This is a genomic window from Haloplanus sp. CK5-1, from assembly GCF_037201915.1.
Classification (GTDB): Archaea; Halobacteriota; Halobacteria; order Halobacteriales; family Haloferacaceae; genus Haloplanus; species Haloplanus salilacus.
Map to the genome: position 1 here is coordinate 2,131,337 of NZ_CP147505.1, position 221,872 is coordinate 2,353,208.

238 protein-coding genes, 1 tRNA gene and 2 pseudogenes (2 of these 241 cut by a window edge) are annotated in these 221,872 nt (G+C 66.0%); 107 read left to right on the forward strand and 134 right to left on the reverse strand.

The features are described from left to right. The 3 genes from NBT81_RS11295 to NBT81_RS11305 all read left to right on the forward strand — a co-directional run. A protein-coding gene (locus tag NBT81_RS11295) for an IS630 family transposase (RefSeq protein ID WP_338738573.1) crosses the window boundary here: on the forward strand, positions 1-123 show its 3' portion. Its footprint begins 387 nt before the window's first position; 123 of the gene's 510 nt are visible here — the last part of the coding sequence; its start codon lies off the left edge, out of view; its stop codon occupies positions 121-123. Then, a complete protein-coding gene (locus NBT81_RS11300; RefSeq protein WP_338742495.1) occupies positions 120-683 on the forward strand; it encodes a transposase in 564 nt (187 codons plus the stop codon). Before NBT81_RS11295 ends, NBT81_RS11300 begins: the two co-directional genes overlap by 4 nt. Before the next feature lie 159 nt (positions 684-842). Beyond that, positions 843-1,007 (forward strand): hypothetical protein, encoded by a 165-nt coding sequence (locus NBT81_RS11305; protein ID WP_338738575.1) that lies wholly within the window; start codon positions 843-845, stop codon positions 1,005-1,007. A gap of 12 nt (positions 1,008-1,019) precedes the next feature. Here NBT81_RS11305 and NBT81_RS11310 read toward each other — a convergent pair whose 3' ends face one another. Further along, positions 1,020-2,330, reverse strand: a complete 1,311-nt coding sequence (locus NBT81_RS11310; RefSeq protein WP_338738577.1) for an amidase — start codon at positions 2,328-2,330, stop codon at positions 1,020-1,022. Positions 2,331-2,524: 194 nt separating this feature from the next. Between NBT81_RS11310 and NBT81_RS11315 the strand changes: the two genes are divergently transcribed. After that, positions 2,525-3,184, forward strand: a complete 660-nt coding sequence (locus NBT81_RS11315; protein WP_338738579.1) for an AIM24 family protein — start codon at positions 2,525-2,527, stop codon at positions 3,182-3,184. Positions 3,185-3,454: 270 nt separating this feature from the next. Here the strand turns inward: NBT81_RS11315 and NBT81_RS11320 are convergent, their stop codons facing one another. The 4 genes from NBT81_RS11320 to folP form a co-directional block, all read right to left on the reverse strand. Then, positions 3,455-3,970 carry a DUF7122 family protein gene (locus NBT81_RS11320; RefSeq protein ID WP_338738580.1) on the reverse strand — a complete coding sequence of 172 codons (516 nt, stop codon included), beginning with the start codon at positions 3,968-3,970 and terminating at the stop codon, positions 3,455-3,457. Beyond that, positions 3,967-4,899, reverse strand: coding sequence for an RsmB/NOP family class I SAM-dependent RNA methyltransferase (locus NBT81_RS11325; RefSeq protein ID WP_338738582.1), 933 nt, complete (start codon positions 4,897-4,899; stop codon positions 3,967-3,969). The genes NBT81_RS11320 and NBT81_RS11325 overlap by 4 nt, the downstream gene beginning before the upstream one ends. A gap of 162 nt (positions 4,900-5,061) precedes the next feature. Beyond that, complete coding sequence (locus NBT81_RS11330; protein WP_338738584.1) at positions 5,062-5,733, reverse strand: 6-hydroxymethylpterin diphosphokinase MptE-like protein; 672 nt, start codon at positions 5,731-5,733, stop codon at positions 5,062-5,064. 114 nt (positions 5,734-5,847) lie between these two features. Next, the gene (gene folP / locus NBT81_RS11335; protein ID WP_338738586.1) at positions 5,848-6,993 is read right to left on the reverse strand and encodes a dihydropteroate synthase; all 1,146 of its coding nucleotides are present in this window, start codon (positions 6,991-6,993) and stop codon (positions 5,848-5,850) included. 91 nt (positions 6,994-7,084) lie between these two features. On the opposite strand from folP, the gene NBT81_RS11340 reads away from it, so the two are divergent. Next, the gene (locus tag NBT81_RS11340) at positions 7,085-7,651 is read left to right on the forward strand and encodes a hypothetical protein (protein WP_338738588.1); all 567 of its coding nucleotides are present in this window, start codon (positions 7,085-7,087) and stop codon (positions 7,649-7,651) included. Further along, positions 7,648-8,415, forward strand: coding sequence for an RNA methyltransferase (locus NBT81_RS11345; RefSeq protein WP_338738590.1), 768 nt, complete (start codon positions 7,648-7,650; stop codon positions 8,413-8,415). The genes NBT81_RS11340 and NBT81_RS11345 overlap by 4 nt, the downstream gene beginning before the upstream one ends. A 12-nt stretch (positions 8,416-8,427) precedes the next feature. Here the strand turns inward: NBT81_RS11345 and NBT81_RS11350 are convergent, their stop codons facing one another. The 3 genes from NBT81_RS11350 to gatE all read right to left on the reverse strand — a co-directional run bounded on the left by NBT81_RS11350 (position 8,428) and on the right by gatE (position 11,352). Next, entirely contained in the window at positions 8,428-8,865 is a 438-nt protein-coding gene (locus tag NBT81_RS11350) for a MaoC/PaaZ C-terminal domain-containing protein (RefSeq protein WP_338738592.1), read from the reverse strand. Positions 8,866-8,951: 86 nt separating this feature from the next. Beyond that, complete coding sequence (locus tag NBT81_RS11355) at positions 8,952-9,320, reverse strand: SHOCT domain-containing protein (RefSeq protein ID WP_338738594.1); 369 nt, start codon at positions 9,318-9,320, stop codon at positions 8,952-8,954. A gap of 163 nt (positions 9,321-9,483) precedes the next feature. Beyond that, entirely contained in the window at positions 9,484-11,352 is a 1,869-nt protein-coding gene (gene gatE / locus NBT81_RS11360; RefSeq protein ID WP_338738596.1) for a Glu-tRNA(Gln) amidotransferase subunit GatE, read from the reverse strand. 181 nt (positions 11,353-11,533) lie between these two features. On the opposite strand from gatE, the gene NBT81_RS11365 reads away from it, so the two are divergent. Then, positions 11,534-12,460: a CoA ester lyase gene (locus NBT81_RS11365; protein WP_338738599.1), complete on the forward strand. Its 927-nt coding sequence runs from the start codon at positions 11,534-11,536 to the stop codon at positions 12,458-12,460. Positions 12,461-12,517: 57 nt separating this feature from the next. On the opposite strand, the gene NBT81_RS11370 is transcribed toward NBT81_RS11365, so the two are convergent. Continuing rightward, positions 12,518-12,886: a VOC family protein gene (locus NBT81_RS11370; RefSeq protein WP_338738601.1), complete on the reverse strand. Its 369-nt coding sequence runs from the start codon at positions 12,884-12,886 to the stop codon at positions 12,518-12,520. Positions 12,887-13,090: 204 nt separating this feature from the next. On the opposite strand from NBT81_RS11370, the gene NBT81_RS11375 reads away from it, so the two are divergent. Both NBT81_RS11375 and NBT81_RS11380 read left to right on the forward strand, forming a co-directional pair. Beyond that, positions 13,091-16,102: an FAD-binding and (Fe-S)-binding domain-containing protein gene (locus NBT81_RS11375; RefSeq protein WP_338738603.1), complete on the forward strand. Its 3,012-nt coding sequence runs from the start codon at positions 13,091-13,093 to the stop codon at positions 16,100-16,102. Between the two features lie 77 nt (positions 16,103-16,179). Further along, entirely contained in the window at positions 16,180-16,560 is a 381-nt protein-coding gene (locus tag NBT81_RS11380; protein WP_338738605.1) for a cyclophilin-like fold protein, read from the forward strand. 1 nt (position 16,561) lies between these two features. Here NBT81_RS11380 and asd read toward each other — a convergent pair whose 3' ends face one another. Beyond that, a complete protein-coding gene (gene asd / locus NBT81_RS11385; protein WP_338738607.1) occupies positions 16,562-17,596 on the reverse strand; it encodes an aspartate-semialdehyde dehydrogenase in 1,035 nt (344 codons plus the stop codon). A 96-nt stretch (positions 17,597-17,692) separates the two neighbouring features. Between asd and NBT81_RS11390 the strand changes: the two genes are divergently transcribed. Together NBT81_RS11390 and NBT81_RS11395 are read left to right on the forward strand one after the other, a co-directional pair. Then, positions 17,693-19,501 (forward strand): acetyl-CoA carboxylase biotin carboxylase subunit, encoded by a 1,809-nt coding sequence (locus tag NBT81_RS11390; protein WP_338738609.1) that lies wholly within the window; start codon positions 17,693-17,695, stop codon positions 19,499-19,501. Continuing rightward, positions 19,498-20,436, forward strand: a complete 939-nt coding sequence (locus tag NBT81_RS11395; RefSeq protein ID WP_338738611.1) for a biotin--[acetyl-CoA-carboxylase] ligase — start codon at positions 19,498-19,500, stop codon at positions 20,434-20,436. Before NBT81_RS11390 ends, NBT81_RS11395 begins: the two co-directional genes overlap by 4 nt. On the opposite strand, the gene NBT81_RS11400 is transcribed toward NBT81_RS11395, so the two are convergent. Genes NBT81_RS11400 through NBT81_RS11410 form a run of 3 tightly spaced genes read right to left on the reverse strand, consistent with a single transcriptional unit; the run spans position 20,433 to position 23,181 of the window. Continuing rightward, entirely contained in the window at positions 20,433-20,879 is a 447-nt protein-coding gene (locus NBT81_RS11400; RefSeq protein ID WP_425498645.1) for a universal stress protein, read from the reverse strand. The two genes, NBT81_RS11395 and NBT81_RS11400, sit on opposite strands and share 4 nt — an antisense overlap. Positions 20,880-20,912: 33 nt before the next feature. Next, a complete protein-coding gene (locus NBT81_RS11405) occupies positions 20,913-21,926 on the reverse strand; it encodes an amidohydrolase family protein (protein WP_338738613.1) in 1,014 nt (337 codons plus the stop codon). Between the two features lie 31 nt (positions 21,927-21,957). Next, positions 21,958-23,181, reverse strand: coding sequence for an HD domain-containing protein (locus tag NBT81_RS11410; protein WP_338742550.1), 1,224 nt, complete (start codon positions 23,179-23,181; stop codon positions 21,958-21,960). An 81-nt stretch (positions 23,182-23,262) separates the two neighbouring features. On the opposite strand from NBT81_RS11410, the gene NBT81_RS11415 reads away from it, so the two are divergent. The 3 genes from NBT81_RS11415 to NBT81_RS11425 all read left to right on the forward strand — a co-directional run bounded on the left by NBT81_RS11415 (position 23,263) and on the right by NBT81_RS11425 (position 25,124). Continuing rightward, on the forward strand, positions 23,263-23,871 hold the full coding sequence (locus tag NBT81_RS11415; RefSeq protein WP_338738615.1) for a DJ-1/PfpI family protein: 609 nt from the start codon (positions 23,263-23,265) through the stop codon (positions 23,869-23,871). A gap of 280 nt (positions 23,872-24,151) precedes the next feature. Further along, a complete protein-coding gene (gene sod / locus NBT81_RS11420; RefSeq protein WP_338738617.1) occupies positions 24,152-24,751 on the forward strand; it encodes a superoxide dismutase in 600 nt (199 codons plus the stop codon). 103 nt (positions 24,752-24,854) lie between these two features. Continuing rightward, on the forward strand, positions 24,855-25,124 hold the full coding sequence (locus NBT81_RS11425) for a DUF5827 family protein (protein WP_338738619.1): 270 nt from the start codon (positions 24,855-24,857) through the stop codon (positions 25,122-25,124). On the opposite strand, the gene NBT81_RS11430 is transcribed toward NBT81_RS11425, so the two are convergent. From NBT81_RS11430 to NBT81_RS11445, 4 genes are all read right to left on the reverse strand, one after another. Next, entirely contained in the window at positions 25,125-25,703 is a 579-nt protein-coding gene (locus NBT81_RS11430; RefSeq protein ID WP_338738621.1) for an MBL fold metallo-hydrolase, read from the reverse strand. A 142-nt stretch (positions 25,704-25,845) separates the two neighbouring features. Beyond that, positions 25,846-26,322 carry a dihydrofolate reductase gene (locus NBT81_RS11435; RefSeq protein WP_338738623.1) on the reverse strand — a complete coding sequence of 159 codons (477 nt, stop codon included), beginning with the start codon at positions 26,320-26,322 and terminating at the stop codon, positions 25,846-25,848. After that, entirely contained in the window at positions 26,319-28,010 is a 1,692-nt protein-coding gene (locus tag NBT81_RS11440; protein WP_338738625.1) for a glutamate synthase-related protein, read from the reverse strand. The genes NBT81_RS11435 and NBT81_RS11440 overlap by 4 nt, the downstream gene beginning before the upstream one ends. Positions 28,011-28,077: 67 nt before the next feature. Continuing rightward, positions 28,078-28,290, reverse strand: a complete 213-nt coding sequence (locus NBT81_RS11445; protein ID WP_338738627.1) for a hypothetical protein — start codon at positions 28,288-28,290, stop codon at positions 28,078-28,080. Positions 28,291-28,461: 171 nt separating this feature from the next. Here NBT81_RS11445 and thyX point away from each other — a divergent pair, with 171 nt between their 5' ends. The 4 genes from thyX to NBT81_RS11465 all read left to right on the forward strand — a co-directional run bounded on the left by thyX (position 28,462) and on the right by NBT81_RS11465 (position 31,365). After that, complete coding sequence (gene thyX, locus NBT81_RS11450; protein WP_338738628.1) at positions 28,462-29,205, forward strand: FAD-dependent thymidylate synthase; 744 nt, start codon at positions 28,462-28,464, stop codon at positions 29,203-29,205. Between the two features lie 46 nt (positions 29,206-29,251). Further along, on the forward strand, positions 29,252-29,461 hold the full coding sequence (locus NBT81_RS11455; protein ID WP_338738630.1) for a TRAM domain-containing protein: 210 nt from the start codon (positions 29,252-29,254) through the stop codon (positions 29,459-29,461). A 40-nt stretch (positions 29,462-29,501) separates the two neighbouring features. Beyond that, entirely contained in the window at positions 29,502-30,527 is a 1,026-nt protein-coding gene (locus tag NBT81_RS11460; RefSeq protein ID WP_338738632.1) for a bifunctional oligoribonuclease/PAP phosphatase NrnA, read from the forward strand. A gap of 91 nt (positions 30,528-30,618) precedes the next feature. Next, the gene (locus tag NBT81_RS11465; RefSeq protein WP_338738634.1) at positions 30,619-31,365 is read left to right on the forward strand and encodes an MBL fold metallo-hydrolase; all 747 of its coding nucleotides are present in this window, start codon (positions 30,619-30,621) and stop codon (positions 31,363-31,365) included. Here the strand turns inward: NBT81_RS11465 and NBT81_RS11470 are convergent. The 6 genes from NBT81_RS11470 to NBT81_RS11495 all read right to left on the reverse strand — a co-directional run bounded on the left by NBT81_RS11470 (position 31,362) and on the right by NBT81_RS11495 (position 35,713). Further along, entirely contained in the window at positions 31,362-31,637 is a 276-nt protein-coding gene (locus NBT81_RS11470; protein ID WP_338738636.1) for a hypothetical protein, read from the reverse strand. The two genes, NBT81_RS11465 and NBT81_RS11470, sit on opposite strands and share 4 nt — an antisense overlap. Positions 31,638-31,689: 52 nt before the next feature. Then, positions 31,690-32,064, reverse strand: coding sequence for a hypothetical protein (locus tag NBT81_RS11475; RefSeq protein ID WP_338738638.1), 375 nt, complete (start codon positions 32,062-32,064; stop codon positions 31,690-31,692). Next, on the reverse strand, positions 32,052-32,798 hold the full coding sequence (locus tag NBT81_RS11480; protein WP_338738640.1) for an isopentenyl phosphate kinase: 747 nt from the start codon (positions 32,796-32,798) through the stop codon (positions 32,052-32,054). The genes NBT81_RS11475 and NBT81_RS11480 overlap by 13 nt, the downstream gene beginning before the upstream one ends. Further along, on the reverse strand, positions 32,795-33,799 hold the full coding sequence (gene mvk, locus NBT81_RS11485) for a mevalonate kinase (RefSeq protein WP_338738642.1): 1,005 nt from the start codon (positions 33,797-33,799) through the stop codon (positions 32,795-32,797). The genes NBT81_RS11480 and mvk overlap by 4 nt, the downstream gene beginning before the upstream one ends. A gap of 43 nt (positions 33,800-33,842) precedes the next feature. Further along, on the reverse strand, positions 33,843-34,148 hold the full coding sequence (locus NBT81_RS11490; RefSeq protein WP_338738644.1) for a hypothetical protein: 306 nt from the start codon (positions 34,146-34,148) through the stop codon (positions 33,843-33,845). Between the two features lie 65 nt (positions 34,149-34,213). Then, positions 34,214-35,713, reverse strand: a complete 1,500-nt coding sequence (locus tag NBT81_RS11495; protein WP_338738646.1) for an HNH endonuclease — start codon at positions 35,711-35,713, stop codon at positions 34,214-34,216. 104 nt (positions 35,714-35,817) lie between these two features. Here NBT81_RS11495 and NBT81_RS11500 point away from each other — a divergent pair, with 104 nt between their 5' ends. Beyond that, complete coding sequence (locus NBT81_RS11500) at positions 35,818-38,553, forward strand: ATP-dependent helicase (protein ID WP_338738648.1); 2,736 nt, start codon at positions 35,818-35,820, stop codon at positions 38,551-38,553. Here NBT81_RS11500 and NBT81_RS11505 read toward each other — a convergent pair. The 4 genes from NBT81_RS11505 to NBT81_RS11520 all read right to left on the reverse strand — a co-directional run bounded on the left by NBT81_RS11505 (position 38,536) and on the right by NBT81_RS11520 (position 43,594). After that, entirely contained in the window at positions 38,536-39,771 is a 1,236-nt protein-coding gene (locus NBT81_RS11505) for a lactate racemase domain-containing protein (protein ID WP_338738650.1), read from the reverse strand. The two genes, NBT81_RS11500 and NBT81_RS11505, sit on opposite strands and share 18 nt — an antisense overlap. 141 nt (positions 39,772-39,912) lie before the next feature. Further along, positions 39,913-42,570: an AAA domain-containing protein gene (locus NBT81_RS11510; RefSeq protein WP_338738652.1), complete on the reverse strand. Its 2,658-nt coding sequence runs from the start codon at positions 42,568-42,570 to the stop codon at positions 39,913-39,915. Positions 42,571-42,632: 62 nt separating this feature from the next. Then, on the reverse strand, positions 42,633-43,148 hold the full coding sequence (locus NBT81_RS11515; protein WP_338738654.1) for a hypothetical protein: 516 nt from the start codon (positions 43,146-43,148) through the stop codon (positions 42,633-42,635). Then, on the reverse strand, positions 43,145-43,594 hold the full coding sequence (locus NBT81_RS11520; protein ID WP_425498788.1) for a hypothetical protein: 450 nt from the start codon (positions 43,592-43,594) through the stop codon (positions 43,145-43,147). The genes NBT81_RS11515 and NBT81_RS11520 overlap by 4 nt, the downstream gene beginning before the upstream one ends. Before the next feature lie 239 nt (positions 43,595-43,833). Here NBT81_RS11520 and NBT81_RS11525 point away from each other — a divergent pair, with 239 nt between their 5' ends. Next, a complete protein-coding gene (locus NBT81_RS11525; protein WP_338742599.1) occupies positions 43,834-43,959 on the forward strand; it encodes a hypothetical protein in 126 nt (41 codons plus the stop codon). A gap of 4 nt (positions 43,960-43,963) precedes the next feature. Here the strand turns inward: NBT81_RS11525 and NBT81_RS11530 are convergent, their stop codons facing one another. The 3 genes from NBT81_RS11530 to NBT81_RS11540 form a co-directional block, all read right to left on the reverse strand. Then, positions 43,964-44,941: a transcription initiation factor IIB gene (locus NBT81_RS11530; RefSeq protein ID WP_338738658.1), complete on the reverse strand. Its 978-nt coding sequence runs from the start codon at positions 44,939-44,941 to the stop codon at positions 43,964-43,966. Positions 44,942-45,176: 235 nt separating this feature from the next. Beyond that, positions 45,177-47,336, reverse strand: a complete 2,160-nt coding sequence (katG, locus tag NBT81_RS11535; protein ID WP_338738660.1) for a catalase/peroxidase HPI — start codon at positions 47,334-47,336, stop codon at positions 45,177-45,179. Between the two features lie 259 nt (positions 47,337-47,595). After that, the gene (locus NBT81_RS11540; RefSeq protein ID WP_338738661.1) at positions 47,596-47,997 is read right to left on the reverse strand and encodes a hypothetical protein; all 402 of its coding nucleotides are present in this window, start codon (positions 47,995-47,997) and stop codon (positions 47,596-47,598) included. Positions 47,998-48,274: 277 nt separating this feature from the next. On the opposite strand from NBT81_RS11540, the gene NBT81_RS11545 reads away from it, so the two are divergent. Genes NBT81_RS11545 through NBT81_RS11560 form a run of 4 tightly spaced genes read left to right on the forward strand, consistent with a single transcriptional unit; the run spans position 48,275 to position 50,758 of the window. Then, a complete protein-coding gene (locus tag NBT81_RS11545; RefSeq protein WP_338738663.1) occupies positions 48,275-49,120 on the forward strand; it encodes an NOP5/NOP56 family protein in 846 nt (281 codons plus the stop codon). Further along, on the forward strand, positions 49,117-49,761 hold the full coding sequence (locus NBT81_RS11550; RefSeq protein WP_338738665.1) for a fibrillarin-like rRNA/tRNA 2'-O-methyltransferase: 645 nt from the start codon (positions 49,117-49,119) through the stop codon (positions 49,759-49,761). Before NBT81_RS11545 ends, NBT81_RS11550 begins: the two co-directional genes overlap by 4 nt. A gap of 47 nt (positions 49,762-49,808) precedes the next feature. Further along, positions 49,809-50,480 (forward strand): thiaminase II, encoded by a 672-nt coding sequence (tenA, locus tag NBT81_RS11555; RefSeq protein WP_338738667.1) that lies wholly within the window; start codon positions 49,809-49,811, stop codon positions 50,478-50,480. Continuing rightward, a complete protein-coding gene (locus tag NBT81_RS11560; RefSeq protein ID WP_338738669.1) occupies positions 50,477-50,758 on the forward strand; it encodes a hypothetical protein in 282 nt (93 codons plus the stop codon). Before tenA ends, NBT81_RS11560 begins: the two co-directional genes overlap by 4 nt. Before the next feature lie 56 nt (positions 50,759-50,814). Here NBT81_RS11560 and NBT81_RS11565 read toward each other — a convergent pair whose 3' ends face one another. Continuing rightward, positions 50,815-51,114 carry a PadR family transcriptional regulator gene (locus tag NBT81_RS11565; protein WP_338738671.1) on the reverse strand — a complete coding sequence of 100 codons (300 nt, stop codon included), beginning with the start codon at positions 51,112-51,114 and terminating at the stop codon, positions 50,815-50,817. Positions 51,115-51,451: 337 nt separating this feature from the next. Here NBT81_RS11565 and NBT81_RS11570 point away from each other — a divergent pair, with 337 nt between their 5' ends. Beyond that, positions 51,452-52,525 carry a glutamate--cysteine ligase gene (locus NBT81_RS11570; protein WP_338738673.1) on the forward strand — a complete coding sequence of 358 codons (1,074 nt, stop codon included), beginning with the start codon at positions 51,452-51,454 and terminating at the stop codon, positions 52,523-52,525. Between the two features lie 33 nt (positions 52,526-52,558). Here the strand turns inward: NBT81_RS11570 and NBT81_RS11575 are convergent, their stop codons facing one another. Continuing rightward, on the reverse strand, positions 52,559-55,183 hold the full coding sequence (locus NBT81_RS11575; protein ID WP_338738675.1) for a heavy metal translocating P-type ATPase: 2,625 nt from the start codon (positions 55,181-55,183) through the stop codon (positions 52,559-52,561). A gap of 269 nt (positions 55,184-55,452) precedes the next feature. Here NBT81_RS11575 and NBT81_RS11580 point away from each other — a divergent pair, with 269 nt between their 5' ends. Further along, entirely contained in the window at positions 55,453-59,943 is a 4,491-nt protein-coding gene (locus tag NBT81_RS11580; protein WP_338738677.1) for a PAS domain S-box protein, read from the forward strand. A gap of 120 nt (positions 59,944-60,063) precedes the next feature. Here NBT81_RS11580 and NBT81_RS11585 read toward each other — a convergent pair whose 3' ends face one another. Next, complete coding sequence (locus tag NBT81_RS11585) at positions 60,064-60,483, reverse strand: winged helix-turn-helix domain-containing protein (RefSeq protein WP_338738679.1); 420 nt, start codon at positions 60,481-60,483, stop codon at positions 60,064-60,066. A gap of 227 nt (positions 60,484-60,710) precedes the next feature. Here NBT81_RS11585 and NBT81_RS11590 point away from each other — a divergent pair, with 227 nt between their 5' ends. From NBT81_RS11590 to NBT81_RS11600, 3 genes are all read left to right on the forward strand, one after another. Then, on the forward strand, positions 60,711-61,871 hold the full coding sequence (locus tag NBT81_RS11590; RefSeq protein WP_338738681.1) for a hypothetical protein: 1,161 nt from the start codon (positions 60,711-60,713) through the stop codon (positions 61,869-61,871). A gap of 80 nt (positions 61,872-61,951) precedes the next feature. Beyond that, positions 61,952-62,443: a winged helix-turn-helix domain-containing protein gene (locus tag NBT81_RS11595; RefSeq protein WP_338738683.1), complete on the forward strand. Its 492-nt coding sequence runs from the start codon at positions 61,952-61,954 to the stop codon at positions 62,441-62,443. A gap of 60 nt (positions 62,444-62,503) precedes the next feature. Beyond that, positions 62,504-62,986, forward strand: a complete 483-nt coding sequence (locus NBT81_RS11600) for a phosphopantetheine adenylyltransferase (protein WP_338738685.1) — start codon at positions 62,504-62,506, stop codon at positions 62,984-62,986. Here NBT81_RS11600 and NBT81_RS11605 read toward each other — a convergent pair whose 3' ends face one another. After that, a complete protein-coding gene (locus NBT81_RS11605) occupies positions 62,987-63,295 on the reverse strand; it encodes a transcription initiation factor IIB family protein (protein WP_338738687.1) in 309 nt (102 codons plus the stop codon). It abuts the gene before it with no gap. 82 nt (positions 63,296-63,377) lie between these two features. Here NBT81_RS11605 and NBT81_RS11610 point away from each other — a divergent pair. Continuing rightward, positions 63,378-63,462 (forward strand) — tRNA-Leu (locus NBT81_RS11610). A 135-nt stretch (positions 63,463-63,597) separates the two neighbouring features. Here the strand turns inward: NBT81_RS11610 and NBT81_RS11615 are convergent. Next, positions 63,598-65,835: a PAS domain S-box protein gene (locus NBT81_RS11615; protein WP_338738689.1), complete on the reverse strand. Its 2,238-nt coding sequence runs from the start codon at positions 65,833-65,835 to the stop codon at positions 63,598-63,600. 128 nt (positions 65,836-65,963) lie between these two features. Here NBT81_RS11615 and NBT81_RS11620 point away from each other — a divergent pair, with 128 nt between their 5' ends. After that, positions 65,964-66,527 (forward strand): Mov34/MPN/PAD-1 family protein, encoded by a 564-nt coding sequence (locus NBT81_RS11620; protein WP_338738691.1) that lies wholly within the window; start codon positions 65,964-65,966, stop codon positions 66,525-66,527. Between the two features lie 3 nt (positions 66,528-66,530). Here NBT81_RS11620 and NBT81_RS11625 read toward each other — a convergent pair whose 3' ends face one another. Continuing rightward, a complete protein-coding gene (locus NBT81_RS11625) occupies positions 66,531-67,439 on the reverse strand; it encodes a DUF502 domain-containing protein (RefSeq protein WP_338738693.1) in 909 nt (302 codons plus the stop codon). Between the two features lie 95 nt (positions 67,440-67,534). Between NBT81_RS11625 and NBT81_RS11630 the strand changes: the two genes are divergently transcribed. Both NBT81_RS11630 and NBT81_RS11635 read left to right on the forward strand, forming a co-directional pair. Further along, positions 67,535-69,184, forward strand: coding sequence for a long-chain-fatty-acid--CoA ligase (locus NBT81_RS11630; RefSeq protein WP_338738695.1), 1,650 nt, complete (start codon positions 67,535-67,537; stop codon positions 69,182-69,184). Between the two features lie 49 nt (positions 69,185-69,233). Further along, positions 69,234-69,722: a hypothetical protein gene (locus NBT81_RS11635; protein WP_338738696.1), complete on the forward strand. Its 489-nt coding sequence runs from the start codon at positions 69,234-69,236 to the stop codon at positions 69,720-69,722. Here NBT81_RS11635 and NBT81_RS11640 read toward each other — a convergent pair. Beyond that, positions 69,719-70,951: an iron-containing alcohol dehydrogenase gene (locus tag NBT81_RS11640; RefSeq protein WP_338738698.1), complete on the reverse strand. Its 1,233-nt coding sequence runs from the start codon at positions 70,949-70,951 to the stop codon at positions 69,719-69,721. The two genes, NBT81_RS11635 and NBT81_RS11640, sit on opposite strands and share 4 nt — an antisense overlap. Before the next feature lie 92 nt (positions 70,952-71,043). On the opposite strand from NBT81_RS11640, the gene NBT81_RS11645 reads away from it, so the two are divergent. Beyond that, positions 71,044-71,670 (forward strand): FAD-dependent oxidoreductase, encoded by a 627-nt coding sequence (locus NBT81_RS11645; protein WP_338738700.1) that lies wholly within the window; start codon positions 71,044-71,046, stop codon positions 71,668-71,670. Here NBT81_RS11645 and NBT81_RS11650 read toward each other — a convergent pair whose 3' ends face one another. The 3 genes from NBT81_RS11650 to NBT81_RS11660 all read right to left on the reverse strand — a co-directional run bounded on the left by NBT81_RS11650 (position 71,671) and on the right by NBT81_RS11660 (position 75,779). Next, positions 71,671-72,882, reverse strand: a complete 1,212-nt coding sequence (locus NBT81_RS11650) for an iron-containing alcohol dehydrogenase family protein (RefSeq protein ID WP_338738702.1) — start codon at positions 72,880-72,882, stop codon at positions 71,671-71,673. A gap of 31 nt (positions 72,883-72,913) precedes the next feature. Continuing rightward, positions 72,914-74,920, reverse strand: coding sequence for an AMP-binding protein (locus NBT81_RS11655; RefSeq protein WP_338738704.1), 2,007 nt, complete (start codon positions 74,918-74,920; stop codon positions 72,914-72,916). 85 nt (positions 74,921-75,005) lie between these two features. Beyond that, complete coding sequence (locus NBT81_RS11660) at positions 75,006-75,779, reverse strand: SDR family oxidoreductase (RefSeq protein ID WP_338738706.1); 774 nt, start codon at positions 75,777-75,779, stop codon at positions 75,006-75,008. 86 nt (positions 75,780-75,865) lie between these two features. On the opposite strand from NBT81_RS11660, the gene argH reads away from it, so the two are divergent. Continuing rightward, on the forward strand, positions 75,866-77,119 hold the full coding sequence (argH, locus tag NBT81_RS11665) for an argininosuccinate lyase (RefSeq protein WP_338738708.1): 1,254 nt from the start codon (positions 75,866-75,868) through the stop codon (positions 77,117-77,119). Between the two features lie 3 nt (positions 77,120-77,122). On the opposite strand, the gene NBT81_RS11670 is transcribed toward argH, so the two are convergent. Then, positions 77,123-77,365, reverse strand: coding sequence for a DUF7120 family protein (locus NBT81_RS11670; RefSeq protein ID WP_338738709.1), 243 nt, complete (start codon positions 77,363-77,365; stop codon positions 77,123-77,125). Positions 77,366-77,474: 109 nt separating this feature from the next. Here NBT81_RS11670 and NBT81_RS11675 point away from each other — a divergent pair, with 109 nt between their 5' ends. Continuing rightward, positions 77,475-78,788 (forward strand): hypothetical protein, encoded by a 1,314-nt coding sequence (locus NBT81_RS11675; RefSeq protein ID WP_338738711.1) that lies wholly within the window; start codon positions 77,475-77,477, stop codon positions 78,786-78,788. Positions 78,789-78,796: 8 nt separating this feature from the next. Here NBT81_RS11675 and NBT81_RS11680 read toward each other — a convergent pair whose 3' ends face one another. From NBT81_RS11680 to NBT81_RS11700, 5 genes are all read right to left on the reverse strand, one after another. Then, a complete protein-coding gene (locus NBT81_RS11680; RefSeq protein WP_338738713.1) occupies positions 78,797-79,390 on the reverse strand; it encodes a hypothetical protein in 594 nt (197 codons plus the stop codon). A gap of 24 nt (positions 79,391-79,414) precedes the next feature. Then, a complete protein-coding gene (locus NBT81_RS11685) occupies positions 79,415-79,735 on the reverse strand; it encodes a hypothetical protein (protein ID WP_338738715.1) in 321 nt (106 codons plus the stop codon). A gap of 2 nt (positions 79,736-79,737) precedes the next feature. Further along, on the reverse strand, positions 79,738-80,847 hold the full coding sequence (locus NBT81_RS11690; protein WP_338738717.1) for a TIGR04053 family radical SAM/SPASM domain-containing protein: 1,110 nt from the start codon (positions 80,845-80,847) through the stop codon (positions 79,738-79,740). Further along, complete coding sequence (locus NBT81_RS11695; RefSeq protein ID WP_338738719.1) at positions 80,848-81,126, reverse strand: CGCGG family rSAM-modified RiPP protein; 279 nt, start codon at positions 81,124-81,126, stop codon at positions 80,848-80,850. It abuts the gene before it with no gap. Positions 81,127-81,219: 93 nt separating this feature from the next. Then, on the reverse strand, positions 81,220-81,660 hold the full coding sequence (locus tag NBT81_RS11700; protein WP_338738721.1) for an SRPBCC family protein: 441 nt from the start codon (positions 81,658-81,660) through the stop codon (positions 81,220-81,222). Between the two features lie 103 nt (positions 81,661-81,763). Here NBT81_RS11700 and NBT81_RS11705 point away from each other — a divergent pair, with 103 nt between their 5' ends. The 4 genes from NBT81_RS11705 (at position 81,764) to cysS (ending at position 84,577) form a co-directional block, all read left to right on the forward strand. Then, entirely contained in the window at positions 81,764-82,024 is a 261-nt protein-coding gene (locus NBT81_RS11705) for a DUF2249 domain-containing protein (protein ID WP_338738723.1), read from the forward strand. 57 nt (positions 82,025-82,081) lie between these two features. Then, positions 82,082-82,267 carry a methytransferase partner Trm112 gene (locus tag NBT81_RS11710; protein WP_338738725.1) on the forward strand — a complete coding sequence of 62 codons (186 nt, stop codon included), beginning with the start codon at positions 82,082-82,084 and terminating at the stop codon, positions 82,265-82,267. 180 nt (positions 82,268-82,447) lie between these two features. Then, positions 82,448-83,029, forward strand: a complete 582-nt coding sequence (locus NBT81_RS11715) for a DUF7524 family protein (RefSeq protein WP_338738727.1) — start codon at positions 82,448-82,450, stop codon at positions 83,027-83,029. Positions 83,030-83,098: 69 nt separating this feature from the next. Then, a complete protein-coding gene (cysS, locus tag NBT81_RS11720) occupies positions 83,099-84,577 on the forward strand; it encodes a cysteine--tRNA ligase (RefSeq protein WP_338738729.1) in 1,479 nt (492 codons plus the stop codon). 42 nt (positions 84,578-84,619) lie between these two features. On the opposite strand, the gene NBT81_RS11725 is transcribed toward cysS, so the two are convergent. Next, the gene (locus NBT81_RS11725) at positions 84,620-84,808 is read right to left on the reverse strand and encodes a hypothetical protein (RefSeq protein ID WP_338738731.1); all 189 of its coding nucleotides are present in this window, start codon (positions 84,806-84,808) and stop codon (positions 84,620-84,622) included. Positions 84,809-84,841: 33 nt separating this feature from the next. After that, positions 84,842-85,156 (reverse strand): DUF357 domain-containing protein, encoded by a 315-nt coding sequence (locus tag NBT81_RS11730; RefSeq protein ID WP_338738733.1) that lies wholly within the window; start codon positions 85,154-85,156, stop codon positions 84,842-84,844. Here NBT81_RS11730 and NBT81_RS11735 point away from each other — a divergent pair. Further along, positions 85,155-86,333, forward strand: a complete 1,179-nt coding sequence (locus tag NBT81_RS11735) for an NAD(P)/FAD-dependent oxidoreductase (protein WP_425498648.1) — start codon at positions 85,155-85,157, stop codon at positions 86,331-86,333. The genes NBT81_RS11730 and NBT81_RS11735 overlap by 2 nt on opposite strands. A 4-nt stretch (positions 86,334-86,337) precedes the next feature. Here the strand turns inward: NBT81_RS11735 and NBT81_RS11740 are convergent, their stop codons facing one another. After that, entirely contained in the window at positions 86,338-86,607 is a 270-nt protein-coding gene (locus NBT81_RS11740; RefSeq protein ID WP_338738737.1) for a hypothetical protein, read from the reverse strand. Between the two features lie 146 nt (positions 86,608-86,753). On the opposite strand from NBT81_RS11740, the gene NBT81_RS11745 reads away from it, so the two are divergent. After that, entirely contained in the window at positions 86,754-87,038 is a 285-nt protein-coding gene (locus tag NBT81_RS11745; RefSeq protein WP_338738739.1) for a DUF7545 family protein, read from the forward strand. On the opposite strand, the gene NBT81_RS11750 is transcribed toward NBT81_RS11745, so the two are convergent. After that, positions 87,035-87,844, reverse strand: coding sequence for a ZIP family metal transporter (locus tag NBT81_RS11750; protein WP_338738741.1), 810 nt, complete (start codon positions 87,842-87,844; stop codon positions 87,035-87,037). The genes NBT81_RS11745 and NBT81_RS11750 overlap by 4 nt on opposite strands. 123 nt (positions 87,845-87,967) lie before the next feature. Here NBT81_RS11750 and NBT81_RS11755 point away from each other — a divergent pair, with 123 nt between their 5' ends. Further along, positions 87,968-90,064: an acetate--CoA ligase family protein gene (locus tag NBT81_RS11755; protein ID WP_338738743.1), complete on the forward strand. Its 2,097-nt coding sequence runs from the start codon at positions 87,968-87,970 to the stop codon at positions 90,062-90,064. Further along, positions 90,061-91,131 (forward strand): phosphotransacetylase family protein, encoded by a 1,071-nt coding sequence (locus tag NBT81_RS11760; RefSeq protein ID WP_338738745.1) that lies wholly within the window; start codon positions 90,061-90,063, stop codon positions 91,129-91,131. Before NBT81_RS11755 ends, NBT81_RS11760 begins: the two co-directional genes overlap by 4 nt. Positions 91,132-91,134: 3 nt before the next feature. On the opposite strand, the gene NBT81_RS11765 is transcribed toward NBT81_RS11760, so the two are convergent. After that, positions 91,135-92,319: an aminopeptidase P family protein gene (locus NBT81_RS11765; RefSeq protein WP_338738747.1), complete on the reverse strand. Its 1,185-nt coding sequence runs from the start codon at positions 92,317-92,319 to the stop codon at positions 91,135-91,137. Between the two features lie 98 nt (positions 92,320-92,417). Here NBT81_RS11765 and NBT81_RS11770 point away from each other — a divergent pair, with 98 nt between their 5' ends. Further along, entirely contained in the window at positions 92,418-93,509 is a 1,092-nt protein-coding gene (locus NBT81_RS11770; RefSeq protein ID WP_338738748.1) for a DUF7544 domain-containing protein, read from the forward strand. 1 nt (position 93,510) lies between these two features. Here the strand turns inward: NBT81_RS11770 and NBT81_RS11775 are convergent, their stop codons facing one another. Beyond that, positions 93,511-94,299, reverse strand: coding sequence for a CBS pair associated ParBc domain-containing protein (locus NBT81_RS11775; RefSeq protein WP_338738749.1), 789 nt, complete (start codon positions 94,297-94,299; stop codon positions 93,511-93,513). Positions 94,300-94,346: 47 nt separating this feature from the next. Next, positions 94,347-95,804 carry a DHH family phosphoesterase gene (locus NBT81_RS11780; RefSeq protein ID WP_338738751.1) on the reverse strand — a complete coding sequence of 486 codons (1,458 nt, stop codon included), beginning with the start codon at positions 95,802-95,804 and terminating at the stop codon, positions 94,347-94,349. 87 nt (positions 95,805-95,891) lie between these two features. On the opposite strand from NBT81_RS11780, the gene NBT81_RS11785 reads away from it, so the two are divergent. After that, positions 95,892-96,275: a DUF7522 family protein gene (locus NBT81_RS11785; protein WP_338738753.1), complete on the forward strand. Its 384-nt coding sequence runs from the start codon at positions 95,892-95,894 to the stop codon at positions 96,273-96,275. A 16-nt stretch (positions 96,276-96,291) separates the two neighbouring features. Here the strand turns inward: NBT81_RS11785 and NBT81_RS11790 are convergent, their stop codons facing one another. The 13 genes from NBT81_RS11790 to NBT81_RS11850 all read right to left on the reverse strand — a co-directional run bounded on the left by NBT81_RS11790 (position 96,292) and on the right by NBT81_RS11850 (position 108,616). Then, positions 96,292-97,764 (reverse strand): NADH-quinone oxidoreductase subunit N, encoded by a 1,473-nt coding sequence (locus NBT81_RS11790; protein WP_425498789.1) that lies wholly within the window; start codon positions 97,762-97,764, stop codon positions 96,292-96,294. A 29-nt stretch (positions 97,765-97,793) separates the two neighbouring features. Further along, on the reverse strand, positions 97,794-99,326 hold the full coding sequence (locus NBT81_RS11795) for a NuoM family protein (protein ID WP_338738757.1): 1,533 nt from the start codon (positions 99,324-99,326) through the stop codon (positions 97,794-97,796). After that, positions 99,323-101,347: an NADH-quinone oxidoreductase subunit L gene (gene nuoL, locus NBT81_RS11800; RefSeq protein WP_338738759.1), complete on the reverse strand. Its 2,025-nt coding sequence runs from the start codon at positions 101,345-101,347 to the stop codon at positions 99,323-99,325. Before nuoL ends, NBT81_RS11795 begins: the two co-directional genes overlap by 4 nt. A gap of 1 nt (position 101,348) precedes the next feature. After that, on the reverse strand, positions 101,349-101,651 hold the full coding sequence (nuoK, locus tag NBT81_RS11805) for an NADH-quinone oxidoreductase subunit NuoK (protein WP_338738761.1): 303 nt from the start codon (positions 101,649-101,651) through the stop codon (positions 101,349-101,351). Next, on the reverse strand, positions 101,651-102,028 hold the full coding sequence (locus NBT81_RS11810; RefSeq protein WP_338738763.1) for a proton-conducting membrane transporter: 378 nt from the start codon (positions 102,026-102,028) through the stop codon (positions 101,651-101,653). The genes nuoK and NBT81_RS11810 overlap by 1 nt, the downstream gene beginning before the upstream one ends. Beyond that, the gene (locus tag NBT81_RS11815; RefSeq protein ID WP_338738765.1) at positions 102,025-102,291 is read right to left on the reverse strand and encodes an NADH-quinone oxidoreductase subunit J; all 267 of its coding nucleotides are present in this window, start codon (positions 102,289-102,291) and stop codon (positions 102,025-102,027) included. The genes NBT81_RS11810 and NBT81_RS11815 overlap by 4 nt, the downstream gene beginning before the upstream one ends. A gap of 76 nt (positions 102,292-102,367) precedes the next feature. After that, positions 102,368-102,829, reverse strand: a complete 462-nt coding sequence (locus NBT81_RS11820) for a NuoI/complex I 23 kDa subunit family protein (protein WP_114586170.1) — start codon at positions 102,827-102,829, stop codon at positions 102,368-102,370. Next, positions 102,829-103,941, reverse strand: a complete 1,113-nt coding sequence (locus tag NBT81_RS11825) for a complex I subunit 1/NuoH family protein (RefSeq protein ID WP_338738769.1) — start codon at positions 103,939-103,941, stop codon at positions 102,829-102,831. Before NBT81_RS11825 ends, NBT81_RS11820 begins: the two co-directional genes overlap by 1 nt. Further along, positions 103,941-105,602 (reverse strand): NADH-quinone oxidoreductase subunit D, encoded by a 1,662-nt coding sequence (locus NBT81_RS11830; protein WP_338738771.1) that lies wholly within the window; start codon positions 105,600-105,602, stop codon positions 103,941-103,943. Before NBT81_RS11830 ends, NBT81_RS11825 begins: the two co-directional genes overlap by 1 nt. Next, positions 105,599-106,306, reverse strand: a complete 708-nt coding sequence (locus tag NBT81_RS11835) for an NADH-quinone oxidoreductase subunit B (protein WP_338738773.1) — start codon at positions 106,304-106,306, stop codon at positions 105,599-105,601. Before NBT81_RS11835 ends, NBT81_RS11830 begins: the two co-directional genes overlap by 4 nt. After that, positions 106,303-106,716, reverse strand: coding sequence for an NADH-quinone oxidoreductase subunit A (locus NBT81_RS11840; protein ID WP_338738775.1), 414 nt, complete (start codon positions 106,714-106,716; stop codon positions 106,303-106,305). Before NBT81_RS11840 ends, NBT81_RS11835 begins: the two co-directional genes overlap by 4 nt. Before the next feature lie 131 nt (positions 106,717-106,847). Continuing rightward, positions 106,848-107,456: a 5-(carboxyamino)imidazole ribonucleotide mutase gene (gene purE, locus NBT81_RS11845; RefSeq protein ID WP_338738777.1), complete on the reverse strand. Its 609-nt coding sequence runs from the start codon at positions 107,454-107,456 to the stop codon at positions 106,848-106,850. Beyond that, the gene (locus NBT81_RS11850) at positions 107,453-108,616 is read right to left on the reverse strand and encodes a 5-(carboxyamino)imidazole ribonucleotide synthase (protein WP_338738779.1); all 1,164 of its coding nucleotides are present in this window, start codon (positions 108,614-108,616) and stop codon (positions 107,453-107,455) included. The genes purE and NBT81_RS11850 overlap by 4 nt, the downstream gene beginning before the upstream one ends. A 98-nt stretch (positions 108,617-108,714) precedes the next feature. Between NBT81_RS11850 and NBT81_RS11855 the strand changes: the two genes are divergently transcribed. After that, entirely contained in the window at positions 108,715-109,176 is a 462-nt protein-coding gene (locus NBT81_RS11855) for a DUF3592 domain-containing protein (RefSeq protein ID WP_338738781.1), read from the forward strand. A gap of 74 nt (positions 109,177-109,250) precedes the next feature. Here NBT81_RS11855 and purN read toward each other — a convergent pair whose 3' ends face one another. Next, positions 109,251-110,825 (reverse strand): phosphoribosylglycinamide formyltransferase, encoded by a 1,575-nt coding sequence (gene purN / locus NBT81_RS11860; RefSeq protein WP_338738783.1) that lies wholly within the window; start codon positions 110,823-110,825, stop codon positions 109,251-109,253. A 106-nt stretch (positions 110,826-110,931) separates the two neighbouring features. Here purN and purB point away from each other — a divergent pair, with 106 nt between their 5' ends. The 11 genes from purB to NBT81_RS11910 all read left to right on the forward strand — a co-directional run bounded on the left by purB (position 110,932) and on the right by NBT81_RS11910 (position 119,081). Then, positions 110,932-112,329 (forward strand): adenylosuccinate lyase, encoded by a 1,398-nt coding sequence (gene purB, locus NBT81_RS11865; RefSeq protein ID WP_338738785.1) that lies wholly within the window; start codon positions 110,932-110,934, stop codon positions 112,327-112,329. 57 nt (positions 112,330-112,386) lie between these two features. Then, entirely contained in the window at positions 112,387-113,373 is a 987-nt protein-coding gene (locus NBT81_RS11870; protein WP_338738787.1) for a bile acid:sodium symporter family protein, read from the forward strand. A gap of 130 nt (positions 113,374-113,503) precedes the next feature. Further along, positions 113,504-113,848 carry a glutaredoxin family protein gene (locus NBT81_RS11875; protein WP_338738789.1) on the forward strand — a complete coding sequence of 115 codons (345 nt, stop codon included), beginning with the start codon at positions 113,504-113,506 and terminating at the stop codon, positions 113,846-113,848. Positions 113,849-113,953: 105 nt separating this feature from the next. Beyond that, the gene (locus tag NBT81_RS11880) at positions 113,954-114,517 is read left to right on the forward strand and encodes a DUF7110 family protein (RefSeq protein ID WP_338738791.1); all 564 of its coding nucleotides are present in this window, start codon (positions 113,954-113,956) and stop codon (positions 114,515-114,517) included. Between the two features lie 62 nt (positions 114,518-114,579). Further along, positions 114,580-115,056, forward strand: a complete 477-nt coding sequence (locus NBT81_RS11885; RefSeq protein WP_338738793.1) for a hypothetical protein — start codon at positions 114,580-114,582, stop codon at positions 115,054-115,056. After that, complete coding sequence (locus NBT81_RS17355; protein ID WP_425498649.1) at positions 115,049-115,537, forward strand: metal-dependent hydrolase; 489 nt, start codon at positions 115,049-115,051, stop codon at positions 115,535-115,537. The genes NBT81_RS11885 and NBT81_RS17355 overlap by 8 nt, the downstream gene beginning before the upstream one ends. Before the next feature lie 126 nt (positions 115,538-115,663). Beyond that, positions 115,664-116,338 (forward strand): hypothetical protein, encoded by a 675-nt coding sequence (locus tag NBT81_RS11890; protein WP_338738795.1) that lies wholly within the window; start codon positions 115,664-115,666, stop codon positions 116,336-116,338. A gap of 25 nt (positions 116,339-116,363) precedes the next feature. Further along, the gene (locus NBT81_RS11895; RefSeq protein WP_338738797.1) at positions 116,364-116,546 is read left to right on the forward strand and encodes a DUF5786 family protein; all 183 of its coding nucleotides are present in this window, start codon (positions 116,364-116,366) and stop codon (positions 116,544-116,546) included. A 120-nt stretch (positions 116,547-116,666) separates the two neighbouring features. Beyond that, positions 116,667-117,635 (forward strand): phosphoadenosine phosphosulfate reductase family protein, encoded by a 969-nt coding sequence (locus NBT81_RS11900; protein ID WP_338738799.1) that lies wholly within the window; start codon positions 116,667-116,669, stop codon positions 117,633-117,635. A gap of 49 nt (positions 117,636-117,684) precedes the next feature. Next, on the forward strand, positions 117,685-118,404 hold the full coding sequence (locus NBT81_RS11905; protein WP_338738801.1) for a diphthine--ammonia ligase: 720 nt from the start codon (positions 117,685-117,687) through the stop codon (positions 118,402-118,404). Positions 118,405-118,664: 260 nt separating this feature from the next. Further along, positions 118,665-119,081, forward strand: a complete 417-nt coding sequence (locus NBT81_RS11910) for a hypothetical protein (protein WP_338738803.1) — start codon at positions 118,665-118,667, stop codon at positions 119,079-119,081. A gap of 196 nt (positions 119,082-119,277) precedes the next feature. Here the strand turns inward: NBT81_RS11910 and NBT81_RS11915 are convergent, their stop codons facing one another. Next, positions 119,278-120,246: an NDP-sugar synthase gene (locus tag NBT81_RS11915; RefSeq protein WP_338738805.1), complete on the reverse strand. Its 969-nt coding sequence runs from the start codon at positions 120,244-120,246 to the stop codon at positions 119,278-119,280. A 104-nt stretch (positions 120,247-120,350) separates the two neighbouring features. Here NBT81_RS11915 and NBT81_RS11920 point away from each other — a divergent pair, with 104 nt between their 5' ends. Beyond that, positions 120,351-120,632: a transcriptional regulator gene (locus tag NBT81_RS11920; protein WP_338738807.1), complete on the forward strand. Its 282-nt coding sequence runs from the start codon at positions 120,351-120,353 to the stop codon at positions 120,630-120,632. Positions 120,633-120,961: 329 nt separating this feature from the next. Here NBT81_RS11920 and NBT81_RS11925 read toward each other — a convergent pair. The 18 genes and pseudogenes from NBT81_RS11925 to coaBC all read right to left on the reverse strand — a co-directional run. Continuing rightward, positions 120,962-122,173: pseudogene (locus NBT81_RS11925) on the reverse strand (ABC transporter ATP-binding protein); the annotation flags it as partial. Next, complete coding sequence (locus tag NBT81_RS11930) at positions 122,170-123,249, reverse strand: ABC transporter ATP-binding protein (RefSeq protein WP_338738809.1); 1,080 nt, start codon at positions 123,247-123,249, stop codon at positions 122,170-122,172. The pseudogene NBT81_RS11925 and the gene NBT81_RS11930, both read right to left, overlap by 4 nt. Continuing rightward, entirely contained in the window at positions 123,249-124,415 is a 1,167-nt protein-coding gene (locus NBT81_RS11935) for an ABC transporter permease (protein WP_338738811.1), read from the reverse strand. Before NBT81_RS11935 ends, NBT81_RS11930 begins: the two co-directional genes overlap by 1 nt. Continuing rightward, positions 124,415-125,383 (reverse strand): ABC transporter permease, encoded by a 969-nt coding sequence (locus tag NBT81_RS11940; protein WP_338742551.1) that lies wholly within the window; start codon positions 125,381-125,383, stop codon positions 124,415-124,417. Before NBT81_RS11940 ends, NBT81_RS11935 begins: the two co-directional genes overlap by 1 nt. Before the next feature lie 31 nt (positions 125,384-125,414). Then, positions 125,415-127,235, reverse strand: a complete 1,821-nt coding sequence (locus tag NBT81_RS11945; RefSeq protein ID WP_338738813.1) for an ABC transporter substrate-binding protein — start codon at positions 127,233-127,235, stop codon at positions 125,415-125,417. 105 nt (positions 127,236-127,340) lie between these two features. Next, entirely contained in the window at positions 127,341-127,907 is a 567-nt protein-coding gene (gene hpt / locus NBT81_RS11950) for a hypoxanthine/guanine phosphoribosyltransferase (protein ID WP_338738814.1), read from the reverse strand. A 225-nt stretch (positions 127,908-128,132) separates the two neighbouring features. Further along, the gene (locus NBT81_RS17360; RefSeq protein ID WP_425498790.1) at positions 128,133-128,330 is read right to left on the reverse strand and encodes an archaellin/type IV pilin N-terminal domain-containing protein; all 198 of its coding nucleotides are present in this window, start codon (positions 128,328-128,330) and stop codon (positions 128,133-128,135) included. Then, a complete protein-coding gene (locus NBT81_RS11960; RefSeq protein ID WP_338738816.1) occupies positions 128,327-128,761 on the reverse strand; it encodes a universal stress protein in 435 nt (144 codons plus the stop codon). Before NBT81_RS11960 ends, NBT81_RS17360 begins: the two co-directional genes overlap by 4 nt. Before the next feature lie 49 nt (positions 128,762-128,810). After that, positions 128,811-130,559 (reverse strand): Na(+)/H(+) antiporter subunit D, encoded by a 1,749-nt coding sequence (locus NBT81_RS11965; protein ID WP_338738818.1) that lies wholly within the window; start codon positions 130,557-130,559, stop codon positions 128,811-128,813. Further along, positions 130,556-132,259 (reverse strand): proton-conducting transporter membrane subunit, encoded by a 1,704-nt coding sequence (locus tag NBT81_RS11970; RefSeq protein ID WP_338738820.1) that lies wholly within the window; start codon positions 132,257-132,259, stop codon positions 130,556-130,558. The genes NBT81_RS11965 and NBT81_RS11970 overlap by 4 nt, the downstream gene beginning before the upstream one ends. Next, positions 132,256-133,752: a proton-conducting transporter membrane subunit gene (locus tag NBT81_RS11975; protein WP_338738822.1), complete on the reverse strand. Its 1,497-nt coding sequence runs from the start codon at positions 133,750-133,752 to the stop codon at positions 132,256-132,258. Before NBT81_RS11975 ends, NBT81_RS11970 begins: the two co-directional genes overlap by 4 nt. Beyond that, positions 133,745-134,110 carry a cation:proton antiporter subunit C gene (locus tag NBT81_RS11980; RefSeq protein ID WP_338738824.1) on the reverse strand — a complete coding sequence of 122 codons (366 nt, stop codon included), beginning with the start codon at positions 134,108-134,110 and terminating at the stop codon, positions 133,745-133,747. The genes NBT81_RS11975 and NBT81_RS11980 overlap by 8 nt, the downstream gene beginning before the upstream one ends. Next, positions 134,107-134,676 (reverse strand): MnhB domain-containing protein, encoded by a 570-nt coding sequence (locus NBT81_RS11985; protein WP_338738826.1) that lies wholly within the window; start codon positions 134,674-134,676, stop codon positions 134,107-134,109. The genes NBT81_RS11980 and NBT81_RS11985 overlap by 4 nt, the downstream gene beginning before the upstream one ends. After that, a complete protein-coding gene (locus NBT81_RS11990; protein ID WP_338738828.1) occupies positions 134,673-135,209 on the reverse strand; it encodes a DUF4040 domain-containing protein in 537 nt (178 codons plus the stop codon). Before NBT81_RS11990 ends, NBT81_RS11985 begins: the two co-directional genes overlap by 4 nt. Continuing rightward, positions 135,206-135,544, reverse strand: a complete 339-nt coding sequence (mnhG, locus tag NBT81_RS11995; protein WP_338738830.1) for a monovalent cation/H(+) antiporter subunit G — start codon at positions 135,542-135,544, stop codon at positions 135,206-135,208. Before mnhG ends, NBT81_RS11990 begins: the two co-directional genes overlap by 4 nt. Further along, positions 135,541-135,825, reverse strand: coding sequence for a cation:proton antiporter (locus NBT81_RS12000; RefSeq protein WP_338738832.1), 285 nt, complete (start codon positions 135,823-135,825; stop codon positions 135,541-135,543). The genes mnhG and NBT81_RS12000 overlap by 4 nt, the downstream gene beginning before the upstream one ends. Before the next feature lies 1 nt (position 135,826). Then, the gene (locus NBT81_RS12005; RefSeq protein WP_338738834.1) at positions 135,827-136,897 is read right to left on the reverse strand and encodes a monovalent cation/H+ antiporter subunit E; all 1,071 of its coding nucleotides are present in this window, start codon (positions 136,895-136,897) and stop codon (positions 135,827-135,829) included. 123 nt (positions 136,898-137,020) lie between these two features. Then, entirely contained in the window at positions 137,021-138,190 is a 1,170-nt protein-coding gene (gene coaBC / locus NBT81_RS12010; protein WP_338738836.1) for a bifunctional phosphopantothenoylcysteine decarboxylase/phosphopantothenate--cysteine ligase CoaBC, read from the reverse strand. Positions 138,191-138,306: 116 nt separating this feature from the next. On the opposite strand from coaBC, the gene NBT81_RS12015 reads away from it, so the two are divergent. Continuing rightward, positions 138,307-138,843 (forward strand): SRPBCC family protein, encoded by a 537-nt coding sequence (locus tag NBT81_RS12015; RefSeq protein ID WP_338738838.1) that lies wholly within the window; start codon positions 138,307-138,309, stop codon positions 138,841-138,843. A 262-nt stretch (positions 138,844-139,105) separates the two neighbouring features. On the opposite strand, the gene gatA is transcribed toward NBT81_RS12015, so the two are convergent. Continuing rightward, entirely contained in the window at positions 139,106-140,383 is a 1,278-nt protein-coding gene (gene gatA, locus NBT81_RS12020; RefSeq protein WP_338738840.1) for an Asp-tRNA(Asn)/Glu-tRNA(Gln) amidotransferase subunit GatA, read from the reverse strand. Then, positions 140,380-140,658 (reverse strand): Asp-tRNA(Asn)/Glu-tRNA(Gln) amidotransferase subunit GatC, encoded by a 279-nt coding sequence (gatC, locus tag NBT81_RS12025; protein ID WP_338738842.1) that lies wholly within the window; start codon positions 140,656-140,658, stop codon positions 140,380-140,382. The genes gatA and gatC overlap by 4 nt, the downstream gene beginning before the upstream one ends. 109 nt (positions 140,659-140,767) lie before the next feature. Here gatC and trpB point away from each other — a divergent pair, with 109 nt between their 5' ends. The 4 genes from trpB (at position 140,768) to NBT81_RS12045 (ending at position 144,119) form a co-directional block, all read left to right on the forward strand. Further along, positions 140,768-141,919: a tryptophan synthase subunit beta gene (trpB, locus tag NBT81_RS12030; protein ID WP_338738844.1), complete on the forward strand. Its 1,152-nt coding sequence runs from the start codon at positions 140,768-140,770 to the stop codon at positions 141,917-141,919. Positions 141,920-142,305: 386 nt separating this feature from the next. Further along, complete coding sequence (locus NBT81_RS12035) at positions 142,306-142,755, forward strand: heme-binding protein (protein WP_338738846.1); 450 nt, start codon at positions 142,306-142,308, stop codon at positions 142,753-142,755. 5 nt (positions 142,756-142,760) lie between these two features. Further along, the gene (locus NBT81_RS12040; protein ID WP_338742555.1) at positions 142,761-143,918 is read left to right on the forward strand and encodes a glutathione-independent formaldehyde dehydrogenase; all 1,158 of its coding nucleotides are present in this window, start codon (positions 142,761-142,763) and stop codon (positions 143,916-143,918) included. 45 nt (positions 143,919-143,963) lie between these two features. Then, positions 143,964-144,119, forward strand: coding sequence for a hypothetical protein (locus NBT81_RS12045; protein WP_338738848.1), 156 nt, complete (start codon positions 143,964-143,966; stop codon positions 144,117-144,119). Here NBT81_RS12045 and NBT81_RS12050 read toward each other — a convergent pair. Then, positions 144,116-145,216, reverse strand: coding sequence for a CobW family GTP-binding protein (locus NBT81_RS12050; RefSeq protein ID WP_338738850.1), 1,101 nt, complete (start codon positions 145,214-145,216; stop codon positions 144,116-144,118). The two genes, NBT81_RS12045 and NBT81_RS12050, sit on opposite strands and share 4 nt — an antisense overlap. 119 nt (positions 145,217-145,335) lie before the next feature. Between NBT81_RS12050 and NBT81_RS12055 the strand changes: the two genes are divergently transcribed. Next, a complete protein-coding gene (locus NBT81_RS12055; protein WP_338738852.1) occupies positions 145,336-146,325 on the forward strand; it encodes a transcription initiation factor IIB in 990 nt (329 codons plus the stop codon). On the opposite strand, the gene NBT81_RS12060 is transcribed toward NBT81_RS12055, so the two are convergent. Next, a complete protein-coding gene (locus tag NBT81_RS12060; protein WP_338738854.1) occupies positions 146,322-146,468 on the reverse strand; it encodes a hypothetical protein in 147 nt (48 codons plus the stop codon). The genes NBT81_RS12055 and NBT81_RS12060 overlap by 4 nt on opposite strands. A gap of 88 nt (positions 146,469-146,556) precedes the next feature. On the opposite strand from NBT81_RS12060, the gene NBT81_RS12065 reads away from it, so the two are divergent. Further along, positions 146,557-147,033 carry an NUDIX hydrolase gene (locus tag NBT81_RS12065; RefSeq protein WP_338738856.1) on the forward strand — a complete coding sequence of 159 codons (477 nt, stop codon included), beginning with the start codon at positions 146,557-146,559 and terminating at the stop codon, positions 147,031-147,033. Between the two features lie 3 nt (positions 147,034-147,036). On the opposite strand, the gene NBT81_RS12070 is transcribed toward NBT81_RS12065, so the two are convergent. Both NBT81_RS12070 and NBT81_RS12075 read right to left on the reverse strand, forming a co-directional pair. Continuing rightward, positions 147,037-148,125 carry an asparagine synthase C-terminal domain-containing protein gene (locus NBT81_RS12070; RefSeq protein ID WP_338742556.1) on the reverse strand — a complete coding sequence of 363 codons (1,089 nt, stop codon included), beginning with the start codon at positions 148,123-148,125 and terminating at the stop codon, positions 147,037-147,039. Further along, positions 148,125-148,808, reverse strand: a complete 684-nt coding sequence (locus NBT81_RS12075) for a PHP domain-containing protein (RefSeq protein WP_338738857.1) — start codon at positions 148,806-148,808, stop codon at positions 148,125-148,127. Before NBT81_RS12075 ends, NBT81_RS12070 begins: the two co-directional genes overlap by 1 nt. 95 nt (positions 148,809-148,903) lie before the next feature. Between NBT81_RS12075 and purL the strand changes: the two genes are divergently transcribed. Continuing rightward, complete coding sequence (purL, locus tag NBT81_RS12080) at positions 148,904-151,024, forward strand: phosphoribosylformylglycinamidine synthase subunit PurL (RefSeq protein ID WP_338738859.1); 2,121 nt, start codon at positions 148,904-148,906, stop codon at positions 151,022-151,024. Here the strand turns inward: purL and NBT81_RS12085 are convergent, their stop codons facing one another. Beyond that, complete coding sequence (locus NBT81_RS12085; RefSeq protein ID WP_338738861.1) at positions 151,025-151,189, reverse strand: DUF7550 family protein; 165 nt, start codon at positions 151,187-151,189, stop codon at positions 151,025-151,027. Between the two features lie 124 nt (positions 151,190-151,313). Between NBT81_RS12085 and hisF the strand changes: the two genes are divergently transcribed. After that, entirely contained in the window at positions 151,314-152,129 is an 816-nt protein-coding gene (gene hisF, locus NBT81_RS12090; RefSeq protein WP_338738863.1) for an imidazole glycerol phosphate synthase subunit HisF, read from the forward strand. Here the strand turns inward: hisF and NBT81_RS12095 are convergent. The 3 genes from NBT81_RS12095 to NBT81_RS12105 all read right to left on the reverse strand — a co-directional run bounded on the left by NBT81_RS12095 (position 152,126) and on the right by NBT81_RS12105 (position 153,857). Continuing rightward, entirely contained in the window at positions 152,126-152,407 is a 282-nt protein-coding gene (locus tag NBT81_RS12095) for a DNA-directed RNA polymerase subunit L (protein ID WP_338738865.1), read from the reverse strand. The two genes, hisF and NBT81_RS12095, sit on opposite strands and share 4 nt — an antisense overlap. Positions 152,408-152,728: 321 nt before the next feature. Further along, positions 152,729-153,355, reverse strand: coding sequence for a uracil-DNA glycosylase family protein (locus NBT81_RS12100; RefSeq protein WP_338738867.1), 627 nt, complete (start codon positions 153,353-153,355; stop codon positions 152,729-152,731). A 31-nt stretch (positions 153,356-153,386) separates the two neighbouring features. Further along, complete coding sequence (locus NBT81_RS12105) at positions 153,387-153,857, reverse strand: DUF5793 family protein (RefSeq protein WP_338738869.1); 471 nt, start codon at positions 153,855-153,857, stop codon at positions 153,387-153,389. A 108-nt stretch (positions 153,858-153,965) separates the two neighbouring features. Between NBT81_RS12105 and NBT81_RS12110 the strand changes: the two genes are divergently transcribed. Beyond that, entirely contained in the window at positions 153,966-154,496 is a 531-nt protein-coding gene (locus NBT81_RS12110) for a DUF7549 family protein (RefSeq protein ID WP_338738871.1), read from the forward strand. Positions 154,497-154,758: 262 nt separating this feature from the next. Here NBT81_RS12110 and NBT81_RS12115 read toward each other — a convergent pair whose 3' ends face one another. Continuing rightward, positions 154,759-155,718: a pentapeptide repeat-containing protein gene (locus tag NBT81_RS12115; protein WP_338738873.1), complete on the reverse strand. Its 960-nt coding sequence runs from the start codon at positions 155,716-155,718 to the stop codon at positions 154,759-154,761. A 320-nt stretch (positions 155,719-156,038) separates the two neighbouring features. On the opposite strand from NBT81_RS12115, the gene NBT81_RS12120 reads away from it, so the two are divergent. Both NBT81_RS12120 and NBT81_RS12125 read left to right on the forward strand, forming a co-directional pair. Continuing rightward, positions 156,039-156,356, forward strand: coding sequence for a transcription factor S (locus NBT81_RS12120; protein ID WP_338738875.1), 318 nt, complete (start codon positions 156,039-156,041; stop codon positions 156,354-156,356). 44 nt (positions 156,357-156,400) lie between these two features. Then, complete coding sequence (locus NBT81_RS12125; RefSeq protein WP_338738877.1) at positions 156,401-156,982, forward strand: hypothetical protein; 582 nt, start codon at positions 156,401-156,403, stop codon at positions 156,980-156,982. A gap of 1 nt (position 156,983) precedes the next feature. On the opposite strand, the gene NBT81_RS12130 is transcribed toward NBT81_RS12125, so the two are convergent. From NBT81_RS12130 to NBT81_RS12145, 4 genes are read right to left on the reverse strand one after another with little or no spacing between them, the layout of a single operon-like run. Next, positions 156,984-157,313 (reverse strand): peptide ABC transporter ATP-binding protein, encoded by a 330-nt coding sequence (locus NBT81_RS12130; RefSeq protein ID WP_338738879.1) that lies wholly within the window; start codon positions 157,311-157,313, stop codon positions 156,984-156,986. Beyond that, on the reverse strand, positions 157,310-157,546 hold the full coding sequence (locus NBT81_RS12135; RefSeq protein ID WP_338738881.1) for a hypothetical protein: 237 nt from the start codon (positions 157,544-157,546) through the stop codon (positions 157,310-157,312). The genes NBT81_RS12130 and NBT81_RS12135 overlap by 4 nt, the downstream gene beginning before the upstream one ends. A gap of 37 nt (positions 157,547-157,583) precedes the next feature. Then, positions 157,584-158,312, reverse strand: a complete 729-nt coding sequence (locus NBT81_RS12140) for a methyltransferase (protein WP_338738883.1) — start codon at positions 158,310-158,312, stop codon at positions 157,584-157,586. Further along, complete coding sequence (locus NBT81_RS12145) at positions 158,309-158,698, reverse strand: nascent polypeptide-associated complex protein (protein WP_338738885.1); 390 nt, start codon at positions 158,696-158,698, stop codon at positions 158,309-158,311. Before NBT81_RS12145 ends, NBT81_RS12140 begins: the two co-directional genes overlap by 4 nt. Before the next feature lie 275 nt (positions 158,699-158,973). Here NBT81_RS12145 and NBT81_RS12150 point away from each other — a divergent pair, with 275 nt between their 5' ends. Continuing rightward, entirely contained in the window at positions 158,974-159,459 is a 486-nt protein-coding gene (locus NBT81_RS12150) for a hypothetical protein (RefSeq protein ID WP_338738887.1), read from the forward strand. A gap of 95 nt (positions 159,460-159,554) precedes the next feature. Here NBT81_RS12150 and NBT81_RS12155 read toward each other — a convergent pair whose 3' ends face one another. Together NBT81_RS12155 and NBT81_RS12160 are read right to left on the reverse strand one after the other, a co-directional pair. Beyond that, complete coding sequence (locus NBT81_RS12155) at positions 159,555-160,907, reverse strand: IS4 family transposase (RefSeq protein WP_338738141.1); 1,353 nt, start codon at positions 160,905-160,907, stop codon at positions 159,555-159,557. A gap of 73 nt (positions 160,908-160,980) precedes the next feature. Next, positions 160,981-161,190: pseudogene (locus NBT81_RS12160) on the reverse strand (MarR family transcriptional regulator); the annotation flags it as partial. A 230-nt stretch (positions 161,191-161,420) separates the two neighbouring features. On the opposite strand from NBT81_RS12160, the gene gcvT reads away from it, so the two are divergent. Both gcvT and gcvH read left to right on the forward strand, forming a co-directional pair. Next, positions 161,421-162,509: a glycine cleavage system aminomethyltransferase GcvT gene (gene gcvT / locus NBT81_RS12165; RefSeq protein ID WP_338738889.1), complete on the forward strand. Its 1,089-nt coding sequence runs from the start codon at positions 161,421-161,423 to the stop codon at positions 162,507-162,509. After that, complete coding sequence (gcvH, locus tag NBT81_RS12170; RefSeq protein ID WP_338738891.1) at positions 162,506-162,889, forward strand: glycine cleavage system protein GcvH; 384 nt, start codon at positions 162,506-162,508, stop codon at positions 162,887-162,889. Before gcvT ends, gcvH begins: the two co-directional genes overlap by 4 nt. On the opposite strand, the gene NBT81_RS12175 is transcribed toward gcvH, so the two are convergent. Together NBT81_RS12175 and glyA are read right to left on the reverse strand one after the other, a co-directional pair. Continuing rightward, the gene (locus NBT81_RS12175) at positions 162,890-163,063 is read right to left on the reverse strand and encodes a hypothetical protein (RefSeq protein ID WP_338738893.1); all 174 of its coding nucleotides are present in this window, start codon (positions 163,061-163,063) and stop codon (positions 162,890-162,892) included. Positions 163,064-163,258: 195 nt separating this feature from the next. Continuing rightward, positions 163,259-164,506, reverse strand: coding sequence for a serine hydroxymethyltransferase (gene glyA / locus NBT81_RS12180; protein ID WP_338738895.1), 1,248 nt, complete (start codon positions 164,504-164,506; stop codon positions 163,259-163,261). 152 nt (positions 164,507-164,658) lie between these two features. On the opposite strand from glyA, the gene tbsP reads away from it, so the two are divergent. Both tbsP and NBT81_RS12190 read left to right on the forward strand, forming a co-directional pair. After that, positions 164,659-165,477 (forward strand): transcriptional regulator TbsP, encoded by an 819-nt coding sequence (tbsP, locus tag NBT81_RS12185; RefSeq protein WP_338738897.1) that lies wholly within the window; start codon positions 164,659-164,661, stop codon positions 165,475-165,477. Between the two features lie 40 nt (positions 165,478-165,517). Then, on the forward strand, positions 165,518-167,212 hold the full coding sequence (locus NBT81_RS12190; RefSeq protein ID WP_338738899.1) for a YcaO-like family protein: 1,695 nt from the start codon (positions 165,518-165,520) through the stop codon (positions 167,210-167,212). Here NBT81_RS12190 and NBT81_RS12195 read toward each other — a convergent pair. The 3 genes from NBT81_RS12195 to NBT81_RS12205 all read right to left on the reverse strand — a co-directional run bounded on the left by NBT81_RS12195 (position 167,209) and on the right by NBT81_RS12205 (position 169,620). Continuing rightward, positions 167,209-168,345, reverse strand: a complete 1,137-nt coding sequence (locus tag NBT81_RS12195) for a DUF63 family protein (RefSeq protein WP_338738901.1) — start codon at positions 168,343-168,345, stop codon at positions 167,209-167,211. The genes NBT81_RS12190 and NBT81_RS12195 overlap by 4 nt on opposite strands. Positions 168,346-168,399: 54 nt before the next feature. Next, positions 168,400-169,137 (reverse strand): DUF4013 domain-containing protein, encoded by a 738-nt coding sequence (locus NBT81_RS12200; RefSeq protein ID WP_338738903.1) that lies wholly within the window; start codon positions 169,135-169,137, stop codon positions 168,400-168,402. 75 nt (positions 169,138-169,212) lie between these two features. Further along, positions 169,213-169,620: a CBS domain-containing protein gene (locus tag NBT81_RS12205; protein WP_338738904.1), complete on the reverse strand. Its 408-nt coding sequence runs from the start codon at positions 169,618-169,620 to the stop codon at positions 169,213-169,215. Positions 169,621-169,721: 101 nt separating this feature from the next. Here NBT81_RS12205 and NBT81_RS12210 point away from each other — a divergent pair, with 101 nt between their 5' ends. Together NBT81_RS12210 and NBT81_RS12215 are read left to right on the forward strand one after the other, a co-directional pair. After that, the gene (locus tag NBT81_RS12210; protein WP_338738906.1) at positions 169,722-170,969 is read left to right on the forward strand and encodes a PQQ-binding-like beta-propeller repeat protein; all 1,248 of its coding nucleotides are present in this window, start codon (positions 169,722-169,724) and stop codon (positions 170,967-170,969) included. Between the two features lie 2 nt (positions 170,970-170,971). Continuing rightward, a complete protein-coding gene (locus tag NBT81_RS12215; protein WP_338738908.1) occupies positions 170,972-171,601 on the forward strand; it encodes a hypothetical protein in 630 nt (209 codons plus the stop codon). An 8-nt stretch (positions 171,602-171,609) separates the two neighbouring features. On the opposite strand, the gene NBT81_RS12220 is transcribed toward NBT81_RS12215, so the two are convergent. After that, entirely contained in the window at positions 171,610-171,939 is a 330-nt protein-coding gene (locus NBT81_RS12220) for a hypothetical protein (protein WP_338738910.1), read from the reverse strand. A gap of 13 nt (positions 171,940-171,952) precedes the next feature. On the opposite strand from NBT81_RS12220, the gene NBT81_RS12225 reads away from it, so the two are divergent. The 4 genes from NBT81_RS12225 (at position 171,953) to NBT81_RS12240 (ending at position 175,081) form a co-directional block, all read left to right on the forward strand. After that, entirely contained in the window at positions 171,953-172,387 is a 435-nt protein-coding gene (locus NBT81_RS12225; protein ID WP_338738912.1) for a CBS domain-containing protein, read from the forward strand. Between the two features lie 115 nt (positions 172,388-172,502). Further along, positions 172,503-172,907 carry a pentapeptide repeat-containing protein gene (locus NBT81_RS12230; RefSeq protein WP_338738914.1) on the forward strand — a complete coding sequence of 135 codons (405 nt, stop codon included), beginning with the start codon at positions 172,503-172,505 and terminating at the stop codon, positions 172,905-172,907. A 292-nt stretch (positions 172,908-173,199) separates the two neighbouring features. After that, positions 173,200-173,835 carry a hypothetical protein gene (locus tag NBT81_RS12235; RefSeq protein WP_338738916.1) on the forward strand — a complete coding sequence of 212 codons (636 nt, stop codon included), beginning with the start codon at positions 173,200-173,202 and terminating at the stop codon, positions 173,833-173,835. A 136-nt stretch (positions 173,836-173,971) separates the two neighbouring features. After that, the gene (locus tag NBT81_RS12240) at positions 173,972-175,081 is read left to right on the forward strand and encodes an SPFH domain-containing protein (RefSeq protein ID WP_338738918.1); all 1,110 of its coding nucleotides are present in this window, start codon (positions 173,972-173,974) and stop codon (positions 175,079-175,081) included. 17 nt (positions 175,082-175,098) lie between these two features. Here NBT81_RS12240 and NBT81_RS12245 read toward each other — a convergent pair whose 3' ends face one another. Beyond that, positions 175,099-175,386, reverse strand: a complete 288-nt coding sequence (locus NBT81_RS12245) for a hypothetical protein (RefSeq protein ID WP_338738920.1) — start codon at positions 175,384-175,386, stop codon at positions 175,099-175,101. 6 nt (positions 175,387-175,392) lie between these two features. Continuing rightward, positions 175,393-175,926, reverse strand: a complete 534-nt coding sequence (locus NBT81_RS12250; RefSeq protein WP_338738922.1) for a DoxX family protein — start codon at positions 175,924-175,926, stop codon at positions 175,393-175,395. Between the two features lie 380 nt (positions 175,927-176,306). On the opposite strand from NBT81_RS12250, the gene NBT81_RS12255 reads away from it, so the two are divergent. The 5 genes from NBT81_RS12255 to NBT81_RS12275 all read left to right on the forward strand — a co-directional run bounded on the left by NBT81_RS12255 (position 176,307) and on the right by NBT81_RS12275 (position 184,199). Beyond that, positions 176,307-177,260, forward strand: a complete 954-nt coding sequence (locus tag NBT81_RS12255; RefSeq protein WP_338738924.1) for a site-specific integrase — start codon at positions 176,307-176,309, stop codon at positions 177,258-177,260. A 145-nt stretch (positions 177,261-177,405) separates the two neighbouring features. Beyond that, entirely contained in the window at positions 177,406-177,624 is a 219-nt protein-coding gene (locus NBT81_RS12260) for a hypothetical protein (protein WP_338738926.1), read from the forward strand. A 788-nt stretch (positions 177,625-178,412) separates the two neighbouring features. Beyond that, on the forward strand, positions 178,413-181,274 hold the full coding sequence (locus tag NBT81_RS12265) for a PAS domain S-box protein (RefSeq protein ID WP_338738929.1): 2,862 nt from the start codon (positions 178,413-178,415) through the stop codon (positions 181,272-181,274). Positions 181,275-181,380: 106 nt separating this feature from the next. After that, positions 181,381-183,606, forward strand: a complete 2,226-nt coding sequence (locus NBT81_RS12270; RefSeq protein ID WP_338738931.1) for a HAMP domain-containing methyl-accepting chemotaxis protein — start codon at positions 181,381-181,383, stop codon at positions 183,604-183,606. A 239-nt stretch (positions 183,607-183,845) separates the two neighbouring features. Then, complete coding sequence (locus NBT81_RS12275) at positions 183,846-184,199, forward strand: 4a-hydroxytetrahydrobiopterin dehydratase (RefSeq protein WP_338742557.1); 354 nt, start codon at positions 183,846-183,848, stop codon at positions 184,197-184,199. Between the two features lie 131 nt (positions 184,200-184,330). Here the strand turns inward: NBT81_RS12275 and NBT81_RS12280 are convergent, their stop codons facing one another. Together NBT81_RS12280 and NBT81_RS12285 are read right to left on the reverse strand one after the other, a co-directional pair. Continuing rightward, a complete protein-coding gene (locus NBT81_RS12280) occupies positions 184,331-184,720 on the reverse strand; it encodes a DUF2237 domain-containing protein (protein WP_338738933.1) in 390 nt (129 codons plus the stop codon). Between the two features lie 207 nt (positions 184,721-184,927). After that, positions 184,928-185,920 carry a transcription initiation factor IIB gene (locus tag NBT81_RS12285; RefSeq protein ID WP_338738935.1) on the reverse strand — a complete coding sequence of 331 codons (993 nt, stop codon included), beginning with the start codon at positions 185,918-185,920 and terminating at the stop codon, positions 184,928-184,930. 329 nt (positions 185,921-186,249) lie between these two features. On the opposite strand from NBT81_RS12285, the gene sufB reads away from it, so the two are divergent. The 3 genes from sufB (at position 186,250) to NBT81_RS12300 (ending at position 189,436) form a co-directional block, all read left to right on the forward strand. After that, entirely contained in the window at positions 186,250-187,680 is a 1,431-nt protein-coding gene (gene sufB, locus NBT81_RS12290; protein WP_338738936.1) for a Fe-S cluster assembly protein SufB, read from the forward strand. 46 nt (positions 187,681-187,726) lie between these two features. After that, a complete protein-coding gene (locus tag NBT81_RS12295; protein WP_338738938.1) occupies positions 187,727-188,065 on the forward strand; it encodes a ferredoxin family protein in 339 nt (112 codons plus the stop codon). Positions 188,066-188,572: 507 nt separating this feature from the next. Continuing rightward, positions 188,573-189,436 carry a 2-oxoacid:ferredoxin oxidoreductase subunit beta gene (locus tag NBT81_RS12300; protein WP_338738940.1) on the forward strand — a complete coding sequence of 288 codons (864 nt, stop codon included), beginning with the start codon at positions 188,573-188,575 and terminating at the stop codon, positions 189,434-189,436. Between the two features lie 261 nt (positions 189,437-189,697). Here the strand turns inward: NBT81_RS12300 and NBT81_RS12305 are convergent, their stop codons facing one another. Then, entirely contained in the window at positions 189,698-190,621 is a 924-nt protein-coding gene (locus NBT81_RS12305; protein ID WP_338738942.1) for a sulfite exporter TauE/SafE family protein, read from the reverse strand. 381 nt (positions 190,622-191,002) lie between these two features. Beyond that, the gene (locus tag NBT81_RS12310) at positions 191,003-191,323 is read right to left on the reverse strand and encodes a DUF5783 family protein (RefSeq protein ID WP_425498655.1); all 321 of its coding nucleotides are present in this window, start codon (positions 191,321-191,323) and stop codon (positions 191,003-191,005) included. A 182-nt stretch (positions 191,324-191,505) separates the two neighbouring features. Between NBT81_RS12310 and NBT81_RS12315 the strand changes: the two genes are divergently transcribed. The 3 genes from NBT81_RS12315 (at position 191,506) to NBT81_RS12325 (ending at position 194,932) form a co-directional block, all read left to right on the forward strand. Continuing rightward, complete coding sequence (locus NBT81_RS12315; RefSeq protein WP_338738946.1) at positions 191,506-191,871, forward strand: NifU family protein; 366 nt, start codon at positions 191,506-191,508, stop codon at positions 191,869-191,871. 312 nt (positions 191,872-192,183) lie between these two features. Continuing rightward, positions 192,184-192,516 (forward strand): cupin domain-containing protein, encoded by a 333-nt coding sequence (locus NBT81_RS12320; protein ID WP_338738948.1) that lies wholly within the window; start codon positions 192,184-192,186, stop codon positions 192,514-192,516. 1,021 nt (positions 192,517-193,537) lie between these two features. Then, positions 193,538-194,932: a permease gene (locus tag NBT81_RS12325; RefSeq protein WP_338738950.1), complete on the forward strand. Its 1,395-nt coding sequence runs from the start codon at positions 193,538-193,540 to the stop codon at positions 194,930-194,932. Positions 194,933-195,059: 127 nt separating this feature from the next. On the opposite strand, the gene NBT81_RS12330 is transcribed toward NBT81_RS12325, so the two are convergent. From NBT81_RS12330 to NBT81_RS12345, 4 genes are all read right to left on the reverse strand, one after another. After that, on the reverse strand, positions 195,060-196,052 hold the full coding sequence (locus NBT81_RS12330; RefSeq protein ID WP_338738951.1) for a transposase: 993 nt from the start codon (positions 196,050-196,052) through the stop codon (positions 195,060-195,062). A 118-nt stretch (positions 196,053-196,170) separates the two neighbouring features. After that, positions 196,171-196,992, reverse strand: a complete 822-nt coding sequence (locus NBT81_RS12335; protein ID WP_338738953.1) for an SWIM zinc finger family protein — start codon at positions 196,990-196,992, stop codon at positions 196,171-196,173. Positions 196,993-197,128: 136 nt separating this feature from the next. Beyond that, a complete protein-coding gene (locus NBT81_RS12340) occupies positions 197,129-197,266 on the reverse strand; it encodes a hypothetical protein (RefSeq protein ID WP_338738955.1) in 138 nt (45 codons plus the stop codon). A gap of 23 nt (positions 197,267-197,289) precedes the next feature. Further along, positions 197,290-197,715 (reverse strand): type II toxin-antitoxin system death-on-curing family toxin, encoded by a 426-nt coding sequence (locus NBT81_RS12345; protein ID WP_338738957.1) that lies wholly within the window; start codon positions 197,713-197,715, stop codon positions 197,290-197,292. 1,114 nt (positions 197,716-198,829) lie between these two features. Here NBT81_RS12345 and NBT81_RS12350 point away from each other — a divergent pair. Beyond that, positions 198,830-200,200, forward strand: a complete 1,371-nt coding sequence (locus tag NBT81_RS12350; RefSeq protein ID WP_338738959.1) for a hypothetical protein — start codon at positions 198,830-198,832, stop codon at positions 200,198-200,200. Positions 200,201-200,458: 258 nt separating this feature from the next. Continuing rightward, positions 200,459-200,644 (forward strand): hypothetical protein, encoded by a 186-nt coding sequence (locus NBT81_RS12355; protein ID WP_338738961.1) that lies wholly within the window; start codon positions 200,459-200,461, stop codon positions 200,642-200,644. Between the two features lie 7 nt (positions 200,645-200,651). Here NBT81_RS12355 and NBT81_RS12360 read toward each other — a convergent pair whose 3' ends face one another. The 5 genes from NBT81_RS12360 to NBT81_RS12375 all read right to left on the reverse strand — a co-directional run bounded on the left by NBT81_RS12360 (position 200,652) and on the right by NBT81_RS12375 (position 202,656). After that, complete coding sequence (locus NBT81_RS12360) at positions 200,652-200,897, reverse strand: type II toxin-antitoxin system HicA family toxin (RefSeq protein WP_338738963.1); 246 nt, start codon at positions 200,895-200,897, stop codon at positions 200,652-200,654. After that, positions 200,875-201,147 carry a type II toxin-antitoxin system HicB family antitoxin gene (locus tag NBT81_RS12365; RefSeq protein WP_338738965.1) on the reverse strand — a complete coding sequence of 91 codons (273 nt, stop codon included), beginning with the start codon at positions 201,145-201,147 and terminating at the stop codon, positions 200,875-200,877. Before NBT81_RS12365 ends, NBT81_RS12360 begins: the two co-directional genes overlap by 23 nt. Before the next feature lie 90 nt (positions 201,148-201,237). Next, the gene (locus NBT81_RS17365) at positions 201,238-201,384 is read right to left on the reverse strand and encodes a DUF7563 family protein (protein WP_420191951.1); all 147 of its coding nucleotides are present in this window, start codon (positions 201,382-201,384) and stop codon (positions 201,238-201,240) included. Positions 201,385-201,386: 2 nt separating this feature from the next. After that, a complete protein-coding gene (locus NBT81_RS12370) occupies positions 201,387-201,815 on the reverse strand; it encodes a hypothetical protein (RefSeq protein WP_338738967.1) in 429 nt (142 codons plus the stop codon). Beyond that, on the reverse strand, positions 201,808-202,656 hold the full coding sequence (locus NBT81_RS12375; RefSeq protein WP_338738969.1) for a ParA family protein: 849 nt from the start codon (positions 202,654-202,656) through the stop codon (positions 201,808-201,810). The genes NBT81_RS12370 and NBT81_RS12375 overlap by 8 nt, the downstream gene beginning before the upstream one ends. Positions 202,657-203,507: 851 nt before the next feature. On the opposite strand from NBT81_RS12375, the gene NBT81_RS12380 reads away from it, so the two are divergent. Continuing rightward, entirely contained in the window at positions 203,508-203,930 is a 423-nt protein-coding gene (locus NBT81_RS12380) for a type IV pilin N-terminal domain-containing protein (protein ID WP_338738971.1), read from the forward strand. On the opposite strand, the gene NBT81_RS12385 is transcribed toward NBT81_RS12380, so the two are convergent. Continuing rightward, a complete protein-coding gene (locus tag NBT81_RS12385; protein WP_338738973.1) occupies positions 203,927-204,565 on the reverse strand; it encodes an IS6 family transposase in 639 nt (212 codons plus the stop codon). The genes NBT81_RS12380 and NBT81_RS12385 overlap by 4 nt on opposite strands. A 307-nt stretch (positions 204,566-204,872) precedes the next feature. Here NBT81_RS12385 and NBT81_RS12390 point away from each other — a divergent pair, with 307 nt between their 5' ends. After that, the gene (locus NBT81_RS12390) at positions 204,873-205,460 is read left to right on the forward strand and encodes a hypothetical protein (protein WP_338738974.1); all 588 of its coding nucleotides are present in this window, start codon (positions 204,873-204,875) and stop codon (positions 205,458-205,460) included. A 12-nt stretch (positions 205,461-205,472) separates the two neighbouring features. Here the strand turns inward: NBT81_RS12390 and NBT81_RS12395 are convergent, their stop codons facing one another. After that, on the reverse strand, positions 205,473-206,057 hold the full coding sequence (locus NBT81_RS12395) for a hypothetical protein (protein WP_338738976.1): 585 nt from the start codon (positions 206,055-206,057) through the stop codon (positions 205,473-205,475). A 315-nt stretch (positions 206,058-206,372) separates the two neighbouring features. Further along, positions 206,373-206,753 (reverse strand): hypothetical protein, encoded by a 381-nt coding sequence (locus NBT81_RS12400; RefSeq protein ID WP_338738978.1) that lies wholly within the window; start codon positions 206,751-206,753, stop codon positions 206,373-206,375. Positions 206,754-206,882: 129 nt separating this feature from the next. On the opposite strand from NBT81_RS12400, the gene NBT81_RS12405 reads away from it, so the two are divergent. From NBT81_RS12405 to NBT81_RS12425, 5 genes are all read left to right on the forward strand, one after another. Then, positions 206,883-207,371, forward strand: a complete 489-nt coding sequence (locus NBT81_RS12405) for a hydrogenase maturation protease (protein ID WP_338738980.1) — start codon at positions 206,883-206,885, stop codon at positions 207,369-207,371. 61 nt (positions 207,372-207,432) lie between these two features. After that, on the forward strand, positions 207,433-208,560 hold the full coding sequence (locus tag NBT81_RS12410) for a hypothetical protein (RefSeq protein ID WP_338738982.1): 1,128 nt from the start codon (positions 207,433-207,435) through the stop codon (positions 208,558-208,560). Between the two features lie 89 nt (positions 208,561-208,649). Next, positions 208,650-208,796 carry a hypothetical protein gene (locus NBT81_RS12415; protein ID WP_338738984.1) on the forward strand — a complete coding sequence of 49 codons (147 nt, stop codon included), beginning with the start codon at positions 208,650-208,652 and terminating at the stop codon, positions 208,794-208,796. 4 nt (positions 208,797-208,800) lie between these two features. Continuing rightward, positions 208,801-210,780 (forward strand): nickel-dependent hydrogenase large subunit, encoded by a 1,980-nt coding sequence (locus NBT81_RS12420; RefSeq protein WP_338738986.1) that lies wholly within the window; start codon positions 208,801-208,803, stop codon positions 210,778-210,780. 187 nt (positions 210,781-210,967) lie between these two features. After that, on the forward strand, positions 210,968-211,468 hold the full coding sequence (locus tag NBT81_RS12425; protein ID WP_338738988.1) for a hypothetical protein: 501 nt from the start codon (positions 210,968-210,970) through the stop codon (positions 211,466-211,468). On the opposite strand, the gene NBT81_RS12430 is transcribed toward NBT81_RS12425, so the two are convergent. The 5 genes from NBT81_RS12430 to NBT81_RS12450 all read right to left on the reverse strand — a co-directional run bounded on the left by NBT81_RS12430 (position 211,453) and on the right by NBT81_RS12450 (position 215,385). After that, the gene (locus NBT81_RS12430; RefSeq protein WP_338738990.1) at positions 211,453-211,794 is read right to left on the reverse strand and encodes a DUF7124 domain-containing protein; all 342 of its coding nucleotides are present in this window, start codon (positions 211,792-211,794) and stop codon (positions 211,453-211,455) included. The two genes, NBT81_RS12425 and NBT81_RS12430, sit on opposite strands and share 16 nt — an antisense overlap. Positions 211,795-211,883: 89 nt before the next feature. Continuing rightward, entirely contained in the window at positions 211,884-212,654 is a 771-nt protein-coding gene (locus NBT81_RS12435; protein WP_338738992.1) for an AAA family ATPase, read from the reverse strand. Between the two features lie 163 nt (positions 212,655-212,817). Further along, positions 212,818-213,855, reverse strand: a complete 1,038-nt coding sequence (hypE, locus tag NBT81_RS12440; RefSeq protein ID WP_338738994.1) for a hydrogenase expression/formation protein HypE — start codon at positions 213,853-213,855, stop codon at positions 212,818-212,820. Beyond that, a complete protein-coding gene (gene hypD, locus NBT81_RS12445) occupies positions 213,852-215,018 on the reverse strand; it encodes a hydrogenase formation protein HypD (protein WP_338738996.1) in 1,167 nt (388 codons plus the stop codon). The genes hypE and hypD overlap by 4 nt, the downstream gene beginning before the upstream one ends. Next, the gene (locus NBT81_RS12450) at positions 215,011-215,385 is read right to left on the reverse strand and encodes a HypC/HybG/HupF family hydrogenase formation chaperone (protein WP_338738998.1); all 375 of its coding nucleotides are present in this window, start codon (positions 215,383-215,385) and stop codon (positions 215,011-215,013) included. Before NBT81_RS12450 ends, hypD begins: the two co-directional genes overlap by 8 nt. Positions 215,386-215,441: 56 nt before the next feature. Between NBT81_RS12450 and hypF the strand changes: the two genes are divergently transcribed. The 4 genes from hypF to NBT81_RS12470 all read left to right on the forward strand — a co-directional run bounded on the left by hypF (position 215,442) and on the right by NBT81_RS12470 (position 219,623). Then, positions 215,442-217,802: a carbamoyltransferase HypF gene (gene hypF / locus NBT81_RS12455; protein ID WP_338739000.1), complete on the forward strand. Its 2,361-nt coding sequence runs from the start codon at positions 215,442-215,444 to the stop codon at positions 217,800-217,802. A 225-nt stretch (positions 217,803-218,027) separates the two neighbouring features. After that, positions 218,028-218,417: a tRNA (N6-threonylcarbamoyladenosine(37)-N6)-methyltransferase TrmO gene (gene tsaA, locus NBT81_RS12460; protein ID WP_338739002.1), complete on the forward strand. Its 390-nt coding sequence runs from the start codon at positions 218,028-218,030 to the stop codon at positions 218,415-218,417. A 47-nt stretch (positions 218,418-218,464) separates the two neighbouring features. Beyond that, positions 218,465-218,821, forward strand: coding sequence for a helix-turn-helix domain-containing protein (locus NBT81_RS12465; RefSeq protein ID WP_338739004.1), 357 nt, complete (start codon positions 218,465-218,467; stop codon positions 218,819-218,821). Between the two features lie 49 nt (positions 218,822-218,870). Further along, a complete protein-coding gene (locus NBT81_RS12470) occupies positions 218,871-219,623 on the forward strand; it encodes an ABC transporter ATP-binding protein (protein ID WP_338739006.1) in 753 nt (250 codons plus the stop codon). Here NBT81_RS12470 and NBT81_RS12475 read toward each other — a convergent pair. Next, positions 219,620-220,432: an ABC transporter permease gene (locus NBT81_RS12475; protein ID WP_338739008.1), complete on the reverse strand. Its 813-nt coding sequence runs from the start codon at positions 220,430-220,432 to the stop codon at positions 219,620-219,622. The two genes, NBT81_RS12470 and NBT81_RS12475, sit on opposite strands and share 4 nt — an antisense overlap. A gap of 43 nt (positions 220,433-220,475) precedes the next feature. Then, a complete protein-coding gene (locus NBT81_RS12480; protein ID WP_338739010.1) occupies positions 220,476-221,291 on the reverse strand; it encodes an ABC transporter substrate-binding protein in 816 nt (271 codons plus the stop codon). A gap of 383 nt (positions 221,292-221,674) precedes the next feature. On the opposite strand from NBT81_RS12480, the gene NBT81_RS12485 reads away from it, so the two are divergent. Next, positions 221,675-221,872, forward strand: the 5' portion of a protein-coding gene (locus tag NBT81_RS12485) for a hypothetical protein (protein WP_338739012.1). The gene runs 18 nt beyond the window's last position; only the first 198 of its 216 coding nucleotides appear in the window; the start codon lies at positions 221,675-221,677; its stop codon lies beyond the right edge, outside the window.

A 221,872-nucleotide genomic window follows, 5' to 3' on the forward strand; every position in this document is an offset into this window, starting at 1 on the left:
GCCTACGAGTTATTGAGAGAGGCCGGGCTGTCCTTGCGGACAGCACGGCCTCAACACCACGAGGCCGACCCCGAGGAGAAGGCCGAGTTCCAAGACACAGTCGAAAAAAACGGCCCGAACTGAGCGAGAAAACCGTCGTTGTCGTCGATCAATTCACCAAGCACGTTGGAACCGTCCAGCGGCGTGGCTGGTACCCAATCGGTTCAAATCCGACGATAGAGACTGCAACGTCCTGGAAGTCGGTGACAGTGCTTGGCGCTGTCACCGATAACGGTGATAGCCTCTTCTGCTGGACGGAAGAGAACTTGACCAGGTTCCACGGAATTCGGTTGTTAGAAGCGTTGAAAGACGAGTTCGGTGAGGAATTAGTGGTGTTTCTGGACCGAGCGGGCTACTTCTATGCGAGGGATCTCTGGGAGCACGTCAGCGGTGAGCGCGAGACCGAAACTGTCGGAGACAGTTCGGTCTCGTGCGTGCGCGGGGACAATCTCGAAGTGTGGTATTTCCCGTCAAAGCTACCCGAATTGAACGCCGTCGAAGGGTGCTGGGATCAGCTCCAGGAGTGGTTCAAATACCGCCTTATCCCAGATCTCTCGACGCTGAAAGACTCCATTACACGAGGATTGAGCGCAATCACCGAACCAAATATCTGGCCGTATCTTACCGGTAAAGATCCGACTTAATCACTATCACAGGTCGAATCGGGCGAGATAAGCCGGCGGGAGGCACAGGCGGAGTACCGCGAGGGCCAGACGGAACTGACGGCCGACGCCGTCGATACGTTCCGCAACCGGACCGGAAACGTCTCCGTCTCGGTCGACGACACCGTCGACCAGTTCGGCGTGTTGCTCGTCTCCGGCGTGCCGTCGGACCTGATCGGGACCCTCTCGTTCGACGAGGTGAGCGGGCTGTTCCCCGCCTCCGTCTTCGAGGAGGCACGGACGCAGTCGGAGGGTGCGGGCACGGGCACGGGAACCGAACCCGGGACGGAGACGGAGACCGGCTGAGGTTCGGCCGGATCAGCTGTCGACCTCGCCCACGTCGGCGACGACGTCGGCTATCTCTTCTCCCCACGCGAGTAGCGACTCGTCGGTGCCGAACGGCGAGACACACTGGAGACCGAGTGGGAGGTCACCGACCCGGCCACAGGGAACGGTCAGTGCCGGAGTGCCGGCGTGGGTCCACGGCAGGTTCATGGTCGGGTCGCCGGTCGTGTCGATGCTGTCGGGTGCCGGGCCGGGTGCGGCCGGCGAGAGCAACACGTCGACGCCGGCCTCGCGACACCGCTCGCCCACTCGGTCGCGGAACGCGCGTGCGCCGACTCTGGCGTCGACGAGTTCGTCGGTCCCGACCTCGCGGCCCCGTTCGATGAGCTCACCCGTCTCCGGGGCGTAGTGGTCGCCGTGGTCGGCGAACCACTCCGCGTGCGTGAGCGCCAGTTCCGCCGAGATGAGTCGGTCGTGACGGTCGTTGATAGTCTCGATATCGTCGAGCATCGAGACGCGACGGACCTCGTAGCCGGCGGCGGCGAGCGCGTCGACCCCGGCCTCAACACCGGCGCGGCCGGCGGGCGTCGCCTGTTCGGTGTACGCCCCGTCGGCGACGCCGAGGATCGGTCGGCCGTCCGGATCGACCGGCTCCCAGCCGTCACAGAGCACGTCGGCTGCCCGGCGCGCACCGGCCACGTCGCCGGTGAACGTCCCCACGTGGTCGACGGACGGCGAGAAGGGAATCACGCCGTCCCGCGGGATGCGGTCGTAGCTCGGTTTGAAGCCTACGATGCCACAGAACGCCGCCGGGCGGACCACCGAACCGACGGTCTGTGAGCCGAGCGCGAGGGGGAACTCGCCGGCCGCGACGCCCGCGGCCGATCCGCTGGAGGACCCACCGGGCGTGTGCCCGAGGTCGTTCGGGTTTCGGGTCGGGGCCGGATCGAAGTAGGCGAACTCGGTCGTGTGAGTCTTGCCGAAGTGGAGGGCACCGGCGTCGAGCAACCGGTCGACCGCCGTCGACTGCTCGCCCGTGATCGCCGCCGGTGGGACGGACGACCCGGCTCGGGTGGCGTAGCCGTCGACGTGGAAGATGTCCTTGACTCCGACGGGGACCCCGAACAGCGGCGGGCGGGCCGACTGCTCGTCGTGTCGGGCCGAAAGCGCCGCCGCCTCCCGCGTCAGACGGTCGCGTCGTCCGGTCTCGGGGAGGACGGCGTCGACGTCGTCGTCGACCGCGTTGAGGCGATCACAGAGGTCGTCGGCCAGTGTCACGGGCTGTCGGTCGCCGGTCCGAAGCGATCGGACGAGTGGGTCGAGGTCGTCGGGATCGTACAGCATCGTCCACGTACTCGACGGCACGACGCATATTCTTTCCGGGGATTCGACCCCTCGAACCCCATCACGTCCCCGACCGACTACCCCATCGGTACACCCGCCCGAGACGCGATCGGACGGGTCCAGCCTCCGACGTTTCAGTCTCCGAAACACGGGGTGGGCGCGTTTATCCGTCGCGCTCGAACGAGGTGGTTGCCATGAAGTTATCCGAGTTCGCACGGTCGAACGCCCCCGCCGACGGGGGCGATGGCTTCCGGACGGAGAACAACCGACTGCTCGACATCCCCCTCGACGGAACGGTGACGGTGAAGGCCGGATCGATGATCGGCTACACCGGTGAGATGACCTTCACGGGGCGATCCTCCGCCGAAGGCGGGATCACCGGGTTCGTCAAGGAGGCGGTGAGCAACGAGGGGACGCCGGTCATGCAGGCGGAGGGGCGGGGCCACCTCTACGTCGCCGACCGGGGGAAGAAAGTACAGATCGTCGACCTCGACGCCGAAGAGTCGCTGTCGGTCAACGGCGACGACGTCCTCGCGTTCGAGTCCACGGTCGACTACGAAATCGGCACTGTCGGGGGACTCTCGGAGGCCGTCGCCGGCGGTCTGACGAACGTCTACCTCTCCGGTCCCGGCGCGGTCGCCATCTCCACGCACGGCGATCCGCTGGTGGTGACACCGCCGGTCGTCACCGATCCGGACGCGACCGTCGCGTGGAGCACCGACGTGTCGCCGTCGGTCACGACGAACAAAGCGATCGAGATCGGACAGACCTCCGGAGAGAGCATCCAGATGGAGTTCGACGGCTCGGAGGGGTTCGTGGTCATCCAGCCCTACGAGGAGGGAGCGGGGCCCTGACGGCGCTGTTTCGAGGCGAGAAACGCGGGGTTGGGGTTGATACGGTCCCGCCCCGTTACGATCGAACGGGGCCTGATGGTCCCCACACCCACGCTGCCCCCGCTCTCCCCACCCTTCCCCCCTTCCCTCCCCGTTTCCGGACGACGGCCGCCCTCCCCGTCGGCCGTCGCCCCCGCGAGTGGGGCGCGTGGTCACGTTCGGTCGTTCCACGGTGCCGAGCGTTCCCGCACTGCCGTCGGGCGCTCGGTACACCGCCGTCACCACGACCGATCACTCCCGCGCCGGGAGCGACGCCCGCCGCCCCTTCGGGACGACCGACCGGAGTTCGTCGTGGACGTAGAGACCGACGCCGATCGGCTCACGGTCGCCCGCTATCTCGTGTGCGACGATCAGGTATCCCCAGTCGCCGTCCCACTCGGGGTCGACGTCCTCGCCCGCGAGAAAGCGGGCCGCCTCGTCGGGTGCGAGGTCGACGACGTTCCGCGTCGCCAGCCCGCCGAACCGCTGGACCGCGTTCGTCGTCGGCTTCCAGTGCTCCTGGCGCGTCCGCAGGAACGTCATCCCGATCCCCTCGGCATCCGTCGGCGAGGGGAGGTCCGCCACGAAGAGCCAGATCTTTCCCGCACCCTTCTCCCAGAACGTGTAGTCCTCGAACGCCCCGGCGTCGACGCCGAAGCGGTCGACCCACCACTCGACCACCTCGGACCGGGTCGCTCGCCCCGCCACTTCGCGGTCGTCGGCCGTCGCCGGCAGACGGTCGAACACCTGCCCGTCGTTGTCGGTCACGCCGTCACCTCCAGTTTCGCACAGAAGAAGCCGCCCGTGTCGTTGTGGTGGGGGTAGATCCGGAGCGCCCTCTCGACGCTCGAGTCGTACTCTTCTCCCTCCCACTCGGTGACGCCGGGGACGCCGTCGAGGGGCGCGTCGACGTCGACGAGGCGGCAGTCCTCGGTGTCGAGGACGTGATCCAGGACCGCCTCGTTCTCCTCGGGGGCGAACGTACACGTGGAGTAGACGACGGTCCCGCCGGGACGGGTCGCCTGGACCGCCCGTCGGAGGATACCCTTCTGGACCCCGGCGACGCTGTGGACGTGATCCAGCGACCACGTGTCGAAGGCGTCGGGGTTCTTCCGGATCGTCCCCTCACAGGAGCAGGGGGCGTCCACGAGTGCGGCGTCGAAGGCGTCGACGGCTCTGTCGTCGTCGCCGTCGCTTCCGAGCGGCTTCAGCGAGAAGTTCCGGGCGTCACGGTTGGTGACGACGAGGTTCGTCACACCGAGGCGCTCGGCGTTGTGCCGGAGCGCGGAGAGTCGGCCAAGGTTGTTGTCGTTGCCGACCAGCAAGCCGCGGTCGTCCATCAGCGCCGCGAGTTGTGTTGTCTTGCTTCCGGGGGCGGCACAGGCGTCCCACACCCGGTCGCCGGGGTCGGGGTCGAGCACTAGTGCCGGCAGGTTCGACACCTCCTCCTGTCCGTGGATCCACCCGTGGGCGTGGGGCCAGTTCCGGCCCGGCGACGCCTCGGGGAGGCGGAGGATTCCGGGGTTCCAGTCGGTCGGAACGTGGTCGATCCCCCCGTCGTCGAACGCGTCGCGGACCCGATCGACCGTCGCCTTGATGGTGTTGACGCGGACGACCGACGGGAGCGGTCGGTCGCAGGCGTCCCGGAACGCCGCGGGGTCGTCGACGAGCGATTCGTACCGCTCCAGCGGAGTCATCGTTCGCCCTTCGCGGGGGGTCCGTTAGTGGGTTTCGACCGCGCGCCGACCGTCAGGTCGGCGCGTCCGCTGTGCGTCGATCGGTAGACCAGCGCGCCCGCTGTGCGTCGGCCGCGAGGCCGCTGCACCAGCGGTCCCCGGACGTCGGTAGCCCCGCACGCTTCAGAGCGGGTCGATCCCCTCGCGCCGCCCGTCGAGGACGGAAAACCGGTCGTCACGGCGACGTTCCAGCCAGTGAAGCAGTCGCTCGGCCCACGCGAGTTTCCGCCGCTTCGTCGGGGACACCGAGGGATCGTCGAAGTCCCAGCCCGGAAACCGGAGTCGGTCGGCCCCGAAGGCGTCGGCGAGGAAGGCCGCCCGGTCGCCGTCGGTGAACCCGCCGTAGTTGACGACCGGCCCGCGGGGTTCGGCCTGCGTCGTCGGCAGGACGTGGTCGCCGTCGAAGCGCGGGACCCACTCTTCGACCGCGTCGAGGTTGTCGCCGTGAGCGTGGACCGCGACGGGGACGCCCGCCCGCGTCAACGCGCGGGCGGTGTCGGGCGTCTTGTCCAGATCCGTCACCATCACGTCGACGCCCGATTCGCCGAGCGTCTCAGCCGCCGCGGAGGCGGCGATCACCACGTCCGCGGCCGCCGCGACGGCCGTCTCGTCGGCGAGCGACGGCCCGGCCCCGGCGACGGCAACGGTCGCGCCGTCGATCCGGTCGAGGCGGCGCTCGTCGAACGGGTCGACCTGGGTTGCCAGGCGGTCGCGCGCTCGTTCGTCGGCCTCGGCGTCGAAGCCGAAATCGCCGAGGATCCGTCGGTAGACGGGTCTCCACGTGGCGTAGTTCACCGGTCCACACCGCCAATAAGGTCACAGTAACCGGCACGACACGAAGTACCCCTACCCGCGTGCCGTCCCGGTTTCCACACCCGTGTTTTCTGAGCGTCCGGCATAAGCTTTCTCTTAGTCGACAACGCTCGCGACGGTCGTCAGCGCGGCGTCGAGCGACTCGGACCCGCCGAGTGCGGCGTCGGCGACGGCGGCGATGGCCGCCGACGTACCGACGAGGAGTCGCCGGTCGTCGGCCGCGTCGCCGGCGACGGTCGCCTCCGTTCCTCGGGCGGCGTCCGCGAGGCGGTCACGTTCGGCCGGCGAGAGACCGCCGAGTTCGAACACCCGTGTCGTCCCGTTTCCGACCGTGCCGCCCTCGCCCAGTCGGTCGAGGTGGCGCGCCAACTCCCGGTCGGTCGTCACGTCGAGTTCCTCGACCGTCACGTCGCCGTCGGCCGTCCGGAGGCGGTCCCGCGCGAGGGCGTCGCCGACGAGGGCGGCGTCCCGTGTCTCGGCAACGTCGTGGGTCCGGATCACGTGCGCCCCGCGCTCGACGGCCATGGCCGTGGCGGCCAGACTCGCCGGGAGCGCCGCCTCGGTCGATCTGTCGACGATGTCGCGCAGGAAGTTCTTGCGGTTGATCGAGACCAGGATCGGTCGGTCGAGCGCGCGGAACTCCCGGAGGCGGTCGAACGTCTCGCGGTCGTCGTCGAGGGTCTTCTCCTCGTTCCACCCGCCGAACGCGGGGTCGACGATGGTCTTGTCGGTCAGTCCCTCCCGCTCCAGAGCGGCGTAGATGTCGTCTACGTCCTCGACGGCGCCGGGGCGTTCGAGGTCGGGCGGACTCGCCATCTTCGCGACCGCCACGTCCCGTTCGGCACAGACCCGCGGCATCTCGGGGTCGGCGAACCCACAAATGTCGTTGACCATGTCGAACCCGGCGTCGAGCGCTGCCTCGGCCACCTCGTGGTAGCGCGTCTCGATGGAGAAGACGGCGTCGCCCGAGACGCTCTCCATGGCCGCCACCGCGGTGTCGAGGCGGTCGAGTTCCGCCTCGGCCGAGAGCACCTCGAAGCGCTTGTTCGCGGACTCCAATCCGACGTCGACGATGTCGGCTCCCTCGCCGATCAGTTCCTCGTCGACGTAGGCGGCCGCCTCGCCGGGGTCGTCGAAGACGCTCGGATCGTACGGCGACTCCTCGCTGACGTTCAACACGCCCATGAGTCGGGGCGGGTAGCCGTCGCCGATACCGAGGCCCGCGGCGTCCACGTTTCGCATGCCCCTCCTTCGGGACGCGACCACTATATGCGGACCGGTCGTCACGTCGAAGACGCGCTCCTTTTATTTTCGCGGGCGCTACCGCCGTCCGATGGCAAAGGTCAGCATCGGGCTCCGTGGCTGGCGCTTCGAGGAGAGCGAGGTGTTCACCGCGGACGGCGAGTTCAAACCCCTCGACGAGATTCCGGAGGGACCGCGAGAACGGCTCGTTCGCCTCACATATCTCGTCGAGAAGCCGTGCGACGCCTGTTACCTGGTCCACGGCGAGGAGGACGTCGAGCGGTGTGCGCCCGCGACCATCGTCTACGGCGAACCCAACGAGGAGGTCCTCCTGTGTACGGACCACGAGGCCGACTTCCTCTACTGGTACCGCGAGGCCGGCGGGACGGCCCACCGTGGCGAACCGACCTTCCGCGACGCGTTCCACGAGTGGTTCGCCGGCGGCGGCCGCGCGCCCGACGACTACGCCGGCCTCGACCACGTCGAGACCGACCCTGGGGGCCTCCCAGACCCGCCGGATCCCGAAGAGATACACAGCCGGCTGAACGAGGAGTTCGAGGGCCGGACGATCGACCTCCGGGACGGCGAGGGGACCGCCGAGGACGACGAAGACCTCGACCTCGACGACGTCGACCTCGGGACGGACTACCCGTCATGACGCGAACGCGCCCGGTCGTTGTCGTCGTCGACGCCGAGACACCGGGCAACGTCGGCACCATCGCCCGCGCGATGAAGAACTTCGGGTTGACCGACCTGAAACTGGTTAATCCGCCCGAACTCGACCCCGACGGCGAGGCGTACGGCTTCGCCGGCCACGCCCGGGAGGACGTCCTCCCGAACGCGGAGGAGGTGACCTTCGACGAGGTGGTCGAGCGGTACCACACCGTCGGCTGTACGGCGATCACGGGCGAGGACAGCCGCCGGCACGTCCGCTTCCCGTTCAAGACGCCCGCGAAACTCGCCGAAAGTCTCCAAGGGGTCGACGCGGAGACGGCGCTCGTCTTCGGCCGCGAGGGACGCGGCCTCGACAACGAGGAACTCGGTCGGCTGGACGAGGTGTGTTCGATCCCGGCGAGCGACGACTACCCCGTCCTCAACCTCGGACAGGCGGGGACGATCCTCATGTACGAACTCCGGGACTCGACCGTCGACGAGACCCAACTCCCCGACGTGGAGCGAGAGCGTGCCGACGAGGCGGACATCGAGCGGTTCCACGACTTCGTCGCCGACTTCCTCGACGCGAGCGGCTACAAGGACGTGAAACGCGAGAAGACGCTCCGACTCGTCCGGCGCCTCGTCGGGCGTGCCCACCCGACGGACCGGGAGATCCACACCCTGCTGGGGGTGTTCCGACGGGCGACCGGCCAACTCGAACACCGTCGGGCCCTCCTCGACGAGTACGACGAACCCGACCGCTGGTGAGCGGTCGTCGGCTCACTCCCGAGCAACCAGCACCAGCGCCTCGATCCCGAGGGTAGTCTTCTCGCCGTCGTTGGCGGTCGTCTCGATCCCCCAGCGGACGACACCGTACTCCTCGCGCTCCTCGTCGACGCCGTGGATCGTCGAGTGGACGGTGAGTTCGTCGCCGGGGACGACCGGTTCCGGCCAGCGGAGGCGGTCCAGTCCCTTCGCGCCGAGTGTCATCGTCTCCGAGAGGAAGCCATCGACGAACAGCCGCATCGACATCGACGCGGTGTGCCAGCCGCTGGCGATCAGGCTCCCGTAGATGGAGTCGGCTGCACGCTCGGGATCGGTGTGAAACCACTGCGGGTCGTAGCGCTCGGCGAACTCGAGGATCTCGGCCTCCGTCGCCTCGTACGTGCCGTACGACTCCCCGTCCCAGCGATCGATCTCGTCGAGGTAGACGGTCATCGGGTCGGTCCTCGGGGGCCGGGGTGAAGTGGGTTTCTGCTCGCCGTGGACGGTGGTGTCTCCGTCTGCTGGCGGCCCTCGGCCACTTACTCGTCCCGTTCCAGCGTCTCGCGTCGTTGCTCGAACTCGTCGTCGCTCAGGTCGCCGCGGGCGTACGCGAGACGGAGTTCTTCCATCGCGCCGTCGGTGGTGTCTCCCGACTGCGTGAGAGCGCGATAGAGGAAGTAACCCACGCCCACGAGGACGGCGAGAAAGAGCAGTTGCCCGAGGAGTCCGACGAGCACCATCCACCCCGGCGCAGTCGAGGAACTTCCCCACATACCGCCACCCATCCCGTACATCATCGGTCCACCCATCATCATGCCGCCGCCCGTACCCATCCCCAAGAGTGGGAAGAGGACCAGCACGGCGAGGACGACCAGAAGCAACGTCCGCGTGTCGACGTCCGACGCCATCGGCTCAGCCCTCCCCGGCGGGTCGGTCGACGTTTGCGATCCTGCGATCACGGCCGGCGCGGGATACCCTTGGGCGGTCGGTCGCGTAGTCCATAGGATGGGATACCACACAGGAGGAGTTAATACTCCCGGCGAAGATCGCGCCGAGGACACCTTCCCCGCCTCACGCCCGCTTGCCGATCTCCTCGCGGAGCACGTCGCTGACGATTTCACCGTCGGCCTTCCCGCGGAGAGCGCCCATGCACTCGCCCATGAGCGCGGAGAACGCGCCCATCCCCTCTCGCTCCACTTGGTCGGCGTTGCGCTCGATCACGTCGGTGACGGCGTCGCGCACCTCGCTCTCGGAGACCCCCGAGAGTCCGGCCGCCTCGATCGCCTCCTCGGCGGTGAGGGAGGGGTCGCCGGCAAGCGTCACCAACACCTCGTCGACGCCCTCCTTCGCGAGATCGCCCGCTTCGACGAGTTCGAGGACGGCCAGCAGGTGGTCGTCGGTGAGGCGGTCGACCGCCACGTCGTCGCGGCTGAGCTCGGTCAGCGTCCCCTCCAAGACGCCGGCGGCGAAGGTGGCGTCGACGCCCGCCTCGACGCTCTCTTCGAACAGGGGCATGTGGTGACCGTAGGCCACCTGCTCGGCGAGGCCGGCGTCGAGGCCGTAGTCGGATCGGTAGCGCTCGGCCTTCTCGGTGAGGAGTTCGGGCGTCTCCACGTCGACGACGTCGAGTTCGACGGGCGGTACGTCCGTCTCGGGGTACATTCGCGCCGCGCCGGGGAGTGGCCGCAGGTAGCGGGTCGTCGCCTCCGGGGTAGCGTCGCGGGTCTCCTCGGGGACGCCCTCGATGGCCGTCTCCGCGCGCTCGGCGGCGGCGTCGACGGCCAGATCGGCCGTCTCGGGGTCGTCGGCGACGATGGCGACGGCGTCGTCGGGACCGGCGTCGACCGCGTCGCACAGCGCCTCGACCTCCGCCCCGGTGACGCCGTAGGCGGGGAGTTCGTCGGTGTGGAAGATACCACCCGCGCCGTGGCGCTTGGCGTGATCGGAGAGTTCGGTCCCCAGACGGCGGTCGGGTTGGATCTCGTGGCCGACCAGTCCGTCGAAGCCGAACAGCGGGACGGCCTCGACGCGCCCACCGGAATCGAGTGCGCTCCGGATCACGCCGCTGTCGGTGTCCGCGAAGACGTCGGTCACGTCCCGTGGGTCGCCGACCGACGCGTCCCGGTCGTCGAGCGTCTCGGCGATGTCGAGGAGTTCGACCTGTCGCCCGACCTCGTTGCGGACGATCTCGTCGATCTGGTCGAGCGCCTGGACGCCCTTGATCTCGACGCGTGCGCCCTCGGCGATGGAGACGTTGACGTCCTGTCGGATGGTGCCGAGCCCGCGCTTCACCGCCCCCGTCGAGCGCAGCAACATCCCGATGCGTTCGGCGGCCTCGTGGGCCTGATCCGGCGAGTGGATGTCCGGTTTGGTCCCGATTTCGACCAGCGGGATGCCGAGGCGGTCGAGGCTGTACCGGACGCCGTCGTCGGTCTCCCCGACGCGACCGGCGCTCTCCTCCTCCAGGAGGAGGTCCTCGACGCCGACCGGCCCCTCGCTCGTCTCGATTTCGCCGTCCTGTCCGACCAGAGCCGTGCGCTGGAACCCGGAGGTGTTCGATCCGTCGACGACGATCTTTCGCATGACGTGGGCCTGATCCACGGCCGACATATCGAGGAGGGTGGCGATCTGGAGTGCCACGTCCAGCGCTTCGTCGTCGATCCGGTGAGGCGGTTCGTCGTCCTCCTCGACGAGACAGGTCGTGTCGAAGGCCAGATACTCGAACTCGCGGTCGACGCGGCTCTCCTCGACGGCGGCCTGGTCGAGTTCGCCGAGTTCGCTCTTCGTCGGGTGGAGATACCGGGAGAACGTCCGGACCGACTCCTCGGGTTCCCGACGCTCGGTCGGGCACGCACAGAACAGTTTGGTCGCGGTGTCGAGTTGCTGGTGTATCTCCAGCCCCGCGACGAGTCCGAGCGCCTCGTAGTCGTACTCGCTCATTGTCCCTACCTCTACCCGGCGAGCCTAAAAGCGTTCAGTCTGCGGGGCGACGCCGCCCTCGCCACCGGACGACGTCGCTTTCGCTTCGACCATTGTCGACAACGGACGAAAACGCGTACGTCAGCCCCCGAAAATACGGATACTGAGGAATCTTTATTTGGGAGCGAGCGGGTTTTATGTGATGGTAGAAGACATGTCTGACGACGTCGAACTCCGGCGGACGCAACTCGCGACCCCCGCCAGTGACCCTGAGTTCATGGAGAGCGCCTCGAACAGCGACGCCGACGAAGTCTTCCTCGACCTGGAGGACTCCGTCGCGCCGAACGCCAAGGTCGGGGCTCGAGAACCGCTGATCGAGGCGGCCCAGGACCACGACTGGTCCGACAAGATCCTGTCCTACCGGATCAACGGCATCGACACGCGATGGTGGTACGACGACATCATCGAGGTCATCGGCCAGGCCGGGGAGTACATCGACGACATCATCATCCCGAAGGTCGCCGGTCCGAGCGACATCCACACGGTCGAGAACCTCCTGACGCAGGTCGAGGAGAACAACGGACTAGAGGTCGGACGGATCGGTCTCGAACCCCAGATCGAGGACGGGGAGGGCATCCACAACGTCCACGACATCGCCCACGCCTCCGATCGACTCTCGTCGATCATCTTCGGCCCCGGCGACTACTCGGCGGCGATGGGGACGCCCGGACTGGACATCGGCCAGTTCCCCGAGTACCCCGGCCACTACTGGCACCACGCGCTCTCGGAGTGTAACTCCGCCGCGAAGAGCGCCGACCTGCCCTGCCTGGACGGCCCGTACGCCGACATCGACGACCCCGAGGGCTTCCGCACGTCCGCGGAGCGCGCGAACATGCTCGGCTGCGACGGCAAGTGGGCGATCCACCCGAGCCAGATCGAGATCGGTAACGAAGTGTTCGCACCCGACCCCGAAGTCGCAGAACGCGCCGAACGCATCGTCGACGCCTACGCCGAGGCGATGGAGGAAGGCAAGGGTGCCGTCTCCGTCGACGGACAGATGGTCGACGAGGCCACGAACAAGATGGCCCAGGATATCGTCGCCAAGGCCCGCGCCGCCGGCATCCTGTAGTTCGGTCCTCCCGATCCCGTCCTTTTTCGTCTCGGCAAACGACGAGCGGTCGCCCCGTCAGTCCAGCGGTTGGACGAGTTCGACGACGTGCCCGTCAGGGTCCTCGACGAAGGTGGTCCGCGCGCCGGCCGCGGGTTGGTCGCCGGGTTCCTCGACGACGCCGTAGTGGTCGATGTCGGCGAAGACGGCGTCCACGTCGTCAACGCCGATGGCGAGGTGGTCCCACGAGGTCCCCTCCTCAAACTCGGTTTCGCCGTCCGTCTCGGAGAGTTGGAGTTCGACGCCGTCCTCGTCGGCGACGTAGCGGTTCTCCGTCTCGCCGTCGGGCGTCTCGAACGACCACGACTCCTCGAAGCCGAACTGCTCGTAGAACTCGATCGACTCGTCCGCGTCCGCGACGTTCAGGCAGACGTGTATGAGATTCATTCCGTTCCGCTCTCGGCCGCGAACCGATAAAAAGATGACTGAATGGGGGTATCGGCGAGCGACGGCAACGCCCTCCGACTCCCGAGCGCCGCTATCGGTACCGGCAATTATTCTATACCCATCTTTCGTTACGAACACCCGTGAGCGTGACGTTCACGGGCCCCTAACGTAGGAGTTAAACCAGCCCAGTTCGGTGTGCTATTTATGGCCATTGATGAACGATCGACGGGATTAGAGACCTCCGCGGACTCGCTGGGCCACGAGCACCCGGACGCCGAGGAGTACCGGGATCTGGCCGAGGACCTCCGATCGGGCGTTCGGGGGGACGTCTCCTTCGACGAGTACGCGCAGGTGCTGTACGCCACCGACGGGAGCATCTATCAGGCCAAACCGGCCGGTGTGGTGTTACCGAAGACGGTGAGCGACGTCCAGCACACGGTCGAGACGGCGGCCGAACACGGCGTTCCCATCCTGCCCCGTGGAACCGGGTCGTCGCTCGGAGGCCAGACCGTCGGGCCGGGCTGTGTCGTCGTCGACTTCACCCGCTACATGGACGACATCGTCGACGTCGACCCAGACGACCAGCGGGCGGTCGTCCAACCCGGCGTCGTTCAGGACCACCTCGACAACCACCTCGAAGGGTACGGGCTGAAGTTCGCTCCCGACCCCGCGTCGTCGAACCGATCGACCGTCGTCGGCGGTATCGGCAACAACTCGACGGGTGCCCACTCGGTTCGCTACGGCATCACCGACGCCTACACCGAGGAACTCGACGTCGTCCTGGCGGACGGGTCGCTGATCCACACCGAACCCGTCGTCCTCGACAGCAGTCAGTGGGAGGAGAAAGTCGACAGCGACGGCCTCGAAGCACGGATCTACGAGACCGTCCGCCGACTGGTCGAGGAGCACGAGGACGAAATCGAGGAGAAGTACCCCGACCTCAAGCGGTCGGTTTCGGGGTACAACCTCCAGAAGGTCATCTACGAGAACGACGACGGCGAGGAGGTCATCAATCTCTCGAAACTGTTCGTCGGCGCGGAGGGGACCCTCGGCGTCATCGTCGAGGCCGAAGTCTCGCTGGTCACGCTGCCCGAGGAGACGGCGCTCGTCCTCTACTGTTTCGACGACCTCGTCGAGACAATGCAGGCGGTGCCAGAGGCACTCGAGTTCGACGTCAGCGCCGTGGAGTTGATGGACGACGAGGTGTTCGCGCTCGCGGCCGACTCGACGGAGTACGCCCAGTACGTCGAGATGATCCCCGAGGGGACGAAGGCCGCGCTCATGCTGGAGTACGACTCCGAACTCGTCGACGACTTCGAGGACGCCATCGCCGAGACGAACGACTACTTCGTCGACAACGGCGACGCCTTCCACGCCATCGAGGCCTACACCGAGGAGGACCAGGCAGACATCTGGAAGCTCCGGAAGGCGGCGATTCCCCTCCTGATGGGGATGCAAGGCGACCCGAAGCCCTACCCGTTCATCGAGGACGCGACGGTGCCCCCCGAGGAACTCTCGGAGTACGTCTTCGAGTTCGAGGAGGTTCTCGAGGACCACGGCACCTCCGCGGCCTACTTCGCCCACGCCGGAAGCGGGACGCTCCACATCCGCCCGATCCTCAACCTCAAGGACGGCGAGGGGATCGAGACGATGCACTCGATCACCGAAGACGTGACCGACCTCGTCCTCGACCACTACGGGGCGTTCTCGGGCGAGCACGGCGACGGGATGGCGCGCACGGAGTTCAACCCCAAGATGTACGGGGACGACCTCTGGAATGCGTTCAAAGAACTGAAGACGGCGTTCGACCCCGAGTGGCAGATGCACCCGGGCAACGTCGTCTACCGCGACGGGCCCGAGGACGTCGGCCCCGACTCGGAGCGAGGTGTCGGCGCGGACATGCGCGAGAACCTCCGCTACGGGGCGGACTACCAGTCGGTCGAACCCCAGACCGCACTCGACTTCGAGGACGAGGGGGGGTTCTCCCACCTCGTCGAACTGTGTAACGGCTGTGGCACCTGTCGCCAGACCGACTCCGAGGTGATGTGCCCGACCTACCGCGCGAGCGAGGAGGAGATCCAGACGACGCGCGGCCGGGCGAACATGCTCCGGGCGGCGATCAGCGGCGAACTCGACGAGGACGAGATCTACTCCGACCGCTTCCAGGAGGAGGTGATGGACCTCTGTGTCGGCTGTAAGGGCTGCAAGAGCGACTGCCCGACCGGCGTCGACATGGCGAAACTCAAGACGGAGGTCAAACACCAGTACCACCAGGAGGAGGGTGTCAGCCTCCGTGAACGCGTCTTCGCCAACATCGACACGCTGTCGAAACTCGGATCGATGTTCGCGCCCGTCTCGAATCTCGCGCCCAAGATACCCGGCGCCCGGACGGTGATGGAGGAGGCCATCGGCATCTCCAGCGAACGTGAACTGCCAACCTTCGCGAGCGAGAGTCTCGAGGACTGGTTCGAGGCCCGCGGCCGGTGTCAGGTGGCGCCGAGCGATGCGCGCGATCAGGTGTTGCTGTTCCCCGACACCTACACCAACTACATCTACCCCGACGCGGGGAAGGCGGCGATCGAGGTGCTCGAAGCCGCGAACGTGTTCGTCCGCATCCCGGACGACGTGGCTCCCTCGGGTCGTGCCGCGTTCTCGTCGGGCATGCTCGACCTCTGTCGGGACCGCGCCGAGACGAACGTCTCGGTCCTCCGCGACGCGGTCGACGACGGCTGGTCGGTCGTGTTCGTCGAACCGTCGGACGCCGTCATGTTCCAGGACGAGTACCGGGACCTGCTCTCGGGGCCGGCCGTCGAAACCGTTTCCGACGCCGCCTACGGCGTCATGGAGTACGCGGACGTGACCGGCATGACCGACACCATCGACTTCGGTCAGCCCAAACGGTCGCTCTCCTACCACGGCCACTGCAACCAGAAGGCGACGAACAAGGACCACCACGCCCTCGGCGTCCTGCAGCGTGCGGGTTACGACGTCGACCCCCTCGAGACGACCTGCTGTGGGATGGCCGGCTCCTTCGGCTACCACGAGGAGCACTACGACATCTCGCAGGCCATCGGCAGCCTCCTGTTCGAAGAGGTCGAGGAGAGCCCGGGCGACGAGGTGACCGCCCCCGGCGCGTCCTGCCGGTCGCAACTCGGCGACGAGTACGCCGACCATCCGCCCCACCCGGTCGAGAAACTCGCGGACGCGCTCGACTGATCGGGACGAGACGGAACGGTGGACGGACCGCCCCCGTCTTCACCAGTTATATTTTGGCCGCCGCCGACCTCCGCGTGATGTCAGATTCGGAGTTCACCGTCGCAGTCGACGGCACCGAGGTGACGGCAACGTGGCTCGAAGAGAGCCCGGAGACACGACGAGCGATCGCCGACGCCCTGCCGCTGTCGGGGGAGGCGACGCGCTGGGGTGACGAACTCTACTTCCGGATCCCCGTCGACGTGGACGCCGAGGAGCCACGGGCGACGGTCGAACCGGGGACGATCGCCTACTGGCCGCGGGGCTCGGCGCTGTGTCTGTTCTGGGGGCCGACGCCGGCGAGTACGGGGTCCGAGCTGACGGCGGCGTCGCCGGTGAACGTCGTGGCGCAGTTGGAGGACCTCTCGCCGCTGACGAGTCTCCCCGACGGGGCCGGCGCGACGGTGCGGCTCTCGGAGTGAGCTACAGGTAGCCGTTCTCGACGAGCAGTTCGCCGTTCAGCAGACTCGCGCCGGCCGCGCCGCGGATGGTGTTGTGTGCGAGGCAGTCGAACTTGACGCCGTGGGTGGTCGACTGGATCCCGCCGACGCAGATCTGCATCCCCTTCCCGCGCATCCGGTCCAGCCGAGGCTGGGGGCGTTCGGGGTCGTCGAAGACGTGGATGAGTTGGTTGGGGGCGCTGGGCAGGTCGACGCCGGGGAACTCCCGCATCGCGTCTGCCACCTCGCCGACGTCGGGGTCGTCGGCGAGGTCGACGAAGGCGTTCTCCAGGTGGCCGTCGAGTGTCGGGATGCGGTTGCACGAGGCGGCGACGTCGACGTCGTGCCACGTGAGTTCGGCGCCGTCGAAGTCACCCAGCAGTTTCCGGGACTCGGTCTCCATCTTGTCCTCCTCGCCGCCGATGTGCGGGAGGGCGTTGTCGATGATCTCCATGGAGGTAACCCCGGAGTAGCCGGCCCCGGAGACGGCCTGCAGGGTGGTGACGTCGACACGGTCGAGGCCGAACTCGTCGAGTGCCGCGAGCGGCGGGATCATGGTGATCGTCGAGCAGTTCGGGTTCTTCACCAGCGCGCCGTCCCAGCCGCGCTCGTCGCGCTGTACCTCGATCAGGTCGAGGTGACCGGGGTTGATCTCCGGGATGGTCAGGGGCACGTCCTCGGCGAGGCGGTCGTTCGAGGAGTTCGACGAGATGACATAGCCCTCGCGGGCGAAGTCCTCCTCGACGTCGACGGCGACGCTCGAGGGGAGCGACGAGAAGAGGAGGTCGACGTCGTCCGGAACCGCGTCCGGGTCGGTCGAACGGACGGTCATCTCCGCCACGTCGACGGGGATGGGCGAGTCGACCCGCCACTTCGCCGCCTTCCGGTATGGCTTGCCCGCGCTGTCCTCGCTCGCCGTGAGCGCCGCGAGTTCGAAGGTAGGGTGGCCGTCGAGGAGTTGGATGAATCGCTGTCCGACCGCACCGGTCGCACCGAGGATGCCGACTCGTACTGACATTACCTCTCCGTGTGGGTCACTGGCATAAGGCGGTTTGGATTCGCGTCGCTCGCGCCGACCGATACACTAACGGGGGATTTTCTCGTAGGGGCGGACATGTTCCACAAGGTCCTCGTCGCCAACCGGGGCGAGATCGCCGTTCGGGTCATGCGGGCCTGCGAGGAGTTGGGGGTCCGGACGGTCGCCGTCTACAGCGAGGCCGACAAACACGCCGGGCACGTCCGGTACGCGGACGAGGCGTACAACGTCGGCCCGGCGCGGGCGGCCGACTCCTATCTCGATCAGGACGCGATACTGGCGGCCGCGCGCAAGGCCGGTGCCGACGCCATCCACCCGGGTTACGGCTTCATGGCCGAGAACGCGGCCTTCGCCGAACGCGTGGAGGCGAGCGAACTCGTCTGGATCGGTCCGCCGGCCTCGGCGATGGAACGCCTCGGCGAGAAGACGAAGGCCCGCAGCGTGATGGCCGACGCCGGCGTTCCGGTGGTCCCCGGGACCGATCCCATCGACGATCCCGCGGACGTCGAGGCGTTCGCGGACGAACACGGCTACCCCGTCGCGATCAAGGCCGAGGGCGGCGGCGGCGGTCGGGGCATGAAGATCGTCGAAGGCCCCGACGAGATCGAAGACAGACTCGCGGCCGCCAAGCGGGAGGGCGAGGCCTACTTCGACAACGACTCCGTCTACCTCGAACGCTTCCTCGACGCCCCGCGGCACATCGAGGTGCAGATCGTCGCCGACCACCACGGCAACGTCCGACACCTCGGCGAACGGGACTGCTCGCTCCAGCGTCGTCACCAGAAGATCGTCGAGGAGGGACCGAGTCCGGCGCTCTCGGACGACCTCCGCGAGCGGATCGGGACGGCCGCCCGCGAAGGCATCGCCGACACCGACTACACCAACGCCGGCACCGTCGAGTTCCTCGTCCAGGACGACGAGTTCTACTTCCTCGAAGTCAACACCCGCATCCAGGTCGAACACCCCGTCACCGAGTGGATCACGGGCATCGACATCGTGAAAACCCAGTTGCGGGTCGCCGCGGGCGAGACGATCGGCTTCGAACAGGACGAGGTGGCTATCGACGGCCACGCCATGGAGTTCCGCATCAACGCCGAGAACGCCGCCGACGACTTCGCGCCCGCGACCGGGCGACTCGACACGTACGATCCGCCGGGCGGCATCGGCGTCCGCGTCGACGACGCGGTGCGACAGGGGGACGAGATCGGCGGCGACTACGACTCCATGATCGCGAAACTGATCGTCCACGCCGGCGACCGCGAGGAGTGTCTCGCCCGCGCCGAACGCGCGCTGCAGGAGTTCGAGGTCGAGGGCATCCACACGGTCGTCCCGTTCCACCGACTGATGCTCACCGACGAGCGCTTCACCGCAGGCACCCACACGACGAACTACCTCGATCGGGAACTCGATCCCGAGCGCATCGACCGCGCGGTCGAGCGCTGGGGACGGGACGAGGACGACACCGATGCCGATGCCGACGCCGACGCCGACACGGACGAGGAGGTGAGCGAACGCGAGTTCACAGTCGAGGTCAACGGCAAGCGGTTCGAGGTGAACCTGGAGGAACGCGGTGCTCCCGAGATTCCGACCGGTGGTGGCTCCGGCGGCGACCGGATGGAACGTCCCGACGCCGCCACCGACGACGACGCGGGCGGATCGGCCGCCGCCGCCGAGGGCGAACGGATCGAGGCCGAGATGCAGGGCACCATCCTCTCGGTGGAGGTAGCCGCGGGCGACGAGGTGGCCGCGGGCGACGTCGTCCTCGTGTTGGAGGCGATGAAGATGGAGAACGACGTGGTCGCCGAGAACGGCGGCACCGTCGCCGAGGTGCTCGTCGGGGAAGGCGAGAGCGTGGACATGGGCGATCCGTTGCTCGTTCTCGAATGACCGACACCCGCCGTCACCTGCTCGACGCGCTCTCGGCGGCCGACGCGCCGGTGTCCGGACCGGTCCTCGCCGACCGTCTCGGCGTCTCGCGGGCGGCCGTCTGGAAACACGTCGAGGCGCTGCGGGACGCGGGGTTCGACATCGAGAGCGGGGCGGCGGGGTACGCCGTCGCGTCGGCCCCCGACTACGGCGCGGCGGCCATCGAGTTCGGCCTCGACGCTCCCTACGCCGTCGAGTACCACGACCGCCTCCCCAGCACGAACGACCGGGCGCGGGACCTGGCGGCCGAGGGCGTGACCGACACCGTCGTCGTCGCCGGCGAGCAGACGGGTGGTCGGGGACGCCTCGACCGGGCGTGGCACTCCCCACCTGGCGGCGTCTACGCGAGCCTCCTCTGTCGCCCGGACCGACCGCCGGCCCACGTCCCCACGTTCACACTCGCCGCCGCGGTAGCCGTCACCCGCGCCTGTCGGGAAGCCGGCGTCGACGCGGTCATCAAGTGGCCCAACGACGTGTTGCTGGCGGGCGACGAGCGGAAACTGGCGGGTATCCTGACGGAGATGGAGGGGGAGGCCGACCGCGTCTCGTGGCTGGTCGTGGGTATCGGTACGAACGTCGACGTCGACGCCGCCGACCTGCCGGAGGATGCGACGAGCGTCCGCGCGGAAGGTGGAACCGCCGACCGCCGGCGCTTCTGTCGGCGGGTGATCGAGGCGTTCCACGCCCTCCGGGCCGACCCAGAGGCGGTCCTCCCCGCGTGGCGGGACCACGCCGTGACGCTCGGTCGGTCGGTCCGCGTCGAGACGCCCGCCGGCGACGTCACCGGCGAGGCCGTCGACGTCAGGTTTCCGGGGTCGCTCGTCGTCCGCACCGACGACGGGGAACGGGTCGTCCACGCGGGCGACTGTGAACATCTCCGGCCGGGGTCGGCCTAACCGTCCACGGGGACGGTCGTCACCGGCACCGACGACGCCCGGATGACGCTCTCGGCGACACTCCCCAGGAGGAGGCGGTCGATACCCCCGCGGCCGTGGGTTCCCATCACGATCAGATCACAGCCCTCGTCTTCGGCGTACCGGACGATCTCCCGACTCGGCTTTCCCTCCACGACCACCGTTTCGACGCCGACGCCCGCGTCCCCCTCGTCGGCGAGTTCGTGGACCCGAGCGACCGCCGCCTCCGCGTCCTCCCGGAGCAACTCGTCGACGCTCTCCCACGACGACTCCATCGCCAGTCCCGCGTAGGCGTCCGTGCTGAGGACGTACAACCCGTGGATCGTGGCGTCGTGGATCGCCGCCACCTCGACGGCGTGGTCGATGGCTCGCTCGACGCCGTCGGAGCCGTCGGTGGGGACGAGGATGCGATCGTACGGTTCCATGTGTGACGATAGCACACATCACCACATAACTCTTCACACCACGACCCGCGTCACGTCGTCGACGCCCGCCCGCCGGACCACCGCCCGGACCGGGTCGCGCGCCCCACAGAGGTTGTCCGAGTCTCCGTCGAGGACGAGCAGTTTCGCCGTACGCCCCGCTTCGATCAGACCGCAGTCGAGGCCGGCGAGGTCGGCCCCGTTGACCGTCGCCATCCGCAGGACGTCGTCTGCGTCGACGCCGCCGACCTTCGCCGCGAACTCCATCTCGCGGAACATCGACGGACTGTTGAGCATGACGTTGTCGGTGCCCAGTGCGACCGTCGTCCGATCGAGCAGCTCCCGGATCGGCGGCACGCCGACGCCGGTGACGAGGTTCGACCGCGGGCAGACGGTGACCGGCATCCCTTCGCGTTCGATCCGGTCGAGGTGGTGGGGGTCGGGGTGGACGACGTGGACGAGGAAGGTTGGATCGAGGTCCATCGCGGGATCGAGGTCGTCGGCGTCGCGTTCGCCGGCGTGGATGCCGAACGGTTTCCCCGCCTCGCGGGTGGCGGCCCGTTCGTCGGCGAAGTCGGCGTCGCGGGCACCGCTGGCACCGAAGCCGTCCCCCTCGTGCATCGCGTCGATCGACTCCCGTCCGAGGACGACCGCGCGGAGGTCGAGTCCGTCGAGGGCGCGCCGGATCGCCCGCACGCCGGCGACGCCGCCCTCGCGGAACTCGACGGTCGCGGCCGTCCCAGACCGTTCCATGAACCGGAGCGAGCGTCGCATGGCTGCGACCGTCTCGTCGGTCGAGGCCGCGCGGAGCAGGCGGTGTTTGAGGCCGTCCGGCGGCGCGACGAGTTCGTCGAGCGAGAGGCCGCCGCCCGCCTCCTTGGCGATGGAGTCGCCGACGTGCGTGTGGGCGTTGACGAAGGCGGGACAGACGATGGCGTCCGAGTCGGTCGCCGTCTCCTCGACGGCGACGATCCTTCCCTCCTCGATCACGACCCGTCCCTCGATCGGATCGAACTCCTGGCCGCGCAGGACGGTTCCCTCGACGTGCATGGCTCGTGTGGGGCGTTCGCGACCCTTGAACCTATCCGAACTCGTCGAGCGTGGCGTCGAGGCCGCGGCGAACGTCGGAGACGAGCGTCCCGTCGATGTCGAGGCCGAGCGTCCGGGCGGCGGTCCGCCCGACGCGGTCGACGGCGGTCGGAGGTGCGTAGACGCCCAGTCGCCACTGGTTGCGCCCGGCCACGCGGAGCGCGCTAACGAGCGGCGACTGACGGTCGAGCCGCCGGATCTCGCCGTTGACGACGACCCGCGACGACGACTCCCGTATCTCGGGGGGTGGTGGCACGTCGACGACGACCGACCCGGGGTCGAGGTCGGCCGCCACCGCTACCTCGTGTTCGAGGTCGCGAACGCGTTCCCGGTCCGCGGTCCGGAGCGACTCGGGTACGTCTGGGAGTTCCGCCCACACCGCCCGCTTGTATAGGTCCCGCGTCGAGAGGCGGTCGGCGAGCCCCGCGGTTGCGTCGGTGCGCCGGAGCGTCGCCAGGAGGTCGGCGTCGTCCCACCGCCGGACCGTCTCGGCGTCGTAGCCGCCCGCGTCGAGTAATCGTTCGGTCGCCCGGCGGAGCATTGCCTTGCCGATGCGGGCGACGTGGTGTTGGTACACCGTCGGGTTCATCAGCGCCCGAGCGAGCAGGAGGCTCTCGGCCGTCTGGACGTTCCCCTCCCTCAGGACGAGTTCGCCGTCGACGAAGGTGAGTTCCCGGACCAGCCGGCCGTGGTCGATGGTGCCGTACGGGACGCCGGTGTGGTGGGCGTCCCGAACCAGGTAGTCCATCCGGTCGACGTCGAGTTCGCCCGAGACGAGTTGGCCGTACCGCCCTCCACCGGCGACCAGTTCGGCGACTGCGGCGGGATCCAGGTCGTGGTCCCGGAGGACGGCTCCGACGCGCCCGCTCGCGAGGAGGTCGTCCACGTCGTCGTGGAGTTTCCCCGTGTGCCGGTAGAGGAGGCGTTCGACGTTGTGGCTGAAGGGCGGGTGACCGACGTCGTGCAACAGGGCGGCGGCGCGGACCCGTTCGGCCGTTCGACCGGCCACACCGAGGTGGTCGAGCGCCTCGTTCGCCAGGTGGTAGACGCCGAGGCTGTGCTCGAAGCGCGTGTGGTTGGCCGAGGGGTAGACTAACGAGACGGTGCCGAGTTGACGGACTCGACGGAGCCGCTGCACCGCGGGCGTGTCGAGCAGTGCCTCGGCGACCCCCGTCACCTCGATGTGGTCGTGGACGCTGTCCTTGATCGTCACCATGGCGACAGCTTGGCCGCCACCCATTATATACTCCCGCCCGGTGAGGCGTACAGCTTTGTCCCTCCGCCCCGACCGACACGCATGGCGTCGACCATCGCCGTCCTCGTCTACGACGGCTTCGACGAACTGGACGCGATCGGCCCGTTCGAGGCGTTCGAGATGGCCGCGGACGACGGCGCGCCCTTCGACGTGTCGCTGGTGACCGTCGAAGAGCGAGCGCGCGTCACTGCCGCCCACGGCCTTCGGATCGAACCCGACGGCGTCCTGTCGGCCGGCGACCCGCCGGACCTCCTCGTCGTCCCCGGCGGCGGGTGGAACGACCGCCGGGAGGCGGGTGCGTGGGCCGAGGCGGAGCGGGGGGTGATCCCCGACGCGGTCGCGAAGGCCCACGACGCCGGCGCGACCGTCGGATCGGTGTGTACCGGCGGCATGTTGTTGTCCCGAGCCGGCCTGCTATGTGGTCGCCCTGCAGTCACCCACGCGGGTGCGCTCGACGACCTGCGGGCGACGGACGCCGACGTGGTCGAGGCGCGGGTCGTCGACGACGGCGACGTGGTGACTGCCGGTGGGATCACATCGGGGTTGGATCTGGCGCTCCACCTGATCGAACGTCTCGCGGACCGGGAGACTGCGGAGGGTGTGGCGCGACGACTGGAGTACGACCGCCGGGACGAGGTGTGGGAATCGTGAGTGGTGGGTGGTGAGTGGTGTCGTCGCGGCGCGTCGGTGGACCGCCGGGACGAGGTGTGGGAATCGTGAGTGGTGGGTGGTGAGCGGCGTCGTCGCGGCGTGTCGGTGGACCGCCGGGACGAGGTGTGGGTGTCGTGAGTGGTGGGTGGTGAGCGGTGTCGTCGCGGCGCGTCGCCGTCGTGAACGCCGGCCGAGGATTCACGGCGCATGAGTCGTGTTAGCGTACGGTTCCTCAAAGTTTAACAGCGTGCCAACCGATCGTACGGTGGAGGCTATTCCAATGAGCTACGAACTCGACCCACTTCCGTACGATTACGACGCGCTGGAACCACACATCTCCGAGCAGGTGCTGACCTGGCATCACGACACCCACCATCAGGGCTACGTCAACGGCTGGAACAGCGCCGAGGAGACGCTCGAAGCGAACCGCGAGGACGGCGACTTCGGCTCCTCGCCGGGCGCGATCCGGAACGTAACTCACAACGGTAGCGGACACATCCTCCACGACCTGTTCTGGAACAGCATGTCGCCGGAGGGCGGCGACGAGCCGAGCGGTGCGCTCGCCGACCGGATCGAGGAGGACTTCGGCTCCTACGAGGCCTGGAAGGGCGAGTTCGAGGCCGCCGCGGGCAACGCCGGCGGCTGGGCGCTGCTGGTCTACGACTCGTTCTCGAACCAGCTTCGCAACGTCGTGGTCGACAAGCACGACCAGGGCGCGCTCTGGGGCTCCCACCCCATCCTCGCGCTCGACGTCTGGGAGCACTCCTACTACCACGACTACGGTCCGGCCCGCGGCGACTTCGTCGACAACTTCTTCGAGGTCGTCGACTGGGAGGAGCCGAGCGCCCGCTTCGAGCAGGCCGTCGAGCTGTTCGAGTAGTCGCGCGACGACTCGGCCGACACCCACGTTTTTTCGACGCCACACCGACGAGCGACGCGTCCCCGACGACAACGGTTTAGCGCCTGCGACCGCTCGCTTCCGTATGCCCAGACCCAAATCCGAGTTCGAGGGGATCTACCCCTGCGAGTTCTACGAGCCCGAGGAACTGCTCGACGCCGACGTGATGTACACGATCGGAGAGATCGCTCGCCTGCTGCAGGGACTCGACCCCGACGCCGACGTGGACGAGGGGACCGAGGCCGTCATCGTCGACTGGGCGGTGCCGTGGGTGATGGTCAACGCCGACGACTTGGTGGTCGGCGAGCCACCGACCGACGACGACCCCGGGTACTACGGACTGCGAACGGAGTGATCAGCGCCGCCGGGCGGCCTCCCCCGCCCGTTCGATCGTCGCGTAGGCGTCGGTCGTGGCGCTCGGCCCGTGGCCGGCGTGGAGGGCCGAGAGGTCCGGATCGACCGTCTCACGCAGGCGGTCGATGCTCCGGATCAGCGCCTCGCGGTCTCCCTCCTCCAGATCCGTCCGTCCGAACGCGCCGTCGGCGAACACCAGGTCGCCCGCGAAACAGACCTTCGGGGCCGGCGCGTACAGACAGATGTGGTCGTTTTTGTGGCCCGGCGTGTGGAGGATGTCGTAGTCGTGGTCGCCGATGTGGGCCGTCGCCCCGAGTTCGTGGTCGACCGCGGGCTGCTCGGGATCGTATCCCCACGTTTCGACGCCGAACGCCTCGCATACGGCGCCGACGTTGCCGACGTGGTCCCGGTGGGTGTGGGTCAGGACGACGGCGTCGAGGGCGTCGATCCGAGACTCGATCCGGGAGACGACGTCGAAGTTCGCCCCGGTATCGACCAGGACCGTCCGCTCGCCGGGCACGAGGAAGGCGTTGCTGGTGAACGCGCGCACGTCGGCCGCGAGGTTCGTGACGTCGGTCATGTGCCGGGCTCTACAACCCCTCGGGGCTTGAACGATTCGTCCCCACCTGCGTCGGTCCCCGAGGGACGGGAGTGGAGCCCTCCGAACCACCGTCGAATCGTCGGGAAGCTATCCCGTGTTTCGGGGACATCAACGGCTGTGACTAGTTCCGAACCCACTCTTCGAGCGTGAACGCCTCGTACTCGGTGCGGTCGAGGAGGGTCCACTCGTCGGGGTCCCAGTCGGGGAAGTACGTGTCGCCCTCGTACTCGCCGGGGATCCGACTGAGCACCATCCGGTCGACGACCGGCTGGAACAGATCGTAGATCGCCGCCCCGCCGATGACGTAGGCGTGGTCGCTCCCGAGCGATTCGACGGCCGCAACCGCGTCGTCGACGCCGGCGGCGTGGTGGGCCGACTCGACGTCGTACTCGGTCGTCGACCGGCTCAACACCACCTGTGCGGTTCCGGGGAGGTCGTCGCACATCGAGTCGAAGGTTCGTCGACCGAGGATCACGGGTGCGTCCGCGATCCGGTCCCTGTACTGTCGCTTGTCGGCCGGGATACTCGGCCACGGGAGGTCGCCGTCCCGACCGATCACGCCGTTCGCTGCCAGTGCGGCAATCGAAGTCAGTTTCATCGGTTTTCTCGGTCGTGCCCGACACCGGCGTACTCGACGCCGGTCAGGTCGGCGACGTCGCGTTTCCAGGTCGTCAGATCCCGTCGGTTGAACCCTGCGAGGCTGTCGTGTCCACAGGCTCGGGCCATGACCGTCATCAACTCGACCGTCGCCTCGAAGAAGTTCCGGAGGCCGTCGGCAGCCGAGTCGACGACGATCCGGCTCCGGAGGTCTTCCCGCTGGGTGGCGATCCCGACCGGACAGTTGTTCGAGTCACAGGCCCGCATCCCGAGACAGCCGATGGCTTGCATCGCCGAGTTAGCGACGGCGACGCCGTCGGCACCGAGCGCCATGGCCTTGATGAAGTCGGACTCCGTCCGGAGGCCACCGGTGGCGACGAGCGTCACGTCCGAGCGGTCGCGTTCGTCCAGGTGGCGACGGGCGCGGGCGAGGGCCGCCATCGTCGGAACCGAGATGTTGTCCTTGAAGATGTCGGGGGCCGCGCCGGTGCCGCCGCCGCGCCCGTCGAGGATGAGGTAGTCCGCCCCCGCCTCGAGAGCGAAGTCGATGTCGGCCTCGACGTGTTGGGCGGAGAGTTTGAACCCGACCGGGATGCCACCGCCGACCTCGCGGACGCGGTCGGCCATCTCGGCGAAGTCCTCGGGCGTCTCCAGATCCCGGAACCGAGCCGGACTCACGGCGTCGGTCCCCGGTTCGAGGTCCCGAACCTCGGCGATCCGCCCCTGGACCTTCTCGCCGGGAAGGTGGCCTCCGGTGCCCGTCTTCGCCCCCTGTCCGGCCTTGAAGTGGAACGCCTGCACCCGGTCGACGAGGTCGATGTCCCAGCCGAACTCCCCCGTCGCGTACTCGTAGAAGTACCGGGAGTTCGCCTCCTGCTCCTCGGGCAACATGCCGCCCTCGCCGGAACAGACACCGGTTCCCGCTCGCTCTGCGCCTTTCGATATCGCGACTTTCGCCTCCTCGCTGAGCGCTCCGAAGCTCATGTCGCTGACGAAGATCGGAATCTCCAGTTCCAGCGGGTTCTCCGCGTTCGGGCCGATCACCAGTCCGGTGTCGACCGGTGTCTCGTCGGCAAGCGGCGCGCGAGCGAGTTGGGCGGTCAGGATCTGTAGGTCGTCCCACGATGGCAACTCCGACCGCGGGACACCCATCGCGGAGACGCTCCCGTGTTCGCCGATTCCCTCGGGGCCCCGCTGGGCGAGTTTCTGGATGTAGTGGGCGTACGGCTCCGCCTCGTCGTCGGGGTCGCCGTAGAACTCGGGATCGACTGCCCCGCCGTCGACGTCGTCGGTGGCGCCCCGCATCGCCCCGTCGCCGCCGTCGTCTTCGGGGTCGGCGTACGGTTGGGGGTTGTCCTCGGCCCACGCAGCCACGTCGCCCGCGTCGACGTAGACGGCGTCCTCGTCCTCGTCGATCCACGCGGGGAACGACTCGAGGACCTCGGAGTTGTCGTACTCGCTGATCCCGGTGTCGACCCGGTAGTCCCAGCCGTGGACGCCGCAGATGAGGTCGTCGCCTTCGACGTGGCCGTCGCCGAGGAGCACGCCCCGGTGGAGACACCGTCCGTAGAGGACCGACACTTCGCCGTCGTAGCGGACGACGACCAGATCGACGCCCTCGACGCGGGCGTGGATGGGATCGCGGTCGGCGAGGTCGCTCCACGTGGCGACCCGTTCGGGGCGACTCACGCCTCGATCCCCCGGGGTCGGTCGTCGACGCCATCTGCTCGTTTCGTCGTCGGTGCGTATCGGTGAGTCATACTGGATCGGAGTCGGTGACGATTTCGACGAGCGCGGGGCCGTCGTGGTCGATAGTCGTGTCGAGTGCGGCGTACTCGCCGTCGTAGTGGGTGATCGCGACGGTCGTGTCCCCGCAGTTCGCAGTCGTGACTCGCCCGTCGGGGAGTTCGTCGGGAAAGAGGGCTCTGTACCACGTCGTGTCCGCCGTCGAAGGCGGGTCGGTGCTCATGTCAACCGAACTGGGGCGCGCCCGGGTAAATCTCGGGGCGGGCGTTCGGCCCCGGTCCACCGCCGGGAAACGATTATGTGGGTTCGGCGCACACCATTCGACCTTCCGACACCCGACCCCGATGCCGAGGACTCCCGACCCTTGAAGTAGCCCGCCGCCCCCCTCGAACCCATGGACGTCCAACTGCTCGAGGCGACGCCCGATCCGGAGCGCGTGATCTGCTCGGCGGCGCGGAACGACTACCTCACCGAGTTCGTCGGCGACATCTCCTTCGAGGAGGCGATGGAGGGAATCGAGGGAGAGACGGTCGAAGAGAAACGGGAGACCCTGATCGGCCACCTGCTGGACCACGGCCACTTCGGGCCGTTCGAACACCCACAGGCCACCTTCGCCATCGAGGGCGTCAGCCGATCGTGTATGGCACAGATCACCCGCCACCGCCACGCGAGTTTCGACATCCAGAGCATGCGGTACGTCTCCTTCGACGACGTGGACCCCGCGGACGTCGAGGAGGGGGCGATGGTGGTGACGCCGCCGTCGGCGACCGATCCGGAGTGGATCGGTCGCAACCAGTCGAGCGGCCCAGTCGACGCGGAGACCGTTGCGGAGCGCGAGCGGATCTTCCGCGAGACGGTGCGGAACTCCGTCGAGTCCTACCAGGAGTTGCTGGAGTTGGGAATGCCACCCGAGGACGCCCGCTTCGTCCTCCCCATCGGTACCGAGGTCAACATCGTCATGTCGGTCAACGCCCGAATGTTGATGCACATCGCCGACATGCGTGCCGCCGCCGACAGCCAGTGGGAGATCCGCGAGATGACCGAGTCTATCTTGGATTTGGCCGCCGACTGGTGTCCGATCACCTTCGACCACTACGAGGAGCAGATGAAGGGCCGGAAGAACCGCCTCGCACCCTGAGGCGGCTGCCCCGACTTATTTCCGTCTCTGTGTGGTACTGTCCCACATGGTCCCGAAACCGGTCACGACCGGCGAGACGCACGTCGTCGCGATAGAGGAGTTGGGGTCGGAGGGCGACGGCATCGGCTACGTCGACGACTTCACGGTTCTCGTCGACGAGGCGACGCTCGGCGAGACGGTGCAGGTCGAGATCACCGACGTGGCGTCGACCTTCGCCCGCGGCGAGGTGGTCGACAGCGAGTTCGGCTTCGACTGACGGGGACAGGGGCTTCAGTACGGGGTTCGAAGACCGACCGATGACCGACGCTCGAGGCCTGTACGACCTACTCCACGACGGGGACGCGCTCACCGTCGTCTGCCACAACAACCCCGATCCGGACTGTCTGTCGAGCGCTTTCGCCCTCGGTCGGATTGCCGCCGCCGCCGGCATCGACGAGCGACGCATCCTCTACAGCGGCCAGATCTCCCACCAGCAGAACCGCGCGTTCGTCAACTTGCTCGGCATCGACCTTCAGCCGTTCGATCCGGACTCGGTGCGTGACAGGCTGCCCGGATCGCTGCTCGCCTTCGTCGACCACTCGATTCCGGGGAGGAACAACGAGGTGCCCGCGGGGACGCCGATCGATATCGTGATCGATCACCACCCGGCGGAGGGGATCGAGGCTCGATTCGTCGACCACCGTGAGGAGATCGGTGCGACGGCGACGGTCCTCGCGGAGTACGTCACCGAACTCGACGTGGAGGTGGACACGCCGCTCGCGACGGCGCTCACGTTCGCGATCCGGCGGGAGACGCTGGGGTTCCTGCGCGGGATGACGACCGCGGAGTACGAGGCCGTCGCCACCCTCCACGACCGGATCGATCCCGACCTGTTGCGTCGACTGTCGAATCCCTCGGTCAGCGGTGCGACGGTCGACGCCATCGGGGACGCCATCGACAACCGCTCGGTTCGGGGGTCGACACTCGTCACCCACGTCGGCTACACGAGCGAGCGCGACGCTCTCCCGCAGGCTGCCGACTACCTCGCGACCCTGGAGGGCGTCGAGACGGCAGTCGTATTCGGCATCGTCGACGACGCCATCCACGTCAGCGCCCGCTCGACGGACTCGCGGATCCACGTCGGCGACGCGCTCGCAGACGCCTTCGCGGACGTGGGAAGTGCCGGAGGACACCGCGAGATGGCCGGCGGCGAGATTCCGCTGGGTATCTTCGCCGGCTACGCGGCCGACGACACCACCCTGCTCGACATCGTCGAACGAGTCGTCACCGACAGACTCGACGCCACACTCGGACTGGACCGATCGGGGGAGGGTGGCGAGTAGGCGGTCCCGAACGTCTTCGATCCGGACGACGACGGGGACGACCGAGTCGCGGGGCGGAACCCGTTTCACTCACCCTCGTCAACTCCCGTCCATGCGCCTGACCTTCCTCGGCACCGGGAGCGCGATGCCGTTGCCCGACCGGGCCCAGACCGGCCTGTTGCTCGAACGCGACGACCGCCGACTGCTCGTCGACGCCGGCGCGGGCGTCCTCGGCCGACTCGCGGCGGCCGACGCGGGCTACGAGGGCGTCTCGACGGTCCTCCTCACCCACCACCACCTCGACCACGTCGCCGACCTCCTCCCCCTGTCGAAGGCGCGGTGGCTGGCGGGCGAGACGGGTCTGGAAGTCGTCGGCCCGAGCGGGACGAAAGCCCACCTCGACGCCCTGCTCGACGCCTACGACTACCTCGACGGCCGGGTCGACCTCCGGATCCGCGAGGTTGGTGCCCACGACTTTTCGGTCGCCGGCTTCGACGTGGACGCCCGCGAGACGCGCCACTCGGTGGACGGCCTCGCCTACCGGTTCGCCGGCGAGGGCGACGAGGGTGACCTCGCGATCAGTAGCGACACCGAGGCGTTCGAGGGGATGGCCGCCTTCGCCGACGGTGCCGCCGTGTTCGTCCACGACTGCTCTTTTCCCGACGACGTGGACGTCTCCAACCACCCCACGCCGACGACCCTCGGGGAGACCCTCGCCGGCCACGACTACGGCCGTGTCTATCTCACCCACCTCTACCCCCACACCGAGGGGCGACACGACGAGATGCTGGACGCCGTCGGCCGGCACTACGACGGCGACGTGCGCTTCGCCCGCGACGGCCTCCGCGTGGAGTGTTAGATGACGTCGTCCGGGTCGTGTGTCTCGGCCGTGCGCCTCGCCGCCGCCGCGTACGCCTCGCGGCGGTCCGCTTCGACCGCTCCCAGGTCGTCGGGTGCGGCCTCGACGGCTGCGGTCGTGTCCCGTACGTCGGTGAAGGAGGTGAGCGCACGCTCCTTCCGGAAGTAGCGCTCGCCGTCGAGCGTGGCGTACGTGAGGATGATCAGGTTCTGTTCGTCGTCCGAGTAGGTCCGTTCGACCAACCAGACTCGGACGGCGTCGTCGGTCGACATGGTTCGACCGAGACGCTCCGCGGAGATGAGTCCTCGGACGACCCGCGACCGGTCAGGCCGCAAGCCCGCGGTTCAGTTCGGCTTCGCCGTCGTCGTCGATCACCACGTCCAACTGGTTGAACGGCTCCTCGGTCCGGAACGACCGGTCGAGCGCCGGCTCACCGTCGACGCGGGCCATCACCCGATACCGGCCGGGTCGCCACGGGGCCGACCCGACTTCGGCGACGTCCTCGGCCGCAACCTCGACGTCGCCGTCGATCACTCGGCGGTCGTCCCGGACGACCGACACCGCAACCGTGTGGGACACGTCGTCGCGGTTCACCGCGAGCGAGGTGATCGCATCGCCCGGTCCGCCTGTACAGCCGGACAGTACCCCCAACGGGAGGAGCGCGAGGTAACTGCGTCGGCGCACGGTCAGCCGATCCACGTCCCCACGTCCTCGCCGTCGAGGAAGGCCGACAGGTCGTCGAGCCCGAAGACGAAGGCGGGGACGTCGAGGTCGAGGAGCGTCCGCACCTTGCCGGCCATCCCGCCGGTCACGTCGGTGGCGTCGCTCCCGCCGAGGGCGTCGGCGACGGCGTCGAAGTCGTCGATGCGGTCGATCACCGCGCCGGACGCGTCGTAGACGCCGTCGACGGTCGAACAGAGGCCGACCCTGTCGGCGTCGAGGCCGGTCGCCCACTCGACCACGACTTCGTCGCCCGAGACGACCGTCGCGCCCCGGCCCTCGTGGGCGACCACGTCGCCGTGGCTGACGGGGACGACGCCCTCGCCGAGCATCGTCCCCGCGGACGACAGCGACAGGTCCAGGGCGGCGTCGGCGTCGCGCGCGCCGGCGGAGAGGGGGTGGACCGGGAGCGCGTCCACGTCCCGGTCGTGCAGGCGCGAGAGGACGAAGCGGTTGAGCGTCGTCATCGAACCGTGAATCTCGAGGACGGCGCCGGCATCAGCAGTCCCGTCGTCGACGGTCACACCGTGTTTCTCCGCGTAGTGGTGGCCGAAACTCCCCGCGCCGTGGACGAGTGCGAGGTCCGGAGTGGCCCCGCCACCGACGGCGGCGGCGACGGCGTCGGCCGCCGCGTCCAGCGCCGCTCCGTCGAGCGTCTCCGCGCGGTCCTTCTCGGTGATGACGCTCCCGCCGAGTTTGAGGACGGTCGTCATTCCAGCCTCCGGACGCCGTCGGTCGCCAGTTCGGCGCGAAACGCCTCCTCACACCCCGGCGTGAACTGGAGTGCGGTCAGCGTCTCCGGCGTCGGATCGAGTGCGACGATACAGCCGCCACCGCCCGCGCCCGTGAGTTTCGCGCCGTGCGCGCCGGCTTCGCGGGCCGCCCATACCATGCTGTCGAGCGACCGCGAGGAGACGCCCAGCGCTTCGAGCAACCCGTGATTGAAGTTCATCAGGCGACCGATCTCCGCGAGGGCGTCGTCTTCCGTCCCCGCGTCGGGGTCGAGCAACTGCTCGCCCGTCCGGACGACGTCGCCGATGGCGGCGACGGTGTCCTCGGCGAAGCCGTACTCCGATTTGAGCGCGCGCACGCCGGCGACGAGTTCGCCGGTGTCGCCCGCCCCGCCGTCGAAGCCGACGACGAAGGGGAGGTTCGGCGTCTCGATGGCCCGGCAGTCGTCGCCCTCGACGCGGACGGCCCCTCCGACGGCCGAACAGAAGGTGTCTGCTCGCGACGCCTGGCCGTCCTGTACCGCCGCCTCCGCACGGTAGGCACGGTCCGCGACCTCCTCGGCCGAGAGCGGCCGTCCGAGCTCCCGCGTCGCGGCGTCGATGCCCGCGACGGTCACGGCGGCCGACGAGCCCAGTCCCGCACCCAGCGGGATAGCACTCTCGACGGTGATGTCGAAGCCGGCGTCGGGCGTGTCCGTGGCGTCGCGGGCCTGTTCGACCGCCGCGTCGACGTAGCCCATGGCCGCCTCGACGAGGGGGGCCGGCACGTCGACGTCCGGCCGGTCGTCGGTGGATCCGGCGTACTCGACGGTGAACCCATCGAGGCTGAGGTCCGCCGCCTGCACGCGGACGTGGTCGTCGTCGCGCCGTTCGACGGTGACCGTCGCTCGACGCTCGATGGCACAGGGAACGGCGGGTTCGCCGTAGACGACGGCGTGTTCGCCGAAGAGATACACCTTGCCCGGTGCACTCGATACGGTCATACCCGTCCCTACCGGGCGGCCGTCGCTTAAGCGGTCCGGATACTCACTCTTCGTCCGCGTCGTCGAGATCCGCGAGCTCCTCGAGTTCGTCGAGGTCCTCGCCCCCGCCGAGGAGTTTCTTCGCGACGAGCGTGACGACCGCGACCGCGAGCGCCGCCAAGAGCAGTTTGCCGGCGGTGCAACCGCGACAGGAGCCACCGTCGGTCCCGCCGTCGTCCTCCGACTCCGGGCCGACCTCGCTCTCGGTCTCGTCGTCGAAATCGTCGTCCCCGCCGAACGTCGCGGGACCGATCTGGATCGTGCCGTCGCCGAGGTGGAACTCGAGGAGCGTGTACTTTTTGTCTGCCATATCGTCCCTTGTGCGAGCCGAGACTTAGCGGTTGTGTCCCCGCGGTGGCGGAGCGGCGTCACCGATCATCGGAGCCGGCAGATGGTTCGGTTGTGGTACCGGAGTGCGGACTCGGCGGGTTCGTGCTCGGCGGTTACGAAAAGCTCGTCGCCGTCGACCGCCGAATCGTACGGGTGGTCGACGGACAGATCGTCGACGTGCACCCGGACGACCCCGTTGTCGAAGTCCACGTGGTGGTTCGGACAGAGGACGAGCATGTTCTCCGTCACGTCGGACCCGCCGTGGGGTGCCTCCAACGGGCGGAGGTGGTGGACCTCCGAGTACCCGGTCCCGTCGCTACTCGCCAGTCGGGTCCCGCAGAGCTGACAGCGGTCGTCGTACAGCGATTTGAGACGTGCGACGCGGTCGGGGTCCCGTTCGACCCGATCGACGAGCGTTCTGAACCGCCGGGGTGTCGTCCCGAACGCACCCGGAGGGACGGTCACCTCGTCGAACTGGTCCAACTCATCTTCCGGTCGTGTCCCCGAGTGCGACGGGACCGTCCCCCGATCGACGAGGTCCAACTCGTCGCGCCACAGATCGGCGAAGTACTCCGGGTCGTACTCCCGATGACGGAACGGGCCGCCACTCAACTCGGCTACGCGGTCGAACTCGCGGAGGAGGTCGTAGAACCCTCGTTTGTCGCGGTGGACGTTCTCGTCGAACGCCGGGAGGATGCCCTCGACCAGACCTTCGGAGGCCTCCGCCAAGACGAGCAGTCGCGGGTACAGGACGTCCAGTATCCGGCGAACGTTGGACGCGCCCGTGAACGTGATCTGCAGGTCGTTCTTCCCGGACGAGTCGCCGTAGGTGAGGTCGTAATCCTCGCAGAACTGGCGGAACGCGTTCACGAACGTCGGACAGACGCCGGACCGGTGTAGCCGGGCGATGGGATACATGGCGTACCCGATTTCGTAGTCGGATGCTTCCGCGATGCTCGCCCGGTATCGGCAGACACCGTCGTACACCCCCGCGATCCACTCGACGGTGTATCCCGTCCGGAGTTCGGTGTGGGGCAGCGCCGGTGTTTCGACGTCGTCGGTCTCCACGTCGTGTCGGTCCGAGATATCGTCGGGCGACACGTGGTACCGACCTTTGGGTCGCCAGCCGTGGCGGAGTTCGTCCCGTGCCACCGTGAAGCGGTAGACGTCGACCGGGTCGAGGATGTCGAAATCGAACTGGTCGGCGAAGACTCCGTCGACGAACGCCAACTCCCTGATCAGGTGAGCCGACCGTCCGTCGAGAAACGACTGGAGGTCTTCGAGGTCGGTTCGACGTTGGAGACGAAAGAACTCGTCGCCGTACTCGCGTTCGATGAAGTCGTACCGATAGCCACGCTCCTCCAGAAATTCGCCGATCACGGCGGCCCGAAGTTGCGTCTGGTGTGGACTGAGCCGGAGCATCGGCCGGACCGTGTACCCGTCCTGTGGCGTCTCGCTGATGTCGAATCGGACCCGTCCGACGGTGTCGAACAACCCCGCGACGTACGAGGGGTCGAAGTCGATCGGGGCCTCCTCGGCGCTCATACCCCGTCAACTCGACAGGCGACATTAACGATTGGGTCGGAGCGGCGACGACCGGTGAGAGCGTCGGCACAACCCACTTGGTCGTTCGCATCCTTCCTCCGTCAATGGATCGGCCCGACGAGAACGGCGGCGTCGCCGGTGTCGATGGCGACCTGGTCGCCCAGGCCGCCGACGCCGACGTCCTCTCCCTCCTCGACCCCGCAGTTCGGGAGTGGTGGGTCGACCGCTTTGGCTCGTTCGTCCAGGAGAACGGCGGCTTCTTCACGCCGCCACAGCGCGAGGCGATCCCGCTGGTTCACGAGGGACGGAACGCGCTGATCTGCGCCCCGACTGGCAGTGGGAAGACGCTCGCCTCCTTCACCGCCATCATCAACGAACTGTTCCGGCGGGAGCGAAACGGGGGACTCGACAACGCGGTGTACTGCCTCTACGTGTCGCCGCTGAAGGCGCTCGCGAACGACGTGGACCGCAACCTCTCCGACCCGCTGGACGGCATCCGCGACCGGTTGACCGATCGCGGCGAGTCGACGGCGGTGCGCCACGCCACCCGCCACGGCGACACCGACGACGCGACCCGGCGGCGGATGGTAGACGAGACGCCACACGTCCTCAACACGACGCCCGAGACGCTCGCCATCCTGCTCAACTCGCCGAAGTTCCGCGAGAAGCTCCGGACTGTCGAGTACGTCGTCGTCGACGAGATTCACGCGCTGGCGTCGAACAAGCGCGGGACCCACCTCTCGGTGTCGCTCGAACGTCTGGAGGTACTCGCCGACGGGTCGCCCACCCGGATCGGCTGTTCGGCGACGGTCGAACCGCTCTCGACGATGGCCGAGTTCCTCGTCGGCCGCCAGGGCGGCGAGCCACGCGACTGCGAAATCGTCGACGCCCGCTTCGCCCGTGAGTTCGACCTGCAGGTCGAGTGTCCCGTCGACGACCTCGTGGGGACGCCCCGCGAAGTCGTCCGCGACCGCTTCTACGACCGACTCGACGACCTCGTCTCGACCCACACCAACACGCTGGTGTTCACGAACACGCGGTCGGGCGCCGAGCGGGTGTTGCAGGCGCTCAGGGAGCGATTCGACTACGACGACACGGACTCGGCGTGTCACCACGGCAGCCTCTCGGCCGACCGCCGGCAAGCGGTCGAGGAGGGGCTCAAACGCGGCGACCTCGACGTGGTCACCACGTCGACCAGCCTCGAACTCGGCGTCGACATGCCCCACGTCGACCTGGTGGTCCAGGTCGGCTCCCCGAAGTCGGTGGCGGCGCTCCTCCAGCGGGTCGGGCGGGCGGGCCACCAGGTCGGGCAGGTCGTCGAGGGACGAGTGGTCGCGCTGGACCGGGACGACCTCGTGGAGACGGCGGTGATGGCCCGGGCGGCCGAATCCGGGTTCGTCGACCGCGTGTTCGTCCCCGAGAACGCCTACGACGTGGCCGCCCAACACGTCTACGGCATGGCTATCGCCCGCGTCCGTCCCGAACGCGAGGTGCGGGCGATCCTCCGGCGGGCCTACCCGTACCGCGACTTCTCGGACGCGAACTTCGAGACGCTGTTTCGCTACCTCACCGCCGACTACGAGGGACTCGAGGAGCGAAACGTCTACCCGAAGATCTGGCGGGACCGGAACGATCCACCCGAGGGCGACCACCACCACCCCGGGTTCGAGGAGGGCGAGCGGCTGATCGGCAAGCGCGGCCGCCTCGCTCGGATGATCTATCTGACCAACGTCGGCACCATCCCCGACTCCTTCTCGTGTGACGTGTTCGTCCGCGGCGAGGACGCGTGGGTCGGCGAACTCGACGAGGACTACCTCGACACGCTGGAGACTGGCGACGTGTTCGTCATCGGCGGCGACCGTTTCGAGTTCCGCTACCGACGGGGGTCGAAGGTGTACGTCGACCGGACGAGTGCCCGCCCGACCGTGCCGTCGTGGTACTCCGAACGCCTCCCCCTCTCCTACGACCTCGCCCGCGAGATACTCGCCTTCCAGCGGGACTTGGTCGACCGGCTGACGGCCGGCGGCGCGCCCGCGGCCCGCGACTGGCTCCGCGGCTCGCCGCTCTCGGAGCGGGCGGTGCGGGCGCTGACCCGCCTCTACGACCAGCAGGTCGCCTTCGCCGGCCCCGAGAGCGTGTCGACGCCCGACCGGATCGCAATCGAGGAGGTCCGCGACCGCGAGGAGTACCGCCGGCGCTACTACGTCCACACCGTCTACGGCCGCCGGTTCAACGACGGCCTCTCGCGGCTCGTGGCCGCGAAGTGCGCGAACGAGGCGACGGCGAGTGTCACCGTCGCCGTCGCCGACAACGGGTTCGTCCTCTCGATGCCGCTCAACCGCCGGATCGACGTGCCCGGCCTGCTCCGGGGACTCGACCCCGACGACTCCCGGGCCGACCTCCGGGCGGCGCTCCGGGGGACCGACCTCCGGAAGCGCTACTTCCGCATCGACGCCACGCGCGCCCTGATGATCCTGAAGCGGTACAAGGGCACCGAGAAGTCGGCCGCCCGCCAGCAGATCGAGAGCGAGACGCTCCTCTCGTTGGCCGACGACCTCGACGAGTTCGCCGTGATCGAGGAGACGGACCGCGAACTCTTAGAGGACAAACTCCACGTCGGTGGAATAATCGAGGTGCTCGACGGCGTCCAGTCGGGGTCGATCGACGTGGTCGAATCGACCGTCGAGACGCCGACTCCGCGCGCGTTCGGGCTGGCGACGCTCGCCGCGACGGACACCGTCATTGCCGACGACGAGAGCGCCGCCCTCCGGGCGTTCCACGAGCGGGTGCTGGCGGAAATCGAAGGCGACGCCCCTGAGGACTCATCCCTCGACGAGTAGCGTGTTCAGCGCGTCCGGGACGACCAACACTCGGCTCCCGGGGTCGACGGCGTCTTCGACGCGGTCGGCGGCGCGCATGAGACACTCCTCGACGACCGCCGGGTGTTCGGAGTTCGTGACGTAGACGTCGGCGTCGCGGAGGGCGCGGGCGACGACGAACGCCCGCTGTGCGCCGGGGTCGTAGCCCGAGCGCATCGACTCGTACAGCGACTGGGCGTCCGACGCCGACCGCAGGCGGTCGTAGAAGCGGCGCTCGCCTGCTCCCTGACCGGCACCCTCCTGCAGGCGCGCCGGGAGGACGACCCGCCCGCCCGGACGGACGGGGTCGTGGTCGCCGAGACACAGGTAGGTCGCGGCCCGGGTCGTCTGGTAGAGGGTCGCGTCTTTCGGCGCGCCGACGCCGCCGACCACGGCGTCGTAGGTGTCTGCACCGTCCATCGACACCGACAACGCCGCCCGCGCCGTCGCCGCGAGGTCGGCGACCACCTCTCGGGGCCGCCCGGCGCTCGCGTCGAGGATCCCTCCGGGACCCTTCGTCACGTTCAGACAGAAGTCGAGGCCGACGGCGTCGCCCGCGCGGTCGACCGTCCCGCGGAAGGGGTTGTCGTCGATCCGGCCGAGTCGGACGCCCGGGTCGGCGAGAACGTCCGGGCCGTGTGTGTAGCCGATCAGCGAGTCGTCGCCCGCGCCGATTGCGACGGTCTTCGCGCCGCCGGAGAAGCCGGCGTACTGGTGGGGCTCGACTAGCCCCGTCGACAGCACGCGATCCGCGTCGGCGACGAGGGGGTGGACCCGGACCGCAACCGAGTCGTCGCCCACTCCTCGGACCCGCCCCACCTCGACGGTCGCCTCGGGGTCGTGGTTCGTCGCGAGGTCGGCGTACTCGCCCAGTCCCTCGTGGAGTTCCGCGTCGGTCATCGGACGGTGGAGACCGAGACCGACCAGGATCGACAGGCGGTCGCGACCGACCGGCAGACGCTCCACCATGGCGTCGATCAGCGTCCCGTCGGGTGTCGCCCGGGTCACGTCGGTGACGACGACCGTCACGTCGTCGTCGGGGGCGACGAGCTCCGAGAGCGCCGGACCGTGCGGGTCGTCGAGGGCCTCCCGGGCCGCCACCGCGGGATCGACGGCCGTTCCGCCGGGACGACCGACGGTCCGCACCTCGCAGTCCGGAAGCGAGACGTCGACCGTCCCCGTGCCGAGCGGGAGTCGCATACCCCCGCGTTCGGCGCGCACCCGCCTCAACCTTCCGCCTCGGTCGACGAGAAGCAAGACGGCTCCGGTGTCGGGGGGGCGGCTACGGACGGGGACGACCGACGGATCACGGACCGGTGAGGCGACTCCGGGGCCGCCGACTCACCGCCGCGCCCAGTCCAGCATCCGTGCGTAGAACGGCTCCGATTCCAGCGCGTCGGCGTCGCCGACGAGGACGAGTGCCTTCTTCGCCCGCGTGAGCGCGACGTTCACCCGCCGGGTGTCTTCGAAGATCGGCCCGTCCAACTCGTCCGTGGCCACGAAGGAGACGACCACCACTTCGGCGCTCGATCCCTGAAACCGGTCGACGGTGTCGACGGCGACGTCGACCCGACGGCCGATCTCGGCGACCTGCGCCCGGAACGGTGCGATCACGACCACGTCGTCGCGGTCGACGCCGGCGTCGAGGTACTCCTCCACCACGGCGGCGACGCGGTCGGCTTCGATGGGGTTGGCGTTGCCCTCGCGTCGACCGTCCGGATCGACGAATCTGACACCGTCTCGGAGGTGGTCGGGGAGCGCCGCGCCATCGACGTCGGGCAGGTCAGCCAACTGACCCCCAGCGACTTCGGGCGTCGCCGGCCGGAGCGCGCCGTCGTAGAACTCCGCCGAGGCGAACGCCTGGATGCGCTGGCTCATGCGGTACTGCTCGTCGAGCATGACCGACGCCTCGGGGTGGTCGTCGTGCAGGCGCTCGAACAGCGAGCGCGCGAGGCGTTCGTCGCCCGACTGGACGACTGGGGGGAGTTGCTGGTGGTCGCCGACGAGGACGAACTGGTCGGCGCGATTGATGGCTGCGAGCGTCCCCGGTTCGGTGAGTTGGGAGGCTTCGTCCACGACGGCGACGTCGAACGACTCCTCGCGGAGCGCGCGCGAGCCACAGGTGGCGGTGGTGGCGGCGACGACCGGTGACTCGCGGAGACGCGCCGCCCGTTCGTTCGGCTCGCCTCGGCGTTCCAGACGCAAATCGAGCATGTCCTCGCGGACGCCGGTCGTCGTCCCGACGCGGGCCACGTCCTCGAACCCCTGGTCACGGAGCGCTTCGAGGGCGTTGTCGACCGCGCGGTTCGTAAAGGCCGAGAGCAGGACTCGCTCGCCCCGTGCGACGAACTCCCGAACGAGACGGGCGATGGTGTAGGTCTTGCCCGTCCCCGGCGGGCCGTGGATCAGAGCGAAGTCGGCCGCGCCCAGCGCTCGCCGGACTGCAGCGTCCTGTGCGTCGTTGTTGTCGACGAACGTCCCGCTCGCGTCGTCGAACTCGGGGGCTCGCCGTCCGAAGAGGACGTCCTTCCGGTCGGGGTCACCCTTCAGGAGGGCGTCGTGGAGGGCGGTCAACTGCCGCGAGACGGAGAGCTCGGAGGGGTAGGCGTCGAGTCGGCGCAGGTCGAGCGGTTCGTCGGTTCGGACGACGGCCTCGTCGCCCAGCGACTCGATCCGGCCGAGTTCGGCGTCGCCGCCGATCGGGTCACCGTCGCTTGCGAGTGCCACGTCCCCCTCGCGGAGTTTCGACACCGCGCCGTCGAGGACGCGGGCGCGCAGTTCCCAGTCACCGTCCGGCAACGCCCGGCGGTCGATCGGTTCGAGGTCGATCAGCGCGCGGTCGTCGTCGGCCCGTTCCTCGGCGCTCTGTTCCCACAGCTTCCGGTACTCCGCGTGGACCGCGCGGCGTTCGTCCTCGATGGCGCGGTAGAACGCCTCGAAGTAGTCCCGCTCCTCTTCGGGGATGGCCGTCCCGACCTGTCCGGCCTTCGACTCCTGGTCGAGACGGCCGGAGACGACCATGCAGGTGTCCTGTTCGAAACACCAGTCACAGCGGGCGTCGGCCTCGTAGCCCGTCGGGACGCGGCGCTCGGCCTCGGCCGCCGCGATTTCGTTTCGCGTCCGGACGACGAACTCCAACAGGCCGCGACCGACCGAGAACTCCTTGGCCGGCGAGAGGTCGCCGCTCGCCTCGCTCCGGTCGAGTGCGGCGTTCTTGGTGTAGAGCAACGTTCCGGTGTCCGGCGGATCACCCGACTCACCCAGCAGGAGGGCGTACGTCGCCGCCTGAATCTTGTCGTGAAACCGGGGATCCCGCTTGGTGTTTTTCCCCGTCTTGAGTTCGACGGGCATGCCCCGCCGGAGGGCGTCCGCGCGGCCCTTGATGCCGAACGTGGGACTGATGAGCGTGTACTCCGAGCGCCACTCGTCCTTGTCGGTGAGCGTGCCCTGTGCCAGCCACCCCTCGATGGCGGCGGCGTTGCGCCGCACCTCGTCGCGCACTTCGTCGGCCTCGCGTCCCAGCAGGCCGAGTTCTAGACCCGCGGCCTCGACGTGGTCCGCCACGGCCGAATCGAGGTCACGACCCCGCAGGAGGTCCCCGAACACCTCGTGGACGATGGTCCCCTTGACCACCGGGTAGGCCAGCGGCACACCGGAGAGCTTGTTCAGGTAGTACATCCGGGGACACTGCACCCACGACCGCACGTCGGTCACGTCGACGAGGAAGTCGGGTTCGAGGACGACGTGGGAGTCGCCCGTGGTGGTGTACCCATCCTCGCGGGCCTCGGCGTCGGTCACGAGGAGTGTCATTCCCTCGGCGGCGTGGTCGGCGGTGTGGGTCCACTTCCCCCACAGCGTCACCGTGACGGCGGCGCCCTCGGCCACCGCCTCGTCGCCCGCTTCCGGGCGGACAGTCGCCTCGACGAGGTCACGCTCGCCGTACTCCGTCGAGACGGTTCGTACGTCGCCCACGTCGAGGATCGTCCCGCGAACGTTCACGCCCGGGGGTCGGGCGGCGGCGGCGAAAAACCCTGCGTCGTCCGGTTCGTCGTCGCGTGAACTCAGGACTCCCGCCCCGGCTCGGTCGCGGGCACGACTTCGCTCGATCGGCAGAGCGGACAGGAGTGGGCCGGATCCTCGACGGCCGTGCCACACACCGCACACTCGAAGGTCGAGGCGTCGTCTGCCGTCGTCCTACCGGCCGCCCCCTCCACGGGGGCGTTCAGATCGTCCGGCCCCGGCCCCGGTTCCGAGTCCGCCCTCCTTCCGGGGCCCGCCTCGCCCGCCGGTTCCGTTCCCGACTCCGCGTCGGGGATGGTCACCGGATCGGAGTCGGTTTCCGGCGTCGCCTCGGTGTCGGTCGGGTCCCCACGACGGTCGTCGGTCTCGGCCTCGGGAGTCACCACGGACTCGGACGCCGTCGGCGGCACGTCGGGCGTCTCTAGGGGCCGGTCGTCGCGGTGGGTAACCGTCGATCCACTGCCCTCGATCCGTGGCTGGTCGGTCGTCTCGTCGTCGTCGCTACCGCCGAACAACGAGCCAAGCCAGTCCCGGAATCGGGAGACGATTCCGGTCATCGGTAGTGTTTGAACAGCAACGCTTTCACGTCGTCCTTGGTTCGGACGTGCTCTGTCGTGTCGTCGGGCAGTTCGACCGCGTACCGCTCGTCGCCCGACGACTCGCCCCACTTGTCGTCGTGAGTGTCGAGTAGACTCATCATCTCGTTCAGCATGGCGTCGTCGCCGCCCTCGTCGTCCACGGTCCGGTTAGCGTCGTCGTCCTCGTCGACGGCGTTCGCCGTCGCGCCGTTCGACTCGCCGGTGGGCGAGGAGTCATCCGGTGTCTCGGCGTCGGCCGTCGCCGCCGCGTCGGCGTCCTCGTCCTCCTCGTACCGATCGAGGAGGTACTCGACCGCGTCGCACGGGCGGACGTGCCCGTACTTGCCGACCACGTCCTGCGCGATATCCTCTTGGAGGGCGCGCAGGCGATCTTCCTGTTCGGGCGTGATCTCGATCTCGGGCATTGTGCCGAGCATACGTCCCCCGAACCATGAATGTGCGCGTCCCGGCGACCGACAGACTCGGTTGGACCGCCGTCCAACGCCGACCCAGGCGGATCGGTGCGTGGCAGGACGTCCTCGACGACGTGACCGACGGTGCACCGATCCCGACGAGTGGCGAGCCATCGCCAGCGGTCGAACGGTGTCGGCGAGGACCTCTTCACCGACGTGATGGACGCCGTCGACAGCCCAGCCTACGCCCGATGGCGTTCGAACTCTCCGATCGACCGGACGACCTCTCGGAGACGTTCGCGGAAGCCGACGAGTTGCTGTCGGCCGAACTCGACGAACTCGTAGAACGGGACGGTGTCGACCACGGGTTCCAGTGACGCCTCAGTTCGCCTCGGCCGTCTTCGCTTCGAGCAACTCCTTGTATCGGTTGCGGATGGTCACTTCCGAGATGTCCGCTACCTCGCTGACCTCGCTCTGGGTCACCGTCTCGTTGGTGAGGAGGGCGGCGGCGTAGACGGCTGCGGCGGCGAGACCGACCGGACTCTTGCCGCTGTGGACTCCCTGTTCACGCGACGCCCGGAGGAGGTCGCGAGCCTGCCGACTCGACTCCTCGGAGAGGTCGAGTTGGGAGGCGAAACGCGGGACGTACTGTTCCGGATCCGCGGGCTTGACTTCGAGTTTGAGTTCGCGGACGACGTAGCGGTACGTCCGGGTCAACTCCATCTTTTCGACGCGAGAGACGGTGGCAATCTCGTCGAGCGACCGGGGGGTCCCGGCCTGTCGAGCGGCCGCGTACAGCGCGGCGGTCGCGACGCCTTCGATCGACCGACCGGGGAGCAGATCCTCGGAGAGCGCACGACGGTAGATGACGCTGGCTGTCTCGCGAACGTTCTCGGGGAGGCCCAGCGCCGACGCCATGCGGTCGATCTCGCCGAGCGCCTGCTTGAGGTTGCGCTCCTTCGAGTCCCGGGTGCGGAACCGCTCGTTCCAGGTGCGCAGGCGCTGCATCTTCTCGCGCTGGCTCGAACTCAGCGACTTCCCGTAGGCGTCCTTGTTCTGCCAGCCGATGTTGGTCGACAGCCCCTTGTCGTGCATCATCTGGGTCGTCGGCGCGCCGACCCGCGACTTCGAGTCGCGCTCGCTCGAGTTGAACGCTCGCCACTCGGGACCGTGGTCGATCTCGTCCGTCTCGACGACGAGCCCACAGTCGGCACACACCGTCTCGCCGTGTTCCTCGTCGGTGACGAGGCTCCCGCTACACTCCGGACAAGTGACACTCGACTGGGGTTCTTGCTCTTCCGTCCGATCCCGTTCTCGCTCGCTCGTCTCCGTCGTGGTGTAGGTCGTAGTGTCGCTCATGTGTATGGATGGCCACCCTCACCGGGGAAGAAGCAGAGAGACGTGTGGTGAGAAATGCCCTTACCAAAGGTACGTGTCGAAGGATTAAAAAGATGCCGAGAGAACGTGTCCCAAGACGGTCGTTCACGGTCGAACACACGGGAATCGCTCGGTGCGGCCGCGACGGTCGGCTCCGTAGAAGTATAAATAGATTCCGTCGGCGAGCCGACGGCGACAGCGACGCCCTCGACCGGGCTCAGTCGAGGTCGAAGCGGTCGAGTCGCATCACTTTGCTCCAGGCCTCGACGAAGTCGTGGACGAACTTCTCCTCACCGTCGTCGGAGCCGTAGACCTCCGCGATGGCGCGAAGCCGGGAGTTCGACCCGAAGATGAGGTCGAAGCGGGTCGCCTCCCACTCGACCTCGCCCGTGTCACGGTCGCGGAGCTCGAAGAGCCGCTCGTCGTCGTCGACGGCCTCCCACTCGTGGTCCATGCCGAGCAGGTTCTGGAAGAAGTCGTTGGTCAGCGTCCCCGGGCGGCCGGTGAGGATGCCGCGGTCGGAGTCGCCGTACGTCGCGCCGAGCGCGCGCATGCCGCCCACCAGCGCGGTCATCTCGTCGGCGCTCAGGTTCAGTAGTTCCGCCCTGTCCACCAGTAACTCCTCCGGCTCCTCCTCGTAGCCCTCGCCGAGGTAGTTGCGGAAGCCGTCGGCGTCCGGTTCGAGCACCTCGAAGGACTCGGCGTCGGTCTGTTCGGGGGCAGCGTCGACTCGCCCCGGCTCGAAGGGCACCTCGACGGTGTAGCCGGCGTCCGCCGCCGCCTGCTCGACAGCCGCGTTGCCGCCCAGCACGATGAGGTCGGCGAGCGAGACACGCGTGTCGCCGGACTGCGAGGCGTTGAACTCCTCCTGAATGTGTTCCAGGGTCTGCAGGACGGTCGTCAGCTCTTCGGGTTCGTTGACTTCCCAGCTCCGCTGGGGTTCGAGCCGGATGCGGGCGCCGTTCGCGCCGCCGCGCTTGTCGCTGTCGCGGTACGTCGACGCCGACGCCCACGCGGTCTTGACCAGTTGTGGGACGGTCAGATCGGAGTCGATGATCTCCGCTTTGAGCTCGGCTGCCCCCTCGTCGTCGACGGGGTCGTAGTCGGCGTCGGGAAGCGGGTCCTGCCAGATCATCGTCTCCTCTGGCACCTCGGGACCGAGGAATCGTTCGGGCGGTCCCATGTCGCGGTGGATGAGCTTGTACCACGCCTTCGCGAAGGCCTTCTGGAACTCCTCGGGGTCCTCCTGGAACTCCTCGAGGACCGCCCGGAAGTCGGGGTCTTTCTTCAGCGCGACGTCGGTCGTGAGCATCATCGGGTCGACTACTTCGTCGGGGAGGTGGGCGTCCGGGACGGCGTCCGGCAGGTCTGCCGCCGGTCCCTCGCCGGCCGGCCGCCACTGCCACGCGCCGCCGGGGCCCTTGTGGGCCTCCCACTCGTAGTCGAGCAGGTTGTCGACGTAGCCCATGTCCCACTGGGTCGGCGCGCTCGTCCACGGGCCCTCGATGCCACTGGTGATGGTGTCGGGGCCCTTGCCCTCACCGTACTCGTTCTCCCAGCCGAGACCCTGCTGTTCGATGGGGGCGGCCTCCGGTTCGGCACCGAGGTTGTCGCCCGAGTCGGCGCCGTGGACTTTCCCGAAGGTGTGACCGCCGGCGATGAGTGCGACGGTCTCCTTGTCGTTCATCGCCATGTTGCTGAACGTGTCGCGGATGTTCTCCGCGGAGCCTTCGAGGTCCGGCTCGCCGTTTGGCCCTTCCGGATTCACGTAGATGAGGCCCATCACGGTGTTGCCGAGCGCGTCGTCGAGGCGGCCGTCATCCTCGTCGAAGCGTTCCTCCGAGGTGGCCTCCCACTCGTCTTCGGGCCCCCAGTCGACGGCGTCGTCACCCTTGAAGTCGTCCTCGCGGCCGCCGGCGAAGCCGAACGTCTCGAAGTCCATCGACTCCAAGGCGACGTTCCCGGCCAGAACGATCAGGTCGGCCCACGAGAGCCGCTCGCCGTACTTCTGCTTGACCGGCCAGAGCAGGCGACGTGCCTTGTCGAGGTTGACGTTGTCCGGCCAGCTGTTGACCGGCGGGAGACGCTGGTGCCCGCCGGACGCGCCGCCGCGCCCGTCGTGGGTGCGGTACGTCCCGGCGCTGTGCCACGCCATCCGGATGAACAGCGGCCCGTAGTGACCGTAGTCGGCAGGCCACCAGTCCTGCGACGACGTCATCAACTCTTCGAGGTCCGCCTTCACCTCGTCGAGGTCGAGTTTCTGGAACTCCTCGGCGTAGTCGAAGTCCTCGTCGTACGGTCCGATGTTCTGGGCGTTCTGATCGAGAATCTCCAAGTTCAGGCTGTCCGGCCACCAGTTTTGGTTGGACCTAGTCATCACCAGTAAATTGTTTCTTCGGCGTATTAATGCTGTCCAATCCAGTGAGGAAATCTTCGCTCCGGACCAAGCAATCTATCGTATCGATAAAACACTTGGCAGTGGTCCACCGGAGTACCCCGATCGGTACGCCCCGTTTTCCGCGGCGTTCGTCCCGGATGCACGGGACTGTCGGCGAGGCGACCGTCTGCCGGAGTGTCAAATAGTATATATACGCGGGATGTCGGATCCTCCCTGCCGGGGCGTCCGATCGGGGTCGTCAGCCGAGCGGTTTGATCTCGACGCGGTGGCCGCCCGCCCCGGACCGGAGGTCGACGGCGTCGGCGACGGATTCCCCGACGGCCCGTCGCCACGCCCGAACTGCGGCCGTGTGGCGCTCGTGGTGGCGTTCGGGCGCGTAGGTACCGTCGGCGTCGCGGGTCTCGTCCGGATGGGGGTACGACGGCGGGTCGTCGACGAGACGCTCCGGGTCGAGGTGGACGGCGTCGTCGGCGCCCCCCTCCGGACGGTGGAGACGCGCCCGCATCCGCGCCGAAAACGGCGGCGTGATCCGGAGGACGACCCGGCGATCGGTCCGCCGGTTCGTCTCGAGGGCGGTGACCACGTCGTCGACGGTCACCGCGACGGAGACGATAGTCGTCGGATCGGCCTGGTCCGCCATCGTTCGAACACGGGACCCGGCTGACGAAAACGTGTCGACTACTGGACCCGCCGGCGCAGACTGCCGCCACAGTCCGGACACGACGCCCGATAGGAGATGGGGCTCACGCGTTGTTCACATTGCTCACACGTCAGCGTCGATTGTTCCGTCATCGACCGATCCTACGAACAGTCCCTTGTTAAATGTTATCACGCCAGCTGCCTCTGGGGCGTCGGGGGTACCGGGGCATGTGCCGCATCGGAAGCGCATTTACCACCGGGGCGTCTACGGTCCGGACATGACCGACGAATCCGCCGGTTTCGGCTGGTTCCGGGACGTCGACCCCGGCGATCCGGATGCGGCCTGTGCCGACATCGACGCCGGGAGCGCGGACGAACCGGCCGACTGGCCCGCCCGTGCCGTCGAGTCGGGGTTCGCCACGGACGAAGCCGAGTACTACGACCTGCTCCACGAAGCGACCGTTCGCGCGACCCGCGAGGCGGTCCGTGACCGCGAACGAGCCGACGACCAGCAGTTGAAGTACGGTGTCCGCGCTATGGACGACGCCGAGCGGACGGCGAACGAACTCGCGGAGCGCGTCGCGGAGTGGGCGGGCGCGCTGTTCGACGACGCGCCGACCGGCGTCGACGGCGCGCGGGCGGTGGCGGGCCGCGAGCCGGAGACGCCGGCCGAGCGCCGGGTCGTCTCGCTGGCCGAACGGGTCGCGGACCTCGACGACGAGGCCGCCGACCTCCGGTCGTACATCGAACGAGCCGCGCCGTCGGTCGCGCCAAACCTGAGCCGGATGGCGGGGCCGGTGCTCGCCGCCCGTCTCGTCGCCCTCGCCGGCGGTCTCGGCGACTTGGCGAAAAAGCCCTCGGGGACGGTGCAGGTCTTGGGGGCCGAGGACGCCCTCTTCGCGCACCTCTCCGGGCGCGCCCCCTCGCCGAAACACGGTGTCATCTACACTCACGACTACGTCCGCAACACCCGGCCCGAGGACCGTGGATCGGCCGCCCGCGCACTGGCGGGCAAACTCACCATCGCCGCCCGAATCGACCACTACGCCGGTGACCTCAGACCCGACCTCCACGAGGAACTCGACGATCGAATCGCGACCATCAGAGCGAGGGCCGCCGAGTGAGCCTCCCCGACGGCGTCGAACGACGGGAGTTCGACGGTCGTGAGCGCCTCGTGACCCGCGGCGACCCGGTGTACGGCGAACCGACCGACGGCCCGTGGCGCGTGTGGGACGCCGGCCGCTCGAAGGTCGGTGCGATGCTGGAACTCGGGGTGGACACCGGCCTCGAGGGCGGCGATTCGGTGCTCTACCTCGGAGCCGCGAGCGGAACCACCGTCAGCCACGTCGCCGACGTCTGTGGCCCGACGTACGCCGTCGAGTTCGCGCCTCGCCCCGCCCGCGACCTGGTCGACGTGGCGGCCGACCGTACGAACCTCTTCCCCCTCCTGAAGGACGCCCGCCGCCCCGAGACGTACGCCCACGTCGTCGAGTTGGGACTGGACACACTCGTTCAGGACGTGGCCACGCGTGGACAGGCCCGCGTCGCGGTTCGAAACCGGCAGTTCCTCCGACCGGACGGGCGACTCCTCGCGGCGATCAAGGCACGGAGCGAGGACGTGACTGCCACACCCGCGCAGGTGTTCGAGGACGTCCTCGACCACCTGCGCGACGCGTACGAGATACTGGAGACGACGCGACTGGACCGCTACCACGACGACCACCTCGCCGTCGTCGCACGCCCCCGTCCCGATACAACCGATTGATACAACCCGGCGAAGACACTTTGGTCGACGCCCTCCATCCGTCACGCATGGCGTTCACCGACGACCTTCGACCGGTCGCCGACGACCTGTGGGCCGATATCGTCGACCACCCGATGGTGGACCGTCTCGGCGACGGGAGCCTCGACACGGAGCCCTTCGAGTACTGGGTCCGCCAGGACTACGTCTACCTCGTCGACTACGCGCGGGTGTTCGCCTACGGTGGGGCGACGGCGCCGACGCTCGACCACATGGGAACGTTCGCCGAACTCCTCCACGAAACCATCGACACGGAGATGGACCTCCACCGGGCGTACGCCGCCGAGTTCGGCATCGACGAGGCCGAGTTGGAGGCGACCGAACCGTCGCCGACCACGCGGGCCTACACCGACTTCTTGGTCCGGACGGCCGCCACCGGTACGTTCGGCGATCTGGTGGCCGCGCTCCTCCCGTGCATGTGGGGATTCAACGAGACGGCAACGCGCCTCCGAGCCGACGGCCTCCCCGACGACGACCGGTACGCGGAGTGGATCCGGACGTACTCGGGCGAGGAATTTTCCGAACTGACGGCGTGGTGTAAGGACCTAATGGACGAGGTGGCGGCCGACGCGACGGGGACGGACCGAGAGCGCTACCGCGACCGGTTCGTCACCTCGGCCCGCTACGAGTATCGGTTCTGGGACGCCGCCTGGCGTCGCGAGGAGTGGACGGTCGGTCCATGAGCGTCGACGACGCGGTGCGACGACTCCACGACCACCTCGAGGCGACCGAGGAACTGCCGGTGACGCCGGCCGCGGGCCGATGGTTGGGGGAGGCGGCGGCCGTCGCGGGCGACCTCGTCGACGCCGACCTCCCCGAGACCGTCGTCGCGGACCGGGTCGAGCGAGTGGTAGCACTACTGGACGAGGTGGAGCAGACGGGTAACGAAGCCGTCGACGACCACGTCGCCGCCGCGGAACGCGCGGCCGAGGACGTCCTCGCGTCGGCCGACGGGGAGTGAGGGACGAGGTGGAGAGGGAGGGCGCCCCCGTTCCCCCACGTGTGGCGGTCGCTCGGTCAGGCCGCGGTCGCTTCTTCGATCAGGTCCGCCACGTACTCGTCTTCCCACTCGCGGCGTGCTTCGAGTTCGCGCCGTCCGCGGCGGGTGAGGGTGTAGTAGTTGGTTCGTCGGTCCCGCTGTCCCTTGTCGATGAGTCCCTTCTCGACCAGCGTGTCGAGATTCGGATACAACCGACCGTGGTGTATCTCGCTCTCGTAGTAGGTTTCGAGCTCTTCCTTGATTGCGAGGCCGTGGGGTTCGTCGAGGCCGGCGATCACGTACAGGAGGTCTCGCTGGAATCCGGTCAGATCGTGCATCGTAACTAGACGTTCATATCTCGATGGTTATATGTCTGTCGCGAAGTGACAGTATCCCACCCCACCCGTCGAGCATCGGGTGTGACGAGGCCCGAGACACGGGATCGGTCGTGGTTCGGGAGCGTGGAATCGAGTGGATCGAGGGCCACGACGACGGAACGTCACCGTCCGCTGATACTGTTTTCGGCGCGTCGAGTGCCGTGTCGAAGTCGGCCGAACCGGTCCGGTTCGGGTCGGGACGGCGAGGCCGGTGGTCGACGGCCACTTTGCCTGCCGGTACCGGTGATGTCGAGGGTGTCCGCGAGTTATTTAATCGGCGACGACGAATCGGGCGCCGATGGATATCGGCTCGCGGGACGCGTTCACCCGGATGGGGACGCTCGGCATCGAGGAGGAGTTCTACATCGTCGACGACGCGGGACGACCGACCGCGGGCATCGACGACCTGGTCTACGGTAGCGAGCCACCCGAACCGCTCGTCGGCCGACTCGATCACGAACTGTTCCAGTTCACCATCGAGACACAGACGCCGGTGATCGAACGGCCGGGCGACGCCCCGGACGAACTGGCGATGATCCGGGAGGCTCTGGTCCGTCACGCGGCCGAGCACGGCTACCGAATCGCGGCCGCGGGACTGCACCCCACGGCGAAGTGGCGGGAACTCGATCACGCGACGAAGCCGCGGTACCGCGCCCAACTCGACCGCATCCAGTACCCACAGCACCGGAACATCACGTCGGGGCTGCACGTCCACGTCGGCGTCGACGACGCCGACAAGGCCACCTGGATCTCCAACCATCTCCGGTGGTATCTCCCGCTCGTCCTCGCGCTCTCCGCGAACTCGCCGTTCTGGTGTGGCTTCGACACTGGCCTCGCATCGGCCCGCGCGAAGATATTCGAGAACCTCCCGAACACCGGTATCCCGACCGCGTTCGAGGACTTCGACGCCTACCGGCGGTTCGAACGGCGCATGGTCGAAACCGGATCGATCAACGACCGCGGCGAACTCTGGTACGACGTCCGGCCCCACACCGGCCACGGCACCGTCGAGGTGCGCACGCCCGACGCCCAGGCCGACCCCGACCGGGTCCTCGCCTTCGCCGAGTACGTCCACGCACTCGTCGTCGACCTGGCCGAGCGCTACGACGACGGCGAATCGATCCCGACGCTCCGCCGGGAGTTCCTCGACGAGAACAAGTGGCGCGCCATGCGCTACGGTCGTGGCGCCGAGTTCGTCACACGGTCGAGCGAAGGGACGGCGTCGCTCGCGACGCTCGTCGACCGCGAGAGCGACCGACTCGGCGTCGACGGCATCCGGGACGTCCTCGACGCCCCCAGCGGCGCGGCGAGACAGCGACGGATCCACGACGAGAGGGGCGTGGACGCGCTCCGTACGTCGCTACTCCTCTGATCGGCGCCGTGTGACTCCCGAGGAGACGGTCGGTCAGCGGAACCGACCGAGCAGTTCGTAGTCGTGATCCGGCGTGTAGCGGCGGAACAGGAGGCTGTTCGACAGCACGGACACCGAGGAGAACGCCATCGCCACGGCCGCGAACACCGGTTGGAGCAGTCCGAGCGACGCCAGTGGGATCATCGCCGTGTTGTACCCCAGCGCCCACACGAGGTTCTGCTTGATCTTCCGGAGCGTCGCCTCGGAGATGCGAATCGCCTTCACCACGTCCAGCGGATCGGCACGCATCAGCGTCACGTCCGCCGCCTCGATGGCGACGTCGGTCCCCGATCCGATGGCCGTCCCGACGTACGCGACGGCCAGTGCCGGCGCGTCGTTGACGCCGTCGCCGACCATCATCGCCCGCCGCCCGTCGACCTGGATCCGCTCGACTGCCTCGGACTTCTCGTCGGGGAGGACGCCCGCACGGACGTCCGCGGGGTCGATACCGACTCGCTCGGCGACCGCTTGGGCCGTCCGCTCGTTGTCCCCCGTGATCATCATCACGTCGAGGCCGCGCTCCTGCAGGGTCGACACCGCTCGCTCCGCGCTTTCCTTGACCGTGTCGGCGTCGGCGACGACGCCGACGAGTTCGCCGCCCGACGTTCCGGCGGGGCGACGAGCGACGAGCATCGCTGTCTTGCCCTCGCGTTCGAGACGCTCCATCGTCTCCGCGGCGGACGAGGGGTCGATCCCCGCCTCCGCCAAGAGCGTTCGGTTCCCGACGAGGACCTCGTCGCCCTCGACGGTCGCTCGGACGCCCCGTCCCGGTACGTTCTCGAACGCCTCGGGGCGACCGATCTCCAGTCCCCGCGCTCGCGCCCCCTCGACGATGGCGCGGGCGAGGGGGTGTTCGCTGTCGCGCTCGGCCGTCGCCGCGAGACGGAGGACGTCGTCCTCGGAGAGCCGTTCGCGTGTCGCGACTCGGCCGCCGTCCGCCGCCGGTTCGCCGCCGTCCATCGAGGTGTGTGGCTCCTCGCCGTCGAGGGCGACGACGTCCGTCAACTCCATCTCGCCTTCCGTGAGCGTCCCCGTCTTGTCGAAGACGACCGTGTCGACGTCCTTCGAGCGTTCGAGGACGTCGCCGCCCTTGAACAACACGCCGTTTTGCGCGCCGATGGTCGTCCCGACCATCGTCGCGGCTGGCGTCGCCAACCCCAGCGCGCAGGGGCAGGCGATCAGCACCGACGAGGCGAACACGACGACGGCGAACTCGAAGACCGAGACGGTGCCACCGGCCGGGGCCGGGCCGCCGGCGACCTGCGTCCAGACCGGGAGCCAGTCGACGAATCCGGCGAGCATCTCGGGGAAGAGAAACCAGAGGGCACCCCACAGGACGGCGTTCGCGATGACCGCGGGAACGAAGTACGCGGAGATGCGGTCGGCGACGCTCTGGATGTCGGGCTGGCGGGCCTGTGCCTCCTTGACCGTCCGGACGATGCCCTGAATCGCGGTATCCTCGCCCACTTTCGTCGCCTCGACGACGAGGACGCCGTTCTCGTTGATCGTCGAGCCGACGACTTCGTCGCCCTCCTCCTTCTCGACGGGGACGGATTCACCGGTCACCATCGACTCGTCGACCGCGCTCCGGCCGTCGACGACGACGCCGTCGGTCGGTACCTTCTCGCCGGGGCGGACCTTCATCCGGTCGCCGACTGCGACGTCTTCCAACGGAACCTCCTCCTCGGAGCCGTCGTCGTGGACGAGCGTCGCCGTCTCGGCCTCCATCTCCAGGAGTTTCCGGAGGGCGTCGGAGGCCTGTCCCTTCGACCGGGCTTCGAGGTAGTTGCCGAGCGTGATGAACACGAGGATCAGCGCGGCGGTGTCGAAGTATCGACCGCCGGCGACGGCGTCGAGCAGGACCGCGACGGAGTAGACGTACGCCGTCGTCGACCCCAGCGCGATGAGGACGTCCATGTTGGCGCGGCCGTTCTTCACGAGCGCGGTGTAGGAGTTCCTGTAGAACGGCCACCCGAGGACGAGTTGGACCGGCGTCGCGAGCAGGAACTCGACCCAGCCGAATTCGACGCCGAACACCGTCTCGGGGACGAGTGCGCCACCGAGCAGGAACTTGTCGGCGAGGAAGGCGAGCATCGGGGCTGACAGGGCCGCGCCGAACAGCGTCAAGCGGCGCTGTCTCCGTATCTCTGACGCCCGCGCGTCGTCGCGGGCGTCCCGTTCCGAGTCGTCGTCGCCGGTCTCTCGAACCGGCGAGTAGCCGGCGTCCTCGATCGCGTCGTAGAGCGCGTCGACACCGGTCACGGACGGGTTGTAGGTAACCCGCGCCTCGTCGGTGGCGTAGTTCACGTCCGCGTCGACGACTCCCGGTGTGCGCTCCAGCGCCGCCTCGTTGGTCTCGGCGCAGTTCGCACACGTCATGTCGGCGATGGCGACCGTCTCCGTCTCGGAGACGACGCCGTAGCCCGCCGCCTCGACGGCGTCGTGTATCTCCCGGAGCGACACCGCCTCGGGATCGTACTCGACCGTTCCCTCGTCGGTGGCGAAGTTGGCCGTCGCCCCCGCCACGCCGTCGAGGGATTCGAGTGCCTCCTGGATCGTCGTCGAGCAGTTGGCACAGGACATCCCCGTAATATCGAGACGTGCCGTTCGGGTGGTCATGGTGTAGTACACTACGGGGTGCTCCCTTACCGTCTTTTCCTCTTCGATACCAGTGCTAGATCCCCCGGCGAAGTTTCGATCCCAAATCCAAACTTCGCTTTCCGTTCGAAACGATCGCATCCCACGGGGTGTCGAGGGAGGCAGGTCCCACAGCGACGTGGACGGTCGACCGGCGTCGCGGTCGATCCGGGCCGCCGTCTCCGCCCGGTGATCCCGCCGGGATTTTATGTCCCGTCGTGTCCTGGAGACGACAACGGACTCCGCCACCGATGACAGCCACTCGCGACCCGTTACGGGTCATCACGCTGGGAACCGGCGACGTCGCCGCCCGAATCGACGGGGCGACGACCGAGTCGGGGCGACCGCTCGCGGTGACGCCACGGGACCCGGATGCGCCCCCCGACGGCCTCGACGACGCCGACTGCCTCCTCGTCGAGCAGTGCGGGGAGGCGTGGCGAGAGGTCGTCGACCGTCTCGCGGACGCGTTGCCGTCGGTTCCGGTCGCCGTGCTGACCGGGTCGGCGTCGGCGGACGACGTGGCGGCGGCGCTCGAAACCGACGCGAACGGGTGGTTCCCCCGCGACCTGTGTGCCACCCAGTCGGACCTCGTCGCCACGCGCGTCGCCGGGTTGGTCGAGGGGGCGAGCGGCGACCCGCCGAGCGAGACGGGAGCGCGGGCGAGAGCGGACGCGAACGGCGTGATCGCCGACCCCGAACGGCGGTTTCGGCTCGTCGCCGAGAACGTCGACGAGATCATCTACATCGCCAACGGGGACTTCTCGTCGGTCGAGTACGCGAACGACGCCTACGAGGACATCTGGGAGCGTCCCGTCGCGGAGTTGTACGAGGAGGCGACGGCCTTCTTCGAGGGGATCGATCCTCGCGACCGCGAGACGTTCCGCGAGGAGTTCGAGTCGATGCGGGCGGATATCGAGTCCGGATTGCCGGCGGATCGGTACGAGTTCGAGTTCCGCGTTCGGACGCCGTCGGGCGAGATCAAGTGGGTCCACGCGACGGGCTACCCCGTGTCGAGCGAGACGGATGAGGACCGGTACGTCGGCATCGTGGAGGACGTCACCGAGCAACGCGAACTCGAACGGACGTACCGCGAACTGTTCGAGAGCGTTTCGGACGGCATCGTCGTCCACGACCCGGCCTCCGGCGACATCGTCGACGTCAACCAGCGGTTCTGCGACCTGACCGGCTACGACCACGGGGAACTCGTCGGGGAGACGGTCGCACTCGTGGCCTCCGACGACGAGGCGGCCACCTACGAGCGAGCGAGGGAGGCGGTCCGACGCGGAGAGACGGAGGGACCGCGGCTGTTCGAGTGGCGGTGTCGACGGGCGGACGGCGGGACGGTCCCGGTCGAGGTACACCTCTGTCTGGTCTCCCTCCAGGGCGAACGCCGGGTGCTGGCGAGCGTTCGCGACATCACGGAGCGCCGGACTCGCGGGGCCCGGCTGAGGACCGAACGCGACCGTCGGTCCGTGCTGTTCGAGAACACGCCCGATCCGATCATGGCCGTCGAGTTCCGGGACGACGACCCCTACATCACGGAGGTCAACTCCGGGTTCGCCGACACGTTCGGCTTCGACGTCGACGACGTCACCGGCCGACCCATCGCGGACGTCGTCGTCCCGGAGGACGAACGCGAGGGGTACGAGGAGATCAGACGGCGGGCGCTCGCCGGCGAGTCGGTCGAGGCGGAGGTCCGCCGGGAGACGGCGACCGGCGTCAGGGACTTCCTGCTCAGAGTGCTTCCCTTCGAGAGTGGGGGCGACCGGCACGCGTACGTCTGGTTCACCGACGTCACGGAGCGACGGGAGCGCGAGCGGGCCATCGAGGAGGAACGGGAGAAGTACTCGACGCTGGTCGAGCAGAGCTCCGACGGGGTGGTGGTCGTCCGCGACGGGGAGTACGTGTTCGTCAACGAACGGTTCGCGGCGATCACGGGGTACGCGGAGGAGGACCTCCTCGGGCGGCCGTTCGACGAGGTGTTCGCACCCGAATCCCGCGAGTTGGTCCGGGAGCGCTACGAGCGGCGGGTCGCCGGCGAGTCACCGCCCAACCAGTACGACGTCGAGGTGGAGACGGCGGCGGGTGAGCGACGAACACTGGAGCTCGCGGTGTCGCGGATCGGACACGAGGGTGATCCGGCGACGATGGCGAACTTCCGGGACGTGACCGAGCGCCGAGAACGCGAGCGGACGGTCGAGGGACTCCAGCGGGCGACCGAGCGCCTCCAGGGTGCCGAGACGGTCGACGACGTGTACGAGATAGCCGTCGAGACGGCACGGGACGTGCTCGGACTGCCGATGACCGCCTGCTGGCGACACCGCCCCGAGGCCGACCGACTCGACTACGTCACCGGAACCGATCCGGTCGAGCGGATGGCCCGCGGCCCCGTCTCGTTCACGCCCGACGACGTCGAGTACGACCTGTTCGAGGCCGGCGACGCGACGACGTACGATCCCGGCGCGATCCGCGAACACAACCCGCTCGACCGGTCGATCGTCGTGTCGATCGGCGACGAAGGACTGCTGGCCGCGGGCGAGCGTGGCCGCGAGTCGTACGAGTCGTATCTCGTCGACGTCACGCAGGTACTGGCTGGCCACGCGGCGAGTGCGCTCGAACGCGTCCAGCGGGCGGAACAGCTCCGGAAGAGTGAACACCGACTCGGGGCCATCGTCGACCGGATCGACGAGGCGATATTCCTCGCCCCCATCGACGAACTCGACGAGAGCGACCCGGCCGCGGAGTTCGTGAGTTCGGGCTACGCGGACATCTGGGGACAGTCCCTCGAGACGATCCAGTCGACCCACGAGGAGGGGTTCTTCTCGACCCTACACCCCGACGACTACGACGGCTACCGCGCGCTCATCGCCGACATCGTCCGCGACGCCGACCGAGGGACGCTGCAGGACACCTACACACGCGAGTACCGCATCGAGCGGCCGGACGGCGAGGTGCGCTGGGTCCGGTCGGAGTTCTACCCGACCGACTGGATCGACGGTCCCACGCGCATCATCGTCGTGAGCCGGGACGTAACCGAGCGCAAGGAGCGCGCACAGACACTCGAATCGTTCCACGACGCCACGGCGGAACTGACGACCGCAGACACGGTCACCGAGGCCGGCCGGACCGCAGTCGAGGCCGCAGCGACCGTGTTCGACCTGCCGGCGACCGCCGTCTATCGGTACGACGAGGCGACCGGCCGACTGGAAGCGCCGGCGACGGGGCCCGACCTCCCCGCGCCCGACGACCTCGGGACGCTCTCCGCCTCGAACGACACCGCGTGGGCCGCGTTCGTCGACGAGCGACTCCGGCGGGTCGAGGACTGGCGAGCGCCGCTCCCGGCGGACACGCCGGGCGAGGAGGCACTCCTATTTCCACTGGGTGGGAACGGGCTCCTCGTCGTCTGGCGGACGGGCGACCGCCTGGATACGGACGCCGCGAGCATCCTCGCGGCGACGCTCGAAGCCGCGCTCAACCGACTCCGCGGCGAGCGCCGCCTCGAATCCAGACGGGCCGAACTCGAAGCGCAGGTCGAGCGGGCGCGCCGCCTCGAATCGATAACCGAACTCACGCGGAACGTCGAAGCGGCGATCACGGCGGAGTCCTCCCGGCGAGGGATTCAGGAGGCGGTGTGTTCGGAACTGACCGACGTCGAGCCGTTCGACGCCGCGTGGGTCGTCGAGGCCGAGGTCGGAACGGACCACCTGTCTCCCCGGGCGGCGTCGGGGATCCAACGGGACGACGTCGAGCGGGTCGTCGCGGACGCGACGGGGGCGGGCGACGCGGACACGAGTCCGGCGGCCGACGCGTGGCGAACCGGCGATCCGGTCGTCAGCAACGACCTCGTGGGTGGTCGGCGGAGCGACTGGCGACAGCGCCTCCTCCGTCGGGGTGCCGGATCGGTCTGTGCCGTCCCGCTCTCCTACGAGGGGATCACGCACGGCGTACTCACGGTGGTCGCCGACGAACCCGAGACGTTCGGGGACCGGGAGGTGGACGTTCTCGCGCAACTCGGCACCTCCATCGGGTACGCGATCACCGCGACGGAGCGACAACGGGCGCTCGAGTCCGACGACACACTCGAACTCGAGTTCCGGGGGAGCGGCGCCGACGCCTCGTTCGTCCGTCTGGCGCGGGCCCTCGACGGCCGCGTCCGCCACCGGCGGACGGTTCGCCGCCAAGACGGATCGGTCAGCGTCTACTACGGCGTCGACGCCGATCACCCGAAGGAGGTGGTCGGCCCCGCGTCGGACGCGTTGCCCGGCGACGTCACGGTCGTCTCGAAGCGCGAGGGGTCGATCCTCCTCGAACGCCGCGGGTCGTCGTGGTTCGGCTCCTTCGTCGCCGAGTACGGAGGTGTCCTCCGTCGCGCGAGGGCGACCCCCGACGGCGTCACGCTCGTGGTGGAACTGCCGAGCGAGGCCGACACGCGGGCGATGGTCGAGCGAACCCGGGAGGAGTTCCCGGGCCTCGACCTCTACGCCCAGCGGCAGCGCCACGAGACGGCGGCGACGCCGCGTGACCTCGACGCTCGACTCGAACGCCGGTTGAGCGACCGACAGTACGAGGCACTGGAGACGGCCCACGCCATGGGCTACTTCGAGTGGCCACGCGAGAACAGCGGCGAGGACGTGGCCGACGCCCTCGGCATCACCCAGCCGACGGTGAACAAACACATCCGACTGGGTGAGGGGAAGGTGTTCGATCTGCTGTTCGGGTCGGCGTCCGACCCGTCGGGATGAGACGGTCGTGACCGGCCGGGTCGAGCGAAAGCGGTGATCTCGTCGGCGGATGCCACGGTTGGAGGGCCGAAGCGGCGGGGCCGCCGTCGATGGGGACCGATGACGGGGCGAACCGGCCAGTCAGTCGCCGGCTGGGTCGACGATCCGCACGTCGCCGTCGATGCCGTCCTCGCGCACGCGGAACGCGACTTCGTCGAGGACGAGACGGAACTCCTGTCTGTGGTGGCCGTCGGCGGCGGGTCGGAGCCGCGAGACGACGACGCCGGCGGCGGTCAGCCGGTCGAGCCGCCGGTACACCGTCGGCCGCGACATCCCGCACCGATCAGCGAGCGCACGGGCCGGCATCGGGCCGCCGGCCAGTGCCTGCAGGATGTCGCAGGCGTACTCGTCGCCCAACAAGTCGAGGAGTTCGTCGAACGCCACGTCGGGCGCACCGTCAGTCGTGGTCGATCCGACGCCGTCGCCGTCGTCGCGGTGACCGGACGCCGGCGTGGTCGGTGACGTGACGACCGCCTGCGTCTGACTTGGGTTCGCCGTCATCGTATACTCCCACGACCGCCCCACACCCGAATCTGATGGAAACGTTGACTGACCGCCCGTCGGAGCGGGGCTATCTATAATGACCGGCAGGGGCGTGACGGGGGAGCGTGCGATTTTCAGAGTCAGAAACACGCACGGTCGATATAGGTCGGTCGGCCTCGTCGGGACGCACATGGCACCGTTCTCGGATCGTCGACTGGGGGCGTCGATACCGAACGGGTGATCGGATGGCGGGCAACTCGGTGCGAGGCGACGGAGCGGTCGGCGGCGAGAGCTCCGCGAGAGCCGGCGACGCGGCCGCCGACCGACAGGTACTGGTCGTCGGCGGCGGTCCGACGGCCGTGACGGCCGCCGGGTTCCTCGATCGGGCAGGGTTGGATCCGGTGCTCGCTGGATCGGCGAGCGAGCGCATGCCGGCGGAAGTTATCACGCTCTGGCGGCCGGGGCTGGTCGTCTTGGACCGACTCGGTCTCCGGCATCCGATCGAACGGCGCGGAACGCGGCTGGATCGACTGTGCCGGCCGGCGACCGGATCGGCGTGGGCGACCGACCCGTCGGACCGACCGGTTCTCCTCTCGCTCCGTCGGGACGAACTCGCGGAACTCCTCGAACAGCGGGTACGGACCCACGTCCGGACGGTCGACGGTTCAGTGACCGGAGTCGATCCGACCGACGCCGGTGTCGTGGCGACGTTCGACCGCGGCGTCCGCGAGTCGTTCGACGCGGTCGTCACCGCCGACCCGACCGTCGCGCCCGCGTCGACGTTCCACACCGAGGCGACGGCGGTCCACGCCTGGGCCTTCGAGTGGCGCGCCGCCGAACGCCCGCCGAGCGACGCGGTGGAGGCGTGGGACGGCGACCGGGCTGCCTTCGTCACGCCCGTCGGCGACGGGGCCTACGTCCACCTCGTCTCGGTCGACCGCCCGACACCGGCCGTCGACGCCGACGCCCTCGAACGCCGGTTCGGGGACCTCCTCGAACCGCTCGGTGACCCGTTTGGCGCGCTCGACGGGCGGGCGCTCCGGTACCGACGGTCGCCACGCGTCGTGCCCGAGTCGATGTGTGGCGGCGGCGTGGCGCTCGCCGGGCCGGCGGGACACGCGTCCCTGCCCGGCGACTGCCTCGGCCCTACGCTAGCCCTCGAGGACGCCTGGGTCGTCGCCGACACGCTGGCGTACGGGCCGTCCAACCGGAACGACGCCCTCGACGTGTACGACGCCCGTCGCCGCCGGCGGAAACGGGAACTGCGCCGCCACGCGACGGCCGACGTTGATCCCGATCGGGTTTCGACCCTGCTCGGACGGCTGTATCGCGCTCGAACGCTCGCGTTCGGCCACGTTACCGGGAGGTTCCCCGCAGTCGCCCGCGCGCCTCCGGAATCGCTGTAGTGGGCCGGTCGGCCGACTGGTCCGCCGACGTGGGCAGCAAGCCTTTTGTCCGCCGGGTTCTGTCCTTCAACAAGAAACACATGTCAGACGAGAACGACGCCGACGACATAGACGACGACGGATCGGTCGACGACGTATCCGCTCGCGACCGACTGGAAGCCGAAGCCGACCGAGCGGTGTCGGAGTTCGACGACGGGGTGGTCGATCTGCTGGCGTGGGTGCTCGACACCGAGACGCGGGCCCGAATCTACGTCTACCTCCGACAGCACCCCGACTCGACGAGCGAGGAGGTCGCGGAGGGAACCGGCCTCTACCCGAGTACGGTCCGCGAGGCACTGGCCGAACTCCACGAGGAGGGGACGGTCGAGCGACACAAACGCGAGAGCGCGGGGGCGGGCAACAACCCCTACGCCTACGAGGCCATCGCGCCCAGTTCGCTCGTCCAAGACGTCGTGGGACAGGTTCAAGATCAGTTGAACGCCGTCTTCAACCTCGACCGGCGACTCGACGACGAAAACGAGGACGGCGACGTGGACCCGGTCCGCATCACCGTCGAAGACGAGACGGAGTGACCGCGTCGCCGTTACTGCGAAGCCGACTTGTTTAAGTCGCACGGATTCGTGGCACCGGGTATGGAGGTCGCGCTTGGCGGGACGTTCGACCCGATCCACGACGGACACCGGGCGCTGTTCGAACGAGCCCTCGAACTCGGCGACGTGACCGTCGGTCTCACCAGCGACGAACTCGCCGAGGAGACTCGACAGGTCTCGCGTCCCGTCCGCCCGTTCGACGAGCGACGCGCGGCCGTCGAATCGGAACTCGACGCGCTGGCCGACACACGCGACCGGTCGTTCGAGGTCCGCCGACTCGACGACCCAACCGGCATCGCGACCGAACCGCCCTTCGACGCCATCGTCGTCTCGCCGGAGACCCGCGAGGGGGCGGACCGGATCAACGAGATTCGCGAGTCACGGGGACTCGACCCACTGCAGGTTGAGGTTGTCGACCACGTCCCCGCCGACGACGGCGAGCGCATCTCGTCGACCCGGATCGTCCGCGGCGAGATCGACCCACACGGAACTCTCACGCCCGAGTGCTCGCCCGAGACCGAGTAGTCACCACTCCGGCGGCCGGAACCCCGACGCTTCGAGCACTGCCTTCCATCGGTTCTGCACGCTCAGTCGGGTGACGTCCATCGCCGCCGCGACCGACCCTTGGGACCGCTCCTCGCCGGCGATCAGGGCGCCGGCGTAGAGGCTGGCGGCGGCCACGGCCGGCTTCGACCGATCCTCCTCGGGCGTGTTCGAGAGGAACAGATCGACGGCGTTCGACCGGGCCTCGCTCCCGAGATCGAGACCGTCGGCCGCCCGCGTCAGGCGGGCGACCCACTCCTCGTTGTCGACCCGATCCCGCGCTCGGTACATGACCGACCCTTCGCCCCGGCGTCACTTAACTCTCGGCCGGAGCGACAGCTACTTACCGACCTCGGTGGCAAGGTGGACGTGCGCGCGGGTAGCCAAGCCAGGCCAACGGCGCAGCGCTTAGGACGCTGTCCCGTAGGGGTCCGCCGGTTCGAATCCGGTCCCGCGCACTTCTCGGCTCGAACGAACGTGAGAGGCGTGTGTGCGCAAACGACCGGATTCGAATCAGGGAACGGAGCGAAGCGGAGTGACCGTGGTTCGAATCCGGTCCCGTGCAAGGCGAGGTGCGAACGAGAGTGACGCCTTCACTCCTCCACGAACTCGACCCCTCGAATCTCGAACTGCGCACCTCCCATCTCGCTCTCGGTGACCTCGACCGTCCAGCCGTGGGCCTCCGCGATCCGCTGGACGATGGTCAGGCCGAACCCGGTGCCCGAATCGTTGGTCGAGAAGCCGGCGGAGAACACGTCGTCCCGGTCGTCCTCGGGGATTCCCGGCCCGTCGTCGGCGACGTAGAAGCCGTCGTCGTCGAGCGGGCCGATTCGGATCGCGACGTCGGGGCCAGCGTGCTCCACACTGTTCCGAACGAGGTTCTCGAACAGCTGCTGGAGCTGTCCCCGATCGGCCTCGACGACGCGGTCGAGGTCGGCGAGGAGCCTCGCCGTCTCCGTCTCGACGTTGCGCCAGCAGTCGCGGGCGAGCACGCCGAGCGTGATCGGTTCCAGTTCCGCCGCCTCCTCGCCCTCGCGGGCCAGCGTGAGGAGGTCGTCGATCAGCACGCTCATCCGCTCGTGGGCGCTCGCCACCTCGTCGAGGTGGTCGCTGTCGCACTCCTCGCTCGCGAGTTCCAGGCGTCCCTCGGCGACGTTGAGGGGGCTCCGGAGGTCGTGGCTCACGACGCTGGCGAACTCCTCGAGGCGCTCGTTCTGTCTGGCGAGTTCCCGCTCGTGACGCTTGCGCTCCGTGACGTTCTGGGAGACGGCAATCCCGGCGCTGATCTCGCCGTCGTCGCCGTGGACCGGCAGTGTCTGGATCCGGTAGTGCTCGCCGTGGAACTCCTGTTCGAAGGTGTGGGTCTCCCCCGAGAGCGCCTCGCGGTAGTAGTCCACGAGTTCGTCGGCGCGTTCCTCCGGAAAGAGGTCGTGGGCGGTCGCGCCCTCTATCTCGTCGGGTGAGTGTCCGAAAGCGTCCAATTCCGTACCGCCGGCGAGGACGTACCGGAGGTCCTCGTCGAAGAGGAAGACGGCCCCGTCGGGGAAGTTGTCGACGAACGTCCGGTAGCGTCGTCGGCTCTCGCGGAGCGCGCGCTCGCGGTCGATCCGGGAGAGCGCCTCCTCCGTGTTCGCGGCGAGCGTCCGGGCCAGCGTCACGTCGGCCTCGTCGAACGCCGCCGGTTCGGTCGCCGCGACGTACATCACCCCGTGATCGCCGAGTGGAAGGATGATCTCCGCCCCGAACGCGGTGTCGTCGTTGTAGCGATCCGGTTCGGTCGAGACGTCTTCGAACACTCGGACCTCGTCTTCTTCGAACGCCGCCCACGAGAGACTCTCGCCGGGTTCGTAGACGGGAGGTTCGCCGATCACGTCGAGGGCCGCTTCGGTGATCGCCGTGGGGACGAGGGCGTCGCTTTCGGCGTCGTACAGGTAGACGCTGTTTATCGAGAGGCCGAGGACGTCCCGAGCGGTCTCGACCGCGTGTTCCGCGACCGCCTCCTGCGTGGCCGCCCCCATCAGTTTCCGCGTGGCCTCGTGGAGCGCCTCGATGCGGCGCTCGCGCTCCCTGCGATCGGTCACGTCCTGGAACTGCGAGAAGATGGCGCGCACGTCGCCGTCGTCGTCGGTGATGACGTGGTTGTACCACTCGCAGACGATCAGCTCGCCGTCCTTGCGGACGTTCTCGTCCACGCTGTGGTAGCCTCCCTCGGCGTTGGCCAGCGCCGACGTGACCGCGTCGACGTCCTCGTAGCTGTCGTCGGTGACGAGGTACTCCCACGTCTCTCCGCGGAGCTCCGCTTCGGTGTAACCGAGGATCTCTTCGGCGGCGTCGTTGACGCCGACGATCCGGAACTCGCTGTCGTACTCGACGACGCCCAGCGGCGACTGCTCGACGAACATCGAGAGGCGCTCCCGGTTGGCCTCGAGTTCGGTCCGGGAGTGGTACTCCTCGACTGCGGTCGCGACTCGCTGCGCGAGCGTGGCGTGCGCTCTGGCTCCCTCCTCCCACTGGAGGTAGTCCGTGACGCCCGCGGCGATGGCGTCGCTGGCGACGTCCTCCGAACCGTCGGCGACGAGGAGGACGACCGGAAGGTGTGGGTAGGACTCGCGGACGGCGTCGAGTAACTCGATCCCGGTCCGGTCGGGAAGCGTGTACGTCGAGACGACACAGTCGTGGTCGTCGTCGAGAGTCTCCAGCGTCTCGTCGAGGCCGGTCGCCGTCTCGACGGCGAATCGATCGTCCGCTCGTTCGAGACCGGACGCGACCCGCTCCACGGACTCCGGATCGCCGACGTGGAGGACGTGTATCGTCTCGGTCGGTGCGCTCATCGTGAGTGATGAGAGAAACGGCGCGTGAGACGTATAAGTCTCGGGGGGTGTGACGGCGTGCCAGTATCGCCGTCCCGGACGGTCTCCGCGTCGGAATCCTTAGGACGGGCGACACCCGATACGTCCGTATGCGCCTGTTCCGGTCGGACGAACTCCTCGGTATCGCCCGGGAGACGATGGACTTCGTCCTCGAAGCCTGCGAGGAGACCCACCCCGACGAGTACATGGGCTTTCTCCGCGCGGACGACGCCCGCAAACTCGACATCGACCGCACCGGACAGGTGATCACCGACGTCCTCGTCATCCCCGGCACAGTGTCGAACCCGGTCAGCGCGACGGTGAAGACGAGTATGAAGCCAAACGACGTGCAGTCGGTCGGGTCGGTCCACTCCCACCCGAACGGCGTCCTCCGACCGAGCGACGAGGACCTCGCGACGTTCGGACAGGGCGACGTCCACATCATCGTGGGTGCACCCTACGGGCGGGGCGACTGGCGGGTGTTCGACAACCGGGGCGAACCGACGACGCTCGACGTCCTCGACGTCGACCTCCCGGAGGAGCAGTTCTTCGATTTCACACAGGCGGACATCGACGCGGAACTGGCTGCCGAGGGACGCCGCCGGGGTGTGGTCGACCCCGACTTGGACGACTACGACGACGACGGCGGCGGATTCCTCTCGTGGTTTCGGTGAGCGTCAGGTCCCGTCGCCGTCGGGGGTGCCGTCGTCCTCGTCCGGGGGCGTGTCGTCGCCGTCGCCGTCCGACACGTGTCGGGCGCGCGCCGCCGCCACCGTCTCCTCCAGGTGGGACGAGGCGTCGGCGGCGTAGGCCTCCAGTTCGTCGATGCCGACGACGGTGTCGGCCGCGTCGAGGCGGCGCTCGAACCGCTCCAGCATGCCCTCCGAGAGCTCCTCGTCCGATCGCTTCCCGGTCGCGACGCCGCTGGTGACGATGGCCTGGATACCCTCCTCGACGGTCAGATCCACGTCGACGACGTGGTCGGTCGAGACGTGCAGGACGTAGCCGCCCATGACGGGGTTGGGAGCCATCGGCACGAACAACGTGACCATCTCCTCGTGGCTCGCCGCCTCCTCCACCACCCGCGGCGTGTCGGCGGTCAGGAAGCCGAACGCGTACGATCCTTCGACGGGGAACTCGACCAGTTTCACCTCTTGGAAACTGTCGGTGTCGCTGTCCAGCAGCAGGCCGCTCATCTCGTCGATACTCCGGTAGAGCGAGCCGACACCCGGGAGTCGGGCGAGGAGCGTATCGAAGAAGGTGGCGAACCCGGACCGATCCGGGCGGCGCTCGGCCACGGCGCCGATGCCGAAGATGGCGCCGAGGAGCGCCCCCACCGCGACGACTTTGAGTACCGCGTCGGAGGCCGGCTGGACGCCCGTGACGGACGTGAGCACGCCGACGACGGGGTCGAGTTGCTGTGAGACGAAGTCGACGACGACACCGAGGATGAGGAGGGTGACGATGAGCGGAAGCGTGACGGCGGCCCCGGTGATGAAGGCCTGCCGGGCGAACGCCCGCGGGCCGCCGTACTCGTCGAATTCGTCCGATCGCTTCGGGCGGTCCGAGCGGTCCGATCGACCCATACGGGCCGATGGGCGCCGCCGACTCAAAAGCGTCGGGGACACCCCCTCGCGGGCGTCGCGACAGCCTTTACTCCCGGCGTGCTGGACGGTATCGCATGTCGGGACACGCACAGACGCTCCGCCCGTTCCTGTCTCGGGCGGTACGGCTGTATCCGGACCGCGAACTCGTCGCTCGGACCGGCGAGGGCGTCGTTCGGCACACGTACGACGAGTGCGCCGATCGGGTCGGCCGCCTCGCGAACGCGCTTCGGGCGGCGGGCGTCGGCCACGGTGACCGCGTGGGGACGCTGTGCTGGAACCACGACCGGCACTTCGCGGCGTACTTCGCCGCCCCCGAACTCGGCGCACAGTTGCACACGATCAACCCCCTTCTCCCGGCCGACGACGTCCGACGGATCGTCGAGAGCGCCGGCGACCGGGTCGTCATCGTCGACGCCTCGCTCGCCGACGCGTTCGCCGAGGCGTACGACCCCGACGCCTTCGCGAGCGTCGAGCAAGTGGTCGTCGTCGGGTCGGCGGCGCCGGACCTCCCGGTCGAGACGACGGCGTACGACGACTTCGTCGCGGGCCACGCCGCCGCCGTCGACGCTCCCGACCTCACCGGAGACGACCCTGCCGGCCTGTGTTACTCCTCGGGGACGACCGGCGACCCGAAGGGCGTCGAGTACACCCACCGGATGCTCTGGAGCCACACGATGGCGATCATGACGCCGTCGGGTCTCGACATCGCCGATCGGGACGTCGTCATGCCGGTCGTCCCGATGTTCCACATCAACGCTTGGGGGCTTCCCTACGCGGCGACGGCGGCGGGCGCGAAACACGTCTACCCCGGGCCGTCGCCCGACCCCCAAGACATCGTGGACCTGATCGACCGCGAGGGTGTCACCCTCACCGCGGGCGTCCCGACGGTCTGGCTGGGCGTCCTCGACCACCTGTCTGACCACCCCAACCCCGAGGCGGCGCTCTCGACGCTCGATCGGATCGTCGTCGGTGGCGCCGCCCCACCCGAACGGCTGCTCCGCGCGTTCGACGATCACGGCGTCGAGGTGCTCCACGGGTGGGGGATGACCGAGACGTCGCCCGTCGGCGCAGTCTCCCACCTCAAACCCGGCCTGCGCGACGCCGACTACGACCGCCGCGTCGCGAAGCGGGCAAAACAGGGGCTCGTCCTCCCCGGTCTGGAGTTCGACGTCGTCGACGATTCGGACGACGCCGTCCCGCACGACGGCGAGTCGATGGGCGAACTACTGATCCGTGGCCCGTGGGTCGCGACGGAGTACTACGAGTCCGAGGGTGACGACGCCTTCGAGGGGCCGTGGCTCCGCACCGGCGACGTGGTGACGGTCGATTCGGACGGCTATCTCGAACTCGTCGACCGCGCGGACGACGTCATCAAATCGGGCGGGGAGTGGATCTCCTCGCAGGCGGTCGAGAACGCGATCATGGACCACGAGTCGGTCCGCGAGGCGGCGGTCGTCGGCGTCCCCCACGAGCGGTGGGGGGAGCGGCCGGCGGCGTTCGTCGCCGCCGACGCCGACCCCGCCGACCGCGACGCCCTGGTCGACTCGCTGTGCGACAGAATCCGGGCCGACTATCCCGACTGGTGGGTGCCCGACCGGGTCGAGTTCGTCGAGTCGGTGCCGAAGACGGCGACCGGGAAGTTCGACAAGGTCGACCTCCGGGGGCGCTTCGAGGGGGCGCTCGACGAGCGGGTGGACGCGGCGCCGCCCGAGGGGGCGGAGTGACGCCGTCGGCGCGAAAAAACACTTACCGCCCGCCGGAGAAGCCCCGCCCATGCGACCGCGGGTTACCCTCCCCGTCCTGCTCGGCCTCGCGCTCGTGACCGCGGGGTGTGTGGGCACGCCGACGGAGGAACTCACCACGACGTCCACCGACGGCTCGCCCGGATCGGCGACGGCCACGCCGACCGGCACCGTCGACTTCCCGGACGGGCCGAAGGACCAGCCGGCCCGCCCGTCGGCGCCCGACGAGTCGAGCGTGCGCGAGTACGTCCGGACCCACGAGTACCGCTACGCGTACAACTCCCTGTGGATCAACGCGTACACCGACGTCACCCTCGACTGTCGCGTCGACGACGTGAGCCGGCGTTCGTGGGGGTACGAGGCCGTCGTCACGTGTACCGGCTACTCGAACACCGACGTCCCCGAGAACGCGACGGCGACGCCGGGACCACACGCCGACTGGTTCACGCAAACGTATCGCTACCGCGTGAGCGACGGGGCGACCGAGCGTATCCGGATCGAGAACCGCGATCCGGTTTAGGACCGCCGCGGGCTGTCGGGCGCGAGCGCGTCGTCGTAGATGATCGTATAGAGGTCGACCAACTCCTCGCGAGTCGGCTTCCGTGGATTGTTGTCCGGCGATCCGGAGTCGATGGCGTCCTGTGCCATCTCGTCGACCACGTCGAGGTACGCCTCCCGAGACGGCACCTCGCCGAAGTCGTCGAGGTAGCCGGTGAGGTCGACGTCCTCGCACAGGCGGAAGACACCGTCGACGGCGGCGTCCGCCGCCTCTCTGGTCGTGTCGTCGTCGGCGGCGACGCCCAGAATCCGTGCAATCTCGGCGTACTTCTCGGGAGCGGCCATCGCGGAGAAGTCGACGACGTAGGGGAGGATGAGGCCGTTCGCCAGCCCGTGCGGGATGTGGAGTTGTGCGCCGAGCGGACGAGCCAACCCGTGGACGAGTGCGACCGAGGCGTTGGTGAACGCCTGTCCCGCCTGGAGTTGCCCGACCATCACGTCCGCGCGGGCCGCCAGGTCGTCGCCGTTGGCCCACGCGACCGGCAGCGAGCGGACGATTCGCTCCATGGCTTCCTCGGCGTAGCCGTCGGGGACGCCGTAGGACTTCACCGACACGTACGCCTCGATGGCGTGAGTCAGGGCGTCGATACCCGTGAAGGCGGTGTGGCTCTTGGGGAGTGACACCGTGAGTTCCGGGTCCTCGATGGCTACGTCGGGAACGACGTTCGCGGAGACGACGAGGAACTTCGTCGACGTCGACTCGTCGCTGACGACGACGGAGCGGGTCGCCTCGCTCCCGGTGCCGGCGGTGGTGTTGACGGCGATCAGCGGCGGCGTCGGTTCGGGGACCCCCTCGTAGCCCGCGCGGTCGACGCCGAAGTCGCGGATCGACCCCTCGTTGGTCGCGAGGATGCCGACGCCCTTCCCCGTGTCGATGGAGGACCCGCCGCCGAGCGTGACGATCAGGTCACAGCCCTCCCGGTCGTACAGGTCGTGTGCCGCCTCGATGTTCTCGACCGTCGGGTCGGGGCGGACGTCGGTGTAGACGACCGAGTCGACGCCCGCGGCCTCGAGGGCGTCGACGACCGTGTCGCCGTGGAACTCGAAAATCTGTTCCGTGGCGACGACGAGCGCCGTGTCGCCGTACCGGGCGGCGTGGCCGCCGACCGTCCCGACCGCGCCGGCTCCGAGTTCGATCCGACTCGGCGAGACGACCGTCCGCGTCTCCCGTGCGAGTACGGTGTCGTACATGACAGGCTCGAAATGGGCGGTCGCGGTCTTATAGCCTCGGCCGACGACGCCGGGATCGAAGGGTTCTCCACGCCGGCCGCCGTTCCGGACGTATGCCACAGGTCACTGTCGAGGCCGTCGAGACGGTCGGCACGCGGACCGCCGCGCTCGAACTCCGGACGCCCGAGGGCTTCGTCGCCGACCCCGGCCAGTTCGTCTTGGTTCGGGCGACCGTCGACGGGGTGGAGGAAACCGGCTACTACACGCTCTCCTCGCCCGGCACCGACGGCACCATGGAGGTCACGGTCGAGTACGTCCCCGAGGGGACGCTCGCGCCGTGGTTGGCCGACCGGTCCGCCGGCGACACGATCGAGATCGAGGGGCCCTTCGGCGACGTGCGGTACACGGGCGACGGGCCGGTCGTCGTCCTCGCGGAGGGGCCGGGCATCGGCCCCGCGGTGGGCATCGCCGAGCGTGCGACCCGCGCGGGCCACGACGCGGCCGTCGTGTTCTGGGGCGAGGACCCGCCCCACGGCGACCGCCTCGACGCCCTCGAAACCGAGGGTGCCACCGTGAGCGTCGTCGGGTCGCTCGACGAGGCGGCCGACACGCTGGCCGAGACCGGCGGAACTGTGTACGTCTTCGGCTTCGAGTCGTTCGTCAGGGACGCCAAGACCGTCGCCGAGGCCGTCGGCGTCGCCGACGAGGACCTCCGCGCCGAGAGCTTCGGCGCGCGGTAACTACCACGCCGCCTCGAGGACCGCACGCACGTCGTCGACGGTCGGATCGAGACCGGTCGGCACCGTCGCCAAGAGCGAGTCGGCGACGATCCGTTCGGCGTGCTCGTCGAGGTCGGAGCGCGAGAGGCTGTCGATCGCTCGGAGTCGCGACGGTAATCCGAGGTCGTCTCGGACGCTCGCGACGGCGTCGACGACCCCCTCACCGACCACGTCGTCGGGGGCGTCCGTGGCGACGCCGAGCGCCTCCGCGAGGAGGTCGCGCCGCCCGTCGACTTCCTCGAAGAGGTATCGCAGGACGTGGGGTGCGATGACGCCGTGGACGACACCCTGGTGGACGTCGTACCCCTGAGAGAAGCCGTGACCGAAGGCGTGGACGATGGAGAGTTTGAACGCGCCGGGCGTCGAGACGCCGTACTGGACACAGACGATTCCCGCGAGAACCTCGTCCAGTCGGTCGGCGTCCATCGGGTCCTCGCGGAGCGTCGGGAGCCCCGACCGGAGGAGACGGAGCCCCCGGGCCGCGGTGCCGTCGGTGATCGGCGTCGAGTTGCGGGTGTACAGCGCCTCGATCCCCTTGTCGAAGCCGTTCATCGCCGACGCGGTCAGGACCGACTCGGGCGTCGTCCGGAAGAGGTCGGCGTCGTAGCACAGCGCCGCGGGCATGAGGCGGTCGTCGGCGAGGCCGCCCGTCCGCGGTCTCTCGCGGTCGGGATCCGGGCCAAAGGTGACGCCGGCGACGACCGACAGGTCCGCGCCCGCGAGCGTCGTCGGCACGGCCGCGAGGGGGAGGGGATCGTCGTCCCCGACCGACAGGCTCGCCTCGTCGATCGCTCGGTCGGCGGCCGCCTCGGGGTCGTCCCGGGTCGCGAGCGTCGCGATGGCCTTCGCGACGTCGAGCGAACTCCCGCCCCCGACGGCGACGAGCGCGTCGGCGTCGACCGACCGAGCGTGGGCCGCGCCCGCGGCGGCCGTACGGACGTACTTCCCGGGTGTCGTCCCGTCGAAGACGCCGACGAGACGGTCCCCCAGCCCGGTCCGGACGGGGTCCATCACGGCGTGCGTCGAACCGACGGTGGTGCCACAGACGACGAGAACCCGTTCCCAGCCCCGGTCGGCACACGCCGCGCCGAGGTCGTCGACAGCGCCGGGGCGACAGTGGATCGTCCCCGGCCGATACGCGAACGCGAACCGCTGCCGGCCGTCGTCGTTCATGTCCCTACCAGCGCCGGTCGGAGGATAAGGGTTACCGCGCCGCCTCGATCTCGTCCAGGACGTCGGCGTCCTCGATACTGCTCATGTCTCCCAGGTCCTCGCCCCGGTACACCGACTCGATGGCCCGGCGGATGATCTTCCCGCTCTGGGTCTTGGGGAACGCGTCGACGAACAGCACCTCTCGGGGTCGGAACGGCTTGCCCAGTTCCTCGCCGATGGTCTCGCGGACCTCCTCCCGGAGCCCGTCGCTCTCCGTGACGCCCTCCTCGACGACGACGTAGCAGACGACGGCCGTGCCGGTCGTGTCGTCGGGGACGCCCACGGCGGCCGCCTGGTTCACGTCGTCGTGTTCCATCGCCGCCCCCTCGACCTCCGCGGGACCGACCTTGCGCCCGGCGACGTTGAGAGCGTCGTCGGCGCGCCCGTGGAGGAACCAAAAGCCCTCCTCGTCCTTCTGGGCCCAGTCGCCGTGGTCCCAGAGATCCGGCCACGTGCTCCAGTACTCCTCGAGATAGCGCTCGTCGCCGCTCCACAGCGATTTGGTCATGCTCGGACAGGAGTCGCGGGCGACGAGGTAGCCCCGGTCGTGGCCGTCGACGATGGAGTCGCCCTCTCGGTCGACGATGTCGATGTCCATCCCCAGTCCCGGGCCGCCGAGCGTGCAGGGCTTGAGCGACTGGATCGGCATGGGCATCAGGAAACACCCCATGATCTCAGTCCCGCCCGAGATGTTGATGATGGGCGTCGACCCCCCACCGACCTCCTCGAAGAACCAGAGCCACGACTCGGGGTCCCAGGGCTCGCCCGTCGACCCCAGGATCCGGAGCGTCGAGAGGTCGTACCCCTCGATCCACTCGTCGCCGTGCTTGCGGAGGGCACGGATCGCGGTCGGCGAGATGCCGAACTGCGTGACGCCGTGGTCGTCGATCAACTGCCAGAAGCGATCCGGCTTGGGGTGGTCCGGCGCGCCCTCGTACATGACGACCGTGCCGCCGTGGGCGTGCGTGCCGATCAGCGACCACGGCCCCATCATCCACCCGATGTCGCTGACCCAGAAGAAGCGGTCCGAGGGCTTGAGGTCCATCCCGAAGTACACCTCCTTGGCCGCCTGCAGCAGCGCGCCGGCGTGGGTGTGGACGATCCCCTTCGGCTTGCCCGTCGTTCCCGAGGAGTAGAGCAGCATCGACTCGGCGTCGGAGGGGAGCGACCGCGTCTCGAACTCGGGGTCGCGGTCGCCGACCGCGTCGGTCCATCGCTCGTCGCGGGCGTCGTCCCACGGCACCTCGCCGGCCTCGACGAGGCCGAGGCGGTCGAAGACCACCGTGTGTTCGACGTGGCCCGCCTCCTCGATTGCGGCGTCGGCGTCACCCTTCAACAGGACGTGACTGCCCCGGCGGTAGAACCCGTCGCCCGTGAACAGCACCGTCGGTTCGGCGTCCGCGATGCGGGTCGCCGCGGCGTCGACGCCAAAGCCCGAGAACACCGGGACGGCTACCGCGCCCACCTTGAAACAGCCATAGAGGATGGAGACCACCTCGGGGATCATGGGCATGTACAGCGCGACCGTGTCGCCGACGCCGACGCCGCGGGCGTCGAGGTAGTTCGCGACCCGGTTTGCCTGTCGGCCGAGGTCGTGGTAGGTCAGTTCGCGGACCTCGCCCGTTTCGCCCTCCCAGATGCAGGCGACCTTGTTTCGGGTCTCGGCGTCGGGAGCGGCGTGCCGGTCGAGGGTGTTGTGGGCGGCGTTGAGGCGACCGCCGGGGTACCAGTCGGTGAACTGTGGGCCCTCGGCGTCGTTCCGGACGGCGTCGTACCCCTCGTTGAACTCGATGTCGAGGTAGTCGACGAGTTCGTCCCAGAACCAGTCGACGCCGGATCGTGGCTCGCCCGGCACCGAGGTCGAGGTTCGCTCGATCAACTCGTCGTAGTCGTCGATATCGTACGTCTCCATGAAGTCGTGGACGTTGGTCGACTCGACGAACTCCCGGGACGGATGATAGACGACCGACTCCGTCCGTTTCTCTCGCTCGGCGGGCATGTCCCGAACTGTACCCCGTCAGGGTAATAGGTTTTCGTCTACAGATAAGCAAGGCGAGTGCCTCGGGGCTTGACCCCGAGGCGGTTCACCCGAACGCGTCGGCGGTGAAGCCGTCGTCGACGGTCAGGACGCTCCCCGTCGTGTAACTCGCCGCGTCGCTGGCGAGGTAGATGGCCGCACCGACGATCTCCTCGGGATCCGCCATCCGACCGTGGGTCGTCCGGCGGGCGATCTCTTCGTTTCGATCGGTCCCCTCGTCGTACGTGCCCTGGGTCTGTTCCGACCGGACGAACCCGGGCTTGATCGCGTTGACCCGTATCTCCGGCCCGAGTTCCTTCGCCGCGACCCGGGTGAACGAGTCGATCCCCCCCTTCGCGGTCGTGTAGGGCACGAGGTCCGGGATGGCGAGGTCGTTCGAGATGGAGGAGATGGGGAGGATCGCCCCCTCCTCGATCGCCTCGGCGAAGACCTGGACCGCGCGGTAGGTGCCGTCGAGTTGTACGTCGAACACCGCCTGCCACTCCTCCTCGGTGCCGTCCGAGAGCGCGGTTCGGGCGATGTAGCTCTGGGAAGTGATCAGGATGTCGATCCCACCGAGTTCGTCGACGACGGTCTCGCGCAGGTCGACGAGCGACTCCCGGTCGGTCACGTCGCAGGTCGCCTCGACGGTGTCGGCCCCGAGCTCCCGGAGGTCGGCTGCCGTCTCCGCGACGTCCGCCGCGGTCCGACTCGTCGCCACCACGTCCGCGCCGTCGGCCGCGAAGCCACGCGCCAACGCCCGTCCGATCCCGCTCGTCCCGCCGATGACGACGGCTCGCTTCCCCGCCACCGTCACCGGCGTGTGGTCGTACGTACCCATACGCCACCGGTCACGAGTCGGGGACTTAGCCCTGACGACGGCCGCCAGCAGTAACCCTTTAGTACGGTCTGTCGGAACCTGACGCCATGCTTTGGGAGAACACCGAGCACTCGGCGAGCGAGGCCACCCTGCAGTACACGATGGAGCCAAAGGAGTTCGAGAACCGGTTTCTCCCGTACGACGTGCTGACGAACCTCGCACACGTCACGATGCTGAACCGGCAAGGGTTTCTCACGGACGACGAACTCGCCGACCTCCGGGCGGCGCTGACCGACATCTACCACGAGGCCGAGGAAGTCGAGGGCGAGGACGTCCACACCTTCGTCGAGGAGCGGGTGACCCGGCGGACGGAGGCGGGCAAGAAGATGCACCTCGCCCGGTCGCGCAACGACCAGGTCTTCGTCGACACGCGCCTGTTCATGAAGGACGCGACCATCGACCTCGCGGGCCGGATCCTCGACTTCGTCGACGCCCTCGACACCTTCGCGGCGGAGAAGAACGTCCTGATCCCGGGCTACACCCACCAGCAACAGGCGATGCCGTCGTCGACGGGGCTGTGGGCGTCGAGTTTCGCCGACGCGCTGATCGACGACCTGAAGACCCTCCGGGCGACCTTCCGGATCGTCGACACCAACCCGCTCGGGGCCGCGGCCTCCTACGGCACCAGCCTCGATATCGACCGCGACCTGACGACCGAACTGCTCGGTTTCGCCGACAAACAACACAACCCGGTCTACTGCTCGAACCGCGGGAAACAGGAGCTACAGTTGCTCCAGACGCTGGATCTGGTGATGCTCGACGTGCAGAAACTGGCGGAGGACCTCATCAACTTCTCCGAGGACCAGCAGTTCTTCGAACTCCCCGACGAGTACTGCACGGGCAGCAGTATCATGCCCCAGAAGCGCAACCCCGACATCCTGGAGTTGGCGCGGGCAAAAGCCGAGGAGGTGTCGGCCGCGAAGGAGGCGATCCGGCGGATCATCGGCAAACTCCCGAGCGGCTACAACCGCGACAGCCAGCGGACCAAGAAGCACCTCATCGAGTCGGTCGACACCGTCCGCGCGACGGTCGACATCCTCACGCCGCTCATCGAGGAACTGGAGCTCTCCGAGGAGTTCACGGTCGACGAGGGCATCTTCGCCGCCTACACCGCCAACAAGAAAGTCGAGGAGGGGATGGCGTTCCGCGACGCCTACCACGAGGTGAAGAGCTCCGAGGAGTACGAGGTGCACTCGGAGGTGGCCGAGCCGACACGCCAGCCACTCGGCGACCAGCGGGCGTTCTGGCGCGACGAGCGCGAGCGATTCGACGACGTGGCCGACCGACTGCTCGTCGAGTGAGCCCTACAGCGTGTGTTCGTCGTCGCCCTCGTTCCGGATGGCGGGGTCCTGTTGGTCCTCGACGACCTGCGTGAACAGGTCCTCGTCGGCCGGCCCGGTCGTCGACTCCTCGGTCGTGTAGGCCGACACGCCCAGCGAGAGCAGTTCCTCGACGGCCTGATCGCGGTTGATGAACTCCCCTTCTTCGACGAGTTGGCTGATCTCGATGTCGACGTCGTCCGGTAACGAAATCTCGGCGGTAGGCATACGCGATGGTGACGAGTTCCCCGGATATAAAAACCCGGTTCCGATCGGGTCGCCGCGGCCGAACGTGTTCGTGGTGAGGGCGACGGAGCGTGGGCCCGTAGCGGCGGGTATGTCCACCGTCCCCGGAGCGGTCGATACGGACAGCCAGCCACCGCTCTCGATCCCACTCCGTCACTTCGTCGTCGCGCTGGGCTTTCTGCTCGCGGGTGCGGGACTCGGGGTCGCCGACGCCCTCGGTGTGGCCCCCGGTCTCGCGCGACTCGCACACCTCCACCTCCTGCTCGTGGGCTTCGTCTGTCTCACCATCGCCGGCGCGATGACGCAGTTCGTTCCGGTGTGGGCCGGGACGCCGCTCCACTCCCGGCGGCTTGCGCGGGTGCAACTGTGGTTCGTCGGCGTCGGCGTCGCCGGGTTCGCGGCCGCGTTGCTCGGCGGTCGACTCGGCGTCCTCCCGGTCTTCGGAGCCGCGATGCTCGCGGGGTTCTGGACGCTCGCGTACAACGTCGGCCGGACGCTCGGGTCGGCCCGCCCGCTCGACGTGACCGAGCGACACTTCGCGGCTGCGCTTGGCTTCTTCGTTTTCCTCACCGGCCTCGGGCTGGTGTTGGCCGTCGGGTTCGCGACGCCCCTCGACCTCCCGGTCGCCCGGACTCGCCTCGTCGCGGCCCACGCCACCCTCGCGGTCTTCGGAGCCGTCCTGACGACGGTGTTCGGCGCGCTCTACCAGCTCGTGACCATGTTCGGGCAGACCGAGTTCGACGACGCCGACCGCACCCTCCAGCGGATCGAGACGGTCGGCTACCCCCTCGGAGTGGTCGTCCTCGCTCTCGGCCGACTCGTCGGTTCGGCGGCCGTCGCTCGACTCGGGGGTGTCCTGGCGCTCGTCGGCGTCGCCGCCTTCTCCGTCGTCCTCGTCCGTCGCCTCCGGAACGCTCGCGCCGGCCGGACGCCGATGCTGGCGCGCTACGCGCTCCTCGCGCCGGCGTTGCTCCTGTGGCTCGCCGCCACCGTCCCGGCGTGGCTCCGGACGCCGCTCGCCGAGAGTGTCGTCTTCGGCGCGCCCGGGACCGGCCACTTGCTCGCGATGGTCGTCACGCTCGTCCTCGTCGGCACCCTGTACCACGTCGTCCCCTTCCTCGTCTGGGTCCACCGGTACAGTGACCTGCTCGGGTTCGAGGACGTGCCGATGATCGACGACCTCTACGACGACCGCCTCGAGACGGTCGACCTCGTCCTCGTCGCGGCCGGCGGCGCGGCCCTCGCCGGCGGCGACCCGGCCGGGCTGGGATCCGTCTCGCTGGTCGGTGGCGTCGTCCTCGCCACGGGACTGGTCGTCTTCGTGAGTAACCTCGCGCTCGTCGTGTGGCGCCACGCCCCCGAGTCGCTCTCCGGTGGGGCAGCCCCGGGACCGACCGACGACTGAGACGAGAGTCAGAACGGCGTCGTGGGGTCGTCGGCCGACACACCGGAGCCGTCGGTACCGGAGCCGACGCCCGTGTCGCCGAGCGTCCCAGTCCCCTCCGCCTCCGGTAGGCTGCCGTTCTCCCGGAGCGCCGACTCCATCTCCGCGAGTCGGCCGTTGATCCGCTCGCTCTCGCCGTGCATCGACGCGACTCGGACGCGGACGAGGTTGAACTCGTGGGCCGATCCCACGTCGTCGGCGTTCCACGCGCGGAACGAGGCGGTCGAGAGGGCGTCGCTCTGGGGACAGAACTCGGTCGTCGGCGTGAACTCCGCACGCAGGACCGATGGGTCGTCGGCGTCGACGGCGTAGCGGTAGCCCGCGGTCGGATGGCGGGTGTCGAGGTTCAGGCGCGCGAGGTTGTAACCGAAGGTGACGTCGTAGACGGTCCGCTCCTCGAAGCGCTCGCGAGTCAGTCGGTGGAAGGCGGCGTGGTCCCGGCCGGTCAGCACTTCGTGGCCGTCGAGGAAGGGTCCCGGCTGGGGGAGGTGGTCCGGTTCGAACCCGTCGTAGTCGTCGAAGTCGTCGTCGTCGCTCGACCAGGGGCGCGGGACGATGGTCATACGTCCCCTAGCGGTTCGGGATTCCTATCTTCGCTCACGAACCTGTTCGGGTTGCGTGGTGAACAGCCGTTCGACCGCCTCCGGCGAGCGCGAGTCGTCGTCCATCGCGTCGCGGGCCGGCGCGAGGACTCCGGCCGCGATGCGACCGGCCATGAGCGCCACGGTCCGTCGTTGCGCCGGCGTGAGGTCGTCGATCCCGGCCAGGGCCGTCGAGAGTTCGCGCCGTGCGACCTCGACGCCGAGGTCGTGGAGGCAGTCGTCGAGCGGTCGGTCGTCCGCAGTCGGCTGATCGCTCGTCACACCGTCCCGGTCGCACCCGGGGTCGATTGCTCGGCGTGCGGGCATCGTCAGGGGCGTGCCGTCGACGACTGACGGTCGGGGAGCGGTCCGTCGTAGTCCTCCGGAACGTACGAACACAGCGGGTCGCTCGCCAGCGGATCGCCGGTTTCGGCGTACGCACGCGACCGACTCCCGCCACAGACGCCGCGGAACTCGCAGGCACCGCACTTCCCGCCGAGGGCGTCCGGATCGCGCAGCGACGCGAACAGGTCCGACTCCCGGTAACAGTCGACGACGCTCGTCTCCCGGACGTTGCCGGCGGATTCGGGGAGGAAGCCTGAGGGGAACACCTCGCCGACGTGACTGACGAACGCGAACCCGTCGCCGGCGGTGATGCCGACCCGCCGACCGATCGCGTCCGCGGCCGCCCCGGTGTCGTTGTCGACCCCGTCTCGCCGACGCTGGAGCGCCACCCGCCGGTAGTGGGGCGCTTCGGTGGTCTTGATCCCGAACTCGGCTTCGGATTCGACCTCGACCAGCCACTCCATCACCCGCTCCGCACGCTCCGGCGAGACGGAGTCGAGGACGGCCCCGCGGCCGACGGGCACGAGGAAGAACACCGACCAGAGGACGGCCCCGAGGTCGTCGACCAGGTCCCTGATCGCCGGGAGTTGCTCGACCGTCTCGGCACAGACGGTGGTGTTGATCTGGAGGGGCAGGCCGGCGTCGCGGGCCGCCTCGGCCGCCCGGATCGTGGCGTCGAAACTGCCGGGTTCACCGCGGAACTCGTCGTGGGCGGCCCGGGAGCCGCCGTCGACGCTCACCGCGAGTCGGCGCGCACCGGCGTCGGCGAGCGCCTCGACTCGGTCGGGTGTCAGCGATGCCGTGCCGCTGGGTGTGAGCGTCATCAGAAGTCCCAAGTCGGCGCCGTAGTCGACGAGTTCGACCGTGTCGTCCCGGGCGAGCGGGTCGCCACCCGAGAGGACGACAAGTTGGTTCTCGCCGAACCGACTCGCGTCGTCCAAGAGCGCCTTACCCTCCGCGGTCGTGAGTTCGTCGGGGTGGCGCTCGGGCTGGGCGTCGGCCCGGCAGTGTTTGCAGGTGAGTTCACACGCCCGTGTGAGTTCCCACACGAGGACGAACGGCCGCCGGTCGGTGTCGATGCCGTTCGGGTGCATCTATCGGTAGACGCGGCTGACGTAGCCGCCACAGCCACACTGGTCGATGTACTCGACGGTCGCGTCGAACTCCTCGTTGAGGATCGGGTAGAGGTAGTCCTTCGGGTGACCGTGGTCGGCGTGAGTCACGAGGTTGACGTGGGTCCCGGTCGCGGTGGCGCCCACGGCATCCAGGGCCTCCTCGACGACGAGGGACCGGTCCTCGGCGTGGTCCGGTCCTTCGAGGTTCGCCGACCAGGACGTGTCGTGTTCCGTCTCGGGGTCGTCGTGTTGGCTCATACCCGAACGGAGGCGATCCGGGAGCCAAAGGTATCCCCCGAACACGTTCGGTGCGGTGCCCCCGGTCGTCCTTGCATCCGCCCGGGACTCCGATCAGTCGGGGTCGGCGTCCGTGTCGGTGCCGGCGACGGCTTCGACGTGGTCGAACTGCGCCTCCAGTTCCCGACGGCGCTGTCGCTTGATGATCGTCGCGTCGAGCATCTCGCCCACCAGCGCCACGTCGAGGGCGAAGTCGGTCGTCGCTTCGAGGACGGTGCTGCCCCCCTCGTCCTCGTGGAGGTGGTAGACGGTCCGCATCGACTCGAAGATGCCCTCGCGTTGCTCGTAGGCGAGGACGGCGTCCGGGCCGTCGACGCGTTCGAGCGTCAGTTCGATGGTGGCGATACCGACCCGGTTGGTGATGCGAATCTCGTCGCCGTCGACGCCGACCTCGTCGAATCCGGCGGCGAGCATGAACGGTTCGACGTCGGTCACGACGTCCCGGACCGCCGGCTCCGGGGCGTCGATCCTCCGCGAGACTGTGATCGATTCCATGTTCGGGACTCTCTCGCGAGGATGAAGAACCCCCGCCACCGTGACCCGCACGGCGAACCTGTTCGGGGGAACGCCCTCGGCGGCGGCGGTCGGAGCGATACGTATGTCTGGTGTCAAAACGTTGTTGGCAGAGACCGAGGCACCGTCGACCGTCGATCCGGCAGTGCTCGACGTCCGCGACTTGCCGCCGCCCCAACCGCTGAAGCGGACGCTGGAGCGCCTCGAAACCGACGACTCCGATCTGCTCGTGCAGGTGAACGACCGCGTGCCACAGCACCTGTTCCCGCGACTCGACGACCGTGGCTACGCCTACGACACCGTCGACGACGGCGACCGGGTCGTCACGGTAATTTGGGTGGAGTGAACGGCACCGTGCCCCCGATCCGTGGATTTTTATCGCCCGCCCGCCACCTGCCGGACGATGAAGGAATCCCTGATGGAGATCCTCTGTGATCCGCTCGACAAGAGCGATCTCGAACTCGAAGTGGACGAGCGGGACGGCGAGGAGATCATCGAGGGTCGGCTCGTCGGCACCGAGACGGGCGAGGTCTACCCCATCGAGGACGGCATCCCGAACCTCCTCCCACCGGACATGCGCGAGGAGTAGCGCCGACCGCGGTCGTGTTCGGATCGGACGTTGGGTACCGGCGCGGGGTGTCACACCCGTCTCCGTGGCGTACGACTCCCGAGTCGTGCTGTGCCGACGGTCGGGGACTGGGACGCTCGGCCGGACACGACCCGCCAGTCGGCCTGAAGCTTTTTCCCCCCCCGGCCCGACCGTCGTCGTGTGACTCCGGTGTTACTGGTCGAGTTGAACCGTGGGGCGCTTCACGACGTCGAAGCGCCGTCGGAGTTCGCCATCGGAGAGCCGTTCTCGGTCGAACTCCGGAACCACGGTGAGTCCGTCCACGTCCACGTCCGCGCCGACGAGGCGCTGTCCGCCGTCGCACGCATCGACACCGACGGCAACCTGTTCGTCGAGCGCGAGACGACCCAGTCCGTGCCGGTCGACGTTGAGGACGTCGGCTCGCCGGTGACGGGGACGCTCGAGATCTCGACCGGATACGGGGCCGAACGGCGGACCATCGAGGTGACGGTCGAACCCGACGGCGACGACGACGCGGTCGACGTCGACGAGACGCTCTCGCGACCGCCGGAGCCGGACGCCGACTCGGACTCACCGCCACTCGCCGACCGGCTCTCGCTCGGCGTCCCCAGTCGGCGCACCGTGGCCCTCCTCGCGGTCGGGGCCGCCGCCATCGTCGTCGCTGCCGCCGTCGCGGCGACCGTCCGGAGTCCGACGGTGTTGATCGGCGCGGGCGTCGTCGTCGGGGCGGTGCTCGTCGCCCTCGTCGCGGTGTTCGCGTGACGCCGTTCGTGCTCGTGGCTCGCGGCCGTATCTTCAACTATTAATGCCTCGACTGGGAACGGGGCGGTGATGACGCTGTCCGTGACCAACACCCTGACGGGCGACCGCGAGGAGTTCGAACCAGCGGGCGACGAGGTCCTGTTGTACGTCTGTGGGCTGACGGTCTCGGACGACGCCCACCTCGGCCACGCCCGGGTGTGGACGCACGCCGACGTGATGCACCGGTGGCTCTCCCACCGTGGCTACGACGTCCGCCACGTCGAGAACTTCACCGACGTGAACGAGAAGATCGTCGCGCGGGTCGGCGAGGCCGACCTCGGCGAGTCCGAACTCGACGTCGCCGAGGGGTTCGTCGGCTCGATCGTCTCCGATATGCGTGGTCTGAACCTGAAACGGGCGACGGTGTACCCGCGGGTCTCGGAGCACGTCCCCGAGATCATCGACCTCGTGGAGACGCTGATCGACCGGGGGTACGCCTACGAGACCGAGGGGTCGGTCTACTTCGACGTGACGGCGTTCGACGACTACGGGAAACTGTCGAACCAACGAGTGGAGGAGATGGAGGCCCAGGGCGAACCGGACGAGCGCTCCGAGAAGCGCAATCCGGCGGACTTCGCGCTGTGGAAGGCCGGCGGCGTCTCCCCGAGCGACGTGGCCGAACACCGTACGGACGACCGATCGGTCGGCGACGACGCGCCTTCGGGCGAGACGTGGGAGTCGCCGTGGGGCGAGGGGCGTCCCGGGTGGCACATCGAGTGCTCGGCGATGAGCACGGCCCACCTCGACGACACCATCGACATCCACGTCGGCGGTCACGACCTCGTCTTCCCCCACCACGAGAACGAGATCGCACAGAGCGAGGCGGCGACCGGCGAGCAGTTCGCGCGCTACTGGCTCCACACCGGTCTGCTGGAGACGGCGGGCGAGAAGATGAGCTCCAGCCTCGGCAACTACTTCTACGTCGCCGACGCCTTGGAGGAGTTCGGCCCGAACGTGATCCGTACGTTCTACTGCTCGACCAACTACGGGTCGAGCCAGACCTACAGCGAGGCGGCGATGAACGAGGCGAGGGAGCGCTGGGAGCGCCTCGAACGCGCCCACGAGACGGCGGTCGAGGCCTGCGATAGCGTCGATGCCCGGACGAAAGTCGAGGCCGACGACCTCCGGACGGCGGTCGACCGGACCCGCGAGGAGTTCGCGGCGGCGATGGACGACGACTTCGGGGTGCGCGAGGCGACGGCCGCGTTGCTGGAACTCGCCTCCGCGGTCCACCGCCACGTCGACGACGCGCCGTACGACTACGTCGGCCTCCGGCGGGCGGTCGAGACGTTCGAGGAACTCGGCGGCGACGCCCTCGGTCTGGAGTTCGGCGACGACGACGGGGGTGACGCCCGCCTCGCCGACGACCTGATCGAACTCGTCCTCGACGTGCGCGAGGCCGAACGCGACGCGGGCAACTACGAGCGTGCGGACGAACTCCGGGACGACCTAGAGACGCTGGGGATCACCGTCGAGGACGGCGACGAGGGAACGACCTACCGGTACTGAGGACCGGTCGTCGGTCGGCCCGCGGCGTCGACGCCGTCCCTCCTACGGTCGCGGCCCCGTGTACTCGTAGTACGTGACTTCCCTCGCACACCACGCACAGCCACAGCCGTAGTAGCCGCTCCGCCCCGTCAGGCGGTCGGGGTGGGTGACCTCGACGTTCCGCTCGAAGCGCTCCGCGAGGTCGTGGTAGCGGTCACACTCCCGCCAGAAGGACGCGCCAGCACTCGACACGGCGTAACGTATGACCGTGGAGGAATTAATCGGTTACGGCGACCGCGCGTCGTCTGGAGGGTCCTCCCGCGCGAACAGCCCGGTCCCCTCGGGGACCGCGAAGAGCCCCATCCTGACCCCCGCGTCGAGCCACCCGTAGCCGTAGGAGAAGGCGGCCAGCGCGTTCACGGGGTCGTCCGCCTCGCGGAAGTGACGGCCGTCGTTCAGATACGACTCGGCCATCTCCCGACACTCCCGGGCGGCGGCCCCAAGCGGCGTATCGGTCGGGGGGCGCGGTTCGGCGGCGTCGAGGGCGTCGGCGAGCATTCGCCCGTAGCGGTCGGTCTTCTCCTCGAGGTCCGCGGGCATGGACGGGGGTGGGCGGGCCGGCGACAAGAAGGTGTGGGGCTGGTGGGGCGATCGGGGCCACGCCCGACAACGCAAACTAAATGGGTCTCTCGACCCTACGACGAGTATGAGCGAGAGCGACGGCGCCGAACACCGGCGTCTCATCATCGCCGGGAGCGGGATCGCGGGACTCACGGCCGCCATCTACGCCGGCCGGTCGAACAACGATCCGCTGGTGTTCGAGGGCGACGAACCGGGCGGGCAGTTGACGCTGACGACGGAGGTCGACAACTACCCCGGCTTCCCGGAGGGCATCAGCGGCCCGGAACTCGTCAGCGACATGCGCGAACAGGCCCGGAAGTTCGGAGCCGACGTGGAGAACGGCGTCGTCGAATCGGTCGAGGTCGAAGACGACCCCGGCGTCGGCCACCGGTTCCGCGTCGTACTGACCAGCGGCGACGTCTACACCGCCGACGCGTTCATCGCGGCGTCGGGCGCGAGCGCCCGGACCCTTGGCATCCCGGGCGAGGACGAACTCATGGGCTACGGTCTCTCGACGTGTGCGACCTGTGACGGCGCCTTCTTCCGCGACGAGGAAATCGTCGTCGTCGGCGGCGGCGATGCGGCCTGCGAGGAGGCCGTCTTCCTGACGAAGTTCGCCTCGACGGTTCACCTGGTCCACCGGCGCGAGGAGTTCCGCGCCGAGGACTACTGGATCGACCGCCTGATGGACCACGTCGAGGACGGCGACATCGAACTCAAACTGAACACGGAGGTGACGGAGCTTCACGGCTCGCGGGAGGAGGGTGTCGAGGGTGTGACGATGGTTCACCACCCCGAGGGCCACCCGACCGACAAACCCGACGACCCCGACACCGAAGAGTTCGCGTTCGACGCGGGTGCCGTCTTCTACGCCATCGGCCACACGCCGAACACGTCGTATCTCGAGGGTCTGGACGTGGAGATGGACGACGAGGGGTATCTCGAAACCGCGGGTGGCGACGGCGGCGGCCAGACCGCGACGGGCGTCCCCGGCCTGTTCGGTGCGGGCGACGTGGTCGACTACCACTACCAGCAGGCGATCACCGCGGGCGGCATGGGCTGTAAAGCGGCCATCGACGCCGACGGCTACCTCGAGGATCTGGAGCGAGAACGGGCGGCAGCGGAGGAGCCCGCGGCGGCCGAGAGCGACGACTGACGGCTCACAGCAGACGGATCGCTTTCGTACGGAGGTCGTCGTAGAGGCTTCCGTCGTCGGCTATTCGTGACAACTCCTCGGTCGCGTCGCATTCGCCGAGCTGTTCGATGGCGGCTGCCCGCAGTTCTTTGTAATTTCCGCCGTCCGTCGCGAACCGATACAGCTCCGCCGCCGCCCCCTTCTCGCCCAGTTGTTCGATTGCTTCCCGACGGTGTTCCTTGCTGTTTCCACCGTCGTCCGCGATTCTGTACAGTTCGGTCGCGCCGTCCGTCATGGCCGACGGGTCGGACGCACACCATAATAAAGGTGCGACGGGGATCGCCACGATTCGGCGGCAACGCCCACGGCGTCCACAGAGTGGACCCGCCGTGACTACCAGATTCCCACACGCCCTTATACCGAGCGCCCCGAGTAGTGGCCATGGTCGACACCGAGACGTACACCGTTACGGGACCGAGCGGCGAGAGCGACGAGTTCGAACTCCCGGAGGGGTTGGTCGACACCCTCTCCGAACAGGGCGAGCGACCGCCCACGGTCGTCGCCGAAATCACGCTACTGGCCTTCGTCCAGCGATCCCACGCCATCGTCCACCACGCAGAGGGCGAGGTTCCGGAGGACCTCCGCGAGATCAACGAGACAGCCGAGGAACTGTTCGAGGAGCGGTTCGGCATGACCTTCGGCGAGGCGACGGGACACGACCACTAGACGAGCAAGAGCGGCACCATCGCCAGGACGCCGACGGCGAGGCCAACCGCGAGCTCGCGCCGGCCGCCACCGGGCAGATCGGCACCGATGTCGAGGGCTTCGGGGACGAACTCCGTGAGGACGAGGTAGATCATCGCGCCGGCGGCGAAGCCGAAGCCGACGGGGAGGAACTCGCGGGCCACCCGGACGAACAGATACGCGAGCACCGCACCGATGGGCTGTGGGAGGCTGGAGAACACCGCCCACCAGACCATCTTCCACTCCGAGACCCCGAGCGTGCGTAGCGGAATCGATATCGCGACGCCCTCGGGGACGTTGTGGATGGAGATGGCGATGGTCATGAACACCGCGAGCACGGGGACGACGACGCCGAACACGCCGATTGACGCCGTCCCTCCCTGCAGGCCGAGGTCGGCGAAGGAGACGCCGACCGCCACCCCCTCGGGAAAACTGTGGACGGTTAGCACACCCAGAATGAGCAGGAGTTTCCGGTAGTCTGCCTCCGCGTACTGCTTCGGGTGCACCTCGTACCCGTCGATGATCTCGTGGGCGACGACGACGAGGACGACGCCCGCGACGAGTCCGGGGATCAGTTCGAGTGGCGAGGCAGCCTCGGCCAGTCCCTCGAATACCAGGCCGAACACCGACGCCGACACCATGATCCCGGAGGCGAGTCCCCACAGCACTACGTTCCAGCGGTCGCTCACGTCGTCGACGAAAAAGAAGGGGAGCGCACCGAGACCGGTCGCGAGCGCCGTCACGAGGCCGGCGACGAAGACGAACGTGAGATTCGCGAGCAGCGTCATCGGAAGATGGCAGGGCGTCGATGCGGGTAAGCGTTATCACGAACCTGATATTTTTGGCACGCCTAAACGCCCGCGTCCGTCTCCCGTCGCGTTTATGCAGTCGCCCGTGGTACGGCCGAGGTGATGGGAGAGCTATCCGAACTGTTCGTCCCCGACCGGGTCGCCGTCGCCGGTGCGACGGAGCGCCGGGGGTCGGTCGGCCGGGCACTCGTCGAGAACCTGCAGGCCGGCTTCGAGGGCGACATCGTCCCCGTCAACCCGAACTACGACGCGGTGTGTGGTCTCCCCTGTGTCGACGAGGTGGGCGAGACGAACGCCGATCTGGCGGTGGTGGCGGTGCCGGCCGCGGCCGCGGTCGACGTGGTTCGTGACGCGGGCGAGGCCGGGATCACCGGCGTCGTCGTCGTCACGGCCGGGTTCGGCGAGGGTGGGGACGAGGGCGTCGAGCGCGAGCGTGCCCTCGAAGCCGTCGCGGCGGAGTACGACCTCGACCTCGTGGGCCCGAACTGTCTGGGCATCATCAGCACGCCGGTCGGGTTGAACGCTACGTTCGCCCCCGGCGGGTCGCCCTCGGAGGGGTCGATATCCCTCTGTAGTCAGTCGGGCGCGTTCGTCACCGCCGTCCTCGACTGGGCGGCGGACCACGGCGTCGGGTTCAAGGACGTGGTGTCGCTGGGGAACAAGGCCGTTCTCGACGAGTCGGACTTCGTGGCGTCGTGGGGCGACGACGACGGGACCGACGTGATCGTCGGCTACCTCGAGAGTATCGAGGACGGCCGCCGGTTCGTCGACGTGGCCAGCGAGGTGACTCGGGAGACGCCGGTCGTCGCCGTCAAGTCCGGCCGGACCGAGGCGGGGGCGCAGGCGGCATCCTCGCACACGGGGGCGATGGCCGGCCGGGACCGTGCCTACGAGGCGGGGCTTCGGGCGGCGGGCGTCATCCGGGCCGACAGCGTCCAAGACCTGTTCGACGCCGCGCGAATCCTCGCCGGCCAACCCCTGCCCGACACCGACGGCGTGGCGGTCGTCACCAACGCCGGCGGCCCGGGCGTGATGGCGACCGACGCCGTCGGCGACGGACCGCTCTCCCTCGCCGAATTCGGCGACGACACCCTCTCTCGACTCCGCGAGTTGCTCCCCAGCGAGGCGAACCCCTACAACCCGGTCGACGTCATCGGCGACGCCGACAACGAGCGGATGCGGGCGGCCGTCGACGCCGTGCTCGACGACGACGCCGTCGGCTCGGCCGTCGTCATCGCCGCACCCACCGCGACGCTCGACTACGACCGCCTCGCCGACGACGTTGTCGACCTCCAGTCGGCACACGACCTCCCGGTCACGACGTGTCTCATGGGTGGCGAGCGCGCCCGTCGGGCCGGGGGTGTCCTCGACGAGGCGGGGATTCCCAACTACTTCGACCCCGCACGCGCGGTCGGAAGCCTGGGGACGCTGTCGCGGTATCGGTCGATCCGTGAGCGGCCGGTCCGGGAACCGACGACCCACGACGTGGACCGGGAGGCGGCCCGAGAGGTGCTCGAACGGGCGCGTGACCGTGGCGCGACCCGTCTCGGCGTCGAGGCGATGGAGTTGCTCGACGCCTACGGCATCCCGACGCCCGCCGGCGAGGTGGTCGACTCCCCGACCGACGCGCTGACGGTCGCCGAGGCTATCGACGGCGACGTCGTCATGAAGATCGTCAGCCCGGACATCCTCCACAAGTCCGACATAGGCGGGGTGAAAGTCGGCGTCCCTCACGAGGACGTGTACGACGCCTTCGAGGATCTGATCACGCGGGCGCGCAACTACCAGCCCGACGCGACCATCCTCGGCGTCCAGGTCCAGGAGCGCGTCGACCTGTCGACCGGTGTCGAGACCATCGTCGGCACGAACCGCGACCCGCAGTTCGGTCCGCTCGTCCTCTTCGGCCTCGGCGGTATCTTCGTCGAGGTGATGGAGGACACCGCCGTCAGACTCGCGCCCGTCGCCGAAGCCGACGCGGACGGGATGCTCGACGACATCCAGGCCGCGCCGTTGCTATCCGGCGCACGCGGGCGAGACCCGGTCGACCGATCGGCGATCGCCGAGACGATCGGCCGCCTCTCGCAACTGGTCACCGACTTCCCGAGCATCCTCGAACTCGACGTGAACCCGCTGGTGGCACGACCCGACGGCGTGCAGGCCGTCGACCTCAGACTGACCCTCGATCCAGACACGCTATGAACACGTTACTCGTCACCGCGACCGGAGAGAGCACAGGGAAGACGGCCATCGCCATCGCGCTGGGCCGCCACGCGCAGTCCCGTGGTCGGAGCGTCGGCTACATGAAACCCAAGGGGACTCGTCTCCAGAGCGTGGTCGGCAAGACGCTGGATCGTGACCCAATGCTCGCGCGCGAACTCCTCGACACCGACGACGAGATGCACGAGATGGAACCGGTCGTCTACTCGCCGACGTTCGTCCGGAGCGCACTGGAGGGACGGGAACGGCCGGACGACCTCCGGAAGCGGATCCGGGAGGGGTTCGACGCCGTCTCCGCCGACCGCGAGTTCGTGGTGGTCGAGGGCGGCGGTCGTTTCTCCACGGGCGGTGTCGTCGACCTCACCGACGGCGACATGGCGGAGTTGCTGGACGCCGACGTGGTGGTGGTCGCGGACTACGCGACGCCGACCGACGTGGACGAGGTGCTCGCGGCAGTCGATGGGGTCGGCGACCGCCTCGCCGGGGTTCTGTTCAACCGCGTCCCGGACGCCGCCTACGACGAGGTGGAGGGTCTCGTCGCACCGTTCTTGGAGCGTCGTGGCATCCCCGTCCTCGGCGTCCTCCCGCGCGAACCGGAGTTGGCGGGGGTCACGGTCGCCGACCTCGCCGACGAACTCGGGGCCGATCCCCTAACCGACGCCCCGACCGACGGCGTCGTCGAACGACTCCTCGTCGGGGCGATGAGCGGCGAGGAGGCGCTGCGGTACTTCCGGCGGACGAAAGCCGCCGCGGTGATCACCGGCGGCGACCGGACCGACATCCACACCGCCGCGCTCCAAGCGCCCGGCGTCACCTGCCTGATACTCACCGGCGGTCACCGTCCGCCGTCGACCGTCCTCGGGACGGCCGCAGAGACGGGCGTCCCGATCCTGCTCTGTAGGGGAGACACGCTCACGACGCTCGAACGCGCCGAGGAGGTCGTCAGCGGCGGACGGACGCGCGACGAACGCACCGTCGACGTGATGGGTGATCTCCTGGCGGACCACGCAGACTTGGACGCCCTGATCGGCACCGAGACCGACGAGTAGGTCTCAACACTCCCAGCCGTGGTCGGTGTCGTTGAGTCGCTCGGCCCCGTCGCCGGACTGCGTCCGACTGTCACCGGCTTCGCCGGTTGCCCGAGGCGTCTCTGACGCCTCGCTGCCCGAGGAGTGTGGCTCCTCGCTGTCGGTGACGAGGACGAGGTCCTCGATCCGGACGCCGAAGCGGTCGGGGAGGTAGACGCCCGGCTCGACGCTGAAGATCATTCCCGGTTCGAGTTCGACGTCGCCGCCGGCGACGACGTCGGGGTCCTCGTGGACCTCGAGACCGACACCGTGGCCCGTTCGGTGGACGAAGCGGTCGCCGTAGCCCGCGTCCTCGATGACCGACCGGGCGGCGCGGTCGACCGCTCCGGTCGTCACCCCGGGTTCGGCGGCCGCAACGCCCGCCGCCTGGGCTTCGCGGACGGCGTCGTGAACCGTCTCGAACTCCGCGGGTGGGTCGCCGTCGAAGACCACCGTCCGCGTCGTGTCGCTGGGGTAGCGGTCGACCCGCGTCCCGAAGTCGAGGACGACGGGGTCGCCCGCTCGGATCTCCCGGTCGCCGCTCGCGTGGTGGGGGTCCGCGCCGTTCGGCCCGGCGGCGACGATGGTCTCGAAGGCGACGCCCGTGCCGCCGTGGGCGTCGAGACGGTCCTCGACGAACGCCGCGAGGTCGGCCTCCGTGCGACCGACGGCCTCGGCACCGAGCGCGCGAACGTCCCGCATCGTCGCGTCCGCGGCCCGCGCCGCCGCCCGGAGGGCGTCGCGTTCCCGGTCGTCCTTCCGTCGGCGCAGCGGTCCGAGCACCTCGCTCGCGAGGCCGACGGAGGCGTCCGGAAACCGCCGTCGGAAGTCGAGCGAGAACCGCGTCCACATCCGGTCCGCGAGGAGGAGACGTGACGGCGGCGCGTCCCACACCTCCTCGAGGACGGGATCCGGTCCCGTCTCGTCGTCCCACGGTCGCACGTCCATCACCCACGTCGCCCCGCGGATCGTCGGGGCGTCGAGCGCCGGGACGACGGCCGTCGGGTCGCCGTCGGCGGGGACGATCAGGCAGGTGAGCCGGTCGCTCTGCTCGGCGTCGATTCCCGACAGGTAGTAGAGGTCCGGCCCCGGCGTGAGGACGAGCGCGTCGGCACCGACGGCATCGAGGCGTGACTGTGCGCGCCTCGTCCGGCGTTCGAACGGCGTCATATGCTCCCCCTTCCGCCTCCGGCATCAAAGGCCCGTCGCGTCTCCGACGGCGAGATGGACCCACGCGTTTTTTGTCACCCGACTGCGAGGTGGCTGCCATGTCCCGCTGGTACGCACTTGCGGCCCTCCGAGACGCGCGTAGCGCGACCGAAGACCTCCTTCGGCCACTCGACAGGAGTCGGTGGCTCCGCCTCGCGCTGATCGCCCTGTTCGTCGGCGTCGGCGGCGGGGCACCGACCGGGAGCGGAAATTTCGACGTGCCCACCGGCGGTGGCGGGGAGACGCCGAGTGACTTCCCCGCGCCGACACTGCCCCAACTGGACGGGGCCGTCGCGGTCCTGATCGGCGTCGTCGCGCTGATCGTCCTCCTCGCGCTCCTGTGGAGCGCCGTCGGTGCCGTGATGGAGTTCGTCCTGGTCGTCGGCCTCCGTGACCGCGAGATCGGCATCCGTCGACCGTTCGGTGACAACCTCGGACGGGGGCTCCGGCTGTTCGGCTTTCGGCTCGCCGTCGGTCTCGGGAGCCTCCTCCTGATCGCCGTCCCACTCGTCGCCGTGATCGGTCTCGGCGTGAGCATCTCCCCGCTCTTGCTCGTCGGCCTCGTTCCGCTCGTCGTCCTCGTCGGTCTGCTCTCGATCGCCGGGAGCGTGGTCGTCGGCCTGACGACCGACTTCGCGGTGCCGACGATGCTCGTCGAGGATCGGGGCGTCCTCGACTCGTGGCGTCGTCTCTGGCCCACGCTCCGCGCCGAGTGGAAACAGGTGGGTGTCTACCTCGTCGCCAAGTTCGTCCTCGGCATCGCCGCGAGCCTCGCCGTCTCCATCGTCGTCTTCCTCGTCGCTCTCGTCGTCGCCGTCCCGCTCGCCCTCGTCGGCGGTGGACTGTATCTGGCTATCTCGGCCGCCGGCGTCGGCCACGCGGGTCTGATCGTCGTCGCTCCCCTGATCGTGCTGTTCGTCCTCGTGATGATCGTCGCGGCACTGCTCGTCCAGGTGCCCGTGCTAACCTTCGTCCGCTACTACTCGCTGTCGGTGCTCGGGATGTTGTTCCCCGACCTGGATCTGGTCGGCGTCGACCGACCGACCGAGGACGAAGACGACACGGGTGGATCGGTGGAGGCGGACACGGACGAAGCGACGGACACGGGGACGACCGGAACGAGCGTGGACACGGACGATCCGGACCGGTGAGTTACTGTAGCCGTTCGGTCGTCTCGATCAGCGGGTGGCGCGCGTAGTCGACGACCTCGATGTCGTCGATGGTTTCGAGGCCCTCCTTGTCGGCGGTCTTCTCCATCCCGAGTTCGACCTCGAGGTCGGCGTCGACGACGATCACGTAGGCGTCCATCTCCTCGATGTCGTGGCGGGTGGCGGCCATGACGCGGTGGTGTCCGTCGGCGAGGAGGAGTGTCCCGCCGTTGTCGATGACGACGACCGGTTCGGCGAGCCCGTGTTCGAGTTCGTAACTCCGACCCTGCAGTTCGTCGGCGTACACCCGCCCTTGGGTCGGGGTGAGCTCCGCTAGTTCGACCTCTCGGCGCTCCTCGGTAACCTCGATGTCGTGTATCTCTTCGAGCGTGCGCATGAGTTTCCCGACCTTCTCGGGTGTCGCACGCTCGATCTGACTCCGGATCACGTCCGTGTTGGAGATGATACCGACGAGTTTTCCGGTGTCGTCGACGACCGGAAGCTTCTGGATCCCGGAGCGGAGGATCACTCGGGCGGCGTCGTTGATCTTCATGTCGGGGTGGGCGACGACGATGTCCTCCGACATCACGGTGAAGATGAGCGCATCGTCGTCGGCGGGCAGGAGGTCCCGGGCACTGACGAACCCCTCGACGTTGCGGCCGTCCGTCACCGGAAACCCGGTGTGGCCGTCGCTCTCGACGATCCGACGCGACACTTCGGCGACGTCGTCGTCCGGGTCGACCGTCGCCACGTCACGAGTCATGTATTCTTCGACTGTCGCGTTGGCGGCCATCGACGGTCCCTACGCCGCCGACTCTCAAAAACGTGGTCGTCGACGCGTCACTCGTCGGCCAGCGGAAAGTCGAAGCCGACGTCGACGGCGGTCGAATCGAACGACGGCGAACTCGGGGGATCCTCCAGTACCTCCAGTATTCGCCCCGCGATCACTTCGTCGACGATGTCCGACAGCGAGTCCGAGGACTCCTCGTCGACCGTCCCGAGGATGCCGAGCGGGATCTGTGCGCCGGCCATGTCGGCGTGGCCGCCCGCGCTCCCGATGGACCCGAGCGCGTCCCGCAACACCTCTCCGAGGTCGATCCCGGCACCCCGGGACCGCGCGGAGAGGTACACCGTCCCGTCGAGGAAGCCGTACACCGCCGAGATGGAGATGCCCTCCATACCGAGCAGTTTGTCGGCGGCCTGTGCGAGTGCGTCGCGGTTGCGGATGGAGCCGACACCGGAGGTGAGTACGTCGTCCCGCACCTCGCGGTTTCGGATCGCGGCCGCGAGCGTCGCGAGGACGTCGGGGCTCATCCGCGGTGACTCCACCCGTTCGAGGACCGACGCGTCGGCGTAGGGGCTGAGGAAGGCCGCCGCTTCGAAATCCGAGTCGGCCGCCTCGCGTGTGAAATCGCGCGTGTCGACCCGGAGACCGTACAGCAACGCGGTCGCAACCTCGCGGTTCGGGTCGACACCCAGTCGCCGCAGGTACTCCGCGAGGAGCGTACTGGTCGCACCGACGCCGCTCCGGAGGTCGACGAACGCCGCCTCCACCGGCGCGCGCGGCGGGTGGTGATCGATCACCACGTCGATCGGCGTCTCCGGGTCGAGGCCGTCGTTCACGCCGGGTCGGGAGTGATCCACCAACGCGACGCCCGCGTACTCCTCGATCCCCTCGGAGTCGTCGAGGTGTCGCATGTTCAGATCCAGCAAGTTCATCAACGCCCGGTTCTCTTGGTGGGAAATGTTGCCGTAGTAACACGGGTCGCCCTCGACGCCGACCGATCGTGCGATCCCCGCGAGTGCGACGGCCGACCCGATGGCGTCGGGATCGGGGTTGTTGTGGGTCACGACTGCCAGCCGACCGTCGATCCGCCGGAGGGTGTCCAACAGTCGACACGTCCGCTCGGCCTCGGTGCCGACGGCCGAATCGAGGACGTACTCGGAGACGATTCGCTTCGGATCGATCACCCGATCGGCGATCCGGTCGAAGTCGGCTCGCGAGCCGTCACGCCCCGTACACACGACGAACAGGGCGTCGGGAAACGCCTCCTTCGCTCTGCGGGCGGCCGCGAGGTTGTCGGCGGTGTCGTCCCCGAGCACCAACACCGTGTCGGCCCTCTCGGGGTACGTCTCGGGGTCGGCCGGATCGCCGCGAACGACAGTCGTCGCCTCTTCGATCCCGTCGACGGAGTAGTCGTCTGGAACGACCGCCCACAGGTCCCCGCCCCACGTCGACACGACGCCGAGGACGACCTCGCCGGCGTGACCACAGCCGAGCACTAGCCGCCTGACCATGTCCGGTCGAAACCGTCGAGGGCGGAAAACCCTACCGTCCGAGTCGCCGATGGAGTTAACCGACTGTGTGTCGTGATACCATGCGACATGAGCGAGCACCGTGACCTCGTCGACCCGGCGCTCGAAGAGCAACTGGTGAGCACCTGCCGAACCGCTGTCGGGGACAGTCTCCGGAGTATCACCTACTTCACGCCGGACGGCTACGAACAGGTGTACCTCCGATCCGATCTGGAGGCCGACACCGACCTCGGAGCGCTCGTCGAACACGAGGTCGCGGGCTTTCGCACGCAGTTGGCCTACGACGGGAGCGAACTCGGCGACTACCAGTACACGCTTCGGGTGTTCGAGAACGGATTCGTCACGCGCGTGATCACGGACGACCACGGCGTGTTCGTGACGACCGACGGCATCACGGTCCGGCGGTCGCGGGAAGTGACCGGTGCGATCCGGTCGACGCTGGAACTGGACTGACGGTGGCGAGCGCGGCCTACGCGAACAGCGCTGCGGCCGCACTCTGTGCCGTCTCGACGACCGGCCCGAACGCCGGGAGGAGCACGAGCGTCCCGACGGCCGCGGCGAGCACTGCGACGTAGAGGCCAAGTGGTGTCGCACCGAGGTCGAACCCGTCGACGGGGTCCTCGATCCACATCGCCTTCACCACGCGGGAGTAGTAGAACAGCGACAGCGCGCTGTTGATCGCGCCGACGGCGGCGAGCCACCAGAAGCCGCCCTCGATGGCCGAGTAGAAGAGGGCGTACTTCGAGAGGAAGCCACCGAAGGGTGGCAGTCCAGCGAGCGAGAACATGAACACCGTCATCGCGAGGCAGGCGACCGGCGCTCGCGTCGCGAGGCCCTGATAGTCCTCGAAGGTCCGGCCGATCTCCCAGCGCTCGGCCATCGCGATGAACAGGAACGCCCCGGTGTTCATGAAGCCGTACACCAAGAGGTGGGCCATGCTCGCGCCCATCACGTTCCCGTTCGGTCCACCGCCCGAGAGCGCCGCCAGGCCGATCAGCGCGTAGCCCGCGTGCCCGACCGAGGAGTACGCCAACATTCGCTTGACGTTCTCCTGGGTCGCCGCCGCGAAGTTGCCGAGCGTCATCGTGACGACGGCGAGGACGGCAAAGAGCAGCGGCCAGTCGATGCCCATCGGGACGACGGTCTCGAGGGGGAACGCGACCGCGAACACACGGAAGGCGACGGCGAAGCCAGCGGCCTTCGACGCCGACGAGAGGAAGGCGCTGATCGGTGCGGGCGCACCCTCGTACGCCTCCGGTGCCCAGAAGTGGAAGGGGACGGAGGCCGTCTTGAACGCGAACCCGCCGGCGATCATCACGACCCCAACCCCCACGATACCGACGAAGTCGTCGGCGTCGCCGATGGCGGCAGCCACGTCCGACAGGAGCAGCGACCCCGTCGCGGCGTACACGAGCGAGATACCGAAGACGAGAACGCCCGAGGAGACGGCGCCCACGAGGAAGTACTTCAGCCCGGCCTCGACGCTCCCCCGGTTCTTCTTGAGGAAGGCGACGAGCGCGTACGAGGGGAGCGAAGCGAGTTCGAGGCTGACGAACACCGTCGCCAGCGACCCTGCCGAGGCCATGAGGCTCATCCCCGTCGCCGCGAGCAACACCAGGGAGTAGAACTCCGCCTGGTAGGTTCGGTCCCGCAGGTAGTCGTGACTGGCCAGCGACACCATGGCGACGACGCTGGCGACGATGACGGTGAAAAAGAGGCTCAACCCGTCGACGACGAGCGAGCCACCGTACAGTTCGATCGCACCACCGGCCTGTCCGGTGCCCGCGAGCAGGTACCAGCCGGCGACGGCGAGTGTGGCGACGCTCCCGCCGACCGAGACGGCCGCCAGCGCGGTCGGTCGCGTCGAGTCGGGGTCGATGCTGTCGACCAACAGCAAGACGAGCGCCGTCAGGCCGAGCAACACCGTCGGTGCGATGGCCATCCACGTCGGGAGTTGGATCTGTAGTGGCGTCACGAGAGGTCACCTCCGAAGTCGAGCAGCGGATCGACCGCGTCTTGGATCATCCCGAAGAAGAGGTCGGGAGCGACCCCGAGGACGATGATCGTCACGAGCAACACCGCGAGCGGCACCGTCTCGTGGAGCGCGGCCGGACCGACCTCGTAGTCGGTTTCGAGGCGGAACGAGCCAAAGAGCGTCCGCTGCATCGCGAGCAGCAGGTAGCCGGCGACGATCACGATGCCGAACATGGCCGCCGCGGTAAAGAGCGGCATGGCGGCGTGGACCGTCGATTCGAACGCGCCCTTGAAGATGAAGAACTCGCCGGCGAAGCCGGCCATCAGGGGCAGCCCCATGTAGCCGAAGGCACCGGCGACGAAGATGCCGGCGGTGACCGGCATCCGGTCGGCCATGCCGGACATGTCCCCGACCATCCGGGTGTGGGTGGTGTTGTACATGACGCCGACCGACATGAACATCAGCCCCGAGATGAGGCCGTGGGCGATCATCTGGAAGGTCGCCCCGCCGACCCCGTAGGTCGTGTAGGCGATCAACCCGAGGATGACGTAGCCCATCGACGAGACGGACGAGTAGGCGACGATGCGCTTGAGGTCCTGTTGGGCCAGCGCCAGCATCGCGCCGTAGATGACGCTCACGACGGCGAGCAGTGCGATCGGAACCACGAACTGCGTCGCCGTCTCGGGCAGCATCGTGAAGTTGAACCGGAGCAGGGCGTAGGTCCCCATCTTCAGGAGGACGCCCGCCAGCATCACCGACACGGGTGACGGCGCCTCGACGTGGGCGTCCGGGAGCCACGTGTGGAACGGGACGATGGGAACCTTCACCGCGAAGCCGAGGAACATCGCCACGAAGGCGACGGTTCGGAGCGTTCCGGCGGGGATACCGTGTAGCGATCCGAGTTCGCCAGCCCGGAGCGCGGTCGCGATGGCTGGCATGTCCAGCGACGACACCGAGTCACCCAGGCCGAAGACCAGGGCGATGAAGCCGATGAACATCGCCAGCGACGCGATGTTCGTGTAGACGAAGAACTTGATCGCGGCGTACTTCCGGCGCGGGCCGCCCCAGACGCCGATGAGGAAGTACATCGGCAGGAGGACGGCCTCCCAGAAGATGAACCAGACGAAGAAGTCGAGCGCGGTGAACACGCCCAGTAGGTTCGCCTCCATGAACAGCATCAGTCCGTAGAACTGGGACTGGCGGTCGTCGATCGGCGTCCACGCGCTCACGATGGCGAGCGTCGAGAGGATCGTCGTCAACACGACCAGCGGGAGGCCGATACCGTCGACGCCGACGTGCCAGTTGAGCGTGTAGCCGCCGAGTTCCAGCCACGGAACTATCGTCTCGAACGCGGGGTCGCCGCCCGTGAGGGCGTTGCCGGTCGCGTCGAATCGACTCCACATGTAGAGGCTCCCCGCGACGGGGAGCAGACTCAGCGCTGCCGCGAGGCGTCCGGCCACCCGGTCGGGGGCGAGCAGGACGACCATCGAGGCGGCAAAGGTCACGGCGATCAACCCTTCGATAATCATGCGAACCACCCTCCGAGAACACCGAACACCACAAGTAACGCCGTCAGCCCGAGGGTGAGGAGCACGGCGTAGTTGGTCACGACACCGGTCTGAATCCGCCGGATGCGACTCCCGGCGAACAGGCTCACGCTGGAGACGAGGTCGACGACCCCGTCGATGACACCCTGGTCGAACTTGTCGGCCAGCCGAGCGAGCGGTAGGACGACCGACTCCGCGATCCAGACCTGGTACTCGTCTTGGTAGTAGTTGTTGTACCAGAGCGTCTTGATCGCGCCGAGTTTCGCCGTGTGCTCGTCGGGGTCGGCGACGTTGTAGAGGACGTGCGCGGTGAGGACGCCCGCAAGCGCGAGGGCGAGCGACACCGCGCCAGCGACGTAGGAGGCCACGTCCGCGGCGGAGTAGCCCGCGTAGTCGTGGAGCAACTCGCCGTAGTGTTCGCTCGTGAGCGCCGACAGTTCACCGTGGGCGAGCCAGTCGTGGAGATACTCCGGCGGGAAGCCCCCCGTCAGGTCGTGCAACGGGACCATGTTGACGAAGCCGACCGTCGCGGCCAGAATCCCGAGCACCACCAGCGGGGCCTTCACGTTCCACCGCACCCCGTGGGGGTCGCGGGCCACGTCGGTACGGGGTTCGCCGTGGAAGGTGAGAAAGACCATCCGGAAGGTGTAGAAGCCGGTGAAGAAGACGGCCACCAGTCCCATCGCGTAGCCGGCCAGCAGGAGCGGCGAGCCGTCGAGTCCGTGTATCAGTGCCTCGTAGAGCACCTCGTCTTTCGACCAGAAGCCGGCGAAGGGAACGATGCCCGCGAGCGCCAGCGACCCCGAGAGGAAGGTGTAGTAAGTGACGGGCATCCGCTCTTTGAGCCCGCCCATGTTCCACATGTCCTCGTCGTGGTGCATGGCGATGATGACCGCGCCGGCACCGAGGAAGAGCAGCGCCTTGAAGAAGGCGTGGGTGAGCAGGTGGAAGGTGGCGGCGACGTAGCCGCCCGCGCCCAGTCCGAGCATCATGTAGCCGTACTGCGAGATGGTGGAGTAGGCGAGCACCTGCTTGATCTCCCGCTTGACGACGCCCATCGTCGCTGCGAAGAGGGCAGTGAACCCCCCGACCAAGGCGACGATACCGAGAGCGGTGGGAGACAGCGCGTAGAAGCCGTACATCCGGGCGACGAGGTAGACGCCGGCCGCCACCATCGTCGCGGCGTGGATGAGCGCGGAGACGGGCGTTGGACCCTCCATCGCGTCCGGGAGCCACGTGTGCAGCGGGAACTGGGCGGATTTCCCGATCACGCCCCCGAGGATGAGGAGGCCGAGGATGGTGAACCACGTCTGTGGCGCGAAGCCGAAGGTGGTCACGTCGGCCGATCCCGCCAGTACCTGCTCCGCGATGACGGGGAATGCTCCCTCTCCCGCGAACTTCGCCGTGCCGAAGGTGGCGAAGACGGCGACGACGCCGACGAGGAAGAAGTAGTCACCGAAGCGGGTGACGAGGAACGCCTTCTTCGCGGCGCTCGGCGGCCCCTCCTCGCGGAACCAGAAGCCGATCAGGAGGTACGAACAGAGGCCGACGAGTTCGAAGAACATGAACGCCATCAGCAGGTTGTCGGCGACGACGAACCCGAGCATGGAGGCGGTGAACAGGCCGAGCCCGGCGTAGTAGCGCGGCAGGCCCGTCTCGCCCTCGTCGTTCATGTATCCGAGGCTGAACACGTGGACCAGCAGCGCGACCAGCGAGACGATGAGCAGCATCATCGCCGCCAGCGGATCGAGGAGAAGTCCGAACGTGAGTGTCGTCGTCCCCTCGCCGACGCCCGCGGCCCACGTGTACAGCGTCTCGTTGTATGCGTTGCCGGCGCTGACGGTCAGGAAGACCCACGCCGACAGCACCAGCGAGCCCGCGGTGGCGGCGATACCGCCGAACGCGCCGCCCTTGGGGAGGTACTTCCCGCCCGCGAGCGACACGAGGAAAGATAGGAAGGGGAGGAGGACGATGGCGGGCGCGTAGTCGAACGCTCCGACCATCTTACCACCTCATCCCCTTGGCCAGCGTCACGTCCACGTCGCCGAAGTTGCGATACAGGACGAGGATGATGCCGATGCCGACCGCGACCTCCGCGGCGGCGAGCGCCATCGTGAACAGGCCGAACGTCTGGCCGGTGACGTTCCCCCAGTACGCCGAGAAGGCGACGAGGTTGATGTTGGCCGCGTTCAGCATGAGTTCGACCGACATCAGGAACAGCAGCGCGTTCGACCGTGTGAGGATCCCGAACAGGCCGATGCAGAAGACGGCCGCCGCCAGCAGCAGGTACCACTGGACCGGGACCATCAGGCGTCACCTCCCTCGTCGTCGGCGTCGCCGCCGCGAAGTCGGTCGCGAACCTGCCGGCCGCCGTCGGCCAGCAGCGCCACCGGACTCCCGTCCTCCTCGCGTTTCGCCAGGAGGAGCGAGCCGTCGAGTGCGGCGTCGAGAGCGACGGCGACGACGATGAGCGCGACGAGGAAGCCCTCGCCGGGGACCGACCCCATGTCGAGGTCGAACATCGCGTAGCCGATGCTCGCGGTGATCCCCGCGTCGGGGGCGAACCCCTGTGGGTCGCCAAAGGAGGCCCGAAGGATCGCCACCGCCATCACGACGAACAGCGCGACGGCCGCCAGTCCGGGGAGGAAGCTCCCCTCGGTGTTCAGTTCCGGTTTCGTTGTCATGCCCCGCTCACCTCCGATTCGGCTGTCGATTTCGTGAGCATCACGGCGAACGTGATGAGGATCAACACCCCGCCCACGTAGACGAGGACCTGCATGGCGGCCAGAAACTCCGCCTGCAGCATCACGTAGTGCACCGCGACGCTCAACAGGGCGCCGCCCAGCAGGAGTGCGGAGTGCCACACGTCCCTGACGAGGACGACGCCCAGGCTGCACCCCACTGTCACGAGGGCGAACAGCACGAACGCGATCGTTTCATACACCATTGCTTGAATTTGCTTGAGGTAATGTTTTGAACGTTTCGAGACGACTCAGCGCCGACGCGGCACCGAGCGTCCGACTCTACTGATAATCGATCTCCCCGTCACCCTCGCCGATCCACGCGCCACGGTCCGGGTTGCGGGATTCGAGCGGATCGATCCCTTTGTACCACGGGACGTTCTTCAACTGCTCTTTGTTGTAGACGAAGTCGTCTTTCGTGTCGGCGGTGAACTCGAAGTTCTGTGTCAGCAGGATGGCGTCCACCGGACACACCTCCTCGCAGAGTCGGCAGTAGATACACTGGCCGATGTGGAGGTTGTACTGTTCGCCGTTGCGCTGGTCGTCCTGCACGATCTGGATCGTGTCGTTCGGACAGACGTTCTCGCACTGCCGACACCAGATGCAGCGCTCCTGGCTGAACTTGTGGACGCCGCGGAACCGCGGGCTGACCTCCGGTGCGACGTCCGGGTACTCGACCGTGAACGTCTTGCCGTCCAGCGCGTGTTTCATCGTCACCGCCATGCCTTTCAGGATTCCAATCATTACGCGATCACTCCCACTATCACTGCCGTGAGCACCAGGTTGGCGAAGGAGAGCACGAGCATCCCCTTCCAGCCCATCTCGATCAACTGGTCGATACGCACGCGCGGGACCGCCGAGCGGGCCCACTGCGTGAACAGGAAGAACGCCCACATCTTGATGACCATCCAGACGAACCCGGGCAGGACCGGTCCCGCCGGGCCGCCCAGGAAGAGGACGGCGATCAGCGCGCCGCCGAGGAAGATGTGGATGAACTCACCCAAGTAGAACAGCACGAAGTAGACGCTGGAGTACTCGGTCTGGTAGCCGGCGACGATTTCGGTCGGCGCCTCGGGGATGTCGAACGGGTTCCGACCGATCTCGGCCAGGTTCGCCGCCACGAACAGGACGAACCCGAACGGGTTGACGAAGGCGTACCAGCCGGGGATCGACACCCCGGCGATCGTCACCAGCGTCTCCGACTGTGCGGCAACGATTTGACTGGTCTGGAGGGTTCCGGCGAAGAGGATCACCGACGCCGCCGTGACGACCAACGGGATCTCGTAGGCGAGGTTCTGGGCGATCGATCGCAGCGCCCCCAACAGCGAGTACTTGTTGTTCGAGGCGTAGCCGGCCATCACGAGACCGATCGACGCGATGGAGGCGGCCGCGAACGCGAAGACGATACCGGTCTCGGGGTCGGCCAACTGGAGGCCGCTCCCCAGTGGGATGACCGCGAAGCCGAGCAGCGCCGAGAACGGCAGGACGATCGGTGCGAGGTCCCACGCCGGGCGGTCGACGCCGTCGGGAACGATCAGTTCCTTCGACAGCAGGCGCACCGCGTCGGCCACGATGATGAGCAGGCCGAAGGGTCCGATCCGGTTGACTGCGATGCGGTCGGTGAACGCGGCCGTGATCTTCCGTTTGGCCCACGGTCCGGCGACCGCCGTCATGCCGAGCATGATGTTGGCGACGACGAACGCACCGATCAGGCCGCCGACGACGTCGCCGAGCGTCCCGCTCAGTCCGAGTGCCCCGGAGATGGTCTCCGGGAGCGTCGTCACCGAGCCGGCCGCGCTCGCGTTCGCGGTCCCCGTCGAGGTGGTCGTCCCCGACTGGAGGAGGACCCCGTCCATCAGCGATCCACCTCGCCGAGCACGATGTCGAGGCTTCCGAGCGACGCGATCAGGTCGGGGATATACTCACCGTTGGACATCTCCGGGAGCGTCTGGAGGTTCGAGAAGCAGGGACTCCGGATCTTGAACCGGGCCGGCTTCTCCGTCCCGTCGGCGCGCACGTAGATGCCGAGTTCGCCTTTCGCCCCCTCGACTGCGCGGTAGACCTCCGTGTCGTCGTCGGGACGGATCGTCCGCGGGACGTTCGACTGGATCGTACGCTCCTCCTCGGGCCAGTCCTCGAGGAGGTCGACACACTGCTCGATGATCTTCGCCGACTCCTCGACCTCGCGGAGACGGACGAGCAGGCGGCTGTAGTTGTCACAACCGTCCTCGGTGACGACGTCCCAGTCGAGTTCGTCGTAGTAGCCGTAGGGGTCGTCGCGGCGCAGGTCGTAGTCGATGCCCGAGCCGCGGGCGACCGGTCCCGTGGCCCCGTAACTCTTGGCGACCTCCGGGGGCAAGACACCGGTATCGACGGTGCGGACCTGCAGAATCTCGTTGGCCGAGATCATGTCGTGGTACTCCTCGAGAGCCTCGGGCAGGTCGTCAAGGAAGTCCCGGATCATCTCGAAGAAGTCCTCGCGGGGTTCGGGCAGGTCCCAGACGACCCCACCGAGCCGGAAGTAGTTGAACATCAGCCGCTGGCCCGTCAGCTCTTCGAGGATGTTCTGGACCTTCTCGCGGTCCCGGACGGAGTACATGAAGATGGCGGTGAAGTCGCCGTACACGTCGAGGGCGAAGGTGCCGACCGCGAGCATGTGGGCAGCGATGCGACAGAGTTCCGCGCCCATCGTCCGGATGACCTGTGCGTACTCGGGCACCTCGATATCGGCGAGGTCCTCCGCGACGCGGGCGTACGCCCACTCGTTGAGCAGCCCCGCCGAGATGTAGTCCCAGCGGTCCGGGTAGGGCATGATCTGGTAGCGGTAGGTGCCCTGCTGACAGATCTGCTCCTCGCAGCGGTGGAGGTAGCCGATGTCCGACTCGACGTCGACGACCTGCTCCCCGTCGAGGACGGTCTTGAGGTGGAGGACGCCGTGCGTGGCGGGGTGGTGGGGGCCGATGTTGAGGAACATCGTGTCCCCGTCGCCGGCGTGATCCTCCTGAAGCGGGTTGGCGTGTTCGCGGAGCGGGACGATCTGTGGACGGTCCTGATCGTAGTCCCGGGAGAGCGGGTGGCCCTGCCACGTCTCGGGGAGGAGGATGCGACGCAGGTCGGGGTGGTCGTCGTACTCGACGCCGACGAGGTCGTAGGCCTCGCGTTCGTGCCAGTCGGCGGTGCGGTAGACCGGTTCCGCGGACTGGCTCACCGGATCGTCGGTCGGCGTCGGGACGACGACGCTCACCTCGTCGGTCGGATCGTCGTACTTCTTGAGGTGGTAGATCGACTCGTAGCGGTCCTCGTACTCCTGTGCGGTGACACAGGAGAGATGGTCGTACCCCGCCTCGTCGCGGAGTGCGAAGAGTACGTCCTGTACCTCGTCCGGCCGGACCACGAACCCCGGCGCGTTGAGGTGGTCGTCCCGGTCGAGGACCGAGTCGCCCAGCAGCGCTTCGATGTCCTCGGCCGTCGCCGCCTCGGCGTCGACGGTGTCGGGCTGGGACTCCTCGAGACTCATGGCGAATCGCCCCAGTTGTAGCGCATGACCAGGTCGTCCTCGTCGATCTCCTCGGCGAGTTTGTCGACGACCTCGTCCTGTTCGAGGTCGCTGAACTGTTCGAGTTCGTACGGCTTGACCGTCACCGGCGAACTCTCTCCGTTCGCGATCCGTTCTTGCAGTTTGGCGACGCCGTAGACCAGCGCCTCCGGCCGGGGCGGACAGCCCGGCACGTGGATGTCGACCGGGATGACCTCCTCGGCCCCTTTGACGACGTTGTACCCCTCCTGGAACGGCCCGCCAGAGATGGTACACGACCCCATGCCGACGACGAACTTGGGTTCGGGCATCTGGTCGTAGACGCGCTTCATCCGAGGGGCAAACTTGGAGACGATGGTCCCCGGCACGATGATCACGTCGGCCTGTCGCGGCGACGCCCGCGGCACGCCGGCCCCGAACCGGTCGAGGTCGTGTTTCACCGCGTAGGTGTGCATCATTTCGATGCTACAGCAGGCGATACCGAACTGTAGCATGAACATCGAGGAGCCACGGACCCACTCCATGAACCGGTCGAACTTGGTGAGGATGAACGGCGACGAGCCGAACGCCTCCCGAAGCTTCGAGTTGAACCGGTTGTCGGTTCCCGACGCCCCGATCCGGGCGTCGCGTGTGTCGCTCCCCACTCGACTCGTGTCGGTGACGAATCGTCCTTTTTCGCTACTCATGATTGTCTCTCCGTTTTGCGGCGGGACGCGCGCGGACTCTTGACCCACTCGACCGCCCCGTTACGCCACGCCCACGCGAGGCCGACGACGAGGATGCCGATGAACACCAGCATCGGTGCGAGAACCTCCGTGAGCGTCGCGCCGTTCGCCAGCGCCGACCGATAGATCAACGTCCACGGGAAGATCAGGACGGTCTCGACGTCGAAGACGACGAACAGCAACGCGACCATGTAGTACTGGATGTTGAACTGTACGTGTGCCGTCCCCGTCGGCACCTCGCCGCTCTCGTACACGACGGTCTTTCCCTGTTCGGGAACGCTCGGCCGGAGGAGCGCCGACACCATCATCATCATGAGAGGGATGCCGACGCCCATCAGCCCGAGCGCACCGATTGCTATCCACTGATTCATACCTTGGTTCCTGTCATCCCGGCGGTTGGGAACGCACCCCCATAAGCGTTGATTTATACCCGCCGGGCGGTGAGCGCGGCCTCACGGTCCGACGCCGGACGAGACGGACTCTCGGACGGCGACGGACGCCGTTACCGATCGCGGAAGCCCTCGATCCCCAGATCGTGGAGGGTCCGCGAGACGTCGGCGACGCCAGTTCGCAGGTCGTCGTGTTCCGCCCGGAGCCGATCCACCAATTCCCCGTGCTCGCGCGCGAGGATCTGCACCGCGGACAGCGCGGCGTTGTACGACTTGCCGGCGTCGACGGCGACGATGGGTGCACCGGTCGGCATCCCGATCACCGAGTCGACCGACTTCTCCTGAACCGGGACGCCGATCACCGGGAGCGGGTAGGCGATGGAAGCGGTCATGTTGGGCAGGTCCGCGGACTTCCCGCCCGCGCCCGCGATTATCACGTCCAATCCGCGATCCGCGGCCGTCTCGCCGTACGCGTACATCAGATCCGGCGTGCGGTGGGCGGAGACGACGTAGCTCTCGAAGCTGAACCGGGCCTCGGGCGGGTCGTCGTAGTCGGTCTGCTCGGCGAACTCGAGTTCCCGGAGCGCGTCGTACGCGCCCGCCATGGTGTCGAGGTCGGAGTCCGATCCCATGATGATCCCCACCTCGGGGGTCGTCTCGGGGTCGCGGTCGTCGTCGGCCTGTGCGTGCAGGTCGTCGATGATGTCGGTCACGTCGGTCATCGGAAGGTGAGTCCGTCGCGGAGGTCGCGGGTCGATTCGAGGAGGGCGGTCGTGTCGTCGCCCTCTTCGGCCGTTGCCGTGACGTGGCCCATCTTGCGGAGTGGGCGCACGTCGTCCTTGCCGTACCAGTGGAGGTGTGCTGCCTCTCGTTCGAGGACGGCCTCGACGCCGGCGAGTTCGGCCGGACGCTGTTCGTCGACGGTCCCCAGGACGTTGGCGCTCACCGTCGGGGCGCGCAGGCGGGTCGACCCCAGGGGCCACCCCAGCACCGCGCGGGCGTGCTGTTCGAACTGTGAGGCGACCGCGCCCTCGATGCTCCAGTGCCCGGAGTTGTGGGGGCGCGGGGCGATTTCGTTGACCAGAATCTCGCCCTCTGGCGTCTCGAACAGTTCGATGCCGAAGACGCCACGCCCCGAGAGCGTGTCGAGGACGTCGCGGGCGACGGTCTGGGCACGTTCCGCCACCGCGTCGTCCGTCCGCGCGGGCACGACCGTCTCGCGGAGGATCTCCGCCTCGTGGACGTTCTCTCCGACGGGGAAGGTGCACACCTCGCCGTCGCCCTGAACGCCCATCACCGAGAGTTCGCGCTCGAAGTCGACGAACGTCTCCGCGAGCGCCGCGGGGTCGTCGGCCATCCCGATTTCGGCGAGCGCCGCCTCGGCGTCGTCGGGCGAGCGCACGGGGACGTTGCCCCGGCCGTCGTACCCCCCCATCCGGGCTTTCAGCATGACCGCACCGAACTCCTCGACTGCCGCACGGAGGTCGGCGGCCGAGTCGACCCGGTGGTAGTCGGGGACGGGGACGCCCGCCTCGGAGAGCATCTCCTTTTCGGCGTACTTGTCTTGGATCGTCCGGAGCGTCTCCGGGGTGGGGTGGACTGGCACGCCGGCGTCGTCGCTCGCGGCGGCGAGGTGGTCGGGGTCGGCGAGTTCTATCTCGTAGGTCAGCGCGTCGGTGCGCTCGGCGAGGCGACCGATCGCCTCGGGGTCGTCGAAGTCGCCGATGATCTGATCGCGAGCGACCGGCGCGGCCGGACAGTCCGGCGTCGGGTCGAGGACGACCGTTTCGACGCCCAGCGGCGCGGCCGCCTCGGCGAGCATCCGGCCGAGTTGACCGCCACCGACGACGCCGAGCGTCGGCCCGGGAACGGTTATCGTCATGGCTGGAGGTGATACCGAGTCGCGGTTAAACGTTGTCACACGGGAGCGAGCCGACGCGATGAGCAGCCTACAACAACCCGAAAGCCGGTGGTGTCGGTATGGAGATCAACGGTCCCTCCAGCCCTCTCGGAATCGCCTTGGTGATCCTCGTCGGACTCGGAGCCGTGGGGTACGGTGCGTACAGTCACACCGCACAGACCTCGGCGCTCGACTCGCCGGAGCGGGTCGACGCCACGGTGGTGTCGGCCTCCATCGAGACGTGGTCGACAAACGGCGTCTCGTACGCCCCGGACGTGACGTACAACTACACCTACGAGGGCGAGACGTACACGTCCTCGAACGTCTACCCCGGAACGCTCCCGAAGCAGTTCGACCGGCGGGGCGCGGCCGAGGAGGTACTCGCGGCCTACGAGTCGGACGAGACGGTGCGGGCGTACGTCCCACCCGACTCGCCGGAGGGGGCCTACCTCGAACGGGAGACCAACAACAAGCCGTTTCTCGTGATCGGACTCGGGGCGCTGTTCCTACTCGCCGGGGTTCGATCGGCGCTTGGCGGGTGACCGCCGATCCCGTTAGTCGTGTCTGAGATCGCGCAGGACTCGCGTTCGCTCCCCTGTAGCTTCGGGCATTCCTTTCAGTCGTGCCGGAAGCACCTGCGTCCGGTGAACGCCATCGCCATGTCGTGCTCGTCGGCGGCGGCAACGACGTCCTCGTCGTTGACGGAGCCGCCGGGCTGGATCACGGCTTCGACGCCCGCCTCGGCCGCCCGCTCGACGCCGTCGGGGAACGGGAAGAAGGCGTCGGAGGCCATGACCGTCCCCTCGGCGGACTTGCCCTCCGCGTGTTCGTCGGCCTTCATCGCTGCGAGGCGGACGGCGTCGACACGACTGACCTGTCCCATCCCGATGCCGACGGTTTCGGTGCCCGACGCGAGTAGGATCCCGTTCGACTTGACGTGTTTGAGGGTCCGCCACGCGAACAGCATCGTCTCGACTTCGTCGTCGGTCGGAGCGCGGTCGGTGACGACCTCCAGATCCTCGCGGGCCGGTGCCCAGTCGTCGCGCTCCTGGACCAGTCGGCCGCCCACGAGGGGTTTTTCGGTCGATGCGTCGCGGCGGGCGTCGAGCGCCCCCACGTCGAGCACCCGGAGGTCGTCCTTCTGGGCGAGCGCGTCGAGCGCCCCGTCGGTGTATCCCGGCGCGACGACGACTTCCTTGAACGACTCGACGATGGACTCGGCCGTCGCCGCGTCGCAGGTGCGGTTGAGTGCGACGATGCCCCCGAACGCGCTCATCGCGTCCGTGGCGAGGGCGTCGTCGTAGGCCGCGGCGAGGGTGTCGGCGGTCGCACACCCCGCCGGGTTGGTGTGTTTGATCACCGCCGCCGCGGGGTCGTCGAACTCCCGGATCAGGTCGAGGGCGGCGTCGGCGTCGTTGTAGTTGTTGTACGACAGCGCCTTCGCCCCCTCGTTCAACTGGTCGGCGTGGACCACACTCGCGCCGTCGAAGGCGTCGTCCGCGTACAGCGCGGCGTCCTGGTGGGGATTCTCGCCGTACCGGAGCGTCCGGCGGCGGTCCTCGGAGTCGGTTCGGCGGACGGGGAACGCCCCCGACTCGTCGCCCTCGACGGTGACGCCGTCCTCGGTAACGGTCACGCGGTCCTCGGCGAACCACCGCACTGCCCGGGGGTAGGCCTTGAACTCCGCCTCGTAGAGGACGCGTCGCTTCAGGGCGTCGGCGTCGTCGTCCTCGTAGACGGGCACCGCCTCCTGAGTGACGATGGGGCCGGCGTCGAGTTCCTCGGTGGCGACGTGGACGGTACAGCCCGTGGTGCGGACGCCCGCGGCGAGCGCCTGTTCGTGAGCGTTCTCCCCCCGAAAGGCCGGGAGCAGGGAGGGATGGACGTTGAGCGTCGTCGGGAGGGCGTCGAGCAGCTCCCCCGAGAGGACGCGCATGTAGCCGTCCATGCAGACCAGATCCACCTCGTAGTCCGCGAGCCGGTCGAGCAGGCGGCCCTCGTGGTCGGCCTTCGAGTCGTCACCGCGTTCGACGACCTCAGTCGGGATGCCGCGGTCGGCGGCCGAGGACAGCACTGGAGCCGTCGAGTCGTCCGTGCAGACGACCGTCACCTCGGCACCGCCGGGTTCGGCGTCCGCGAGGTGTATCAGGTTCCGTCCGCGATTGCCGGCGAGACCCGCGATTCGTACCATGGGTGAGGGAGGAACGGCCGGGAGAAAAACAGTTGCGACTCCACGTCTCGACCGGGCGATCCGGCCGTACCGGTACGCTTTTGCCCGGGCCACGGGGAGTTCGCGTATGACGGATCTGCCACGGAGCGACCCGCTCGCGGCCGTCTCGCCGCTCGACGGTCGGTACGCGGGCTACACGGAGCCGCTGGTCCCCTACGCCAGCGAATCGGCACTCATGCGGGCACGCGTCCGCGTCGAAGTCGAGTACCTGCTCGCGCTCGCGGACCTCGACGCGACGCCCGTCGCCGTCGACGACCCCGCGCCGCTCCGGGACTGCTACGAGTCGTTCGACGCCGACGACGCCCGCCTGATCAAGCGGTTGGAAACCGAGGGGGCGGCGGGGTACGACGCCACCAACCACGACGTGAAGGCTGTGGAGTACTTCCTCCGGACGAGAACGGCCGAGTCCCTCCACCCGTGGATCCACTTCGGCCTGACGAGCGAGGACGTGAACAACCTCGCTCACCGCCTGCTGATCCGGGGGGCCGTCGAGGAGGTGCTCCTCCCGGCACTCACGGACGTACGCGACGAACTGACGGCGCTCGCCCGCGAGGGTCGCGACACGCCGATGCTCGCACGCACCCACGGCCAACCGGCGACGCCCACCACCTTCGGCAAGGAGATGGCCGTCTACGCCGCGCGCCTCGGCCGCGCGATGGGGCGCGTCCGCGGGGCGTCGGCCGACCTGTCGGGCAAACTCGCCGGCGCGTCGGGGACGTACGCGGCCCACGTCGCCGCCTACCCCGAGGTGGACTGGCCGGCCTTCGCCCGCGAATTCGTCGCCGACCTCGGCCTCGAACACACGTCGCTCGCGACGCAGGTGAACCCCTGTGACGACCTCGCCGCCCTGTTCGACGCGTGCAGGGGCGTCAACGACATCCTCCTCGATCTGGATCGGGACATGTGGCTCTACGTCTCCGACCGATATCTGGGACAGGAGGCCGTCGCGGGCGAAACGGGGTCGTCGACGATGCCCCACAAGGTCAACCCCATCGACTTCGAGAACGGGGAGGGGAACCTCTCGAAGGCGAACAGCGATCTGACGTTCCTCGCGGACTACGTCACCACCTCCCGCCTCCAGCGAGACCTCTCGGACTCGACGGTCAAGCGCAACGTGGGCGCGGCGCTCGCACACTGCCTGCTCGCCTACCGCAAGACCGAGAACGGACTCGGGAAGGTCGTCCCCAACGAGACGGTGATGGCCGAAGAACTGGCGGCCACACCGGAAGTGATCGGCGAGGCCGTCCAGACCATCCTCCGGCGCGAGGGCGACACCGAGGCCTACGAGCGCGTGAAGGAACTCACGCGAGGCCACCGGGTGACCATCGAGGACTTCCGTGGGTTGTTCGACGAGTTAGACGTCGACGAGTCGGTCCGGGACGAACTCCGGGCGCTGACGCCGGCGGGCTACACGGGCGTCGCGGCCGACCTCGCCGACTCGACCGCCGACACCGAGGGCGACTGAGCGGACGGCAGGCGATTCCGAAGGACGTATTTGCCGCCTGGGTGACCGCCACCCCGCATGAGTAGTGGAGGTCGCATCTCACGGACCGCACGGATCGCGACGACGTACTTCGTCGTCTGGGTACTGCTCGCGGCGGGACTCGCGCTCCTCTACCCGTCGACGTTCGTCCCGATACTCGACTACGTCACCCCGCTTCTGGGACTCATCATGCTCGGGATGGGGCTGACCCTCCAGCCCGAGGACTTCCGGCGACTCGTCGACCGACCGGTCGACGTCGGCATCGGCGCGGTGACCCAGTGGCTCGCGATGCCGCTGGCCGCGTACGCGCTGTATCTCTCCTTCGACCTCCCCGACGCTATCGGCGTGGGCCTCATCCTCGTCGGTGCGGCACCCGGTGGGACCGCGTCGAACGTGATGACCTACCTCGGTCGGGGCGACGTCGCGCTCTCGGTCGCCATCACGACGGTGACGACGCTCGCCGCACCCGTCGTGATGCCGGCGTGGACGCTGTTCATCCTCGGCGAGGGGATCGACGTGACGTTCGCCGAGATGTTCACCAGCATCGTCCAGATCGTTATCATTCCAGTGGTGGCCGGGTTCACGCTCCGATACCTTCTCGATCGGTACGCGCCGCGTGCGGCCGAGGTCGGTCTCGACGTGTTCCCGGTCGTGAGCGTCGCCGCCATCGTCGCCATCGTCGCCGGCGTCGTCGGCGCCAACGTCGAGAACATTCTCACTGCGGGTGCGTTCGTGCTGGCGGCGGTCGTCCTGCACAACGCCCTCGGGCTGGGCATCGGCTACGGCGTCGGATCGGCGACCGGGATGACCGAGGACCGCAGGCGGACGAACGCCTTCGAGGTCGGCCTCCAGAACAGCGGCTTGGCCGTCGCCCTCGCCACGTCGCTGTTCGAACCCGCGGCCGCACTCGTCCCCGCCCTGTTCAGCGTCTGGCACAACGTCACCGGCCCGGCGCTGGCGAGTTACTTCACGTGGAGCGACTCGAAGGCGACGGCCGAGGGGACACCCGTCGCGGGCGGTGACTAGCAGTCGGTCGCTACGACATGGGAGCCGCGCGTAGGGGAGTGCGAGCAGTTGTCGCCCGTCGCGCCGGGGACGTATCCAGACGCGTCGGGTGTGCGCAACCCCTTTCAGTCGCGCCGCCGTACACGCCCCCATGACGTTCCAACCCGGGAGCGACCTCGACGCCGAAGACGTGAAGTCGCGTGTCGACGCCGCCATCGAGGAGAACGACGTCGTGCTGTTCATGAAGGGAAACCGGCTGATGCCCCAGTGTGGCTACTCCAAACGGGCGCTCGAACTCATCGACCAGTACGTCGACGACTTCGAGACGGTCGACGTGTTGCCGGCGCTGCCGGAGTTCCGGGAGGCACTCGAAGCCCACAGTGGGTGGGAGACGACGCCGCAGGCGTACGTCGAAGGGGAGTTCGTCGGCGGGAGCGACGTGCTCGCGGAACTCGACGAACGGGGCGAACTCGAGGCGACGCTTTCCGGCGAGTGACGCGTCGTCGTGTCCGCTACCCAACCCGAAGGGTAGGTCATATAAGCGTACGCACCCTATGTGTAGGTAGACGGGCGTAGTCGCGCCATTCGCCGAGTACAAACAATGTCAGGCCGCGTATATCGACTCCACTCGACACTCGAACTGCCACTCGAAGACGTACAGGACTACTTCGATGGGGACCCCGATCTCCCACCGGAGGTTGCCGACGTCACCCTCACTCGACGCAACAACACGCTCATCCTGAAGGCCGTCGCCGAGGACCAGGATCTGAGCAAGTACACGCCGACGGCCCAGTTGAAAGCCAGCGTCACCGAGACGCGGGTGTACGAGGAGGAACCGCCCCAACCCGGCGGCCCGTGGCAGGAGGAGGAGGAAGAGATCCCGTCGGAACTCGTCGAGTTCGCCTGCTTCAAGGGCGACCGCGAGACCGTCCTCCAGAACACCGCGCTCCAGTACCCGATGTTCCTCGTCCTCCGGGATATCGCACGGATGGCCGAGAAGGGGACACTGACCGCCATCGTCGAGGAGGACGACGAACTCGTCGCCACCCGCATCGTCGAGGGCGAGGACCGCCCCGCCTCGGTCGAAGTCGTCGAGAATCCCAGCCAGTCTCAGGCGGAAAAGAACGGCGTCAACTGGCGGGACAACCAGTTCATCTCGGACTGAGACGATAGAAAACTTCTATACTTCCGCAGTTTAGAAGTGAGTACTGCGCGGAGTTGGACCAGATGGCAGACAATCTCTTAGTCAGGGTGTTTGTTACTCTTCTCTTGGTGTCTTCAGCCACGGGCCTCTTGATTCACTATGATGATGCCGAGGATTCACATACAGAATATCCGACTATAGACGAGCTGAGCACGAATTATGGCGGATATGTCGGGTCAGAAATCCATTTCTGGGGGGAAGTTACGGCAGTGACCGAGAATTCATTTACTACAGAGTACTACTGGCTGTCTTTCGAAGTTGTCAATTCGGAAACGGAGGTTCGTATTGGAGATACAGTCCAAGTATATGGAACATTAGAAACAGATCAAAGAATCTCCGCTCAAAATGTGGTGCGTTCGGACCCAATGGGACGTGAGTATATGTTTGGTGTGTCGGCCATCGCTGCTACATTTACGCTCTTAGTTTTCTTCCGATACTGGGAGTTCGATCGGTTGACATTAACTTTGAGAGCACGCCCGGAAGAGGGGAAAGATGCCTGACCTCTTGACTCACATCCTTATTGCTTACGTGCTTGGAACACTCGTAAATAACAAGACGGATTTGCTAAACGGAAGGCACGTACCGGTTCTGATGATTGGCGGAGCGTTGCCCGACTTATCGAAATTGTATCTTATTGTTGAATCGGATGTGATAGAACAAGCGTTCAGTGTGCCATTTTCTTGGGGCGGTGCACATACATTTGGAGTAACTCTCCTCCTATCGTTGGCGGGAACTCAACTGTTTCACCGAAAGGAACGGTATCCGGTCTTTGTATCCCTTTCAATTGGCTTCGTATTACACTTTATTTTAGACTCGTTCGTTATCCGTGCCGACGGACAAGTTCCCCCGTATTTATTCCCAGTGAGTTGGTGGCAGTACCCTTCCGGTAATCTGTATCTGAGTTCAACATTCTGGCCGTCTCTTCTCTCCATTTTGCTCGCCACGATAGTTTTCGTTTCGACCCACACTGCCGAGTCTTGACAGAATCGTACGCGATTCAGACTAACCGAAACCCGTCTGAATCGGCTACACACCGGGTTAATCCGGATGTATCGGGATTATCGACTGGCGCTCTATTCACGGGTTCGTGTCGAACTGCCGGTCGTAATGCCTCGAACCGTGACTCCTCTCGCGATGGCCGTGTTGTTGGTAGTGACCGGTGCTGCGGTGCCGGCAGTGACGGCCCGACCGGTCGAGACGGCAACACCCGACGGGACGGACGCCCGTTCGAACGGGAGCGCGAACGGATCGGCCGGCGAACGGCTCCACGGCGCGATCGGAGCACAAGAGGCCGAGGTCGACGGCGAGATACGGACCCGTCGGTTCGGTATCCGGACGGCACGGGCCGCGAGCGACGACGCGAAGGCCGCCGTCGTCGCCGAGGAACTCGAGGGCGTCGAGCACCGACTCGACGCCCTCGAGGAGCGAAAACAGCGACTCCAGCAGGCGCGCGACGCGGGAGTCATCGGTCCGGGGCGATACCGGGCCGAGATGGCGACGATAGCGGTCGAGACCGGAACGGCACGGTCGCTCGTGAACGCCTCCGCGGCGGCCGCCGAGGGCCTCCCCACCGACGTTCGCGAACGCAGGGGACTCGACGCTACGACGATCGGAGCGGTCTCGGAACGAGCGAACGAACTCGCCGGCCTTCCGACGGTCCAACGAGGCGGAACGACCGACGGCGCGACCGACTGGACGGGGAACCGAACGGCGACTCCCCGGACCGACGGGACGTCGACCGCGGGGCACGGTCCGGCATCGCTGCGAGACCGGACAGTTTAATTCGTTCGCGCGTCGAAAGTAACGTATGGGATTTGGGAGCTACGATGAATCCGAACAGCAGAACCAGGACGTAAACGCCGACGAGGACGACAGCGAAGGGGTTAGCGTCCACGAGAACGACCACGAGGGCGAAGTCTCCTTCGAGACGGACGCTTCGACCGACGACCTCATCGACCAACTCGGCGAGATGAAAGACGACGAGGAGTAGGGCGACCGCCGATCCGTCGTTCACCACCGAGCGTGTGGCCTCCACGCCCGTTCAGGGTGGTAGTCGTCCGGTGCAGATTCACAACACATTTTACCGTCGGTAATTAGATCTAATTATACGATGAGCGAGTTCCCAGACTATCTCGACGTCGACTACACCGACGGCGAGGGCCAGACGCCCGACGACTACCCGACGCTCGAGGACAAGATCGAGAAAGCGATCGACGTCACCCGACAGGGTCTCGAACAGTACCGCAACCCCGCGGTGATGTGGACCGGCGGGAAAGACTCCACGCTCACGCTGTACTTCATCAAGGAAGTCGCCGAGAAGTACGGCTACGACACGCCGACCGCGGTGTTCATCGACCACTACCAGCACTTCGACGCCATCCACGACTTCGTCGACCACTGGGCCGACGAGTGGGACCTCGACGTGGTCTACGCCCGCAACGAGGACGTGGGCGCGTACGTCGAGGAACACGGACTGGAACCGGGCGACGACATCCCCGTCGCCGAACTCTCGGAACACAACCAGCACCACGTTCGCGAGATCCTGGAGTACGAGGAAGACACCTTCCCGTTCCTGCTCGACACCTACGTCGGCAACCACCTGCTGAAGACCGTCGCGCTCAACGACGCCCTCGAGAGCCGCGACATCGACGGCGTCATTTCGGGCGTCCGGTGGGACGAACAGGAGGCCCGTGCCGACGAGACGTTCTTCAGCCCACGACACGAACCCGACATCTACCCGCCCCACGACCGCATCCAGCCGATCCTCCAGTTCGCCGAGCGCGACGTGTGGGACGTCTTCTGGAACTACGTCGTCCCGGACACCGTGGAGGGATTCCCGGAGGACGGCTACGTCCCCCAGAGCGCCGACGACCTGCCGAACGGTCTGACGCAGGACGACATCCCGGTCAGCCCGAAGTACTTCGCCGGCTTCCGGTCGCTGGGCAGTGAAGTCAGCACCGAAAAATCCGACGAGAAACCCGCTTGGCTCCAGGACGTCGAGAACACGACCGAACGCGCCGGCCGCGCCCAAGACAAGGAGGATCTGATGGAGCGCCTCCGCGACTTGGGCTACATGTAACCGGGACAAAACCGCAGTCCCTTACCGCTCGCCCGCCGTAACGACACCGATGACCGACACCGACGGGGCGTGGGCGAGTCTCTTTTCGGGCGGCAAGGACTCCTCGTGGGCGCTGTACCGCGCCCTCGAGGACGGGTTGGACGTGACGCGGTTGGTGACTGTCCACCCCGAGGGCGACTCCTACATGTACCACGTGCCGGCGACCGAGTTGGCGGCGCTGGCCGCCGAGAGCATCGGGATCGACCTTCTGGAGGTCGACCCCGGGGACTTGGGCGCGGCGGCCGCGACCGATGCGAGCGCACAGGGCGACGCCGAACTCGAACCGCTGGAGGCCGCCATCGCCGACCTCGCTGCGGAGACGGACCTCGTGGGCGTCACCGCCGGGGCCGTCGAGAGCGAGTTCCAGACGAGTCGCATCGAGGCGATGTGTGATCGGTTGGGGATCGACCTGTTCGCGCCGCTGTGGCAGCGCGATCCGGAAGCACTCGCGGCGGAGATGCTCGACGCGGGCTTCGAGATTCGGATCGTCCAAGTCGCCGCCGCCGGCCTCGACGAGTCGTGGCTCGGTCGCCGCCTCGACGCCAACGCCCTCGACGATCTGCTGACGTTACGGGAGGAGTACGGCGTCCACCCGCTCGGCGAGGGCGGCGAGTTCGAGACGCTCGTCACCGACGCGCCCCACATGACCCGACCGCTGGAACTGGAGTGGGAGCCTGTGTGGGAGGGGCCCCGTGGCCACTGTCGGATCACGGACGCCCGGCTGGGGTGAGTGGCGTCCCGAAATCGGCGCCGTAGTGATAGATGCAGACGACGTGCTCGAACACGTAGCACACGTTCGGTCCGGACCGGATCTCGTGCTGTCGGATTCGATTCACGGGGAATCGACGGTAGCCCGGAGAGTTCCTCGGATGGGTCCGAAGGACTGACGGCGACGACGGCGTCAAAAGTATAAATATATTAATATAATGGAAAAATTTATGTTATTTGAATTCCATTTTCGAACCCCCCAGCGGGGAGGGGAACGGACAGATGACAACCGGCGAGACGACGCACCGACGTCGAACAGTGCTGAAAACGATCGGCGGAACCTCCGTCACGCTCGGCGTGGGAACCGGTGTTGCCGTCGCCAAAAAAAAGGGTAAGGGCAGAAAAGGCGGTGCTGGCTTTACCTTCACCGAGCCGACGGTCGATACGTTCACCATCACGGACGAGAGCGCCAGCAGCGATGAAACCTTCCAACGTGGATGTGGGAAGGGCGGTAAACTACAGTCGTACAGCTTCTTCCACGTCGTCGATAGTTTCGATGGAGACGGTGAGACCGACCGGCTCTATCCACATCCCAGCGACAAGCGCTTCGGCGAGGGGCAATTCGAGATAAACGACGTCTGCGAAACCGAGACTGGACGCGACAGACCCGCCTACTGGGTCAACTTCGCCCCCTACTGATCGGGAGTCGCCGCTGACCTGCGACCGATTTTTTCGGCATGTGTCGATGCGATCGGAACCAATCGTCACTACTGCACTCGCTCCGCACAGCGTCCCCGTTACTCGTGAAGGCTGCACCGAAGCCAGCCGCGGTCCTGGGTGACAAACGCCGGTCGCACCCGGGGTCCGGCAGGTCGGCGGTCGACCCCCTCGAGCACTACGTCCCGTTCGTCATCGTCGAGTGTGCGCCGATGAGTGCGTCGGCGAGGTCGAGGTTCTCGATCCGTGTATCCTCGTCGATGATCGACCCGCGGACGTCGGCGTCCCGGATGGTCGCGTTGGGGAAGACGACGGTACGTTCGAGCGTCGAGTCGACGATCTCCGCGCCGGCCATCACGTGGACGTTCCCCCGGAGCGTCGAGTTCTCGACGGTCGCGGTGTCGTCGATCCGGTCGTCGCCGTCGAGGTGCCAGGCGACTGCGTCGAGGTAACTCTCGGGGGTGCCGATGTCGAACCACGCCCCGTCGAACGTGAAGGCGTGGACCGGCCGCCGGGACTGCATCCACTGGATGAACCACCCCGGCTCGTCGGGATTCTCGCCGGCCGAGAGGTACTCTTCGAACAGCGGGAGCGTCTCCGCGGGGAACGCGTAGCAGGCGACGGAGACGAGCGTGCTCTTGGGGTCGTCGGGTTTCTCCTGGAAGTCGACGACTCGGTCGCCGTCGAGTTCGACCAGGCCGTAGGACCGTGCCCGCTCTTTCGACCCCACGTCGTAGGCGGCGAGGGACGGTGTCCCCTTCCGCTCGAAGAAGTCGACGAACTCCGCGACGTCGAAACTGATGAGATTGTCACCGGCGACGACGACGAGGTCCTCCTCGACGCCCTCGCGGTCGATGAGTTGTGCGAGTGCGCCGACGACGCCGAACTTCTCGTCTTCGGCGGTCGTCTCCTCGACGGAGAGGGTCGGTTTCTCGAACCCGCTGTCGGCGATGTAGGCCTCGAACTCGTCGGCGAAGCGCTCGTTGGTGCTGACGTACACCTCGGAGATCCGGTCGTCGGCCTCGAGGTCCTCGAAGACGGTGTCGATGACCGTCGAGTCGCCGACAGGGAGGAACATCTTCGGCCGGTGTTTGGTGACCGGCCAGAGTCGCGTCGCGTACCCTCCCGCCAAGACGATAGCCTTCATACTCCACCGGACCGACTACAGCGTCAAGTTCTTTTTGTATCCCGCCGCGTCCCACACTGGTATCGGGGGGAAGGGATTTGATCCCACCCTCACAACGGGGGCGCATGGAGTCGACGACTCGGGAACGGATCGCGGACCTACTCCGGTCGGAGGCGGCGACGCCGAGTGCCCTCTCGACGCGGGTCGGAACGGCCCGGTCGGCCGTCTACGATCACCTCCGACACGTCGCACGGTCGCTCGACGGGAGCGACGAGGAACTGCTCGTCTCGCCGCCGACCTGTCGGGAGTGTGGCTTCGACGGCTTCGACGACCCGATCAACGACCCCTCGACCTGTCCGGAGTGCCGGAGCGAGAGCGTCGCGGAACCCGCCTTCCGGATCGACTAGTCGTTCAGGTGGCAGGCGCTCTCCCGGAGCGGTCCGAAGGTTCCGTACAGCTCGTCGGCGGCGGCGTCGGCCCGCCCAGTCAGGAGGGCGTCGACTGCGGCCCCGACCGATCGCTCGGCGGCCGAATCCGAGAGCGGTTCGGGCAGTCGGAAGGCCGCCCGGACGGCGAGACGGTCGAGGTCACCCTCGCGGTCGGTCTCGTCGGCACACCGCTCGCGGAGGTGGTCGAGTACCGTCTGCTCCGGGGCGTCGGCGAGCGTCGCGACCCACGTTCGCAGTTCGGTGACCGCCTCCCACTCGTCCGACCCGAGGTCGGTGTCGGTCGGGACCAGCCCCGGACGTTCGCGCCGGCACACCGTCGGGAAGGCGTCGGCCAGACGCTCGGCCGCCCCGTCGGTGTCGCCGTCGAAGACCCGGTCGAGCGCCGTCGACAGCGCCGACTCGGCCGCCGGGTCGGCCAACTCCGCCGGTACACCGAACTCCTCGCGGATCGCCGCCCTGACTGCGTCGGGGTCGGCCGTCTCGGAGTCGTCGTCCGCCGCGGCGTACCGCCGGGCTGCGTCGAGGTCGAGGCCCTCGTCGGCGACGCGCAGGCGGAGGTTCAACACCGCCCGCCACGTCCCCTCGTCGATGTCGTAGTCCTCGTCGAGGATCACCTCCGGACAGCGGGTGTGGAACCGACAGCCCGGCGGCGGGTCGGACGGACTCGGCACGTCCCCCGTGAGGCGTGTTCCCTGCCCCCGACGGCGTGGGTCGGCGATCGGTGTCGAGCCGAGTAGCGCGCGGGTGTAGGGGTGCTGGGGATCCTCGAACAGCCGTTCGACCGGTGCCGTCTCGACGATTTCGCCCAGGTACATCACCGCCACACGGTCGCACACCTCACGGACGACCCCCAGGTCGTGGCTGATGACGACGATGGCGAGACCGAACGCCGACTGGAGGCGGTCGATCAGGTCGAGGATGTCGGCCTGGACGCTCACGTCGAGGGCGCTGACGGGTTCGTCGGCGACGATCAGGTCGGGGTTGATGACGAGCGCCCGGGCCAGCGCGACCCGCTGTTTCTGGCCGCCGGAGAACTCGTGGGGGTAGCGGTCCATGTCGTCGGCGTCGAGGCCGACACGCTCGAGTAGGTCGCCCACGATCCGTCGGCGTCGCTCCCCGTCGCGCATCCCGTGGACGCGTAGCGGTTCGGCCACCGACTCGCCGATGCTCATCCGGGGGTCGAAACTCGACGTGGGGTCCTGAAACACCATCTGGGCACGGCGGCGGAACCGCTTCAGTGCCGTGTCGTCGTACGCGGTCACGTCCTCGCCGTCGAAGACGATCCGACCGTCGGTCGGCTCTTCGAGTCGGAGCGTTGTCGTCGCGGCGGTCGATTTGCCACAGCCGGATTCGCCGACGAGCCCCAGCGTCTCCCCGCGGTCGACGGTGAAACTGACGCCGTCGACGGCGCGGACCCGCCCCACCTCGTTCCGGAGGACGCCCTCCGTGACCGGGTAGTGCTTGGTCAGTCCCTCCACCTCGAGCAACGGTCGACTCATCGGTCCGACCCCGCGTCGGTTGCGTGGCCACCGTCGGCAGCGGTGTCGTCCGCGGGCACCGAACCGCCATCTCCCTCCCGGACGACCGACGGGTCGCCGCCGGGTTCGTAGTGGACACACGAGACGACGTGGTCCGGGTCGCCGTCGACCGGCGTCGCCGGCGGCTGGTCGCCCTCCCGGCAGGCGTCGATAGCGTGGGGACACCGGGGGTGGAACCGACAGCCGTCCGGCGGATCGGTCGGCGAGGGGAGTTGGCCGCCGATCGAACCGGTTCCCTCACCCCGTCCCGGGAGGCAGTCGAGCAGCGCGCGGGTGTAGGGGTGGGAGGGGCGCTCGAACACGTCGAAGACGTCGCCACGCTCCATCACCTTCCCCGCGTACATCACGACCACGCGGTCGGCCACCTCGGCGACGACCCCGAGGTCGTGGGTGATCAGCAGGATGCTCATGTCGAACTCAGTCTGGAGGTCGTCGAGGAGGGTGAGGATCTGGTTCTGGATCGTCACGTCGAGGGCCGTCGTCGGCTCGTCGGCGATCAACAGGTCGGGGTCGGTCGCGAGCGACATGGCCAGCGCTATCCGCTGTTTCATCCCGCCCGAGAACTCGTGTGGGTAGTCGTCGAACCGGCGGGTCGCCTCGGGAATCCCCACGCGATCCAGCAGGTCGACCGCCCGGCTGCGGGCACTCTCCTGGTCCACGTCCTCGTGGAGTTGGATCGCCTCGACGATCTGCCAACCGACGGTGTAGACGGGGTTGAGCGCGCCCTGTGGGTTCTGGAATACGTGGGCGATGCGCCCGCCTCGGAGGTCCCGGAGCGCGTCGTCGGAGAGTGTCGTGAGGTCGTCCTCGTCGAAGACGACCTCGCCGTCGGCTATCTCGCCCGGCGGCGACCGGATCAGCCGGGTGATCGATTCGCCGGTGACGGTCTTGCCACTGCCCGACTCGCCGACGATACAGACGGTCTCGCCCCGATCGACGTCGAAACTGACGCCGTCGACGGCGCGGACGAGTCCCTCGTTGGTGTGGAAGACGGTTCGCAGGTCGCGGATCGAGAGGAGTGGATCGGCGTCGGACATTATGTCTCCTGTCGCGGGTCGAGCGCGTCGCGAAGCGCGTCGCCCATGAAGTTGAACGCGAGGATGGTCGTGAAGAGGAAGACGCCGGGGAAGGTGGACACCCACCACGCCGTCGAGAGGTCGCTGCGTCCGTTGGCGATCACCTGGCCCCACGAGGGGACGGTCGGATCGCCCAGCGAGAGGAAGGAGAGAGAGGCCTCGAAGAGGATGAAGCCGGGGATGAGCAGCGTCGCCGCCGTGATGACGCTGTTCGAGACGTTGGGGACGAGGTGACGACGGATCACGTAGAGGGTCCCGGCCCCGGTGCCGCGGGCGGCGGTCACGTACGCCTCCTCGGCACGCTGGAGCGCCTCGGAGCGGACTAGCCGTGCGATCGACCCCCATCCCGTCAACCCGAAGATGACGATGAACATGAACAGGCTCCCGCCGAAGAGGTAGGTGAGCAGGAGATAGAGGAAGAAGGCGGGGAAGACGAGTTGGACGTCGACGTAGCGCATCAGCAGTTCGTCGACGAGGCCGCCGCCGTAGGCCGCGACGGTGCCGACGGCCGTCCCGATGGTCACCACGAGTAGCGTCGAGATCAGGCCGACCTTCATGCTGACCTGCATCCCGTAGACGATCAGGACGAGGATGTCCTTGCCGTCGCCGGTGGTGCCGAGCGGGTGTGCCATCGTCCCCTGGCACCGGCCGTCGGCCACCTCGCCGAGACAGTTCACCGGGACGGAGGAGTCGACGGAGAGGTAGGCTGGGGGCTGGTAGGCCTGATCGAGAGCGAGCGTCGGCTGATCCAGCAGGATCGGACCGACGGTCCCGACCAGGAACACGACGACGAGGTACACCAGACTCAGGACGGCCATCCGGTTCTTGCGGAACTCCCGCCAGTAGTAGGCGGTCAGCCGGCGGTTGCCGTAGAGCGGCACGACGACGTAAAACAGAAGCGCGAGCAGCGTCGTCACGAACAGCCAGTCGAGTTGCGTGACGTTCCACTCGACCGGGACCGTGACCGTCGGTTGGTCCGCGGGCACGACGACGAAGTCGTAACAGAACGCGGCGACGAGGGCGAGAACGGCGAGCAACGCCCCCCGGTCGCGCCGGGAGAGCGTCGACAGCCGCCCGCCCGTCTCCGTCCAGTCGACCGACTCGAAGGTGTCGGGTTCCCCGCCCATCAGCGATCACCGTAGTCGATCCGTGGGTCGAGCACCGTGTACGCCACGTCCTGGATCAGGTTGCCGACGACCGAGACGAACGTGAAGATGAGCGTCGTCCCGAGCACCAGCGACGTGTCCTGTGCGATGATGGCGTTGTACGACAACTGTCCCAGTCCGGGGATACCGAACACCACCTCGACGAGATAGGACGCGGCGAGGAAGATTCCGAGGATATCGCCGACGAGGATGGTCATCAGCGGTACTGCGGCCGGGCGCAGGATGTGTCGGGTGAGGATGCGGTAGCCGTCCGCCCCCTTCGCTCGGGCCGTCTTGACGAACTCGGCTTCGACGTACTCCAACGCCTCGGCCCGGGAGTAGCGCATGATGCCCGCGATGGTCCCGGTCACCAACACGACGACGGGGAGGACGAGTTGGCGAACCATCCCGAGGCTGAAGATGGGGACGTCGGAGTCGAACACCACGGGGAACCAGCCGAGTTGGACCCCGAACACGAGGAGGAGAATGATGGCAAACCAGAAGTTCGGGATGGCGTAGCCGAAGAAGGCGAAAAAGGTCGCGGCGTAGTCGGTCTTGGTGTACTGGTGGGTCGCCGAGTAGAGACCGATCGACAGCCCGAGTAGGATCGACAGGACCGTCGTGGGGACGGAGTAGACGGCGGTGTAGGGGAGCGCACTGGCGATTGCCTCGATCACCGGCTGTGAGCGGCTCTCGGACCACCCCCAGTTCAGGGTCGCCATGTTGATCATATACTCGCGGTAGCGGTCCCACAGCGACCGGTCGAGGCCGCGACGGGCCTCGAAGGCCTCCTCGGCCGCCTCGGCGGACCCCCCGCTTGCGGCCGCCTGGAACTGCAGTTGCTCGGCGGCGGGGTTCGGCGTGATGGCGAGCAGTCCCCACGTGATCGAGAGGATGAGAAACGTCGCCACGACCGCCCACGCCAGCCGCCGAACCACGTACCAGCGCATGCTCACCGGTCGGATCGACCCCCAGCCGCGCTCACTCGAAGTACCATGTCTGGGAGTCCCATCCGGTGTTGAACTCTTCGCCGTAGCCCCGCACGTCGTCGGCGTAGCCCGTCACGCTCGACGGCATCGTGAGGAAGCCGAAGGGTTGTTCCTCGCTGATGAGGCCGAACGCCTCGCCGAACAGTTCGCGGCGCCGTTCCTCGTCGGTCGTCGCCGTCGCCTCCTCGTACAGTGCCCCGATGTCCTCGTCGGGGTAGTAGCCGTAGAAGTTGATGCCACCACGCCGCTCGAAGAAGCCCTTGCTCGACGCGGGCGTGAAGGGGTAGGTGTTGAACTGGAGGTTGATCGACATGTCCCACGACTCGGCGCTCGTGGCCACGTCGCGCGGCCCGCCGTTGAACGTGCCGGCGGTCCACTCCGGATCGGACCCCTCCGGAGCGGAGGTCTGGACGTAGTTACTCTGGAACGTCGACGCCGAGATTGCCTCGGGTTTGACGGCGATGCCGGCGTTCTCCTCGAACTCCTGGGCGACGAACTCGGCGACGGTCCCTTCTGTCGGCTGGCCGGAGTCGTAGTAGATGGAGAGGGTCACTTGCTCCCCGTCGCCGTCGACGAGACGGTCGCCGTCGTAGGCGTACTCCGTGTCCGACAGCGCCGATTCGAGTCGGGAGCGGGTGGTCTCCGGGCCGTACCGGTCCCCGACGCCGAACGCCTCGACCTCGCTGTCGTCGTACCACTCCGACCACTCGGGCTGCATGGTCTGGGCGACGTCCGCGTACCCGCGGTAGATGTTGCTCGCCACCGTCTCCTTGTCGACGGCGAACCCGAGCGCCCGCCGCACCGCCTTCGAGCGGAACGGCTCCCAGCCGTTCGCCCGCATGTTGTAGACGATCAGGCGGAGGTACGGCTGGGATGTGACGTTGACTTCGACGTTCGGCAGGTTCTCGAACCGCTGGGCTTTGTCCGGCGGGATGCCTGCCGAGTCCACCTCGCCGGACTCCAGTGCGCCGAGGCGGGTGCTCTCCTCGCTGATGACGTTCACGACCTGTTCGTCGAAGTACGGCGCTTCGCCGAACCGGTCGGGAATCCCGTCGACGTCCTGCAAGTAGTAGTCCTCGTTGCGTGTGACAGTGTACCGTGAGGACTGCTCCCACGACTCGTAGGTGTACGGCCCGAGGTTGCCGGTGTAGGCCAGCGAGTTGAGTTCCTCGTCCTGTTCGAGGCCTTCGGTGTCCTTGTTCGGGACGTACTTCTCGAGGATCCCTTTGGGGATACACTGCTGTCGCCAGAGCACCGGCTTGAACGGGAAGGAGGGATCCGTCTCGAACAGACGGATCTCGAAGGTGCGGGTGCCCGTCCGCTCGACCGGGATCGGTTCGCGCTGCCCCGAGTCGGGGTTCACCCGGAACCAGTCGCCCGCGTTGGGGTAACCACTCCAGTTGGGCTGGGCCTGAAACACGTTCTCGATCATGTACACCCAGTCCTCGGCGGTCATCTCGCCGTATCCGGCCCCCCACTCCAGGTTCTCTCGGAGTCGAATCTCGTAGACTCGCCCGTCGTCGGTTTCGTAGTCGGCCCACAGGGGGAAGATCTCCCGGTCGGGCGTGATCGCCCACGTCCCGTCGAGCGTGGCGGTGATGTACGACCCGGACGTGGAGTCGGCGATGGTCAGCCAGTTGAGCGACTGCGCGTCGACGCTGGACGCCGAGACGTACTGTCCCTGGACGCTCGGTTCCCCGTCGCCGTTGCCACCACCCCCGTCGCCCGAACACCCCGCGAGTCCGGCGACCCCCGCCGTCCCGAGGAGTTTCAACAGATCACGACGCCCCGGGCGACCCGTCGTGTCCGACACGCCGCGGCGGTCGTTACCAGACGGCATACTCGTTCAAAACGGCGGGGTCAACTAATACCCATCGGTCGGTGTGACGAACCGACCGACGCCGCCGCAGTCCGGCGACTACCCGTCGCCCTGCGGGTCGGTGATGACGACCTCGCCGTCCTCGACAGTGACGTTGATGAGCGTCTTGACGCTGTAGCCGGCGTCGTCGAGTTCGTTCGGCCCCGCCTTCTTGATGACGGCGACGACGTCGACCACGTCGGCACCGATGTGTTCCAGCGAGTCGAGGATCGCTTTCATCGTCCCGCCGGTCGACAGTACGTCGTCGAGGACGAGGACCTTGTCGCCGGCCTCCACGTCGTTGATGTACATCTCGCTCTCGGAGTACCCGGTTTGGGCCGACAGCGACACCTCGCCGTCGAGACCGTACTGGCGTTTCCGGATCACGACCAGCGGCACGTCGGTCATCAGCGAGACGGCGGTGGAGATGTGGATCCCCATCGCCGCCGGGGTGACTATCTTGTCCACGTCCTCCAGATCCGCCTTGCGGATAATCTTGATGACGATTTCGCGAAGGAGTTCTGGACGGAGCATCGGCACCCCGTCGCTGACGGGGTGGACGAAGTACTCGTACTCCCCTTTCTCGATGATCGGCGCGTCGAGAAGCGACTGCCGCAACTGATCCATGCTGACCGTACCGAGCGTCGAGAATAAAAGCTGGCGGTTCTCAGTTTTCCGGGGCGGATCCGCGGGCGAGCACCGCCGACCCCCCGTCGTCGTCGAACGTCCCGTCGCTCACTCGTGTCGTCGGGTCGTCCGCGGCGGGGACGATGTCGCCGCCGTCGTGAGTGTCGTCACGCTATTCTCGCCGAAGTCGAACTCGGGGTTCAGTTGAGGAGGCACTTCCGACAGCTAGTCGACACCCAACATGAACGGCCCGACGGTCGCGGCGACGACGACGGTGATGGCCACCATCAGGGCGGTCCCGACCACTTCGCTCTGGGCGTCGTCTTCGGCCAGCAGTCGATGGGGTCGCCCCCCGATTCGCGACGTCGTTTCGGGATAAAGCCACTCCGGTGGGGGCGAACCGCCGGAGTAGATCCGCCTCAGGCGTCCCGCGGTGGCACCGTCAACACCGGCGTGTCGGCGGTCCGGACGACCCGATCGGCGACACTCCCGAGGACGACGTGGGCCACTCCCGTCCGGCCGTGCGTTCCCATCACGATCAGGTCGACGTCCTCCGCGTCGGCGTACTCACCGATGCGCTGGGAGGGGACACCGTGTCTGATCACCTCGACTGCCTCGACGCCGGCGGTCTCGGCCCGGTCTAGGGCGTCCGCTGTCGGTCGTTCGGTCGACGCCTCGACCAGTTCCATCACGTCCGCGTGGCTCGCGTCCGTCCCGATGGGGCTCATCCGGACGTCGACCACGTAGAGCACGTGGAGCGTCGCACCGTGTGCCTTCGCGAGGTCGACGGCGTGTTCGGTCGCGGCGGCTGCACCGGCGCTCCCGTCCACCGGGAGGAGGATCGTCTCGTACATGTCGTCTCCGACACACTGGGCGGCAAAACGATTGGGGGTCCGTCGCCGGCTACACGACGCCCAACCACACCAGCACACCCCCGAGGACGACCATGAGGATGAAGATGCTACTGCCGATGTTGGCGCGGAAGCGGGAGAGTGGCCCGGGGTCGACGCGTATGGCGGCTCCGCGGTCGGCGAGTGCGACGGCGGCGCGGTCGACCGCCGCGTACGTCTCCGTGACGCCGTGGACGAGCGCCCGCGTCCCGTAGAAGACCAACGGATTGTAGCCCGCGTCCACGTCGGGCATCCGCCCGATCTTCGACAGCGGCTTCTTCAGTGCCGCGAAGCCGACGACGCCCGCCGCGGCGAGAGCCACGCCCTCGACCACGTGGGGGACGGTGTAGGTGTGATAGACGTGGGCGACGACGCTTCCGTCGGTAACGTCGAAGGGCAGCAGTCCGAACAGCGCACCGTCGAAGACGCCGTAGGCCACACACAGTCCCGCGACGAGCAGCATCGGAATCCGCTGTGTCCACGGGGCTGGCGCCACGTCGTCGCCCTCGTATGGGCCGTGGAGGAAGGCGTAGTAGCCGAACTTGATGAACGACAGGAAGGTTCCGACGCCGCCGACGAGGAGGAGCAACTCCAGCGTGTAGAAGTCGCCGACGACGAGTGGCCCCTTCACGAACGTGTAGTGGCTGGCGGAGATGACGATACCCTTGCTGACGAAGCCGTTGAAGCCGGGAAAGCCGGCGATGGAGAGCGCTGCGACGGTGAAGGCTACGGCGGTGACGGGCATCTTCCGCGCGAGGCCGCCGAGGTACTTCAGGTTCTCCTCGCCGGTGCTGTAGACCACCGCGCCGGCGGTCATGAACAGGAGGCTCTTGTAGAGGATGTGGTTGAAGACGTGGCCGAACGCGCCCGCCTGCGCCAGCGCGCTGCCGATGCCGACGCCCGCGACCATGTAGCCCACCTGCGACTGGATGTGGTAGGAGAGCAGGCGGCGCATGTCGTTCTGGAGGAGGGCGGCGCCGGCCCCGAAGACGGCCATCGCGCCACCCATGTAGGCGATCCAGAGGTGGCCGTCGGGGAACGCCCGGTACATACCGTAGACCCCCGTCTTGGTGGTGTAGACACAGAGGAAGACGCTGGCCGCGATGTGGGGTCGCGGGTAGGTGTCGGGGAGCCACGCGTGCAGGCCGATGAAGCCGACGTTGACGCCGATGCCGAGGGCGGCGAGGAGCTGTGGCACCGTCCCGACCATCCCGTCGGCGGCGCTGAAGAGCACGGAGCCGACGGCGGCGTAGTGCCACACGATGGCCGCGAGCAGGAGGCTCCCCCCGATGCCGTGGAGGAGCGCGTACCGGAAGCCGGCGCGCACGGCCTTGCCGCCGTAGTCCCAGACCAGCAACGTGCTCGTCACCGCCATCAACTCCCACCAGACGATCAGAGTCAGCCAGTCGCCGGCGAAGACGGCGCCGAGGCCCGACCCGACGTAGGTGAGCGCGTAGGCCGTCTGCTTGCTCTCCGCGCCGGTCGCCCACGAGTAGCCGACGGCGACGGTGCCGATGAACGCGAAGACGAGGCCGACGACCCACGAGAACGGATCGACGTTGAAGAAGACGGCGTCGAAGCCGAACAGCCGCCCGGTCAGGTGTGTCCCTTCGGGGACGACCCAGATCCAGACCGTCACGAGCGCCGTCGTCCCCCCGCCGAGCAGGTGGGCGAGGCGGCGTCGGCCGCCGGCGAGGCCGGTCGCGAGCGCCGCGGCGAGGACGACGATTCCCGGCGGGAGGGCGGTGAGCGGTCCCGTCACAGGACACTCACCCCCGTCGCGCCTTCGACGACGACGTCGACGAGGCGCAGGAACACCGCCGTCTCGGGGATCACGCCGATGAGGACTGCGCCAGTCATCGCCGCGAGAATGGGGCCGAGTATGAACCACGTGCTCTCACCGCCGAGCCACCCGCGGCGCTCCCAGCCGCCGGCGGGCGGGCCACCGTGGTGGTCGTCGTGTGCGTCGTCGTGTGCGTCGTCGTATCCGTGCTCGTCGTGTCCGTGGTCATCGTGGTCGTCGTGCCCGCCGTCGGTGACGGCACCGGAGTCGGGCGACGGCGTCTCGGGGAGGATCGACCGCGTCTCGCCGCCGAGGGGGAACTCCACGAGCGGTTTGGCGTCGTGTTCGTCCTCGGCCTCGAAGAAGGCCTGGTAGAAGACGGGCCAGAAGTACGCGATGTTGAGGACGCCCGAGACGAGGAGGACGACGGCGAAGACGCTCTGTTCGGCGCTCACGCTCCCGATCAGGAGGTACCACTTGCTGACGAATCCGGCGACCAGCGGGATGCCGGCCATGCCCGCGGCGGCGACGCCGAACGCGAGCATGGTCAGAGGCATCCGCTTGCCGATGCCCGCCATGTCGCTGATGTCGTCGGTGTGGGTCTCGACGTGGATGGCTCCCGCGGTGAAAAAGAGGGTGAGCTTCATGAACGCGTGGGCGGGGATGTGCAGCAGGCCGCCGACGATGGAGGTGGGATCGAGGATGGCGATGCCGAGGACGATGTAGGAGAGTTGGCTCACCGTCGAGAACGCCAGCCGGCGCTTGAGGTTGTCCTGTCGAAGCGCGATGACGCTGGCGAGCGTGAGCGTGGCGGCGGCGACGACGGCCAGCGGGAGCCCCAACCCCAGCGCACCGGTGAGGTCGACGCCGTACACGTCGAGGACGACCCGCGCGATGCCGAAGACGCCGCTCTTGACGACGGCGACGGCGTGGAGCAGCCCGGAGACGGGCGTCGGCGCGACCATCGCGTCGGGGAGCCACGAGTGCAGCGGCATGAGCGCCGCCTTGACGCCGAACCCGCCGATCAGGAGGACGAACGCCGCCCGCGCGAGGACGGGATCGGCGTCGACGAGGCCGGCGATGCCGCCCGCGGTGAAGCCGGTCGTACCGGTCATCGTGGCGACCAGAATCGTGCCCGCGAGGACGGCGACCCCGCCACCGAAGGTGTAGGCGAGGTACTTCCGGCCGGCCGCCCGCGCCTCGGCCGTCTCGTCGTGGGTGACCAAAGGATACGTGGCGACGGTCAGCAGTTCGTAGAAGACGAAGAGGGTGACGAGGTTTGCGGCGAAGGCGACGCCGAGCGCGGCGGCGACGCTCGCGGCGAAGGCGGCGAAGTAGCGGGTCTGATCGCCCTCGTCGAGCCCCCGCATGTAGCCGATGCTGTAGAAACTGGTGACGAGCCACAGCAGGCTCGCGACGGTCGCGAAGAGGAGGCCGAGCGGGTCGGCCCGCAGCGAGAGGTCGACGCCCGCGACCAGCGTCCCGAGGTGGGAGACGCGAACGGTCCCGTCGAGGGCGGCGGGGAGCATGCTCGCCACGAGCGCGAACGCGCCGCCGGCCGCGAGGACGGTCCAGCCCTCGCGGACGTCCGGTCGGCGGGCGGAGGCGAGGATCGGTACCACGGCGACCGCCGCGACTGCGACGGCCAGAGCCGGTCTGAGGGAGGCGATGTCGGTCATGAGGCGAGAAGGGTGTCGATCGTCGGTTCCAGCGCTATCTGCAGGTTCGTGACGACGAGGCCGAGGACGACGGCGACGACCGCCGCGAGGACGACGAGTGCGAGGGCGACCCGGCTCGGTCGATCCGGGCGCTCACCCTCACCTTCACCGCCGTCGGCCGCCGCGCGCACGCTCGGCGAGGCCGGCGCGACGAACATTCGCTCGATCAGCAGCGCGAAGTACGCGAGCGTCAAAAGCGTCGAGGCGAAGATGACGACCGCGACGGGCCACGTGCCCGCTCGCACCGCCCCGAGCGCGATGTACCACTTGCCGGCGAAGCCGACGGCGGGCGGCACGCCGACCATCGCGAGCATGAGGACGGCGCTCGCCCCCCCGAGGAACGGGAAGCGGTCGGCGAGGCCCGCGTACCCGTCGACGGTCGTGGCTCCGGTCAGGTCGTCGATCGTGCCGGCGGCGACGAACAGCCCGCCTTTCATGATCGCGTGGCCGACCAAGTGGACGACCGCGCCGAACACCGCGGCGGGGGTGCCGACCGCGAGCCCGACGACCACGAGGCCGTACTGCGAGACCGAGGAGTAGGCGAGCATCCGCTTGACTTCGGACTGGACGACCGCGAGGACGCTTCCGGCGACGATGCTCAGCGCCGCGAAGGCGACGATGGCGTCGCGGGCGACGGGGACGGCCTCGAAGAAGGCCGGCGTGTAGACGGTGTAGAGTAGTCGCAGGAGGGCGTAGGCGGCCACCGTCGACACGAGCGCGGAGATGAGCGCGCTCACGCTGTCGGGGGCGTCGTTGTAGGCGTCCGGTTGCCACGTGTGGAGTGGGAACAGCGCCGCTTTGGTCGCGAGGCCGACGACGATGAAGCCAAAGGAGGCGAGCACCAGCGGCGAGTCGTACCCCACCTGAGCCAGTTTCACCGAGAGGTCGGCCATGTTGAGCGTCCCGGTCGCGATCAGCGCGTAGCCGACGCCCAACAGATAGAGGGAGGCGGCGACGGTGCCGAAGAGGAGGTACTTGAGCGCCGCCACCGCGGATCGGCCCGTGCCGGCACTGGCGACCAGGGCGTAGGTCGCGAGTCCGGAGATCTCGAGGAAGACGTAGAGGTTGAACACGTCGCCGGTGACGGACATGCCGGAGAGTCCAGCCACGAGGAGGAGGTACTCGGTGTAGAAGGCGGTGCCGCCGGGGTCGTCGTCGACGGCGTAGAAGAGGACGCCGAGGGAGACGACGGCGACGAGGGAGACGACGACGGCCGACACCCCGTCGACGACGAGTTCGATCCCGTAGGGCGCGACGAAGCCGCCGACGCCGTTCGAGAGCGGCCCCTCGAGGAGCGCGCGCGATCCGATCCAGCCGGCGAGACCGACCTGACCGAGGAGGGTCAGCGCGGCCACCACCGGCGGACCGCGGTCGTCCAGCAGTCCGGCGGCCACCGCGAGCAACGCGCCGAGCAGCGGCACCGCGACCAGCAGCGGGACGAAAGTGTCAATCATCCGTCAGCACCTCCGAGAGGGTGTCCTCGTTGAGGGTGCCGTAACTGTCGTGGATGCGGACGACGAGGCCGAGTGCGACGGCGGTGAGGCTCACCCCGACCACGATGGCCGTCAGGATCAGGACGTGTGGGAGCGGGGAGACGAAGGGGCCACCGCCGCCGCCGCTCTCGACGACCGGCGAGCGCCCGTTCACGTGGTAGGCGCTCGTGATGAAGAAGACGAATATGCCCGTCTGGAAGACGTTGAGCCCGATGATCTTCTTCACCAAGTTGTCGCTCTCGATCATGACGTAGGCGCCGATGGCGAGGAGGAGAACGACGACGATGTACGTGTATCTGGTCGTGACGAGATCGATCATTCGGTATCCTCCTCCGCGCCGACCGTGACGCTGTTGATGCCGGTCCCGAGCAGGAAGAAGAGGCCGGTGATGACGCCGGCGACGACGACGCCGATGCCGACCTCGACGAGTTCGATGCTGTACTTGGTCCCGTGGTGCATCACGCTCTCGTAGCCGCCGACCTCGAGGAAGTTGTCGCCGACGAGATACCCGCCGAACCCGATGGTGAGGAAGGTGCCCACCCCCGCCAGGAGGAGGATCCCGAGATGCTCGTTTCGCAGGCGGTCGGCGACGGGATCGATACCGAACGCGAACCCCAGCATGACGACGGTCGTGGCGGCGATGACGCCGCCCTGGAAGCCGCCGCCGGCGGAACTCGCGCCGTGGAACATGACGAACACGCCGAGGGTCAACACGAACGGGGCGATGACCCGGACGGTCGTCATGATGATCGTGCTCTCGACGTACGGTGGGCGCTCCGTGGCGGGTCGGGAGACGCGCCCGGATCCGTCGGAGTCGGGAGCGACCCTCTGTTCGGTTGCCGCGTCGATGCCACTCGTCGTCTCTGGATCGTCGGGTCCACTCATACGAACTCCTCCTGTCGAAGGACGAGCAACATGGCGACGCCGGCCGCGAAGACGACCGCCACCTCGCCGAGCGTGTCGAACCCGCGGTAGCCGACGAGCACCGCCGTCACGACGTTCGTCACGTCGGTCTGCTCGTATGCGTTTTCGAGGTAGTACTGGCTCACTTCGCCGGCGAGGACCGGTGACGACGGATCGCCGACCGCCGGGAGCGCCGGTATCGTCGCGCCGACGGTGAGGACGACGGCGACGACGGCCAGCGCCGACCGGGGGCTGATCCCCTCGAACCGCTCGGACCGCGGGACGCTGGTGCGGGCGATAGTGAGCACGAAGAGGACGGTCGTGATGCCGGCACCGACTGCCGCCTCGGTGAGCGCCACGTCGGGGGCCCGCAACAGCGCCCAGAGGACGGCCACGCCGAAACTGTAGCCGGCGAAGGCGACGATGCTCGCGACCACGTCGTGGAGGACGGCCGCCACGAGCGCGCTCCCGATCATGAACAGGAGGACGGCCGCGACGGGCAGTGAGAGGCTCACGCGTCCCCCTCCTCTTCGTCGATCCACGGGGCGTCGACGTCGCCGGCAGGTTCGACGTTCTGTTCCTTTCCGGATCTGGCGATGGCGTGGGCGGCGGTCGGACTCGTCAGGAGCAGGAAGACCAACAGAAATCCCAGCTTCAGCGACTCGGTGGAGACGCCGAGGACGACGGCGACGCCGGCGACGGCGAGCACCGACCCGAGGGTGTCGCTCTTCGAGGCGGCGTGAAGTCGAGCGTAGAGGCCCGGCAACCGGAGGAGGCCGACGGTGGCGACGAACCCGAAGAAGGTACCACCGACCACGAGTGCGGCCGCGAGGTACTCGAGGGGTGTCATATGACGCCACCCCACTCGACGGTGAACTTCGAGACGGCGATGCTCATGACGAAGTTGAGCAGGGCGTACACCAGCGCGACGTCGAGATAGCCGTACTCGCCGAGCGCGACGCTCACCAGCGCGATGACGATGACGGTGTTGGTGCCGACGACGTTGATCGCGACGATGCGGTCCTGGGTGGTCGGGCCACGGAACACCCGGTAGAGGAGGGCGACCGCGAACAGCACGAACGCGCCGGCGGCGGCGAGGAAGATAGTCGAGAGGGTCCCGGAGACGGCCATCTCAGGCCTCCCCTCCGTCGTCGTCGCGGCGTTCGAGCGGCGAGGGAATGCGTGACGACTCGCGGCCGTAGAAGACGAACCTGACGAGGCGTTCGAGTGTCCCCTCCATGAGGTCGTCCTCGGCGTCGGGGATGAGCGCGTGGACGACGAACTGCTGGCGGCTCACGTCGATGGTGAGTGTGCCCGGCGTCAGCGTGATCGAGTTGGCGAGCGTCGTGACGGGCATGTCGCCCCACACCGCGGCGTCGAACTCGACGACCCGCGGATCGATCGGGAGTCGCGGGTGGAGGACGACGTAGGCGAGTGCGACGTTCGCCTTCGCGATCTCCCAGAGGAGGATCGGGACGTACGCCCCGAACCGGAGTAGCGTGTAGCCGACCTCGCGGACGGCCGGCACCCCGTTCTTCATGGCCACGCCCGCGAGCGTGAGCGTGACGACGCCGGCCGTGGCAACCCCCGTGACCAGTTCGTACGGGTCCGTGACGTGCCAGCCACCGAGCGCGAAATAAAAGAGGAGGGAGGACGCGAACACGACGGAAAACTCCGCCAGACCGATGTCGGTGAGCGGCAGGCTCCGTCGCGTCTCACGGGTGACCGGTGCCTCCAGCACGTCGAAGCCGCGGTCGGCGAGCTCCGTTTCGAAGGAGCGCAACAGCGGTGCGCTCCCACCGGGCCGAAAGGACGGATCGACGACGATCCGCCCGACGCCGTTGGCGTCCGCGTAGCGGCCGATCACGTCGGCGAAGTCGCTCGGACTGAAGACGTACTCGTTGGTGCCGACGACGGTCGACTCGAACGCAACCGTCGCCGGGGTGTCCTCGCCGAGGAGTTCGTCGATGTCCTCCTCGCCCCAGAGGAGCGTCCGTTCGAGCAGTGACTCCGCGGCGTCGACGTTGGCGCGCTCCGTCTCGAAACTCCGCCAGCGAGCGGGGTAGACGAAGTGGACGGTCGCGCTCCCGCCGGCTTCGACGGCCGCCTCGTGGGCACGCTCGACGGCGTAGGTCACCGTCCGTCTGAGCGTCTCCGACCGACCCACTGGGACGAGCACGTCCCGCTCGTGGTTATCCCCCATCGGGCTGTCGAGCTCCGGCGGTTCGAGCAGTGGCTCCCCCGATCATACGTGTCATCGTGTAGCGTCCGGTTCCGCTCCCATAACTATTGCTATCCGTCCCGGTTTCCCGGCGTCCCGGGGCGATCAGTCGAGGGCTGCAGCCAGACGGTCGGCGACGCGCGCGCCCAACCCCCCCTTCGAGCCCTCGTACGTCGTCACCGCGTCGTCGCGGACCACCAACGCACGGGTCCGGTCGTCACCCATCACGGACGCGTCGTTGGCGACGACGAAGTCGAGGCCGACCCGGTCGAGGAGCGCCCTCGCACGGGCGGTCATGGCGTCGTCGTCGCCCTCGGTCTCGGCTTTGAACCCGACCATCGCGAGGTCTGGCGCGCCCTCCCGAACCCGGTCGAGGAGTTTCGGCGTGGGTTCGAGGTCGAGCGTCACCGACTCGCCGGAGCGTATCTTCTCGGTCGCCGTCTCGACGGTGAAATCGCCGATGGCGGCGGCGGAGACGAGGGCGTCGGCCCCAGCGCTCCCCTCCCCCTCGACCGCACGCTCGACGGCGGCGAGCATCTCCGTCGCGCTCTCGACGGGCCGCACGTCCGCGTAGTGGACGTCGGGGCCGTCGTGGACGAGCGTCACGTCCGCCCCGCGGACGTGGCAGGCCCGGGCGACCGCCCGCCCGGTCCGGCCCGAGGCACGGTTCGAGAGCGTCCGGATCGGGTCGATCGACTCCGTGGTTGCACCGCTCGTGACGACGACGTGCCGGCCGTCGAGGGGTGACGGAGTCGTCGCCCGTGCGACCGCCGTGACGATGGCGTCCTCGCTCGCTATCTTCGCCTTCCCCTCCTCGATCCGGGGATCGACGAAGTCGACGCCCCAGGACTCGACGCGGTCGATGGCGTCCAACACCCCGGGGTGGTCGTACATGGGTTCGTGCATGGCGGGTGCGACCACCACTGGGAGGCCGGCCCCGAGCGCCGTCGTCGCACACGTCGTCACGGGCGTGTCGTCGACGGCTGCCGCGACCTTGCCGACCGTGTTCGCGGTGGCGGGGGCGATCAACAGGACGTCGGCCCAGCCGTCCCGCCCGCAGAGGGCGACGTGTTCGACCCCGCCCGTGATCTCCGTGACCGGGCCGCGGTCGGTGGCGAACTCCACGGCCCACGGGTGGACGATCCCTCGGGCGCTCTCGGTCATGACGCCCCGGACCGCCGCACCCTGCCGTCGGAGCTCGTGGGCGAGTTCCACCGCCTTCACCGCCGCGATGCTCCCGGTGATCCCGAGGGCGACGTTCGTACCGTCGAGCATTCGTCCGCATGTTCGCGCCGAGGGTCTTAAGCCCCGGTCGTCGGGGCAGGACCGACGGGGTGACGGACGTTCGCGTCCCGCGGAACGTTTACGCCGACGCCGTCCAACCGTGGCGTGTGGACCGCATCCACGTCAGCACGGTCGTCCGACTCCCGCCGCCGGAGGTGTACGAGTTCCTCGAGGACTTCCCACGGTACGCCCGCTACTCGGAGTACCTGACCGGCGTGACCGCCGACGGCGACGGCTCCCCGGGGACCCACTACCGCCTGCAGTTCGCGTGGTGGAAACTCACCTACACCGCCCACACGGAGGTGACCGACACCGACCCGCCGAGGCGACTCGACTGGCGCGTGACCGAGGACGTCGACGCCAGCGGCCGGTGGCGGATCGAACCGCTCGACTCCGATCCGTCGGCGCCGGCCGACGACGGCCCGGCCTGTCGTGTTCACCTCGAAGTCACGTTCGACGCCGACTCGGTCGGCGGCGGCATCGTCGACCTGCCGCGGTTCGTCTCGCTCGACTGGGTCGTCGACCGGGTGAAACCGATCCTCGTCGAGGAGGCAGAACGGGTCGTCGAGCGAATCGTCGCCGACGTTGAGGGGGAGCGCCGGGAGGTCGACCTCGTCGTCCACGAGGTTCCCGGTGACCTCTGACCGGCGGTCGTGAGCCACGACCCGCGGCGAACGGGCCGTGGTCGGGGATCATTATCAGCGGTGAAAGTCGGGGCCGTAACGTTATATCGCCGCGGTCCCCCTGTCACAGTGGGCTTTCCGATCCGATGTCGGCACGGCGAGGATCCGCCGTACCGGCACGGCGTGGCTCCGGGGGGAACGCGCCGCCCGTCGGGTCGGAAGCCCGCCGCGTATGACGACCCCTACCCTGTCCTCACCCCTCTCCGAACGGAACCCGACTTCGTCACGCCGACGACTCGACGGCGCTCGCGGCCCGGATGATCGTTCGCTCGCCGAAGGCCGGCCCGATCAACTGTAGCCCGACGGGGAGGCCGTCGGCCCGGCCCGCGGGAACGCTGATGGCGGGCAGGTTGGCGAGGTTCACCGGCACCGTGTTGGCGTCGGCGAGGTACATCTGGAGCGGGTCGTCGAGACTCTCGCCGAGTTCGAAGGGGAGGACCGGCATCGTCGGCGACGCCAAGACGTCGGCCTCGGAGAGCGCCTCGTCGAAGTCCTGCTTGACCCACGCACGGGCGTCCTGTGCCTTGGCGTAGTACTTGTCGTGGTAGCCGGCGGAGAGGGCGTACGTCCCGAGGAGGATGCGGCGCTTGACCTCGTCGCCGAACCCCTCCTCGCGGACGGCCGCGAACGACTCGTTCCAGTTGCCCTCGGCGTCGGTGTCGGGACCGTAGCGGACGCCGTCGAACCGGGCGAGGTTCGAGGAGGCCTCGGACATGGCGATGACGTAGTAGGCCTGCACGGCTCGCTCGACGGAGGGGAGGCTCACCTCGTGGGTCTCGGCGCCCTGGGCTTCGAGGTCGTCGAGGGTCTCGTGGAACCGGTCGACCACCCGCTCGTCGGCCCCCTCGATCAGTTCCGTCGGGACGCCGATCGAGAGGCCCTGAACGTCCCCGTCGGCGGCGTCGGCGTACTCCGCGTCGGCGCCCTCCTCGTGGGTCGTCGCGTCGCGGTCGTCGGGGCCGGCGATCACCTCGAGGACCTCGGCGGCCTCCTCGACCGTCGGGGCCAGCGGGCCGATCTGTTCGAGCGAGTTGGCGTAGGCGACCAACCCGTAGCGAGACACCAGCCCGTAGGTGGGCTTGATGCCGACGACGCCACAGAACGCCGCCGGACAGCGGACCGATCCGCCGGTGTCGCTCCCGAGGGCGGCGTCGGCCTCGCCGGCGGCGACGGCCGCGGCACTTCCCCCCGACGAACCACCGGGGACGCGGTCCCCGTCGACCGGGTTCGTCGTCGGCCCGAACGCCGACGTCTCCGTCGTCGTCCCCATGCCGAACTCGTCCATGTTCGTCTTGCCGACGAGCGTCGCACCGGCCGACTTGAGGCGTTCGACGACCGTCGCGTCGTACGGCGGAACGTAGTCGGCGAGCATCTCGGACCCGCAGGTCGTCCGGACCCCCTCGGTCGAGATGTTGTCCTTGACTGCGACCGTTCGGCCGGCGAGTGGCCCCTCGTCGGCTCCCGGAATCGTCTCCTCGGTGATGAACGCGTCGTGGCTCATGAGACGCTCGGCCCCTCGAAGTAGCCGTCCTCGGTCGCCGGCGCGTTCTTCAGGGCTTCCTCCTGGGTCAGTCCGTCGCGCACCTCGTCGGCCCGCATGACGTTCACGAGGTCGGCCTCGGGATCGACCTCAGGCACGTCGTCGAGGGCGTCGAAGTACGAGAGGATGTCGGCGAACTGTCCGGCGAACTGGTCCACCTCCTCGTCGTCTAGGTCGATCCGGGCGAGGTCGGCGACGTGGCGGACCTCGTCGGCGTCGACGGGCGTCTCGCTCATGTTACTCGGGACTTCCGGCCCGGCACTAAGGGTTTCGGTCCACCGGTCGGCCGCCCGGGCGAGGGGCGGCCAGCATAGTTTATATACTCCGGGTGAGCATCGATCGTCCATGGCCGACGGTACCTTCGACGGCTACGGTGGTCGTCACGTCCCCGAGATGCTCGAAGAACCCCTCGAACACCTCGCGAACGCCTACGACGAGGTGGCGAGCACCGACTCGTTCCGGGCGGACCTCCGTGACCTCTTGGAGACGTTCGCCGGGCGACCCACGCCCGTGTACTACGCCGGGAACCTCAGCGAACGCTACGGTGCCGACATCTACCTCAAACGGGAGGACCTGCTCCACGGTGGCGCCCACAAGATCAACAACACGCTCGGGCAGGGGCTTCTCGCGAAACGGGCGGGCAAAGACCGTCTCATCGCCGAAACCGGTGCCGGACAGCACGGCACGGCGACGGCGATGGTCGGTGCCCTCCTCGATCTGGACACCGAGATCTACATGGGGAAGAAAGACGTCGAGCGCCAGAAGATGAACGTCTTCCGGATGCGACTGATGGGGGCGACGGTCACCGAGGTGACCCGTGGCGGGGCCGGCCTTGCGGACGCCGTCGACGCCGCGCTGGAGGACATGGCCGAGAACGTAGAGGATACCCACTACCTCGTGGGCAGCGTCGTCGGCCCCGATCCGTTCCCGCGGATGGTTCGGGACTTCCAGTCGGTCATCGGTGAGGAGGCCCGCGAGCAGATCCTCGATCGGACCGGCAGCCTCCCGGACGCGGCGGTCGCCTGTGTCGGCGGCGGGTCGAACGCCATCGGGCTCTTCCACCCTCTCCGCGACGACGACGTCGCATTCTACGGCGCGGAGGGTGGCGGCGAGGGCGAAGGCTCCGGCCGCCACGCCGCCCCGCTCGCCGAGGGCGAGGACGAGGTGATCCACGGGATGAAAACGCGCGTGATCGACGACGGGACCGAGGTTCACTCGGTGTCGGCCGGCCTCGACTACCCGGGTGTCGGTCCGGAGCACGCCATGTTCCGGGCGGCCGGCCGCGCCGAGTACACCGCCGTCACCGACGACGAGGCGCTCGCGGCCTTCCGCGAACTCGCCGAGACGGAGGGTATCATCCCGGCCTTGGAGTCGAGTCACGGCGTCGCGCTGGCGATCGATCTCGCCGAACGGGGCGAACACGACAGCATCCTCGTGAACCTCTCGGGGCGCGGCGACAAGGACATGGAGACGGCTTCGGACCACTTCCACCTGTAGACCGGACGCACCGACGCGCCCGGTCCGTCCCCGCGTCCGGGGGCCGACGCTCGTATCCCCGACGGAACCGCGACTCCGTCGATTCGGACCCACAGAAACTCGGACACCATTTGTTTAGGCTGTCCAAAAACGAGGTATAAGCGGCTCGGACGACTGTTTCGAAGGTGGACAATTTGTAATTAGTTTTGTTTACTCTCAGTTTATCGTCTCGGCCGGAACGAGACGACAATCGTATCGTTCTCTCGAATGAAAACCATTTGTAGCGCACGTACAGGTGCTTAATCGGGGGTTTCTGGGAATAGACACCGATCCCCGTCTGTAACTCGGTTTCTCACACGGAGTAAATACAAATACTTATCCACGCCGGGGACGGATACGTACCCGTAATGGTTCAATCTATCACGCTCGACACTGCGACCGAGTTGATCGACGCCGCCGAACAGAGAGCCGACGAGATCGGCAACCCGATGGTCGTCGCCGTAACGAACAGCGAGGGGAACCTCGTCGCACAGCACCGGATGGACGGCGCGTGGCTGGCGTCCGTCTCGATATCGCGCAACAAGGCCTACACCTCGGCGGCACTCGACATGCCGACCCACGAACTCGCCGAACCGTCCGAGCCCGGTAACTCCCTGTACGGCCTCCAGTCGACCGACGAGGGTCGAATGGTCATCTTCGGCGGCGGCTACCCGCTCCTGAACGACGACGGGAACGTCGTCGGCGCGTTCGGCGTCTCCGGCGGTGCCGTCGAACAGGACATGGAAGTCGCGGAAGCCGGCGTCGCTCACTGGGAGTCGATCCGTAGCGACGACCCCAAGGTCGAGGTGACGAACTGATGTCGATGGACGCCGTCGTCTACAAGGGGCCCCACGACGTCGCCGTCGAGGAGGTCGACGAACCGACGATCGAACACCCCAACGACGTCTTGATCGACATCACGACCTCGTGCATCTGTGGCTCGGACCTTCACATGTACGAGGGTCGGACGGCCGCGGAACCGGGCATCGTCTTCGGGCACGAGAACGTGGGCGTCGTCACCGAGATCGGCGACGCGGTGTCGGATCTGGAGGTGGGAGACCGCGTCGTCGCTCCGTTCAACGTCGCCTGTGGCTTCTGTGAGAACTGCGAGAACGGCAAGACCGGCTTCTGTACGAACGTCAACCCCGGCTTCGCCGGCGGCGCGTACGGCTACGTTGCCATGGGGCCGTACAAGGGCGGCCAAGCGGAAAAGCTCCGCATCCCCTACGCCGACTTCAACGCGCTCCAGTTACCGAAGGGTGACGAACACGAGGACGCGTTCTCGTTGCTCGCCGACGTCTTCCCGACCGGGTGGCACGGGATCGAACTCGCGAACTTCGAACCCGGCGACTCCGTCGCCGTCTACGGCGCGGGGCCGGTCGGGCTGATGGCCGCCTACAGCGCGAAGATCCGGGGGGCCGCCGAGATCTACGTCGTCGACCGCGTCCCGAGTCGCCTCGAACTCGCCGAGGAGCACTGCGACGCGACGACGATCAACTTCGAGGAGGGCGACCCCGTCGAACAGATCAAGGAGATCCACGGTGGCGGGGTCGACTGCGGTGTCGACGCGGTCGGCTACCAGGCCGTCGACTCCGAGAAGGAGGGTGACGGGGCCTACGACCCCGCCCGCGAGAACCCTGCGGTCGTCATCAACAATCTCATCCGGACGGTCAAGCCGACGGGCGAACTCGGTATCCCCGGCCTCTACGTGCCCGAGGACCCTGGCGCGCCGGACGACATGGCCTCACAGGGGCGGATCGGCATCGACTTCGGCCTCCTGTTCGAGAAGGGCCAGGCGCTCGGCACCGGCCAGTGTAACGTCAAGGAGTACAACCGGCAGCTCCGCGACCTGATCGTCGAGGGGCGCGCCGACCCCAGTTGGCTCGTCTCCCACCGGGTCGACCTCTCCGAGGCTCCCGAGATGTACGAGGCCTTCGACGCCCGCGACGAGGGCGTGACGAAGGTGCTGTTGGAGCCGTAACGCTCCGACGACAGCCCTATCACCGCCCGGCGACTTCGCACACCTATGTGCCAGTACTGTAGTTACCGCCTCCACGACGGCTGGACGCAACTCCTGTCATACGACGACACCTACCGGACCGCGACGGCGGTGTCCGAGTCGACCCACGGCTTCCACGAGTCGTGGGACGACCTGCGCGACGACGTCGGCCTCGACGCCTAGGACTTCCGTGGGAAGGGATCGCTCCCGGCTGACGCCGCGTCGGCCGACTCGTCCGCCAAACAGTCGTCCAGCGCCGCCGTCGTCGCGTCGGTATCGAGGCTGCGACCGATGATGACGAGTCGGGTGATGGGATCGTCGGGCCCCCACTCGCCGATGGGTCCGGCCTGGACGGTCGGCCCCGCCTGACTCACGCCGAGGACGGTCTCCGGTCGACTCGTGACCCACGCGAACCCCTTCAGGCGAACGATATCGCCGACCCACTCGTCGAGCCACGCGTCGAACCGATCGGGATCGAACGGCCGCTCCCGGCGATAGACGAACGAACCGACGCCGTGGGCGGCGGCCGCCGGTCGGTCGTCGTGGTCGTGATCGTCGGCTCCGTCACCCTCGGCGAGCGCGCGTTTCCACCCCTGTCGGCGCTTCGCCGCCTCGAAGTCGAACGCGCCGGTGCCGAGGACGGTCTCCGGATCGACCTCGCAGTGGGTCGTCCGGTGGAGCGTCGCCCGTGGCTGGAGTTCCCGGATCGCCGCCTCGACGGCGTCCAGTTCGCCGTCGGGGACCAGGTCGCACTTGTTCAACAGGAGCACGTCGCAGAACTCGATCTGATCGACGAGCACCTCGGTGAGCGGGCGTTCCGGCGTGGGTGCCCCGTCGGGGAGCGACGCCGACGGGTCGAACGCCTTCCAGAACCCGTAGGCGTCGATCACCGAGACGGTCGTGTCGAGGCGAACGCCCGCCGGAGGATCGCCCCCTTCCGTCCCCTCGGTCAGCGTCCGAGCGATCGGAATCGGTTCGCTGATCCCGGAGGCCTCGACGACGAGGTAATCGACGTCTCGCTCCGCGACCAACTCGCTCACCTGGGTCACCAGGTCGTCGCGGAGCCGACAGCAGATACAGCCGTTCGAGAGGTCGATCACGTCGTCGTCGGCCGCTTCCGACAGCAGTTCGGCGTCGACGTTCACCGCTCCCATGTCGTTGACTACGACGGCGATCCGTCGGTCGCCGGGGTCGGTCAGTAACCGATTGACCAGCGTCGTCTTGCCGGCACCCAGCGGACCGCTGACGACCGTCATCGGGATGGCTCCCTCGTCACTCATACCTCTCCACCGAGTCGGGGCAGCGGTATCAACCCCGCGCCCGCGGAAGTCCGTCAGATTTAAATATCTTCGCCCGAGTACTTTCTGTACAGAGCCGTTTTGCTCACCCATACAAACCAATGACCGACAGCGTACGCGGTTACACGACCGAGCGCTCACGCGCGCGCGAGAGCGAGGACGAAACCGAGAGTACCGACGGGGACAGCGAGCAGTTGCGCTGTCCGGAGTGTGGAGGCCAACTCGCCACGGATACGGAACACGGCGAGACGGTATGTGCCGACTGTGGACTCGTCGTCGAGGAGGACGAGATCGACCACGGTCCCGAGTGGCGCGCCTTCGACTCCAAGGAGAAAGACCAGAAATCGCGGGTCGGTGCACCGACGACCCAGATGATGCACGACAAGGGGCTGTCGACCAACATCGGGTGGCAGGACAAGGACGCCTACGGGAAGACCCTCTCGTCGCGCCAGCGCGAGAAGATGCAGCGCCTGCGCACCTGGAACGAGCGGTTCCGCACCCGTGACTCGAAGGAGCGCAACCTCAAGCAGGCGCTCGGCGAGATCGACCGCATGGCGTCGGCGCTGGGCCTCCCCGAGAACGTCCGCGAGACCGCGAGCGTGATCTACCGGCGTGCCCTCGGCGACGACCTCCTCCCCGGTCGGTCGATCGAAGGCGTCGCCACCAGCGCACTCTACGCCGCCGCCCGACAGGCCGGCACTCCCCGATCGCTCGACGAGATTGCCACCGTCTCCCGCGTCGAGAAGGACGAAATCGCCCGCACGTACCGCTACGTCGTCCGCGAACTCGGCCTGGAGATCCAGCCCGCGGACCCCGAGCAGTACGTCCCGCGTTTCGCCTCCGAACTCGAACTCTCGGACGAGTCCGAGCGACGGGCACGAGACCTCCTCAAGACCGCCAAGGAGCAGGGCGTCCACAGCGGCAAGAGCCCGGTCGGTCTCGCCGCCGCTGCCATCTACGCCGCCGCACTCCTCACCAACGAGAAGGTGACCCAGAGCGAGGTCAGCGAGGTGGCCAACATCTCGGAAGTGACCATCCGGAACCGATATCACGAACTGCTCGAAGCCGAAGAGCAGATCCAGGTCCCCTAGCGGCGTTCGACCGTCACCGGCGTGTCTTCCGGCAGGACGACGGTGGGCGTCTCGCCCGACAGATCGACCTCGATGGTTCCGAACTCGCAGTCGACGGGAATCGTGCGGTTCAACCGATCGCTCTTGATGCGGAGGTGACTCATGGTGGAGGGCCGTCGACCGACACCTCTCACACGCCGATAAAAAACGTTCCGTCGGAAGGCCGATACGGTCGGCGTCCGAGCCACGGACATGGAACTGACTCGCCACGTCACCGCGACGGTGTACGTCGTCGCGGACGGTGCGACCGCGCTCCACGAACACCCCGGGCTCGGACTGCGACTCCCGCCCGGCGGTCACGTCGACCGCGGGGAACTCCCACACCAGGCGGCACTCCGAGAGGCCCGGGAAGAGACCGGTCTCGACCCGACGCTCCTGACCGACCACGCCGACGTCCGCTCGGAGACGGCGCGGTCGATCCCTCGCCCCCGACACCTGATGCTCGCGGACGTGAACGTCTGTGACGGCGAGGTCGGCCACCAACACGTCGACCACGTCTTCTACGCGAGGGTCGGGAGCCGGAAGATCGACCCCGATCCGGGCGAACCGGGCCCCGAGGCGTGGACGTGGTACGACCGCGCTACCCTCCGGGAGGCGGACGTCGACGACGACGTACGGGAACTGGGGATCGAAGCCATCGACGCCGCCGACCGCGCGGCCGAACCGTAACCGTCAGCCGTCGACGAGCGACTCGACGTACCGGTCGACGTGACGGTCCATTCGCCGCTTGAATCCCGCCTGTCGGGCGAGGCGATCGAGTTCGCGAGAGACGAGGCTGCCGTACTGGACGGCTTTCTTGTCGGCGTCGACGACGGCGGGCGGGAGGTGGTCGGCCGCGGCCCGCCGGAGGGCGACCTTCCGTCGGTCGTCGGTCGCGAGGAGGTGGTCGGGGAGTCCGAGTGCCGCCTCGACGATGTGGTCGTCGAGGAGGGGGACGACGGGGTCGACGCCGGCGGCCCGGAGTGTGAGGGTGTCGCGTTCGATGCCGTCGGGGAGGGCGTGGAGCGTCTCCCGAACCGCGCCGCGGACGGTCGTCGCGTCGAGGCGGTCGTCGGCCGCGGGGTCGACGACCTTCGCGTACCCGCCGAACAGTTCGTCGGCCCCCTGCCCGAGTGCGAGGCGGTCGAACCCGTCGGCGGCGGCGCGTTCGGCGACTAGATACAGGGGGAGGGCGATGCTCACGCTCATGGCGTCGGTCCGACCGGTCGCGGCGACCACCTCGGGCACCGCGCGTTCCAGATTCGCGTGCGCGAGTTCGACCACCCGGAGGTCCCGATCCATCGCCTCGGCGGCGTCGCGAGCGGCCGCCACGTCGCCCGCGTCGGGGAATCCGGCGACGTAGCAGGGGGCGTCGGGGACACCCGCTGCGACGAGTGCGGAGTCGACGCCGCCGGAGAAGGCGACGGCGAGGCCGTCGTCGTCGACCGCCGTGACCGCCTCGGTGACCGCGCGTTCGACGGCGTCGACGGCGGCGTCGTCGTCGGTCGCGACGGGCGGGTCGGGCAGCGACCAGACGCGGCGGTCGGCCGGGCCGTCGGGTGTCGGTTCCCGGACGTGGCCGGCGGGGACGGGTGTCGGATCGGCGGCGTCGACGGCGGACGGCGCGAACCCCCAGTCCTCAGGGGTGCCAAAGAGGGGACGGCGACCGAGGACGTCGCGGACGAGACGGCCGTCGAGTCGGCCGGCGAACCCGCTCGTTCCCGGGAGCGGGTCGCCAGAATCGAGGGCACGGCGGACCGTCCCGCCGTCGGTACCGCGGATCACAGCAGGTCGCCGAGTGCCCGGAGGACGCGCCGTTTCGCGCCGCCGGCGGCCTGTCGGAAACTGATGTGCCAGGGGGTGCGACGCCCGACGACGCTCGTCCGCCCGGCGGCGACGGCGTCGAGGATGCCCCCGGCCGAGTGTTCGTCCGCGTCGACCTCCGTGGTCGCCTGGCCGACCATCTCGGCGATGTGGGCGTCGCTCCCGGCGGTCATCGGGAGGCCGTGGTCCGCGGCGAAGCGTTCGGCCTTGCGGTTCGCTCGCCCCGTCAGCAGGCGGGAGTTGTAGACCTCGATAGCGTCGGCGGTCGCGAGGGTCTCCTCGGAGATGTGTGCGGCGACGCCGTGGCGCGAGGACTGGAACGGGTGGGGGACGACGGCGATGCCACCGCCGTCGTGGATGCGGTCGAGCGTCTCCTCGAAGGGCAGGCCGGCGGGGACTGCCTCGCGGACGCCGAGCGCGAGGACGTGGCCCGCGGCGGTCGTGATCTCCATGCCGGGGATGCCGATCAGGCCGTAGTCGGGGGCCTTCTCGACGGCATCGAGGCTGGCGTCGATCTCGTCGTGGTCGGTGACGGCAAGCGCGTCGAGGCCGACCGACGCCGCCTGTTCGAGCAGGTGGTCGACGGGGTCGCGGCCGTCGTGCGACAGCGACGAGTGGGTGTGCAACTCGACCGATAACACGGTCGTACCGTCGGACGCGGGCGATAAAAAACACGCCGGTCGGTCGCCGATCACATGGAAAGACATTACCTCCACAGCGCGAAAGACCGAGGTGAATGAGCCTGTCCGATCCGGACCACGACCTCGTCGCCGCCGAACTCGGGCGGGACCCCACGCCCGCCGAGGCGGCGCTCTTCGAGAACCTCTGGAGCGAACACTGCGCCTACCGGTCGTCCCGGCCCCTGCTGTCGGCGTTCGAGAGCGAAGGGGACCAGGTGGTCGTCGGCCCCGGCGACGACGCCGCCGTCGTCGCCCTCCCCACCCACGACCCGGACGGCGAGGAGACGTACGTCGCCGTCGGCATCGAGAGCCACAACCACCCCTCCTACGTCGACCCGTACGACGGTGCGGCGACGGGCGTCGGTGGCATCGTCCGCGACATCCTCTCGATGGGGGCCTACCCCGTCGCCCTGACCGACTCGCTGTACTTCGGCGGCTTCGACCGCGAACACTCCCGCTACCTCTTCGAGGGCGTCGTCGAGGGCATCGCCGACTACGGCAACGCCATCGGCGTCCCGACGGTCGGGGGGAGCGTCGAGTTCGACGACGGCTACGAGGGGAACCCGCTGGTCAACGTCGCCTGCGTCGGCCTCGTCACGCCCGACCGCCTCGTCACGGCCGACGCCAAGACCCCGGGGAACAAACTCGTCCTCGTCGGCAACGCCACCGGCCGCGACGGGTTGGGCGGGGCCTCCTTCGCCAGCGAGGACCTGAGCGAGGACGCCGAGACGGAGGACCGCCCGGCCGTCCAGGTCGGCGACCCCTACACGGAGAAACTGCTGATCGAGGCCAACGAGGCGCTGATCGGCGAGGACCTGATCCGGGCGGCCCGCGACCTGGGCGCGGCCGGACTGGGTGGGGCCTCCAGCGAACTCGTCGCCAAGGGGGGACTGGGCGCGCGGATCGACCTCGACGCGGTCCACCAGCGCGAGCCCAACATGTCGGCTCTGGAAATCCTGCTCGCGGAGTCCCAAGAGCGGATGTGTTACGAGGTGCGCCCCGAAGACGTCGAGCGGGTCGAGGAGATAGCCGACCGCTACGATCTCGGCTGTTCGGTCATCGGGGAGATCCGCGAGGGCAATTACGTTTGCACCTTCGACGACGAGACGGTCGTCGACGTGCCCGCGGCGTTCCTCGCCGACGGAGCGCCGATGAACGACCTGCCGATAGAGGAGCCGACGGCGGCGTCCCGCGACCTGCCCGACCCCGACCTCGTCGAGGCGTTCGAGGCGGTCGTCTCTAGTCCCAACACGGCGAGCAAGGAGTGGGTGTACCGCCAGTACGACCACGAGGTCGGGACGCGGACGGCCCGGCGCCCCGGCGACGACGCGGCGATCATGGCCATCCGCGAGGCTGGGACCGGACTCGCCCTCTCGGCCGGCGCCATCCCGGCGTGGACGGACGCGAACCCTCACGAGGGCGCGCGGGCGGTCGCACTGGAGAACGCCACCAACCTCGCGGCGAAGGGCGCGACGCCGCTCGCGGCCGTCGACTGTCTCAACGGCGGCAATCCGGAGAAGCCGGACGTGTACGGCGGCTTCTCCGCCATCGTCGACGGTCTCGCCGACATGTGTTCGACCCTCGACGTCCCGGTCGTCGGCGGTAACGTCTCGCTGTACAACGACTCGGTCGCCGGTCCCATCCCGCCGACGCCGACGGTGGCCATGCTCGGTACGCGTGAGGGGTACGACGCGCCACCCCTCTCGGTCGCCGGCGAGGGGACCCTCCTCGAAGTGGGGGCACACGGCGGTGCCCTCGGCGGGTCGGAGTACCTGTCGCAGGCGGACGGGAGCGACCGATTCCCGGATCTGCCGGCCGATCCGACGGCGGCCGTCGACGCCGTCGCGACCGTCGCGAACCTGGAGTCGACGCTCGCGACCCACGACGTGAGCCACGGCGGTCTGGCCGTGACGCTCGCGGAGATGGTCGACGACGCGGGCGTGTCGGCGAGCGTCGGGAGCGCCGAGGCGCTGTTCGACGAGACGCCCGGCCGGGTCGTCGTGGAGACGGTCGATCCCGATGCGGTGCGGGCGGCAGCGGGTGAGGTTCCGGTCCGGAAACTCGGGGAGTCGACGACCGAGGCGACGCTCTCGCTTTCGGTTGACGGGAAGACGCTGGACTACGACGCCGGCGAACTGACCGACCTGCGGGCGGTCGTCGAGCGCGAACTGGACTGACTACAGGAGAAGCGGCAGGCCGAACGTGACCGCGAGGCCGACGAGGAGGACGACGGCACCGACGCCGGCCTGCCCGGTCGAGAAGTCCTGCATCGGCGAGGTGACGCGTCCCCCGGCGTCGCCGTGTGGGTTGTGCTCGTGGTCGTCGTGTCCGTGGTCGTCCATACCCCACGGTGGGAAGCCGCGCTACAAAAAGACACCTGAAGCGCGTGAGTACGGCTCCCCGACCCGCCGCTTGGCCGCCACACCGGGCGGCTTTTGACCACCCCCGTCGTAGCCGCGGGCACGGATGGCCGTAACCAAGCGAATCATTCCCTGCATCGACGTGGACGTTGACGACGACGGGGAGCCGGCGGTGTACACGGGCGTCAACTTCGAGGATCTGGAGTACACCGGCGACCCCGTCGAGATGGCACGGGAGTACAACGAGGCGGGAGCCGACGAGTTCGTCTTCCTCGACATCACGGCCAGCGCGGAGGGACGGGAGACGATGCTCGGCGTGGTCGAGGACATCGCCGATCAGGTGTTCATCCCGCTGACGGTGGGCGGCGGGATCCGCACCCGCGAGGACATCAAGGAGACGCTCCGGGCCGGCGCGGACAAGGTGTCGATCAACACCGCCGCCATCCAAAACCCCGAACTCGTCGACGAGGGGGCGGCCGCCTTCGGCAGTCAGTGTATCGTCATCAGCGTCGACGCGAAGCGACGCTACGACGAAGCGGGGGAGTACTACGAGCAGGTCGACGGCGAGTCCTGCTGGTTCGAGTGTACGATCAAGGGCGGCCGCGAGGGGACTGGCGTCGACGTCGTCGAGTGGGCACGCGAGGTCGAATCCCGCGGCGCTGGCGAACTGTTCGTCAACTCCATCGACGCCGACGGCACGAAGGACGGCTACGACATTCCACTGACGAGCGCCGTGTGTGAGAACGTCTCGACGCCGGTCATCGCCTCTTCGGGGTGTGGAAGCCCGGAGGACACCTACGAGGTGTTCACCGAGGCCGGGGCGGACGCCGCGCTGGCGGCCTCTATCTTCCACTTCGACGAGTACACGATCCGCGAGGTGAAGGAGCACCTCGACGAACGGGGCGTTCCGGTTCGGCTCTAAGCGGCCTGAAACGCGGCGCTGAAGTCCTCGGAGAGCTCCTGCACGCGCCGGGAGGCGTCACCCACTGCGTCTAGGGGATCGGTCCCGGATTCGGTCTTGACCGAGAGGATGGGTTCGGTCTGGCCGCCGGACTGTTCGGGGTTCATGTCGTAGGTCGCCGCCACCACGCCCGGCGTCTCCAGCAACGCCCCCTTGAGGACGTTCATGAACGTGTGGTCCTCGCCCGCGATCTCCATGCGAAGTTCCTCGTCGGTCTTCTCGATGACCCGTAGCTCCATACCCCTCGGTACCGCCGGTTCGCGTTTCAAGGTTTCGTATGTGACCGAGACCGACGAACGGGCGACGCCCGGAAGGGGCGTCCCCCGAACGGAGAACGTTGGGGCCACGTGTCGTGGCCCCCTCGACTGACCAAGCCACTGCGAGGAGCACCTGACTCGCAATGTCTGTCGGTACTGTGACGCGTCGGGCGAAGCCCGTCCGCGCCATTTCCAATATTTACATATGTATTTAAAAAGCTGTTGATAGGAAAGATATATACTGCAAATGCCAATATAGAAATCTGTATATCGGACTATCTCCCGAATATTGGGATGTATTGGTCACCGAACAAAATACGGTTCGTCGCCGGCGATGAAGCGCCCGAGGTCGCTCTCGCGACGGTAGTCGGTGTCCCGGAGGGTGTGGATGGCGTCGACGAGTCGATTCGCGTCGTCGCCCTCCCAGTCGGTCGGTTCACGGATCGGTACCACGAGCCACCCGCTCCCCAGTAGTTCCGTCGCGTGGAGGCTCTCGACGTCAAGGTCGGCCGGGTCGCGGGTCGTGTACGTTTCGAGGACGTGCCGGGTCGCACGCTCCCCCACCGGGAAGAGGACGTGTGCGGCGATGGCTCTGAGTTCGGCGTCGAAGAACGGTTCCATCGCGCCGTAGTCGTCGTCGGTCGGGTCGCCGTCGGGGACGCAGGTGTGGAGATAGGAGAGGTAGGTCAGGTCGACGTCGGGGGCGTCGCCGGTCGTCGTCAGAAGTCCAGCGTCGTGAAGCGCCTCTTGGAGTCGGCGACCGGCGACACAGTCGGTAAAGGGGACGCCCGTCTCGGCCCCGCCGTGGACACCGGGGTGGTCGCCGACGACGTGGAAGTGGGCGTTCGCGTCGCCGCATCCGGGGACGAACCGCTCACAGGGTGGCTGCATGCCGAACGGGTTCCGCGTACGGTCGGTGACGTTTCGCACGGCAGAGGGGTACGCACCGAGGAACGTAAACCTAGAGTTCGACGCCGGAGGGGATGAGGCTCTTCGACCGGAGGAGGCTCCCGTTGGCGTCGTAGACGAGGAAGGTGCTCTTCGAGTACGTCGTGAGCGGCTCGCCGTCGATCCGGAGCGTGACGGCGTACTGACCGGTATCGCCGGTCGACTTGCCGTACTCTCGGGCAGCGCGGACGAACCGCAGTACGTCCGAGGCGTCTTCGTTGAGTTCGAGGAGGAAGTCACCGGTGATGCGGTCGGTGACGCCGACGACGCCCGTCGCGTCGGGGTCGTCGAGCGAGTCCTGCAGACGGAACGTCACGTCCGTCTCGGACGCGTCCAACAGGTCGCCGTCCGCACCAGTCAGTCGCTCCGTCAACGTCTCTTTCGGTCCGTCGAAGTCGATGATGACACGGGGTTCGGCCGGGGGGTCGTCGGTGTCCACCCAGTCGACGTTGTGTGCCTCCAGTTCGAAGTGGTCGCGCCTCATTCCGTACCGAACTCTTTGGGTTCAGACGGTATGAACGTAACGCCATCTGGTCCCGCTCGAATCGGGACGCCGATGGGTTTTATCCCGTGGCCACCGTCGGGGGCGTACATGTGGGTTCGGTCGGAGTACGCCGGCGAACTTGCGGTGCTGTCGACGTGGCTGTCGGCGCTGATCCCGTGGACCGTGTCGTACACGTCGGGGATCGGCGGCGGAGCGCTGCTGTTCGTCCGGTTTCCGCTCGTCCAGATCAGGTACAGTTTCGGCGTCCCGCTCGCCAGGGGGATCACCGTCGCAGACCCCCTGTCTGCCGCCGCCTTCCAACAGGGTCAGAGCGTCGCGGTGGCCTACCGGATCTGGATCGTCGGCGCGGCCGTCTTCTCGCTCGCCCTCCTCGTCTCGGTCGTCTACTACCGCCGCGAGGCGTGGGCCGAGTCGTGGTCGGTCGACCCCGTTCGCCTGCTCGGTGCCCTCCTCCTGACGACCGGCGTCGTCCTCGCCGTCGCGACGTCACTCCTCGTGACCCGCGGTTTTCCGGGCGTGCCGATCCCGGTCGGCGTCGGCTTTCTCCTCCTGTTCGGTGTGCTCCTCCTGATCGTCGAGCGGACGGACGGCGAGTCGGAGTCGGATCCGGCGGCGTGAGCGACCCCGATTCGTGGGTCGACGCGTTGCCGGCGACATCAGCGTTCGGTACGCCACTCGACGCTCGTGACCCGTTCACCGAGTCTCCGTCGTCCGTCACCTGCCGCTCGGAGTAACGCGACGCCGCCGAACTGTCTCCCCACACAGTGACCGATCGGTTCCGGCCAGCGACACTACTGCTCTCGACCCACCGGTTTGCCGAGGTGCGACGGACGGTCGGATCGCGGTCGGACGACGGTGAGACGTCACACGTGCCGAATCCTCACTCGGTGTCGAAATCGGCCGGCACGTCAGCCCCTCGAAGGTCGGCACCTCGCAGATCCGCTTCCGCTATGAACGGGTGTCTCGATACGGATTCCTGTGGGAACGCGTTTTCGTTTTCCGTCCGTTCTAACCGTGCTCCACTCAGGGTGGCCCCACGCAGATCCGCCGGACCAGAGCGATAATCCCGGTACGCTGGTTCCGCCGGAGCTTTGCCACTCAGGTTCGCGCCACGCAGATCCGCGTTTCGTAGGTTCGCTCCACGGAGGGACGCGCCGGCCAGAACCGATTGGTGTGGATCGAGCGACGGATTCCCGACGCCGAGGCACGTCTCGGAAAGGGTCACTCCGTTCAGGTTGGCGTTCTGTAAATTTATGCCAGCCAAGTCGGCACCGATCACGGTCGATCCTCGTAAATCGGCCCCTTGTGAGTTGACACGGGTCGGCGGGGCCGTGTCTACCGGAACCGCACTCATATCCGTCTCGTTCATATTGGCACCGCGGACGTCCGCGTCCACCAACCTCGCCGAGTTCAATTCGGCGTCTTTCAGACGACTACCGTTCAGTCGTGTGTTCCGCAGATCGGCGTCCCTGATATCGGCGTTTGAGAGGTCAGAACCTCTCAAATCGGCATATCGAAGGTTGGCACCGAGGAGATTTGCCCCGGTCAAGTCACAGCCGCGCAATGTCGCATACTGGAGGTCGGCAAACCCGAAGTCGCCATCTCTCAGGTTGGCTCCCGATAAATCCGCGCCCGATAGATCAGTCTGTGTTGGTTCTTCTCCGACGGACGGGAGGAGTCCCCCGCTCAAATCCGCGTCCCGGAGGTCGGCACCTCGGAGGTTGGCTTGGCTCAAATCTACCTCCTTCAGTTCTGCACTCCGCAAATTCGCACCCGATAGATCCGCACCCGGTTCGATGTCGGCGGGTTCGACTCGATCACTGTTCGGTATTCCAACCATCGATGGGGGCTATTTTCGAGCACCACATATGTATTTCGACCGTATCTATGTAGGTCACACGTGACGGGCGACCTGGAAGTCACGAGCACCCGGCCGATCGATTCGGAGTGACATCTGTCAACGTGGTCGAGTGTTGGCACCGGTGAACTGGCCGATTTGCCGAGACGTAGAAACACTGTCCCGGACGGCGAGGGACGTGATTTGACCGACCGGGTCGGCACCCAGAGTCGACGCTACGGCGTTGCGAGTTTCGACTGGAGTGGCTCCGACACAGCGAATCCGTGGGTTAAAGACCGTCGACCGTCGGAGTACGAGCCACCATGGAGTTCTGCGACGAATGTGGATCGATGATGCAGGCGGAAGACGAGGTGTGGGTCTGTACGCAGTGTGGACACGAGACGCTCCGGGACGAGGCGGCGGAGGCAGGAATGGTCACCACGCAGGCACAGGAGGAGTCGGAGGTCATCGAGTCGACCGGCGGGTCGAGCGGACTGCCGACGACGAGCGCCAACTGCCCGGAGTGTGACAACGACACCGCACACTGGTACATGCAACAGATCCGTGCGGCCGACGAGTCCGAAACCCGGTTTTTCGTCTGTACAGAGTGCGAACACAAGTGGCGAGAAGACGACCACTGAGCGCGCCGACGAACATATATCCACGGCCACGGGAGGTTCGAAGGATGGTCGCGCCGCCGGCGGTCCCCGACGAACGACTGTCCAACTGGCGACGAGTCGACGACACGACGGAGACGCCGTTCGACGCGGCCGGCGTCACCGTCTCGGCACGGGTCGTGCTCTTCGAGGACGACGACCTCCGGACGGTCGTCCGTGACCGTGCCGGGGTCGACCGGATCTGGCGGTTCTTCCTCGCGGCCCGCCTGTCGGTGTCGCCGGTGCCACCGGTCCCGGGGACGCTTCGCGGACTGGTCGCGACCCGCGCCGGCCGCGACTTCGCCGACCGCCTCGACGCGCGCGGGTTCACCGCCGTCGACCGCGTCGAGCGCCGCTCCCTCCGGATCGGTGACGACGACGCGACCCTGTTTCGCTACGACGCCCGGTGTCACGTCGAGGGCGTGACCCTCTCGGTCGACGGCTGGCTGGCGACGTGGGTGCCCGACCGGGACGTCCGCCTGGCCGGTGGAGCCTACCCGACCGGCGTCGTCGACGCGACCGAACCCGACGCCGCCGCGGCGCTTCGGGACGCGCTCGACCCGACGGCGTTCCGGTCGGAGCTGTTCGAGTTGATCCGCGGGACGGGGTAGATCAGCGTCGCGACAGCGCCGCGAGAAGCAGGCCCCCCGGACTGACGCGGGCGGGGTCGACGCCGAGGGCCCGCGACAGGGGACCGGAGGTGTGGCCCGGTCCCGCCCGCGCCACGCTCCGCCCCCGGACGCGGAGGTCGACGGTCACGTCCGCCGCAGTCAGCCGATCGACGACCGTGTCGGGCGTCGCCGCGAGCGTTCGCGCGGCCGCGAACGTCGGGGCCGAGACGACGACGAGGTCGCCGTACCCTTGGACTGACACCGTCGCGTCCCCGACTTCGACGGTCAGATCGGCTACCACGTCGAGCGGGCGGTCGTCGGCGGTCGTCACTCGTCGGTGTCGTCGTCGTCGGCACGGTCCCGGGTCCGGATGCGAACGGTGCCGTCGAGTCGCCAGCGTGCGTGGTCGGCCTCCGGTCCCATCCGATCGGGTACCCGCACCTCCAAGTCGTCGAACTCGTAGGTAATCTCGGCACCCCGACCGGTGAGCCGTTCGTAGAGGCCGACCGCCAGTTCGGGCCACGTCTGGACGTCGTCGATGTTCGCGCCGCGCTCCCGACTCATACCCCCCGATTCGGCGGCCACGCACTTATACCGTCGGTCAGCGCCGACGCGCGACGGTCAGATACCCCGTGTGACCGACGCCACGGGTGTCCGGCCGGGAGCCGCGGTCGTCGAACTGCATCTCCCGCTGGATGGTCTCTTGGGTCGTCACGTCGTCGAGTCCGGCCGCGCGTGCGGCTTCGACTGCCTCGCGGGACCCCTCGACGAACGGCGAGTAGACGACGGCGAAGCCGCCGCTCACGAGGAGGTCGTCGGCCCGCCGAACGACCGTCGGCGCGTCCGCCGTATCGAGAGTCAGCAGGTCGAAGCCGGGGCCGTCGGCCAGGCTATCGACGTCGTCGGTCACGTCGCCGGTCCGCACGTCGACGGCGTCTGCGACGCCGGCGAGCGTCATGTTCTCCCGGGCGACGTCGGCGAAGTCGGAGTCGACCTCGTAGGTCCGGACCTCCGCCCCGATCCGGCCGAGATAGGCCGCGAGCACGCCCGTTCCGGTGCCGGCGTCGAGGACGCGGTCCTCGGCGGCCGCGCCGGTGAGACCGATCACGAGCCCGACGTCGCGGGGCATCATCGGCGCGCCGGTCCGCTCGAAGTGGTCGAACAGGTCCGGGCCGCGTGGTTCGCGGACGACGAACTCCTCGCCCAGGTGGGTCTCCAGTCGGTCGCCGGGTTCGACGTCGTCGGGGACGGTCAACACGCCGAGGTCGGTCTGGAGTTCCTCGCCGGGCGCGCGGAGGTACTCCCGGTCGCCACGGACCAGTAGGATCACTCCAGTCGGGCGACCGCCGCCGCCAAGTCGCCGTCCGTCGCTTCGAGCGCGTCGCGGGCCGTCTCCTCGTCCACGCTGGCGCGCTGGGCGACGAGCGCGACGTCGCCGGGGTCGGGACCCCCATCGGCGTCGGCGTCGTCCCCGCCGTCGCCGGCTTCGATAGCCGCTGCGCCCGAGCCGGGCTCGCGGCTCTCGGGTTCGCCGACGACCTGGTAGGTCTCCTGGCCCTGCGCGTCCATCCGCGTCACCTGCGCGTCGGAGAAGACGAGTTCCTCGTCGGCCGTCCGGATGACGACCTCTTCGGCATCGAGTTCGGTCACGTCGATGCCCATCTGTTCCATCATCTGTTTCATCTTTCGCGGATTCATGCCGCCGCCACCAAACATGGGTCGTGACTGGGGGTCGTGACGGCAAAAGGATGGCGAAGGGGCGATGGCGGTTCGGGTCCGTCCGACCGAGAACTGTGACCTGTGTCAAATACCGCATGATTTCGTTGCTGCCCATCTGGGGAGAAGAATCGGCAAGCGACTGAGATCGCTCGATGTATTCGGCTAACTCATCTTTCTTTATAAGCCGATGTTTCTACCCCTGACACAGATGGATAAGGGCCGTCTCTGCGGGACAAAATTTATGAGAATTTCAAGAAAATGTGGGTCTGGATATGAAAGATTCATCAAATGAGCAAAAGGTCCAGAGCCGATATTTTCCCTCAGTGGAAGAAATGGTTTCACAATGTGATGAATATAAAACATATTCCGACGATAGACTCAACCGGATCTCGACGCTGGTTCGGACGGCGGACACATGTCTCCAAGGGCTGAAGACAGAGGTCGCAACTCACACTGCAGCAGAATCGGCCTCGAAAATAAAACCGATACTGTATGATACTGAAAAAGTTTTGAAAAGTCTACAATCGGAGCTACGGAAAGTACAGGCTCGAATCCATCCTAATGTTGAAATTGAGAGTACCATTGAGTCGGCTCTGTCGCAAACGAACTCCCGGCTAGCCGAGGATCTGGAAGCTGCCTTTGAGGAAATCAGCACGATGTATGGCGAAAATATACGAGCATCACTCAGCTCGGGAGATCATGGGACGCGAACAGTAGATGCAATCGTAGCCAATAAGATCAATGAAAAATTGGAGTAGTGGAATGAGCATCAACACCCTCTCGGTTCTGGGTCCACGCTCTATATCTTGCACCGGTCCACCTGCCAATACGTGAGGTGGGCATCTGTTCTAGTTTAGTGGCGGTCAAAGCCGAACTCACCTCGTTCAACCTGCTCACGTAACCGATCTCTGTGTGGATTTGGATTTCGTGCCACCCATAACAACAGCTCGTCCAGATCTGGCAGTTCGTAGCCCAACTCGACCATGAGGTACAGCTGGATCAGATGAGCGTGGCGTTCGACGGCTAGCGAACAGCGACGGCGGGGGAGCCGCGACGCCGACGAGTCGGCGTCTTCGGCGGCTTCGGCCTCTCGTTGTCTTGCCTCAAGCGACCGTAACTCATCCACGATTACACGACTCATCAGCAGCGAAATTGCCGCCATGATGATCAGCGCCTCGATGATGTAGGCGTCGGTCGTGTTGATCTCATCCAAGCCGAACCGCGACTTCAGCTCCTTGAACAGCAGTTCGACCTCCCAGCGCGCCCGATAGAGCTGCGCAATATCGGGCGCGCTATAGTCGTCTTTGCCGAGATTCGTCAGGTAGAGGTGGTACTCTTCGGTCTCCTCGTTGCGCAGGCCGACCAGTCGAAACGTCCGGGTCGCGCTGGCGCCCGACCCTCCCTTGCGCTCGAATGAGAGCGTGATGCGGACGTCGATCTCCTGTCGCTGCAGGTCGTCGAGGACGGCCTGCAGCGACTCCCCTTCGAGTGGGATACTGTTGCCCCGCCACGTCCGCAGTTCTTCGACGATCTCGAAGTTCGCGTTTTCCTTGACGCGGGAGACGAACCAGCCGCCGTTCTGGTCGATGCGGTCGAACAGCCAGAAGTCGTAGAAGCCCAAATCGAGCAGTATGAGGGCGTCAGCTACCCACTCTCCGGTGGGTAGCTGACTCCGGTCGTGAGTAGTTCCGTCGGTTGTACGGAACCGGGTTGGAAGGCCGGTGGAGAGTGACTCTGTGAGGTGGAGCTTCAGTTCAGCCTGGTCTTCGCCAGTTGCTGCGTAGATATCAGCGGCGTCCTGGTACAGCGAAACGATAGTTGCGTCGGCAATGAGGACGTCTCGAAAGCGTTCGAGACGTCCGTTCAACTCGGCTCGTCCGGTATCGAGATTTTCGATGGCGTCATCGAGAATCTCTCGAAGGAGTGCAACGAAACCCGGTTCGAACCAGTCGTGGAACGCCGCGTAAGAGAGTTCCTCGCAGTCAGCCATCTCGACGTAGCGTTCGAGAAATGCCTGGAGAGAGCGGTCTGATCCAGCGGCGAAACCGAACGAGAGCGTGTAGAATAGCGCAACGATGTCGAACTTCCGCTCTCGTTCGACAAGTGATGTTGCGCGAGCGCGCTCGCGCAACTCGTCGGAGGGAAACGCTCTTTGAATCCGGTCAACAATCACCGAATCCGGTGGGGTATAGGTCACACTTCCCACCGGATTCCTCAACCGGGTAGTTGCAACGATATCCAATCAACAGACGGCGGTTGGATTCTTCGCTAAACTAGAACGCATGGTGTTCGACCATACCGCGGTCTTTCAATCGTGAGAGTGCAGTGCTCACCGCTCCCTCGTCAACGCCGATCTGGGAGGCGATCTCGCGAGCCTTGAACGCCCGATCCTCGTTGGCGGCGAGAAACCCGAGGACTTGGTCAGGAACCGAAAGATCCGCGAGCTCATCCTCGCTGGTGTTCTCGAAGGTATCTCGGTCGATTGACATCGTTGAAAAGAGTACGTCATCCGCTGTGAAGGGTGTTAGGTATGAAAGCTACGAGATCACTGAACGTGAGTCACTATCCATCGCGAAGGAGTTCGAGAACCGTATGCGTTGAGACGATCAGTCTCATCTTCTAACGGAGGAGATTCGGTATCGCGACATGAGATTTATCGGCGGGTCGGCGAGCGGTCGATGGACCCAAACATTAGGTCGGGCGGCGTCGTGTGTCCGGTATGGGCCTACGGAAGCCACCGCTGCATGCGGTTCACGACGGTCGTGCCTCGTTCACCGAGTTCGGCGGGTGGGAGATGCCGGTCGAGTTCGACTCCATCCGGACCGAACACGCGGCCGTCCGCGAGGCCGCCGGCATCTTCGACGTCTCCCACATGGGCGAGATCGAGGTGTCGGGGCCCGACGCGACGACGCTGATGGGTCGGTTGACGACCAACGACGTGACCGAACTCGACCCGGGGGACACCCAGTACGCGTGCATCACCGACGAGGATGGTATCATCCTCGACGACACGATGGTGTTCCGACTCCCCGACGACAGTGGGGCCCAGTACCTGTTCGTGCCGAACGCCGGCCACGACGCCCAGATGTACGACCGGTGGGTCGACTACCGGGACGAGTGGGGCCTCGACGCGACGGTCGAAAACACCACCGAGGAGTGGGCGATGCTGGCGGTCCAGGGACCGGACGCTCCGGCTCTCGCCGCCGACGCCAGCGACGGGGCGACCCGCGACGTGGACCGCTTCGGGGCGGCGTACCTCGAGGTGGCCGGCGTCCGCTCGTTCGTCAGTCGAACGGGGTACACCGGCGAGGACGGCTTCGAGTTCCTCTGCCCGTGGGACGACGCGGAGGCGGTGTGGTCGGCGTTCGACTGCCAGCCCTGCGGACTCGGGGCGCGGGACACCCTACGCCTGGAGATGGGCTTTCTGCTCTCGGGCCAGGACTTCGACCCCGACGACGAGCCCCGAACGCCGTACGAAGCGGGGGTCGGCTGGACGGTCGACCTCGACCGGGAGTTCGTGGGCCGGGACGCCCTCGAGGGCGTCGATTCGGAGGGCGTCGACGAACGGTTCCGCGGGATCCAGTTGCTCGAACGCGGGATTCCACGCGCCGGCTACGAGGTCGTCGACGCCGACGGCGAACACCTGGGCCATCTCACCAGCGGGACGATGAGTCCCACGCTCGGTGAACCCATCGGCCTGGGCTATCTCGCGAACGAAGCAGCACCCCCGGGGACCCGCGTTCGGGTCGTCGTCCGGGGCGAACCGAAGCAGGCAAACGTAGTCACACCACCATTCATCGACACATGAGTTTCGACGTACCCACCGATCGACGGTATCTGGAATCGCACGAGTGGACGACGACCGACGGCGACCGCGTCCGGGTCGGCATCACCGACTTCGCCCAAGACGAACTGGGGGACGTGGTGTTCGTCGAACTTCCCGAGGTGGGCGAGGACGTGACCAAGGGTGCCGAGTTCGGCGTCGTCGAGAGCATCAAGGCCGTCTCGGACCTCGTCTCGCCGCTCTCGGGGACCGTCGTCGACGTCAACGAGGACCTGATCGACGCGCCGGAACTGGTCAACGAGGACCCGTACGGCGAGGGGTGGATGTTCGAAGTCGAACCGAGTTCGGAGAGCGAGTTCGACGCGCTCCTGTCGGCCGACGAGTATCGCGAACGGATCGAGTAACTAGGACGCGCCGTCGTGTTCCGAACTGTCGATGCCGTTGATTTGGATTAGCCCGTAGTCGCAGTCGGTACACACCCACTTCGTCTTCTCGCCAAGGTGGAGCGTCGTGCTCGCAATCCGCCAGAATGTGTCGTTCGAACACTCCGGACAGTCGTGGTCCATCTCCAGGCTCATGCCTCCGTCTCGGCGGCCGGTCCAGTTGAAGATACTGGTTCCCAGCACGGCAATAAACCGAATATCGCGATATCAATTCGGGTGGGCGACGGCAGGCACGTCTCGAACCACTGCAGAGGGGCGTCCGCGGGGAGCGTCGCTTCGATGTCGGGACGGCGGGACCGCTCGGACGCCGGCGGCCGGTGACGCGATCCGCTACTCGTACAGCGGGTGGGCGGCACACAACTCGTCGACGGCCTCGCTCACCTCGTCGCGGACGGCCGCGTCCTCGGGCGCGTCGAGGACGCGCGCGATCAGGTCGCCGACAGTCTCCATATCGTTCGCGTCGAAGCCTCGCGTGGTGAGCGCGGCCGTTCCGGCCCGTATCCCGCTGGGGTCGAACGGGGAGCGTGTCTCGCCGGGGACCGTGTTGCCGTTGAGGACGATGCCCGTCCGCTCCAGTGCCGCCTCCGCGTCGCCGCCCGAGAGGTCGGGGTGGGAGTCCCGCAGGTCGACCAGGACGATGTGGGTGTCGGTGCCACCCGAGACGACCGAGAGGCCGTGGTCGGCGAGCGTCTCGGCCAGCGTGCGGGCGTTCTCGACGACCCCCTCGGCGTACTCGGTGAACGAGGGATCGAGCGCCTCGCGGAAGCCGACGGCCTTGCCCGCGACGTTGTGCATCAGCGGGCCGCCTTGAACACCGGGGAACACCGCGTTATCGACGGCGTCGGCGTGCTCCTCGCCGCACATGACGATCCCGCCGCGACCGGCGCGGATGGTCTTGTGCGTCGATCCGGTGACGAAGTCGGCGACGCCGACGGGCGAGGGGTGGACACCTGCGGCCACGAGGCCGGTGATGTGAGCGATGTCGGCGACGTGGTAGGCGTCGACGGCGTCGGCGACGGCGTCGATGCGCTCCCAGTCGACCCGTCGCGGGTAGGCCGAAAAGCCGGAGACGATGGCGTCGGGGTCGAACTCGTCGGCGGTGGCGGCCAGTCCCTCGTAGTCGAGGTAGCCTGTCTCGGGGTCGACGCGGTAGTGTTCCACGTCGAAGAGTTGGCCGGCGAAGTTCGCCGGGTGGCCGTGGCTGAGGTGCCCGCCGTGTTCGAGTTCGAGCGAGAGGATGCGGTCGCCCGGATCGAGGACGGCGAAGTAGACGGCCATGTTCGCCTGCGACCCGCTGTGTGGCTGGACGTTGACGTGTTCGGCCCCCCACAGGTCCCGGGCGCGTTCGACGGCGAGGTCCTCGACGACGTCGGCGAACTCACACCCCGCGTAGTAACGCTCGCCGGGGTAGCCCTCGGCGTACTTGTTGGTCAGGACGCTCCCCTGTGCCTCGACCACGGCTTTACTGGCGTGGTTCTCCGAGGCGATCATCGAAAGGGTCTCCCGTTGGCGGTCCGTCTCGTCGGCGATGGCGTCGGCCACCGCCGGATCGGTGGCCCGAACGTGGCTGTAGTCCATACACGTCCGCGGCGCAAGCGAGGCATAAACCTGTCTCTCCACGCCACGCTCCCCGCCCGGAACGAATAATTCGAGACGAAATACGAAAAACAAACTCTGTTACGAACCGTCGATGGCGTTAAAATTAAATACGAATAGTCGGATTCTCGACCATGGTTGCCGGGTCGAATCTGCACGGGGGAACCTTCGAGGTGGTGCTGGAGGCGGTGTTCGGGTCGGCGGACGACCTGTTGCTCGTCGATCCGACCGCGGAGGCCGTCGAAGCACTCACCGTCGTCGCGGCGACGGCCGAGACGCCCCCGACGGTTCGCGTGTTGGCCGGCGAAGCGCCGTTGAAGAAGGTGATGGACGACTTCGTCGTGGCGAGCAACGCGGCCGACCTGATCGAATCGGGCGTCCTCTCGGTGCGGACGGGGACGGCGGGCGACGGCGGGAGCCTCCTCGTCACCGACGGCGCCGTGTGGTCGCTGGTGTCGGTCGGCGACCGCGTCGCCGCCCTCGGCGACGACGACGAGACGTTCGTCTCGGCGGTCGCCGAGACGTACGACAGCAAGTGGGAGGTGGCGTCGTCGTTCGACCTCCGGACGCCACCCCTGTCGCGGGTCCGGGAGACGCTCGGTGCCGAGATCGGCCGGAAGACCCGCGCCGACTTCGACGATGCCCTCGACGCCGTCGAGTCGGCCCGCGAGGCCAACGGCGAGTTCGACGAGGTGACGCTCACGCTCCTCGTCGCAGCACACAACGACGTGTTGCTGTACGACATCAGCAAGTGGGGAGAGGACGTGGGCATCGCGAGCAAGGCGACCTTCTCGCGGACCAAGACCGCCCTCGAAGAGGAGGGCCTCATCACGACCGAGAAGGTACCCATCGACGTGGGACGCCCGCGACTCCGTCTGAAACTCGACGACGACCGGTTCGACGAGGCGTCTGCGGCCGAACTCGCCGCGGTGACGCTCAACCACTCGGCCTGACGACCGACGGTTTTTGATCGCGGAGCGTCTCGACCGTCGCATGGATATCGGTATCGCGGGGAGCGGGCCGGCCGCCGAGTCGGTCCGCGCCGCTTTCGAGGACACGGACGCCACGACGACAGCCACGACGCCGGCCGACCTCGGCTCGCATCCGCTCGGAGTCGTGATCGCGCCGGCCGGCGCGCAGGCGTTCGCGGTGGCGGACGACGCGGCGACACGGTGGCTGGCCGTCGAGATCGGCGGCCTCGGCGGGCACGTCCGATCGGATCTCGACGCCGCCGTCACCGTCTTTTCCGACGGCGTGGAGTACCGTGACCTGCGGGACCGCGTCGACTCCGCCGTCGAGGGCGTGGGCACCGACGGTGACGGCGACGACGGTGAGTCCCCGACGGGGCGTCGTAGCGCCGTCCGCCTCGCCGGTGCGGTGGCCGGCCACCGCGCCGTCTCACTGCTCTCCGGGGCGGATCTGGCCGGGACGGTCGTCGAGGTGCCCGGCGAGGAGCGGCGACTCCTCGCGGTCCCCCGGCCCGCCGACCGCGACCGCGACCTCCGGCGGACACATCGAGCGCCGAGCCTCGACGACGCCCTCGACCGCGCGGAGCGTGCCGTCGACGACCGCCTGGGCCTCCTCACCGGGGTCGGCGAGCGGGAGTCCTTCCCCGCGCCGTACTACATGGCGGTGACCGCCGACACGACCGTCTACAGCGACGCGCGGGCCGGATCCTTCGCCGCAGGCGTCGACGCCGACTGGGACCGCGCGTTCGTGAAGGCGCTGGGCGAGGGGCTCGAACGCTACTGTGCGGGCGTCTACCGCGCGACCGAGTTCGACGCCGAGGCGGGCGAACGCGCCGTCCCCCACGAGGCGTTCGTCCGCCCCGACGACCGGTCGCCCGAGGGGGTGACCGCGTGGGTGCCCGGCGAGGACCTCGCGACCGGCGACGACGTCTCCCTGCCCGCCGAACTCGTCCACTATCCGCCGCCCGAGGCGCGCTACCGGCCGCCGATCACCACCGGCCTCGGCCTCGGCAACGGCGGCGTCGAGGCGTTGCTCTCGGGACTCTACGAGGTGGTCGAGCGCGACGCCGCGATGCTCTCGTGGTACTCGACGTACGAACCCCTCGGCCTGACCGTCGACGACGAGGGGTTCGAAGCGCTCGTCGCCCGCGCTCGCGCCGAGAGTCTGTCGGTCTCGCCCGTCCTCGTCACTGTCGACGTGGACGTTCCCGTCGTCGCCGTCGCCGTCCACCGCGACGGCGCGTGGCCCCGCTTCGCCGTCGGATCGGGGGCCGACCTCGACGCGACGGCGGCGGCCCGGTCCGCGCTCGCGGAGGCACTCCAGAACTGGATGGAGCTCCGGGCGATGGGGCCCGAAGACGCGGCCGACGAGGAGGGTGCGATCGCCCGCTACGCCGACTTCCCGCCGGAAGCGCGGGACCTGACGGCGCCCGACGACGGCGTCCCGGTCGCGAGCGTCGGCCCCGAGACGGCCCCGACGGGCGAGGCGGAACTCGACGCCGTCGTCTCGCGGGTCGTGGACGCGGGGCTGTCGGCCTACGCCGCACGGGTCACGACGACCGACGTCGCCGACCTCGGCTTCGAGACCGTCCGCGTTCTCTCGCCGGCCGCACAGCCGCTGTTCGTCGGGGAGTCGTACTTCGGCGCCCGGGCGGAGACGGTGCCGCGGGAGCTCGGGTACGAGCCCCGTCTCGACCGCCCCTTCCACCCCTACCCTTAGACGCCAAAGGTCGCGCGGAGCATGTCCCGCGTGCCGGGACCCAGTCCAACCGCGAGGATGGCGACGAGGAGCAACACCGTGTACTGGGGGCTCTCCTCGAAGATCCGGTCGTCGAACAGCCAGACGACGCCCGTCGCGGCGACGAGTTTCACGAGCAGGAACGGCCACGTATCGCCGACGACCGCTAGCGCGGAGGCGGGGAGTGAAGCGGCGGTTATCTCGACGATGGCGCGGTTGACCGGGTGTTTGGGGACGAGGTTCGGCCCCGCGCCCAGCGCGACCATCCAGTCCAGGCCGACGACGTTGGCGACGCCGTCGATGGAGTGACCCCAGATGACGACGGCGCCGAGCGTGCCGGTCCCCGCGTTGACTTCGGGGGCGAACCGCTCGATCAGCCACCACGTGACCGCCGTCGACGCCGTCGCACCCACGAGGATCACGGCCAACACCTGCGGGTGGAAGGTGCCCGGCCGCTCCGGGGCGAGCGCCGTCCAGACGAGGACGGCGAGGGTCGCGGCGAGCACCGCGATACCGCTCCCGACGAGGGGACGCGTGTACCGGTCGACGACGCCCTGACGGTCGAGTGCCACGCTCGCGAGCAGCGCCACGAGCGTCACCGCGAAGACGGTGAAGTAGATGACGGGGCTGATGATGAGCGTGTTCAGCGGGTAGGTGAGCAGCGCGTCGGCCCCGCCCGTGTCGGTCGCGTCCTCGACGACGCGGAGCGCGCCGCCGAAGAAGACGAACGGAATCAGGGCGTAGAACAGACCGGGATCGGTGCCGACGTCCAGTCGCTTGAGCAGGAAGACGAGGCCGACGAGCGCGATCAGTAGGACGACGACGTAGCCAACCTCGGAGACGAGCGTGTAGCCGGGGTAGGCGACGGGTTCGGCCGCCGCGGAACACGCCGCGGTGTCGAAGAGGTAGCGGGTCGTCCCACCCTCGCGGACGGCACAGACGGCGGCGTTGGCGTCGGCCTGCACCGGCCCCCAGAAGTAGTGCCAGACGAAGCCGTCGTAGACGGTTCGTGGGAATGCGAGCGACCCGCCGATCAGGGCGGCGAGGAGTCCGAAGACCGTCCCGACCCAGAGCCGTTCCGGATCGGTGCCGAGGCGGTCGGCGACCGTGGACATACTCGCATGCGGTCGGGACCGCGCTTCAGCGTTGTGGTTGGTGGTCGCTCGCGGTCAGTCCCACGACGACTCGTCGGCGGCGAGGCCGAGGTCGGTCCCCGCGTCGGGGCCGTCCGCCCCGCCACCGATCCCCGTCGCGTCCCCGAACCCCTTCCCCCAGAGCCAGGCGGCGACGACCTGCCCGTAGAAGGTGACGAACACGCCGGCGATGGCCCCCAGGACGGGGACGAGTCCCAGGATCCCCGAAACGACCGTCGCGCCGATCAGGACGCCCATCCCGTAGAGCCACGGGACCGCGTAGGCCTCGTCGAGCGCGACCGATCGGAGTACGTCGAGGTCGAACGCGGCACCGAACCCACCGACGTGGGCGTAGTTCGCGAGTGCGATCAGCGTCAGATAGCCGAACGCGAGCGCGAACAGCGCCCAGAGCGCCAGTCCCCCGAGCAGTCCGACGACCCCGACGCCCGCGCCGACTTCCGATCCCGTCCCGATGGCGGCGACCGATCCCCCGATGGTCACGAACGCGACGACGAACGGGATCAACTGGTAGACGAGCAGAATGACGAACGCTGCGATGCCCTCGACGAAGAGGTTCCCCCAGTCGTCGAAGGCGGGTGGCTCCTCGGCCTCGTCCATCCCCGCCCGCAGGACGCGAACGAGGTAGCCGTACAGGGGGAAGATGGGGATGACGAGGACCGAAAGCAGCGTCAGTGCGCCGCCGATGAGGAGGGTCTTGATCCAGTCGTCCGAGGCGGTCGGGTACGCCAGGGTGCGTTCGATATCTATCGCCATACCGGAGTCTCAGCACACTGACGGGTAAGCGTTGTCCCGTCCGGCGCGGCGGTCACGCCCGATCGGGGCCCGACGTCACCCGGACTGGATGGGGGTGTCCGTCGCCGAGAGCGCCTCGGCCAGGTCCGTCGTCGTCAGGATGCCGACGCCGTCGCCGTCCGCGTCGGTCACGGGGAGGTGGCTGATGTCGCTCTCGACCATCCGCCGAGCGACGACAGGGAGCGGTTCGTCCGGTGTCACCGTCTCCACGTCGGTCGTCATGTACTCCCCGACGGTGGCGTCGGCCGGTGCGTGGCCGTCGGCAGCGACTCGGAGAGCGTCCGTCGAGGTGAAGATACCCTCCGGACGACAGGCCTCTCCGACGACGACGACCGACTTGATGCCGGCCTCCGCCATCCCCCGTGCGGCCTCGTCGACCGTCGTCTCCGCGTCCAGCGTGAGCATCGGCGTGGTCATGACGTCGCTGACCAGCGTGTCTGTCATACTCTCGCGTAGCACGCGTGGACGTATAACCGTTTGCGGCCGTCGCGACCCACGACGCAGAAACGGGAAAGTTTTCGTGTCAGTGTCACAATCTCCGTCCGATGTCAATGCCCTCCATCGATCGCAGAACGTTCCTCGGTACGCTGTCGACCGGGGTTGCCCTCGGGCTGGCCGGCTGTTCGTCGTCGTGTCCGGACTCCGACTCGCCGCAGCCGGACACCGTGGTCGACACCGGCGACGTCGGCTCCGGGTTCGACCGCCTTCCCGGTGGGTCGTGGCCGACGCCCCGATTCGACGCCGGCAACACCGGCCACGCGCGACCCCACCGGACGCCGACCGACTCGCCGTCGCTCCGCTGGCGGACGAGACTCCCGACGCCGGATATCGAGGGGCTCGACGCCGGGACGAGTCCCCCCACCGTCGCCGACGGTCGGGTGTATCTCACGACGGGAACGGGAGTCGTCGCCCTCTCCCTGCGCGACGGATCGACCCGCTGGCGGAACACGGACGTTGGCCGCCCGATCGGTGAGGGCCGCGAACTCGCGGCTCCAGTCGTCGGCGACGCCGCCGTCTTCGCGGCGACGACGGACGGGCTCCTCGCTCTCGCGCCCGACGACGGCGCGGTCGACTGGCGGTACGCGGTGTCGGCAACGGGCCCGCCGGCGCTCGTGGACGCCGGACCGGTCCTCCCCACCGGCGACGGCGTCGTCGCCCTGACTCCCGAGGGGAGCGAGCGCTGGTCGGCCGCTACCGGCGAGGTGAGCGAACCGCCACTTGCGGCCGCCGAGGGCACCGTCGTCGCCGCCGGCGACGGGGTGACCGCCGTCGACGCGGCGACCGGCGACCGTCTGTGGGACTCGCCGGTCCAGTCCCAGTCACACCCCGTCGTCGCCGACGGCGTCGTCTACCTCGGCACGTACGAGGGCCTCGTCGCCCTCGACCTCGCCGACGGGACGGAGCGCTGGACCGCCGACCGCGGGTCCGGACGCGCCTTCACCGCGCCGGTCGTCACCGACGAGACGGTGTACGCCGTCGAACGGCCCGCCGAGGCCGGCGACGCCACCTTCGCCTTCGACCGCACCGACGACGGCCCGCCCGAGCCGCGGTGGTGTTCGTACGTCGGCGAGGGGGCCGTCGCCGCCGCCGCCGACGGGCACGCCCTCGCGCTTCAGTCCGGCGGCGGCCTCGAGGGCGGCCCACCCGCCCGCCTCGTCGCGTTCACGCGGCGGTTCGGCGAGGCAATGTGGGGGTTCGCGAACTCGGAGCGGGCGCTCCCGCCGGCGGTCTTGGACGGGGCCGTCGTGGTCGCGGACCGCCTCGGAACCGTCGCGGCGTTCGGGGGTGGGTGACCGTGTGGACGCCCGGCCGTCGGTTCGTCGGGGGGGCGACCGTCCTCGGCGGCCTCTGTGTCGTCGTCGCGTCGATCCCCACACGTTGGTTCGGGACGGTTCCCACCGACTCCTACGTCTTCGACCCGCCCACCTACAGTCCCTTGTGGATCGAGCGGACGATCGTTCCCGCCGTGTCTATCGCCGCGGCGCTCCTGACGCTCGCGGGACTGGTCGCGCTCTTCCACCGCGACCGGGAGTGGATGGAGCGCTGGCAGCGCTGGTTCGCTGTCGTGGCGGTGGTCGGCGCGGCGGTCGGTACGTTCGCGACGGTGCTACTCGCCTCGAACGGAGACGGGGCCGGTGGCGACCCAACCGCCACGCTGAACGTCCTGTTCGCCGTCCTGCTCGGACTCGTCGGGGTCGTACTCGCCGGTCCCGGCCTCCTCGCGTGGGGGATCGGCTACCTCCGTGCGGGCCGCCGCCGACTCGGGACCGCGCTCGCCGGTGGGGTGACCGTCCCCGTCCTTCTCGTGGCCGTGACCATCGCACTCGACGTCGACCCCGGGCCGGCCGGTGGCGTTCTCATGTCGCTCCCGGCCGCGTTGCTGGCGGTCGGCGTCGGCTACGACTTGTGGACGCGGGCGGCCTGAACGTCCCGCTACCGACGGTACCGCTCGGGCGCGCGGGCCTCGACCCGGTCGGGCATCCTCCCGACGACCTCCGGCGCGAAGGTGGCCAACCGTCGACGGAGGAGTCCGTACACACAGCCCACCGTGAGCGTGACGGCGACGATCCACCGGACCGGTCGGGAGAGCACCACGAGTAGCGCCACGCCGACGATGACGACGACCGCGACGTCCCCGGGGGCGCCGTCGTACCTGATCCACCGCTTCGGGGCGCGCCACCGCCCCTTGACGTGGTCGTACACCGCCCGCTCGGAGATGCTCTCCCACGGACGGAGTTCGAGGCCGGCGCCGTACCGGTCCATCCGACAGTGGAGCGTGGCCCCGACAAGCGTCGACGCGACCGCGACCGACGGCGGTGTTCGAAGGGCGACGGCGACGAGCACCGCCGACGCGACACTCGACGAGTTCGGCGACCGGATGCTCCGGGACCGGAACACCGTCCACTTCGTCACGGGCGACGGGGGCGATGTCGTCGGCGTCGTCACGCTGGACGATCTGAAGACGGCGCGGGGTGGGGATCACGGGACGACCCGCGTCTCGTCGGTCATGCGGGAGGTTCCCCGAGTCGACTCGACGGCCGACGCCTTCGACACCCTGTCGCTGTTGAACGGGGCGGGGACGGTGACCGCGCTGGTCGAAGAGAACGGATCGGTCGTCGGCGTCCTCTCGGAGTCGGACTACGCCCACGCGATGACGGTCGGGGGTTCCAGAGCGGCGTGGGCGGGTAGTCGACTCTCGTCCTCGTGGTAGTGTGAGAGCCGACGGTTCACTCACCACGGAGTGTCCGGACCTCGGACAAAGCGACAGGCCAGGACGAAACGAGACGACGGTAGAAATATATCTCGCCCAACACTCACGCTTCCGTATGAGTGATTCCGACTTCGATATCCCAAACGATGACGATGTCTCACCTGCCGACATCCGTCCGGACGCGGATCTCGCCGGGGCCGATCTCTCCAGAGCGCTCCTCGCCGGGGCCGACCTCGCCGGTGCAGACCTCTCGGAGGCGATTCTCACCCGTGCCAGCCTCCGTGAGGCCAACCTGGTCGGGGCAGACCTCTCGGACGCCGATCTCAACTGTGCCGTCCTCCGCGAGGCCGACCTCACCGAGGTCGATCTCTCAAACGCGAGTCTCACGAAGGCGAAACTGGTCGGTGCGGACCTGTCCGATGCCGACCTCACGAACGCCCGCTGCCCCGCGGCCGATGTCTCTAACGCCGACCTCACCGGCGCCAACGTCTCCGACGCCTCCCTACTGCACACGAAGTGAGACGGTGGAGTAGCACCCGGCTGAGGTCGGTCGTCGATCCCACGGGGTCTCGGGGTTTCGCGACTTGAAGCGGCCGGTAGTAGGGACAACACTGGCGGTCGGCGTCCCAACGGCCACGTTCTTCACCGCAAGTCGCCGTGCCGACTATTCCGGTCCACTCAGTCGGTTCCCCCCCGAAAACGACTGTCCCGTGCCTAGGTCTACCACACTTCCGAACACGACTCACGACCCGCACGTTCCAGTCCACGACGCTCGGCGGGACGTTTATGCCCACCTTCCTCCCCTCTCGATCATGGATTCAGGCTATCCGACGCGCCGTCCGACCGCGGCGATTAGGGACGAGGCGGGCGGCATCTCGCGCGCCTTCCCACCGGGGGCGACGGACATCCCGTGGATCGACATCCACCAGCACACCGGCACGCGGGGGTGGGAGCAACACGAGAAGATGGACGTAAGCGGCGCCCACGCCGTCGTCATGACCGCGGCGTCGTACTTCCAGGCACCGTACCGACCGATCGAAGCCGACGACTGGCGGTTCCTCCGGGACCGGTCGATCCAGCGCACGGCCGAGGTTTCGCGCAACCACTTCTTCGACGTCACCCTCGCCGTCGGCCTCCACTTCGGCGCGCGCACCGAGGGCGCCGACGAACTCCTCGAGGAGACGGGCTGTTACCTGAGTTTCTCGCTGGTCCGACACGGCGAGTCGAACACGCCCGAGGACATCGCGGGCGTGATCGACGACCACGGATCGGATCGTGATCGACTCCGACCTCCTCGCGGGACTGTACGCCGACGACGCGGCGCTGACGATGCGCCGGATGACGTTCAACCTCCTTCGCCTCGGCGTCGACCCCGAGGACGTCCGGAACGTCGTCTACTGGACCCCGAAACGGGTACTCGGACTCGATCGAGGGGTCGGCGCGGGTGACACGACCGCCGTGATCCGATCGACACCAGTCGCCGTCGACCCGCGATCCGTCTCCCGTGTCTCCCGGATAACCACAACTGCGGTGGGCGGTGAAAACACGCCCACTTGATGGACCCCCGCCCCGTACTCGCGGTACATGCCTCACTGGCTCGCGCTACAGTTCTCCGTGCCCTTCCTTGGGATCGTCGGCCTGCTGGTACTCGTGCTCGCGGTCGTAACGGTCTCGCAGATGGTGCGGTTCGTCGACGCGTACGACAAGGAGGCGCTGACGGTGTTCGGCGAGTACCGCGGCCTGCTCGAACCGGGGATCAACTTCGTCCCGCCGTTCGTCTCGCGGACGTTCCGGTTCGACATGCGGACCCAGACGATGGACGTTCCCCGACAGGAGGCGATCACGCGGGACAACTCGCCCGTGACCGCCGACGCCGTCGTCTATCTCCGCGTGATGGACGCGAAGAAGGCGTTCCTCGAGGTCGACGACTACAAGACGGCCGTGTCGAACCTCGCCCAGACCACCCTCCGGGCGGTGATCGGCGACCTAGAACTCGACGACACGCTGAACAAACGCCAAGAGATCAACGCGCGCATCCGCAAGGAACTCGACGAACCGACCGACGACTGGGGGATCCGCGTGGAGTCGGTCGAGGTCCGCGAGGTCAATCCCAGTGAGGAGGTCCAGCGCGCCATGGAACAGCAGACGGGTGCGGAGCGTCGCCGCCGGGCGACGATCCTCGAAGCGCAGGGCGAACGCCGGAGCGCCGTCGAGAGCGCACAGGGCGAGAAGCAGTCGAACGTCATCAGGGCCCAAGGGGAGAAGCAGAGCCAGATCCTCGAGGCACAGGGCGACGCCATCTCGACGGTGTTGCGAGCGAAATCCGCCGAGTCGATGGGCGAACGCGCAGTCATCGACAAGGGGATGGAGACGCTCGAACGCATCGGGCAGGGCGAGTCGACGACGTTCGTCCTCCCGCAGGAACTCACGTCGCTCGTCGGTCGCTACGGCAAGCAACTCACGGGCAGCGACGTGCAGGATTCCGCGGCCCTCGATTCGCTGGAGTTCGACGACGAAACCCGCGAACTCATCGGCCTCGACGACATCGAGGAGATCCTCGGCCAGATCGACGAGGCCGCCGAGATGGACGTCGAGGAACTCGAACAGCAGGCCAGGGCGGTCAAGGACGGACACGTGGCCACGGAGGACGTCGACGAGGGGAACGAGAATCGCGAAGCGGAGTCGGAGGCGTAACTGACCGAGATGTCGGGCTAGTCGTCCATGCCGGACGCCGCTCGACCCGCAGTCGCTCCGGACGGCGCCGACCCTGTGGCGAACTTGTAAACGGCGACGAGTCCCCAGACCACCAGGCCGAGCAGGATAATGCCCGCCCTGATGTCGATGGGAACCACTGCAGCGTGTTCGATTGCCCCCTCGCTATCGACCGGGTGCCCGGCTCCCAGCAGCATGTCGAGCAGGCCGATCACGACGACGCCCAGGACGACCAGTCCGCCGCCGACGTACATGGCGATTTCGTCTGCCGTCGTTAGGTCACTCATTGCTAGTCACCCGAGGAGTTTCCGTAAGCGCGTGTTTTCGAACGGTCCCATCTCTCGCAGCCGGTTGTCGACTGCCAGGATACCGCCAGCTCCAAGAGCCACGATGGTCCCGAAGACCATGATCCCGAGTAGTTCGCCCGTGACCATGCCGTGAGCCCAGCCGCCGCCGTAGCCGTTGATGAAGTAGAAAAACAGCATCAGGAACGCACCGAAGAAGGCGGCGGTCCTCGTGAGGACACCGAGTATTATCCCGAGACCGATGGCGGTCTGTCCGAGTGGGACCGCCACGTTGACGAACGACAACAGGATGCCGTCGCTGAACGGCGTGACGAAGGGTGCGAGGATGGTGCCCTGGGCGGCCCCTCCGACGAACCAGCTGGCGTCGAAGGGCCACGCCCAGATCTTGTCCAGACCGGCGTGGAGCATCCACCACCCGGCGGTCAGCCGGAGCAGCAGGATCCAATACGACAACCACGCTCCCGAGACCGAGAACGACGTCTCGGTTCCGAGAAACTTCGTACGTATGGATTGTGTTGACATGACACGTCTCACCACACGACCCGATTCGATAGAAGTATTAAAAATATTAGTGGTAGTTTCTACCGTCCGAGAGTCGGGCTCACCGGCGGGAACGCCGTCCTGCTCCATTCCTTCACTATCGGCAGGGAAGCGAATGGGTTGGGGCGGATTTGAACCTACATTAGAGTTGACATGTCTCGCTGACGCTCGACAGTCAACTCTAATGAGGCTCGCCGTTCGCTCCTCGCTGCGCTCGTCGCTCCACGGCTCACCGCCGACTTGCTCGGTACCTGCCTGCTCGCTTCGCTGCGCGGGCGGGCTTCCGAGTCTGGTGAAGGCGACTGCGAATCGCGTTGAGATCACCATCTGCGCTTGCGCTCCCGGGCACGGAGACCGCAAGCATGACTCACATCACAATCGGAGAAGCGATAGACGCATACCTCGAAGAACGCCGAAGCGAACTCTCAGCCAGTTCGATACAGAATCACCGCTACCAACTGAAACAGTTTCGACTGTGGGCTCGGGGTGCCGACGGTGTTGACAATCTTGATGACATCGACCCGATCGACCTATCCAAGTTCCGCCGGTATCGTTCGGAGTCGATTAACTCGAATACGATGTACAACCAACTCGGTGTTCTCAGGTTGTTCCTCCGGTTCTGTCACCGAATGCAGTGGATCGCCGAATCCGTCCCTGAATCGATAGTGCTCCCAACTCGCTCCGGCCAGGCGCGTGACTCAACAATCGACCCGGACCGACTCGCATCCATCCTTGATGAGCTGGAGCGGTATGCATACGCTTCAGTCGACCACGTCATCCTATCGCTACTCTGGACGTGCTCATTCAGGATCGGCGGTCTCCGCGCACTCGACGTGGGTGACGTGCACGTACAGGGCCAGTGGGTGGACGTCGTTCACCGTCCTGAAGAGGGGACCCCGCTCAAGAACCAGGTCGGGTCGGAAAGAGAGGTGAATTTGCACGGGTGGGTGTGTGACGTCATCCAGGCGTGGATTGATGATCGTCGCCCGGGCTCAACCGATGATGGCCGTGAACCTCTGGTGTCGACAAAGCATGGACGCATCGCACGATCTTCTATCAGGGAGAGAGTGTACTCGCTGACTGATTGTGGGGGCATCGATTGGGGTTGCGAGTGCTCGGGGTCGGGGAAGTGCGACATGTCCGTGTCACCTCACGACGTGCGCCGGTCGTCAATCACCGCGTGGCTCGACGACAAGACAGACCCGGCTTTGCTGAGTTCAAGGGTGGATACCTCTCAGAAAACCATGGAACGACACTACGACGTTCGATCAAAGTCCGATCGCCGAAAATTGCGGCGCGACGCATTCGACATGTGATAGGATAACCTCTCCCCCCGGGTTTCCTAAGTTCTCGACTTTGACCGAGGGGTGTGGTCTCGATGGTTCGACACACTCCTCGTTCGGAGTTAAATCTCGGTTCGTCACCCCGGGTTTCCTAAATTCTCCCTGTTATAATCGATTCATGACCAACGAGGACGACGAAATCATCGATCCGGAGGAACTTGACTCGCACACCCTGCGAGCAGTCCAACGACTCATCAACGACTATCCCGTCCTACAGACAGGTGAGCCGCATCATTCACGCAATGACTACCGCCAAGGGCGGAAAGATGCGTTCACCGCGGTGTCTGCGGTGCTATCAGAATGGCTCGATGACTTGGAGGACACCGAGGAGGAGTGACGTGACGAGTCGGTCCACACCGAGATTCGCGTCTGTGGTGGCTTGATGATGAGGTATAGAGATTTGTTAACTGTGATCACAGAAGCACGTAGGCTGTAACGGTCACACGAACCCCGAAGATACCGCTCGACACACAGGGATGATACTGTGTTATGACATCCTGATCGAAAACATACTGTGACTGAACAGTCTGTTCACGCGTCACTCGATTTCAATATCCGTGAGTTCGAATCGCGCGCCACCATCTGAACCCTCGGTCACGGTGATGTCCCATCCGTGGGCTATGGCCAGGTGGCAAACGCTCGCTAGCCCGAATCCATCCCCTTCGGCTTTCTTCGAGCAGTCCGCCTCAAATACGCGGCCACGCTCGTCTACAGGGAGCCCGGCCCGTCGTCCTCGACGTAGAACCCGTCTGCGAGCGACCCGACTCGTCTCTTGACGCCGCCGTGCCTATCAGGCGAGACGTGACTTCGGTGACATCAGTAGCACTAAGAGGAGTTCCAGTTGAGGCTTACAAAATTAGGTTGGCGTTCCAAAAATTGGCTAACTGCTCAGTTGTAATGAGTGGCATTCCAAGTCAGGCTTTATCCAACGATGGATTCGCCGGGAATTCGGCACGCTGTCTCAAAGAATCCGTTTAATCCCCGTGCAATTTGACGGTCTGTGTGACAGATGGTTACTGCGATACGACGAATATCACTGGCACGAGCACGCACAGCATCGCGCGGTGATTCAAATCTTGAGACCGTTACACAACCGTTTTGACGGTCGTCACGAGAAGATACGTAATGTCTGTCACAGCTCACCAACAGATTCGAATTCTCCACGTCGATGATGAACCCGATTTCGCGGATCTGACCGGGACGGTTCTCGAACGCGAGGACGACCGGTTCATCGTCGAGACAGCGACCAGTGCCGACGAGGGGCTGGAAAGGATCAACGATCGCCCGCCTGATTGCGTCGTCTCGGATTACAACATGCCCGGCATGGATGGCATCGAATTCTTGCAGGCTGTCCGTGAGGAGTATCCCGACCTTCCCTTTATTCTGTTTACTGGCAAGGGCAGCGAGGAAGTCGCCAGTGATGCCCTTAGGACAGGTGCGACCGATTACATTCAAAAACGGTCCGGGTCAAAGCAGTACGAGTTTCTTGCTAACCGCGCTAAAAACGCCGTCACGCAGTACTGGTCAGAAAAAAGACTCCGCGAAACGCGGAAAGAGTACACCGCCATCTTCGAGAACGCACAGAACGCCCTCCTTCTCGTGCAGGTCGAAGACGACGGGTTCCGCTACCAGCAGTGTAACCCGCAGGCAATCGAACTCATCGGTCGAGACAAGGCCGAAATTGTCGGCAACACCCCACACCAGGCGCTTGGGTCGGAGAACGGAACGAAGGTGGTTAGTGCATACCGCACATGCATCAAGCGACGGGAACCCGTCGCGTACACGGTCACGCTTGACCTTCCGATGAGAGAAGTGATCCGGGAATGCGAGGTCGCCCCCATTTCATCGGACGACGAAATCCAGCAACTGGTCGTCGAATTCCGGGAAATCACCGAACAGCGCCAACGCCAGCAGGAACTCGAAGAATATGGGACAATCATCGATGTGCTCACCGACGCGGTGTACGTGCTCGACGAAGATGGGCGGTTCACCTACGTCAACGACGAGTTCGTGGAGTTGGTCGGCTACGGCCGGGAAACGATTCTCGGGAGCCTGCCCTCGCTCATCAAAGACCAGGAGGCCGTCGAACGGGCAGAACAACAGTTGGGACGGTTGCTATCGAGTGACGGCCCGGACACTGTCACGTTCGAAGTGACGATCAACCCCCGCGACGGCGACCCGATTGTCTGCGAGGATCATATGGGCGTTCTCCCCTACGAAGGCGACAAGTTCAACGGGTCGGTCGGCACACTCCGCGATATTACTGACCGCAAAGAGCGCGAGCGGGAACTGGCACGGACCCACGACCTCATGGCGAACATGGAGGAGTTGGCCGACGCCGGCGCGTGGGAGTACGATTCGGAGACTGACACACTCACGATAACGGACGGAACACGCGGGCTCTACGGACTCGATCCGGACGAGGGCCTCACACTCGAAGCGGCGCTCGACCCTGTCCATCCTGAGGACCGAGACCTGCTTGCCGACCGTTTGGACACGTGTCTCGAAGCGGGCGAACCGTACGAGATTGACGTGCGTTTCACCACACCCGATGGCCGGCAGCGCTGGCTCACTGCCAACGGTGAACGCGTCTCCGAGAGTGATGCCGGTAGCGTGGTCCGTGGCTATATCCGGGACAGCACCGAACAGCAGGCCTACGAACGTGACCTGAAGCGGTACTGGACCGTCTTCGACGAACTCCCGGACTCCGTCGATCGAACTGATATGGGCACAGATCTCGAACCGGATTACACGCTGCAACCCCAAGAAACGACTCAAAAGCGCCTTGAATGGCTCTTCGACACGTATCAGCCGATCATCGAAGTTCTCAACCGCGCCTCGACGCGGAAAGAAGCTGAAAAGACGGTCTGTGACTTTCTAACTGCCACCCGAGCATACGACGTCGCATGGAGCGCCAAATACACTACTGATACTTCGGTACTCGATCCACACATCCGAAGCGATCCGGAAGAGAACATTGACGAGTGGGAGTTTCCGCCGATGGAACCTGCGGGGGAACAGAGCCTCCCACGAGTGGCCGCTGAGACCGGAGCGGTACAGTTCGTTACCAATAGTGACCCCGATTCGGAATGCGAAATGTGGCGAGAAGACACTCTTGGGCACGGATTTTCAGGGTGTGCTATTGTCCCGTTGGCTTACAAAGACCAGACGTACGGGCTAATGGGGGTATACACGACTCGCACACCCCCGTTCGGCAACCGCGAGCAGACACTATTGCAGACAGTCGGAGACCGATTGGGTCGGTTGATTCACGACTTTTTCGTCGAGAAGCAACTCTACACCGACACTATTTCCGAACTCACCTTTCGGAGCGAAGATTCACAGTCGTCCTTCATTCGTGCATCGGAGAGTCTCGGGTGTACCATCGAGATTACCGAATCGATTCCGACATCTGAAGAGACATTCACACACTACGTGTCTATCCGCGATGCTCCGCTGGATGAGTTCATCGAATTCGTCAAGGACAGGGACGTCGCCAGAGAGGTGCGACCGATCCGACGCAGAGAGGACCCACCTGGCGGGGAGGTCGAACTGAAACTATCCAGCCAGTCGCTGATGTCCACGCTTGTTACCTTGGGGGCGGTAGTCACGAAGGACACGGTCACTGACGGTCGGGCCGAGGTCGTTTGTGAGATACCGGTTGGCAAAGATATCGACTCACTGGTTGGCCGAATCACGGACTCGTTTCCGGAGACCGCCTTAGCGTCAAAAACTGAACGTGAACGGTCGGCGGACTCGGTCCGACAGACAACGGACCATATATTGGCAGACATCTTTCGGGAGGAACTCACGGACCGACAGCGACAAACCCTCCGGGCCTGCTTGCATGGCGGCTACTTCGAGTCCCCTCGCAAAAGTACGGCGACAGAAGTTGCGGACGCTCTCTCGCTGACCCAAACAACAGTCTCACAGCACCTCCGGAACGCTCAACGGAAACTCTTCGAAGGCATGCTCGAACAACTGTAAGATCGGCCGGATATAGTCGGGGATATTGTCCAGCAATTCTCACTGCTGATACTCATCCAGATATCCAGCGTGGACAATTATGCAGATACCTCGTGAGTCAAATATCATGCTGGATCGGATAAAACTCGACCGGTTCGACCTGCGCCCGAAACTAATCATCGCGTTCGTGATCATTGCCGCGCTGGTCGCCGTGACCGGTGCGATCGGATACACCTCGGTTGCCACCGTTGACGAAGAGGCACACATCATTGCAGAAGATGGGCTGAAGATGGACGCGTCCGCAGAGATGATCGTTGCCATCGAACAGCAACAGGGTGCGATACAGGCTGCCCAACTCGGTGAGGAAAACGCACAGCAACAATTCGAGGAGTCCACTCAACTATTCAACGAAGAGGCACAGCACCTCGAAGAGGCGGAGTTGAGCCCACAGCAAGAAGAGCAGTTCTCGACCCTCCAATCCCAACACGAGGAGTACAACACGCTCGGAACTGAATTTTTCGACGCGAGAGCCGCGGGTGAGACTGAACTCGCTGCACAGAAAGCCGACGAAATGGACTCTCTCCGTACCCAAATGGAAGAGGACGCACACGCCATCGAGCAATCGGCACAAGCAGACCTGGAATCCCAAGTCGAGATCGCCGATAGCACGACACAGACCGCACAACTGGAGATACTCGGGCTTACCATCGGTGCCTTTATTTTGGCCATCGTCATCGGCTTGTTCGTCGCCAGCCGCATTACCGCCCCTATCAAACAACTCTCCGCGGCCTCACAGGCCATGAGTGAGGGCGACCTTACCGCCGAAGTCGAAGACCACCTCGAAGACGACGAACTCGGCCGCATGAGCGATGCCTTCCAGGAAATGCAGGCCAATCTCCGAAATGTGTTCGATGAAATCGACACCTTCAGCACCAACCTCTCCACCGGTGACGACGCCCTCCAGACCCGCGACCGCCAGACCGACTTCCCCGGCACCTACGGTGAGATCATGACCAACCTCGATAACGGTGCCACCGAGATGGTCGGCGGCTTCGAGGAGATCCGTACCGCCAGCCAGAACCTCAAAAACGGGTCCCTCGATCAGGACATCGATATCAACCGCGCCGGTAACTATGGCGAGATTCTCACCGCCTTCGACGACGGCATGGGGGCGCTCTCGGGCAGCTTCGACGAAATCGCCACCGCGAGCGAGGACCTAAAAGAAGGACGCCTCGACCAGGCTCTCGACACCGACTATCCGGGCACGTACGGGTCTGTTCTGGCCGATATGGACGAGGGGATCGACCAGTTGAGCGCAAGCGTCGCGTCAGTACAGCAGATCGCAGACGACGTTGCAGAGTCGAGCGAGCAAACCACCGCCAGTGTCGAAGAGACCGAAACCGCAAGCGACGAGATTGCGACCTCTGTCGAGGAGATTTCGGCCGGCGCGGAGGACCAGAGTGAGAGTCTCCAGGAAGTTGCTGGAGAAATGAACGATATGTCTGCCACGGTCGAAGAGATCGCCTCCTCAGCCGAAGAAGTCGCCGCGACCGCTTCGACAGCCGTCGAGCGCGGCGAAGCGGGCCGCGAGTCAGCAGCTGAGGCGTCTGAGGAACTTGCCTCGATCAAAGCGCAGGCTGGCGGGGCCGCCGAGCAGGTTCAAGAACTCGATGCGAAGATGAACGAAATCGGCGAGGTGGTGGAGCTGATCACCGAGATTGCCGAGCAGACGAATATGCTCGCGCTGAACGCGTCGATCGAGGCAGCACGAGCCGGCGAAGCCGGCGAAGGGTTCGGTGTGGTCGCCAACGAGATCAAAGGACTTGCTGAGGAAGCCGCAGACGCGACGACGACCATCGAGGAGCGAATCGAAGATGTCCAGGAAACGACTGACTCGACGGTCGATGAAATAGACGACATGCGAGCGACTGTGGAATCCGGGGCCGAGACGATCGAAGAGTCGGTCGAGATGTTCGACGATATTGCGAACGCAGTCCAGGAGGCCGAAGGCGGTATCCGGGAGATCAGTGACGCGACTGACGACCAGGCGGCTTCCTCGGAGGAAGTCGTCTCGATGGTGGATGAAGTTTCCAGCGTGAGTCAACAGACTGCCGCCGAAGCGAGTAACGTGTCTGCGGCGACTGAAGAGCAGGCTGCCTCACTGTCAGAGGCAGCGGACGCACTTCAGGAGATGGCAAGCCTCGCAGAGGAACTGAACAGTCAGACAGAAGCATTCGACGTCGGAACGACGAGCAGCCACGCACAGGCACCCACCACTACCAGTCAGTCACCAGCGGTGAGCGACGGGGGCAACGTCAGTGAGACCGACCGAACGGGTGAGCAGTCCCAATGAGTGAAATCCAACAGCCGGACACCGACACACAGGTGCTCGAATTCATCCTCGGTGAGGAAAGCACATTGTTGATTCAGAGAGTGGCTTCGACAGCGTGTTCGAGTGTTTTTCATCCGGACTCCGGTAAGAGTTCTCAGCAGGGTTGGAACGCTCTGAGATATCCGGTGAGATCGCTCTTCTGTAGCGTATTGGGACCGGAGAACGAACACACAAGTACCGGGCCCGTCGAACATATGGGCATGGTATCATCACTTGCCGACGAAGCATGTGAGGCCTGTACATCAGAGGACGAACCGCTCACAGAGGCAGAGTACGCCGAGTACCTAACTGAAATCGACGATGATGTCTGGGAAGTCGTTAATGACCATCATCTTGAGGCGGAGTATCCGTTCGAAGATTTCCGCGATGCACTTGAGTTCACCTACGAGATCGGGGAACTTGCTGAACAAGAGTGGCATCACCCGGATATCTCGCTTCAATGGGGCGAGGTGCGAGTCGAAATGTGGACGCACAAAATCGACGGACTGCACAAGACCGACTTCGTAATGGCGGCGCGCATGGATCGGATTCACGAAGAATACGCTCCAGAGTAGCCTGCACCAATTACAAATACTCACGAGGCATGGTGGCGTAGAACGGTCATCACACCAGTGAGGAGGAACTCCGAAGCGGGAGCAGCCGAAGTTACCGTGTATAATCGCACGATCTCATGTCCGTTGGACGCTCACGCGTCGTAGGAGTGGCTTTCGAGCGTCTCCAGATCCACGGACTCCAACACTGCCTCATTGGTTGCTTTGAGAACTACGGGTGGGACGGTCGTCTCCGGGAGACGTTTGGCTTGCGTGGCTTCAAGCGCCTCGATCCACCGTCCGAGACAGAGACACCAGCGATCACCCGGGTCGAGCCCGGGAAACTCCAACTCCGGACGCGGCGTCACAAGGTCGTTGCCCTGTTCTTTACTGAACGACAGAAATTCGTCGGTCATGACCGCACAAAGCTCGTGTCTGCCTCGATCGTTGGGATGAGTTCCACAGCAGCCACCGCGGGTGAAACCAGTCCTTGGATCAGTGCTACAGGTGGCAAGTTCCTCGCCAAGGACATTTCGTTCGGGCATACCGATAGAGCGTAATCCATCGTGAAAAGCCTCCCCGTCTATGATTGTTTCTATGATCCATCTAGCTAGAGGCGGATAGTCGAAATCCACAGTTTGGGCATTCGATCCGGTACTGGACACTATCAGAAGGAACGTTCCAATCGCCTTCGATAGGGATTTCGTGCCCACATGACGAACAGAAGAGGACTGCTTTCCGGTTAGGTCTGGTCACCCGTTCGATACCTCGTCTGCCGCTTCGAGAATTTCTGTGTACCGATTCCGAATCGTGACCTTGCTGACGTTCGCGATTTCGGCCAGATCGTCCTGAATAACGTCCTGATGGGTGAGTTTGGCAGCCGCATACAGCGCTGCTGAGGCAATCCCGACAGGGTTTCGCCCACTGTGAACACCCGCTTCGACTGCGGCTTGAATCAGTTCCCGACTTCGACGTTCCGTTTCATCCGGACACCCCAGCTCGGAAGCGAACCGAGCAATGTATGCTTCAGGATCCGTCGGAGCCATTTCTAGCTTCAACTCATCTGCCAGATAGCGATAGGCACGCTCGATCTCGAGTTTATCGACACGACTCACAGCAGCAACTTCGTCGAGTGTCCGGGGTGCATTCTCCAGACGCGACCCGGCGTAGAGGGATGCTGTCGCCATTCCCTCGATCGACCGACCCCGGAGTATGTCCTTTTCCAGTGCCTGCCGATACAACACACTCGTCGTTTCCCTGATCGGATCGGGACATCCAAGCGCGGAGGCCATCCGGTTGATCTCCCCCAGCGCCTGCTTTAGATTCCGTTCCCGATTGTTTTTCGTCCGAAACCGCTCGTCCCATTTCCGGAGACGTCGCATTTTCTTTCGCTGACGAGACGAAAGCGACCGTCCATACGCGTCTTCGTCTCGCCAGTCGATAACCGTCGACAGGCCGCCATCGTGTAATTGCTGGGTTTGGGGGGCTCCGACCCGCGACTTGTCATTCTTTTCGCGCGAATCGAACGCACGCCATTCAGGTCCGCGGTCAATCTGATCTGATTCGATTACGCGACCACAGTCTTGACAGTGGGTTTCGGCTTGTGCCTCGTCGTGGACGATGCGTCCACTGCACTCCGGACACGTTTTGGCCGACAGGTCATTCTGCTCTTCTTCGGCCGTCTCACCGTGTTCCTCGGGAGAGCCTTCTTCACGAACCCTTGGCGTAGTAAATGACTCAGTCACGTTCAGCTCCCCCCGTTAACAGAGCGGGAGCGTCGCTGCCGGCGGGGCAAGCGGATATCCCAACCCCGGTAACTCCGAAAAGTATCAGACGAACTGGGTATACCGACTCTGAGCGGAGGTCGGCTATCAGACTGCTTCCTGGACTGACGAGCGGTGGATAATGATACCATATGCCGCTTTTGAGTCTGTGCGATGGTAAGTTTTTATATCGCAAAAATAGATTACCAATTTGAATACTCAGAATCAGAGATTGAGAGATTATTCGTACAGATGGCTATCAAAGATAGTTATGAATCAAACTTATGAGCCCAGAGTCTCAACCTAAGTTCATGAGTTCAGAACAAGACCATCTTCAGGACACCGATACCGAAGCTCGCTTCGAGTTCAAGAAGGAGGAGAAGTCGGCCTTCGAGGCTGAGAAAGGGCTCACCGAGGAGACGATCCGCCTGATCTCGGAAGACAAAGACGAGCCCGAGTGGATGCTCCAGCGCCGGCTACGAGCGCTGAAGCAGTTCCAGGAGATGCCGATGCCAACCGACTGGCCCGGTCAGCCGGACCTGAGCGAGGTCGACATCGACGAAATCGTCCCCTACATTCGCCCGGACATCGAGACGCGCGGCGGCGCCGAGAACTGGGAAGACCTTCCCGAGGAGATTCAGGACACCTTCGACAAGCTGGGCATCCCCGAGGCCGAGAAGAACGCCCTCTCGGGCGTCGGCGCCCAGTACGAGTCCGAAATCGTCTACCAGAACATGCAAGAGCGCTGGGAGGACAAGGGCGTCATCTTCTGTGACATGGACAAGGCCGTCCAAGAGCATGAAGATATCGTCAAGGAGTACTTCATGACCAAGGCCGTGCCGCCCAGCGACAACAAGTTCGCGGCGCTCCACGGCGCGATCTGGTCGGGCGGCTCGTTCGTCTACGTCCCCGAGGACACGAACGTCGACATGCCTGTCCAGGCGTACTTCCGGATGAACTCCGAGGGGATGGGGCAGTTCGAGCACACCCTCATCGTCGCCGAGGAGAACTCCGAAGTGCACTATATCGAGGGCTGTTCCGCGCCGAAGTACTCGGCGTTCAATCTCCACAGCGGCGGCGTCGAGGTGTTCGTCAAGGAGAACGCCCACGTCCAGTACTCGACGGTCCAGAACTGGTCGAAGAACACCTACAACCTCAACACCAAACGCGCCCTCGCCGAAAAGGACGCCACCATGGAGTGGGTGTCGGGGTCGATGGGCTCGAAAGCCACGATGTTGTACCCGTCGACCATCCTCAAGGGCCCCGGTGCGACGGACAACCACATCACCATCGCCATGGCTGGCGAAGGACAGAACATCGACACCGGCGCGAAGGTCTACCACAACGCGCCTGACACGAAGTCGACTATCGAGTCCAAGTCCATCTCGAAAGACGGCGGCCGCACGAACTATCGCGGGCTGGTCCACATGGCCGACGGCGCCGAGAACTCCTCGACCAGCGTGGAGTGTGACGCCCTGATGTTCGACAACGAGTCGACGTCGGACACGATGCCGTACATGGAGATCCAGGAGAACAAGGTCGACGTCGCCCACGAGGCGACGGTCGGGAAGATCGGCGACGAGGACGTCTTCTACCTCGAATCACGTGGGCTGGACGACGACGACGCCAAGCAGATGATCGTCTCGGGGTTCATTGAGCCGCTCACGGAGGAACTGCCCATCGAGTACGCGGTCGAAATGAACCGGCTCATCGAAATCGAGATGGAGGGATCGCTCGGGTAGTGACCAAGTCGGCTGAACGCTACACAACGTACGAGAGGATATCTCGATGGCTATCGATCCGAATTTCGAGAACACCCACGAGGAAGTTGACCGCCACGAGGACCACCGGGTATGGACAACAGATGGCGAGGAACCAACGGAGGACAAACAGGGCATCCACGGAACCCATGTCGCAGTGGATTTCGACATCTGTATTGCGGACGGGGCCTGTCTGGAGGACTGCCCCGTCGACGTGTTCGAGTGGACCGATACCCCTGGCCACCCCGAGTCCGAAATCAAGGCCGATCCCACCTACGAGGACCAGTGCATCGACTGTATGCTCTGTGTTGATGTCTGCCCTGTCGACGCCATCGACGTTGACCCGGGACGTGCTGGGAGGCTCTGACCCCCGAGAGGAGGTGCGCTGACGATGATTCTGACATTACAGTGTTACCGGTGCGGGACCGACTACGAGTACGTTGGCACCTCGCCTCATCCAGGCCAGTGCCAGGCGTGTGGCTCGCCGTGTGTTCCCCCTGCAGGGGGTCTCAGCGTCCTCAACAGCGCTCACTGGGAGAGCGCAAACGGCCTCTCGAAAGTCTGGGTGTATGCGCTCGACGAACGAGATCGCCCGTTCGAATTCGAGGTCGCCGCACAGGGCAATCGTGGAAAGTTAGTGGCACTGAGAGTCGACGGTATATCAGTTGCTCCACAAGTAGACGAGACACTCGAAACGCTTCCCCCGGCAGTGAAAACCGAACTCGCTGACGCAGGAATTGAACGAGTAGATCCCAATACACCCAAACAATCGAAGTGATGACAAGCAATCACTTGAGCGACTGGTGACCGGGAATGAGAAACAATACGCCGGCGAATCCGGCTGTCAAGATTGGGAGACAGAGAGGATAACAAAATGAGCTCAGACGTCAGATTCACCGACTTCAAATCCGACAAGCAGCCAACCTGGTGTCCCGGCTGCGGTGATTTCGGGACGATGAACGGGATGATGAAAGCGCTCGCAAACACCGGCAATGACCCGGACAACACGTTCGTCGTCGCTGGTATCGGGTGCTCGGGGAAGATCGGCACCTACATGCACAGCTACGCGCTCCACGGCGTTCACGGCCGCGCGCTCCCCGTCGGTATCGGTACGAAGTTGGCCAACCCGAACCTGGAGGTCATGGTCGCCGGTGGTGACGGTGACGGGTACTCCATCGGTGCGGGCCACTTCATCCACGCCGTCCGCCGCAACGTCGATATGAGCTACGTCGTCATGGATAACCGCATCTACGGGCTGACGAAAGGTCAAGCCTCGCCGACGTCGCGTGAGGACTTCGAGACGTCGACGACGCCCGATGGGCCGAAACAGCCGCCGGTCAACCCACTCGCGCTCGCGCTGGCTGCCGGCGGGACGTTCATTGCCCAGTCGTTCTCGTCGGACGCACAGCGCCACACCGAAATCGTCCAGCAGGCGGTCGAACACGACGGCTTCGGCTTCGTCAACGTCTATTCACCGTGTGTCACGTTCAACGACGTGGACACCTACGACTACTTCAGAGACTCCATCGTCGACCTACAAGAAAGCGACCACGACCCCACCGACCACGACGATGCTAAAGATGCCATCCTCGACGCCGACAACGAGTATCAGGGCATCATTTACCGAGACGAGAACTCCATCCCCTGGGAACAGCGCGAAGGACTCACAGAGAACATGGCCGACATTCCCGACGGCGCCCCGGACGACGCGATGGACCTCGTCCGGGAGTTCTACTGAGCGATGATAGATACTGACATGTCGGTTCACCGTTCGCCCGCTGTCCCAGCCGGTGTCGTGTCGAACTATCGTGGATGCGCAGACGCTCTGATCAGCAGTGCAGGTGTTCTGAATCGCGTAGACGACGACACTCCCCGATCCGGGATTTGCTGCCTTTCGTCTCGATAACATCATGCCAGACAACAGCACCTGCGAAGAGCACGTTCGGATCGGTTCATTGCGGTGCCACCGGTAACGTCGGTCCCCTAAATCTCGCCTGTCTCACAGGAAGAGCGCAGGAATCGTATTCCGGAAGATATTGAGTGAGATGACGAACAGCAACGCGACGACGAACCAGTTGAACTTCTCCTCGTCCACTTCGAGACGGCGAAGGTATGTTCCGAGCAGGAGGCCGACGATGGTGACGACCGCAATCACCGATCCGAGCCACAGCCGATAGGATGTCAACAGGTCCGTGAACAGCGCCATCTGGAAGATTCGGACTGTGAATATGACGCCGAGGACCATCGAGAGGCCGCCGATGTACCGCTCGGTGTCTCGCTCGAACGTATGGAAGTACGCCGGGAGCAGTGGGCCGAGGTTCGCGACGGCCAGCAAGAACCCTTCGAGGAAACCAGCCGAACCAAGCGCGACTGGATTGTGGGATCGTTCGACCGTCACGAAGTCTTGGACGATCTGGAAGACAACGTAGCCAAAGATCACGAGCCCGATGAGGAATGGCACCACTGGACCCGTACTGAACTCCGCGAGAAACACGACGCCGAGCACGGACCCGACGATTGCCAGTAAGACGAGGAGCCATTCCGTACGGAGAAACGCGATCCCAGTGTCGGTCTCGCCGATCTGAAACATGTTTATCATCCACGGCGGGATGGTCAGGATGACCACGGCGAACGTCGGGTCGATCACCGACGCAAAGATCGGGGTCGTGATCAGGGCGTATCCGAACCCGACCATCCCCTTGACGATGCCCGCAACGATAGCGACCAGGACGAACAAGCCCAGCAATCCGATAGAAACATCGGATTGAATCCCTTTCCCCAAATTCTCGAAGCCGGGGAAGAAGACGACGGAGCTCGTCATGACGGCCGCCGTCGCGAGGACCATCATCACTTCACGATACTGCAGATCGAGGAAGTTCGAAGCGAACTGTCCGATGTTTATATTTGACTCTGGCGGACTCATTGGACGTATCGAGCGGACTGGAAGAGTCCTTCTCTCGCCGAAGGTTGGTGAACGCGACGTATTGCACTCACCATCACGGCGAGTTACGCGGCTACTCGGGTCACTATCAGAAGGGGGTATTTGCTAAATTCCGCTCGAACAGCTTCTCTGGAGTGATTTGGAACAGCGATTCGGTGTCATAGATTGCGGCAATTAGTGGAGAGTCGCCTGGTGATTTTCTAAGGGCTGAACTACGCGATCAATCGCTCCACAACTGGGGCGAAACCGGTTGAACGAGGAGTCTCAGGGGACTCACCCGATGTACGAGGTCCTCACCAACAATCTACGCCACAAGAGCGACTTTCTTATCGCCCTCCAGATCAAGGGAACCCTACCCCGCGCTTACTCTTCAAATCCGAAGATCTGGCGCAATTCATCTTCGATCCGGTCAACGAATTCAGTGAGAAGGGCATCAAAAGCCTCCTCGTCGCCGGGCAAGGTCTGTTTCCGCTCTTCAATATCGTCAGGTAAGGTGATACGGAATTGTCCATCGCCCTCGTAGACCGGTTCACTCTCGTTGAGCACCTGCCGGTCGATAGCGCGGAGAATCTCTGAGTTAGCCTGCCCGTGGAGTTGCTGATACGCGTTCGAGTATGCCGTCTCCAGTTCTTCGAAGTAATGGACGTATTTGTCTTCGAATTTCTCCGGGTCGAATTCGGTCATCACTGGATCGACGGGCGGAAGAAATAAAAGATTCAGTGGCCGGACCTGGCAGGGATTACATCGCCTCCCCCCGGCCACTCGAGGGTCGGGGCACCAATTATACCGCTGCTGATGTCACTTTGGAACAAATCAAAAAATCATGTTGATTCAGAGTTATACGGCCAGAGTCGAAACAGAGTGGTATGAGTTCCCAAGCAAAAAGTGAGGAGGACCTGCGCGAGGAAATCGGGACTTTCCTACAGAAGAACTTCCCACAAATCGAGATGCACGGGGGATCGGCAGCGATTCAGAACCTTGACCGGGAAAGCGGCGAGGTGTCCATCCAGCTGGGGGGTGCGTGCAGCGGGTGCGGTATCTCTCCGATGACGATCCAGGCTATCAAGAAACGGATGGTGAATGAGATTGCCGAAATAGAGACCGTTCACGCAAATACCGGCGGTGGTGGCGGGAGTGGCCACGGCGGCAAGAGCCCGTCATTCCCTGGAGAAACAACCGACACCGGGGAAAGCGGCGGAGAGGACGATGGAGCCCCGACCGCGCCCTTCTAGATAATCACGATCGCTGTCCCCGCTCCGACGATATCGTCGCGGTCTATCCCTCTAACCGTGGTACTCACGAAAGCAAGCCACCTCATAAGATAGCTAACAGTTGAAATGCAATGATGAAAGGTGTATCGGGATTGTTAGCGCGATTCAGCGATTCCGCTCTGCTGACTTCACGCTCTACATCTTGTACGCCGCTTCTGACACGGGATGGAGCAGTCAATACGATTGTGACAGATTGAGGGCACGATCTTGACAGCGACGGCTTGTGCAAGGAATCACAGTATTCATCCGATATGGAACGGATTGGTTCTCCTGATGACCCACGTTTCGACGAGCGACTTAGTCGACCAACTTGAACAGGAAAACACGAACTACTTGGAAGTACTGAGCAAGGACGCTCTGAGCGTCGAACTTGCACAGTACCCTAATCCTGAGCCAAAGACAGCCCACAAAACTGACGAACTCTACTTCATCATCTCCGGGTCAGGAATGGTCCACGTTGAAGATGAGCGGTATGCTGTCGACGAGGGCGACATAGTCTATGTGGAACGGGGAGCCGAACACGACTTTTTTGACATCGAGGATGAAATCACGGCCCTCGTCGTCTTTGCGAGTGCCGAAGACTCCGTCCTCGGTCAAGGTCTCTGAAGAACTAACCTGCTTCCACGAACAACTGCCGAACTCAGTCTCTGTATCGGTCACGCCGTTCATGGCAGATGGTCTGCATGTATCTGATGCGTCGCCGCGATGACTCACTAGCAGTTCTCAGCTATGGAGCCTACACAGTGGGAGCGGGACTTCCCAAGAAGCGACGTTCCACATGGAGAACCTACCAGCACACACGTCTGCAGAGCGCTAGCTACCGTGGTTATACTGATGACGGCCACCGGGTGATCGCTGGAGTTCGTACTATTCTTTCTACAAGCGCGTGGTGAGCCGTCGTACGACTGTGACATCTTCCCAGCGGTGTTTTCGCGTGTATTCAGCACCCCCGATTTCGACCGTTTCAGACCCAGCAAGGGGCTTCGTTCACCGACCGACCGAGCGCCTGCAGCGCCCATCGCCGGTTTCTCGCTCGTAATCGCACGACAACGGCGGGGTGAACGTCGATGTCGTCGTCTCTGAACGCACTGGCGTTGATTTCGTTCAGCCACTGAACGATTCCGACCGATGGCGGTTTCGTCCCCTGGTTCGCTACCTCTACGGCGTGGCGCATGGCTGCTAATCATTGGCCGATTGAACGTCCCCCAATCACGGTCGACTGTCCCCCCAGCAAAAATGAGAGTTAGTGGGCTTTGGTTACAGGAACTCCACGTTGCCGTTGGGTGACCGGACCGACCACGGTAGGAACACATGATTTTCGCCGATGTGTGAGTTCAGGGACTATAACGGCGACCGAGACAGCGGGCTTTCGGGAGCGATAACGAACTCGACCCAGCCCAGTGGCAGAACGATTTCCGAGGTGTAGACTCCCGAGAGGGTAGCGGGACTTCCCGCCGCTCAGAACAGCCGTTCGAGGAGGCCACGGTCGCGGTGTTTCTCCGCGAGCAGTACCGTACAGTCCACATCGTCGATAATGCCCAATACCTTTGAATGCAAGATTTACTCCGCCCACTGCCTCGATTTCTTAAGAACAAATGACAAAATAGATGGCTGCGATAGTCTAGGTATGCAAGCCGCCCTCGTCGATGGAATCTTCGAGTCGTTGCGGATCGGCGTCGGTTTCCTCTGGACCGCCGCGTGGGCGATCATCATGGGGCTCGTCATCACGAGTCTCGTCCAGGTCTACGTCTCCAAGGAGCGAATGGCCCAACTCTTGGGCGATGGTGATCTGAACGGTCTCACCAAGGCGACCGCATTCGGGGCGGCGAGTAGTGGCTGTAGTTTCGGAGCCGTCGCCATCGGGAAGGGGTTGTTCAAGAAGGGTGCCCACGCGGTGAACTTCCTCGCGTTCATGTTCGCCTCAACGAACCTCATCGTCGAACTCGGGTTGATGATCCTGATCCTGCTAGGGTGGGAATTCCTTCTCGCAGAGCTGCTCGGCGGCCTCATCCTCATCGCCGTCATGGCGGTCATCGTTCACCTCACGCTTCCTGAGAACCTGTTTAGCGAAGTTCGAGAAACGCTCAACGAGCGCGATCACGCATCGGGCATCACGGAGGACCTCACCTGCGGGATGGAGGGCAAAGACGAGTACACCCTCACGACTGACGGCGGTGAGACGCTCAAATTCTGCTCGGAAGGGTGTCTGGAGACCTACCGTCAGGAGGCGTCGAGTAGCGGTGGGTGGCGCGAGGAGTTGCTGTCGTGGGGTGGGTGGTACAAGATCGGGAATCAGTATCGCAAGGAGTGGTCGATGATTTGGAAGGACGTCGTCGCGGGCTTTCTCATCTCCGGGTTCGTTATCGTCTTCGTCCCCCAGTGGGTGTGGAACACGCTGTTCATTCAGGGCGACGGCCTGCTCGTGACTGCCGAGAACGCGATTATGGGCGTCGCAATCGCTGTCATCAGCTTCGTCGGCAGTATGGGTAACGTCCCGTTCGCCGTCGCGCTCTGGGGCGGCGGCATCAGCTTCGCGGGCGTCATCGCGTTCGTCTACGCCGACCTCATCACGATTCCCGTGTTGAACGTCTACCGGAAGTACTACGGCTGGAAGATTATGCTCTACATCCTCGGTGTCTTCTTCGTCACGATGGCGTTCACCGGCTTCCTCATGGAACTGCTATTCGACGCGCTCGGCATCGTCCCGGATCTGGCCAGCGGTGAAACTGCGACCGAGCAGACGTACTTCGAACTCAACTACACGTTCTACCTCAACCTCGTCGCCTTCGCGCTTTCTGGATTCCTTCTCTACGTTTACCGGCGGGGACTCGGCGCACCGGGCCAGTATCGTGATCCGGTGTGCGGGATGCGAACCGACGATGAGGGCGCGAGTGCGTCCCGCGATGGGACGACGTACTATTTTTGCTCGAAGACTTGCAAGCGCGCGTTCGAAGATGAACCGACGGAATTTGCCGATCAAAGCTCGCAAATATCAAGTCACAATCACGACCATGACCACTGATGATCGCACTGTGGTTATTCCGCTGTGCAGGGGTTCACCATCACAGTTTCAATCCGCAATTGTCACACCTGACGCGCCCAAATAGACGGTATGAATAGTCAAATCTGAGGGTGTCATAGAACTCTTCTCACACCGTGATGATTGTGCTTCCCGGATTGTCTCCGCGTTCGTAGTTGGTGATTGCGACGACGAGGCGCAGACACAACGCGAGGAACACCTGCGCTCGTGCATGGACGCGGCCTCGGGCGTGCGTTCGCCCGAGGCCGCAGCCCTTGACTGATTCGTTGGTTCGTTCGACGCCACTCCGGCGGTTGTACGTCTCGTCTAGCGTTGATTGCTTCAGCTGAACGTCGTTGCTGTGTTTTTCAATGCGGTCTTCTACCCTGTACTCGATATCTTTCGGGTCGTCGGTGTTTCGTGGATTGTACGGAGCGACTGGCACGACCCCTGCGGCCAGCAGGTGGTCGTGCCAGTCGAGCGTGTCGTAGGCACTGTCTCCAAGCATCCACATCGGTTTCCCGACGGCGAGCGCGTCACGCGTGACGCGCATCGCCGTCTCTTCTGGTGCTTGTTTGCTCTCGGTGAACTCGGCTGCAATCGGGATCTTTTGCCCGGTTGAGACGATCGTGCAGCCGTAGCCGTAGTAGTACTCGTCATCGGTTGGATCATAGCACTTCGATGCGTCTGGATCGGCGGGCATCGCTCTCACGTCGGTTGAATCGATAGAATACGTCAAGTCGAGCAGGCCCCGCAAGGCGGCCTGCTCGACGAGATGGTCGAAGACCCGGTCAACAACGTGCTCAAGATCAGTGAGGAATCGATCGACCGCGTCTCTCGACGGCGGTCGATCGAAGCTACAGCTGAGCCAGACAACGGTGTTGTTCAGTTCTCGTGCAACCGGACGGATACCGTCGATGTTCTTGTAATAGCAATGGAGAAAGCCACGCATCATCTCGGGCGGCTCAAGATCTCGTGTTCGCCCCGTCTCCGCCGGGGCGAACACGTCGAACCCTTCAAGAAACTCGAAGGAGAGGTGCTCGAACAACGCCAACGTCTCCGTTTCCACGGCATTGAAGAACGATTCTACCGAAGGATCATCTTGCAGGGTCGCTGAACTCATTCCACCTCAGCGTTCACCCTGCTCTTTGGTATGCGAACTGTTCTATGACACCCTCGACCGCGACACAAACTAATTCTCGTGATCGTCGAACGTGCAGGCGTCATCGAGGGCGACACAGCTATTCGTCGGACTGCTCGCCCAGCTTCTCTCGAAGCTCGACTGCTGCCTTCTCGAAGTGTTCCGCGAGGAACGGCGTTCCCGATGTCACCCGCTCCTCAAGGAATGTGACGGCGTCAGTGACAGCATCAGCGTCGCGCTCCGTGGTCGCGACACAGTCGACGTACCCGTTGAGTGCCCGACTGAACGCACTCGAGAAGTGGTCGTACGCGCCGTCGACGCGCTCCATATTGTCGTCGAGCGACTCGACAAGTGCCCGGTAGACGGTCGCCGCCGACGCGTACCGCCCCTGCTCGCGGTACTCGTTTGCGAGATCGAACCACTGCGTGAAGTCGATGGGCTCGAAGACAACGTGGTACTCAGGGTTTGTCTCTTTGAACCGCCGATCGATCGAGGCGCGAAGCTCGTCAGCCGACTGTCTCGTCGGCTCACCGACTCGGGCGAGAAACCGGGCGCGAAGATCCGCATCGGTCGCGAGTGCGTCACGCAGGAACGCGCGGAGTTCGTCGGCGTCGGCGCCGTTAAGTGCGGCGTCGAGTTGATCGCCTTCGTCTGGCGGTGGGTCGTCAGCACACCGAAGCAACACGGCAACGACGTGCTTGCACGCTCCCGGCCCGTCGTACGGACAATCACACCACGGGGCAAACCCGTCGGTGGCGAGGTCAACACGGACATCGTACTGGCGGCTACCGCTCACGATGGCGGTTACGGTGGTACCGATGCAGTGTATTTCGTGGATACGGCTCTCAGTGAGATATCGTTCGCCACGTTCGAAGACCGCGTCCGTACAGATATCTCGAACCGCCTCCTCGGTTACGTCCATATGCGTTGACGGTGTTCCAGCGCGAACGGGAAAACCGATCGTCGATCTCGCCTTCGCACTGGATTAGAACGGTCTGGTTTTGCGAGAAGCCATAATACCGTTGTAGCACACCTAGAACTCCCAGCTTGGCGGAGTCCTATTCAGTCACGAGTTCCTCGTAGATGCCCGCGTGTTCGTTGAGGTCTTGGCGGCCGAGGAACCGGATGAGATATTGTCGCGCTTCCTCGGCGGACAGCTCATCGGGAATCTCGGGCGGCTCGCTTTCAGCGGCCATGCTTATTCCTCACTACGGGGGTCCTAGTCATAATCGTTCGGTTCGTGGGATTCCTGCTCGCCGGTGTCGCGGTCCGCCGGGAGCTGCTCCGCTCCCTCGATACGGGCCAGCCACAAATTGATGATCGCCTCGTATTCCGGTGCCAGCGGTTCTGTGTGCGCCCGCAGATACGCGAGCACGTTGTCCGCATCGACGCTGGACTCATCCGTCGCGAACGCCTTCAAAATCTCTTTGATCTCCCGGTCGTAGTCGAAGCGCAGCCCATTCAGCGCGTAGAAAACCGGGGTCGATATGAGTGCCGTTCGCTTATTGTCATCAACGAACGGATGATTGACCGCAATGAGCCGGAGCAGTTGGAAGGCCTTCTCGTGGAGCAATTCGGGGCCCTGACCGAACTGGCCTTCCTGAACGTGTTCCACGGCGTATTCGATATCGCCTGGCGAGGCCACCCCGGCGGTGGTCTCTGCATTACATCCACGATCAGCTCGTGAATGGCGTGGATGTCGTCGGCCGATAGGTAGCTGATCGATTCCGATTCCTCGCCTATTATCGATATTCTCTGAGACAACGCATATTTATTTACTGTTTTGTGGAGCGCGCTCCCGGGCTACCGCGGTGGCACGATCTCCGCGCTGCCCGATGTCGAACTGCTGCAGCACGTCGTGGTGGCTTCGATTTGTCGTTGCCGTGACGGACAACGCTTTGCCTGCTTGGACTGTTCGCACTCAGGTAATGCCGACTACAAGGCGGCGAAAACGTGGCCCGCAAACTCGCGTTGCAACTCCAGCAGGAGCAGATGTCCCCTGCTGGAGGGGCGTTCTGTCAGTACACCCTGAAGTCAGGGATTATGTTCGTGAACGCGACTGACGTGGCGTCCGACACACCCGGGTCGGCAGAACGAGAGTCCACTGGCAAGCCCACCGCTTTAGCGGTGGGTAAATCAACGTTATACAGAATCAAGAAGAAAACCTGCGGCTTCAGCCGCAGGATGAATCCGACAACTCGGAGTCGATCTACGCTGCGATAGCCACTCTGATATTTGACAATCCGTAATTTAAAGTGACAGGTAGTTCTATGTATACGTAGGAATCAGGCTGGGAACCGAGCGATTCCCTCCAGTCCTACGATGGCGGCCTGTCCGCCCCAAGCAATGAGACAATAATCGGAACTAGTCAGGTGAACGGTCGGTTCCTATAATGAATCGATGCGGTGCCCGACTGTTTGAAAGCACCACAGAAAGTAACTCCGAGTCCGTTGAAGTCTGCCGGACTCCCCAAGGCAAAAACAACTTCGGGAGTCCGAACACGACGGAGGATAGGAGTACCGGGGGCTTGGCACTCCCAGCAGTCCCACCCGCTACAGTCCGTGAACCCCACACGGATTCTCACCGTGCCGGGGTTCGGTGGAACTGCAAACCTGAAATCTCCAACGCTCAGGATTCCTCCGCGTTTACGCGGAGGAGGATGTCAATTTTGCACTATTGAAACACTCACGTTTGGATCATGCAAAAGTTCATATGTATGAATCGACTGCCATCTGATAGCATCTAATCACCAGACAGCGATGAAGGAACAGATTAGTCGGAGCGACGTGTGCGCGCCGAAGTATATCGAACCACCCTCCTGTAATCCCCCATTAGGCGTCATCAAAAAGGGTCGCCTCTGGGTAGTCGAGCTGTTCCGCGGCGGGACCCACGATGGAGAGACGCTCTCAACGCACGATCGGCAGATGGATGCGCTGCGTGCCGGCAAAGAAACGATGGAGGCGGAGACCCATCCGTGCTTGCTTCGCTGGCATGAACCCGATAGTGTCGGGACGATCTACTGGAATCCGATTTTCGAGGATCTCACCGTGCAATACGACCCGCTACAGGATGCATGGGTGGTCGTCCCGGAAGCAAGTCATTTCGTCTTTGGCACTGAGGACACGTACCAAGCGGCCTGTGAGTACGCTCTAGTCGTCCAGGAAGAATACGATTTCAAGCACTTAACGAGCTACGATCAGAACGGAACAGCCGGTGATACACGTGACCATCGGTTCTTGCGGCACGACATCACGACGTCGGGTGTACGGTTCACAAACGCACGAGCACCCGTCGACACCGATGACTCCGACGAAACGGCTGATAGTGAATCGGTCAATCAAGCCACACCGAGTGCGCTCGGGGCGTCCGTTCCTGATGTCACAAAAGTGACTATCATCGATGACGATGGGCCACTCCATCGATATGAATCACCCTGGGCGGATGAGCGGACAGCCCGGATTGTCGCATTGGCACCGGACTACCGGTCAATAGAACCGGCTGTTGAGACGATGGCAACGATCATCACGTCTTGGAATGGACTCGCTGACAGACCATACGTTGCCACAGTCTTGGAATTCGGTCTTGAACCGGCGCCCTGGATCGTCTATCAGTCACACGCGGACACCTTAGCTGAGCGTGGCCACGATCTGCCCGCCGAGAAACGACTGAGTCTGCTCGATGATATCAGTTCAGCGCTGATGGCTGCACGACAAACGGAGATGTCGACAATAGGTGTCCGGCCTGAGAACATTCAGCTCGTCCCCGATCAGTCGGGATATCGCGGTGCGCTCGCAAACTGGGGTGTCGAGTGGAGCGTCGGAAAGGTGACCGAGAAACCGTTCGTCACGCCATTTACTGCGCCCGAACAAATCGACGGGACGGTCTCGCCACGGACTAGTGTGTATCAACTCGGCGCGCTCGCATACTGGCTGTTCTGTGAAGCCAAGCCATTCACCGACACGACAAACTTACCGGAGGCGATCAAAATGGGGGACCTGATTGCACCGACCGTGGCAGGCGAGCTGCCAGACGCAGCCGCGGAAGTCCTGACGACCGCGATGTCGCCGACTCCTGAGAATCGATACGACGATGTCGGGGCCTTCTATTCGGCATTCTGCAAGTCATTTTGACCTGTGAGCAGACGGGACGCCAACCCCGATGAGGGACAATCGTGCGGGCGAAAAACAGCAGCTTCGCTCCGTCGACATCCGAGCGCTCCTCGCGTCGGCTCGCGTCTCGGCACACAGCCCCTGTGCGGTTGCTACGGGTGCTCTCGTTCCTCGTCCTTTCGTGTGTTGGCGGTGCCGTATTCAGTCCCGTATTTTCTCGCCCGAGCGTATCAGTCTGGCTGCATCGTTAGCCGCCCTTCTTTTTCGGGGTAATCGTCCATGAGCGTCGAGAATTTCGACGGAAACGGCTTTGCAGACCAGCCCTTGATCATCTATGGCTATACTGACGATACCGACGAGCTGCATATCAAGGAACTCTCACGCTCGGGCTGTGGTGAATTTAGTCCCTCCCCCGGCGACGTACTCCACCGCGGGGCTATATGCTTCGACACTCCCAAAGCCTGAGTAACTTCTACCGATTCTGGTCAATCCATGCTTTGAATTCTTGGTAGTCTTTCGCACCGGCCTGATCAGCAATATCTCGAAGCGTGCCCTCACTGATTTCGTCGTGGAGTGGAACGGGCACAGTCCGGGCCTCTGCATCGTGATCTTCGGGTGGCTCCCAGCGGAGGATCGCATGGTCGCCTCGCGTACGTTGCCACTTTCCCGGAGAATGCCGAATACGACCTCCAGCGTCAGTCGAAGATCGTCGAGCCATCGAGTGACCCTGACGTATTCTGTTCAGGGTCGATCCCTAACTCGCGGAGCTCGTCTTCGCTTGGAGGCTCGCCTTCTCCGTGGTAGCCTTGGAGTGCTTCATCAAGGTTTTCGAGGGCATCCTGGCGATTTTTCCCCTGGCTGACGACGCCAGTATCCTCGTCTTTCGCTACCCACCACTCGTCCTCACACGTGAGCGTGATCACCGTCCCAGTCGGCAGGTCATCCGTAATCCTCGAGTCAGTGGTCATTGGTCGCCTGTGTCTTAATACTCTAAGCGAGTGGACGCCTGATCCGTCTTCTGGTCACTGTCTCCTTCTGGACAAAGCGGCTTGATCCAGTTACGTTCGCGATTCCCTTGGTTTGCTCCCGCTGCGAGTCATGTCCTCACAGTGGGGACAGGCACGCGGAGCATCGACGTTGTCGGGCGTGAACACGCGGACGTATTGTTCGGTGACATGCGCACCGCAGTTCTGACACTCTGGCATGGTTACTCGGGGTTACTACCGTCGATGTCGATCCCGCGTCCTTTGAGCAGTGCTGTCGCGACTTCCTCAGGGTGGTTCGCAACAACTCGGAGGGCAGCATCGTGGAGTTCACGCTTTGGAACATCTCGGACGCCGTATTCACGACGGAGGACCATGCCAACATCAAGATCGAGTGTATCTTCAAACGCCTCCCATGCCGATTCACGAGCATAGAGCGGACGCTGTGTCGTCTCGTCGAATGTGAATGCTGGCGTGTCGTCTGACTGCTCGGTTGGCTTCTCGTCGGCCGGCGTGGCGGCGTTGGGCGGCTCCTCAGTGGTCGTGTCACGCGTCGAGTCAGCTCCGGCTGTTTCATCGTCGGCATCGTTGGCCTGATCGTCATCGCCTTCGAGTGCCTCACTGATCCCGTTGAATCGACTCTCATCAGGCATCGATACCACCTCGCTCGACGATTGCTGCCAGTTCATCAAGCCGCTCCAGTTGGTCGCACTCGCTGTCGTAGGCCGCGACTGGCTTGCCTTCTCGCCACGCCCGACGGAAGGCAATTCGTTTCCGGATCCCCGGTCCAGGAGAGTCGGGGTTGTCGAAGTGATCTGATCGACCGAATGCTGGGAGATTCTCTGCGAATGGCGACGTCTCGATATCTGTGATAATCCGTCGTTCTTCGTTGTCACCTTCGAGACGGTTCGGAACCAGCGCGAGGATATTGATATCCAGTTGTTGGCGGAGAGGAGCAATCTGGTCTTCGACCATCCGCTCTAGTCCGGAGATACTCGGCTCACTCATTTGGAGTGGTACGATTACGTTCTGGGAGGCGATCAGTGAAGCATCTGAGAGTGCGCCGAGATTTGGTGGCGAGTCGATTACGACGTAGTCGTACCGGTCTCCGAGGACTGCTTCAACAACGTGCTTGCGGACCCACGTCTCAGCGAATGTCGTCGTCCGGATCCGGTCTTCAAGCGCGTCGAAGTCTCGGTTTGCCGGAATCACGTCGAACCACTCTGTCTCTCGGATGATGTCGTTGAGTGTTGCTGTCGCGTCATCACCGAAGACGTCCCCGAGATGCGTCTCAGCATCGTATGCGTCTCGAAGCCCAACGCCTTCGGTTGCGTTTCCCTGCTGGTCAAGATCGACTAAGAGGACACGATGTCCTCGTTCGTGTAACCGCTCAGCGATGTTGATTGCGAGTGTTGTCTTCCCAACACCGCCTTTCTGGAGTGCTACGGAGACTGCGCGAGGTTGTGTTGCCGTGTCTTCTGAATTCTGGGACATGGTGGTCTCTCGTCAAGAATAGGTACAATAGGTGCAATAGGTGAGATTCCAACCTATCGCACGCTATGTGGATACTCTACCTATTGTACCTATTCTTGTTACAGAGGCTATCTCGCGGCATATATGTAAAAGTGCGTCAGACGATACAATAGTTAGAATAGGTGAGATAGGTGGAATAGGCACGGTAGAATTTTATGACCAGCAGTTACCCCACAATCTGAATTGTCGACTGATTAGTGGGGTAACTCCCACGATCGTCGCTCATCGCTGTAAGTCCTTACTGAGGACTCACGACTTCGTCACAGATCGGGCATTCTGCCCAAATCCCGGTCGTTCCGTCGTCTTTCTCGTATTCGACCAAGACGTATGCACTAGTGAGCCCCTCACCACACTTCGGACAGCGTCCGAGTGGTGCATCGCTGGTCATTAGGGGAGGGAAGGGTGCGTGTGACATATCCCTTCCAACTGAGCGTAGGGCAATGAGTGGGTGTAAGCCTTGTGTGGCATCGTATTGACGATGCACCGCTGTCTGTAAATTCCGCTCAGTCGCCACAACTAATTCCCTCGCAGCTGACTTTCAGACGATGGGTCTCCGGACAGTACTCACTCGAGTACTCTTTGAGACCGAGTCAACGGTCATCGTTGAGTGCTGTCACTGTGGGCTGACTGTCTCCCCGGAGACCGACTCGTGTCCAGCATGCGGGGCGACGGACTTCTGTTGTTACGAGATACCCGAATAGGGATCCTGTCGAAATTCTCGGCAACTGAGACGATCTCCGTGCTGAATATAGAGGATGAGTTCAGCAGGGAATCCCCAAGATTATTTAATTTAGTAGAAAACAGATTCGATGATGAATCAGCAGGATCGCGCTGTGACTCCTGTGATTTCAACCATTCTCATGGTCGCAATTGTGGTTGTTTTAGCCGCAACTATTTCGGTGTTTGTCCTTGACTTTACAGGAGATCTCGATGGCCCTGCACCGAATGTTGCTCAGTCAACTGGTTCATTTCTTCCCCAAGATGGAAACAGTGGTGGGATCGTCAAACTCACACATGTCGCCGGTGACTCTATCGAGATCTCAGATATCGAAATCTCAGTGAGGGCAGGATGTAAGGCAGGAACGAAGCAGGGACGAATCGTTAATCTCCCAGCAGGATCGTATAATGCCATCCGGCAATCAGATGGTCAGATTAAGGGAGATGAAATTTTTGATGAGAGTTCATTGAATACTATCGATAATCAAGTAGACGGTGTAAATAACGGGTCGCGTTAACTTTGGCGTGAGTTGTGCCGGACGGCGAGGGCTTTGAGCCACGATTCTGCTGTCTGCGGTTCGACATGGCTGAAACTAGTTGCGAACGATGAGGTTCGTCGTTCTATCTCCCAAAAGACACGTTCGATGGCATTCCGATTCCCGTGTGAAATCATCTGGAATCGGTACCCGTCTTCGTCGAGGACGTTCACCAAGTAATCGGCGTCATCGACGAGAAATTCGACGCCATCTAGCCGATATCGTCGATGAAGTTCGGTCAGAAACCATCGCGTCGTCTGTTTCGTTGTCGCTGGAAACAGCCTGAACTGCAGGATTTCGTTTGTTTGAGGATCGACGGCACCGTACAGCCAGTAGTCGTCGCCGTTGATGCGGATCACTTTCTCGTCAACCGCAAGTTGATCCGCACTCACCGTCGACATCGGCTGTAGATCGGCCTTGTGCACCCAGTTGTGAACCGCGACGTGACTACGTTTGACTCCCAACTCATCGAGAAACTGACTGGCATCCCTTGTTGACATACCTGCGAGATGACACCGGATGCCCACTTGAATCGCCCACTCGGGAGTCCGCTTTCGCTCCACAAACGACAAGTCGATCCACTCGATACATCCGTTGAGGCGGTCGAATTCTGGCATAGACACTCGGAACTCGTCCGCCTCATCCTCTAACTTAACGCGACCGACTGTCTCGGACGAGGAGTTTACCAACTCGATTGTGGAGGTGGACGACCGACGTCGACTGCTACTGGGCCTCGTTGAATCGGATGCACGATGCTGGCCAAAAACCGACAGCCAGTGAGAAATCGCCGACACGCCGGAGGATACCACAGAGCGCTCCCGGGCGAACGGCCCCACTGTTCTCTTCGGAGTTTGCCCACACTGACGCGGATATCGCTTCGGACGCACCACAGACTCATATTCTCCAGTTACGAAACACGAATCGATGACTGACCGGGATGACGATTCCGAGGTGGACACCGGTGACTCGGACACGTCGAGCGCGGAAAGCACTGGAAACGAAGAGAAAACCAACGTTGACGTCTCAGATTCGGGAGCGTCCGAGCCGAAAGACCCGAAGTGGGAGAAGCCCTCGGTAGATGATATTCCCGAATTCGAGACCGGCGGTCGGCCCCCGTCACACGAGATGCAACCGGACGTGACGGCGGGTAAACCGAACGACGCCCGGACACCGGCCTCAACGCGTCTCGGTGGAGCCGATACCGAAGCGTACATTTCGGCACTCGAACTGTGTGCGCGCTTACCCGACGAGTTGCGCCTGCCCGACGAGGCAGCTGATATCGTGCCGACCGCGTTTGAGGCCGAACTGGAACAGGAGATTCAGGCCTTCGCTGCCACGGAGTTCGACAATCCGACGCCACATGTGGAAACGCTGTCGTTCATCGAGGCGGACGGCGACATCTGGCTGAAACTCCGACTCGGCGCTCCGGTCGAGACGTTCGATCAACTGGCCGATCGAACCGTAGAACTGCGGGAGTACGCACTCGAAGAGTTGGATTCGTTTCTCGAATAATCGAGACCATCGTCACCCGCGTCCAACGTTCGCACGGTCGATACCAAGATGCGCCGGCGGGTCCCCGCCACGCAGTTCGGACGGGACGGCGTCCCCGGGCGTCTCCATGCGGTCGGGTATCGTAGTCCGACCGTCCGGGCGATTGAGGAAAAACGGCGCAGAGGACATTGACGCACGCCGGAACTTCTGTCGCCACGTCGACTCGCTATGCAGATAACACCCGAACGAGAACCGGCCATATCCCATCGCTTCAGCCTTGTCCGTCACCACGTCTGCTTCCTCGGTTTCGAACTCGTCGTCGCACATCCACGCGACGAACGGCGGGTCCCCGGCAAGTCGGCCGATAAACACGTCCCAGCCGGCGTCGTCCTCGAAGACGACCCACGCGTGTCGGTTGCCGACGGCGTCGACTTCGATACTGAATCGGTCGTCTTCCCAAACGAATGTCGCTTCGTGTCCAGGGATGCGTGCGCCACGGTGGTGGTAGACGACCCCACTGACATCGTGTTCGACGGCGTCGGAGACACGCAGAGCCCCGTTACTCCGGAGTCGTTCACGAAACTGTGGAAGGGCGTAGAGTATCTCCGAGTCACTCATGTCTGAAACCACCTCGACTGGGCAGTGGTCTGACATCCTCCCACGGTTAAAGCCGTGGGGTTCCGGTCACAGACCGGGCCTACGACGGAGAGGTTCCCCACTCGCTGACGGTGGGGTTGTGGGCCGTGCCAGTACGGCCCCCGACTCGAATAGCGGGCTTCATCTACCGCCTCGTTGGCGTGCATATCCTTACCCGAGACTCGGTAGCACAACCGACGAGCGCCTCGACATTCAACGTTTCGCTGGTTGTCGGCTTTATCCTACGACTGAAGTCGTGGGCTTTCGCCTTGTTCAACTGTAATTACGTCGATTGGATCACTCCGGTGCTGGCGCGGTCGGGCACACGTCCTCCTCGTCCGCCTCGGGGTTGTGACACCAGCAATCGGGACCACACTCGGCGTGCGAGTGCCCCTCCTCCATGTGGCCGAACGTATCGGCAAAGCGACGCTTGGCCTCGTACTCGCCACGGTCGGTCAATTCGTATCCGTCCGCAGCGCGTTCGAACAACTCGTCATCCTCCAGTCGGTCGAACACCAGACGGATGTCGTCATCCGTTGCATCGAGAAACGCGGTGAGATCAGTCGCTTCGATCGTGTCCGAAATATCCTCCTCCCGGAGCATCCAGTACGTCGCTTCAAGAATCTCGTCGCGGAGCACTACGGCGTCCAGCTGATCGCCGTTCGACTCGGATCCCATGTGAGTTGGTAGCGAGGAAAAGTGAAAAAACTACCGTCGGACTCGCGTTTCGCGAGCACGGCCGTCGCCAGCCGATATCCAACGATACCGGGACAAGAGCCAAGAGCGGGCTCCGCCGATAGACGTAGCATGGAGATACTGGTCGCGTGCATGGGCAATCTCTTGCGGGGTGATGACGGGTTCGGGGTGGCAGTGTCGGACGCACTCGACGATCGGAATTTTCCGGCTTCGGTCGATGTCGTCGAAGTCGGTATCTCCGGTGTCAGTATGGCTCAAGAGTTGCTCGACGGATACGACGCGTTCGTTCTCGTCGATGCGATGGAAACGGGTGACGACCCCGGGACGGTCAGCGTCAGTCGGGCGTCGGTTCCGGATATCGACCAGTATTCCGACCGCGAGGTCGCAAGCTTCGCGGCGGACATGCACCAGACCGATCCATCGAAAATTCTCGTGTTGGGCGAGGCACTCGGCGTCCTGCCGGACGTCGTCGTCGTCGTTGGTTGCGAGCCGACCGACACTGACGAACTCACCGACCAACTGAGTCCTCCGGTCCAAGACGCGGTGCCGAAAGCTGCGGATCAGGTCGAGCGGATCGTCGACGAACTCCTTCGCCAGTAAGTCTGGCTCGCTGACTCATTTTGCCTACATGTTTAATATTGTGGAAATACGAGCGTCATCCATGAGTGCAGGTGGCAAGACACCGGAGGCTGACGCCGCCTCCGAAGCGACGGAGCTCGACAGTATCGACGTATTCTGGCTCCCCGGCGAAGCCTGTGACGGCTGTTCGATATCGACGCTCGGGGCAACGGATCCGCCGATAGAGGATCTCCTACGCGGACATGTTCCTCACCTGCCGCAAATAAACCTCCATCACCACGAACTCGCCGTCGAATCCGGAACGGCCTATGTCGACGGGATGCGGGACGCCGTAGCCGGCGAACGCGACCCGTACATCGTCGTCGTCGAGGGGAGCGTTCCGAACGAACGCCTCATCGACGGCGACGGCTACTGGGTGTCGATGGGGAAAGACGAACAGGGCGACCCGGTCACAACGGTCGACTGGCTCGACCGACTCGCACCCGGTGCCGCAGCCGTCATCGCTATTGGGACGTGCGCGACGTGGGGCGGCGTGCCCGCTGCCCAGGGGAACGTCACGGATGCGATGGGCACGATGGACTACCTGGGGCGTGACTACCGAAGCGAGCTGGATCTACCGGTGATCAACGTGCCCGGATGTGCGCCCGTCGGGGACAATTTCATCGAGACGGTCGCCCACCTGCTCTTGCACGTCGGCGGATTCGGCCCACCTCCCGAGCTGGACGAACTCGGGCGGCCGAAGTGGCTCTTCGGCGAAACGGTCCACCGGAACTGCGAGCGTGGGAGCTACTACGAAGAAGGCGACTTCGCGGAGGAGTACGGGAGTGAAAAGTGTCTCGTCAGTAAGGGATGTTGGGGACCGACGGTCAAGTGTAATATGCCCTCTCGGCGGAATATCGCCGGCGTCGGCGGGTGCATGAACATGGGGGGCAAGTGTATCGGTTGCACGATGCCCGGGTTCCCCGACAAGTTCACACCGTTCTTCAAGAAGCCACCGGGATCAAAAGTATCGACGGTGAGCGCCTCGATTCTGGGTGGGATCATGTCCCGGCTCCGTCGCAAATCGATGAAGAACCTCGATACGTCGACTCGGTGGGAAAATCCTGGCATCACGGAACGAATGTATCAATGGCAACTCAAGCGCGGGTCGAACTACGATCCCGATCGCGGACTCGAGCGCCGGCCGGGGAAGAGAACGAGTGATGACTGACCATGTGCTTGGACAAATTTCCGGTAGAGTTTGACGCCGAAGGGAACGCACAACTATCCGACTCCGCCCAAGAAGGTAGTACGGACTTCTTGGAAGATATCACCGCCCCCGACGACGAACTGAGCCCTGAAGAGCGGTTCGGCGCAATCGTCGAGGAGCTCCCCGACGGTATCGTGGAGCAAATCGAAGCCGCGGAGACGGCGCGAACCGCCGACGTGGACGGTAGCCCAGCGTGAGAAGATGTTCGAGAAATTGCCGATAACACGAGCCGACGACGGATCGTACCGACTAATCGAGGGTGCGTCTTTCCGCGTCGACGAGACACACCGGTCGACCGCCGAACGGGTCGCCGAGATGACCGATGGCGAGGAAGAACCCACTCACCCCGACAGCGCCGGATTGAGCGGCAGCGACCGCGCAGACGAAGAACAACTTCACGACATCGATATCGACCCGGTAACGAGGGTTGCCGGCTCGCTCGCGTTCCACGCCAACATCGACCTAGAGGAACGGACCGTCCGCGAGGCGCACGCACAGGCGACGCTGTTCCGTGGCTACGAGATCATTCTCGAAGGCCGCGATCCCCGGGACGCAATCGACCTTTCGAGCCGGGCGTGTGGCGTGTGTGGGGCCGTCCACTCCATCTGTTCGTCCATGGCACTCGAGATGGCGCTACCGGTCGAACCGCCGCCGATGGGGGTCTGGGCGCGGAACATGGGGCAGGCCGCCGCCTTCCTCTACGACAACTCCCTCCACTTGCACCTGCTGGCGGGGCCGGACTACTCGGCGGCGATGATGGCGGACACGAACCCCGATCTGCTCGCAACGGCTCGGGAGACCGCTGCGCCTCACGCCGATATCCACGGCTACGAGACGATCGGCGATATCATGGAGGGGCTAAATCCGCTGGAGGGCGATCTCTACCTCTCGGCGCTCGAGAAGACGCGTGATGCCCGCCAAATGGCGTCTCTCATGCTTGGCAAGTATCCGCACCCGTCGACCATCGCTCCGGGTGGCGTGACGACGACCCTCTCGCGGTCCTCGTTCACACAGTTCTACAGCCGGCTGGACGACATGTTCGACTGGGCGAAACAGGTTGCCTTCATCTGGGACGACCTCATGGATTTCATGCTCGAAGAGCAGCCCGGGTTCGAACACGTCGGCGAACATCCGAAAAACATGATCGGAACCGGCGTGTACGACGACCCCGAGGTCTACAACGCCCGGTACGAGGATGCCGACGAGTGGGGGAACGCCCGCCTCGCAACGCCGGGAGTCATCGTCGACGGCGAACTGGTGACGACCAACCTGACGGAAATCGATATCGGGATGGAAGAGTTCGTCGACCACGCCTACTACGAGGACTGGACCGATGAGGAAGTGCCGTTCGAAACGTCTCCGGCCGGCGATCAACTCAGCCCGTACCACCCGTGGAACAAAGAAACGCGGCCGAAACCCGAAGGGAAATCCTGGCGGGAACGCTATACGTGGGGCACGGCTCCACGCTGGGACCGCCACACGATGGAGTGTTGTCCACACGCCCGTCTGTGGATCACCGCCCTTGCCGAGGAGGTCGACAATCCATTCATCACGCCGACCGGCGACGGGATCGAATTCGACCTACCCGAAGCTGAGCTCGAAGAGATGACGCTCCGGTGGGACGTCCCGGAGCGTCTCAATGCCGCCGAGCGTCTCCGTGGGAAAGCGTACGCACTGTCTCATCATGCGCTCGTGTGCTATACGGGCTTCATCGAAGCGCTCGAACTGTTGAAACAAGGCGAGGACGCCGTACACAACGAGTTCTCGATCCCGAAGAGTGGCACACACCGGGGAGTCGGGTTCTGGGAGGCCGGCCGCGGGTTCCTCACCCACCACCTCACGCTCGAGGACGGTCTCATCGATAACTACCAGATCGTGACGCCAAGCACGTGGAACTCATCGCCGGTCGGGCCGTTCGGACAGTCCGGCCCCTTCGAAGTCGGGGCGATGAACACCCCGATCCTCGAGGAGTTCGAGGACGAAGAGGACTTCTCGGCGATCGACATCCTGCGCGGTGTCCGAAGCTTCGATCCGTGTATGCCCTGTACGGTCCACATGTACACGGCTGATGGAAACGACGCCATCAGTGAGAACGTGACGATGACGACCTGTGGCTGTTCGACCGGAGCGGACGACAAACCCGCAGAGGTCACGCTCCGAGAGATGCTCGCCGACGACTGAATACATGGGCAATAGCAATAGGTCACAGTCAGGACCGCTCGATCCCCGGGCGGCAGCGGAACGTGGACAGGCCGTCAGCGATCACCCCCGCCTCGGTAGTGGGCACGGACATAGTAAGGGGCGGTCCTACGGAACGACGGCCGGATTGATAGCGGGCGACCGGAGCGCCTCGCAGCTCGTCGTCGGTGTGGGGTATCCCTACCTGAGCGACTTGGCAGTCGGCAACGTTGTCGCAGACCGACTTGCGACGTGTGACCTCCCCGATGTCGCCGTTGCGGACTGTAGCCACACGCCGATTGCGGCATACCAAACGATCACCGTCAGTGAGTACGACACCGTCGTGATCGTCGGCGCTCGCAAGCGGGGCGACGGGCTGAACACTGGCACCCAATCCGACGACCCCGGCCGAATACACACGTATCCGACGACCGACATACCGGTTCCGGAAGACGATATCGTCGATCGGCTCGCGGAGTGTGCGATGGGCAGCAACACCGTCGAGAACGTCGTAATCACGACGAAGGCACTCGGCGAGTTCCCTCCCGATTCGACCGTCGTCGACATCGAACCGGCGTACGATTCGTGGGGGTTCACTGTCGACGAATTCAGCCCGGCAGTCGCCGATCGCTTCGACGACCTTCTCAACACGGTACTCGAACGTCTGGAACGGGGCTACTCCTCGGAGTGATACGACCACCCGGCTTTGCTCGCCGCTTCGCTGAGCGGGAGAAACTCCAAGCCGAGCGACCGCGCAGTGCGTTGGTCCTCGTCCGATCGGCCGACGAAGACGTGGCGCTCGGTCGGGAACCGCTGGCGGACGCTCGCAAGGTCCGCGATCGGGTCCTCACCGACGAAGTCGACCTCCACGTCTCGGCGATCTAGCGCGGCAAGGAGTGTCTCCGGCGATCCATCGGCGACGATACCGACATAGCGGGTCCAAGTCCTCGCATCTCTGATCGCCGCGGGCGGGTCTTCGAGTTCCTCCAGCGCGGCACACCGGAGTACGAGCGTCATATCAGTCGAGCCTTCGGAAGACATATGTCAGCGAACGGGCCGTCGATGTGGTCTACTGACAGCCGACCCGCCTGAATCGGCCGATATCGTCAGTCGTGCGTCGACAGGAGGTCGTCCGCCAAGTCTCCGACCGCGGTGACGGCTGGAGCATCCGGGTCGTAGTCGTAGGGTGCGATGCCTTCTTGATCGGCCCGTCTCACTGCATCGTCGTACGGCACGACCGAGGTAATCGTGAGGTCGTTGTTGTCGCAGAACTCCTCGATTGCCTCCCGGTCGTCGTCGTCACGCACTTTGTTCGCGACGACGTTCACCTCGGGAATGCCGAGGTCCTCAGCCAAGTCGCGGGTACGCCGACCCGTCTCCAGCGATTTGTAATACGGCTCGACGACGACGAGCAAGGCATCGACGTCCTTCGTCGTTCCCCGCCCGAGGTGTTCGACACCGGCGACCATGTCCATGACGGTAACTTCCTCGCGGGTCTCGACGACGCCAGAGAGCACCTCTCGGGCCGTGGAGTGTGCACGGCACATACACCCGCTGCCGGCGTCATCGACCTCGCCCATCTTCAGTAGGTGAATCCCGTCCGGCGCCTCCGTGCCGTGCTGTTCGATAATCTCTTCGGGGGATTGGCGCAGTTCGAGTTCTGTCTCGCCATTCGGTAGTTCGACACGTTCGAGCAGGTCATTGGGAACTGGGGGAACCGACTGTTCGCGCGGGACACCGACGGTTAGTGACAGATTTGGGTTCTCGTCGTCGTCGATAGCGAGTACATCGTACCCCTTCGATGCCAACGCCCGCGAGAGCGTCCCGGATATCGTTGTCTTCCCAGATCCACCCTTACCGGAGACGGCCACTTTCATCGATCAAACACTTATGCTACTATGATAAAAAGTGTTTGCCGGCAACGTCGTTAACCTCTCGTACTCCACTCGCACCCTCTCTCATGTCCGGCGCTGAAAACCTCGTGACGTTAACAAAAATGATAGCGCCGATATCGATACGACCGAACCGGATGGGGATGGGTTAACAGATCCGTGGCGCTGGTTCGGTCGCAGGTTCGCGCAGATACCGCGTTCCGAGTCCCGTATCGAGGAGGACGCGCCCGTGTTCGTCGTCGATGGCTTTCCCGATGGCGGCGGCGTCCTCGCCATCTGGATGTGATCGGAGTGCGGCGAGTACGTCCTCCGCAGCAGTTGGGTCGACGCCGAGCAGTGCAATCCCTTCGTTCGCAATCTGGAGTGGGTTCAGGCCGAGCATCTCGCTGGCCCCCTTTACGTCCGAGGGGACGGGGATACGATCCTGTCTGAGTTCGATTCCGACGCCGCTTTTCGTCGCCATCTCGTTCGCGGCCCCGGCCAGCCCCATCCGCGTCGGATCCTTCATCGCCGTCACGTCTTCGCCGGCGACCGCCAACGCACGGTCGACCACACCGTTTATTGGCCGAACGTCGGACTCCAGCGTCGTCCCGAACTCGATCCCCTCGCGCTCCGCAAGGAGGGCGACGCCGTGGCGCCCGACTTCGCCAGTGATCACGAGCACGTCGTTCGGGGAGAGGCCATCATCCCTGACGACATGGTCAGCTATACCGATACCGGCGGTGTTGAGGACGATACCGTCGATATCTCCGTGACCCATTACTTTTGTATCCCCGGTGACGACCGTGGCGTCGGCCTCCCTGCACGTCCGCGCCATCGAATCCGCGATCCGTTCGAGGTCCGATTCGGCGTACCCCGCCTCAACGACGACAGCGCTCGAGAGTGCTCGCACGTCCGTCGCACCCATAACAGCAAGGTCGTTGACGGTGCCGGAAACGGCGAGTCGGCCGATGTCTCCGCCGGGAAACAGCGGCGGCTGGACTACGTGACTGTCCGTAGTGAAGACCACGTTCCGGTCGCCGATCGGCACGACGGCGCCATCGTCCATCGCTTCGCGTCCGATAGCGAGGGAGTCGTCGGGAAACCCAGCGGTGAGGATGTCGCCCACGAGATCACGCATTGCCTTCCCGCCAGCACCCTGTTCAAGCGTTACGACACCGTCGGACTCGAAGTTGTCATCGGTCATAGGTCGGGACGTCCGCCGTACTCATGCCAAATCTTACAGGTTCCTTCGCTCGAAACCATACAGGCACCGACGGGGTCTTCAGGGGTACACTCCTCGCCGAACATCTCGCAGTCTGTCGGATCCTCACGCCCAGCCATGATGTCGCCGCAGATACAGTCGTCTATGAGCGATGATCCGCTTGCCGCGAGTGATGCGGTGTCGATATCGAACTTCTCACGCGCGTCGACGTGTGCGTACTCGTCCCGGAGGATGAGGTTGGCGTCGGGGATGTGTGCGATGCCGCGCCACTCGCCGCTCTCCGTCGTAAAGACCTCCCATAGCTGTTCTTGGGCGGGTTCGTTACCCTGTTCGGTGACACACCGCGGGTACGCGTTCCGGACGGTCACCTCCCTGTCGCGAATGTCCCGCAACAGCGCGACGAGGCCGGCAAGAATGTCGAGTGGCTCGAACCCACCCACGGTGATCGGCGTGTCGGTCTCCTCAACGAGCTCCTCAAACAGCCCCCAGCCCGTGATCGTGGCCGCGTTGCCCGCCGCCAAGAACCCGTCGACGTCGGTGTCGGGCATCGCAGCCACGACTTCCATCGCGGGTGGGACATACTTGTGTGCGCTCAGCACCCAGAAGTTCTCTGGCGGATCGTCTCTGATAACCGCGGCGGTCGGGGCCGCAGTCGTCTCGAATCCTGTCGCGAAGAAGACGACATGGTTGTCCGTTTCCTCAGCGATCTCGGCCGCCTCGGCGGCGCTGTAGACGACCTGAACGTCGGCGCCAGCGTCCCGCGCATCGCTCAACGAGAGAGACGTTCCGGGGACGTGAAGCATATCGCCGTAGGTCACTATCGTGAGGCCGGCGTTCGCAAGCGCGACTGCCTCGTCGACCTCTGGCATATCGGTCACACAGACCGGACAGCCCGGACCCATGCGGAGGTCTAGCTCGTCTGGGAGCATGCTCCGGAGGCCGAACTTGGCAATGGACTGCTCGTGGCTACCACAGACGTGCATGATACTAACCTCGTCCGCATCGATATCAGCGACGAGTTCCTCAGCTCGCCGGGCCAGCGCGTCCGCTTTCTCCGGGTCGCGGAACTCGAGTGCGTTATCACCCCCGCTTGGCCCCCTCACGTCGCCCGTCGGACCGCCAGGAATTCGCTCGGGATCAGACATCGATATCGAGCTCCTCGAGCAAGTCTTCGGCGTCCTCCGCGTCGGCCGGCTCTGCGTCTCCGTCCGCCGGAGTGGTACTCGACGCTGCTGGTGTCGAGCCAGCCGCTTCCACCTCGTCGATGAGGTCTTCCCGGAGCATGTCGTCCGGACCACCCCCCATCATCGACTCGTACAGTGTCATCGTTTCATCAATTTCGGATTCGGGGATTCGACGGATTGCGAACCCGACGTGATTGAGAATGTAGTCGCCGGGTTCGACCGGTTTGTCCACGGTGTCGAGTCGGACTTCTTTTTCGACGCCCCAGAAGTCAACGTCGGCAGTGAGACCGTTGACCTGTGTGACTTGGCCGGGAACTCCGAGACACATGGTTATTGTTCTCTATCCACATTCTATTTATACCTTCGTGTCCCCTGAATTGAGCGATGAAGCGCGCTCACGTACAGGTGGATGGCGTCGTCCAGAGCGTCGGCTTCCGTCCGTTTGTCTACCGCACTGCAGTCGACTTGGGATTGCGGGGCCACGTTCGCAATCTCGGGGACGCTGGCGTCAGGGTGACACTCGAAGGATCCGGTGACCGGATCGACGACTTCCTGCACGAACTCGAGACGGAGCCCCCACCGCTCGCAACAGTCGAAACGGTCGCCGTCGAAACCAAGGACGTCGACGAATGCAGCTACGAATCGTTCTCGATCGCAGACTCCGAAGACCGGGGAACCGGTAGCGGTACTATCCCTCCGGACACAGCCATCTGCGATGCCTGTTTAGCCGACGTTCGCGACCCGTCGTCGCGCTTTCATAACTACTGGGCGACCGCCTGCGTGGACTGTGGCCCCCGGTTCACCACGATCGAAAAACTGCCGTACGACCGCGAGGCGACATCGATGGCCGCCTTTCCCCTCTGTTCGGACTGCGCCGACGAGTATGACTCACCGACCGATCGTCGATACCACGCTCAAGCCATCGCGTGTCCGACCTGTGGTCCGAAACTGGCCTTCCAGCTACACAAGGAGAATGCGGACCCTCTATCGCTCGGCAATCCGGAAGCCGTCGACGCCCTTCCACGGGGAGCGTCGGTCGTCGACGGCGCCGGACAGTCACTCGACGCCGCGGCCCGCGTCCTCGCTGATGGTGGGATTATCGCCATCAAGGGAATCGGCGGCGCGCATCTCGCCTGTGACGCGACCTGCGCTAGTGCTGTCTCGACTCTCCGGGACCGGACCGGGCGGCCATCGAAACCGTTCGCCGTCATGGCCCCTTCGATGGCGCACGCCACGAAGATCGCGTCCGTCTCGTCGGCCGAGCGCGCGTGGCTTCGGTCCGCCCGCCGTCCCATCGTCGTTCTCGACCGGTGTGAGGACACCCTTGCTCCAAATCTCGCACCGGGACTTCACACCGTCGGTGTGATGTTACCATACAGCGGCCTCCATCACCTCCTGTTCGAGCGCTTCGATGAGCCGATTGTGGTGACATCGGCCAATCGCTCTGGCCTGCCGATGCAGTCGTCGAACCGCACCATACTCAAGCAACTATGGGACGTTGCGGACGGGTCGTTGCTTCACGAGCGCCGGATTGTACAACGATGTGACGACTCGGTCGTCAAGTCCGTCGGCGGGAATCAGACGCTGCTGCGGCGGTCGCGGGGGTACGTTCCGCTCCCGGTCACGGCCCCAACACCCGATGAAACCGACGTTCTCGCGGTGGGACCGGAACGCAACGTCACCGCCGCCGTGCTCTCCGGTGACGAGTGTTATCTCACGCAGCATATCGGGTCCGTGACCGACCGGGAAACGTTCCGGTTTTTGCAGTCGGCAATCGATCACCTTCTCGAGCTCACCGGACAACAGGAGCCGTCGGTCGTGGCCCACGACGCGCACCCGTCGTTCCGAACGACGGAGTACGCAGCCGAGCGCGTCGCGAATGGCACGGCGGACCGGGCCGTCGCCGTACAGCATCATCACGCCCACGCTGCTAGCGTGCTCATGGAACACGACTGCCAGCGGGCAGTGTGTATCACTGCCGATGGCGTCGGCTACGGGCCAGATGGGACCGTCTGGGGAGGTGAAGTGCTCGACGCGACGCTCACCGATGCCGACCGAATCGCTGGGCTTGCCCCTGTTCCGATGCCAGGAGGAGACCGAGCAACAGAGTTCCCGGTCCGGTCGCTCGTTGGCCTCCTACACGGTCGGGAGAGCATCGATGTTCGGTCGCTCGTCGACGATCTCGACTGGGTGGCCCCGAACGCGGACGAACTGCGCGTCATCGAACAGCAACTGGACGCCGGCGTCAACACACCCGTGACGACGAGCGCCGGCCGGTTTCTGGATGCGATTGCCGCACTCGCCGACATCCGTCACGAGCGGACGTACGAGGGCGAGCCCGCGATGCGCTTGGAGTCGGCCGCGACCAACGGAACGCCCCGCGATATCGCAGTTCCATACACCGCGACGGACGGGCGACCGGTCATCGATACGCCGCGAGTGGCCGAGTTGCTCGTCGAGTTACGGCGGGACGGTGCGGATGCAGCGGAGCTGGCGGCGACTGCCCAGCGGTTGCTGGCCGACGGGTTGGCGAAACTGGCGCTTGACGCGGCAGCCGAGCGCGGTATCGATGCCATCGGATTTACGGGTGGCGTGGCCTACAACGATGCGATCAGTCGGCACATTAGCCACCGAATTCGGGACGCTGGCATGACGTATCTGGAAAACGAGGCCGTCCCACCGGGTGACGGCGGAATCGCGTACGGACAGGCTGGCGTGGCAGCCGCAACAATTCAAACGAGGTAGCGAGGCGGATTCCCCGCCCCACCGTGGGCGGGGTTGAAGACGGCAACGCGGACCCGTGATCGGGAAGAGATGTGCCACCCGTCTTCTCTCTGAATACCACAGCGCATGTTCGACCGGCTGCAGTCGTCGAGACCGCCTTGCTGCACCGACGGTTACCACGCTATCCGAGTCGTAGACACCCCCGGATTCGGTGTATCTTTGGTAGTCGTGAGTCAATACGGGCCCATGGACGATGCTGATCTGACGCTGTGGCCAGTCGGTGTGGCACACACGCCGTACGAAACGCCGGCTGCGGCGCCACACCAAGGGTTCGCCGACGACACTGACGCCGAGATAGAGATTTTCGACGAGTACGCCGACGAGTTATCGGGTATCGCCGACGCGGTCCGAATCACGGTCGTCTACTGGGCCCATATGGCCGACCGGATGAGCAGAACGGAGCCGGACGGGACTGGAGCCTTCGCCCGCCGTTCACCGAATCGACCAAACCCGCTGAGTATCTGCGTATGTACAGTGTATGATGCCGACGGGCAGCGGCTCCAAGTGGGTGGCCTCGACGCAGTCGACGGGTCGCCAGTTCTCGATATCAAACCCAGCCTCCAGACGGAGAGATAAGTTGGGTCAGCGACCCATTTTTTACTTGGGCACTATATCCTCGATGTATGACAAAAAATGCGTGCGGGTGTTGTACGCCGAATGACTCGACGGGGATGCCGACCTGTTACTGTCCCGTTGACGAGTTGCTGGACATCGCGAGTCGGAAACACGCCCTTGCGATTATCGGATTGCTCGCAAACGACGGTCCCAAGCGTCACTCGGAAATTGCCGACGCGCTCGATGTGAACAGTTCGTCGGTCCTCGCAAACCGGTTGCACGAACTGACGGAAGTCGGCCTCCTCGAACGGCGGAGTTACGATCGCGTCCCGCCACACGTTGAGTACTCGCTTACCGCTGACGGTCGGTCATTCGAGGAACGGCTTCAACCTCTGTTGGAGTGGGCTACCAACGAAGGCGCGTAACACAAAGTGAGAGCTATCGTGTATCCATACAGCTACTAGTGAACGATTCATGCCTTCCCAAACGTACCGGATCCAACTAGAGGGAATCGAGAAGTCGTACCCGACGGAAGACGGTCAGCTACGCGTCCTCGATAAGATATCTCTCAACGTCCGAGACGGGGAGTTTCTCAGTATCGTCGGCCCATCAGGATGTGGCAAGAGTACGCTCCTCAACATCATCGTCGACTGGATCGGTCCCGACGCCGGCACGGTCGACATCACCCCATCGCGGTCCGATGTCCGACTTGGCTTCGTGTTCCAAGACTCCACCCTACTCGACTGGCGAACGGTGCGCCAGAACCTGTCGTTCGCTTTACGCGGTCTGAGTGTCCCCGAGGAGGAGCACGACCGGAAGGTCGATACCGCACTCGACCTCGTCGGGCTCTCGGAAGTCGCTGACCAGTATCCTCCGTCGTTATCCGGCGGAATGCGACAGCGAGTGAACTTCGCTCGCGCGTTCTGTGTTGGCCCTGACGTGTTGTTGATGGACGAACCGTTTAGCAGTCTCGACGAACTCACAGCGCGCGGACTCCGGGAGCGCGTGGTCGATATCTGGAGGGACGAACGGTTCACCGCCGTTCTCGTCACGCACGATATAAGTGAAGCCGCGTACTTCTCCGACCGGATCCTCGTTCTCTCGGACACCCCGACCGTCATCGAAGATGTGATCACCATCGATAGCGACCGGCCGCGGGACCCCGAATCTAAGGAAGTCATCGAATACGAGCGCCGTATTCTGGAGGCGCTCGGGGTTTCGATTTAATTCTGTAACAGCGATGGGTGACTCATGTCGTCGGTTTGCCAGCGGGTGAGACGTGCCTCGACCCGTTTGACGATCAGAAACTCGATACCGGCCATCACGAGAATAAATGACAACGTCCACGCCATGACACCCGTCAGCGAGAACAGGTCGAACGAGTCACGCAGTTGTTGTCCGATGCCGTTTCCGAGGCCGATCCATTCGACGATGACGGCGATTTTCCAGCCGATACCCAAGCCGAAGCGGGTTGCTGCAAGGAGGTATGGGGCGAGTTGCGGGAGAACGACCTCACTGAGCATCATCCGCGCATTGGCTCCGAACACTTGACCCATCTTGATCAACTCGGCATCGAGGTTCTTCGTTCCCTCCCAGACGTTCTCGGTCATCGGCGGAGTGATGACGATTACGATAGCGACGATACCGGCTACCTCGTTAAACCCCATCACGAGCAACACGATGATCGAAACAGCGAGTGCAGGGATCGTCAGTCCGACAAGCACGAACGTCTCGAAGAACCGCTCGGCAGTCTCGTCTACACCCATGAGGATGCCGACGATCGAGGCCAGCAGAAGCGAGACGATGAACGCCCCGACGACTCGGAATAGCGTTCGCGACAGGTGAAAGACGAACCGCTCGTTGCGGACGATGTGGACCGTCTCCAGCAGCACCGGCCATGGACCCGGAAACACGAGCGGCTGGAAAAAGAGGGCCACGAACCACCAGAGACCGAGAAGGGCAAGGATCGAGAGCCCACGCGTCCCAACCGTGGGACAGCGGGAGTCCAATTCGCGTAGCCACCTCAGGGTCCGCATGGTGGAGTCACGGGTCGGTTCGGGACCGGACATCGAATCACAGCTAGCTGGTTTGTAGATCGACGAATAACTCGTCGACATTCGGCTCCGATTCTATTAGGCCCTCTTCAGCCGCCAAGCGGACGACTTCTTTCCCAGATTCGCGCAGTTCGGTCGCAAATTCTGTCGGATAGATCGGCGCGATACGCTCAACCGCCAAGTCGATCTGGCCATCGGTCTGCAGTCCCAGCACGTCCGAGTACTGTTCGAACACCGCCCGCTTGTTGGCCTGAATATACTGCCCCGCTTCGAGGAGACCCTGCAGGAACGTCTCGAACGCGGTCCCTTTCTTATCGGTCATGGACTGGTACGTCGCTACCTCGACGAGCGGCATATCGGTCCCTCTTCGAGCGTTCCAGCGTTCGTTGAACACGAAGAACTCTTGGAACTCGTCCGTCGCGAGGAGTCTCGTCGAGAACGGTTCGACGCCAATCATCGCGTCGATCTCTCCCTTTTTCATCTGGCCGAACAGCACCGGTGGCGGCCCGAACTGGAACTGGAAGTTCTCGTGGTCCATCCCCTCAAGCGCCAGTAGTACTGCGAAGTGCGTGAACGGGGCCGTGTTTCTGGGCATAGAACCTAGCGTAGCTCCTTTGAGATCCTCGAGGCTGGACAGACCGGCCCCTTTCCGGGCTATGATCGAGTTGAACGATCGGGCGACGGGTTGGAGGAGACGGACATCCCCGCCCTTGTTCGCGAGCCGGGCCCCCGAAATGACGGGGAAGGTCGACGACTCGATAGCCTGTCCCTGGAGTTTCGTGAACAGTTCCGGAGGTGGCCCGAATTCGAGGGAGAGGTCGACCTCGTCGTCCGGTACCATCTTTTGATCACGAACGACTCGGGGACTGACACCCGCTGCCGCCGCGTTTGGCGTCCCGAACGTGATCGGTGTCGGGGTTGCTACTTCGGTCGAGGTATCGGTGGCCGGTGGCGATCCGCTCCCACTGGCACACCCCGCAAGTCCCCCCGTAACCGCGAGTCCCGACATCGTTTTCAGCACTCGTCGCCGGTATGCCTGCCCGTCCGCAGAATCTGGAGTCCTGCCGTACATAACTATTTGTGGATATCTGAACTAACTTTGGATCGGCAAACCTTGTCGTTCAGTATAGCTAATACTAGTTCTAATATATGAATTTAGTGGTTATTCGACACGTCACTCTGGAGGCCACTCGTGTCAGCCGGCCTAGTTCCCGAAGACCCCGTTTGTCCCGTACTTCGGTCGACGAAGAGGCCATCGACGATCTTGAGAAGCGGGGGTTCGAAACCGATCCCGACGCCTACGAGGACGTGCCGTCGAAAGCGTACATCACGATCAAGGAGACCAAGCCCGGCTATCACTACTATTACTGGCAGTGGCGTGAGGGCGATAGCTGGGCGAATGAGTATATCGGGCCCGTCACG

Coding starts and splice junctions, on each gene's coding strand:
- NBT81_RS12325 (WP_338738950.1), top strand. CDS start 193,538: ATGCAAGCCGCCCTCGTCGATGGAATCTTCGAGTCGTTGCGGATCGGC.
- NBT81_RS11540 (WP_338738661.1), bottom strand. CDS start 47,997: ATGGCGGACCAGGCCGATCCGACGACTATCGTCTCCGTCGCGGTGACC.
- NBT81_RS12395 (WP_338738976.1), bottom strand. CDS start 206,057: ATGAGTGACTCGGAGATACTCTACGCCCTTCCACAGTTTCGTGAACGA.
- NBT81_RS12310 (WP_425498655.1), bottom strand. CDS start 191,323: ATGACCGAATTCGACCCGGAGAAATTCGAAGACAAATACGTCCATTAC.
- NBT81_RS11970 (WP_338738820.1), bottom strand. CDS start 132,259: ATGACCGACATCGCCTCCCTCAGACCGGCTCTGGCCGTCGCAGTCGCG.
- nuoL (WP_338738759.1), bottom strand. CDS start 101,347: ATGGTCGGAGCGTTCGACTACGCGCCCGCCATCGTCCTCCTCCCCTTC.
- NBT81_RS12375 (WP_338738969.1), bottom strand. CDS start 202,656: ATGTCCCAGAATTCAGAAGACACGGCAACACAACCTCGCGCAGTCTCC.
- NBT81_RS12190 (WP_338738899.1), top strand. CDS start 165,518: ATGGATATCGGTATCGCGGGGAGCGGGCCGGCCGCCGAGTCGGTCCGC.
- gatE (WP_338738596.1), bottom strand. CDS start 11,352: ATGAGCGAGTACGACTACGAGGCGCTCGGACTCGTCGCGGGGCTGGAG.
- NBT81_RS12295 (WP_338738938.1), top strand. CDS start 187,727: ATGGCTATCGATCCGAATTTCGAGAACACCCACGAGGAAGTTGACCGC.
- NBT81_RS11410 (WP_338742550.1), bottom strand. CDS start 23,181: ATGGTGACGATCAAGGACAGCGTCCACGACCACATCGAGGTGACGGGG.
- NBT81_RS11985 (WP_338738826.1), bottom strand. CDS start 134,676: ATGAGTGGACCCGACGATCCAGAGACGACGAGTGGCATCGACGCGGCA.
- NBT81_RS12450 (WP_338738998.1), bottom strand. CDS start 215,385: ATGTGTCTCGGAGTTCCCGGCCAAGTCACACAGGTCAACGGTCTCACT.
- NBT81_RS11395 (WP_338738611.1), top strand. CDS start 19,498: ATGACCGACACCCGCCGTCACCTGCTCGACGCGCTCTCGGCGGCCGAC.
- NBT81_RS12300 (WP_338738940.1), top strand. CDS start 188,573: ATGAGCTCAGACGTCAGATTCACCGACTTCAAATCCGACAAGCAGCCA.
- NBT81_RS11895 (WP_338738797.1), top strand. CDS start 116,364: ATGGGATTTGGGAGCTACGATGAATCCGAACAGCAGAACCAGGACGTA.
- NBT81_RS11730 (WP_338738733.1), bottom strand. CDS start 85,156: ATGCCCGCGGACCTCGAGGAGAAGACCGACCGCTACGGGCGAATGCTC.
- NBT81_RS12145 (WP_338738885.1), bottom strand. CDS start 158,698: ATGTTTGGTGGCGGCGGCATGAATCCGCGAAAGATGAAACAGATGATG.
- NBT81_RS12270 (WP_338738931.1), top strand. CDS start 181,381: ATGCTGGATCGGATAAAACTCGACCGGTTCGACCTGCGCCCGAAACTA.
- NBT81_RS12240 (WP_338738918.1), top strand. CDS start 173,972: ATGCCTCACTGGCTCGCGCTACAGTTCTCCGTGCCCTTCCTTGGGATC.
- NBT81_RS11340 (WP_338738588.1), top strand. CDS start 7,085: ATGGCAAAGGTCAGCATCGGGCTCCGTGGCTGGCGCTTCGAGGAGAGC.
- cysS (WP_338738729.1), top strand. CDS start 83,099: ATGACGCTGTCCGTGACCAACACCCTGACGGGCGACCGCGAGGAGTTC.
- NBT81_RS12210 (WP_338738906.1), top strand. CDS start 169,722: ATGTCAATGCCCTCCATCGATCGCAGAACGTTCCTCGGTACGCTGTCG.
- NBT81_RS11460 (WP_338738632.1), top strand. CDS start 29,502: ATGACCGACGCTCGAGGCCTGTACGACCTACTCCACGACGGGGACGCG.
- hypE (WP_338738994.1), bottom strand. CDS start 213,855: ATGACCGATGACAACTTCGAGTCCGACGGTGTCGTAACGCTTGAACAG.
- NBT81_RS12115 (WP_338738873.1), bottom strand. CDS start 155,718: ATGGTTGGAATACCGAACAGTGATCGAGTCGAACCCGCCGACATCGAA.
- NBT81_RS11680 (WP_338738713.1), bottom strand. CDS start 79,390: ATGACCATCGTCCCGCGCCCCTGGTCGAGCGACGACGACGACTTCGAC.
- NBT81_RS11585 (WP_338738679.1), bottom strand. CDS start 60,483: ATGACGGCGAACCCAAGTCAGACGCAGGCGGTCGTCACGTCACCGACC.
- purB (WP_338738785.1), top strand. CDS start 110,932: ATGACGGATCTGCCACGGAGCGACCCGCTCGCGGCCGTCTCGCCGCTC.
- NBT81_RS11625 (WP_338738693.1), bottom strand. CDS start 67,439: ATGGGTCGATCGGACCGCTCGGACCGCCCGAAGCGATCGGACGAATTC.
- NBT81_RS11850 (WP_338738779.1), bottom strand. CDS start 108,616: ATGACGATAACCGTTCCCGGGCCGACGCTCGGCGTCGTCGGTGGCGGT.
- NBT81_RS11780 (WP_338738751.1), bottom strand. CDS start 95,804: ATGGTCAGGCGGCTAGTGCTCGGCTGTGGTCACGCCGGCGAGGTCGTC.
- NBT81_RS12385 (WP_338738973.1), bottom strand. CDS start 204,565: ATGCCAGAATTCGACCGCCTCAACGGATGTATCGAGTGGATCGACTTG.
- NBT81_RS12475 (WP_338739008.1), bottom strand. CDS start 220,432: ATGCGGACCCTGAGGTGGCTACGCGAATTGGACTCCCGCTGTCCCACG.
- NBT81_RS11595 (WP_338738683.1), top strand. CDS start 61,952: ATGTCAGACGAGAACGACGCCGACGACATAGACGACGACGGATCGGTC.
- NBT81_RS12350 (WP_338738959.1), top strand. CDS start 198,830: ATGAAGGAACAGATTAGTCGGAGCGACGTGTGCGCGCCGAAGTATATC.
- purE (WP_338738777.1), bottom strand. CDS start 107,456: ATGACCGACGTGACCGACATCATCGACGACCTGCACGCACAGGCCGAC.
- NBT81_RS11505 (WP_338738650.1), bottom strand. CDS start 39,771: ATGCGACTCCCGCTCGGCACGGGGACGGTCGACGTCTCGCTTCCGGAC.
- NBT81_RS12000 (WP_338738832.1), bottom strand. CDS start 135,825: ATGGCCGTCTCCGGGACCCTCTCGACTATCTTCCTCGCCGCCGCCGGC.
- NBT81_RS11355 (WP_338738594.1), bottom strand. CDS start 9,320: ATGGCGTCGGACGTCGACACGCGGACGTTGCTTCTGGTCGTCCTCGCC.
- NBT81_RS11465 (WP_338738634.1), top strand. CDS start 30,619: ATGCGCCTGACCTTCCTCGGCACCGGGAGCGCGATGCCGTTGCCCGAC.
- NBT81_RS11755 (WP_338738743.1), top strand. CDS start 87,968: ATGGGAGAGCTATCCGAACTGTTCGTCCCCGACCGGGTCGCCGTCGCC.
- NBT81_RS12360 (WP_338738963.1), bottom strand. CDS start 200,897: ATGGCTCGACGATCTTCGACTGACGCTGGAGGTCGTATTCGGCATTCT.
- NBT81_RS12045 (WP_338738848.1), top strand. CDS start 143,964: ATGTGCCAGTACTGTAGTTACCGCCTCCACGACGGCTGGACGCAACTC.
- NBT81_RS12230 (WP_338738914.1), top strand. CDS start 172,503: ATGAGTGATTCCGACTTCGATATCCCAAACGATGACGATGTCTCACCT.
- NBT81_RS11710 (WP_338738725.1), top strand. CDS start 82,082: ATGAAGGAATCCCTGATGGAGATCCTCTGTGATCCGCTCGACAAGAGC.
- NBT81_RS12355 (WP_338738961.1), top strand. CDS start 200,459: ATGAGCGTCGAGAATTTCGACGGAAACGGCTTTGCAGACCAGCCCTTG.
- NBT81_RS11670 (WP_338738709.1), bottom strand. CDS start 77,365: ATGCCTACCGCCGAGATTTCGTTACCGGACGACGTCGACATCGAGATC.
- NBT81_RS12195 (WP_338738901.1), bottom strand. CDS start 168,345: ATGTCCACGGTCGCCGACCGCCTCGGCACCGATCCGGAACGGCTCTGG.
- NBT81_RS12150 (WP_338738887.1), top strand. CDS start 158,974: ATGAAAGATTCATCAAATGAGCAAAAGGTCCAGAGCCGATATTTTCCC.
- NBT81_RS11775 (WP_338738749.1), bottom strand. CDS start 94,299: ATGGCCGCCAACGCGACAGTCGAAGAATACATGACTCGTGACGTGGCG.
- NBT81_RS11425 (WP_338738619.1), top strand. CDS start 24,855: ATGCCCAGACCCAAATCCGAGTTCGAGGGGATCTACCCCTGCGAGTTC.
- NBT81_RS11615 (WP_338738689.1), bottom strand. CDS start 65,835: ATGAGCGCACCGACCGAGACGATACACGTCCTCCACGTCGGCGATCCG.
- NBT81_RS11415 (WP_338738615.1), top strand. CDS start 23,263: ATGGCGTCGACCATCGCCGTCCTCGTCTACGACGGCTTCGACGAACTG.
- coaBC (WP_338738836.1), bottom strand. CDS start 138,190: ATGCTCGACGGTACGAACGTCGCCCTCGGGATCACCGGGAGCATCGCG.
- NBT81_RS11830 (WP_338738771.1), bottom strand. CDS start 105,602: ATGAGTCTCGAGGAGTCCCAGCCCGACACCGTCGACGCCGAGGCGGCG.
- NBT81_RS12470 (WP_338739006.1), top strand. CDS start 218,871: ATGCCTTCCCAAACGTACCGGATCCAACTAGAGGGAATCGAGAAGTCG.
- NBT81_RS11705 (WP_338738723.1), top strand. CDS start 81,764: ATGTCTGGTGTCAAAACGTTGTTGGCAGAGACCGAGGCACCGTCGACC.
- NBT81_RS12365 (WP_338738965.1), bottom strand. CDS start 201,147: ATGACCACTGACTCGAGGATTACGGATGACCTGCCGACTGGGACGGTG.
- NBT81_RS12040 (WP_338742555.1), top strand. CDS start 142,761: ATGGACGCCGTCGTCTACAAGGGGCCCCACGACGTCGCCGTCGAGGAG.
- NBT81_RS11750 (WP_338738741.1), bottom strand. CDS start 87,844: ATGACGCTGCTCGCGAATCTCACGTTCGTCTTCGTCGCCGGCCTCGTG.
- folP (WP_338738586.1), bottom strand. CDS start 6,993: ATGCGAAACGTGGACGCCGCGGGCCTCGGTATCGGCGACGGCTACCCG.
- hypD (WP_338738996.1), bottom strand. CDS start 215,018: ATGTCTGATCCCGAGCGAATTCCTGGCGGTCCGACGGGCGACGTGAGG.
- NBT81_RS12320 (WP_338738948.1), top strand. CDS start 192,184: ATGACCCACGTTTCGACGAGCGACTTAGTCGACCAACTTGAACAGGAA.
- NBT81_RS12220 (WP_338738910.1), bottom strand. CDS start 171,939: ATGGACCGGTACGGCGCCGGCCTCGAACTCCGTCCGTGGGAGAGCATC.
- NBT81_RS12280 (WP_338738933.1), bottom strand. CDS start 184,720: ATGCCCGAACGAAATGTCCTTGGCGAGGAACTTGCCACCTGTAGCACT.
- NBT81_RS11735 (WP_425498648.1), top strand. CDS start 85,155: ATGGACGGGGGTGGGCGGGCCGGCGACAAGAAGGTGTGGGGCTGGTGG.
- NBT81_RS11935 (WP_338738811.1), bottom strand. CDS start 124,415: ATGGGCGGGGAACCCGACACCTTCGAGTCGGTCGACTGGACGGAGACG.
- NBT81_RS11745 (WP_338738739.1), top strand. CDS start 86,754: ATGGTCGACACCGAGACGTACACCGTTACGGGACCGAGCGGCGAGAGC.
- NBT81_RS12255 (WP_338738924.1), top strand. CDS start 176,307: ATGACTCACATCACAATCGGAGAAGCGATAGACGCATACCTCGAAGAA.
- NBT81_RS11500 (WP_338738648.1), top strand. CDS start 35,818: ATGGATCGGCCCGACGAGAACGGCGGCGTCGCCGGTGTCGATGGCGAC.
- NBT81_RS11920 (WP_338738807.1), top strand. CDS start 120,351: ATGGAGTCGACGACTCGGGAACGGATCGCGGACCTACTCCGGTCGGAG.
- NBT81_RS12095 (WP_338738865.1), bottom strand. CDS start 152,407: ATGGAGCTACGGGTCATCGAGAAGACCGACGAGGAACTTCGCATGGAG.
- NBT81_RS11350 (WP_338738592.1), bottom strand. CDS start 8,865: ATGACCGTCTACCTCGACGAGATCGATCGCTGGGACGGGGAGTCGTAC.
- NBT81_RS11480 (WP_338738640.1), bottom strand. CDS start 32,798: ATGACGACCGTCCTCAAACTCGGCGGGAGCGTCATCACCGAGAAGGAC.
- NBT81_RS11600 (WP_338738685.1), top strand. CDS start 62,504: ATGGAGGTCGCGCTTGGCGGGACGTTCGACCCGATCCACGACGGACAC.
- NBT81_RS11470 (WP_338738636.1), bottom strand. CDS start 31,637: ATGTCGACCGACGACGCCGTCCGAGTCTGGTTGGTCGAACGGACCTAC.
- NBT81_RS11930 (WP_338738809.1), bottom strand. CDS start 123,249: ATGTCCGACGCCGATCCACTCCTCTCGATCCGCGACCTGCGAACCGTC.
- NBT81_RS12110 (WP_338738871.1), top strand. CDS start 153,966: ATGTGGGTTCGGTCGGAGTACGCCGGCGAACTTGCGGTGCTGTCGACG.
- NBT81_RS12265 (WP_338738929.1), top strand. CDS start 178,413: ATGTCTGTCACAGCTCACCAACAGATTCGAATTCTCCACGTCGATGAT.
- NBT81_RS17355 (WP_425498649.1), top strand. CDS start 115,049: ATGCCTGACCTCTTGACTCACATCCTTATTGCTTACGTGCTTGGAACA.
- NBT81_RS11915 (WP_338738805.1), bottom strand. CDS start 120,246: ATGAAGGCTATCGTCTTGGCGGGAGGGTACGCGACGCGACTCTGGCCG.
- NBT81_RS12105 (WP_338738869.1), bottom strand. CDS start 153,857: ATGAGGCGCGACCACTTCGAACTGGAGGCACACAACGTCGACTGGGTG.
- NBT81_RS11365 (WP_338738599.1), top strand. CDS start 11,534: ATGGTAGAAGACATGTCTGACGACGTCGAACTCCGGCGGACGCAACTC.
- NBT81_RS11435 (WP_338738623.1), bottom strand. CDS start 26,322: ATGAAACTGACTTCGATTGCCGCACTGGCAGCGAACGGCGTGATCGGT.
- NBT81_RS12380 (WP_338738971.1), top strand. CDS start 203,508: ATGAATCAGCAGGATCGCGCTGTGACTCCTGTGATTTCAACCATTCTC.
- NBT81_RS11495 (WP_338738646.1), bottom strand. CDS start 35,713: ATGAGCGCCGAGGAGGCCCCGATCGACTTCGACCCCTCGTACGTCGCG.
- NBT81_RS11375 (WP_338738603.1), top strand. CDS start 13,091: ATGGCCATTGATGAACGATCGACGGGATTAGAGACCTCCGCGGACTCG.
- NBT81_RS12370 (WP_338738967.1), bottom strand. CDS start 201,815: ATGCCTGATGAGAGTCGATTCAACGGGATCAGTGAGGCACTCGAAGGC.
- glyA (WP_338738895.1), bottom strand. CDS start 164,506: ATGGACTACAGCCACGTTCGGGCCACCGATCCGGCGGTGGCCGACGCC.
- NBT81_RS11840 (WP_338738775.1), bottom strand. CDS start 106,716: ATGAATCAGTGGATAGCAATCGGTGCGCTCGGGCTGATGGGCGTCGGC.
- NBT81_RS12065 (WP_338738856.1), top strand. CDS start 146,557: ATGGAACTGACTCGCCACGTCACCGCGACGGTGTACGTCGTCGCGGAC.
- gcvT (WP_338738889.1), top strand. CDS start 161,421: ATGGGCCTACGGAAGCCACCGCTGCATGCGGTTCACGACGGTCGTGCC.
- mnhG (WP_338738830.1), bottom strand. CDS start 135,544: ATGACACCCCTCGAGTACCTCGCGGCCGCACTCGTGGTCGGTGGTACC.
- NBT81_RS11635 (WP_338738696.1), top strand. CDS start 69,234: ATGCGACCGCGGGTTACCCTCCCCGTCCTGCTCGGCCTCGCGCTCGTG.
- NBT81_RS11835 (WP_338738773.1), bottom strand. CDS start 106,306: ATGAGTAGCGAAAAAGGACGATTCGTCACCGACACGAGTCGAGTGGGG.
- gcvH (WP_338738891.1), top strand. CDS start 162,506: ATGAGTTTCGACGTACCCACCGATCGACGGTATCTGGAATCGCACGAG.
- NBT81_RS11700 (WP_338738721.1), bottom strand. CDS start 81,660: ATGGAATCGATCACAGTCTCGCGGAGGATCGACGCCCCGGAGCCGGCG.
- NBT81_RS11570 (WP_338738673.1), top strand. CDS start 51,452: ATGGATATCGGCTCGCGGGACGCGTTCACCCGGATGGGGACGCTCGGC.
- NBT81_RS12410 (WP_338738982.1), top strand. CDS start 207,433: ATGAGTGCAGGTGGCAAGACACCGGAGGCTGACGCCGCCTCCGAAGCG.
- NBT81_RS11565 (WP_338738671.1), bottom strand. CDS start 51,114: ATGCACGATCTGACCGGATTCCAGCGAGACCTCCTGTACGTGATCGCC.
- NBT81_RS11345 (WP_338738590.1), top strand. CDS start 7,648: ATGACGCGAACGCGCCCGGTCGTTGTCGTCGTCGACGCCGAGACACCG.
- NBT81_RS11660 (WP_338738706.1), bottom strand. CDS start 75,779: ATGGGTACGTACGACCACACGCCGGTGACGGTGGCGGGGAAGCGAGCC.
- tsaA (WP_338739002.1), top strand. CDS start 218,028: ATGGACGATGCTGATCTGACGCTGTGGCCAGTCGGTGTGGCACACACG.
- NBT81_RS11310 (WP_338738577.1), bottom strand. CDS start 2,330: ATGCTGTACGATCCCGACGACCTCGACCCACTCGTCCGATCGCTTCGG.
- NBT81_RS11455 (WP_338738630.1), top strand. CDS start 29,252: ATGGTCCCGAAACCGGTCACGACCGGCGAGACGCACGTCGTCGCGATA.
- NBT81_RS12390 (WP_338738974.1), top strand. CDS start 204,873: ATGACTGACCGGGATGACGATTCCGAGGTGGACACCGGTGACTCGGAC.
- sod (WP_338738617.1), top strand. CDS start 24,152: ATGAGCTACGAACTCGACCCACTTCCGTACGATTACGACGCGCTGGAA.
- NBT81_RS11785 (WP_338738753.1), top strand. CDS start 95,892: ATGAGCGAGCACCGTGACCTCGTCGACCCGGCGCTCGAAGAGCAACTG.
- NBT81_RS11695 (WP_338738719.1), bottom strand. CDS start 81,126: ATGAGCCAACACGACGACCCCGAGACGGAACACGACACGTCCTGGTCG.
- NBT81_RS12465 (WP_338739004.1), top strand. CDS start 218,465: ATGACAAAAAATGCGTGCGGGTGTTGTACGCCGAATGACTCGACGGGG.
- NBT81_RS11560 (WP_338738669.1), top strand. CDS start 50,477: ATGAGCGTCGACGACGCGGTGCGACGACTCCACGACCACCTCGAGGCG.
- NBT81_RS11815 (WP_338738765.1), bottom strand. CDS start 102,291: ATGGTGTATGAAACGATCGCGTTCGTGCTGTTCGCCCTCGTGACAGTG.
- NBT81_RS11580 (WP_338738677.1), top strand. CDS start 55,453: ATGACAGCCACTCGCGACCCGTTACGGGTCATCACGCTGGGAACCGGC.
- NBT81_RS11405 (WP_338738613.1), bottom strand. CDS start 21,926: ATGCACGTCGAGGGAACCGTCCTGCGCGGCCAGGAGTTCGATCCGATC.
- NBT81_RS11690 (WP_338738717.1), bottom strand. CDS start 80,847: ATGCACCCGAACGGCATCGACACCGACCGGCGGCCGTTCGTCCTCGTG.
- NBT81_RS12480 (WP_338739010.1), bottom strand. CDS start 221,291: ATGGTACCGGACGACGAGGTCGACCTCTCCCTCGAATTCGGGCCACCT.
- NBT81_RS11400 (WP_425498645.1), bottom strand. CDS start 20,879: ATGGAACCGTACGATCGCATCCTCGTCCCCACCGACGGCTCCGACGGC.
- NBT81_RS11545 (WP_338738663.1), top strand. CDS start 48,275: ATGACCGACGAATCCGCCGGTTTCGGCTGGTTCCGGGACGTCGACCCC.
- NBT81_RS11765 (WP_338738747.1), bottom strand. CDS start 92,319: ATGACGCCGTTCGAACGCCGGACGAGGCGCGCACAGTCACGCCTCGAT.
- purN (WP_338738783.1), bottom strand. CDS start 110,825: ATGGTACGAATCGCGGGTCTCGCCGGCAATCGCGGACGGAACCTGATA.
- NBT81_RS11445 (WP_338738627.1), bottom strand. CDS start 28,290: ATGAGCACCGACCCGCCTTCGACGGCGGACACGACGTGGTACAGAGCC.
- NBT81_RS11870 (WP_338738787.1), top strand. CDS start 112,387: ATGAGTAGTGGAGGTCGCATCTCACGGACCGCACGGATCGCGACGACG.
- NBT81_RS12235 (WP_338738916.1), top strand. CDS start 173,200: ATGGATTCAGGCTATCCGACGCGCCGTCCGACCGCGGCGATTAGGGAC.
- nuoK (WP_338738761.1), bottom strand. CDS start 101,651: ATGGTCCCGGTCCAGTGGTACCTGCTGCTGGCGGCGGCCGTCTTCTGC.
- NBT81_RS11910 (WP_338738803.1), top strand. CDS start 118,665: ATGACAACCGGCGAGACGACGCACCGACGTCGAACAGTGCTGAAAACG.
- NBT81_RS12275 (WP_338742557.1), top strand. CDS start 183,846: ATGGTATCATCACTTGCCGACGAAGCATGTGAGGCCTGTACATCAGAG.
- NBT81_RS12050 (WP_338738850.1), bottom strand. CDS start 145,216: ATGAGTGACGAGGGAGCCATCCCGATGACGGTCGTCAGCGGTCCGCTG.
- NBT81_RS11430 (WP_338738621.1), bottom strand. CDS start 25,703: ATGACCGACGTCACGAACCTCGCGGCCGACGTGCGCGCGTTCACCAGC.
- gatC (WP_338738842.1), bottom strand. CDS start 140,658: ATGAGCGAGACGCCCGTCGACGCCGACGAGGTCCGCCACGTCGCCGAC.
- NBT81_RS12060 (WP_338738854.1), bottom strand. CDS start 146,468: ATGAGTCACCTCCGCATCAAGAGCGATCGGTTGAACCGCACGATTCCC.
- NBT81_RS11575 (WP_338738675.1), bottom strand. CDS start 55,183: ATGACCACCCGAACGGCACGTCTCGATATTACGGGGATGTCCTGTGCC.
- NBT81_RS12005 (WP_338738834.1), bottom strand. CDS start 136,897: ATGGGGGATAACCACGAGCGGGACGTGCTCGTCCCAGTGGGTCGGTCG.
- NBT81_RS11825 (WP_338738769.1), bottom strand. CDS start 103,941: ATGGACGGGGTCCTCCTCCAGTCGGGGACGACCACCTCGACGGGGACC.
- NBT81_RS11645 (WP_338738700.1), top strand. CDS start 71,044: ATGCCACAGGTCACTGTCGAGGCCGTCGAGACGGTCGGCACGCGGACC.
- NBT81_RS11685 (WP_338738715.1), bottom strand. CDS start 79,735: ATGCCCGCACGCCGAGCAATCGACCCCGGGTGCGACCGGGACGGTGTG.
- NBT81_RS11770 (WP_338738748.1), top strand. CDS start 92,418: ATGTCCCGCTGGTACGCACTTGCGGCCCTCCGAGACGCGCGTAGCGCG.
- NBT81_RS11975 (WP_338738822.1), bottom strand. CDS start 133,752: ATGATTGACACTTTCGTCCCGCTGCTGGTCGCGGTGCCGCTGCTCGGC.
- NBT81_RS12430 (WP_338738990.1), bottom strand. CDS start 211,794: ATGACGCTCGTACTCCGGTGTGCCGCGCTGGAGGAACTCGAAGACCCG.
- sufB (WP_338738936.1), top strand. CDS start 186,250: ATGAGTTCAGAACAAGACCATCTTCAGGACACCGATACCGAAGCTCGC.
- NBT81_RS11325 (WP_338738582.1), bottom strand. CDS start 4,899: ATGACTCCGCTGGAGCGGTACGAATCGCTCGTCGACGACCCCGCGGCG.
- gatA (WP_338738840.1), bottom strand. CDS start 140,383: ATGAGCCACGACGCGTTCATCACCGAGGAGACGATTCCGGGAGCCGAC.
- NBT81_RS12245 (WP_338738920.1), bottom strand. CDS start 175,386: ATGAGTGACCTAACGACGGCAGACGAAATCGCCATGTACGTCGGCGGC.
- NBT81_RS11880 (WP_338738791.1), top strand. CDS start 113,954: ATGTCAGGCCGCGTATATCGACTCCACTCGACACTCGAACTGCCACTC.
- NBT81_RS17365 (WP_420191951.1), bottom strand. CDS start 201,384: ATGCCAGAGTGTCAGAACTGCGGTGCGCATGTCACCGAACAATACGTC.
- NBT81_RS11590 (WP_338738681.1), top strand. CDS start 60,711: ATGGCGGGCAACTCGGTGCGAGGCGACGGAGCGGTCGGCGGCGAGAGC.
- NBT81_RS12250 (WP_338738922.1), bottom strand. CDS start 175,926: ATGTCAACACAATCCATACGTACGAAGTTTCTCGGAACCGAGACGTCG.
- NBT81_RS12085 (WP_338738861.1), bottom strand. CDS start 151,189: ATGGACGACCACGGACACGACGACCACGAGCACAACCCACACGGCGAC.
- NBT81_RS11760 (WP_338738745.1), top strand. CDS start 90,061: ATGAACACGTTACTCGTCACCGCGACCGGAGAGAGCACAGGGAAGACG.
- NBT81_RS12200 (WP_338738903.1), bottom strand. CDS start 169,137: ATGGCGATAGATATCGAACGCACCCTGGCGTACCCGACCGCCTCGGAC.
- NBT81_RS11605 (WP_338738687.1), bottom strand. CDS start 63,295: ATGTACCGAGCGCGGGATCGGGTCGACAACGAGGAGTGGGTCGCCCGC.
- NBT81_RS11885 (WP_338738793.1), top strand. CDS start 114,580: ATGGCAGACAATCTCTTAGTCAGGGTGTTTGTTACTCTTCTCTTGGTG.
- NBT81_RS11520 (WP_425498788.1), bottom strand. CDS start 43,594: ATGCCCGAGATCGAGATCACGCCCGAACAGGAAGATCGCCTGCGCGCC.
- NBT81_RS11525 (WP_338742599.1), top strand. CDS start 43,834: ATGGCGTTCGAACTCTCCGATCGACCGGACGACCTCTCGGAGACGTTC.
- NBT81_RS12405 (WP_338738980.1), top strand. CDS start 206,883: ATGGAGATACTGGTCGCGTGCATGGGCAATCTCTTGCGGGGTGATGAC.
- NBT81_RS11960 (WP_338738816.1), bottom strand. CDS start 128,761: ATGTACGAGACGATCCTCCTCCCGGTGGACGGGAGCGCCGGTGCAGCC.
- NBT81_RS12035 (WP_338738846.1), top strand. CDS start 142,306: ATGGTTCAATCTATCACGCTCGACACTGCGACCGAGTTGATCGACGCC.
- NBT81_RS11530 (WP_338738658.1), bottom strand. CDS start 44,941: ATGAGCGACACTACGACCTACACCACGACGGAGACGAGCGAGCGAGAA.
- NBT81_RS11980 (WP_338738824.1), bottom strand. CDS start 134,110: ATGATCGATCTCGTCACGACCAGATACACGTACATCGTCGTCGTTCTC.
- NBT81_RS11890 (WP_338738795.1), top strand. CDS start 115,664: ATGCCTCGAACCGTGACTCCTCTCGCGATGGCCGTGTTGTTGGTAGTG.
- NBT81_RS12305 (WP_338738942.1), bottom strand. CDS start 190,621: ATGAGTCCGCCAGAGTCAAATATAAACATCGGACAGTTCGCTTCGAAC.
- NBT81_RS11315 (WP_338738579.1), top strand. CDS start 2,525: ATGAAGTTATCCGAGTTCGCACGGTCGAACGCCCCCGCCGACGGGGGC.
- tenA (WP_338738667.1), top strand. CDS start 49,809: ATGGCGTTCACCGACGACCTTCGACCGGTCGCCGACGACCTGTGGGCC.
- NBT81_RS11630 (WP_338738695.1), top strand. CDS start 67,535: ATGTCGGGACACGCACAGACGCTCCGCCCGTTCCTGTCTCGGGCGGTA.
- NBT81_RS12055 (WP_338738852.1), top strand. CDS start 145,336: ATGACCGACAGCGTACGCGGTTACACGACCGAGCGCTCACGCGCGCGC.
- NBT81_RS11940 (WP_338742551.1), bottom strand. CDS start 125,383: ATGCGCTGGTACGTGGTTCGGCGGCTGGCGTGGGCGGTCGTGGCGACG.
- NBT81_RS12330 (WP_338738951.1), bottom strand. CDS start 196,052: ATGAGTTCAGCGACCCTGCAAGATGATCCTTCGGTAGAATCGTTCTTC.
- NBT81_RS12420 (WP_338738986.1), top strand. CDS start 208,801: ATGTTCGAGAAATTGCCGATAACACGAGCCGACGACGGATCGTACCGA.
- NBT81_RS11795 (WP_338738757.1), bottom strand. CDS start 99,326: ATGATTATCGAAGGGTTGATCGCCGTGACCTTTGCCGCCTCGATGGTC.
- NBT81_RS11390 (WP_338738609.1), top strand. CDS start 17,693: ATGTTCCACAAGGTCCTCGTCGCCAACCGGGGCGAGATCGCCGTTCGG.
- NBT81_RS11380 (WP_338738605.1), top strand. CDS start 16,180: ATGTCAGATTCGGAGTTCACCGTCGCAGTCGACGGCACCGAGGTGACG.
- NBT81_RS11875 (WP_338738789.1), top strand. CDS start 113,504: ATGACGTTCCAACCCGGGAGCGACCTCGACGCCGAAGACGTGAAGTCG.
- NBT81_RS11620 (WP_338738691.1), top strand. CDS start 65,964: ATGCGCCTGTTCCGGTCGGACGAACTCCTCGGTATCGCCCGGGAGACG.
- NBT81_RS11675 (WP_338738711.1), top strand. CDS start 77,475: ATGTCCACCGTCCCCGGAGCGGTCGATACGGACAGCCAGCCACCGCTC.
- NBT81_RS11655 (WP_338738704.1), bottom strand. CDS start 74,920: ATGCCCGCCGAGCGAGAGAAACGGACGGAGTCGGTCGTCTATCATCCG.
- katG (WP_338738660.1), bottom strand. CDS start 47,336: ATGACTAGGTCCAACCAAAACTGGTGGCCGGACAGCCTGAACTTGGAG.
- NBT81_RS11515 (WP_338738654.1), bottom strand. CDS start 43,148: ATGACCGGAATCGTCTCCCGATTCCGGGACTGGCTTGGCTCGTTGTTC.
- NBT81_RS11370 (WP_338738601.1), bottom strand. CDS start 12,886: ATGAATCTCATACACGTCTGCCTGAACGTCGCGGACGCGGACGAGTCG.
- NBT81_RS12135 (WP_338738881.1), bottom strand. CDS start 157,546: ATGAGTCGGGAGCGCGGCGCGAACATCGACGACGTCCAGACGTGGCCC.
- hisF (WP_338738863.1), top strand. CDS start 151,314: ATGGCCGTAACCAAGCGAATCATTCCCTGCATCGACGTGGACGTTGAC.
- NBT81_RS12120 (WP_338738875.1), top strand. CDS start 156,039: ATGGAGTTCTGCGACGAATGTGGATCGATGATGCAGGCGGAAGACGAG.
- NBT81_RS12435 (WP_338738992.1), bottom strand. CDS start 212,654: ATGAAAGTGGCCGTCTCCGGTAAGGGTGGATCTGGGAAGACAACGATA.
- NBT81_RS11820 (WP_114586170.1), bottom strand. CDS start 102,829: ATGATTGGAATCCTGAAAGGCATGGCGGTGACGATGAAACACGCGCTG.
- purL (WP_338738859.1), top strand. CDS start 148,904: ATGAGCCTGTCCGATCCGGACCACGACCTCGTCGCCGCCGAACTCGGG.
- NBT81_RS11900 (WP_338738799.1), top strand. CDS start 116,667: ATGAGCGAGTTCCCAGACTATCTCGACGTCGACTACACCGACGGCGAG.
- argH (WP_338738708.1), top strand. CDS start 75,866: ATGCTTTGGGAGAACACCGAGCACTCGGCGAGCGAGGCCACCCTGCAG.
- NBT81_RS12335 (WP_338738953.1), bottom strand. CDS start 196,992: ATGGACGTAACCGAGGAGGCGGTTCGAGATATCTGTACGGACGCGGTC.
- NBT81_RS11855 (WP_338738781.1), top strand. CDS start 108,715: ATGGAGATCAACGGTCCCTCCAGCCCTCTCGGAATCGCCTTGGTGATC.
- NBT81_RS11650 (WP_338738702.1), bottom strand. CDS start 72,882: ATGAACGACGACGGCCGGCAGCGGTTCGCGTTCGCGTATCGGCCGGGG.
- thyX (WP_338738628.1), top strand. CDS start 28,462: ATGGACGTCCAACTGCTCGAGGCGACGCCCGATCCGGAGCGCGTGATC.
- NBT81_RS11905 (WP_338738801.1), top strand. CDS start 117,685: ATGACCGACACCGACGGGGCGTGGGCGAGTCTCTTTTCGGGCGGCAAG.
- NBT81_RS12315 (WP_338738946.1), top strand. CDS start 191,506: ATGAGTTCCCAAGCAAAAAGTGAGGAGGACCTGCGCGAGGAAATCGGG.
- NBT81_RS12400 (WP_338738978.1), bottom strand. CDS start 206,753: ATGGGATCCGAGTCGAACGGCGATCAGCTGGACGCCGTAGTGCTCCGC.
- asd (WP_338738607.1), bottom strand. CDS start 17,596: ATGTCAGTACGAGTCGGCATCCTCGGTGCGACCGGTGCGGTCGGACAG.
- NBT81_RS12125 (WP_338738877.1), top strand. CDS start 156,401: ATGGTCGCGCCGCCGGCGGTCCCCGACGAACGACTGTCCAACTGGCGA.
- tbsP (WP_338738897.1), top strand. CDS start 164,659: ATGGTTGCCGGGTCGAATCTGCACGGGGGAACCTTCGAGGTGGTGCTG.
- hpt (WP_338738814.1), bottom strand. CDS start 127,907: ATGGATCAGTTGCGGCAGTCGCTTCTCGACGCGCCGATCATCGAGAAA.
- trpB (WP_338738844.1), top strand. CDS start 140,768: ATGGCCGACGGTACCTTCGACGGCTACGGTGGTCGTCACGTCCCCGAG.
- NBT81_RS12205 (WP_338738904.1), bottom strand. CDS start 169,620: ATGACAGACACGCTGGTCAGCGACGTCATGACCACGCCGATGCTCACG.
- NBT81_RS12175 (WP_338738893.1), bottom strand. CDS start 163,063: ATGAGCCTGGAGATGGACCACGACTGTCCGGAGTGTTCGAACGACACA.
- NBT81_RS11740 (WP_338738737.1), bottom strand. CDS start 86,607: ATGACGGACGGCGCGACCGAACTGTACAGAATCGCGGACGACGGTGGA.
- NBT81_RS12340 (WP_338738955.1), bottom strand. CDS start 197,266: ATGGCCGCTGAAAGCGAGCCGCCCGAGATTCCCGATGAGCTGTCCGCC.
- NBT81_RS11790 (WP_425498789.1), bottom strand. CDS start 97,764: ATGGCCATCGCACCGACGGTGTTGCTCGGCCTGACGGCGCTCGTCTTG.
- NBT81_RS12260 (WP_338738926.1), top strand. CDS start 177,406: ATGACCAACGAGGACGACGAAATCATCGATCCGGAGGAACTTGACTCG.
- hypF (WP_338739000.1), top strand. CDS start 215,442: ATGAAGCGCGCTCACGTACAGGTGGATGGCGTCGTCCAGAGCGTCGGC.
- mvk (WP_338738642.1), bottom strand. CDS start 33,799: ATGACCGTATCGAGTGCACCGGGCAAGGTGTATCTCTTCGGCGAACAC.
- NBT81_RS11810 (WP_338738763.1), bottom strand. CDS start 102,028: ATGACAACGAAACCGGAACTGAACACCGAGGGGAGCTTCCTCCCCGGA.
- NBT81_RS11490 (WP_338738644.1), bottom strand. CDS start 34,148: ATGGCAGACAAAAAGTACACGCTCCTCGAGTTCCACCTCGGCGACGGC.
- NBT81_RS11640 (WP_338738698.1), bottom strand. CDS start 70,951: ATGTACGACACCGTACTCGCACGGGAGACGCGGACGGTCGTCTCGCCG.